Source organism: Arthrobacter sp. E1SS-5 (assembly GCF_057073715.1).
Genome location: NZ_CP172703.1, coordinates 1,357,790 through 1,584,382, shown reverse-complemented (window position 1 = coordinate 1,584,382; position 226,593 = coordinate 1,357,790). Strand labels below are relative to the sequence as shown.

The 226,593-nt window shown below is 66.9% G+C and carries 203 protein-coding genes, 3 tRNA genes, 1 pseudogene and 2 riboswitches (2 of these 209 only partly in view); of the genes and pseudogenes, 51 read left to right on the top strand and 156 right to left on the bottom strand.

Features of this window, described 5'->3' with window-relative positions; translation table 11 throughout:
- The 5 genes in view from argF to argC are tightly spaced (at most 54 nt apart) and all read right to left on the bottom strand, a layout consistent with a single transcriptional unit that may run on beyond the window.
- Window positions 1-854: the 5' portion of an ornithine carbamoyltransferase gene (argF, locus tag ACIGJD_RS07355; protein ID WP_483688947.1), read on the bottom strand. Its footprint begins 148 nt before the window's first position; the window shows 854 of its 1,002 coding nt (coding positions 1-854); the start codon lies at window positions 852-854; the stop codon falls past the left edge of the window.
- On the bottom strand, window positions 851-2,104 hold the full coding sequence (locus ACIGJD_RS07350; protein WP_483688946.1) for an acetylornithine transaminase: 1,254 nt from the start codon (window positions 2,102-2,104) through the stop codon (window positions 851-853). The genes argF and ACIGJD_RS07350 overlap by 4 nt, the downstream gene beginning before the upstream one ends.
- Window positions 2,101-3,060 (bottom strand): acetylglutamate kinase, encoded by a 960-nt coding sequence (gene argB, locus ACIGJD_RS07345; protein WP_483688945.1) that lies wholly within the window; start codon window positions 3,058-3,060, stop codon window positions 2,101-2,103. Before argB ends, ACIGJD_RS07350 begins: the two co-directional genes overlap by 4 nt.
- Before the next feature lie 54 nt (window positions 3,061-3,114).
- Window positions 3,115-4,281, bottom strand: coding sequence for a bifunctional glutamate N-acetyltransferase/amino-acid acetyltransferase ArgJ (argJ, locus tag ACIGJD_RS07340; RefSeq protein ID WP_483688944.1), 1,167 nt, complete (start codon window positions 4,279-4,281; stop codon window positions 3,115-3,117).
- Entirely contained in the window at window positions 4,278-5,309 is a 1,032-nt protein-coding gene (gene argC / locus ACIGJD_RS07335) for an N-acetyl-gamma-glutamyl-phosphate reductase (protein WP_483688943.1), read from the bottom strand. The genes argJ and argC overlap by 4 nt, the downstream gene beginning before the upstream one ends.
- Window positions 5,310-5,466: 157 nt before the next feature.
- On the opposite strand from argC, the gene ACIGJD_RS07330 reads away from it, so the two are divergent.
- A complete protein-coding gene (locus ACIGJD_RS07330) occupies window positions 5,467-6,432 on the top strand; it encodes a quinone oxidoreductase family protein (RefSeq protein ID WP_483688942.1) in 966 nt (321 codons plus the stop codon).
- 93 nt (window positions 6,433-6,525) lie between these two features.
- On the opposite strand, the gene pheT is transcribed toward ACIGJD_RS07330, so the two are convergent.
- Together pheT and pheS are read right to left on the bottom strand one after the other, a co-directional pair.
- Window positions 6,526-9,069, bottom strand: a complete 2,544-nt coding sequence (pheT, locus tag ACIGJD_RS07325; protein ID WP_483688941.1) for a phenylalanine--tRNA ligase subunit beta — start codon at window positions 9,067-9,069, stop codon at window positions 6,526-6,528.
- A 2-nt stretch (window positions 9,070-9,071) separates the two neighbouring features.
- Window positions 9,072-10,133 (bottom strand): phenylalanine--tRNA ligase subunit alpha, encoded by a 1,062-nt coding sequence (gene pheS / locus ACIGJD_RS07320; protein ID WP_483688940.1) that lies wholly within the window; start codon window positions 10,131-10,133, stop codon window positions 9,072-9,074.
- Window positions 10,134-10,332: 199 nt separating this feature from the next.
- Between pheS and ACIGJD_RS07315 the strand changes: the two genes are divergently transcribed.
- The 3 genes from ACIGJD_RS07315 (at window position 10,333) to ACIGJD_RS07305 (ending at window position 12,634) form a co-directional block, all read left to right on the top strand.
- Entirely contained in the window at window positions 10,333-10,782 is a 450-nt protein-coding gene (locus ACIGJD_RS07315) for a hypothetical protein (protein ID WP_483688939.1), read from the top strand.
- Window positions 10,782-11,438 (top strand): SIMPL domain-containing protein, encoded by a 657-nt coding sequence (locus ACIGJD_RS07310; RefSeq protein ID WP_483688938.1) that lies wholly within the window; start codon window positions 10,782-10,784, stop codon window positions 11,436-11,438. Before ACIGJD_RS07315 ends, ACIGJD_RS07310 begins: the two co-directional genes overlap by 1 nt.
- A 77-nt stretch (window positions 11,439-11,515) precedes the next feature.
- Entirely contained in the window at window positions 11,516-12,634 is a 1,119-nt protein-coding gene (locus ACIGJD_RS07305) for an Rv2578c family radical SAM protein (protein ID WP_483688937.1), read from the top strand.
- 33 nt (window positions 12,635-12,667) lie between these two features.
- Here ACIGJD_RS07305 and ACIGJD_RS07300 read toward each other — a convergent pair whose 3' ends face one another.
- The gene (locus ACIGJD_RS07300; RefSeq protein WP_483688936.1) at window positions 12,668-13,123 is read right to left on the bottom strand and encodes a (deoxy)nucleoside triphosphate pyrophosphohydrolase; all 456 of its coding nucleotides are present in this window, start codon (window positions 13,121-13,123) and stop codon (window positions 12,668-12,670) included.
- Window positions 13,124-13,291: 168 nt separating this feature from the next.
- On the opposite strand from ACIGJD_RS07300, the gene ACIGJD_RS07295 reads away from it, so the two are divergent.
- Together ACIGJD_RS07295 and ACIGJD_RS07290 are read left to right on the top strand one after the other, a co-directional pair.
- On the top strand, window positions 13,292-14,500 hold the full coding sequence (locus tag ACIGJD_RS07295; protein WP_483688935.1) for an MFS transporter: 1,209 nt from the start codon (window positions 13,292-13,294) through the stop codon (window positions 14,498-14,500).
- 176 nt (window positions 14,501-14,676) lie between these two features.
- On the top strand, window positions 14,677-14,952 hold the full coding sequence (locus ACIGJD_RS07290; protein WP_142134490.1) for a GlsB/YeaQ/YmgE family stress response membrane protein: 276 nt from the start codon (window positions 14,677-14,679) through the stop codon (window positions 14,950-14,952).
- 111 nt (window positions 14,953-15,063) lie between these two features.
- On the opposite strand, the gene ACIGJD_RS07285 is transcribed toward ACIGJD_RS07290, so the two are convergent.
- From ACIGJD_RS07285 to infC, 4 genes are all read right to left on the bottom strand, one after another.
- Window positions 15,064-15,990: a TrmH family RNA methyltransferase gene (locus tag ACIGJD_RS07285; protein WP_483688934.1), complete on the bottom strand. Its 927-nt coding sequence runs from the start codon at window positions 15,988-15,990 to the stop codon at window positions 15,064-15,066.
- A 69-nt stretch (window positions 15,991-16,059) separates the two neighbouring features.
- Window positions 16,060-16,449, bottom strand: a complete 390-nt coding sequence (rplT, locus tag ACIGJD_RS07280; protein ID WP_018763610.1) for a 50S ribosomal protein L20 — start codon at window positions 16,447-16,449, stop codon at window positions 16,060-16,062.
- A gap of 122 nt (window positions 16,450-16,571) precedes the next feature.
- Window positions 16,572-16,766: a 50S ribosomal protein L35 gene (gene rpmI, locus ACIGJD_RS07275; protein ID WP_221384100.1), complete on the bottom strand. Its 195-nt coding sequence runs from the start codon at window positions 16,764-16,766 to the stop codon at window positions 16,572-16,574.
- Between the two features lie 119 nt (window positions 16,767-16,885).
- On the bottom strand, window positions 16,886-17,854 hold the full coding sequence (infC, locus tag ACIGJD_RS07270) for a translation initiation factor IF-3 (protein WP_483688933.1): 969 nt from the start codon (window positions 17,852-17,854) through the stop codon (window positions 16,886-16,888).
- Between the two features lie 400 nt (window positions 17,855-18,254).
- Between infC and ACIGJD_RS07265 the strand changes: the two genes are divergently transcribed.
- Window positions 18,255-18,641 carry a DUF1844 domain-containing protein gene (locus ACIGJD_RS07265; RefSeq protein WP_018771577.1) on the top strand — a complete coding sequence of 129 codons (387 nt, stop codon included), beginning with the start codon at window positions 18,255-18,257 and terminating at the stop codon, window positions 18,639-18,641.
- A 205-nt stretch (window positions 18,642-18,846) separates the two neighbouring features.
- Here the strand turns inward: ACIGJD_RS07265 and ACIGJD_RS07260 are convergent, their stop codons facing one another.
- The 8 genes from ACIGJD_RS07260 to ACIGJD_RS07225 form a co-directional block, all read right to left on the bottom strand.
- Window positions 18,847-20,142, bottom strand: coding sequence for an MFS transporter (locus ACIGJD_RS07260; RefSeq protein WP_483688932.1), 1,296 nt, complete (start codon window positions 20,140-20,142; stop codon window positions 18,847-18,849).
- A 57-nt stretch (window positions 20,143-20,199) separates the two neighbouring features.
- On the bottom strand, window positions 20,200-21,084 hold the full coding sequence (locus ACIGJD_RS07255) for an SseB family protein (RefSeq protein ID WP_483688931.1): 885 nt from the start codon (window positions 21,082-21,084) through the stop codon (window positions 20,200-20,202).
- Between the two features lie 19 nt (window positions 21,085-21,103).
- Entirely contained in the window at window positions 21,104-21,850 is a 747-nt protein-coding gene (gene priA / locus ACIGJD_RS07250) for a bifunctional 1-(5-phosphoribosyl)-5-((5-phosphoribosylamino)methylideneamino)imidazole-4-carboxamide isomerase/phosphoribosylanthranilate isomerase PriA (RefSeq protein ID WP_483688930.1), read from the bottom strand.
- 121 nt (window positions 21,851-21,971) lie between these two features.
- A complete protein-coding gene (locus tag ACIGJD_RS07245) occupies window positions 21,972-22,130 on the bottom strand; it encodes a hypothetical protein (RefSeq protein ID WP_483688929.1) in 159 nt (52 codons plus the stop codon).
- Complete coding sequence (hisH, locus tag ACIGJD_RS07240) at window positions 22,131-22,898, bottom strand: imidazole glycerol phosphate synthase subunit HisH (protein WP_483688928.1); 768 nt, start codon at window positions 22,896-22,898, stop codon at window positions 22,131-22,133.
- Entirely contained in the window at window positions 22,895-23,521 is a 627-nt protein-coding gene (gene hisB, locus ACIGJD_RS07235) for an imidazoleglycerol-phosphate dehydratase HisB (protein WP_236801943.1), read from the bottom strand. The genes hisH and hisB overlap by 4 nt, the downstream gene beginning before the upstream one ends.
- Window positions 23,522-23,582: 61 nt before the next feature.
- The gene (locus tag ACIGJD_RS07230) at window positions 23,583-24,701 is read right to left on the bottom strand and encodes a histidinol-phosphate transaminase (RefSeq protein WP_483688927.1); all 1,119 of its coding nucleotides are present in this window, start codon (window positions 24,699-24,701) and stop codon (window positions 23,583-23,585) included.
- A 99-nt stretch (window positions 24,702-24,800) separates the two neighbouring features.
- Window positions 24,801-25,151 carry a LysM peptidoglycan-binding domain-containing protein gene (locus ACIGJD_RS07225; RefSeq protein ID WP_483688926.1) on the bottom strand — a complete coding sequence of 117 codons (351 nt, stop codon included), beginning with the start codon at window positions 25,149-25,151 and terminating at the stop codon, window positions 24,801-24,803.
- A 357-nt stretch (window positions 25,152-25,508) separates the two neighbouring features.
- Between ACIGJD_RS07225 and lexA the strand changes: the two genes are divergently transcribed.
- The gene (gene lexA / locus ACIGJD_RS07220) at window positions 25,509-26,246 is read left to right on the top strand and encodes a transcriptional repressor LexA (RefSeq protein WP_483688925.1); all 738 of its coding nucleotides are present in this window, start codon (window positions 25,509-25,511) and stop codon (window positions 26,244-26,246) included.
- Between the two features lie 108 nt (window positions 26,247-26,354).
- Here lexA and ACIGJD_RS07215 read toward each other — a convergent pair whose 3' ends face one another.
- Both ACIGJD_RS07215 and hflX read right to left on the bottom strand, forming a co-directional pair.
- Window positions 26,355-28,415, bottom strand: a complete 2,061-nt coding sequence (locus tag ACIGJD_RS07215; protein ID WP_483688924.1) for an ATP-dependent DNA helicase — start codon at window positions 28,413-28,415, stop codon at window positions 26,355-26,357.
- Window positions 28,408-29,988 carry a GTPase HflX gene (gene hflX, locus ACIGJD_RS07210; protein WP_483688923.1) on the bottom strand — a complete coding sequence of 527 codons (1,581 nt, stop codon included), beginning with the start codon at window positions 29,986-29,988 and terminating at the stop codon, window positions 28,408-28,410. Before hflX ends, ACIGJD_RS07215 begins: the two co-directional genes overlap by 8 nt.
- A 430-nt stretch (window positions 29,989-30,418) precedes the next feature.
- Between hflX and ACIGJD_RS07205 the strand changes: the two genes are divergently transcribed.
- Window positions 30,419-31,042, top strand: coding sequence for a class I SAM-dependent methyltransferase (locus tag ACIGJD_RS07205; RefSeq protein WP_483688922.1), 624 nt, complete (start codon window positions 30,419-30,421; stop codon window positions 31,040-31,042).
- On the opposite strand, the gene dapF is transcribed toward ACIGJD_RS07205, so the two are convergent.
- The 6 genes from dapF to ACIGJD_RS07175 all read right to left on the bottom strand — a co-directional run bounded on the left by dapF (window position 31,014) and on the right by ACIGJD_RS07175 (window position 36,618).
- On the bottom strand, window positions 31,014-31,958 hold the full coding sequence (gene dapF / locus ACIGJD_RS07200; RefSeq protein ID WP_483688921.1) for a diaminopimelate epimerase: 945 nt from the start codon (window positions 31,956-31,958) through the stop codon (window positions 31,014-31,016). The genes ACIGJD_RS07205 and dapF overlap by 29 nt on opposite strands.
- Window positions 31,959-32,056: 98 nt before the next feature.
- Entirely contained in the window at window positions 32,057-32,953 is an 897-nt protein-coding gene (gene miaA, locus ACIGJD_RS07195; protein ID WP_483688920.1) for a tRNA (adenosine(37)-N6)-dimethylallyltransferase MiaA, read from the bottom strand.
- 3 nt (window positions 32,954-32,956) lie between these two features.
- Entirely contained in the window at window positions 32,957-34,516 is a 1,560-nt protein-coding gene (gene miaB / locus ACIGJD_RS07190) for a tRNA (N6-isopentenyl adenosine(37)-C2)-methylthiotransferase MiaB (RefSeq protein ID WP_483688919.1), read from the bottom strand.
- Window positions 34,517-34,519: 3 nt separating this feature from the next.
- Window positions 34,520-35,047 (bottom strand): regulatory protein RecX, encoded by a 528-nt coding sequence (locus ACIGJD_RS07185; RefSeq protein ID WP_483689451.1) that lies wholly within the window; start codon window positions 35,045-35,047, stop codon window positions 34,520-34,522.
- Window positions 35,048-35,140: 93 nt separating this feature from the next.
- Window positions 35,141-36,196, bottom strand: coding sequence for a recombinase RecA (gene recA / locus ACIGJD_RS07180; RefSeq protein ID WP_142135479.1), 1,056 nt, complete (start codon window positions 36,194-36,196; stop codon window positions 35,141-35,143).
- A gap of 197 nt (window positions 36,197-36,393) precedes the next feature.
- Entirely contained in the window at window positions 36,394-36,618 is a 225-nt protein-coding gene (locus tag ACIGJD_RS07175; protein ID WP_142134524.1) for a DUF3046 domain-containing protein, read from the bottom strand.
- Window positions 36,619-36,659: 41 nt separating this feature from the next.
- Here ACIGJD_RS07175 and ACIGJD_RS07170 point away from each other — a divergent pair, with 41 nt between their 5' ends.
- Window positions 36,660-37,190: a MarR family winged helix-turn-helix transcriptional regulator gene (locus ACIGJD_RS07170; RefSeq protein WP_483688918.1), complete on the top strand. Its 531-nt coding sequence runs from the start codon at window positions 36,660-36,662 to the stop codon at window positions 37,188-37,190.
- Window positions 37,191-37,300: 110 nt separating this feature from the next.
- Here ACIGJD_RS07170 and ACIGJD_RS07165 read toward each other — a convergent pair whose 3' ends face one another.
- The 7 genes from ACIGJD_RS07165 to ACIGJD_RS07135 all read right to left on the bottom strand — a co-directional run bounded on the left by ACIGJD_RS07165 (window position 37,301) and on the right by ACIGJD_RS07135 (window position 45,230).
- Window positions 37,301-37,741 (bottom strand): helix-turn-helix domain-containing protein, encoded by a 441-nt coding sequence (locus tag ACIGJD_RS07165; protein WP_142134528.1) that lies wholly within the window; start codon window positions 37,739-37,741, stop codon window positions 37,301-37,303.
- A 167-nt stretch (window positions 37,742-37,908) separates the two neighbouring features.
- The gene (locus tag ACIGJD_RS07160; protein WP_483688917.1) at window positions 37,909-38,388 is read right to left on the bottom strand and encodes a CinA family protein; all 480 of its coding nucleotides are present in this window, start codon (window positions 38,386-38,388) and stop codon (window positions 37,909-37,911) included.
- On the bottom strand, window positions 38,385-39,029 hold the full coding sequence (pgsA, locus tag ACIGJD_RS07155; RefSeq protein WP_483688916.1) for a CDP-diacylglycerol--glycerol-3-phosphate 3-phosphatidyltransferase: 645 nt from the start codon (window positions 39,027-39,029) through the stop codon (window positions 38,385-38,387). The genes ACIGJD_RS07160 and pgsA overlap by 4 nt, the downstream gene beginning before the upstream one ends.
- Before the next feature lie 17 nt (window positions 39,030-39,046).
- The gene (locus tag ACIGJD_RS07150) at window positions 39,047-41,938 is read right to left on the bottom strand and encodes an FtsK/SpoIIIE family DNA translocase (protein ID WP_483688915.1); all 2,892 of its coding nucleotides are present in this window, start codon (window positions 41,936-41,938) and stop codon (window positions 39,047-39,049) included.
- 140 nt (window positions 41,939-42,078) lie between these two features.
- Complete coding sequence (locus tag ACIGJD_RS07145) at window positions 42,079-43,770, bottom strand: ribonuclease J (protein ID WP_142134536.1); 1,692 nt, start codon at window positions 43,768-43,770, stop codon at window positions 42,079-42,081.
- Between the two features lie 40 nt (window positions 43,771-43,810).
- Window positions 43,811-44,719, bottom strand: a complete 909-nt coding sequence (gene dapA / locus ACIGJD_RS07140) for a 4-hydroxy-tetrahydrodipicolinate synthase (protein ID WP_483688914.1) — start codon at window positions 44,717-44,719, stop codon at window positions 43,811-43,813.
- A 58-nt stretch (window positions 44,720-44,777) separates the two neighbouring features.
- Complete coding sequence (locus tag ACIGJD_RS07135) at window positions 44,778-45,230, bottom strand: hypothetical protein (protein WP_483688913.1); 453 nt, start codon at window positions 45,228-45,230, stop codon at window positions 44,778-44,780.
- 121 nt (window positions 45,231-45,351) lie between these two features.
- On the opposite strand from ACIGJD_RS07135, the gene ACIGJD_RS07130 reads away from it, so the two are divergent.
- Window positions 45,352-46,587: a heparan-alpha-glucosaminide N-acetyltransferase domain-containing protein gene (locus ACIGJD_RS07130; RefSeq protein ID WP_483688912.1), complete on the top strand. Its 1,236-nt coding sequence runs from the start codon at window positions 45,352-45,354 to the stop codon at window positions 46,585-46,587.
- Window positions 46,588-46,711: 124 nt separating this feature from the next.
- Here ACIGJD_RS07130 and ACIGJD_RS07125 read toward each other — a convergent pair whose 3' ends face one another.
- From ACIGJD_RS07125 to ACIGJD_RS07090, 8 genes are all read right to left on the bottom strand, one after another.
- Window positions 46,712-47,680 (bottom strand): TM2 domain-containing protein, encoded by a 969-nt coding sequence (locus tag ACIGJD_RS07125; RefSeq protein WP_483688911.1) that lies wholly within the window; start codon window positions 47,678-47,680, stop codon window positions 46,712-46,714.
- Between the two features lie 310 nt (window positions 47,681-47,990).
- Complete coding sequence (locus ACIGJD_RS07120; RefSeq protein WP_483688910.1) at window positions 47,991-48,464, bottom strand: hypothetical protein; 474 nt, start codon at window positions 48,462-48,464, stop codon at window positions 47,991-47,993.
- Between the two features lie 3 nt (window positions 48,465-48,467).
- Window positions 48,468-49,238, bottom strand: coding sequence for a 4-hydroxy-tetrahydrodipicolinate reductase (gene dapB, locus ACIGJD_RS07115; RefSeq protein ID WP_483688909.1), 771 nt, complete (start codon window positions 49,236-49,238; stop codon window positions 48,468-48,470).
- A gap of 83 nt (window positions 49,239-49,321) precedes the next feature.
- Complete coding sequence (locus ACIGJD_RS07110) at window positions 49,322-49,786, bottom strand: molybdenum cofactor biosynthesis protein MoaE (RefSeq protein ID WP_483688908.1); 465 nt, start codon at window positions 49,784-49,786, stop codon at window positions 49,322-49,324.
- Window positions 49,776-50,300 (bottom strand): MogA/MoaB family molybdenum cofactor biosynthesis protein, encoded by a 525-nt coding sequence (locus tag ACIGJD_RS07105; protein ID WP_483688907.1) that lies wholly within the window; start codon window positions 50,298-50,300, stop codon window positions 49,776-49,778. Before ACIGJD_RS07105 ends, ACIGJD_RS07110 begins: the two co-directional genes overlap by 11 nt.
- Window positions 50,297-50,788 (bottom strand): cyclic pyranopterin monophosphate synthase MoaC, encoded by a 492-nt coding sequence (gene moaC / locus ACIGJD_RS07100; protein ID WP_483688906.1) that lies wholly within the window; start codon window positions 50,786-50,788, stop codon window positions 50,297-50,299. The genes ACIGJD_RS07105 and moaC overlap by 4 nt, the downstream gene beginning before the upstream one ends.
- Window positions 50,776-52,035 carry a molybdopterin molybdotransferase MoeA gene (locus ACIGJD_RS07095; RefSeq protein ID WP_483688905.1) on the bottom strand — a complete coding sequence of 420 codons (1,260 nt, stop codon included), beginning with the start codon at window positions 52,033-52,035 and terminating at the stop codon, window positions 50,776-50,778. Before ACIGJD_RS07095 ends, moaC begins: the two co-directional genes overlap by 13 nt.
- 23 nt (window positions 52,036-52,058) lie before the next feature.
- Window positions 52,059-53,573 carry a molybdopterin-dependent oxidoreductase gene (locus ACIGJD_RS07090; protein ID WP_483689450.1) on the bottom strand — a complete coding sequence of 505 codons (1,515 nt, stop codon included), beginning with the start codon at window positions 53,571-53,573 and terminating at the stop codon, window positions 52,059-52,061.
- Between the two features lie 224 nt (window positions 53,574-53,797).
- Between ACIGJD_RS07090 and moaA the strand changes: the two genes are divergently transcribed.
- Window positions 53,798-54,916, top strand: a complete 1,119-nt coding sequence (moaA, locus tag ACIGJD_RS07085; RefSeq protein WP_483688904.1) for a GTP 3',8-cyclase MoaA — start codon at window positions 53,798-53,800, stop codon at window positions 54,914-54,916.
- A 5-nt stretch (window positions 54,917-54,921) separates the two neighbouring features.
- The gene (locus tag ACIGJD_RS07080) at window positions 54,922-55,188 is read left to right on the top strand and encodes a MoaD/ThiS family protein (RefSeq protein WP_483688903.1); all 267 of its coding nucleotides are present in this window, start codon (window positions 54,922-54,924) and stop codon (window positions 55,186-55,188) included.
- A 31-nt stretch (window positions 55,189-55,219) separates the two neighbouring features.
- Here the strand turns inward: ACIGJD_RS07080 and ACIGJD_RS07075 are convergent, their stop codons facing one another.
- The 18 genes from ACIGJD_RS07075 to truB form a co-directional block, all read right to left on the bottom strand.
- Window positions 55,220-56,125 (bottom strand): alpha/beta hydrolase, encoded by a 906-nt coding sequence (locus ACIGJD_RS07075; protein ID WP_483688902.1) that lies wholly within the window; start codon window positions 56,123-56,125, stop codon window positions 55,220-55,222.
- Window positions 56,122-56,781 (bottom strand): TetR/AcrR family transcriptional regulator, encoded by a 660-nt coding sequence (locus ACIGJD_RS07070; protein WP_483688901.1) that lies wholly within the window; start codon window positions 56,779-56,781, stop codon window positions 56,122-56,124. The genes ACIGJD_RS07075 and ACIGJD_RS07070 overlap by 4 nt, the downstream gene beginning before the upstream one ends.
- A complete protein-coding gene (locus ACIGJD_RS07065; protein ID WP_483688900.1) occupies window positions 56,778-58,391 on the bottom strand; it encodes a class I adenylate-forming enzyme family protein in 1,614 nt (537 codons plus the stop codon). Before ACIGJD_RS07065 ends, ACIGJD_RS07070 begins: the two co-directional genes overlap by 4 nt.
- A complete protein-coding gene (locus ACIGJD_RS07060; protein WP_483688899.1) occupies window positions 58,388-59,614 on the bottom strand; it encodes a branched-chain amino acid ABC transporter permease in 1,227 nt (408 codons plus the stop codon). The genes ACIGJD_RS07065 and ACIGJD_RS07060 overlap by 4 nt, the downstream gene beginning before the upstream one ends.
- The gene (locus tag ACIGJD_RS07055) at window positions 59,611-60,486 is read right to left on the bottom strand and encodes a branched-chain amino acid ABC transporter permease (RefSeq protein WP_483688898.1); all 876 of its coding nucleotides are present in this window, start codon (window positions 60,484-60,486) and stop codon (window positions 59,611-59,613) included. The genes ACIGJD_RS07060 and ACIGJD_RS07055 overlap by 4 nt, the downstream gene beginning before the upstream one ends.
- On the bottom strand, window positions 60,483-61,256 hold the full coding sequence (locus ACIGJD_RS07050; RefSeq protein ID WP_483688897.1) for an ABC transporter ATP-binding protein: 774 nt from the start codon (window positions 61,254-61,256) through the stop codon (window positions 60,483-60,485). The genes ACIGJD_RS07055 and ACIGJD_RS07050 overlap by 4 nt, the downstream gene beginning before the upstream one ends.
- Window positions 61,253-62,017: an ABC transporter ATP-binding protein gene (locus ACIGJD_RS07045; protein WP_483688896.1), complete on the bottom strand. Its 765-nt coding sequence runs from the start codon at window positions 62,015-62,017 to the stop codon at window positions 61,253-61,255. The genes ACIGJD_RS07050 and ACIGJD_RS07045 overlap by 4 nt, the downstream gene beginning before the upstream one ends.
- Window positions 62,018-62,023: 6 nt before the next feature.
- Window positions 62,024-63,217, bottom strand: coding sequence for a substrate-binding domain-containing protein (locus tag ACIGJD_RS07040; protein WP_483688895.1), 1,194 nt, complete (start codon window positions 63,215-63,217; stop codon window positions 62,024-62,026).
- A 189-nt stretch (window positions 63,218-63,406) separates the two neighbouring features.
- Window positions 63,407-63,889: a DUF1579 domain-containing protein gene (locus ACIGJD_RS07035; RefSeq protein WP_483688894.1), complete on the bottom strand. Its 483-nt coding sequence runs from the start codon at window positions 63,887-63,889 to the stop codon at window positions 63,407-63,409.
- Between the two features lie 104 nt (window positions 63,890-63,993).
- The gene (locus ACIGJD_RS07030) at window positions 63,994-65,337 is read right to left on the bottom strand and encodes a M16 family metallopeptidase (protein ID WP_483688893.1); all 1,344 of its coding nucleotides are present in this window, start codon (window positions 65,335-65,337) and stop codon (window positions 63,994-63,996) included.
- Window positions 65,338-65,449: 112 nt separating this feature from the next.
- A complete protein-coding gene (locus tag ACIGJD_RS07025; RefSeq protein WP_483689449.1) occupies window positions 65,450-67,708 on the bottom strand; it encodes a polyribonucleotide nucleotidyltransferase in 2,259 nt (752 codons plus the stop codon).
- Between the two features lie 243 nt (window positions 67,709-67,951).
- Window positions 67,952-68,221, bottom strand: coding sequence for a 30S ribosomal protein S15 (gene rpsO / locus ACIGJD_RS07020; protein WP_163164502.1), 270 nt, complete (start codon window positions 68,219-68,221; stop codon window positions 67,952-67,954).
- Window positions 68,222-68,449: 228 nt separating this feature from the next.
- On the bottom strand, window positions 68,450-69,709 hold the full coding sequence (locus tag ACIGJD_RS07015; protein ID WP_483688892.1) for a kynureninase: 1,260 nt from the start codon (window positions 69,707-69,709) through the stop codon (window positions 68,450-68,452).
- Complete coding sequence (gene kynA, locus ACIGJD_RS07010) at window positions 69,706-70,560, bottom strand: tryptophan 2,3-dioxygenase (RefSeq protein WP_483688891.1); 855 nt, start codon at window positions 70,558-70,560, stop codon at window positions 69,706-69,708. The genes ACIGJD_RS07015 and kynA overlap by 4 nt, the downstream gene beginning before the upstream one ends.
- 43 nt (window positions 70,561-70,603) lie before the next feature.
- Window positions 70,604-71,587, bottom strand: a complete 984-nt coding sequence (locus ACIGJD_RS07005; RefSeq protein WP_483688890.1) for a bifunctional riboflavin kinase/FAD synthetase — start codon at window positions 71,585-71,587, stop codon at window positions 70,604-70,606.
- Between the two features lie 100 nt (window positions 71,588-71,687).
- Window positions 71,688-72,155 (bottom strand): hypothetical protein, encoded by a 468-nt coding sequence (locus ACIGJD_RS07000; protein WP_142134559.1) that lies wholly within the window; start codon window positions 72,153-72,155, stop codon window positions 71,688-71,690.
- 19 nt (window positions 72,156-72,174) lie between these two features.
- Window positions 72,175-72,528 (bottom strand): hypothetical protein, encoded by a 354-nt coding sequence (locus ACIGJD_RS06995; protein WP_483688889.1) that lies wholly within the window; start codon window positions 72,526-72,528, stop codon window positions 72,175-72,177.
- Window positions 72,529-72,530: 2 nt separating this feature from the next.
- Window positions 72,531-73,490: a tRNA pseudouridine(55) synthase TruB gene (gene truB / locus ACIGJD_RS06990; RefSeq protein ID WP_483688888.1), complete on the bottom strand. Its 960-nt coding sequence runs from the start codon at window positions 73,488-73,490 to the stop codon at window positions 72,531-72,533.
- 83 nt (window positions 73,491-73,573) lie between these two features.
- Between truB and ACIGJD_RS06985 the strand changes: the two genes are divergently transcribed.
- Complete coding sequence (locus tag ACIGJD_RS06985; protein WP_483688887.1) at window positions 73,574-74,728, top strand: pyridoxal phosphate-dependent aminotransferase; 1,155 nt, start codon at window positions 73,574-73,576, stop codon at window positions 74,726-74,728.
- A gap of 27 nt (window positions 74,729-74,755) precedes the next feature.
- On the opposite strand, the gene trxA is transcribed toward ACIGJD_RS06985, so the two are convergent.
- Together trxA and ACIGJD_RS06975 are read right to left on the bottom strand one after the other, a co-directional pair.
- The gene (gene trxA, locus ACIGJD_RS06980) at window positions 74,756-75,193 is read right to left on the bottom strand and encodes a thioredoxin (protein WP_483688886.1); all 438 of its coding nucleotides are present in this window, start codon (window positions 75,191-75,193) and stop codon (window positions 74,756-74,758) included.
- A 2-nt stretch (window positions 75,194-75,195) separates the two neighbouring features.
- On the bottom strand, window positions 75,196-75,735 hold the full coding sequence (locus ACIGJD_RS06975; RefSeq protein ID WP_483688885.1) for a nucleoside deaminase: 540 nt from the start codon (window positions 75,733-75,735) through the stop codon (window positions 75,196-75,198).
- 173 nt (window positions 75,736-75,908) lie between these two features.
- Here ACIGJD_RS06975 and ACIGJD_RS06970 point away from each other — a divergent pair, with 173 nt between their 5' ends.
- Window positions 75,909-77,036 (top strand): ScyD/ScyE family protein, encoded by a 1,128-nt coding sequence (locus tag ACIGJD_RS06970; protein WP_483688884.1) that lies wholly within the window; start codon window positions 75,909-75,911, stop codon window positions 77,034-77,036.
- Window positions 77,037-77,123: 87 nt separating this feature from the next.
- On the opposite strand, the gene rbfA is transcribed toward ACIGJD_RS06970, so the two are convergent.
- From rbfA to ACIGJD_RS06945, 5 genes are all read right to left on the bottom strand, one after another.
- Window positions 77,124-77,633 (bottom strand): 30S ribosome-binding factor RbfA, encoded by a 510-nt coding sequence (rbfA, locus tag ACIGJD_RS06965; RefSeq protein ID WP_483688883.1) that lies wholly within the window; start codon window positions 77,631-77,633, stop codon window positions 77,124-77,126.
- A 250-nt stretch (window positions 77,634-77,883) separates the two neighbouring features.
- Window positions 77,884-80,805, bottom strand: a complete 2,922-nt coding sequence (gene infB / locus ACIGJD_RS06960; RefSeq protein WP_483688882.1) for a translation initiation factor IF-2 — start codon at window positions 80,803-80,805, stop codon at window positions 77,884-77,886.
- 152 nt (window positions 80,806-80,957) lie between these two features.
- The gene (locus tag ACIGJD_RS06955; RefSeq protein ID WP_483688881.1) at window positions 80,958-81,305 is read right to left on the bottom strand and encodes a YlxR family protein; all 348 of its coding nucleotides are present in this window, start codon (window positions 81,303-81,305) and stop codon (window positions 80,958-80,960) included.
- Window positions 81,306-81,485: 180 nt separating this feature from the next.
- Entirely contained in the window at window positions 81,486-82,466 is a 981-nt protein-coding gene (gene nusA / locus ACIGJD_RS06950; RefSeq protein ID WP_483688880.1) for a transcription termination factor NusA, read from the bottom strand.
- Window positions 82,466-83,077, bottom strand: coding sequence for a ribosome maturation factor RimP (locus ACIGJD_RS06945; protein ID WP_483688879.1), 612 nt, complete (start codon window positions 83,075-83,077; stop codon window positions 82,466-82,468). Before ACIGJD_RS06945 ends, nusA begins: the two co-directional genes overlap by 1 nt.
- A gap of 106 nt (window positions 83,078-83,183) precedes the next feature.
- On the opposite strand from ACIGJD_RS06945, the gene ACIGJD_RS06940 reads away from it, so the two are divergent.
- The 3 genes from ACIGJD_RS06940 (at window position 83,184) to ACIGJD_RS06930 (ending at window position 86,196) form a co-directional block, all read left to right on the top strand.
- A complete protein-coding gene (locus ACIGJD_RS06940) occupies window positions 83,184-84,299 on the top strand; it encodes a DUF4439 domain-containing protein (protein ID WP_483688878.1) in 1,116 nt (371 codons plus the stop codon).
- A 99-nt stretch (window positions 84,300-84,398) separates the two neighbouring features.
- Window positions 84,399-85,166, top strand: a complete 768-nt coding sequence (locus ACIGJD_RS06935) for a VIT1/CCC1 transporter family protein (RefSeq protein WP_483689448.1) — start codon at window positions 84,399-84,401, stop codon at window positions 85,164-85,166.
- A 37-nt stretch (window positions 85,167-85,203) separates the two neighbouring features.
- Window positions 85,204-86,196, top strand: a complete 993-nt coding sequence (locus tag ACIGJD_RS06930; protein ID WP_483689447.1) for an aminoglycoside phosphotransferase family protein — start codon at window positions 85,204-85,206, stop codon at window positions 86,194-86,196.
- A gap of 27 nt (window positions 86,197-86,223) precedes the next feature.
- Here ACIGJD_RS06930 and ACIGJD_RS06925 read toward each other — a convergent pair whose 3' ends face one another.
- From ACIGJD_RS06925 to dxr, 11 genes are all read right to left on the bottom strand, one after another.
- Window positions 86,224-87,615 carry a pyridoxal phosphate-dependent decarboxylase family protein gene (locus tag ACIGJD_RS06925; RefSeq protein WP_483688877.1) on the bottom strand — a complete coding sequence of 464 codons (1,392 nt, stop codon included), beginning with the start codon at window positions 87,613-87,615 and terminating at the stop codon, window positions 86,224-86,226.
- A gap of 55 nt (window positions 87,616-87,670) precedes the next feature.
- Window positions 87,671-88,465 carry a sulfite exporter TauE/SafE family protein gene (locus ACIGJD_RS06920; RefSeq protein ID WP_142134587.1) on the bottom strand — a complete coding sequence of 265 codons (795 nt, stop codon included), beginning with the start codon at window positions 88,463-88,465 and terminating at the stop codon, window positions 87,671-87,673.
- Window positions 88,462-90,273, bottom strand: coding sequence for a proline--tRNA ligase (locus tag ACIGJD_RS06915; protein ID WP_483688876.1), 1,812 nt, complete (start codon window positions 90,271-90,273; stop codon window positions 88,462-88,464). Before ACIGJD_RS06915 ends, ACIGJD_RS06920 begins: the two co-directional genes overlap by 4 nt.
- 406 nt (window positions 90,274-90,679) lie before the next feature.
- A complete protein-coding gene (locus ACIGJD_RS06910) occupies window positions 90,680-91,435 on the bottom strand; it encodes a hypothetical protein (RefSeq protein WP_483688875.1) in 756 nt (251 codons plus the stop codon).
- 59 nt (window positions 91,436-91,494) lie between these two features.
- Complete coding sequence (locus ACIGJD_RS06905; RefSeq protein ID WP_483689446.1) at window positions 91,495-92,385, bottom strand: GNAT family N-acetyltransferase; 891 nt, start codon at window positions 92,383-92,385, stop codon at window positions 91,495-91,497.
- Window positions 92,348-93,514, bottom strand: a complete 1,167-nt coding sequence (gene ispG / locus ACIGJD_RS06900; protein ID WP_142134593.1) for a flavodoxin-dependent (E)-4-hydroxy-3-methylbut-2-enyl-diphosphate synthase — start codon at window positions 93,512-93,514, stop codon at window positions 92,348-92,350. The genes ACIGJD_RS06905 and ispG overlap by 38 nt, the downstream gene beginning before the upstream one ends.
- 34 nt (window positions 93,515-93,548) lie before the next feature.
- A complete protein-coding gene (locus ACIGJD_RS06895) occupies window positions 93,549-93,842 on the bottom strand; it encodes a YciI family protein (RefSeq protein ID WP_142134595.1) in 294 nt (97 codons plus the stop codon).
- 115 nt (window positions 93,843-93,957) lie between these two features.
- Complete coding sequence (locus ACIGJD_RS06890; RefSeq protein WP_483688874.1) at window positions 93,958-94,503, bottom strand: hypothetical protein; 546 nt, start codon at window positions 94,501-94,503, stop codon at window positions 93,958-93,960.
- Entirely contained in the window at window positions 94,500-95,213 is a 714-nt protein-coding gene (locus tag ACIGJD_RS06885) for a MarR family transcriptional regulator (RefSeq protein ID WP_483688873.1), read from the bottom strand. The genes ACIGJD_RS06890 and ACIGJD_RS06885 overlap by 4 nt, the downstream gene beginning before the upstream one ends.
- Window positions 95,214-95,347: 134 nt before the next feature.
- Window positions 95,348-96,679, bottom strand: coding sequence for a M50 family metallopeptidase (locus ACIGJD_RS06880; protein WP_483688872.1), 1,332 nt, complete (start codon window positions 96,677-96,679; stop codon window positions 95,348-95,350).
- Window positions 96,680-96,696: 17 nt separating this feature from the next.
- On the bottom strand, window positions 96,697-97,881 hold the full coding sequence (gene dxr / locus ACIGJD_RS06875; protein ID WP_483688871.1) for a 1-deoxy-D-xylulose-5-phosphate reductoisomerase: 1,185 nt from the start codon (window positions 97,879-97,881) through the stop codon (window positions 96,697-96,699).
- 104 nt (window positions 97,882-97,985) lie between these two features.
- Between dxr and ACIGJD_RS06870 the strand changes: the two genes are divergently transcribed.
- Window positions 97,986-99,455 carry a lipase maturation factor family protein gene (locus ACIGJD_RS06870; protein WP_483689445.1) on the top strand — a complete coding sequence of 490 codons (1,470 nt, stop codon included), beginning with the start codon at window positions 97,986-97,988 and terminating at the stop codon, window positions 99,453-99,455.
- A gap of 177 nt (window positions 99,456-99,632) precedes the next feature.
- Window positions 99,633-100,625, top strand: coding sequence for an IS481 family transposase (locus tag ACIGJD_RS06865; protein ID WP_376976646.1), 993 nt, complete (start codon window positions 99,633-99,635; stop codon window positions 100,623-100,625).
- Here ACIGJD_RS06865 and ACIGJD_RS06860 read toward each other — a convergent pair.
- The 7 genes from ACIGJD_RS06860 to ACIGJD_RS06830 are packed head-to-tail and all read right to left on the bottom strand — an operon-like array spanning window position 100,622 to window position 108,610.
- Window positions 100,622-101,461: an HpcH/HpaI aldolase/citrate lyase family protein gene (locus ACIGJD_RS06860; protein ID WP_483688870.1), complete on the bottom strand. Its 840-nt coding sequence runs from the start codon at window positions 101,459-101,461 to the stop codon at window positions 100,622-100,624. The two genes, ACIGJD_RS06865 and ACIGJD_RS06860, sit on opposite strands and share 4 nt — an antisense overlap.
- A gap of 4 nt (window positions 101,462-101,465) precedes the next feature.
- A complete protein-coding gene (locus ACIGJD_RS06855; RefSeq protein ID WP_483688869.1) occupies window positions 101,466-101,987 on the bottom strand; it encodes a MaoC family dehydratase in 522 nt (173 codons plus the stop codon).
- Window positions 101,984-102,766 carry a CoA transferase subunit B gene (locus ACIGJD_RS06850; RefSeq protein ID WP_483688868.1) on the bottom strand — a complete coding sequence of 261 codons (783 nt, stop codon included), beginning with the start codon at window positions 102,764-102,766 and terminating at the stop codon, window positions 101,984-101,986. Before ACIGJD_RS06850 ends, ACIGJD_RS06855 begins: the two co-directional genes overlap by 4 nt.
- Complete coding sequence (locus tag ACIGJD_RS06845; RefSeq protein ID WP_142135508.1) at window positions 102,763-103,563, bottom strand: CoA transferase subunit A; 801 nt, start codon at window positions 103,561-103,563, stop codon at window positions 102,763-102,765. Before ACIGJD_RS06845 ends, ACIGJD_RS06850 begins: the two co-directional genes overlap by 4 nt.
- Before the next feature lie 46 nt (window positions 103,564-103,609).
- Window positions 103,610-104,773 carry an acyl-CoA dehydrogenase family protein gene (locus tag ACIGJD_RS06840; protein ID WP_483688867.1) on the bottom strand — a complete coding sequence of 388 codons (1,164 nt, stop codon included), beginning with the start codon at window positions 104,771-104,773 and terminating at the stop codon, window positions 103,610-103,612.
- Window positions 104,774-104,775: 2 nt separating this feature from the next.
- On the bottom strand, window positions 104,776-106,995 hold the full coding sequence (locus ACIGJD_RS06835; RefSeq protein WP_483688866.1) for an acetyl/propionyl/methylcrotonyl-CoA carboxylase subunit alpha: 2,220 nt from the start codon (window positions 106,993-106,995) through the stop codon (window positions 104,776-104,778).
- 7 nt (window positions 106,996-107,002) lie between these two features.
- On the bottom strand, window positions 107,003-108,610 hold the full coding sequence (locus ACIGJD_RS06830; RefSeq protein WP_483688865.1) for a carboxyl transferase domain-containing protein: 1,608 nt from the start codon (window positions 108,608-108,610) through the stop codon (window positions 107,003-107,005).
- A 103-nt stretch (window positions 108,611-108,713) separates the two neighbouring features.
- Here ACIGJD_RS06830 and ACIGJD_RS06825 point away from each other — a divergent pair, with 103 nt between their 5' ends.
- Entirely contained in the window at window positions 108,714-109,406 is a 693-nt protein-coding gene (locus ACIGJD_RS06825; protein WP_483688864.1) for an SACE_7040 family transcriptional regulator, read from the top strand.
- Here the strand turns inward: ACIGJD_RS06825 and ACIGJD_RS06820 are convergent.
- From ACIGJD_RS06820 to pdhA, 3 genes are read right to left on the bottom strand one after another with little or no spacing between them, the layout of a single operon-like run.
- Window positions 109,403-110,809, bottom strand: coding sequence for a dihydrolipoamide acetyltransferase family protein (locus ACIGJD_RS06820; protein WP_483688863.1), 1,407 nt, complete (start codon window positions 110,807-110,809; stop codon window positions 109,403-109,405). The two genes, ACIGJD_RS06825 and ACIGJD_RS06820, sit on opposite strands and share 4 nt — an antisense overlap.
- Window positions 110,806-111,816, bottom strand: coding sequence for an alpha-ketoacid dehydrogenase subunit beta (locus tag ACIGJD_RS06815; protein ID WP_483688862.1), 1,011 nt, complete (start codon window positions 111,814-111,816; stop codon window positions 110,806-110,808). Before ACIGJD_RS06815 ends, ACIGJD_RS06820 begins: the two co-directional genes overlap by 4 nt.
- Entirely contained in the window at window positions 111,816-112,985 is a 1,170-nt protein-coding gene (gene pdhA / locus ACIGJD_RS06810) for a pyruvate dehydrogenase (acetyl-transferring) E1 component subunit alpha (protein WP_483688861.1), read from the bottom strand. Before pdhA ends, ACIGJD_RS06815 begins: the two co-directional genes overlap by 1 nt.
- A gap of 193 nt (window positions 112,986-113,178) precedes the next feature.
- Here pdhA and ACIGJD_RS06805 point away from each other — a divergent pair, with 193 nt between their 5' ends.
- The 4 genes from ACIGJD_RS06805 (at window position 113,179) to ACIGJD_RS06790 (ending at window position 115,651) form a co-directional block, all read left to right on the top strand.
- Window positions 113,179-113,652, top strand: a complete 474-nt coding sequence (locus ACIGJD_RS06805; RefSeq protein ID WP_483688860.1) for an Lrp/AsnC family transcriptional regulator — start codon at window positions 113,179-113,181, stop codon at window positions 113,650-113,652.
- A gap of 135 nt (window positions 113,653-113,787) precedes the next feature.
- Window positions 113,788-114,447, top strand: a complete 660-nt coding sequence (locus ACIGJD_RS06800) for a hypothetical protein (RefSeq protein ID WP_483688859.1) — start codon at window positions 113,788-113,790, stop codon at window positions 114,445-114,447.
- A 156-nt stretch (window positions 114,448-114,603) separates the two neighbouring features.
- Entirely contained in the window at window positions 114,604-115,008 is a 405-nt protein-coding gene (locus tag ACIGJD_RS06795; RefSeq protein ID WP_142134623.1) for a DUF4383 domain-containing protein, read from the top strand.
- A 16-nt stretch (window positions 115,009-115,024) separates the two neighbouring features.
- Complete coding sequence (locus ACIGJD_RS06790) at window positions 115,025-115,651, top strand: hypothetical protein (protein WP_483688858.1); 627 nt, start codon at window positions 115,025-115,027, stop codon at window positions 115,649-115,651.
- Window positions 115,652-115,794: 143 nt separating this feature from the next.
- On the opposite strand, the gene ACIGJD_RS06785 is transcribed toward ACIGJD_RS06790, so the two are convergent.
- Window positions 115,795-117,411, bottom strand: a complete 1,617-nt coding sequence (locus tag ACIGJD_RS06785; protein ID WP_483688857.1) for a solute symporter family protein — start codon at window positions 117,409-117,411, stop codon at window positions 115,795-115,797.
- A complete protein-coding gene (locus ACIGJD_RS06780; RefSeq protein WP_483688856.1) occupies window positions 117,408-117,788 on the bottom strand; it encodes a DUF485 domain-containing protein in 381 nt (126 codons plus the stop codon). The genes ACIGJD_RS06785 and ACIGJD_RS06780 overlap by 4 nt, the downstream gene beginning before the upstream one ends.
- A 184-nt stretch (window positions 117,789-117,972) precedes the next feature.
- Here ACIGJD_RS06780 and ACIGJD_RS06775 point away from each other — a divergent pair, with 184 nt between their 5' ends.
- Genes ACIGJD_RS06775 through ACIGJD_RS06755 form a run of 5 tightly spaced genes read left to right on the top strand, consistent with a single transcriptional unit; the run spans window position 117,973 to window position 122,478 of the window.
- On the top strand, window positions 117,973-119,154 hold the full coding sequence (locus ACIGJD_RS06775; RefSeq protein WP_483688855.1) for a sensor histidine kinase: 1,182 nt from the start codon (window positions 117,973-117,975) through the stop codon (window positions 119,152-119,154).
- A 32-nt stretch (window positions 119,155-119,186) separates the two neighbouring features.
- Entirely contained in the window at window positions 119,187-119,903 is a 717-nt protein-coding gene (locus tag ACIGJD_RS06770; RefSeq protein WP_483688854.1) for a LytR/AlgR family response regulator transcription factor, read from the top strand.
- Window positions 119,900-120,271, top strand: a complete 372-nt coding sequence (locus ACIGJD_RS06765) for a DUF485 domain-containing protein (protein ID WP_483688853.1) — start codon at window positions 119,900-119,902, stop codon at window positions 120,269-120,271. The genes ACIGJD_RS06770 and ACIGJD_RS06765 overlap by 4 nt, the downstream gene beginning before the upstream one ends.
- Window positions 120,272-120,278: 7 nt before the next feature.
- A complete protein-coding gene (locus ACIGJD_RS06760; protein ID WP_483688852.1) occupies window positions 120,279-121,745 on the top strand; it encodes a sodium/solute symporter in 1,467 nt (488 codons plus the stop codon).
- A gap of 19 nt (window positions 121,746-121,764) precedes the next feature.
- Window positions 121,765-122,478 carry a hypothetical protein gene (locus tag ACIGJD_RS06755; protein ID WP_483688851.1) on the top strand — a complete coding sequence of 238 codons (714 nt, stop codon included), beginning with the start codon at window positions 121,765-121,767 and terminating at the stop codon, window positions 122,476-122,478.
- Between the two features lie 31 nt (window positions 122,479-122,509).
- Here the strand turns inward: ACIGJD_RS06755 and ACIGJD_RS06750 are convergent, their stop codons facing one another.
- The 6 genes from ACIGJD_RS06750 to rpsB all read right to left on the bottom strand — a co-directional run bounded on the left by ACIGJD_RS06750 (window position 122,510) and on the right by rpsB (window position 127,517).
- Window positions 122,510-123,094, bottom strand: coding sequence for a DivIVA domain-containing protein (locus ACIGJD_RS06750; RefSeq protein WP_483688850.1), 585 nt, complete (start codon window positions 123,092-123,094; stop codon window positions 122,510-122,512).
- Between the two features lie 119 nt (window positions 123,095-123,213).
- Window positions 123,214-124,134 carry a phosphatidate cytidylyltransferase gene (locus ACIGJD_RS06745; protein ID WP_483688849.1) on the bottom strand — a complete coding sequence of 307 codons (921 nt, stop codon included), beginning with the start codon at window positions 124,132-124,134 and terminating at the stop codon, window positions 123,214-123,216.
- Window positions 124,134-124,691 carry a ribosome recycling factor gene (gene frr, locus ACIGJD_RS06740; protein ID WP_043452867.1) on the bottom strand — a complete coding sequence of 186 codons (558 nt, stop codon included), beginning with the start codon at window positions 124,689-124,691 and terminating at the stop codon, window positions 124,134-124,136. The genes ACIGJD_RS06745 and frr overlap by 1 nt, the downstream gene beginning before the upstream one ends.
- 130 nt (window positions 124,692-124,821) lie before the next feature.
- Entirely contained in the window at window positions 124,822-125,559 is a 738-nt protein-coding gene (gene pyrH / locus ACIGJD_RS06735) for a UMP kinase (protein ID WP_043452869.1), read from the bottom strand.
- 149 nt (window positions 125,560-125,708) lie between these two features.
- The gene (tsf, locus tag ACIGJD_RS06730) at window positions 125,709-126,545 is read right to left on the bottom strand and encodes a translation elongation factor Ts (RefSeq protein ID WP_483688848.1); all 837 of its coding nucleotides are present in this window, start codon (window positions 126,543-126,545) and stop codon (window positions 125,709-125,711) included.
- Between the two features lie 126 nt (window positions 126,546-126,671).
- Window positions 126,672-127,517, bottom strand: a complete 846-nt coding sequence (rpsB, locus tag ACIGJD_RS06725; RefSeq protein ID WP_142134646.1) for a 30S ribosomal protein S2 — start codon at window positions 127,515-127,517, stop codon at window positions 126,672-126,674.
- A gap of 450 nt (window positions 127,518-127,967) precedes the next feature.
- Here rpsB and ACIGJD_RS06720 point away from each other — a divergent pair, with 450 nt between their 5' ends.
- Window positions 127,968-128,549, top strand: coding sequence for a murein hydrolase activator EnvC family protein (locus tag ACIGJD_RS06720; RefSeq protein WP_483688847.1), 582 nt, complete (start codon window positions 127,968-127,970; stop codon window positions 128,547-128,549).
- 90 nt (window positions 128,550-128,639) lie between these two features.
- On the opposite strand, the gene ACIGJD_RS06715 is transcribed toward ACIGJD_RS06720, so the two are convergent.
- The 6 genes from ACIGJD_RS06715 to ACIGJD_RS06690 all read right to left on the bottom strand — a co-directional run bounded on the left by ACIGJD_RS06715 (window position 128,640) and on the right by ACIGJD_RS06690 (window position 133,903).
- Window positions 128,640-129,830 carry an acyl-CoA dehydrogenase family protein gene (locus ACIGJD_RS06715; RefSeq protein ID WP_483688846.1) on the bottom strand — a complete coding sequence of 397 codons (1,191 nt, stop codon included), beginning with the start codon at window positions 129,828-129,830 and terminating at the stop codon, window positions 128,640-128,642.
- A gap of 148 nt (window positions 129,831-129,978) precedes the next feature.
- Window positions 129,979-130,052, bottom strand: a tRNA-Ile gene (locus tag ACIGJD_RS06710).
- Between the two features lie 74 nt (window positions 130,053-130,126).
- Window positions 130,127-131,323: a glycosyltransferase gene (locus tag ACIGJD_RS06705; RefSeq protein ID WP_483688845.1), complete on the bottom strand. Its 1,197-nt coding sequence runs from the start codon at window positions 131,321-131,323 to the stop codon at window positions 130,127-130,129.
- Window positions 131,324-131,435: 112 nt separating this feature from the next.
- Window positions 131,436-132,344, bottom strand: a complete 909-nt coding sequence (locus ACIGJD_RS06700) for a DMT family transporter (protein WP_483688844.1) — start codon at window positions 132,342-132,344, stop codon at window positions 131,436-131,438.
- Complete coding sequence (locus ACIGJD_RS06695) at window positions 132,344-132,967, bottom strand: CDP-alcohol phosphatidyltransferase family protein (protein WP_483688843.1); 624 nt, start codon at window positions 132,965-132,967, stop codon at window positions 132,344-132,346. The genes ACIGJD_RS06700 and ACIGJD_RS06695 overlap by 1 nt, the downstream gene beginning before the upstream one ends.
- Before the next feature lie 84 nt (window positions 132,968-133,051).
- Window positions 133,052-133,903: a phage holin family protein gene (locus ACIGJD_RS06690; protein WP_483688842.1), complete on the bottom strand. Its 852-nt coding sequence runs from the start codon at window positions 133,901-133,903 to the stop codon at window positions 133,052-133,054.
- A 180-nt stretch (window positions 133,904-134,083) separates the two neighbouring features.
- Between ACIGJD_RS06690 and ACIGJD_RS06685 the strand changes: the two genes are divergently transcribed.
- From ACIGJD_RS06685 to ACIGJD_RS06675, 3 genes are all read left to right on the top strand, one after another.
- Window positions 134,084-135,307, top strand: coding sequence for a multidrug effflux MFS transporter (locus ACIGJD_RS06685; RefSeq protein ID WP_483688841.1), 1,224 nt, complete (start codon window positions 134,084-134,086; stop codon window positions 135,305-135,307).
- A 65-nt stretch (window positions 135,308-135,372) separates the two neighbouring features.
- Complete coding sequence (locus ACIGJD_RS06680) at window positions 135,373-135,552, top strand: glycine zipper 2TM domain-containing protein (RefSeq protein WP_483688840.1); 180 nt, start codon at window positions 135,373-135,375, stop codon at window positions 135,550-135,552.
- A gap of 90 nt (window positions 135,553-135,642) precedes the next feature.
- The gene (locus ACIGJD_RS06675) at window positions 135,643-136,050 is read left to right on the top strand and encodes a hypothetical protein (protein WP_236801857.1); all 408 of its coding nucleotides are present in this window, start codon (window positions 135,643-135,645) and stop codon (window positions 136,048-136,050) included.
- A gap of 88 nt (window positions 136,051-136,138) precedes the next feature.
- On the opposite strand, the gene ACIGJD_RS06670 is transcribed toward ACIGJD_RS06675, so the two are convergent.
- The 10 genes from ACIGJD_RS06670 to dusB all read right to left on the bottom strand — a co-directional run bounded on the left by ACIGJD_RS06670 (window position 136,139) and on the right by dusB (window position 144,718).
- Window positions 136,139-136,211 (bottom strand) — tRNA-Asn (locus tag ACIGJD_RS06670).
- A 135-nt stretch (window positions 136,212-136,346) separates the two neighbouring features.
- Window positions 136,347-136,419 (bottom strand) — tRNA-Asn (locus ACIGJD_RS06665).
- 97 nt (window positions 136,420-136,516) lie between these two features.
- The gene (gene dnaG / locus ACIGJD_RS06660; protein WP_483688839.1) at window positions 136,517-138,496 is read right to left on the bottom strand and encodes a DNA primase; all 1,980 of its coding nucleotides are present in this window, start codon (window positions 138,494-138,496) and stop codon (window positions 136,517-136,519) included.
- Between the two features lie 42 nt (window positions 138,497-138,538).
- Window positions 138,539-138,811, bottom strand: a complete 273-nt coding sequence (locus tag ACIGJD_RS06655; protein ID WP_483688838.1) for a ferredoxin — start codon at window positions 138,809-138,811, stop codon at window positions 138,539-138,541.
- Window positions 138,808-140,100, bottom strand: coding sequence for an NADH-ubiquinone oxidoreductase-F iron-sulfur binding region domain-containing protein (locus tag ACIGJD_RS06650; RefSeq protein ID WP_483688837.1), 1,293 nt, complete (start codon window positions 140,098-140,100; stop codon window positions 138,808-138,810). The genes ACIGJD_RS06655 and ACIGJD_RS06650 overlap by 4 nt, the downstream gene beginning before the upstream one ends.
- Window positions 140,097-140,654, bottom strand: coding sequence for a ferric reductase-like transmembrane domain-containing protein (locus tag ACIGJD_RS06645; RefSeq protein ID WP_483688836.1), 558 nt, complete (start codon window positions 140,652-140,654; stop codon window positions 140,097-140,099). The genes ACIGJD_RS06650 and ACIGJD_RS06645 overlap by 4 nt, the downstream gene beginning before the upstream one ends.
- Window positions 140,647-141,756 (bottom strand): FAD:protein FMN transferase, encoded by a 1,110-nt coding sequence (locus ACIGJD_RS06640; protein ID WP_483688835.1) that lies wholly within the window; start codon window positions 141,754-141,756, stop codon window positions 140,647-140,649. Before ACIGJD_RS06640 ends, ACIGJD_RS06645 begins: the two co-directional genes overlap by 8 nt.
- Before the next feature lies 1 nt (window position 141,757).
- Window positions 141,758-142,114 carry a hypothetical protein gene (locus ACIGJD_RS06635; RefSeq protein ID WP_483688834.1) on the bottom strand — a complete coding sequence of 119 codons (357 nt, stop codon included), beginning with the start codon at window positions 142,112-142,114 and terminating at the stop codon, window positions 141,758-141,760.
- Window positions 142,115-142,242: 128 nt separating this feature from the next.
- Window positions 142,243-143,547 (bottom strand): deoxyguanosinetriphosphate triphosphohydrolase, encoded by a 1,305-nt coding sequence (locus ACIGJD_RS06630; protein ID WP_483688833.1) that lies wholly within the window; start codon window positions 143,545-143,547, stop codon window positions 142,243-142,245.
- Window positions 143,540-144,718: a tRNA dihydrouridine synthase DusB gene (dusB, locus tag ACIGJD_RS06625; RefSeq protein ID WP_483688832.1), complete on the bottom strand. Its 1,179-nt coding sequence runs from the start codon at window positions 144,716-144,718 to the stop codon at window positions 143,540-143,542. Before dusB ends, ACIGJD_RS06630 begins: the two co-directional genes overlap by 8 nt.
- 153 nt (window positions 144,719-144,871) lie before the next feature.
- On the opposite strand from dusB, the gene ACIGJD_RS06620 reads away from it, so the two are divergent.
- Entirely contained in the window at window positions 144,872-146,050 is a 1,179-nt protein-coding gene (locus tag ACIGJD_RS06620) for a globin domain-containing protein (RefSeq protein WP_483688831.1), read from the top strand.
- An 83-nt stretch (window positions 146,051-146,133) separates the two neighbouring features.
- Here the strand turns inward: ACIGJD_RS06620 and ACIGJD_RS06615 are convergent, their stop codons facing one another.
- Window positions 146,134-147,672: a YibE/F family protein gene (locus ACIGJD_RS06615; protein WP_483689444.1), complete on the bottom strand. Its 1,539-nt coding sequence runs from the start codon at window positions 147,670-147,672 to the stop codon at window positions 146,134-146,136.
- 167 nt (window positions 147,673-147,839) lie between these two features.
- Between ACIGJD_RS06615 and ACIGJD_RS06610 the strand changes: the two genes are divergently transcribed.
- Both ACIGJD_RS06610 and ACIGJD_RS06605 read left to right on the top strand, forming a co-directional pair.
- Window positions 147,840-148,544, top strand: coding sequence for an alpha/beta hydrolase (locus tag ACIGJD_RS06610; RefSeq protein WP_237430485.1), 705 nt, complete (start codon window positions 147,840-147,842; stop codon window positions 148,542-148,544).
- Window positions 148,545-148,555: 11 nt separating this feature from the next.
- Window positions 148,556-149,380 (top strand): lysophospholipid acyltransferase family protein, encoded by an 825-nt coding sequence (locus tag ACIGJD_RS06605; protein ID WP_483688830.1) that lies wholly within the window; start codon window positions 148,556-148,558, stop codon window positions 149,378-149,380.
- A 77-nt stretch (window positions 149,381-149,457) separates the two neighbouring features.
- Here ACIGJD_RS06605 and ACIGJD_RS06600 read toward each other — a convergent pair whose 3' ends face one another.
- The 3 genes from ACIGJD_RS06600 to ACIGJD_RS06590 form a co-directional block, all read right to left on the bottom strand.
- Window positions 149,458-150,510, bottom strand: coding sequence for a GNAT family N-acetyltransferase (locus tag ACIGJD_RS06600; protein ID WP_483688829.1), 1,053 nt, complete (start codon window positions 150,508-150,510; stop codon window positions 149,458-149,460).
- Window positions 150,511-150,512: 2 nt separating this feature from the next.
- Window positions 150,513-151,898, bottom strand: a complete 1,386-nt coding sequence (locus ACIGJD_RS06595) for a glycine--tRNA ligase (protein ID WP_142134684.1) — start codon at window positions 151,896-151,898, stop codon at window positions 150,513-150,515.
- A gap of 129 nt (window positions 151,899-152,027) precedes the next feature.
- Window positions 152,028-153,017 carry a DMT family transporter gene (locus tag ACIGJD_RS06590; protein ID WP_483688828.1) on the bottom strand — a complete coding sequence of 330 codons (990 nt, stop codon included), beginning with the start codon at window positions 153,015-153,017 and terminating at the stop codon, window positions 152,028-152,030.
- Between the two features lie 32 nt (window positions 153,018-153,049).
- On the opposite strand from ACIGJD_RS06590, the gene ACIGJD_RS06585 reads away from it, so the two are divergent.
- A complete protein-coding gene (locus ACIGJD_RS06585) occupies window positions 153,050-153,283 on the top strand; it encodes an RNA-binding S4 domain-containing protein (RefSeq protein ID WP_483688827.1) in 234 nt (77 codons plus the stop codon).
- Window positions 153,284-153,315: 32 nt separating this feature from the next.
- Here ACIGJD_RS06585 and ACIGJD_RS06580 read toward each other — a convergent pair whose 3' ends face one another.
- Window positions 153,316-153,966, bottom strand: coding sequence for an alpha/beta hydrolase (locus ACIGJD_RS06580; protein WP_483688826.1), 651 nt, complete (start codon window positions 153,964-153,966; stop codon window positions 153,316-153,318).
- A 78-nt stretch (window positions 153,967-154,044) separates the two neighbouring features.
- Here ACIGJD_RS06580 and ACIGJD_RS06575 point away from each other — a divergent pair, with 78 nt between their 5' ends.
- Window positions 154,045-154,914 (top strand): SGNH/GDSL hydrolase family protein, encoded by an 870-nt coding sequence (locus ACIGJD_RS06575; RefSeq protein WP_483688825.1) that lies wholly within the window; start codon window positions 154,045-154,047, stop codon window positions 154,912-154,914.
- A gap of 48 nt (window positions 154,915-154,962) precedes the next feature.
- Window positions 154,963-155,574: a hypothetical protein gene (locus tag ACIGJD_RS06570; RefSeq protein WP_483688824.1), complete on the top strand. Its 612-nt coding sequence runs from the start codon at window positions 154,963-154,965 to the stop codon at window positions 155,572-155,574.
- Window positions 155,575-155,679: 105 nt separating this feature from the next.
- On the opposite strand, the gene ACIGJD_RS06565 is transcribed toward ACIGJD_RS06570, so the two are convergent.
- Both ACIGJD_RS06565 and mmsB read right to left on the bottom strand, forming a co-directional pair.
- On the bottom strand, window positions 155,680-157,164 hold the full coding sequence (locus ACIGJD_RS06565; RefSeq protein ID WP_483688823.1) for a CoA-acylating methylmalonate-semialdehyde dehydrogenase: 1,485 nt from the start codon (window positions 157,162-157,164) through the stop codon (window positions 155,680-155,682).
- 68 nt (window positions 157,165-157,232) lie between these two features.
- Entirely contained in the window at window positions 157,233-158,150 is a 918-nt protein-coding gene (gene mmsB / locus ACIGJD_RS06560; RefSeq protein WP_483688822.1) for a 3-hydroxyisobutyrate dehydrogenase, read from the bottom strand.
- A 111-nt stretch (window positions 158,151-158,261) separates the two neighbouring features.
- Here mmsB and ACIGJD_RS06555 point away from each other — a divergent pair, with 111 nt between their 5' ends.
- A complete protein-coding gene (locus tag ACIGJD_RS06555) occupies window positions 158,262-159,194 on the top strand; it encodes a LysR family transcriptional regulator (protein WP_483689443.1) in 933 nt (310 codons plus the stop codon).
- Window position 159,195: 1 nt separating this feature from the next.
- On the opposite strand, the gene ACIGJD_RS06550 is transcribed toward ACIGJD_RS06555, so the two are convergent.
- The 4 genes from ACIGJD_RS06550 to ACIGJD_RS06535 all read right to left on the bottom strand — a co-directional run bounded on the left by ACIGJD_RS06550 (window position 159,196) and on the right by ACIGJD_RS06535 (window position 164,583).
- A complete protein-coding gene (locus ACIGJD_RS06550; protein WP_483688821.1) occupies window positions 159,196-160,332 on the bottom strand; it encodes a zinc-binding dehydrogenase in 1,137 nt (378 codons plus the stop codon).
- A 7-nt stretch (window positions 160,333-160,339) separates the two neighbouring features.
- Window positions 160,340-161,722 (bottom strand): MFS transporter, encoded by a 1,383-nt coding sequence (locus ACIGJD_RS06545; RefSeq protein WP_483688820.1) that lies wholly within the window; start codon window positions 161,720-161,722, stop codon window positions 160,340-160,342.
- A 178-nt stretch (window positions 161,723-161,900) separates the two neighbouring features.
- Window positions 161,901-163,016: a homoserine O-acetyltransferase MetX gene (metX, locus tag ACIGJD_RS06540; RefSeq protein WP_483688819.1), complete on the bottom strand. Its 1,116-nt coding sequence runs from the start codon at window positions 163,014-163,016 to the stop codon at window positions 161,901-161,903.
- Window positions 163,017-163,028: 12 nt separating this feature from the next.
- Window positions 163,029-163,144: riboswitch (SAM riboswitch) on the bottom strand.
- Window positions 163,145-163,266: 122 nt separating this feature from the next.
- Window positions 163,267-164,583, bottom strand: a complete 1,317-nt coding sequence (locus ACIGJD_RS06535) for a bifunctional o-acetylhomoserine/o-acetylserine sulfhydrylase (RefSeq protein WP_483688818.1) — start codon at window positions 164,581-164,583, stop codon at window positions 163,267-163,269.
- Between the two features lie 45 nt (window positions 164,584-164,628).
- A riboswitch (SAM riboswitch) is annotated at window positions 164,629-164,744 on the bottom strand.
- A 151-nt stretch (window positions 164,745-164,895) separates the two neighbouring features.
- On the opposite strand from ACIGJD_RS06535, the gene ACIGJD_RS06530 reads away from it, so the two are divergent.
- Both ACIGJD_RS06530 and ACIGJD_RS06525 read left to right on the top strand, forming a co-directional pair.
- A complete protein-coding gene (locus ACIGJD_RS06530) occupies window positions 164,896-165,534 on the top strand; it encodes a VOC family protein (RefSeq protein WP_376976907.1) in 639 nt (212 codons plus the stop codon).
- Between the two features lie 467 nt (window positions 165,535-166,001).
- On the top strand, window positions 166,002-167,846 hold the full coding sequence (locus tag ACIGJD_RS06525; RefSeq protein WP_483688817.1) for an HNH endonuclease signature motif containing protein: 1,845 nt from the start codon (window positions 166,002-166,004) through the stop codon (window positions 167,844-167,846).
- A 180-nt stretch (window positions 167,847-168,026) separates the two neighbouring features.
- Here ACIGJD_RS06525 and ACIGJD_RS06520 read toward each other — a convergent pair whose 3' ends face one another.
- From ACIGJD_RS06520 to tdh, 6 genes are all read right to left on the bottom strand, one after another.
- Entirely contained in the window at window positions 168,027-168,803 is a 777-nt protein-coding gene (locus ACIGJD_RS06520) for a CPBP family intramembrane glutamic endopeptidase (protein ID WP_483688816.1), read from the bottom strand.
- Window positions 168,804-168,883: 80 nt separating this feature from the next.
- Window positions 168,884-169,672, bottom strand: coding sequence for a DeoR/GlpR family DNA-binding transcription regulator (locus ACIGJD_RS06515; RefSeq protein ID WP_483688815.1), 789 nt, complete (start codon window positions 169,670-169,672; stop codon window positions 168,884-168,886).
- 98 nt (window positions 169,673-169,770) lie between these two features.
- Window positions 169,771-170,982 (bottom strand): imidazolonepropionase, encoded by a 1,212-nt coding sequence (hutI, locus tag ACIGJD_RS06510; RefSeq protein ID WP_483688814.1) that lies wholly within the window; start codon window positions 170,980-170,982, stop codon window positions 169,771-169,773.
- A gap of 11 nt (window positions 170,983-170,993) precedes the next feature.
- Entirely contained in the window at window positions 170,994-172,124 is a 1,131-nt protein-coding gene (locus tag ACIGJD_RS06505) for an NAD(P)/FAD-dependent oxidoreductase (protein ID WP_483688813.1), read from the bottom strand.
- 104 nt (window positions 172,125-172,228) lie between these two features.
- On the bottom strand, window positions 172,229-173,425 hold the full coding sequence (locus tag ACIGJD_RS06500; protein ID WP_483688812.1) for a glycine C-acetyltransferase: 1,197 nt from the start codon (window positions 173,423-173,425) through the stop codon (window positions 172,229-172,231).
- Between the two features lie 21 nt (window positions 173,426-173,446).
- Window positions 173,447-174,493, bottom strand: a complete 1,047-nt coding sequence (tdh, locus tag ACIGJD_RS06495; RefSeq protein WP_483688811.1) for an L-threonine 3-dehydrogenase — start codon at window positions 174,491-174,493, stop codon at window positions 173,447-173,449.
- Between the two features lie 130 nt (window positions 174,494-174,623).
- On the opposite strand from tdh, the gene ACIGJD_RS06490 reads away from it, so the two are divergent.
- Entirely contained in the window at window positions 174,624-175,535 is a 912-nt protein-coding gene (locus tag ACIGJD_RS06490) for a LysR family transcriptional regulator (RefSeq protein WP_483688810.1), read from the top strand.
- 61 nt (window positions 175,536-175,596) lie between these two features.
- Here the strand turns inward: ACIGJD_RS06490 and ACIGJD_RS06485 are convergent, their stop codons facing one another.
- From ACIGJD_RS06485 to ACIGJD_RS06465, 5 genes are all read right to left on the bottom strand, one after another.
- Entirely contained in the window at window positions 175,597-176,295 is a 699-nt protein-coding gene (locus ACIGJD_RS06485) for a hypothetical protein (RefSeq protein WP_483688809.1), read from the bottom strand.
- Window positions 176,296-176,501: 206 nt separating this feature from the next.
- A complete protein-coding gene (gene gatB, locus ACIGJD_RS06480; protein ID WP_483688808.1) occupies window positions 176,502-178,010 on the bottom strand; it encodes an Asp-tRNA(Asn)/Glu-tRNA(Gln) amidotransferase subunit GatB in 1,509 nt (502 codons plus the stop codon).
- A complete protein-coding gene (gene gatA, locus ACIGJD_RS06475; RefSeq protein WP_483688807.1) occupies window positions 178,010-179,572 on the bottom strand; it encodes an Asp-tRNA(Asn)/Glu-tRNA(Gln) amidotransferase subunit GatA in 1,563 nt (520 codons plus the stop codon). Before gatA ends, gatB begins: the two co-directional genes overlap by 1 nt.
- Window positions 179,573-179,574: 2 nt before the next feature.
- Window positions 179,575-179,871: an Asp-tRNA(Asn)/Glu-tRNA(Gln) amidotransferase subunit GatC gene (gene gatC, locus ACIGJD_RS06470; protein WP_043455998.1), complete on the bottom strand. Its 297-nt coding sequence runs from the start codon at window positions 179,869-179,871 to the stop codon at window positions 179,575-179,577.
- Between the two features lie 147 nt (window positions 179,872-180,018).
- Window positions 180,019-181,506, bottom strand: coding sequence for a CitMHS family transporter (locus tag ACIGJD_RS06465; RefSeq protein WP_483688806.1), 1,488 nt, complete (start codon window positions 181,504-181,506; stop codon window positions 180,019-180,021).
- 188 nt (window positions 181,507-181,694) lie between these two features.
- Between ACIGJD_RS06465 and ACIGJD_RS06460 the strand changes: the two genes are divergently transcribed.
- Together ACIGJD_RS06460 and ACIGJD_RS06455 are read left to right on the top strand one after the other, a co-directional pair.
- Entirely contained in the window at window positions 181,695-183,452 is a 1,758-nt protein-coding gene (locus ACIGJD_RS06460; RefSeq protein ID WP_483688805.1) for a sensor histidine kinase, read from the top strand.
- Window positions 183,445-184,107 (top strand): response regulator, encoded by a 663-nt coding sequence (locus ACIGJD_RS06455; RefSeq protein ID WP_483688804.1) that lies wholly within the window; start codon window positions 183,445-183,447, stop codon window positions 184,105-184,107. The genes ACIGJD_RS06460 and ACIGJD_RS06455 overlap by 8 nt, the downstream gene beginning before the upstream one ends.
- 10 nt (window positions 184,108-184,117) lie before the next feature.
- On the opposite strand, the gene ACIGJD_RS06450 is transcribed toward ACIGJD_RS06455, so the two are convergent.
- The 16 genes and pseudogenes from ACIGJD_RS06450 to ACIGJD_RS06375 form a co-directional block, all read right to left on the bottom strand.
- On the bottom strand, window positions 184,118-184,498 hold the full coding sequence (locus ACIGJD_RS06450; protein WP_483688803.1) for a RidA family protein: 381 nt from the start codon (window positions 184,496-184,498) through the stop codon (window positions 184,118-184,120).
- A gap of 46 nt (window positions 184,499-184,544) precedes the next feature.
- The gene (locus ACIGJD_RS06445; RefSeq protein ID WP_483688802.1) at window positions 184,545-185,048 is read right to left on the bottom strand and encodes a GNAT family N-acetyltransferase; all 504 of its coding nucleotides are present in this window, start codon (window positions 185,046-185,048) and stop codon (window positions 184,545-184,547) included.
- Window positions 185,049-185,212: 164 nt separating this feature from the next.
- The gene (locus tag ACIGJD_RS06440) at window positions 185,213-186,022 is read right to left on the bottom strand and encodes an inositol monophosphatase family protein (RefSeq protein ID WP_483688801.1); all 810 of its coding nucleotides are present in this window, start codon (window positions 186,020-186,022) and stop codon (window positions 185,213-185,215) included.
- Complete coding sequence (gene ligA, locus ACIGJD_RS06435; RefSeq protein ID WP_483688800.1) at window positions 186,019-188,376, bottom strand: NAD-dependent DNA ligase LigA; 2,358 nt, start codon at window positions 188,374-188,376, stop codon at window positions 186,019-186,021. The genes ACIGJD_RS06440 and ligA overlap by 4 nt, the downstream gene beginning before the upstream one ends.
- Window positions 188,377-188,487: 111 nt before the next feature.
- Complete coding sequence (locus ACIGJD_RS06430) at window positions 188,488-189,126, bottom strand: hypothetical protein (RefSeq protein ID WP_483688799.1); 639 nt, start codon at window positions 189,124-189,126, stop codon at window positions 188,488-188,490.
- Window positions 189,127-189,247: 121 nt separating this feature from the next.
- Window positions 189,248-193,693 (bottom strand): FtsK/SpoIIIE domain-containing protein, encoded by a 4,446-nt coding sequence (locus tag ACIGJD_RS06425; RefSeq protein ID WP_483688798.1) that lies wholly within the window; start codon window positions 193,691-193,693, stop codon window positions 189,248-189,250.
- The gene (locus tag ACIGJD_RS06420; RefSeq protein WP_483688797.1) at window positions 193,690-194,394 is read right to left on the bottom strand and encodes a hypothetical protein; all 705 of its coding nucleotides are present in this window, start codon (window positions 194,392-194,394) and stop codon (window positions 193,690-193,692) included. The genes ACIGJD_RS06425 and ACIGJD_RS06420 overlap by 4 nt, the downstream gene beginning before the upstream one ends.
- A 103-nt stretch (window positions 194,395-194,497) precedes the next feature.
- Window positions 194,498-196,291 (bottom strand): serine/threonine protein kinase, encoded by a 1,794-nt coding sequence (locus ACIGJD_RS06415; protein ID WP_483688796.1) that lies wholly within the window; start codon window positions 196,289-196,291, stop codon window positions 194,498-194,500.
- Window positions 196,288-198,396 carry an FHA domain-containing protein gene (locus ACIGJD_RS06410; protein ID WP_483688795.1) on the bottom strand — a complete coding sequence of 703 codons (2,109 nt, stop codon included), beginning with the start codon at window positions 198,394-198,396 and terminating at the stop codon, window positions 196,288-196,290. The genes ACIGJD_RS06415 and ACIGJD_RS06410 overlap by 4 nt, the downstream gene beginning before the upstream one ends.
- Window positions 198,383-199,354 carry a PP2C family protein-serine/threonine phosphatase gene (locus ACIGJD_RS06405; RefSeq protein ID WP_483688794.1) on the bottom strand — a complete coding sequence of 324 codons (972 nt, stop codon included), beginning with the start codon at window positions 199,352-199,354 and terminating at the stop codon, window positions 198,383-198,385. The genes ACIGJD_RS06410 and ACIGJD_RS06405 overlap by 14 nt, the downstream gene beginning before the upstream one ends.
- A complete protein-coding gene (locus ACIGJD_RS06400; protein ID WP_483689442.1) occupies window positions 199,351-200,640 on the bottom strand; it encodes an RDD family protein in 1,290 nt (429 codons plus the stop codon). The genes ACIGJD_RS06405 and ACIGJD_RS06400 overlap by 4 nt, the downstream gene beginning before the upstream one ends.
- Window positions 200,641-200,913: 273 nt before the next feature.
- Window positions 200,914-200,970: pseudogene (locus ACIGJD_RS06395) on the bottom strand (hypothetical protein); the annotation flags it as partial.
- Window positions 200,967-203,573, bottom strand: coding sequence for a transglutaminase-like domain-containing protein (locus ACIGJD_RS06390; RefSeq protein ID WP_483688793.1), 2,607 nt, complete (start codon window positions 203,571-203,573; stop codon window positions 200,967-200,969). The pseudogene ACIGJD_RS06395 and the gene ACIGJD_RS06390, both read right to left, overlap by 4 nt.
- Entirely contained in the window at window positions 203,570-204,913 is a 1,344-nt protein-coding gene (locus tag ACIGJD_RS06385) for a DUF58 domain-containing protein (protein ID WP_483688792.1), read from the bottom strand. Before ACIGJD_RS06385 ends, ACIGJD_RS06390 begins: the two co-directional genes overlap by 4 nt.
- A gap of 70 nt (window positions 204,914-204,983) precedes the next feature.
- Window positions 204,984-205,955, bottom strand: coding sequence for an AAA family ATPase (locus ACIGJD_RS06380; RefSeq protein ID WP_483688791.1), 972 nt, complete (start codon window positions 205,953-205,955; stop codon window positions 204,984-204,986).
- Window positions 205,956-206,023: 68 nt separating this feature from the next.
- Window positions 206,024-211,657, bottom strand: coding sequence for an Ig-like domain-containing protein (locus ACIGJD_RS06375; protein ID WP_483689441.1), 5,634 nt, complete (start codon window positions 211,655-211,657; stop codon window positions 206,024-206,026).
- Window positions 211,658-211,694: 37 nt separating this feature from the next.
- On the opposite strand from ACIGJD_RS06375, the gene ACIGJD_RS06370 reads away from it, so the two are divergent.
- A complete protein-coding gene (locus ACIGJD_RS06370; RefSeq protein ID WP_483689568.1) occupies window positions 211,695-211,940 on the top strand; it encodes a hypothetical protein in 246 nt (81 codons plus the stop codon).
- Window positions 211,941-212,285: 345 nt separating this feature from the next.
- On the opposite strand, the gene ACIGJD_RS06365 is transcribed toward ACIGJD_RS06370, so the two are convergent.
- The 5 genes from ACIGJD_RS06365 to ACIGJD_RS06345 all read right to left on the bottom strand — a co-directional run bounded on the left by ACIGJD_RS06365 (window position 212,286) and on the right by ACIGJD_RS06345 (window position 222,270).
- On the bottom strand, window positions 212,286-218,411 hold the full coding sequence (locus ACIGJD_RS06365; protein ID WP_483689440.1) for an Ig-like domain-containing protein: 6,126 nt from the start codon (window positions 218,409-218,411) through the stop codon (window positions 212,286-212,288).
- 195 nt (window positions 218,412-218,606) lie between these two features.
- The gene (locus tag ACIGJD_RS06360; protein ID WP_483689439.1) at window positions 218,607-219,686 is read right to left on the bottom strand and encodes an adenylate/guanylate cyclase domain-containing protein; all 1,080 of its coding nucleotides are present in this window, start codon (window positions 219,684-219,686) and stop codon (window positions 218,607-218,609) included.
- A gap of 154 nt (window positions 219,687-219,840) precedes the next feature.
- Window positions 219,841-220,440 carry a PH domain-containing protein gene (locus tag ACIGJD_RS06355; RefSeq protein ID WP_483688790.1) on the bottom strand — a complete coding sequence of 200 codons (600 nt, stop codon included), beginning with the start codon at window positions 220,438-220,440 and terminating at the stop codon, window positions 219,841-219,843.
- Entirely contained in the window at window positions 220,433-221,341 is a 909-nt protein-coding gene (locus ACIGJD_RS06350; RefSeq protein ID WP_483688789.1) for a biotin--[acetyl-CoA-carboxylase] ligase, read from the bottom strand. Before ACIGJD_RS06350 ends, ACIGJD_RS06355 begins: the two co-directional genes overlap by 8 nt.
- Before the next feature lie 41 nt (window positions 221,342-221,382).
- On the bottom strand, window positions 221,383-222,270 hold the full coding sequence (locus tag ACIGJD_RS06345; RefSeq protein WP_483688788.1) for an SDR family oxidoreductase: 888 nt from the start codon (window positions 222,268-222,270) through the stop codon (window positions 221,383-221,385).
- Between the two features lie 215 nt (window positions 222,271-222,485).
- Between ACIGJD_RS06345 and ACIGJD_RS06340 the strand changes: the two genes are divergently transcribed.
- The 4 genes from ACIGJD_RS06340 to ACIGJD_RS06325 all read left to right on the top strand — a co-directional run.
- Window positions 222,486-224,069 (top strand): acyl-CoA carboxylase subunit beta, encoded by a 1,584-nt coding sequence (locus ACIGJD_RS06340; RefSeq protein WP_483688787.1) that lies wholly within the window; start codon window positions 222,486-222,488, stop codon window positions 224,067-224,069.
- Window positions 224,066-224,302, top strand: coding sequence for an acyl-CoA carboxylase subunit epsilon (locus ACIGJD_RS06335; RefSeq protein WP_483688786.1), 237 nt, complete (start codon window positions 224,066-224,068; stop codon window positions 224,300-224,302). The genes ACIGJD_RS06340 and ACIGJD_RS06335 overlap by 4 nt, the downstream gene beginning before the upstream one ends.
- Window positions 224,303-224,415: 113 nt before the next feature.
- Complete coding sequence (locus tag ACIGJD_RS06330; RefSeq protein ID WP_483688785.1) at window positions 224,416-226,101, top strand: DUF885 domain-containing protein; 1,686 nt, start codon at window positions 224,416-224,418, stop codon at window positions 226,099-226,101.
- A gap of 166 nt (window positions 226,102-226,267) precedes the next feature.
- Window positions 226,268-226,593 carry the 5' end (the start) of a dicarboxylate/amino acid:cation symporter gene (locus ACIGJD_RS06325; RefSeq protein WP_483688784.1) on the top strand. Its footprint extends 1,120 nt past the window's final position, so 326 of the gene's 1,446 nt are visible here — the first part of the coding sequence; the start codon lies at window positions 226,268-226,270; its stop codon lies off the right edge, out of view.

The window sequence follows — 226,593 nt, the reverse complement described above, 5'->3', positions numbered from 1 at the left end:
ATGACATCAGCGGAAATTTCGTAGCCGCGGTAGGCGGGCAGGCAGTGAAGCACGACGGCGTCATCCGCAGCCAGCGCCATGGCGTCAGAGTCCACGGAGTAGTCCCGGAACAGCTGCATCCGGGCTTCCTTTTCAGCCTCCTGGCCCATGGACACCCAGGTGTCGGTGGCTACGACGTCTGCCCCCTGCAGGGCTTCCTTGGCGTCGGTGGTGATCAGCACCGAGCCGCCGGTTTCGGCCGCGCGCTCTTCGGCTGCTGCCACGATCTCAGCGGCCGGCAGGTAGCCCTCCGGCCCGGCAATCCGGACGTGCATACCGGCCGTGACTCCGGCCAGCAGGTAGGAGTTGGCCATGTTGTTGGCGGCGTCGCCCAGGTAGCTCATGGTCAGCCCCGTGAGTTCGCCCTTGTGTTCCTTCACTGCCAGCAGGTCGGCCAGGAGCTGGCATGGGTGGTAGTCGTCGCAGAGGGCGTTGATGACCGGAACCTTTGAGTTCTCCGCCATGGCCACCAGGCCGGCGTGCGCTCCGGTGCGCCACACGATGGTGGAAACCATCCGTTCCAGCACCTTTGCCGTGTCCTCTACGGATTCCTTGTGCCCGATCTGTGCTTCGCCGGGGTTGATGATCAGGGCATTGCCGCCCATGTCGGCGATGCCGGTGGCGAAGGAGACGCGGGTCCGGGTGGAGGTCTTGTCGAAGATCACGGCCACGGTCTTTCGGCCGCTGCCTTCCGCGGCATACGGCTGGACGCTGTAGGGGGCGGCCTTCATGCGGGCGGCCAGCTCCAGGACTTCCGCCTGTTCGGCCGGGGAAAGGTCGGTGTCCTTGAGGAAGTGCCGGGTTGCGGTTGTCACTGGGCGTCCTTAGCTGCTTGGAGGATTGCCGGGAAAGCGGCGAGGAAGGTGTCGGCCTGCGCCGTGGTGAGGATCAGGGGCGGGGCCAGGCGGATGGTGCGCGGGCCCGGGCTGTTGACGATGAACCCGGCATCGAGGGCGGCCTGCACCACCGCCGGTGCCACGTCAGCGTCCAGGTCGAAGCCGATCAGGAGCCCTTCACCGCGGACCTCGGTGACGCCGGGGATTGCGGCCAGCGCTGAGCGCAGGTGCTCCCCCACCGCCGCGGCGTTGGCCAGCACGTTCTGGCTTTCGAGGGCGTGCAGGGTGGCAAGGGCCGCCGCGGTTGCCACCGGGTTGCCGCCAAAGGTGGTGCCGTGCTGGCCGGCGGACAACAACGACGACGTCGCCTCACCGAACGTGATCAGGGCACCGATGGGGAACCCGCCGCCCAGCCCCTTGGCCAGCGTGATGGCGTCGGGGACGATCCCGGCATCCTCGCTGGCAAACCACTTGCCGGTCCGGCCTATGCCGGTCTGGACCTCGTCGAGGATAAGAAGTGCACCGGCTTTGCTGGTGGCTTCACGCGCGGCCTTGAGGTAGCCCGGCGGCAGCGGCCGGACACCGGCTTCGCCCTGGATGGGCTCCAGGAAGACTGCAGCCACGGTGTCATCCACGGCGGCCTCCAGCGCGGCGATGTCGCCGAACGGAATGTGCACCACACCGCCGGGCAGCGGCTCGAAGGGTGCCCGGTAGGCCTCCTTCGCCGTGAGCGCCAGGGCTCCCATGGTCCGGCCATGGAACGCGCCTTCAAGGGCAATAATTTTCGTGCGTTTCGTGTCCGCGTTGCCCGTGTTGCGGCGGGCCAGCTTGAAGGCGGCCTCGTTCGCTTCGGTGCCGGAGTTGCTGAAGAACACCTTCGAACCGGCGGGGGCGTGGGCCAGTTCCAGGAGCTTCTCGGCCAGCGCCACCTGTGTGGGGCTGGTGAAAAAGTTTGAGACGTGGCCCAGGGTGGCCAGCTGGCTCGCGATGACCGAGGTCACGAAGGGGTGGGCGTGGCCCAGGGCGTTCACGGCGATGCCGCCCAGCAGGTCCAGGTACTCCTTGCCGTCGGCGTCCCACACCAGGCAGCCGGCCCCGCGGACCAGGACCCGCTGCGGCGTGCCGAACACGTTCATGAGCGAAGAGGAGTAGCGGGACAGCCACTCGGAGCCCGCGTGGCCCGTGGTCTCCACGAGCTCGGTCACAGGTGATTTCTCGATAGTGTTCATCCGTTGATCTCCTCGTCCGGGACTACCTGGGTGCCGATGCCCGCCGTCGTAAATGTTTCAAGAAGCATGGAGTGGGCCAGGCGCCCGTCCACGATGTGTGCCCGTTCCACGCCCTCGTCGACGGCCTTCAGGCAGGCGGCCATCTTGGGGATCATGCCGGACTGGAGGTTCGGCAGCATCTCCCTCAGTTCGGAGGCGGTGAGGGATGAGATCAGGGAAGACTTGTCGGGCCAGTTGGCGTATAGGCCTTCGACGTCGGTCAGGATCACCAGCTTGGAGGCGCCAAGCGCTGAGGCGACGGCAGCCGCGGCGGTGTCTGCGTTGACGTTCAGGACCTGCCCGGTGGGCTGGAACCGGACGGTGCCCACCACGCCCTCTCCGCCGTCGACGATCTCCGGGGCGACCGTGGAGATCACCGGGATGCGGCCGGCCTCGAGAATGTCCACGATGCCGGCGGGGTCGACGCCCACCACCTCGCCCACCAGGCCGAGGTCCACCTCTTCGCCGTCCACCACGGTGCCGGTGCGGACGGCGCGGAGCAGGCCGCCGTCTTCGCCGGACATGCCGACGGCGTAGGGCCCGTGGGAGTTGATGAGGCCCACCAGTTCGCGGCCCACCTGCCCGGTGAGGACCATGCGGACCACCTCCATGGCTTCGGGGGTGGTGACCCGCAGGCCGCCTTTGAACTCGGACTCGATGCCCAGCCGGCCCAGCATGGAGTTGATCTGGGGACCGCCGCCGTGGACCACCACGGGGTGGATGCCCACGTGATGGAGGAAGACGATGTCCTCGGCAAAGGCGCGCCGGAGTTCGTCGTTGACCATGGCGTTGCCGCCGTATTTGACCACCATGATGCTGCCGGCGAACCGCTGGATCCAGGGCAGGGCCTCGATCAGGGTTTCAGCCTTGTCCTGCGCGGCGGACATGCTGGTGGTTTCACGCGTCTGGGTGTTCATGGTGTCACTTTCCACAGCAGTTTGGGCCCGGCGGGTTTTGCCCGGGCTCGTGCCCTAGCTGGAGTAGGCGCTGTTTTCGTGGACATAGTCATGGGTGAGGTCGTTGGTCCAGATGGTGGCCTCGGCGTCGCCTGCCTGCAAATCGATCTCCACCAGGACCTCGCGGGGTTCGAGGTCCACCAGGCTGCGGTCATCGCCGATGCTGCCGTTGCGGCAGATCTGGACGCCGTTCATGGCCACGTTGAGCTTGTCCGGCTCAAAGGCAGCATCCGTGGTGCCCACGGCCGAGAGCACGCGGCCCCAGTTGGGGTCCTTGCCGAAGATGGCTGCCTTGAACAGGTTGGAGCGGGCAACCGAACGGCTGACCGTTTCGGCGTCTGCTTCGCTGGCTGCGTTGAAGGTGCGGATGGCGATGTCGTGGCTGGCGCCCTCGGCATCGGCGATCAGTTTGCGTGCCAGCTCGGCGCAGACCTGCGTCAGCCCGGCACCGAACGCTTCCGCTGTGGGCACCGCACCGGAGGCTGCCGAGGCGAGCAGGACGACGGTGTCGTTGGTGGACATGCAGCCGTCCGAGTCGGCGCGGTCAAAGGTGACGCGGGTGGCGTCGCGGAGGACGACGTCGAGCATTTCCGGCTGCACCACGGCATCCGTGGTGAGCACCACCAGCATCGTCGCCAGGCCGGGAGCCAGCATGCCGGCGCCCTTGGCAATCCCGCCGATGCTGAATTCCTGGCCGTCGGCGTCGGTGCCGATGAAGAGCGCGGACTTGGGCACGCTGTCAGTGGTCATGATGGCGGTGCCGGCAGCAGGGCCGCCTTCCGTGCTGAGCTCAGCAGCGGCAGCTTCAACGCCCGGCAGGATCTTGTCCATGGGCAGCTGCTCGCCGATCAGGCCGGTGGAGCAGACGAACACATCGGTGGCAGAGATTCCCAGGACCTCGGCGACTTTTTCGGCCGTGCTGTGGGTGTTCTGGAAACCGGTGGGGCCGGTGCAGGCATTGGCTCCGCCGGAGTTCAGGATGACGGCGTCCACGCGGCCATCTGAGACAACCTGGCGGGACCAATGCACGGGGGCCGCTGCCACCCTGTTGCTGGTGAAGACGGCGGCAGCAGCCTTGGACGGCCCATCATTGACGACCAAAGCGAGATCCGGCTTGCCGGAGGCCTTGAGGCCGGCGGTGACGCCGGCTGCCCGGAATCCCTGGGGTGCGGTGATGGTCACGGGGCTACTCCCTGCAGGTTGAGGCCGGCGGTTTCCGGCAGGCCGAGTGCGATGTTCATGGACTGCACGGCGCCGCCGGCAGTGCCCTTGGTCAGGTTGTCGATCACGCAGGTGACGACGACACGCCCTGCGTGGGGGTCGAATGCCACCTGCATAACAGCGTGGTTGGAACCCTGCACGGACTTGGTTGCGGGCCACTGGCCTTCCGGAAGCACGTGGACGAACGGCTCGTCCTCATACGCCTCGATCCAGGCCAGGCGCAGCTGCGCGGCAGTGGTGCCGGCCTTCACCTTCGCGGTGGCGGTAGTCAGGATGCCGCGGCTCATCGGGGCCAGCGTAGGCGTGAAGGAGACGGTGACCTGCTCCCCCGCCGCGTTGGAGAGGCCCTGCTCGATTTCCGGGGTGTGCCGGTGTCCGCCGCCCACTCCATAAGGGCTCATGGAACCCATGACCTCGGACCCGATCAGGTTGACCTTGGCGGCCTTACCCGCGCCCGAGGTGCCGGAGGCGGAAACGATCACGACGTCGTCGGGTTCCAGCAAGTGGGCGGCGAACCCAGGCGTCAGCGCCAGGAGGGCGGACGTCGGGTAGCAGCCGGGGACGGCGATGCGCTTTGCACCCTTGAGGGCCTCCCGCTGCCCGGGCAGCTCCGGAAGCCCGTAGGGCCAGGTGCCGGCATGGGCGGAGCCGTAGAACTTTTCCCAGGCGGCAGGGTCTTCGAGGCGGTGGTCGGCGCCGGCGTCGATCACCACTGTCCCCTCCGGCAGTTGGGCCGCGATCCCAGCGGAGGCACCGTGCGGCAGCGCCAGGAAGACGACGTCATGGCCGGAGAGGTTTTCCACCGTGGTGTCCTCAAGGATGCGGCTGGCAAGTCCATGCAGGTGCGGCTGCAATTCCCCCAGACGCGATCCGGCGTTGCTGTGGGCCGTGATGGCACCGATGGTCACGCCGGGGTGCCCGGCAAGAAGGCGGAGGACCTCTCCTCCGGCGTAGCCGCTGGCTCCCGAGACCGCAACAGAAATAGTCATGCTCCGACTATACAGCAATAGTTATGCATAGGTACCGATAATTATGCATAGACATTGGCTAAAGGACGCGTGCCCACTTGTCCTCCCGGACATTCCTGTCCCTAGGATGGTTTCGGCAGCCGGGTCCGGAAACGCCGGGACCCGCGAAAGGAGAGCCATGACGCACGCAATCGTCGCACGGCAGGCAGGCGGTCCGGAAGTCCTTGACTACGTTGAAGTTGAACCTCCCACTCCAGGCCCCGGACAATTGCTGATCCATGTCGGAGCGGCGGGCGTCAACTTCATCGACACGTACAAGCGCAGCGGCACCTACAAAGTGCCATACCCCTTCACACCCGGCTCGGAGGCCGCGGGCACGGTGGAAGCAGTCGGCGACGGCGTGACCGGTTTCGCCGTAGGCGACCGGGTAGCCACCGCTGAGGGTATCGAGTGCTACGCAGACTATGCGCTCGTTGATGAGGACGCTGCGCTGCCGGTACCCAAGGGCCTGGACGTTTTCACCGCCGCAGCCCTTCCGCTGCAGGGCGTCACTGCGCACTACCTGATGAATTCGACCTTCAAGGTGGAGCCCGGCCACAAGGTGCTGCTGCATGCCGGCGCCGGCGGCGTGGGGTTGCTGTTGATCCAGCTGTTGAAGGCACGCGGGGCAGAAGTCATCACCACCGTCTCCACAAACGAAAAGGAACAGCTGGCGCTCGACGCCGGCGCGGACCACGTGCTGCGCTACGACGGCTTCGCGGAGCGGGTCAGGGACATCACCAGCGGCACCGGCGTCGACGTCGTCTACGACGGCGTGGGAAAGGATACGTTCGACGGCTCCCTAGCAGCCTTGCGGGTCCGCGGAATGCTGGTGCTGTTCGGTGCCGCCTCGGGCCCCGTTCCGCCCTTTGACCCCCAACGCCTCAACGCCGGCGGTTCCCTGTTCCTGACGCGCCCCACCATGGGCCACTACCTGCGGGATGCAGCCGAGCGGCGCTGGCGCTCGGACGAAATTTTTGCCGCCGCCGCTGACGGCAGCCTGAAGGTCCGGATTGGCGCCCGCTACCCATTGAGCCAGGCCGGGCAGGCGCACCGCGACCTTGAGGGCCGCAAGACCACCGGCAAGGTACTTCTAGTGCCCTGACGCCGGGCCCGGTAGTGGCGGAAGTCCCCGCAACCATGGAGGTGGCGGGGACTTCCGCGTTAATACCTGCCGCCGAAGCAACCAACGGCCCCTCTAGCGCTGGACTGCTCCGAAGCGTTCAGCAGCCAGGGCCACTGCACTTTCGCGTGCCATCGAAGCTTCGTCAGCCGTCAGGGTGCGGTCAGCGGCCCGGAAACGGAGTCCGAAGGCCAGCGACTTCTTGCCTTCCTCGATGCCCTTGCCTGAGTAGACGTCGAACAGCGCCACGTCCTCAAGGAGCTCGCCGGCGCCTTCGCGCAGTGCGGCGAGAACCTCGTCCGCCGGTACGTCCGCCGGAACCACCAAGGCCACATCCTGGGTTGCCACCGGGAACGTGGAGATATGGCGGGCCACGATCACGTCCGGAGCCGCCTCGAACAGGGCGTCGGCATTGATTTCGAGGGCCACGGTCCGGGCCGGCATGTCGGACGCCGCGAGCAGCTTGGGGTGCAGTTCGCCTGCGTACCCCACGGTCTCCCCCGTCCGCAGCGCAAGTCTGGCGGTACGGCCGGGATGGAACGCCTGGTGGCTGCCCTGGCTGACCACGAGGTCCACGCCGAGGACATCGCCGGCAAGGCGGGCAACATCCAGCGCGTCGGCCCAATCCCACGCCCGGGGGGTGTGGGACGCAGCGGCCGGGGAATCATGGCCGGTGAGGACCGCTGCGAGGTGGAACGGCTGGTCCGGGACGCCGTCGAACAGGTCATCGAGTACCTCGTCGGAGGGCTTGATTCCCAGCGGCGGGATGGAGGCCGTGCCCACGCTTTCGCCGGGCAGGAACACCAGGCCGGATTCGAAGAGGGCCAGGTCGCGGAAGCCGCGCGAGTGGTTCCGCTTGGCCACCTCGATCAGCCCGGGCAGGATGGACGTCCGCAGGTAGCCGTGCTCCTCGCTGATGGGGTTGGCGAGCTTGACGGCGCTCCGCGCCGCACCCTGCTCCGCCACACCGAAGGTGTCGTTGGCGGCCTTGGACACGAACGGGTACGCCAGGACCTCGGTGAGGCCGAAGTCCGCCAGGGCCTGGATGAGGCGCCGGCGCTGCTGCTGGACACGGGTGAGGCCGCGGCCGGGAGGGGCCACCGGAAGCGTGGCGGGAATCTTGTCGTAGCCCACCAGCCGGGCGATCTCCTCGGTCAGGTCTTCCCGGGTCTCCAGGTCGCTGCGCCAGCTGGGCGGCGTAACGGTCCAGCCGCCGTCGTTCTTAACGACTCCGGCGCCCAAGTCCTCAAGGGAGGTGACGATCTGTTCCCCGGTGAAGTCGATGCCGATGCGTGCGGCAGCGAAACCGGCGGGCAGCTCGATGCTGATCGTCTCCGGAGCGGTGCCAACGTCGGTGCCGGCTTCATCCGCCGTGCCGCCGGCCAGTTCCACCAGGAGGTCCACCACGCGCTGGGCCGCGATGCCGGCCACTTGCCAGTCCACGCCGCGCTCGAAGCGCTTGGAGGCCTCGGACGGCAGCTTGTGCCGGCGCCGCGAGCGCCCGATGGACACCTCGTCGAAGTGCGCCGACTCCACCAGGACGTTCGACGTCGAATCGCTCACTTCAGTCGCCGCGCCGCCCATGACGCCGGCGATCCCGATGGCGCCGGAGTCGTCGGTGATCAGCAGGTCCTCGGCGTCAAGGGTGCGTTCCTTGCCGTCCAACGTGGTGATCTTCTCGCCGGCGGAAGCGCGCCGCACCACGATGTCCCCGGACAGCTTGTCCAAGTCGTAGCAGTGGGTGGGCTGGCCCAGCTCGAGCATGACGTAGTTGGAAATGTCCACCGGCAGCGAGATGGAACGGATGCCGGCCAGCCGGAGCCGGGACACCATCCACTGCGGCGTCGGCTTCGTTGCATCCACTCCACGAACGGTGCGTGCTACGAAGCGGTCGCAGCCGGGCTTGCCGTAGATGGGGGCATCGTCATTGAGCTTGATGCCGTAGCCTCCTGAAAGCTCCGCAGGGGCCTGGACCTTGGTTGCCGGGTCCGTGAAGGCGGTACCCGTAGCGTGCGCGTACTCACGGGCCACGCCACGGATGGAGAAGGCGTAGCCGCGGTCCGGGGTGACGTTGATTTCCGCGGCCTGGTCGTAGAGGCCCAGGAGCTCCATGGCGTCAGCGCCCACTTCCGGGTCAAGCCCGATGCGGGACAGCACCAGGATGCCGTCGTGGTCCTCGCCGATGCCCAGTTCGCGGACGGAAGCGATCATGCCGGCTGAGAGGTGCCCGTAGGTCTTGCGGGCGGAGATGTGGAAGTCGCCGGGCAGGACTGCCCCCGGAAGGGTGACCACCACCTTGTCGCCCTCAACGAAGTTGTGCGCGCCGCAAACGATGCCCTGGACGCCGGACGGGTCGATGCCCTTGCCGGTGAGCTTCTGTTCCTGCCCTTCGGGGACCACGCGGACCTGGCACCAGTTGATGGTCTTGCCGTTGCTCTGCGGTTCCTTGACCAGGCTGAGGACCTGGCCCACCACGATGGGCCCCTGGAGGGTGTCCGTGGGGCGGTGGACCGCTTCCTCCTCGAAGCCGACCTTGACCAGCTCTGCCATGACGTCTTCGGCCGTTGCTCCGGCCGGTACTGCCGCGAATTCACGCAGCCATGAAAGTGGGATACGCACTGTTAGATCTCCATCCCGAAGTGCTCGCTGAACCGTACATCGCCTTCGATCATGTCGCGCATGTCCCCCACCTCGTTGCGGAACATGAGGGTGCGCTCGATGCCCATCCCGAAGGCAAAACCTGAATAGACGTCCGGGTCGATGCCCGCGGCGCGCAGGACGTTGGGGTTGACCATGCCGCAGCCGCCCCACTCGATCCAGGCCGGCCCGCCCTTGGCGCCGGGGTGGAAGATGTCCAGCTCGGCGGAGGGCTCGGTGAACGGGAAGTAGTTGGGGCGCAGCCGGATCTGGGCTTCATCGCCGAACATCTGCCGGGCGAAGTGCTCCAGGGTGCCGCGGAGGTCGGCCATGCTTAGGTTCTTGTCAATGGCCAAGCCTTCGAACTGGTGGAACACCGGCGTGTGGGTGGCGTCCAGCTCGTCGGTGCGGAACACCTTGCCGGGGCACAGCACGTAGATGGGCACCTCGCGCTCCAACATGGACCGCACCTGCACCGGTGAGGTGTGGGTGCGCATCAACAGGTGGGCTTCCGGAGGTTCCACGAAGAAGGTGTCCTGCATTTCGCGGGCAGGATGGTCCGGCTTGAAGTTCAGGGCGTCGAAGTTGAACCACTCCGACTCCACCTCCGGGCCTTCGGCGATTTCCCAGCCCATGCCCACGAAGATGTCCGCCACGCGGTCCTGCAGCGTGGAGAGCGGGTGGCGGGCACCGGCACGGCGGCGGCGCGGAGCGGCCGTGACGTCCACGGTTTCCTCCACCAGGATCCGGGCGTCGTTTTCTGCCTCCAGCACTTCGGCACGCTCGGCGAGCGCCTTGTTGACCTTCCCGCGGGAGGCACCCATCAGCTTTCCGGCGAGCGCCTTCTGGTCCTTGGGCAACCGGCCGATCTCGCGGTTGGCAAGGCTGAGCGGGGACTTCTCGCCACTGTGGGCAAGGCGCACCGCCTTCAGCTCGTCAAGGGTGGCCGCACCGGCGATGGCGGTGAGGGCCTGGTCTACAGCGGCGTTGATGGCGGCCTCATCCGTGGGGTTCGGGATGGCGGCGCCCGGCAAAGTTTCAGTCATCTAGTGTTCTTAGCTACGAGTCGTGGCTGCCGGCGGGCGGGGCAGCCGCGCGCGGTTTCCCGCCCGGCGCGTCCGTCGCTGGCAGGTCATGGATGAATGCTGAACGTCAGTGGCATTCAATGACCAGGTCAGGGCTCGCCGGCAGGACCGGCGGCCACTGCCCTCCAGTCTAGTTGAACCCTCCGGTTACCATGGCCTCATGACTTTGCGGCAGCGCACGGGTTTCCTTCAGGGCCCGACGGCGGCCCAGCGGCTCAGGCGGGCAGCCAACCTCCTTAACGGAAGCACCCTGGCCGGGCTCGCCGTCGCCCTCGCCGCCCGGACGCGCATCAGCCGAGGTCCCCGCGGCATGGTCATTGCCGCAGATTACCGCTGGCGGTTGCCCTTTGCGCACGCCTACACCCTGGGCAACGTGGTGCTGTGCCGCAGCACGGCTGCGGAGCTGGTCTCCCGCCCGGCACTCCTGGGGCATGAGGAACGGCACTGCACCCAGTACGCGTGGTGCCTGGGGCTGCCGTTTATCCCGTTGTACCTCGCAGCCGCGGGCTGGTCGGTGCTGCGGACGGGAAATCCGGGGACGGCGAACATTTTTGAAATGCGGGCGGGGCTGGCCGCGGGCGGTTACCCCCTTACGGGGAGGCGGATGTGATGGTTCAGGACCCGCACGTGCAGGTTGGCGCCGGCACGGTCACCGTGACGGGAACGGGCTCCGCGGAGGCGGCCCCGGACCTGATGCTGGTTTCGGTAGGCGTGGAGTGCCGGGCCGGGTCGGTGCAGGAAGCGTACTCGGCGGCCGGCGAGGCCCTGGCTGCGGTGGGATCCGTCCTCCGCGGCCGCGGCGTTGCCCCGGCTGATCTCCGGACGACAGGGCTGAGTGTCCGGGCGGACCTCGTTTGGCGGGACGGGGAAGGGCAGAAACTCGTGGGCTACGTGGCAGCCGGCAGCCTTCTGGTGAGGTTGCGGGACCTTGGCAGCGCATCGGGAACGGTTTCGGAAGCCGTGCGCGCGGCAGGGGACGCTGCCCGGCTCAACAGTCTGCAACTGGTCCTGTCCGACGATTCCGCCATCCGGGCACAGGCCCGGGACGCCGCATGGGAGGACGCGCACCACACGGCCGGGCAGTACGCCGCCCTGGCCTCGGGCAGCCTGGGACGGGTGTTGTCCGTAACGGACCAGCGGCCGGCTTCGGGGCCCGTACCGCTTGCCGGACTGCAGCGGGCCTCTGCCACCGAGTCCCTGGCCGTGGAGCCCGGGGAAAACCGGGTGGAGGCTGCCGTGACCGTCACTTGGGAGCTGCAGCACTGACGCTCTCCCGGCAGGTAAGGGGTCACGGGAGGTGTTGCGGCCTTGACTTACATTCGAACATGTTTTCGAATGGAGGAATGAGATGGGAAGCGCAAGCACTGGTGCCCACACCCAACCCCGCGGGTGCGGGCGCTCCGGCGTTGCTTCCGCTGGCGGGCCTGGTCCGCTCCGTCACCACGCCTGAGTTCGCAGGCATCACGTTCCACGAGGTCACTGCCAAATCGGTGCTCAACAGGGTGCCGTCGGGGTCGAAGATGCCGTTCGAATGGACCATCAACCCTTACCGCGGCTGCAGCCACGCCTGCGTCTACTGCTTTGCCCGCAAGACGCACACGTACCTGGATTTCGACGCCGGCATGGACTTCGACAGCCAGGTAGTGGTGAAGGTGAACGCCGCGGAGGTCCTGCGGAAGGAACTGAACAAGGCCTCCTGGACGCGCCAGCAGGTGGCACTGGGCACCAACACCGATCCCTACCAGCGGGCCGAGGGCCGGTACCGGCTCATGCCGGGAATCATTAATGCCCTGGCAGAGTCCGGCACACCCCTGTCCATCCTCACCAAGGGAACCCTGCTGGCGCGGGACATCCCGCTGCTCAAGAGCGCCGCCACGCAAGTCCCCGTAGGGCTCGGCATTTCCCTTGCCATGACCAACGAGGCCCTGTCCGAGGCGATCGAGCCCGGAACGCCCGGACCCAGGGCCCGGCTCCGGCTGGTGTCCCGGCTCCGCGAAGCGGGACTGCCCTGCGGCGTGATGGCCATGCCCATCCTGCCGTGGCTGTCCGACAGCGACGAAGCACTCGATGCGTTGTTCGGCTCGCTGGCGGCAGCGGGCGCAACCGGCGTCACCGCGGGTGCCCTGTACCTGAAGCCCGGCACAAGGGAATGGTTCATGAAGTGGATTGCGGCCAACCACCCCGAACTGGCCGGCCGCTACCGGCGGCTGTACGGCACCGGCTCCTACGCGTCCAAGGAATACCGGATGTGGCTCGCCGGCAGGGTCCGCTACTTCAAGGCGCGCCACGGCTTTTCGCATTCGTCAGGCTTCAGCCACCGTGACCTGGACAAGCCGGACCTGGACGATCCGCGCGTTGAAGAAGCGCAGTACCCGGCAGGCAGCATCCCCGCCGCCGTTCCCGGTGGCTCCCCTGCTGGTTCTGCGGCATCCCGGCCCGGAGTGCAGGACTCCCTGTTCTGAATTTCTTGGGGTCTGGGGGTCAGTCGCAGGAGTTCAATCCTGAGCCAGGGGCTCCTGTACCGGCAACGCCACAGAGTCCAGGAGGGCGCTGACAATCGGATAATCCGCCGGGATCCAGGGCAGGCCAAGGACGGCCTCCCGGTTTTGCAGGTCCATCCACCGCAGTTCGTCGTGGTCTTCAAGCGGCATGGCCTCGCCGCTGGTCACTTCAGCGAACCACACCCGCATGCTGGCACGATCATTGAGCGGCCAGCCTTGGGGTTCCGCCGCGGGCAGCTCCGAACCCAGGCGGACATCGATGCCCAGTTCCTCGGCGAGTTCGCGCACCAGCGCTGTTTCGGGTTTCTCGCCGGGTTCCACCTTGCCTCCTGGAAACTCCCACAGCCCGGCCAGGTGCTCCGGGGCGCTCCTCCGCGCCACCAGCATTGCCGCCGGCTGGGCCAGGTTGTCCACCACTGCTCCGCCCACTACCTGTATCAGTCCAGTCACCGGCTCATTCTATGGGCCACAATGGGAATGTCCGGAACAGCATCCGGCAGTCCACCGACGCCACAGGAATAGCTCCTGCCCGCCCGGGGTTTGCCACATTGTCCGGATCTTCCTGCCCCATTGCCGTGGCACCGTCCAATCAATGTTCCACCTTCGAAAAGCAGGCATATGAGCAGCGTTCTTTCCCCGTCCACGGCAGCCGGCACCAAGGCCCCCAATATCGGCATGGCCATCTTTGCGCTGGCCATGGGCGGTGTGGGCATTGGTGTCACCGAATTCACCATGATGGGCCTGCTGAAGGAAGTGGAACAGGGACTGGGGATCAGCACGCCCGAGGCCGGCCACCTGATCTCCGCCTACGCGCTGGGAGTGGTGATTGGCGCTCCCCTGCTGGCCGCCGTCGGAGCCAAGCTCCCCCGCAAAAAACTGGCACTGGGGCTCCTGCTGTTCTTCACGGTGGCCAACCTAAGTTCTTTCATCGCCCCTGACTACGGGTCGATGCTCCTATCCCGCTTTGCCGCCGGCCTCCCGCACGGGGCCTTCTTCGGAGTTGCTGCCGTCATCGCCGCCTCCCTGGTCCCTGCCACCCGGCGCGGCTGGGCCATCTCGATGGTCATGGCCGGGCTCAGCGTCTCCAACGTGGTGGGCGTACCGTTTGCCACGTGGCTGGGCCAGACCTTCGGCTGGCGGCTGCTGTTTGTCCTGGTGGGTGCCATCGGACTGCTGGCGTTGGCCATGGTGTGGAAGTTCGTCCCCTTCCAGGCCGCCCACCCCGACGCGAGCATCCGGCGTGAGCTTGGCGCCCTCAAGCGGCTGCAGGTGTGGCTGGCCCTTATGGTGGGCATCGTGGGTTTCGGCGGCTTCTTCGCCACCTACACCTACATCGCGCACACCATGACCGCGGTGGCCGGAATCCCGTCCGCACTGATCCCCGTGGTGGTGGCGCTGTATGGGCTGGGCATGGTGGCCGGGAACATTGTCGGCGGCCGGCTGGCTGACAAGTCCGTCATGGGCACCCTGTACCGGGTCCTCCCGGCCGTTGCCGTGGCCCTCGTGGTTTACGCTGTGGCCGCGAACTGGCCGTGGAGCGCCATGGTCATGGTGTTCGTGGTGGGTGCCTCCGGCTCCATGCTGATTCCCGCCCTGCAGACCCGGCTGCTGGACGCCTCGCCGGACGCTCCGTCGCTGGCATCGTCGCTGAACCATGCCGCCCTGAACGTGGCCAATGCCTTGGGAGCGTTTCTCGGCGGCCTTGTCATTGCCCTCGGCTGGGGTTTCACCGCCCCGGCACTCGTTGGCGCCGTCCTGGCACTCCTCGGTTTCGGTGTGGCCCTCTTCAGCGGCCTGATGGAACGCAAGCGGCCGTTGGCTGCCTGAGCCTGCCAGGGCGGTCCCTGCCTGGGTTCCCGCGGACGTTCGACGGCGAAAAGCTTCCCTGGACGAAGGCCTAACGATGCTGCAACGCCGCCACCGGGGCTACTGACTTTAGGGGGTGCTTATGTTAGCTTGAGCCTCATCGGGACTATTAATCCCGGTCACAATAAGGAGGAGACATGGGTTTTCTTGCTTGGATTATTTTGGGCCTGATTGTTGGGGCCATCGTTAAAGCCGTAATGCCCGGACGGGTTGGCGGCGGCTGGGTGACCAGCCTCATCCTGGGTGTCGTCGGAGCCATTGTTGGCGGCTGGATTGGCAGCCTCCTGTTCAACAAGGGCGATCTTGCCTTCTTCGACCTCGGCACCTGGATTCTCGCTATCGTCGGCGGCCTGATTGTCGCCGGCATCTACGGAGCAGTCACCGGACGCGGAAAAGCCAGCCGCGCACCCTGATCGCTCTGTCAACCAATTACCCACGGGCCCCGGAATTCCGGGGCCTTTCTTTGTGTGCGGGGCCGGCCGCCGTCGTCCCGTGCTTGTGCCTTGGTCCTGCCCCCGGGCGTCCTATCCGACGCCTCCGGTGCCCGCCGCAGCCTCAACCCTGCGCTGGGACCGGGCGCTGGCGTACAGGCATACGGTGGCTGCGGTCCCAAGGTTGAGGCTTTCGGCAGCGCCATAAACAGGAACAGCCACCCGATGGTCAGCAAGCTCCAGTTCCTCCGGCGAAAGCCCCTGGGCTTCGTTTCCGAAGAGCCAGGCGGTAGGCCCGGCGAGGTCGTAGACGGATTCAGGACCGGCACCGGTCAGCCTGCGCCGGGCGCTTTCATCCTGCAGCACATCCAGGTCCAGCTGTCCGTAACCGTCCGCCGCGAGGATGCCGATGCCGCGCGCCTTGCACTCCGCGGCCAGCTCCGCAGGGTCCGCGGCCAGGACGACCGGAAGGTGGAACAACGACCCGGCGGTGGACCGGACCGCTTTGGGGTTATAAATGTCCACGCTGGACGCCGTGAAGACCACCGCGTCGGCGCCGGCGGAGTCTGCCGCACGCAGTACGGTTCCCGCGTTGCCAGGGTCCCTGACCTGGCACAGGACGGCAATCAGGCGGGGGCCGGCGTCCAGCACTTCCGCCAGGGAAACGTCCACAAAGCGGCAGACGGCGACGATCCCCTGCGGATTCACAGTGTCGGCCATGGCGGCCAGGACGTCTTCGGTGGCCACCCGTGCGTTGGTGCCCTGTGCGAGCTCTTCGAACTCGGGAAAACGGTCAAGGCAGCTTTCGCTGGCAAAGACTTCCGTGACCACTCCGGGAGCGCCAGCCGCAAGGCGCTGCTGGTGGAGCTTGAGGGCCTCCCGGACGGCCTGCGGACCTTCGGCAAGGAACTGGCCGCGCTTTAAACGGGCCGGGCGCCCTGCAAGTTTCGCCACGTCCCTGACCCGATCGGCTCGGGGGTTGGACAGTGGAAGATCTTGCGGGCGCCCGGTTTCGTTCATACAAGAACTGTAGTAGCTGCTGCCACCTGTTCCTGAATGGGCCCCTCAGGCGAGGGGCGGCAGCATAGACTAGGCTGCGGCAACCTTCTTGGCGGAGGTGTCTGCCGGCAGGGAGTCCTTGGCAACCTGGACCAGAGCGGCGAAGGCGTTGGCGTCGGAGACGGCAAGCTCGGCCAGCATACGGCGGTCAACCTCAACCTCGGCGGCCTTCAGGCCCTGGATGAGGCGGTTGTAGGTCAGGCCGTTGGCGCGGGAAGCAGCGTTGATGCGCTGGATCCACAGGCGGCGGAAGTCGCCCTTCTTCTTCTTGCGGTCGCCGTAGCTGTACACAAACGAGTGCAGCAGCTGCTCTTTGGCCTTGCGGTACAGGCGCGAACGCTGTCCGCGGTAACCCTTTGCCCGTTCAAGGACAACCCGGCGCTTCTTGTGGGCGTTAACCGCCCTCTTCACACGTGCCACGTGCGTACTCCTTCGAAAATCTGATCCCAAGCATCTGTTGCCGGTAATCCGGCGGCGGCCTGAGAAGGCTGTTTGGCAGGTGACCGGCCACCAGGGGGCGGCCCGTCAGTAAAACTTGGGAACTAGATGCCGAGCATCTTCCGGATGACCTTGGCGTCGCCCTTGAAGACGATCTTGTCGCCGGCGAGGCGACGGGTCAGGCGGGTGGACTTGTGCTCCAGGTAGTGGCGGCGGTTGGCCTGCTGGCGGCGCAGCTTGCCGCTGCCGGTCAGCTTGAAGCGCTTCTTAGCACCACTGTGGGTCTTCATCTTCGGCATGGGAACCGATCTCCTTACGTTTCTGCTGGCCCGGGGGCCGCAGTTCTATCGCGCAGCCGCCCCTGCGGGCAGCATGCTGGTTGCTGACTGCCGGAGGGCGGACCCCCGGCAGCTGTGAACTAGTTGGTCTTCTTGCCGGCCGGCTTCGGCACTGCCTTGGGGGCAGGGCGTGCAGCAGGCTTGGGCGCGGCAGGCCTGGCCACCGGCTTCGGCGGGGCAGGCACGGCAGCCGGCTTCGGTGCGGCCGGGGCAGCAGCTTCCGGCTTGGCCGCAGCAGCAGGTTTGGGCGCCGGAGCGGCCTTCGGCGCAGCCGCCTTCGGAGCTTCCTGCTTCGGAGCGGCAGCCTTGGGGGCTTCCTGCTTCGGCACTTCCTGCTTGGGCGCCGCAGCCTTCGGAGCTTCCTGCTTCGGAGCGTCCGCCTTCGGAGCTTCCTGCTCCGGAGCGGCAGCCTGGGGCTCGGTGGACACGGTGAAGCCTTCCGGCAGGAGGTCCGCCAGTGACTGCGTCATGGGGGCCTGGTCCTGGCCGGAGGTGTCAACGCGCCCGGAAGCCTTGGCTTCGTTCTGCGCCTTGGCCTCGGCGCGCTGCGTGGCACGACGTGCCTCAGCCTTGGCCTCGGCCTTGTTCTTCAGCGGGCCAACCACCATGACCATGTTGCGTCCGTCGATGCGCGGGCTGGACTCCACCACGCCAACTTCGGCGACGTCGTCCGCGAAGCGCTGGAGCAGGCGGATGCCCATCTCCGGACGCTGCTGCTCACGGCCACGGAACTGGATCATGGCCTTGACCTTGTCCCCGGCACCGAGGAAGCGAAGGGCGTGGCCGCGCTTGGTCTCGTAGTCGTGGGTGTCGATCTTCAGGCGGAAGCGGATTTCCTTCAGAACGGTGTTCGTCTGGTTCTTCCGGGCCTCACGTGCCTTGACCGCGGCCTCGTACTTGTACTTGCCGAAGTCCATCAGCTTGCACACCGGAGGCTTCGCCTGAGGTGCAACTTCAACGAGATCAAGGTCGGATTCGGCAGCCAGGCGCAGGGCATCCTCAATACGGACGATTCCTACCTGTTCACCTGCAGGTCCGACCAGCCGCACCTCGGGGACGCGGATACGCTCATTGATTCTTGGCTCGCTAATGTTAAAGCTCCTGTGTTTGTTGTTGTTTCCGGCAAATAGAGAAGGCCCCCAATTGCCGGAGCAATCGAAGGCCTCGAAGAGGTTGGCTCAGCAACCCCTTAACGGAGCCGCACATGCACAGTCCCGGCAAATGCCGGCCCATGCCCAACCAGGTACCCGGCAACCTTGCGCCCCTGTACATTCCGATGGAACGCCTGGGACAGCGGCTGACGCGGGTGGGAGAGAACTCCGCTTGCAAACTGCATGCCATTCTACAGAAAAAATTCCCGCCAACGCCGGAAAGCGCTGTTGGGAACCTGATTGTTGGAACAATCCCTGAAATAACGACATCCAGTCGGTCTGTGTCAAGCTTACCAGTATGAGCACCTCAGACAGTAATTCGTACGTCTTCGAGCCCGGCGACGCAGGCGCAGACGTTTCACAGCAGATCCGGGACATCTCGGAGGTTCCCGCCATCGAGGTCATCACCACGGCCGCGGTTCACCTCATGAGCGCGGCCGCGGTAAAGCTTGGCCTGGCCGCGGAAGACAACGCAGCCGAACTCAAGGACCTGGACGAGGCCCGGAAACTGATCACGGCATTGGCCGGCCTGGTCACCGCCGCCGCCCCGGAGATCGGCTCCCAGCACGCCGGACCCTTGCGCGACGGCCTGCGGTCCCTGCAGCTGGCCTTCCGCGAAGAGTCGCTGATTCCGGATGCACCGGGCAAGGGCCCGGGCGAAAAGTACACCGGGGCAGTGAACTAAGGAAGAACTCCTCCGAGCAACGCCCGACGGCGGGACGGCCTTTGGAAGGTCGTCCCGCCGTCGCGCTTTAACACCGTCCATTGCTCCGTATCTGCCGTTTAGCGGGGCCAAAAGGACAAATAGGTGGGCCCACGCCCGCAGGGTTCCCTGGCCGAGCCTGCGAGGTGAGGGCGCGGGTGGGGAGCAATCGATGACGCGCAACCGGTCAGGCGGCAGCCCTGCGGCGCCGCTGCTGGAGCGCCAGGCCGACCAGGCAGAGGACAACGCCTGCAATGCCGACGGACAGGAAGCCTCCGGAAGGCCCCATGACGTCGATGAAGACCCCTGCCAGCGGGGAGCCCAGGGCAACGCCGGCCGTCAGGGCTGAGCCGTACCAGCCCATGGCCTCGCCACGCCGCTCCTCGGACACGAGATCCGCCACCTTCTCGGAGGCCGCCGACAGCACCGGAGCGCACAGCAGGCCCGGCAGCACGGAGATGAAGGCCAGCGTCCAGGTGTCGTGGGCGAAGGCCATCGGCAGGGTGAATGCGGCCATGCCCAGCAGCAGGCAGATGGGCGGGACAGGCCGGTGCATGGCCCCGTAGATTAAACCGCCGACGACGGAAGCGGCGCACCAGAAGACGAAGACGATGCCGATCTCACTTTGGTGTCCGCCGATTTCCAGTGCGGCGACAATGCCGACGTCGGTGCCGCTGAGGACCATTCCGGCGCCGGCGGCCACGGCGAAGAGTGCAGCTACCGTGGCGGTGAACCACGAAAAGCCGCCAGCCAGCTTCCCCCTCAGGCCCTGGGCGGCGCTGGTGGCTGCCCCTGCGGGGGCCAGTTCCGCGGCGGCTTCCTGCACATGGGCCGGAGCGGTGGAAACGACGGCAACTTCGGCGGCATGCTGCTCATCCTCGGCGCCTTCGACTGTCAGGCCCTGGCTGCGCGTGGGCGGGTTGAACCACATGAGGAACAGTCCGGCAAGCGACGTTGAAACTCCCACCACGGTGAGGCCGGCAGTAGTGAAGCCGCTCGTGGCCACGACCGCGCCGGCGGCCGGCCCGATCATGAACACCACTTCCGTGGTGATGGCATCGAGGGCGAACGCCGTGCGGCGCTGCTCGCCCTCCGCGAGGACGCCAAGGGATTGCCGCACAACGCTGAAGATGGGCAGCGTCAGCAGGCCGCCGACGAAGACCAACGGCAGGAGCCACTGGTAGGACACGTGCGGCACAATCGACCAGATCACCGTCTCCGAGATCACCGACGGGATGAGCGCCCTCCGAAGGCCCGCCGTGTCCACCCGCCGCCCGCGCCACGGGGCACCAAGCGCGATGCCGATGGTCATGACGGCTGCGGCGGCACCGGCCGCGGCATAGCCCTGGCCCAGGGTGAGGACGATGTGCAGCGTGAGCAGAACGCCGGCGGCCGAGTGCGGGATCCGGGCAACCATGCCCACCAGCAGCAGCCGGCGGATAGGCCGGATGGCGAGCAACTCCCGGTAGAGAGCGAAATTCACGAAAGCGTCCTTCAGGATGCGCCGCAGCCTGGCAGGGATCACCCATCCGGCTGGCGGCTAGTCGGGAGCGCGCCTCAGTTTAATCTCAAGGGAATCGACGCGCTCCCCAAACAATACATTCCGGGACCACTCCGCCTGCAGGCCCGCTACCAGTTGCTGCACACCGGCGGCGTCCAGGCCGTCCTCAAGGTACAGCACCACCTGCAGTTCCGGGCCGGCACCGCCACCGGGGACTACTGCTCCATCGGCGGCCCTGGCGGCCACTCCCCTGCCGGGCAGGAGTTCGAGCCGGCGGATGGCGGCGAAGCCTGAGGCCGCGCGGCCCATTTCGGCGGCCAGTTCGGGGTCCTCGTAGGAGGGGATCCAGTCGTGCTGCTTGGCGAGTGCCCAGACGCCTGGCCTGCGGACTACGAACGTCACGTCGGCGCCCGGGTCCAGGACCAGGAGTTCGGCTCCTTCGGCCACTGCCGAGAGGGCCGCCCTGGCGGCGTAGACGGCCACCGGCCTCGCCTCGGGATGCCATGCAGACAGCGCGGCGGCCGAGGTGAACGCCGGCAGTGCGGTCCTCCCGTCGGCTGCCTTCAGCGTCACCAGTGCCATGTCCGCCTGCTTGTCCGCGTGAAGCCCGTGGGCAGTTTCTTCCTCTTCGGCCAGCTGCGCCACGATCGGAATGAAGACCCGCGCAGTTGCCAGCGAGGCAACCACCGCTTCTTCACCGCCCCGGCCCTCGCGGAGCGCGGCAACGGCGGCGAGGTAACCGGCGTCGGCCGTTCCGTCGTCGTCCTCGAAGTTATGGATCTTGGCATCGTCGCCGGTGAGGCTCCGCCCGGCCCACGGCTGGCCCGCGGAATCCGTGGCACCACCGGCACCGGCCAGCGCTGCTGCGATATGTCCGGGCAGCCGGCGGGCTGCGGGGGGTTGCGGTTCCTCGACGTTGGACATGGAAGTAATGCGCCCGGCCCTAGCGCCGGCCTGCGACGTCGAGGGCTTCAGGGAGCGTGAAGGCTCCGGAGTACAGGGCCTTGCCCACAATGGCGCCTTCCACCCCCAAGGGGACCAGCGAGCGGAGGACCTTGAGGTCGTCCAGGCTGGAGATTCCGCCGGAGGCCACCACCGGCTTGCCCGTCTTCTCCACCATCTGCCGCAGGAGTTCCACATTCGGTCCCTGCAGCGTGCCGTCCTTGGTCACGTCGGTCACCACGTAGCGGGCGCAGCCGGCCTCTTCCAGGCGGCCCAGGACGTCCCACAGGTCTCCGCCCTCCTTGGTCCATCCGCGGCCTGCAAGGGTGGTGCCACGGACGTCGAGTCCGACGGCGATCTTGTCGCCGAAGCGGTCGATGGCCCGGGCGGTCCACTCGGGGTTCTCCAGTGCTGCGGTGCCCAGGTTGACGCGGGCAACGCCCAGGTCAAGAGCTGCTTCGAGGGTCTCGTCGTCGCGGAGCCCGCCGGAGAGTTCCACCTTAATGTCCAGCCGGCCCACCACCTCACGGAGCAGTTCCGCGTTGGATCCGCGCCCAAAAGCGGCGTCGAGGTCCACCAAGTGGACCCACTCGGCGCCCTGCTGCTGCCAGTTGAGCGCCGCTTCGAGGGGGGTGCCGTAGCTGGTTTCGCTGCCGGCCTCGCCCTGGACCAGCCGAACGGCCTGGCCGTTAACGACGTCGACGGCGGGCAGCAGTTCAAGTACCGGCAGGTCATGTGCGCTGGTCATACTCATCCTCGGTGTTGGTTCTCGGGCCCAGGGCATTTGGCTGGGATCTGGGCGGGGTTGGGGCTGCCGTTGCGGGTGTACCGGACGGCCTGCCAATGGCGGTCGGACCACCGGTGGGTGGTCAGCTGGCCGGCAGCGTGAGCAAATAGGCGGCAAGCAGCGACATGGCGGCCAGGACGTAGAAGGCAACCTGCGTCCAGACGGGCTTGCGCTGCTGCCTGAACGCGATGCCGCCGCCAATCAGAAGGCCGGCGAGGCCCGTCAGCAGTACGGACCACATCTAGGCGCCGCTGCCGGCATCGGCCGATGCTGCTCCGGGGCCGGTCTCGCCGTTGGCCGGTTTGCGCAGGCCTTCCACCCAATTGCGCAGCAGGCGCGCGCCGGCGTCTCCTGACTTTTCCGGGTGGAACTGGGTGGCGCAGAGCGGGCCGTTTTCAACCGCCGCAATGAATGGAGCGCCGTGCTCGGACCAGGTGACCATCGGCGGAGCCATCCGCGGCTGGATCACATCGAAATTCCATTCCTGAACGCCGTACGAGTGCACGAAGTAGAAGCGCTCATTTTCGACGCCGGCAAAGAGTTTGGAACCTTCAGGAACCTTGACGGTGTTCCAACCCATGTGCGGGACAACTTCCGCGGGAAGGGCCTCCACCTTTCCGGGCCATTCACCGATGCCTTCGGCTTCGGTGCCGTGTTCCACGCCGGCCTCGAACAGGACCTGGAGGCCTACGCAAATGCCCAGCACGGGGCGGCCGCCGGCAACGCGCCTGCCGATCAGCCGGATGCCGTCCACTGCCTTGAGTTCGCGCATCACGGTTTCGAAGGCGCCGACGCCGGGCACCACCAGTCCGTCCGCGTTCAGCACGTCCTCCGGCTTGGAGCTAAGGATCACTTCCGCGCCGGCACGTTCCAGCGCACGCACGGCGGACCGGACGTTCCCGGAACCGTAGTCCAGCACGGTAACGGTCGGCTTACCCTCGGGGGACGGCAGCTTTTTCGAGGCTGATGGGTCCAGGATGGCCCCGTCCTTCAGGACCTGCCCGCTCACAGCGCGCCCTTGGTGGACGGGATGCCCTCAACGCGGGGATCCGGTTCAACGGCGGCGCGGAGGGCACGGGCGAAGGCTTTGAACTGAGCCTCGACAATGTGGTGCGGGTCCCGGCCGGCCAGTACGGTCATGTGCAGGCAGATGCCGGCGTGCAGCGTGATGGCTTCAAAAACGTGGCGGGTCAGGGAACCAGTGAAGTGGCCGCCGATCAGGTGGTACTCCTGGCCCGCCGGCTCGCCGCCATGCACCAGGTAGGGGCGGCCGGAGACATCCACCACCGCATTGGCAAGCGCTTCATCCAGCGGCACAGTGGCCTCACCGAAACGTCGGATTCCCGCCTTGTTGCCCAGGGCAGTACGCAGGACCTCGCCGAAGGTGATGGCAACGTCCTCCACGGTGTGGTGGACGTCAATGTGGGTGTCGCCGGTGGCCTTGACCGTCATGTCGATCAGGGAGTGCTTGCACAGGGCGGTCAGCATGTGGTCGTAGAACGGCACCGACGTATCGATGTCCGAAACTCCGGTTCCGTCGAGGTTGATCTCCACGAGTACGGAGGACTCGCTGGTGGCACGCTCCATGCGGGCGGTCCGGGCCGCAGCCGTATTCAATCCGGTTGGACTCATGGTGAAGGGATCCTTAGTGGGAGAAGAAGTGGTTCAAGGCGTCCAGCGCCGCACTACAAGTCTAGGCGGGAAGCGCGGGCCGGCCCGCAAGGATGCGTTCCAGGGAGGTAAGGAAGGCTGTGGTTTCCGCCTCAGTGCCTGCGGTAACCCGAAGGTGGCCGGGGATGCCGACGTCGCGGATCAGCACACCGGCGTCCAGCAGTTCCTGCCAGACCTGGTGGGGGTTTTCCAGGCCGCCGAAGAACACGTAGTTGGAGTCGGAGGCGGCGGGCGTCAGGCCCATCCGGGTCAGTTCCGCCACGATCCGGTCCCGCTGGGCTTTGATGTCCTGGACATCCGCCATCAGCACCTCGCGGTGCTTGAGGGCGGCAAGCGCGGTGGCCTGCGTGATGGCTGAGAGGTGGTACGGCAGGCGCACCAGCCGCAGGGCGTCGGTGACTTCCGGCGCGGCAGCCATGTAGCCAAGACGGGCGCCTGCCAGGGCGAACGCCTTGCTCATGGTGCGGGACACGATGAGCCGCTCCCGGCCGGGAAGCAGCGTCAGCGCGCTGGGCGTGCCGTCGTGCGCGAACTCATGGTAAGCCTCGTCCACGATCACAATGGCCTGGCTGTCCTCCCCGGCCTCGTAGACAGCCTCCACGACATCCAGGCCGAGCCCGGTCCCGGTGGGATTGTTGGGCGAGCAGAGGAACACGATGTTCGGTTGCAGTTCCTTGACCTGCCGCGCGGCCGACTCGGCGCTCAGGTCGTATCCTTCGGCACGCTCCCCGGTGATGTACTGAGTGTCGGTCCCGCTGGCCAGCAGGGGGTACATGGAGTACGTGGGCGGGAAGCCCAGGGCTGTGCGTCCCGGGCCGCCGAAGGCCTGGAGGATCTGCTGCAGGACCTCATTGGAGCCGTTTGCTGCCCATACGTTGGTCTCGTCAAGGCCATGCCCGAGGTACTCCGCCAAGGCTTTCCGAAGTTCGGTGAACTCCCGGTCCGGGTACCGGTTCAGGCCTGCTGCGGCCTCCGTGACAGCCTCGCTGATGGCTGCGCGGACGTCGGCGGGGACACCATGGGTGTTCTCATTGACGTTCAGAAGGATGGGGACGTCCAGTTGGGGCGCCCCATAAGGGGTGAGCCCGCGAAGGTTGCTGCGAAGGGGAAGCCGGTTCAGACGCTCTAGCTGGTCGTTCACCTGAACAGTTTAGTTGCCGCAGCAACGACCGGAAAATGTGACGGGTCCTGTTCGCCCTCGGCGTGCGCCCCGGCCGCTGGCGGCGGATGGGCAGCGGGTTCAGTGTGTAGGGACGAACAGCTGCTGCCCCGGCAGGACGGATCCGGCGCTGAGGTTGTTGAGCTGGACGATATCCGCGACCACGTCCCGGGCATCGCGGCCCGGATCAACCGCACCGGCGATGGTCCACAGCGACTGGCCCGGCTGCACCGTCACGGTGACCGTGGGTGTCACCGCCAGGTCCGAGACGGAGTCGGAGGCCTTGGCCGGAGAGTTGAAGAACCCCGACAGCGACAGCAGGAGAACCGCGAGGAGTACCAACGGAACGCCGATCAGGACGATCCGTCCCCGCCGGGTGAGCCGCAGGGGCGCGGGTGAAGCTGAAACCTGGTGACGAGATGAAGCTGACATGAACTGAGCCCTCCTGGACCTGCCGTGCTGCCCGGGTGTCCACCCGCGGCCGCCCCGACCATTCAGACCGCGGCCCGGAACTTCCTCCGGCCACGTTTTCGAATAGGGCATGCGCTGGTTAGAACACATGTTCGAACTTTACTTGTTTAAGTTTTAGCACCTATCAACGAATAATGTCGAGACTCGCTAGAACAAATGTTTGAAAAAGCAATGTGGCTGGCCTAGCTTTGAACCTAAGAACATCCACCCCTGAAGTTGAACAGCAGGGTCTGACAATGACAGTGGGAGTGCTTCCGGCGGCGCTGTAAAAAGCGCTGTGGCGGAAGGTCCGGCGGCAAGCGAAAGGCATTGGCGAATATGGCAGCAGCAGCCGCCGGGGGCAGGACCGCCCCGCAAAGCAAGAGGACCGCCAAGGGCCTGACGGCCAGGCAAAAGAAGATTCTCGAAACCATCCAGCGCTCGGTCAATGAGAACGGGTACCCGCCCTCCATGCGCGAAATCGGCGATACCGTGGGGCTGGCAAGCCTGTCCAGCGTGACGCACCAGCTGTCCCAGCTGGAAAAACTGGGTTACCTTCGCCGCGATCCCAAGCGGCCGCGCGCCATGGAAGTGCTGATGCCCCTCACGCTGGACGGCGGTGCCGGTAAGGCCGCAGGCACCTCTCCTGCGCCCCAGCCCGCCGGTGGTGGCGCCTCGGTGACCGAGCTTCCCACTGCGCTCGATACGGCAATGGTTCCGCTTGTGGGCAGGATCGCTGCCGGCGGTCCCATCCTGGCCGAGCAGCTGGTCGAGGATGTCATGCCCCTCCCCCGCCAGCTTGTGGGCCAGGGCGAGCTCTTCATGCTGCGGGTGGCGGGCGACTCCATGGTGGACGCCGCCATCTGCGACGGCGACTGGGTGGTGGTCCGGCGCCAGGTGGACGCAGCCAACGGGGACATCGTTGCAGCCCTGCTCGACGACGAAGCTACCGTTAAGACCTTCCGCCAGCGCGACGGCCACACTTGGCTGCTTCCCCAAAACACGCAGTACGAACCCATCCTGGGCGACCACGCCACCATCATGGGCAAGGTTGTCTCGGTCCTGCGTTCGCTCTAGCCCATTCTCTTCGGCGAAAACACACCGGCCCAAAATCCAGCCGGAGGTCCCCAATCTGCCGCAGGCCCGCCCCGGTTCCACCGGCGCGGGCCTGCGGCACTTCCGGATCTACCGGAGCGCGTCCGCGCCGAGCCTGGTGAGGGCTGCCAGCGCCTTGCTGCGGTCCGTGGTTGCCCAGAACGGCGGCAGGGCGCCCCGCAGGAATCCGGCGTACCGCTCGGTAGCCAGCCGGGAGTCGAGTACGGCCACCACACCCTTGTCTCCTGTTGACCTGATAAGCCGCCCGGCGCCCTGGGCCAGCCGGATGGCAGCGTGGGTGGCTGAAACGGACATGAAGCCATTGCCGCCCGCCTGCGCCACGGCGCGCGAACGCGCCGTCATCAGCGGATCGTCGGGCCGCGGGAACGGGATCCGGTCAATCACCACCAGCCGGCAGGAGCCGCCCGGGACGTCGACTCCCTGCCACAGGGACATGGTTCCGAACAGGCAGGTGTCCGGTTCATCGGCGAACTGCTTAACCAGGGCAGTCATGGTCGATTCCCCCTGGCAGAGGACGGTCATGTCCAGCTTGGGCCGGAGGGCATCGGCAGCTTCCTCGGCCGCGCGGCGTGAGGAAAACAGGCAGAGGGCTCCCCCGCCGGACGCCTTGATCAGCGCTTCCAGTTCCTCCAGCGCCTCCGGGGACACGCCGCGGCCGGGCTTTGGCAGGTGTCCGGCCACGTAGAGGATGCCCTGCTTGGGGTAGTCGAAGGGTGACCCAACATCCACGCCGGTCCAGCTGGGGGCTCCCTCACCGAGAAGGCCCAGTCCTCCTGCCGCGGGTTCGAAAGCCGAACCAATGGCCAGGGTGGCGGAAGTCAGCACAACGGTATGGTCGGCAAAGAGCCCTTCCCGCAGCCGCCCGGCGACGGACAGCGGGGCGATGTTGATCAGCACCGGTGCATTCTCGTCCGGCTGCGAGTAACCCTGGCCGGGGTCGAAGGTGCTGGCGCGGGAGAACCACACCACTTCCCGGTTTTCCCGGGCGGCGACCAGACGCTCGCACAGTTCCAGGATGAGCATGAGGCGGGCCCTGGCCAGCTGCCGGCCGCCGTCGGCCGTGGTGTTGCTGTCCCCCTTGGAATCGGACAACGCAGCCCGGCAGGCCTCACGCAGCTGGTCCACGCAGTCAAGCTGTTCATCGTTCAGGCCGTTGGGAAGCAGGCCGTTCGATGCGCCGGCGAGAGCCAGCTCAAGGTTGGCAGCGGCGGCATTGAGGGCATCAACGGTAATGGCTGTGTGTTTCCGTGCACCGGCAGCAGCGGCGTGGACCATCGCAACGGACAGCTGCCCCGACACGGCTCCGGTGACCCGGTCCTGGAGTTCGTGCGCTTCGTCCACCACCACGACGTCGTATTCGGGGAGGACGGCAAGTCCCTCGAAGGCGCTGACGGCGAGCATGGCGTGGTTGGTGACCACCACGTCCGCTTCGGCAGCGTCCTGCCGGGCGAGTTCGCTGAAACACTCGGCAGCCATGGGGCATTTCTGGGCGCCCAGGCACTCCATGGACGTTACGGAGACCTGCCGCCAGGCGCGGTCGGTCACGCCCGGGAGCAATTCGTCCCGGTCCCCCGTGGTGGTCTTCTCCGCCCACTCGCGCAGCCGAACCACTTCCTTGCCGAGCTGAGAGGAGGGCCCGCCCACGGACGCAGCAAAGTGCGGCACGCTGGTGTCCTCGCCGAGCGAGAAGAGCTGCCCTTCGGAGGGCTCCTCGGAGGGGAAACCGCCTTCGAGCTTGTGGCGGCAGACGTAGTTGGAACGGCCTTTGACCAAGGCGACCTTGACCGGACGTTCCAGAGCCGGCGTGATGTTCTTCAGGAGCCGGGGCAGGTCCCTGCCCACGATCTGGGTTTGCAGGGCCAGGGTGGCCGTGGAGACCAGCGCAGGCTTGTTGCTTTCCAGGGCATGGGCGATCAACGGCACCAGGTAGGCAAGCGATTTGCCGGTGCCGGTGCCCGCCTGGACCAGCAGGTGGTTGCCCGTTTCGATGGCGCGGGCCACCTGCAGGGCCATTTCGTGCTGTCCAGTGCGGCTTTGTCCGCCCATGCCTGCGACGGCCCGGTCGAGCAGCTCGATGACGAACTGCTCGCCGGCCGTGCGCGCGGCTTCGTCCGCCGCGGAATCACTCATTGACGGTGAAGGGTTCCAGTTCGGACGCCAGGCCCTCCCGGACCATCACGGCAGCCCTGGTGCCGGCCTCCACGTGATCCAGGCTGAGGATCTCGGCGTCGGACTCGTGAAGCTTGCTGATCAGGTCCCCGCGGTCGTACGGGATGAGCAGCTGCATCTTGACCGAAGGCCGGGGAATGGATTCGCTGATGACCCTCAGCAGTTCCGGGATCCCCTCGCCCGTGCGGGCGGAGACCACCACGTGGCGCGGTTCGCGCTGCTTCAGCCGCTCCACCACGAAGGGGTCGGCGGCATCGGCCTTGTTCAGCACGATGATCTCCGGAACCTTCCGGGCGTCAACTTCGCTGAAGACCTTGCGGACGGCGGCGATCTGGCCTTCCGGATCGGGGTGCGAGACGTCCACCACGTGCAGGATCAGGTCCGCGTCCGCCACTTCCTCGAGGGTGGAGCGGAAGGCCTCCACCAGCTGGGTTGGCAGCGAACGGACGAACCCCACGGTATCGGCAAGGGTGTACCCCAGGCCGTCGGTGGTTTCCGCCTTGCGGACGGTGGGGTCCAGGGTGGCGAACAGGGCGTTCTCCACGAGGACTCCGGCGTCGGTGAGGCGGTTAAGCAGGGAAGACTTGCCGGCGTTGGTGTATCCGGCGATGGCGACGGACGGCACTTCATTACGACGGCGGTTAGCCCGCTTGGTCTCGCGCGCGGGCTTCATCGCGGCGATTTCGCGCCGCAGCTTGGCCATGCGGGTGCGGATGCGGCGCCGGTCCAGTTCGATCTTGGTTTCACCGGGGCCACGGGAACCCATGCCGGCGGCGGCGCCACCAACCTGGCCACCGGCCTGGCGGGACATCGACTCGCCCCAGCCGCGCAGGCGGGGAAGCAGGTATTCCAGCTGCGCGAGTTCCACCTGGGCCTTGCCCTCGCGGCTCTTGGCGTGCTGGGCGAAAATATCCAGGATCAGGGCGGTCCGGTCAATGACCTTGACCTTGACGATGTCTTCAAGGGCACGCCGCTGCGACGGTGCCAGTTCGGCGTCCACCACCACGGTATCCGCGCCCGTTGACATCACGATGTCCTTGAGCTCCTGTGCCTTGCCCGAGCCCAGGAAGGTTCCGGGGTCCGGCTTGTCGCGGCGCTGCACCAGGCCGTCGAGGACCTCCGATCCGGCGGTTTCGGCAAGGGCAGCCAGCTCGCGCAGGGAGTTCTCGGCATCGGCAAGCGTGCCCTCGGACCAGAGCCCGGCCAGGACCACACGCTCGAGGCGCAGCTGGCGGTACTCAACCTCGGTGACGTCTTCAAGTTCGGTGGAAAGGCCTGCCCTGCGCCGCAGGGCCCGGCGTTCCTCAAGGTCCTGCTGGTCGCCGTCGTACGTTGAATGCTCTTCGTCGAGGCGGGAAATGGCCTGTGCCCTGCCGAGCACCGCTTTTCCGTTGCCGCTGCCCTCACCGCGGGACGCGCTGACGTTCTTGGCCGGTACGTCCTTGGCGAGGATCCGGTCGATGACAGCCTGGATTTCCTGCGGACTCATGTCCTGGGCGGCTGGATCGGAACCGGTGTTGGGCTGGCTGGTCATGGTCTCCTTTGAAGATTCGGCAATTCCAGAATAGTGCTGATTGGGTGGAAGTTGGAAAGTATTCGCGCTGGGCTGACGGCCTGCGGTCATGGTTCTCCTGATGGTCTGCATCGGCTGCGATGCCGGGCTGGGAATGCCGCCTTGGAACGGCGGCAAGGCGTAAAAGGGCCGGAGAATGGCGGGAAGTGCAGCGGGATGCTGACGTTCGGGTATCGTCCGGCGGCCGGGCAGACGGTACGGTCTGGCCGGTGCGCAAGCGGAAGGCAAGAAGCCTGCGTCGCTGCGGGACGGACTGTCGCTAAAGGACAGGTTGCGGGACGGGCGTGGCCCGTGCCGGCTACTCGAAGATCAGGAACATGCGTTCCAGCGTAGCAGAGGGGCCGAACCGCGGTTTCCCTTTACGCTGCAAGGGGAACTACTCTGGCGAGTTATGGAGTCAGCACACTATTTCAGCACGTCCCCCGCCGGCCCCTTCACCCGTAAGCCACTCACGGTTGAGCTGGCGGGCAAGCCGCGCAGGCTCCACACCTCCGCCGGCATTTTCAGCCCGGACGGGATCGACAAAGGCACTGCCGTACTGCTGGCCGAAGTTCCTGATCCGAATCCCCAGGGCAACCTCCTGGACATCGGCTGCGGCTGGGGCCCCATCGCGCTGACCATGGGCCTGCTGGCCCCCGGGTCCAAGGTTTACGCCGTGGACGTCAACGAACGCTGCATAGCCCTGACCAACGAAAACGCCGCGGCACTGGGCCTGCCGAACGTCGTCGCCAGCACGCCACAGGGGGTGGACCCGGGCGTCCGCTTCGACACCATTTGGTCCAACCCGCCGATCAGGATCGGCAAGGATGAGCTGCACGCCCTCCTCAAGTTCTGGCTGCCGCGCCTGGCCGACGGCGGGACGGCATGGCTGGTGGTGCAGAAGAACCTGGGTTCGGATTCGCTTCAGCGCTGGCTGGCTGCGGAACTGGACGATTCGTTCACCGTGAGCCGGGAGTCAACGTCCAAGTCCTTCCGGATCCTGAAGGTCACGAAAGCGTCCCGCTCGCCACAATGACGGCGGGGCCGCTGAGTTCCACATGCTCGTGGCCTCCGGGGCCGGCAAAGAACTTCACGCCCACCACTCCGCCGGGAACGTGGACCCGCCAGGCGTCCGGGGCTTCCGCTCCGGCCCAGTGCCGGATGGCGACGGCGGCAGCACACGCGCCCGTTCCGCAGGACTGGGTCTCCCCCACCCCGCGCTCGTGCACCCTCATGGTCACCGAGCCCACTCCGTCATGGACCAGCGGCTCCGCGGGAACCACGAACTCCACGTTGGTCCCGTTCGGCGGCACGGGATCCACCTTCGGCGCGGTGAAGAGCTGCGTGCCTGCCAGTTCGGAAAGTTCGGCGAGGGCCACCACCGTGTGCGGATTTCCCATGCTCACGGAGAGCGCAGGCCGGGCAACTTCCAGTCCGTCGGCGGTGACCAGGGAATCCATGGCCTTGGCGCTGGCCTCCCCGGGGAAAATGAACTCCCACGGCCCCATGTCCACCGCATAGCCGTCGCCGGTGCGGACCACGGTCTTCACGCCGCCGCGCGTGCCAATGGTGAGCGATCCGCCGTCGGGCAGGTCGATCAGGCCCTCGGTGCGCAGAAAGTGGACGAACACCCGGACCCCGTTGCCGCACATCTCGGACAATGACCCGTCCGCGTTGCGGTAATCCATGAACCATTCCGCGTCCGGGGCACCTGCCAGCAATTTACGGCCTTCGGGCAGGAACCGGGACGGCACGGCCCTGATCAGGCCATCCGCACCAATGCCGCGGTGGCGGTCGCAGAGCGCGGCGGCCTGGTCCGCGCCAATGGCGTGCGTGCCGTCGGGATCGGCTACCAGGACAAAGTCGTTGCCGGTGCCGTGCCCCTTGGAAAAGCGGAGCCCGCTTAGGGTGCGCAGGGCGGGTCCGGTGGTTTCTGCGGGGGTAGCATTCATGGTCCCAAGCGTAGCGGCGGACCCGTCCGGCGCTGAAACCAGGGCGCGAAAACCGCGGCAGCGGGACGCGCCGCCAGGGCGTGGCCCGCCCCGCCTTTCTATCTGCTCAGCTCGGCTGCCTTGCCCACGAGTTCCGGATCCTGCCAGTCCAGCCACGTGATGCGGGGATCGGCACGGAACCAGGTCAGCTGCCGCCGGGCGAACTGCCGGGTGGCCACGATGGTTTCCTCCGCAGCATCCTCGACCGTGGAGGCGCCATCAATGACCCGCAGGAACTGCGAGTAGCCAAGTGCGCGGGAAGCGGTCTTGCCCCGGCGCAGGCCCAAGGCGTCGAGCCGCCGGACCTCCTCGAGCAGGCCGGCGTCCACCATTCGGTGCACCCGAGCTGCCAGGCGCTCACGGAGCACTTCCCGGTCCACCCCAAGGCCTACCTGGATGGCCGGCTGGCAGTACTCCCGGCGCGGCATGAAGGAACTGAAAGGGCGACCGGTGAGCTCATGGACCTCCAGCGCGCGGATGATCCGCCGGGCGTCGGAGACCCTGCCCGCGGAGACCGGGTCGACGCTCTTCAGCCGGGCCAGCAGCTCCTGCGTGCCGGCCTCGGCGTGCTCTGCCTCCAGGCGCGCCCGCACGGCCGGGTCGGTACCCGGGAACTCCAGGACATCCAGGGCGGCGCGCACGTACAGCCCGGAGCCGCCGGCCAGAATGGCGCGCTTACCACGGGCATGGATGTCCCCGATGGCCGCCCGGGCCTGTTGCTGGAAGTCGGAGACGCTGGCTTCCTGGGTCACGTCCAGGATGTCCAGGAGGTGGTGCGGAACGCCTTTGCGTTCAGCCGGCGTGATCTTGGCGGTGCCGATGTCCATGCCGCGGTAGAACTGCATGGCGTCGGCGTTGATGACCTCGCCGTCCAGTTCCAGGGCAAGGCTGACGGCAAGGTCGGACTTGCCGGAGCCGGTGGGACCGACGACGGCGATAACGGGCGGGGCAGCCACCTGTCAGCGGGTGCGCAGCGGCAGCGAGGGCATGCCGAGGGAGACGCCCTTTTGTCCCGGCGCGGAACCGGGGGCAGGCGCTCCGCAGGAGTCCGCCTGTGACCTGTCCCAGGCGTCCCCTGCCCGTGACCGGCGAAGGCTGTAGTCCTCAAGCGTAGGATCGGACACCAGGTGGAACGCCGCGGCCTCCGTGATGGTCACCGTAACGAGGTCTCCCGGTCGAGGAGCGGGTGCGCCCTCGGGAACCGAGAAATGCACCAGCCGCTGGTCCTGGGAGCGGCCGGACAACCTGTGGGTCTCCTCCGACTTCCGCCCTGACTGCGCGGTGACCATAACCTCGAGCCTCCGGCCCAGCTGCTTCCGGTTCTCCTCTGCGGCGATGCGGTCCTGCAGCGCGGTGAGCCGTTCGAAGCGCTCCTGGACCACGGCCTTGGGCAGCTGGTCGGGGAGGTCGGCGGCGGGAGTACCGGGGCGTTTTGAATACTGGAACGTGAAGGCCGTGGCGAAGCGCGACTTCTCCACGACGTCCAGCGTTGCCTGGAAGTCCTCTTCAGTTTCGCCGGGGAAACCCACGATGATGTCCGTGGAGATGGCAGCCTGAGGGATCCTCTCCCGGACCTTGTCCAGGATGCCCAGGAACTTCGTGGACCGGTAGGAGCGTTTCATGGCTTTGAGGATGCGGTCCGAGCCGGACTGCAGCGGCATGTGCAGCTGCGGCATGACGTTGTGCGTCTCGGCCATGGCGTCGATGACGTCGTCCGTGAACGCAGCCGGGTGCGGGCTGGTGAAGCGGACCCGTTCAAGGCCCTCAATCTCACCGCAGGCGCGCAGCAGCTTGGAGAAGGCCTGGCGGTCGCCGAACTCCACTCCATAGGAGTTGACGTTCTGGCCGAGCAGGGTCACCTCGATGGCGCCGTCGTCCACAAGTGCCTGGATTTCAGCGAGGATGTCTCCGGGGCGCCGGTCTTTTTCCTTGCCGCGGAGCGCCGGCACAATGCAGAAGGTGCAGGTGTTGTTGCAGCCCACGGAGATGGACACCCAGCCGGAGTAGACGGAGTCCCGCTTGGTGGGCAGTGTGGACGGGAAGACGTCCAGGGATTCGAGGATCTCCAGCTGGGCCTCGTTGTTGTGCCGAGCCCGGTCCAGGAGGGCCGGCAGGGCACCGACGTTATGAGTGCCAAAAACCGCATCCACCCAGGGCGCCTTCTTCAGGATGGTTTCGCGGTCCTTCTGGGCAAGGCATCCGCCCACGGCGATCTGCATCCCCGGGTTGGCTGCCTTGACGGGGGCAAGAATGCCGAGGTTTCCATAGAGCTTGTTGTCGGCGTTTTCCCGAACCGCGCACGTGTTGAACACCACGACGTCGGCATGGTCGCCTTCCACCGGGACGTAGCCGGCGTCCTCGAGCATGCCGGCCATCCGCTCCGAATCATGGACGTTCATCTGGCAGCCGAAGGTGCGTACCTGGTAGGTGCGCGGCTGCAGGGCTCCGGATTGCGGAACAGCCCCGGCTTCGACGGAAGGGGTGGCGCCGGATTGGGGGGAAGGAATGGTCAAACTCACCCGTTAAGGGTACCGGCTTTGGACGGCACCATCGTCAGGTTCCTGCCGGGCATCGAGGACCTCGTTGACAATCCGGAACGCCTGGGACGGCTGGTAGCCCTTTCTGGCCAACATCGAGGCCAGCCGCCGGACAGCCTTGTCCCGTTCCCCCGGGCCGGACACATCCGTCCCAGGCCGGAGCTTGCGCTCCACCAGGGCGCGGGCCGCGGCTTCCTCGTCATCGTCAGACAGTTGTTCCAGCGCCGACGCCGCCGTTTCCTGGTCGATGCCTTTTTCAGCGAGCTCACGCCGCAGCGCGCCCTTGGCCAGTTTGCGGGACTGGGAGCGGCTCCTGACCCACATGTCGGCAAATTCGGCATCGTTGATCAGCCGCACGTCCTGGAACTTGTCCAGCACTGCTTCGGCTACGTGCTCGGGAATGTTCCGTTCTGCCAGCTTCCGTGCGAGCTGCAGCCTGCTCTTGGGCGCTGCAGTGAGCTGCCGGTACACGATGGCCTGTGCGACGGAGAAGGGGTCCGGTTCGGCGTCCAGGGACTGGGGGTCCTCAGGGACGTCGAAGCCGTCCGGCGTCCCGGGGAAGGGGCCGCCGGACGAGGACTGCCGTGAGCGTGATCCAGCCAAGGGCTAGAACCCGTCGACGGCTTTCAGCTTGGGCGCATCCTTGGAGTCATCTTCGGCGGGCTTGACCCCGACGCCAAGCTTTTCCTTGATGAGGCGCTCCAGTTCGGCGGCGAGTTCGGGGTTGTCGCGCAGGAACCGGCGCGAGTTCTCCATGCCCTGGCCCAGCTGGTCGCCATCGTAGGTGAACCAGGAGCCGGACTTCTTGATGATCCCGTGCTCCACGCCCATGTCAATGATGCCGCCCTCGCGGGAGATGCCCTGGCCGTAGATGATGTCGAACTCGGCCACCTTGAACGGCGGGGCCATCTTGTTCTTGACAATCTTGGCCTTGGTCCGGTTGCCGACGGAATCGGCGCCCTCCTTGAGGGTCTGGATGCGGCGGACGTCGATACGGACCGAAGCGTAGAACTTCAGGGCCTTACCACCGGTGGTGGTTTCGGGCGAACCGAAGAAGACGCCGATCTTTTCACGGAGCTGGTTGATGAAGATGGCGGTGGTCTTGGTCTGGCTCAGGCGGCCGGTGATCTTACGCAGGGCCTGGCTCATGAGGCGTGCCTGCAGGCCGACGTGACTGTCACCCATATCGCCTTCGATTTCGGCGCGCGGCACCAGGGCGGCAACGGAGTCGATGACGATGACGTCCAGCGAGCCGGAGCCCACCAGCATGTCCATGATTTCCAGGGCCTGTTCACCGGTGTCCGGCTGCGAGACGAGGAGGGCGTCCGTGTCCACGCCCAGCTTGGCGGCGTAATCAGGATCCAGGGCGTGCTCGGCGTCGATGAAGGCCGCGATGCCGCCGGCGCGCTGAGCGTTTGCCACGGCGTGGAGGGCGACGGTGGTCTTACCCGAGGATTCAGGACCATAGATTTCGATGACGCGGCCGCGCGGGAGCCCGCCAATGCCAAGGGCGACGTCCAGTGCGATGGAGCCGGTGGGGATGACTTCGATTGGGGCACGGACTTCGTCGCCCAGGCGCATGACCGAGCCCTTGCCGAACTGCTTGTCAATCTGGGCAAGCGCTGCTTCCAGCGCTTTTGCACGATCCGGGGCTGCCGCCATGGTTGACACCTCTAATGCTTTCTCGATGGTGGCCTTCGCGGCCGATTTATTGGTCATCTCTGACGCTAAGGGGACCCACTGACATTCCGGCCGGAGGACGACGGCTATGTGGATAAACCCAATAGAAAAAGCATAGCGTTATCCGAACAGGTATTCGAAGAGTACGGCTCCTGCGGCGTGTCCGGCGGGAGGGCGGGTTAGTCCCGCCGCGGGGCGATATCCCGTCCCAGCCGCCGTTCTGCCGGTACGTCCTGGACATCGCAGACGGCAAGCCAGACCTTCCGGGGCTCCACGCCGGCAGCGAGGGCCTGGTCGGCGGTCCGCCCGCCTACGCCGGCAAGGACCAGGCTGCTGCTCAGCACCCGGGAGTAGCCCGCGCCGAACTCGTCATCCATGAGACGCCAGTACTCGCTGATTCGCATCGGTAAATCCTCTCATGATTGTGGACCATAGAATTATTGCCATGAGCACCTCCCCCGATGTCCCGCCGCGGCACGACGCAGGCGAAGAAGCCGCCGATACCGCGCTGCAGAATGTCGAACACCAGATCAGCCTGTTTTGGCGGCGGGCCCGGGCCATTTCCAACCAGCTTTCACGCGAGGTCCACCCGGACATGGAGCCAGCCGCGTACGGGCTGTTGACGGTGATCCGCCGGGAAGGACCCATCCGGCTCACCGAGCTTGCCATGAACATCGGGGTGGGAAAGCCTTCGGTCAGCCGGCAGATCGCCTTCCTGGAAAGCCTGGGGCTGGTGTCCAAGGAGGCTGATCCCCTGGACCGCAGGGCGCAGTCCATCCGCCTGACGGCCAAGGGCGAGGAGAAGATGCACCAGGTCCAGGACGCACGGCGCCAGGTCTTCCAGGAACGGCTGCGCGAGTGGCCGGTGGAGGACCTGCAGGAACTCGGCCGCTACATGGCCAAGCTGAATTCCACGTATGAGCGTGACGGGTTTCCCGGGGAAGCCGCAGGCGCAGCATCTGCCCAGGACCAATAGCCCAACCGGACCAGCACACGGGGACCGGCACAAAAGAGAAAGCAGGAAGCCCCCGGCCAGGCCGGGGGCTTCCTGCTGTTGGTCAGACCCGCTGCGGGCGCCGGCTGCCTTTAGCGGGCGCCGGAGAGAAGGCCCGTGGAGAGTTCGTCGTCCAGTTCAGTGTTAAGGTCGCGGCCATAACGCTGGGAGAATTCCTGCGGGACGGTGTCCGGAACGGCGACACCTTCGGCTACTGCCACGCGGTCGCTGACCTCGCGGAGCATGCTTGACAGCGGAACATCAAGTGCTGAGCAGATCGAAGACAGGAGCTCTGACGATGCTTCCTTCTGACCGCGCTCCACTTCGCTGAGGTATCCCAGGGAAACGCGGGCGCTGTGCGAAACTTCACGGAGCGTACGCCCCTGACGCTGGCGGACATCGCGCAGGACATCACCGATTTCGTGACGAAGTACTACCATCTTGCGCTCCTTCTGTTCGCTCTTAGCCTGTTCGGCGAGGCCCACATCCTTCCAGCGGACAACGCCGTTCACGGATACGGGCTGCTTTACCATCTGTATCGCCTTGCTCCCTCATTGGTCAGGTCCGCCGTCTGGCGGACCGTCGTGGTCATTTCATCCTAGGCGCCTCCGCTCTCCGGAAGCGACACAATGTAATAACTAATCGGTACCGGCTTTTGTTCCCGCCAACTTTACGCCTGGTAACTTAGGCGGCCACGGCTTCAGGCGGACAGGGCCTCCCCGAGCCTTTCCAGGGCGGCAGCGCAGGCTGCGGCGCGGATGTCCGGCCGGCTGCCGGTGAAGGAATACTCGAACGCTGCGGATCCGGCGGCGGTTGAGATCCCAATGTAGACCCGCCCCACCGGCTTGCCGTCGTGGGCATCAGGACCTGCCACCCCTGTGGTGGAAATTCCGACGTCGGCGCCGAGTTCAGCGCGCGCGCCGGCTGCCATGGCCCGGGCGACGTCCGGGTCGACGGACCCGACGCGGGCCAGCAGTTCGGCGGGGACGTGCAGCACCCTGTCCTTCACGGAGTTCTGGTAGGCCACCACCCCGCCCTGCAGCATGCCGGACGCTCCGGGGGTGTCGGCGAGGACAGCTGACACCATGCCCGCCGTCAGGGATTCGGCAGTGGCAACGCTTTGCCCGGACTCAAGCGCCTGGCGGACGGCCTGCGCTGCCAGGTGGTGAAGATTGCTCATGCCTGCTCCTGCCCCGTCACGGTTCCGGCCTGACGCTTGCCCTTCGCACGGAGGCGCAGCGCCTCAACAACATATTCGACACCGGTCCACAATGTGATGGCCACGGCCGCCATCATGACCGCGAACGCTACCCAGGACATCCACGGTGCGAACGACCCGAACGGCAGGAGGTACAGGAAGATGGCCGCCGTCTGCACCACGGTCTTGAGCTTGCCGCCGCGGGAGGCAGGGATGACGCCGTACCGGATCACGAAGAACCGCAGCGCCGTGATGCCCCACTCCCGGACCAGGATCACAAGGGTGGCCCACCAGGGCAGCTCCCCCAGCAGGGACAGCATCACCAGCGCGGAGCCGGTGAGGAGCTTGTCCGCGATGGGGTCGGCAATCTTGCCGAAGTCGGTGACCAGGTTCCGGCTCCTGGCGATGTCGCCGTCGAGCTTGTCCGTGTAGATGGCGACGGCGAACGCCGCCACCGCTGCCCAGCGCCACGGCCCGGATTCGCTGTGCAGCCCGGGGGCGTCCGCTACGAGGAACCACACAAAAAACGGGACCAGCGCGATGCGGATCATGGTCAGGACATTGGGAAGGTTCCAGACCCCGGCACGGCCCTGGCCGGCGGCGGTTGCATCAGTGCTAGTCACGTTTCTAGGCTACCGGCCTAACGCCCGGTGAGGGACCATGCGTCTTCGGAACCGTCGTCGTCATCGCCGTAGCCGCCCGGCGCGGAATCGGAGCCGTCGTAGTACTCGACGTTCTGTTTCCTGTTGTCCAGGTCCGCAGCCACCAGGTCTTCGGCGTAGCCGCCCTGGGCGATGTTGGCGTTGGCATTGTCGCTCAGCGCGGCCGTCTGGGAGTCGGCCGTGGCCGGCGCTTCCTGGCCCTTCATGGCGGCCAGGACGGCAGCGAGGTCGTCCGGCTTGACCAGTACGTCGCGCGCTTTGGACCCCTCGGAGGGACCCACCACTCCCCTGGATTCGAGCAGGTCCATGAGGCGCCCCGCTTTGGCGAAGCCGACGCGCAGCTTGCGCTGCAGCATGGAGGTGGAGCCGAACTGCGTGGTGACCACCAGTTCGGTGGCCTGCAGCAGCACCTCGAGATCGTCTCCGATGTCGTCGTCGATCTGCTTCTTTTCCGCCTCGGGTGCGACGTCGTCCCGGTACACGGCCTGGAGCTGCCCCTTGACGTGCTCCACCACCTTGTGGATCTCCGATTCGGTGACCCAGGCGCCCTGGACGCGCATTGCCTTGGAGGCGCCCATGGGCAGGAAGAGCGCGTCACCCTGGCCGATGAGCTTCTCGGCGCCGGGCTGGTCAAGCACGACGCGGGAGTCGGTGACCGAGGAGGTGGCAAACGCCATGCGGGACGGCACGTTGGCCTTGATAAGGCCGGTGACCACGTCCACGGACGGACGCTGGGTGGCCAGCACCAGATGGATGCCGGCGGCGCGGGCCAGCTGGGTGATGCGGACGATCGAGTCCTCGACGTCGCGCGGGGCCACCATCATGAGGTCGGCGAGTTCGTCGACAATCACCAGCAGGTACGGGTAGGCGCGGATGACCCGCTTGGACCCCTCCGGCGGGTGGATCTTGCCGGCCCGCACCGCCTTGTTGAAGTCGTCGATGTGCTTGAAGCCGTAGTTTGCGAGGTCGTCGTACCGGGCGTCCATTTCCCGCACCACCCATTGCAGCGCTTCGGCGGCCTTTTTGGGATTGGTGATGATGGGCGTGATCAGGTGCGGGACGCCCTCGTAGGCGGTCAGTTCCACCCGCTTGGGGTCCACCATGACCATGCGCACTTCGTCCGGCGTGGCCCGCATCAGGATGGAGGTGATCATCGAGTTCACGAAGGAGGACTTACCGGCACCGGTGGCACCGGCAACCAGGAGGTGCGGCATCTTGGCCAGGTTGGCCACCACGTAGCCGCCCTCCACGTCCTTGCCCACACCCATCACCATCGGGTGGTCCGTGCGGCGCGCGTTCTGGCTGCGGAGCACGTCGCCCAGGGAGACGGTTTCGCGGTCCGTGTTGGGGATCTCGATGCCGATGGCCGATTTGCCGGGGATGGGGCTGAGGATGCGCACGTCGCTGGACGCCACGGCGTAGGAGATGTTCTTGGACAGCGCGGTGACGCGCTCCACCTTGGTGCCGGGCGAGAGTTCGATCTCGTACCGGGTGACGGTGGGGCCGCGGCTGAAGCCTGTGACGGTGGCGTCCACGTTGAACTGGGTCAGGGTGTCGGTCAGGGCAGCGACGACGGCGTCATTGGCTTCGGTGCGCTCCTTGGGGATGGAGCCGGGCGTCAGGAAGTCCGAGGCCGGAAGGGTGTAGGTGACGTCGCCCGCGAGCGAGAGCTGCTCGGTGCGCTGCGGGATGGGCACGGGCGGGGGTGCGGGAGCAACAGGGTTGGAAGGCACGGTGGGCGCGGCAGCGGCTTTGCCGGGGGCAGCGGCGCCGGGGATGACCAGCGGGATGGCCTCGGTGGCGTTCTCCGCCGGAGCAGCCGGCGCCCCGGCGCCCAGGCCCTGGGCCGCCTTGATCTTCTCGACGGCGATTTCCGCTTGGGTGGGCCGCCGCACGCCGGGCGCAGGCCGGGCAGGTTCCGGCTCGTCGTCGTCAATGACGGCGTGTTCAAAGGCTTCGTCGCCCACGTAGCCCTCAAGGCCGGCGTCGTGCTCCTCATCCTTGCCGAACAGCTTGCGCTTCTTTTTCTTCGGGGCCGCAGGCCGCGACCGTTCCAGGTAGCTGCGGTCGTGCGTATCGCCGGGGCTTTCCTGGTCCATCAGGTCGATGCCCATGAGGTGTTCGTAGGCTTCCCGAAGGCGCCGTGGGATGGCCGTGAACGGGGTGGCGGTGAGGACCAGCAGCGAAATGAACGCCAGCAGCCCGTAGAGGAGCACGGGGACGGCCGGGTGGATGGCGGCCAGCGGTGCGGCAGCCAGGAAGCCAAGCATGCCGCCGGCCTTGCGCAGGCCGTCGAAGCCGTCGGCGACCGTGGGCTGGCCGCCCAGGATATGCGCCAGGCCGCAGCCGGCAAACGCCATGATCAGGAAGCCGATGCCTACCCGGTTGTTGCCCCGGCCATCGGAGGGCTGGCGGAACAGCCGGAACGCGCACACGAACAGCATGAGCGGAAGCAGCAGTGAGATCCAGCCAAACGTGCCGTTCACCACGGCGTAGACGGCGTCCGGGAACCAGCCTGTCAGGCCCCACCAGGCGAAGGTGGCAATGAAAATGCCCAGAGCCAGGTTGAACAGGGCGGCGCCGTCACGGCGTTCCCCGGCAGGGAGATCGCTTACGTCATGGCCGATGCGTCGCACTCCCCCGCCCACCAGGTGGCCCACGCCCAGCCAGGCTCCGCCCACCACGCGCAGCAGCCAGGGCTGATGGTGTTCGACGGCGGGAAGCTGGCGGGTGCGGGCGGTGCTGGAGGAGCCGCCGCGTCCTGCCTTGCTGGCGGTGGAGCCGGTTCCGCGGCCTGTGGAGCTCCCGGATTTGCTGCCGGAGCTGCCCCTGCCGGTACCTTTGGGCGCGGAAGTAGTACGTGTGGCCATAGTAGCCACGCTACCGGAAGCATGCTGTGATTCCGGGGATATCGGGGCCGGGCAGGCGCCGGCCCCCGGTAGTTAAACTGCTCCGGCCCGCACTCCTGCTGCCAGCGGAAGTACGGGCCGGAGCCAGTGAGCGGGTGTTGTCAGGCCTCGAGCACCACGGGGATGATCATGGGCTTGCGGCGGAGCTTCCGGTTGACCCACGTGCCGACAACCCGGCGGACCACCTGCTGGAGCTGGTGGCTGGTGTGGTCGGCGTGGTTCTGGACTGCTTCCTCCAGGGCCGCGTTGATCTTGGGGATGATGTCGTCGAAGACCGAGTCGTCCTCAGCCACGCCGCGGGCGTGGATCTCCGGACCGGACACCACCTTGCCGGTGGCGCGGTGGATGACCGTGATGATGGAGATGAAGCCCTCGTCCCCCAGGATGCGGCGGTCCTTGAGGTCGGCATCGGTGATCTCGCCCACGCTGGAGCCGTCCACGTAGACGAAGCCAACCTCCACCTGGCCCACGATGTCTGCCTGGTGGTCGCGGAGGTCGATGACGCTGCCGTTGTCCGCGAGGATGACGCTGGCTTCCGGCACGCCGGACTCGATGGCGATCTTGCCGTTGGCGATCAGGTGGCGGGTTTCGCCGTGCACGGGCATGGCGTTGAGCGGTTCGAGGATGTTGTAGCAGTACAGCAGCTCGCCGGCGGCAGCGTGGCCGGAGACGTGCACCTTGGCGTTGCCCTTGTGGATCACGTCGGCGCCGAGCTTGAGCAGGCCGTTGATGATCCGGAATACAGCGTTCTCGTTGCCCGGGATGAGGCTGGAGGCCAGGATGACGGTATCGCCGTCGCCCACCACCACCCGGTGGTCGCCGTTTGCCATGCGGGACAGGGCAGCCATCGGCTCACCCTGCGAACCGGTGGACATGAGCACCACGCGGTTGTCCGGGAGGTTGTCGATGTTCTTGATGTCGACAATCAGTCCGGCAGGAACGTCAAGGTAGCCCAGCTTCTCGGCTATGGCCATGTTGCGGACCATGGACCGTCCCACGAAGGCCACTTTGCGGTTGTGTTTGGCCGCCGCGTCAAGCACCTGCTGCACGCGGTGCACGTGGGAGGAGAAGGACGCCACGATGATGCGCTTGGTGGCCTGGCCGAAAAGCCGCTCCAGCGTGGGGCCGATCTCCTTCTCAGCCGTGGTGAAGCCCGGGACGTCGGCGTTGGTGGAGTCGGACATGAAGAGGTCCACTCCCTCTTCGCCGAGCTTGGCGAAGTGGCGGAGGTCGGTGATGCGCCCGTCCAGCGGCAGCTGGTCCATTTTGAAGTCGCCGGTGTGCAGGACGGTGCCGCCCGCGGTGCGGATGAACACGGCCAGGGCGTCCGGGATGGAGTGGTTCACGGCCACGAACTCGCATTCGAAGGGCCCGAATTTTTCCACCTGGCCTTCTTCGACGGTCAGCGTGTAGGGCCGGATGCGGTGCTCCTGCAGCTTGGCCTCGATGAGTGCGAGGGTCAGCTGCGATCCCACCAGCGGGATGTCGTTGCGCAGCTTCAGCAGGTACGGCACCGCACCGATGTGGTCCTCGTGGCCATGCGTGAGGATCACGGCCACGACGTCGTCCAGCCGGTCCTCGATGTAGGAGAAGTCCGGCAGGATCAGGTCAACGCCGGGCTGGGTTTCCTCGGGAAAGAGGACGCCGCAGTCCACGATCAGCAGTTTGCCGTCGATTTCGAACACGGCCATGTTCCGGCCGATCTCCCCCAGTCCGCCAAGCGGGACGATCCGCAGCGTGCCCTGGGGCAGGCGCGGAGGGGTGACAAGGCCGGTAAGGGCAGTTTGGGTCATAGTGCACTACTTTCCAGGCGGAAGGGTGCCGGTCTTAGCCTCAGGAGAAGACCAGCCCCGCTTCCGCCAAATCCCCGCGGATGGTTTCGATCTCGGTTTCGTCCGGCTCCACGAGGGGCAAACGGACAATCGAGTTGGGCAGGACTCCCTGCCATTTAAGAATCTGTTTGGCCGCCACGGCTCCCTGTACGCGGGTCATGGTGGCGCGGACCACGGGCTGCAGCTCGAAGTTGATCTTGCGGGCAGTCCCGAGGTCGTTGGCGTTGACGGCGTCAATCATTTCCCGGAAGCGGCGGGTGGCGACATGCGTGGTGACACCAACCAGCCCCACGGCACCCAGCGCCATCCAGGGAAGGGTCAGTCCGTCGTCGCCCGAGTAGAACAGCAGGTCGGTTTCCGCCATGACGCGGGTGGCGGCCGTGAGGTCCGCCTTGGCATCCTTGACGGCGACGATATTGGGGTGCTGCGCCAGCCGGATCATTGTGTCCGGTTCGATGGCGATGGAGGACCGGCCGGGGATGTCGTAGAGCATGACGGGGACGTCCACGGCGGACGCAATGGTCTCGAAGTGGGCGCGCACGCCGGCCTGGCTGGGCTTGTTGTAGTAAGGGGTCACCAGGAGGAGGCCGTCGACGCCGAGGGCTACTGCCTGCTGGGAAAGGTGGACCGAGTGCGCGGTGTCGTTGGTGCCGGTACCGGCGATGATGGCTGCCCGGCCGCCTACGGCGTCCTTCACAGCGCGGAACATGCCGACGTTCTCTTCGTCCGTCAGCGTGGAGGTTTCACCTGTGGTTCCGGTGACCACCAGCCCGTCGCAGCCGTCGTCGACCAGCTTGCTGGCCAGCGCTGCCGCCTGGTCGTAATCCACTGCGCCGTCCTTGGTGAACGGCGTGACCATGGCGGTCAGGAGGGTACCGAGGGCAGGGATGTGCGCGGAAGAGTCAGCCATGGAAAAAACGTTACCCTGTCCCCGGCTGGTTAGGACAATGCCACGGGCGTGACGAACGTCAAATACGGCGGCCGCCGGGAACTGGCCCGCTTGTTCCGGCATGGCAATAGCGTCCGACGGCGGCCTGCCGGAGGTCCTCAGCCCAGGACGCGAGCCGCTGCGCAGCGCGTACATAGTGGAACAGCTCTGTGGGCGTCAGTGCATCTATATCTGTTTCCGCAAGCCGCCGGGCGAGCTCGGCCCCTTCCGGCTGGGCAGCAAGGCTGATGCCCTCCCGCTCCCACTGGACATCTTCGGCCGGACGGCCTGAAACGAGTTGGCGGAAAAGATAGTCCACCACCCCGGGACTCATTGCCTTCAGCAGGCCATCCCCGGCCGCAGCGTGGCCGGCCGACGGACCGGCCGGGCGTAAATCCGTGGGCACGTTCCCTGACTGCAGGTTTCCCGGGTGGCGATTCCCGGGCTGGTGGGATTCCCGTGGGGCAGAGGCTCCGGCTGGTGGCGTCTTCATGCAGCTATGTTATTCGAACATATATTCGAAAACAAGGGGTTCTCCGCCGCCGCAACCTCCTTCCCCGTTGGCGCGGCCTGCTTGACAGCAACGCCGCGAGTGCATGTGAGACGATCTGGTCATGACCTCCCGAACCCCGGCCACACGGTCCCGGAAGACCCCAGGCCGGCAACAATCGGGGCGCCTTCGGGGCATCGACGCCGCCCGCGGCCTGGCACTGCTGGGCATGATGGCCACGCACCTGCTGCCGACGTTCGAGTCGAATGCCAACCTCACCCCCACCTGGATCGGCCTGACATTCTCGGGGCGGGCTGCGGCACTGTTCGCCGTCCTGGCCGGCGTGGGGCTTGCCCTCTCGACTGGCAGGGACAAGCCCTTGGAGGGCGCCGAACTGTCCGGCGCCCGGCGTGGAGTAGCTCTGCGCGCCCTGGTGATTGCCGCCGTCGGACTTACCCTGGGCGGCCTGGAAGTGAACGTCGCCATCATCCTGGTCCACTACGCCGTGCTGTTCCTGTGCATCCTTCCGTTCCTGGGACTCGGCGTGAAGCGCCTGTGTGCTTGGGCTGCAGGCTGGATCCTGGCGTCACCGGTGCTGGCTTATCTGCTGCGGCCCTGGCTCCTTGCCCCCGAGCCGCCGCTAAAGCTGGGCCACAATCCGAACTGGGAGGACCTGGGAACCCCTTCGAGGCTGCTCGCGGACGTGTTTTTCACCGGGTATTACCCGGTGGTGCAGTGGCTGTCCTACCTGCTGGTGGGTCTGGCCATCGGCCGCCTGGTCCTCACCAAGGCCCTGGTTCCCGTCCTGCTGCTGGTGGGCGGGACGGTGGTGGCCGTGGCCGCGAAGACCTTGGGCACAGCCGCCATGGAGGACTGGGGCGGCCGGGCCGCGCTGGAGAAGGTACTCAACTCGCCGGGTTATCCGCTGGGCAGCGTCCTGCAGGTCAACCTGGCCGGACTGCCGCAGGAAGGCTCGTGGTGGTGGCTGGCATCCGCCGCACCGCACTCCGGCACCCCGCTTGACCTGCTGCACACCTCGGCGGTGGCGGCAGCCGTCATTGGGGCCTGCCTGCTCCTGGGACGCCTCGCCGAATGGGTTGACCTGGACCTGCTGCTGCCGCTGCGGGGAGCCGGCGCCATGACGCTGACCCTGTATACCGTGCACGTCTGGGTGGTCTCCGGTTTCTACCTCAAACCCCTGCCTGCGGGCTGGACCGAAGATGGCATGTACTTTGCCCATGCAACGGCCGCCATCATCATTGGCATGTTGTTCGCCGCGCTGGCGTGGCGCGGTCCGCTGGAGTGGGTGGGCCACGCTGCGAGCCGGGTGGGCCGGGGCGGCCTCAAGGCCCCGTACTGACGGGCGGCCATCCAAAGACCGGCTTCCACCTAACGTTAGGTTTTTCAATTAACGGAAAGGAACCCGCGGCCCCCTCATGCTGGGGCCGCGGGTTCCTTTTGGAATACCTGCGGGGGTTGGACGCTTACTGCGCGGTCAGGTTGAAAGTGGCCGCCTTATCGCCATAGTCATCAAAGACCACAACCTGGACCGGACCCTTCTTGACGTCGAACGCGATAATCCCCTTGCGGGCATCCCCGGCACCTACCTCATCGGTGGGCAGGGGTCCCAGCTTCTCGTCCAGGTACACCAGCTCGCCTTCTTTGCCGTCGGCATCAAGGACGGTGAAGTTGGAGGGGCTGGAGAAGCTGCTGCCGGTTTGCGTCTCCCAGGAAACCTCGACCGCAAAGAATCCGCCGTTCTTTGCAGTCATGTAGTCCATGCCCGGAATCTTGTCCGTGTAGACGGAGTCGAGAACGCTGACCTTCACGGTGTTGCCTTCGGACACGGTGGCCACCATTGAGTTCGCCCCGGCCGCGCTGCCGCCGGTCTGGCTTCCGCCGGAGGGGGCGGGCGCGGCCTGGGAAGCCGAAGGAAGTTCAGGTGACACGGGTACCTTCCGGGCATCGATGGCCGCACCCACCATGGCGATGGACGCGATAGTCAACAGAATCCCGGTAATAATGCTGACCAGCCAGACGACGGCAGTGATGATCCACGCCTTCTTCTTGTTTTCCTGGTAGCCCTCCAGCGGACGGCCGTCCTTGTCCCGCGTGTTTCCGGTCAGGGTCATGATCAGGTCCACGATCGACCAGATGCCCGCACCGCCGGCCGTGAGCAGCTTCGCCACGCCGGTGCCGATCTTGCCCAGGTAGAAGCGGTCCACGCCGAAGGTGCCGAGCAGGAGGGAAAGGAGCCACGTGACCATGAAGGACTTTCGCGGCGCATCGGAGTAGGGACCCTGGCCGTAGGGCGCGGACTGGTATTCCCCCTGCGGACCTGCCGGATACTGCCCCTCGAAAGCGGGCTGCGCGCCAAAGGAGGAAGGCGGCGGCGGAATGGGGGGCGCCGACGGTCCGTTCTGCTGCGGGTGGGGGTAATTCGGGTGGCTCATTGATGGTCCTTCTGTGCGGTAACAAGGGTGCGATGACAAGGGTGCGGTGACGAGGCGTGCGGTGGTCAGGGTGCAGCGTTAGGCCTCCGGTGTCCGGGCACGCGGAACGACGGCGTCTGCAGAACGGGGGTGCGACCGTTGGGGCCGGGCCGGAAATGGTGCGCACCAGTGGCGCGGACAGTGCCAGCGGCAGTGGCCAACCTCATGCTTTCCCCCAAAGCTAAAGAGTGTGTACTAAGTCAACCTACCGTGGACGGTAAAAAGCCGCGATGGGCAGAAATGCCCATCGCGGCGGGAAGCACCCCGGAAGCTAGGACGCAGCCGTGAAAAGCTTCACGGCGTCGCGCATGGATGCCCGGGCACGTTTACGGTCCCCGGCGGCGTCGTAGGCGCAGCTCAACCGGAACCAGGAACGCCAGTCGTCGGGAGCGGCCTCAGCCTCGGCCCGGTACTTTTCGAATTCGGCATCTGCAGCGGCCCGGACGATCCGGCCACCGGGCGTGCGTGGAAGCTCGTCCACCGGCAGACCGCCTTCGGCCTCCAGGACCTTGGCCATCTGTTCGGTACGGGCCCCGAACATCAGCTCGCGGATCAGGGCCCAGGCGCCAACAATGGGCAGCACCAGGTACGCGGCGCCGATGGCCTTGGCGGTCAGGTTGGCGTCCGACAGGAGCAGGAGGGAGCGCTGGAAAGACACCACCAGGTAGAACACCAGCAGCAGCGTCACCGCCGCCACCCAGATCTTGGTGCGGTTCCTTCGGAAGCCGGCTGCGAGCCCGTTCACGGCCTAGAGTCCCAGGTCCAGGTAACCGTCCAGGCCCACGGTCAGGCCGGGGTGCGCAGCCACGTTGCGGACGCCCAGGAGCACGCCCGGCATGAAGGAGGCACGGTCAAAGGAGTCGTGGCGGAGGGTCAGCTGCTCACCGGGACCGCCCAGGAGGACTTCCTGGTGTGCCACGAGCCCGCGGAGCCGGACGCTGTGCACGCGGACGCCATCCACTTCGCAGCCACGGGCACCGGCGCGTTCAGTGCTGGTGGCATCGGGGCTGGGTGGCAGCTGGGCGGCAGCACGTTCGGCAGCGATCAGCTCCGCCGTGCGGACGGCAGTGCCGGAAGGGGCGTCCACCTTGTCCGGATGGTGCAGCTCAATGATCTCCACCGATTCGAAGTACTTGGACGCCTTTGCGGCGAACGCGGAGGCCAGCACGGAGCCCAGGGCGAAGTTCGGGGCGATCAGCACGCCCGTCTCCGGGTGCTCACCCAGCAAGGATTTCAGCGCGGACAGGCGGTTCGCGTCCCAGCCGGTGGTGCCCACCACAGCGTGGATTCCGTGCTCGACGGCGAAGCGGACGTTCGCTTCGGTGCTTTCGGGGACCGTGAGGTCCACCAGGTACTGCGCACCTGAGGCGGTCAGCTGCTCCAGTGCGTCACCCCGTCCCAGGGCTGCGACGAGCTTCATGTCGGGAGCGGCGTCGATGGCCTTGACGGCCTCGGCACCCATGCGTCCGTTGGCGCCGAGGACGGCCACCAGCTTGGGAACGGAGTGTTGTTCGGTCATGGCATTAACCCTACCGGCGCCAGTGGTTGGTGCAGGAACCGGGCGGCGTGCGTTACCTCGCAGTCGGGATCAGTGGGTGGGGGTCAGCCGCCGGCGCCGACCCATTCCACGGTGCCGTCGGAGAAAAACTGTTCCTTCCAGATAGGCACCTGTTCCTTGATGCGGTCCACGAGTTCGGAGCAGACGGCGAAGGCCTGGCCGCGGTGCGCGGCGGAGACGGCGCACACCAGCGCGGGGTCGCCGATTTCCAGCATGCCGATCCGGTGCGCTGCCCAGATCCGGACAGGCTGTTCAGCCCCGGCGTCCCCTTCAGCGCCCTGTTCGGCAACAAGGCGCGCGACGACGTCGGCCATCACCTGGTGTGCCGTGGGGTGCGCGCTGTAGCTGAGGCGCTGAACAGCCTTGCCGCCGTCGTGGTTCCGCACCACGCCGCTGAAGCTGACCACCGCGCCCGCGGTGTCGCTTTCCACCGCCGCTATCGCCTGGTCCACCGAGATGGGATCCGCACTTAGGACGGCCCTGACTACTTCGAATGCTTCAGTGCCCATGGCCGCCTTCCAACTGGTCGCAAAGGTGCCCGATCAGCGGGTCCAGGACGGTGAGCCCGTCCATGACGCCCTTCGGTGATCCGGGCAGGTTGACGATGAACGTGTGCCCGGCGGCACCGGCGTAGCCACGGCTAAGGGCGGCGAGCGGGGTTTTGGCAGCGCCCGCCCTCCTGATCGCCTCCATGATCCCGGGAATTTCCCGGTCCAGGAGCGGCAGGGTGACGTCCGGCGTTCGGTCGTCGGGGCTGAGCCCGGTGCCGCCGCTGGTAATGATGACGGCGGGGTGCTGGGTGAGGAGGGCCCGAATGGCAGCGCCGGCCGGGTCGCCGTCGGGAACCACCATGGCCGGGAACACGTCAAAGCCGTGCTCGGTGAGCCAGTCGGTGATGACGGGGCCGGTTTCGTCATCATAAATCCCGGCGGCCGCGCGGGTGGAGGCAATGACGACGCCGGCCTTCCGCCCCTGCACCTCGCCGTGCACATGTGGGGCGGCGGTGCTGAAAGGTGTGGTCACAGTGCCCAGTCTCCGCTCTTGCCGCCGCTCTTGGCCAGCACCATGATGTCCGTCAGGACCGCGTGCTTGTCCACTGCCTTGATCATGTCGTAAACGCTCAGCGCCGCCACGGAGGCCGCGGTCAGGGCCTCCATTTCCACCCCGGTGACGCCCCTGGTCTTGACGGTGGCGCCGATGGTGACGGCATCAGCGCCAAGGTCAAAGTCGACCGTGACTTTGGAGAGCGGCAGTGGATGGCAGAGCGGGATCAGGTCCGGGGTCTTTTTGGCGGCCATGATGCCGGCCACACGGGCAACGGCCAGGGCGTCCCCCTTGGGGAGCCCGCCGGTGCCCAGGAGCTGCATGACTTCGGCGGTGGTCCGGACGGTGGCGGTGGCGGTCGCCTCCCGGGTGGTCTCGGCCTTGGCGGAAACATCCACCATCTGGGCGCTGCCGTCCTGCCGCAGGTGGGTCAGGGCGGGGATCTGTTCTGCGTTCACAGCATCCATACTTCCACCTCGTCCCCGGCAGCGAGTTCCGTGACGCCGGCCGGAATGTGGACCAGCACGTTCGAGCCTGCGAGCGCGTGCATCAGGTGCGAGCTCTCGCCGCCTGCCAGCCGTACGGTCCCGTCCGGCTGCAGGCTCCCCCGGCGGACCTGGTGTTTGGAGCCGGGCGAGGTGAGCGGCTGGGCTTGCCCGTCAAGATCAAGGCGGGCCCGCAGGGGCAGCCGGGGCGCCGGCGCCCCCAACAAGGCCGACAGGGCGGGCCGGAGGAACATCTCGAAGGAGACCAGGCAGCTGACCGGATTGCCGGGAAACCCAAGGAAGGGGACGCCGTCAAAGGTTCCTATTCCCTGGGGACCGCCAGGCTGCATGGCAACGTGCAAGAAGTCGACCGGCTGTTCCGCCATGGCCTGCCGCACCACCTCGTAGGCTCCCTTGCTGACCCCTCCGGTGGTGACGATCAGGTCCGCGTCCCGGCCTTCGGCCCGCAGCAGCGCCTGGAGTTCCGCAGGGTTGTCTGTTGAGATCCCGGCGCGGCGGACGCGGAGGCCTGACTGCGTCATGGCCGCTTCCAGGAGGGTTCCGTTGGAGTCGTAGATCTTGCCGTCCGGCAGGGGACGGCCCGGTTCAACCACTTCATCCCCGGTGGTGACCAGCAGGACGGTCACCGACCGGTACACCTCCACCTCCGTTATGCCAAGGGCGGCGAGCAGTCCCAGCTGTGCCGGTCCCAGGCACGTCCGTGCGGCGAGCGCCCGCTCCCCCGCCGGAATGTCACTGCCGGCGGCACGCACGTACGTTCCCGGGGCAGTTGCAGGCAGCGTCACAACAGTGCCGTCACCCTCAGGAAGGAAATGGTCAGGCACCGCCTTTTCGATAGGTACGACGGCGTCAGCCCCCACCGGGATCATCGCACCGGTCATGATGGGCGCCGCAGTCCCCGGCTCCAGCGGCAGGGGGGTTGACCCGGCGGGAACGGGAGGCATGACGCGCAGGTCTGTGCCGCCGTCGGGAACGTCCGGGGAACGCACCGCATACCCATCCATCTGGGAGTTCGCGAAGGGGGGAAGGCTAAGCGGCGCAAGGAGTCCGTGCACCAGTGCCCTGCCCAGGGCATCCGGCAACGGAACAATCTCGGCACGTGATTCCGCCGCCAGCGGGGCCAGGAGATCCGTGACGGCGGCCAAGTGCGCGGCAACGGAGCGGGCGTTATGGGCCTTGCCGGCTGGGGCGTGGTGCGCAGTGGTCATGGGTACGCCTTTGGTCGCGGCCGTCAGGATTTCACGTCCACTCTAACCGTGTGCAATCCGGTGGCCCCGTCAGGCGCGGGCGGCCGGAAGGTTTCGTCCTGGGGCCGGCCGTTCAGGTCGGTGGCGCGGGCCTGGACTTCGTACTGCCCCGGAGTGAGGTCCAGGGCCAGCTTCCACTGGTACCAGGTATCGGCGGAGATACCGGGCGCCAGCTCAGCTTCCCGCCACGGCCCCCGGTTGAGCCGCACTTCCACCTTCCCGATGCCCGTGTGCTGGGCCCAGGCTACGCCGGCAAAAACAACGGTTCCCGGGCTGACAGTGCGGCCGTTGCGGGGCACGTCGATGCGCGAGGACGTCTTGATGGGCCCGCGCTCAGACCAGCCCCGCGGGGTCCAGTACCCGGCATCGTCGGCAAACCTGGTGACTTTCAGTTCCGTCAGCCACTTGGTGGCCGAGACATAGCCGTAAAGGCCGGGGACCACCAGCCGGACGGGGAAGCCGTGCTCCAGGGGCAGCGGTTCCCCGTTCATGCCCACGGCAAGCAGGGCATCCCGGTTATCCGTCAGCACCTCCAGGGGTGTCCCGGCGGTCCAGCCGTCGGCGCTGCGCGAGAGCACCATGTCGGCTCCCGGCTGCGGCTCCGCCAGGGCCAGCAGGTCCCGGACCGGCCACCCCAGCCACCGGGCGTTGCCGATCAGGTCCCCGCCCACGTTGTTCGAGACGCAGGCGATGGTGATGTGGCGTTCGGTCAGGGGTTTCGCCATCAGGTCCGCAAAGGAGAGCTGGACGCCACGGGCCACCATGCCGGTGACCTTGAGGACCCAGGTATCCGGATTGACCGCCGGAACGGTGAGGGCTGTGTCGATCCGGTAGAACTCCCGGTTCGGCGTGACCAGCGGCGGCATTCCCGCCGCGCCGGACTCCGCAGCAGCCGGTATTGGCGGCGCCGGAGACGCTGCTGCAGGAAGGGTAATGCGTGCCCTGGCTTCGCTGACCGCGGTGGTGGCCCCGCGCCAGATCCCCGCCAGCAGCCCGGCAACCCCAGCGGCCGCTGCCGTGCCGGCAAGGGCCTGGAGGAAGCGGCGGCGGGAGGATGCCGTGGGCCCCGGTGTGCTTTCGCCATCTCCGGTTGAAGCAGTGGCCTCCCACGCCGCCAGCCGCACCACCAGGAGCCGCAACAGCACGACGGCGGCAACCGCGGCCAGGAGCGGAAGTACAACAGCCACCGGGGTCACCTGGGAACGCGTCAGCACGGCCGCCGTTCCGGCGAGCCCGAAGACTCCCACCATGACCGAACCGGCGAACCGCCGGCGGTGCTCGAGTACTCCGGCGAGCGCGGCCAGCCCGGCAATGACCAGCGCCATGCCCGTCAGCAGGGCAGCCTTGTCAGCCGTACCGAAAAGGGAGGTGGCCCAGTCCTTCACACCGGGAGGAACGGTGTCGATCACCACTCCGCCAACGGCATTCAGCGGGGACAGGGTGGGACTGGCGAACCCAGCCAGCAGCTCCCCCGCTGCGACACCTCCCGCGACGGCCACTACCCCGGCTGCCGCAGCCCAAGACCTGCCGGTGTGCCGCACCGTGGCGCGCGGGACTCCCTGGTGCCGGACGGAACGTTCCGCGCGCCCCTCGAGGCCGCCGCCGTCCGCCCCGTACCTGTGCCGGGAAGCCTTCACAACTCCCAGCATAGGATCGTGGTGCCGGAATGTTCCCCGGCCGGTCACGGTGTGATGCGCGGCTCAAGGTGGCGTAGCCTGAATTCATGAGTGTCCAGCTAGGCATGCCCCAGCCGCCGGAGGAAGCAGCATCGGCTGTGCCCGGACGCCGCCCCGCGGATGCACCTGCCGGCCTGGCGGACAGGTACGGCCGCCGCGCCACCGACATGAGGCTGTCACTGACGGACAAATGCAACCTCCGCTGCACCTACTGCATGCCTGCCGAAGGCCTCGAGTGGCTGGCCAAGCAGGCGGTGATGTCCGGCGAAGAGATCGTGCGGATCGTCAAGGTGGGCGTGGAACAGCTGGGTGTCCGGGAGCTGCGGCTGACGGGCGGCGAGCCGCTGGTCCGGCACGATTTGGTGGACATCATCGCGGCCCTGCGGCGCAACCACCCCGACCTTCCGATCTCGATGACCACCAACGGCGTTGGCCTGGCCAGGAAGGCGGCAGCGCTGAAGGACGCCGGACTGACGCGCATCAATGTGTCGCTTGATTCCCTGCACGAGGAAACGTTCACCAAGTTGACCCGCCGCCCCTTCCTGGACCAGGTCCTGGCCGGTGTGGACGCCGCCTGGGCTGCCGGGCTGGGACCGGTCAAGCTGAACGCTGTCCTGATGCGCGGAATCAACGACGCCGAGTCACCGCAACTGCTGGCCTGGGCCCTGGAGCGCGGGTACGAGCTACGGTTCATCGAGCAGATGCCGCTCGACGCCGACCATGGCTGGACACGCCGGAACATGATTACCGCCGCAGAAATCCGCGGGCTGCTGTCCCGGGATTTCGTCCTCAGTCCCGATCCCCGGGAACGCGACGGCGCCCCCGCGGAACGCTTTGAAGTACGACGCCGGGTGGCCGGCTCTGCGGATCCGGAGGGTCCCGTTCTGGGAACCGTGGGGATTATCGCCTCCGTCACCGAGCCGTTCTGCTCCGACTGCCGGCGCACCAGGATCACGGCCGAAGGCAAGATCATGAGCTGCTTGTTCTCGCGCGAGGAATACGACCTGCTGGGCCTGCTGCGTGCGGGCGCCGGCGACGCGGAGCTGGCGCAGCGGTGGCAGGACGCCATGTGGATCAAGCCAAAGGCCCACGGTATGGACCACGTGGGACTGGACGCCCCGGACTTCGTCCAACCGGACCGCAGCATGAGTGCCATCGGGGGCTGACCGGAATGCTTGTACGTTACTTTGCTGCCGCACGCGCCGCCGCCGGGTTCGAGGAGGAAAAATTCGACCTGCCAGCCGGCGCCACGGTGGCTGACCTGCTGGCAGCCATCACCGCAGTGCAGCGGCCCGAGCCCCCTGCCGGGACGCCGCCGCTGCCCCGGATCCTGTCCCGGAGCAGCTTCCTGCTCAACGAAGTGGCCGTGCGGGACCAGGCAACGGTCCTGGATCCCGACGACGTGGTGGACGTGCTGCCTCCATTCGCGGGGGGCTAGGCAGCAGGTTTTGCGGCGCCTTGGCTGACGCTCACTTTCCGGCCAGGGCCGCGCGGACGCTTGCCGCGACGGCAGCGGCCCCTGTCCGGCCCATGATGATGGTGTAGTGGTTGACGTCCGGCACCTGCGTGACCCGCAGGGTGGGAAGCTTTTCAGCCCACGACTCCAGGTAGCCGGCGGCATACAGGGCCGCCGGTTCGTTCAGCAGTCCCCGGGGCGCCCTGAGGACTTCGGCGTCGACGGTGAGGCGGTCCAGTGCGGCCAGCAGCGAAGCACCGCGGTGCAGGTCCGCCGTATCCTCCGCCATTGCCTCATACCGCGTGGCGGGCCGAAGTTCAGGCTCTTCGCCGGTGAGGTCATAGTCCACATAGGCATCCACGAGGGGACCCCAGTCCGCGCTGAAGGCGGGGTGCTGCTGCCAGAAGGAACGGTAGACCTCACGGCTGGGGAAGGTGGCATTGAGCCGCTCGGCAGCCGGACCCAGGACCGAGGAGATAATTTCTTCGTCCGAAAGGCCGGCCGGCACCTGCAGGGGCAGGCCTCCGTCCACCAGCACCAGTGACCGGACGCGTTCCGGGAACAGGTCAGCGAGGACAACCGACGCGAAGCCGCCCATGGAGTGCCCCATCACGACCACAGGCCCGTCCGCCAGTTCCTCGAGGACGGCCGCCAGGTCCTGTGCGTGCGTGGTCATTCCGTACGGCCCGGGCAGCTGGTTGCTGCGGCCGCGGCCGCGCAGGTCCGGTGCGATGATCCGGACCTCGGGCAGTGCTTCAGCGAGATACGCCCAGGACTTGTGGGAGGCAGTGACGCCGTGGACGGCAAGGATGGTTGGAGCGGCAGGATCATCCGGGCCCCAGACGGCAGTGTGGAGTGTTCCGCCGCGCACCGCCACTTCCGCCGTGCGGTAGGTTTCCTGGCTGGCTGTCTGGGTCATGGCAACGTCCCTTCCTGGGGCGGGGTGGTTTTAGCGGCGGAGTCAGGAGCAAGGCCCCGCTCGATGAACTGCATCATTTCTTCAAACACTTCTTCGGGCACCTCGGGCCTGGCTCCCTCGACCGGCGGTGCGCCTTCCTCGTCCCACAGGACCCAGCGCATGCCGATCAGTTCGCCGATGCCCATCAGGGCCCAGGCTGCGACGGTGGGGTCCATGTCCCTGACTTCGCCGCTGGACTGCGCCGCCTTCAACCCTTCGATGTAACCGTTCACGATCCGGGTGTAATGCAACCGCAAGGCCCCCGGGGAAACGAACTCGGCCTGCCGGATGATCCGGTACAGCGCCGGGTGTTGGGCAGTGAAGCGGAAGAACGCGCGGAAACCTGCCCGTTCCGCTTCCATCCGGTTGGGGGCATTCCGTGCCGCGTCGGTCATGGCGTGGCGCACCCGGCGGTTGAGGTCCTCCACCACTTCATCGAAGATTGTCTGCTTGCCGTCGAAGTACAGGTAGAAGGTGCCCAGCCCGACACCGGCTGCCTCGGTAATCTTCACGATCGAGGCCTCGTGGTAGCCCACCGAGGCAAACACCGACTCGGCTGCTTGCAGCAGCTTAGCCCGGGTGCGGTTTCCCCTGGCAGTGCGCGGTGCGGTGCTCATGGCCGGCCTCCCGCCGCGGGTGCCTGTCCTGGACCGGCCGCCGGTCCTGCGGCGGAACGGGCGGAGAGGTCCTGCCGCAGTTTGGCGCGCAAGACCTTGTTCAGTGCCGTCCGCGGCAGGCCTGACACCATCTCGATCCGCGCCGGGACCTTGAACCGGGCCAGCTGTGAGCTGCAGTGCTCCAGCAGCTCCTGTTCGTCCGTGACCATGCCGGGACGGACCACCACGAAAGCCAGGCCGCTTTCGCCCCAACGGGGATCCTCCACGCCCACCACTGCTGCCTGTGCAACAGCGGGATGGCCCAGCAGGACGGCCTCGACTTCGGACGGCGCAACGTTCTCGCCGCCGGAAATGTAGATGTCCTTGAGCCGGTCCACCACCCTGATGTAGCCCTCGGCATCCCGTTCCACCAGGTCGCCGGTATGCAGCCACCCGCCGGCCAGGACGGCCGCCGTGGCCGCGGGGTCCCGGAAGTAGCCGGCAAACACGCCCGGGCCGCCCACCAGCAGCTCACCGCTGGCCGCACCTTCAAGGATTTCTCCGGTGGCCGGATCGGCGACCGCCACGGACACATGCGGATATGGCTTGCCGGAGTAACCCACCATCCGCTCGGCGTCCTCGTTCGGCAGGCAGAGCACGTTGGGTGACGCCTCGGTCAGCCCGTATCCCTGGCTCAGCGCCACTCCCCTACGGTGCCAGATCCGCAGCAGCGGCGCCGGCATCGGCGCGCCTCCCACCACGGCGTGCCGCAGGCTGCCCAGCTCGGCAGTGGGGAAGTCCGGATGCTCGGCGAGCATGAGGTACTGGGTGGGAACGCCCATCAGCATCGTGACGCGGCGTTCCGGGATCAGCTGCAGGACCCGGCCCGGATCGAACCCGCGTTCGAGGACCACGGTGGCACCCACCCACCAGGCCAGCAGCGGCTGGATGTTCCAGCCCCCTACGTGGAATTGCGGCAGGACGGCCAGCACCACGTCGCTGCTGCCCATGTCGAGCGTGCGTGACAGCGAGAGGTTGTTCCAGAAGCAGTTTGCGTGCGTCAGTACTGCAGCCTTGCTGGCCCCCTCGGTCCCTGAGGTGAAGATCATCAGCAGGGCGTCGTCGTCGTGCACGTCCTGCCGCACCGTGGTTTCGGGCAGCGGCGCCACCCTGGTGGGCGGCGGCACGGATTTCTCCACTCCGCCGGGCCCCAGTGATGAACCACGCAGCCGATGCGGCAGCAGGGCGCAGGCAGCGGCGGCGAGGGCCTCAAGGTCGTCTTCCATGAGCAGCAGCTGCGGGTCCGCGAGTTCCAGCTGCAGGGCCAGTTCCCGCGACGAGAGCCGCCAGGACAGCGGGACGAGGACCAGGCCTGCCTTGGCGCAGGCGAAGAAGGTCACCACGTGGTCGGAACTGTTTCCGGTCAGGGTGGCTATGCGGTCGCCCACCCGATACCCGGCGGCGCGGAAACCGGCGGCGAGGGCCTCGGCGCGGCGCTCCAGTTCGCGGTAGGTGAGGGTGCAGCCGCGGTCGTCGATGGCGATCCGGTGGGGTGTGGCGTGGCTGCGGTCTGTGGTCCATCGGCCGAGGGTGTGCAACCCGTCGCCGGCGGGTCCGGTGATGCCGGTCATGCAGCGTCCTCCAGGATGTCGCGGGGAGTTTCGGTGCCGCCATTCCGTTCCCTGGACCGGCGCCGGTGGCCCAGCCGTTCGGCGCTTCCAGCCAGGCCCCCGGGAAGGAAGAGCACCACCAGGATGAAGAGCGTGCCGAGGATGAACAACGGTTCAGACAACGGTACCCGCAGAATGTCCGGCAGGGACTTGACGCCGTCGGAGTTCGCCAGGGCGGTCAGTCGCTGGTCAAGGATCGTATAGAACACGCCGCCCACCACGGCGCCCCAGCGCGAGCCGACGCCGCCCAGAACCACCATCACCAGCAGCGTAATGGTCAGGTCGGAGGAGATGGCCCGGGGTATGGCGCCGCTTTGCAGCAGCAAAAAGACCATGCCGATCACCCCGGCCAGAGTGGCGGAGAGAACGAAGATCAGCAGCTTGACGAGGTAGGGCTGCAGGCCGAGGACCTGGACGCGCAGTTCGTTCTCCCGGACGGCGGCAGCGGTGTGCCCGGCCCGGGAGGACTGTACCCAGGTGACGATGACGAACACGGCTACGAGGACGGCCAGTGCCAGCCAGTACAGGTTGCGGGTGTTGACTACGCCCACCAGGAAGTCCGGCAGGTTGTCGGTTCGCAGCGTCAGTCCCTCATCCCCGCCGGTCCTGCCGTCCGGGTTCCGTCCCACGATCACCGAGCCTGCCTGGGCGAAGGCCAGGGTGACCATGGCGAACGGGATGCCGCTGACGCGTAGGCTGATGCTGCCCACCACGTGGGCCAGCACGATCACGATCAGCAGGGTAAGCCCCATGGCCGGCAGCAGCGGGATGTCCAGGTTCTGCAGGATGATGGCCAGGCCGTAGACGCCAGCGCCGAAGTAGAGTGCGTGCCCGAAGGACAGCAGTCCGGCGACGCCGAGAAGCAGGTGGTAGGTCAGGGCCGCTGCGGCCATCAGCATGCACATGGCCAGGAGCTGCAGCGATCCCGGTGTGTAGCTGGGCCCGGGCAGCACGCCGGGCAGCGAGAGATTCAGCAGCGGAAGCAGGACCAGGAGCAGGACACCGGCCAGCCCGGCAGCCCAGGCAGCGAGGCGGCGGCCGGAGAGGCGCGGACGGCCGTTGTCCGCAGCACTGCTTCCCGCTCCCCCTGCGCCTCCCCTGGCCTTGCGTTTGCCCGGCTGGAGGGTGGCGCCGTCGCCGGCCGGCGGCCGGCGGGTGCTGTTGGTATCAGTGTCGGTGGTCATGCGGTTCTCCCGAGCAGGCCGGAGGGACGGAACAGCAGCACGAGGGCCAGCGCCAGCACCACGACGAAGTCGCCGGTGCCGCCGAGGTAGAAATTTGCCAGCTGCTGCAGGATGGCGACGGCCACGGCGGCGATGGCCGCTCCGGTGAGCGAACCAAGGCCGCCGATGACCGTGACGATGAAGGCGAAGATCAGCAGTGACCCGCCGAGCATCGGCGAGACGTAGCCGAAATAGTGCGAGGCGAGGACGCCGCCGAGGCCTGCCGCCGCCCCGCCGATGGTGAAGACGAGGGTGAAGGCCTTGCGGACGTCGATGCCCAGGGCGGTGACCATGGAGCGGTTTTCAACGCCGGCGCGGATGATCATGCCGTAACGGGTCTTCTTCAGGAAGAACACCAGGGCCAGCAGCACCATCGCGGCGGCAACGATGCAGACAAAACGGTCGTTGGGAACTTTAGCGCCGAGGATGTCGGTGGTGTACTTGAACCAGGCCGGCCCCTGGATGTAGACGGGGTCGGTGCCCCAGATACCGTCAAACAGCGCCACCGCGGCGAGCGAAAGGCCCAGGGTGACGAGTACCTGCTCGATGTGCCGCTGGTAGAGCCGCCGGATCAGGACGAATTCGGTGAAAGCGGCGAAAGCTGCGCCGGCAGCCGCGCCGATGAGCAGCGACAACAGGAATATTGCCCAGTTGTCGGAGCCGCTGCGGCGCGCGATTTCCCATCCGGTGAAGGCTCCAAGGGTCAGGAAAGCTCCGTGGGCGAAGTTGAGCACGCCCATCAGACCGTAAATCAGGGACAGGCCGGCGGCCACGAGGAAGTACAGCGCACCGAGGCCCAGTCCGGTAAACAGCAGCAGGATGACGGTGCTCACTGGGCAGCGCCTTTCTGGATCGGGTCCCCGTGCGGGGCCGTGTCGGTGGAAACACCGAGGTGCCGTTGGATCAGCCCGGCGTCATCGAGGAACTCAAGGGCCGGTCCGGTGTGGACCACGCGTCCGCCCGAGAGGACGACGGCGTCCCCGGCGAGCTGCCGGACCACCTGCAGGTTTTGTTCGACGAGCAGGATGGGCACTGTCTTGGCGGCTTCGGCCAGGGTCTCGGCCACCTCGCCCACGATCTTTGGCGCAAGGCCCTTGGTCGGTTCGTCGACCAGCAGGAGCTTGTTGGTGTTCAGGAGGGCGCGGGCCAGGGAGACCATTTGCTGTTGCCCGCCGGAGAGCGTTCCGGCCATCTGACCGGCCCGGGCCAGCAGGTCGGGGAACAACTCCTCCACCAGTTGCCTGCGCGGGTCGGCATCGCGTTCGGCCAGCCGGAGGTTCTCTGCGACGGTCAGTTTGGAAAAGACTTCGCGGTCCTCCGGGACGTAACCAACGCCGCGCCGGATGATCTTGAAGGTGGCTTCCTTGTCTATCCGCTGGCCTGCCAGTTCCATCACGCCGGTCCGGTCGATCAGGCCGACGATGGCTTTGATGGTGCTGGTCTTCCCTACACCGTTGCGGCCCAGCAGCGCGGTGATGCCCGTGGGCGGCACGGAGAAGGAGACGTCCTCGACGACCTGTTGGCCGGCGATCCGGGCGCTGAGCCCCTCGACGCGAAGGACGGGTGCGGTCATGGCGGCGTGGTGCTCCGCTGCGGTGTTCATACTGGTTCTCCGAGGTAGGCGCTTTGCACCGTGGGGTTTGCCATGACGGCGTCGGGGCTGTCCAGTGCCAGGAGGCTGCCATGGTGCATCACGGCCACCCGGTCCACCAGCCCCAGGACCACGTCCATGTGATGCTCCACCATCAGGACGGTGCAGCCCCGGTCCCGGTGCATTCCCCGAATGATCGAGGTGAGGGACGGGACGTCGCCGGACGCTACCCCTGCCATCGGTTCATCGAGCAGTACGACGGAGGGATCGGTTGCCAGCAGCACGGCGATCTCCACCTTGCGCTTTTCACCGTGTGAAAGGTCTCCCGCGGCCGTCCTAAGTTTGTGCGTGAGGCCCACTTCGGCGAGCGTGCTGCGGGCGGTCCGGGTGGCCTCGTCCGAGGCCGAGGGGAAGCGCAGGACGCTGAAGCTGCCGCCAAGCTTCGCCTGGGCGGCCAACCGGACGTTTTCCAGCACGCTCAGCCGTGGGAACAGGTTGGACGTCTGGAAGGTGCGGCCCAGCCCTGCCGACGCCCGGCGGTGGATCGGAGCGGCCGTGATCTCCCTGCCGTTCAGCGTGATGCTGCCCGCAGTGGGCCGCACGACACCGGAAATCAGGTTGAACAACGTGGTCTTGCCGGCTCCGTTGGGCCCGATCACACCGATCATTTCGCCGGCGGCGACCGTGAAGCCCACGTCCTGGAGGATGCGCGCACCGCCGATCTGCAGGCCGAGGCCGTCCACCGCCAGGGCGGGCAGGGCTGGGTTGCTCATCCGGCCCTACTTCTTTTCCGGCGGGGCCACTGTGTCCCCGGGGACGGCCTTGACGAGCTCGGGGGTCCAGGAGTCACCCTTCTGGACCAGCTTGGCCTGGTACATGTCCTGGATCAGCGCATGGTCCGAGGCGCGGACGGTTTCCTTGCCCTTGGGGCCGTCAAAGCTGAATCCTTCGAGGGCCTTGACCATGGCGTCCGGGTCCTGCCCGCCGCCTTCCTTGACGGCCTGGGCAATCAACTGTCCGGCCACGAAACCGTCGGGGGTGAAGAGGTCGGGCTTGCCGCCGGCCTTCTCGACGGCGGCAATCATCTTCTTCTCCACGTCATTACCGGCAGCACCCGGGAAGTAGTGGTTGAGGAAGCTGATCTTGGAGCTGGCGGGGCCGTAGGCTCCGAAGGTTGCCGCATCGCCCAGGCCGGTGACGACCGGAGCCGCGTCGAAGACGCCCTGCTGGTTCAGCGCCTGCCACATCGTGCCGGAGGTCGCGCCGGCCCAGGCCACGAAGACCATGTCCGGCTTGGCGTCCAGCAGCTGGCGCGCGAACGGGGTCAGTTCCTGGTTCTCCGGCACCAGGACCGCTTCGACGTTGGCGCCCTTGGCTCCGAGCACGGCCTTGACGGCCGCGACGTTGCCCTGACCGAAGGCGTTGTCCTGGGCGAAGACCACGACCTTCTTGCCCTTGGTGTCGATGAAGGTACCGGCGGTGGCCACGTCCTGCAGGCTCTGCCGTCCGGAGCGGAAGGTGTACTTGTTGATGCCCTGGATCGCGTCGGTGGCTGCGGGGCCGGAGATGTACAGGACCTTGTTCTGCTGCGCCTGCTCGGCGAGCTTCAGGGCGATGCCCGAGGATGCGGTGCCGCCGATGATCTTGTAGCCCTTGCCGATCATGTCCTTGGCCGCAGTGACCGCCTTGTCCGGGTCGCCGCCGTCGTCGGCATAGGTCAGGTTGATCTTGGCTCCGTTGACTTCACCGGTGCCTCCGGTGGCGTAGTCGATGCCGGCCTGCAGGCCCTGGTAGTAGGTCTCGCCATACGCAGCGAGGGCACCGGTCTTGGAATAGATGATGCCAACATTGACCGGTGCGGCTGCACTGCCGGAACCGGACGGGGCGCCTGCGCCCGCCGTTGGTGCGCATGCGCTGAGGGCCAGCCCGGATGCCACGACGGCGGCCATCAAAAACTTCTTTGTTTCCTTCACGGGATGCCTTTCGGTGAAGATCCGCGGGGTGTGGTGCGGGCGGAGGTATTCCTCCGAACCTGAAAGGTGATTCAGATTACAGCAAATGTAGAGTCAACCCTGGGTTCTGTCAACGGTAAAAGCGCAGGTGAGTGCCGGTCGGGCCTCCCGGGGCAGGGGCGCGCACCGACCGCGCGGGAAGGTGTCCGGCTAGTCGCGCTGCGGGTTGGGAACCCTTTGGCAGACGGTGGTCATCAGGGGAACCAGCTCATTGCGGTGCTGACGCCACAGGCCGGCAGAGTGCGTCAGCACGCCATCCCTCGCGGTCAGCACGTGCCGGACAGTGGCGGAACCGCGCCGCCGCTCCACCGTCAAGGCGCCGTCGCGCCAGGTGGCCCGGTCGAGCCCTTCCAGCGGCATGCCCGCAGCTGTGGTGTGGTACCAGAAGGTGTCGGGGTGGATCGGGTCGGCGGCGAAGATCCCCACACCCTCGGCGCAGGAACCGTCGGGCCCAGTATGGCGGTAGCTCATGGTGACGGCGTGGCCGCCGGCAGCCGTGGCGAAGGCAATCTCTACGGCGTCGGTATGGGCCGGACTCCAGGCCGTGGCTTCCCAGTGTGTGGTGCCGCTCCAATGGCCCAGGAAGGCTCGCAACGATTCCGTTACCGGGAGTGGCGGGGAGGGCTGGTCCATGGTTCCTCCGTGCAGCGCTGCTTCCCGTTCCAGACCACCATCATCACGCCGGCCCCTGAAGCTGTAAAGCACTTCCAAGCAGGGGCCCGCATGCGGTCCGGTTCCTACAGCCCGAAGGTTTCCGTCTCCTCGAAGGGGCCCACCACGGTGATGGTCCGCGGCGCGGCAGCGAGTTCGGCGGCCAGTTCCTGCACCTGTTCGGCGGTGACGGCCTTGATCAGGCGCAGGGTCTCGTCGATGTCCTGGTATTCGCCGGAGACCAGCTCGGCCCGGCCCAGCCGGGACATGCGGGAGCCGGTGTCCTCCAGGGCCAGGACGATTCCGCCGCCGAGCTGTCCCACTGCCTTGCGGAGTTCATCCTCGGAAATTCCATGTTCGGCAAGCTTGTCCAGCTCCACGCCCAGCAGGTCCACCACCTGGCGGACCTTGGACGGAGTGCAGCCGGCGTACATGCCGAAGTAGCCGGCGTCGGCGTAGGACGATGCAAAGGAATAGGTGGAGTACACCAGGCCACGCTTCTCGCGGACTTCCTGGAACAGCCGCGAGGACATGCCGCCGCCGAGGACTGCGTTCAGGACGCTCATGACGTAGCGGCGTTCGTCGGTGGCGACGATCGTGGGGCATCCCATGATGATGTTTGCCTGCTCCACGGCACGCTTGACCACGTGCAGCCCGGCTGTCCCGGTGATCAGGGCGCGTTCGGTGGAGCGGCGCTGCACGGGCGCCGCGTCGGACTGCAGCGACCACCCGGCGGACTGGAGGGCATCCACCACAAGTCCGCATACGACGTCGTGGTCCAAACCGCCCGCAGCGGTAATGACCAGTTCCTCCGGCTTGTAGTACCTGCGGTAGTGCTCCCACACGGAATCGCGGGCCACCGCCCTGATCGCCGCGGGGGTTCCGCCGATGGGACGGCCCAGCGGGTGGCTGCCGAGGACTGCGGCGACAAAATGCTCGTGGGCGACGTCGGTGGGGTCATCGCTGTCCATGGCGATTTCTTCCAGGATGACGTCGCGTTCCTGCTCCATCTCGTCAGGATCCAGTACGGCCCCGGTGATCATGTCCGCAATAACGTCGATGGCCATGGGCAGGTCCGTGTCCAGGACCCGGGCAAAGTAGCAGGTGCTTTCCTTGGCTGTTGCCGCGTTGGATTCCCCGCCCACCTCGTCGAAGGCCGACGCGATCTCCAGGGCAGTGCGCCGCTTGGTGCCCTTGAACAGCAGGTGCTCAAGGAAGTGGGTGGACCCGTGCTGGCCGGGTGCCTCATCGCGGGACCCGACGCCCACCCAGAACCCGATGGTGGCTGACCGCTGGCCCGGCATCGCCTCCGTCAGTACCCGCACGCCTCCTGGCAGCACTGAACGGCGGACCTCGGACCCGCCGTCGGAGCCGTGGACCAGGGTGTCGCCGGCGTGATTCTGCTCAAGCGGCAGGGGTACAACAGTCATTGATGCCTTTCAGGAGGGGCAGCCGGATCTGGCTGCCATCGTAACAGCGGCGGGACCGGTGGATCATCCACCGGCCCCGCCGATTCATGCTTGTGCCGGGAGTCCCGGGCTGTTAGACGTCAGCGCCTTCAGCGGGCTCCTCGGTGTGGGCGCGCTCGGTGTCGGCCGGGGCCTCTTCCTCGGCTACCACCGGGGCGAGCGAGAGCTTTCCGCGGTCGTCGATCTTGGTGATTTCCACCTGGATCTTCTGGCCAACGGAGACCACGTCCTCCACGTTGTCCACGCGCTTGCCGTTGGCCAGCTTGCGGAGCTCGGAGATGTGCAGGAGGCCGTCCTTGCCGGGGGTCAGCGACACGAAGGCACCGAAGGTGGTGGTCTTGACGACCGTGCCCAGGTACCGCTCGCCGATTTCCGGGACCTGCGGGTTGGCGATGGCGTTGATCGCGGAGCGGGCTGCGTCGGCAGACGGACCGTCCGTGGCGCCAATGTACACGGTGCCGTCGTCCTCGATGGAGATGTCGGCGCCGGTGTCCTCCTGGATCTGGTTGATCATCTTGCCCTTGGGGCCAATGACCTCGCCGATCTTGTCAACGGGGATCTTGACGGCGATCACGCGCGGTGCGAACTCGGACATTTCGTCCGGGGTGTCGATGGCCGAGTTGATGACCTCGAGGATGTGCAGGCGGGCTTCGCGGGCCTGCTTCAGGGCTGCTGCCAGGACCGAGGCGGGGATGCCGTCGAGCTTGGTGTCCAGCTGGATGGCCGTGACGAACTCGGAGGTACCGGCAACCTTGAAGTCCATGTCACCGAAGGCGTCTTCGGCGCCGAGGATGTCGGTCAGGGCTGCGTAGCGGGTCTGGCCGTCCACCTGGTCGGAGACCAGGCCCATGGCGATGCCGGCGACGGCGGCCTTCAGGGGCACACCGGCGTTCAGCAGGGACAGGGTGGAGGCGCAGACGGAACCCATCGACGTCGAACCGTTGGAGCCGAGGGCCTCGGACACCTGGCGGATGGCGTACGGGAATTCCTCGCGGGACGGCAGCACGGGCACCAGGGCACGTTCGGCCAGGGCGCCGTGGCCGATTTCGCGGCGCTTGGGCGAGCCCACGCGGCCGGTTTCACCGGTGGAGTACGGCGGGAAGTTGTAGTTGTGCATGTAGCGCTTGCGCGTCACCGGCGACAGCGAGTCGATCTGCTGTTCCATCTTGAGCATGTTCAGCGTGGTGACACCCATGATCTGGGTCTCGCCGCGCTCGAAGATGGCGGAGCCGTGGACACGGGGCAGGACCTCGACCTCGGCGGTGAGCTGGCGGATGTCCGTCAGGCCGCGGCCGTCGATGCGGATCTGGTCCTTCAGGATGCGCTGGCGCACCACGTGCTTGGTGACGGAGCGGAAGGCTGCGGACAGTTCCTTCTCGCGGCCTTCGAACTGGCCGGCCAGCGATGCAAGGACCTCGTCCTTGAGTGCGTCGGAAGCGTTGTCGCGTTCCTGCTTGTCGGCGATCTGGAAGACGGCGGCAAGCTTGTCGGCTGCAGCGGACTCGACGGCGGCGTAAGCGTCGTCCTCGTAGTCCAGGAAGACCGGGAACTCGACCGTGGGCTTGGCAGCGCGGGCGGCGAGATCGGCCTGGGCGTCGCAGAGTGCCTTGATGAACGGCTTTGCAGCCTCCAGGCCCTCGGCCACAACCTCTTCGGTGGGAGCGGTGGCGCCCTGCTCCTTGATGAGGTTCCAGGAGTTGTCGGTGGCTTCGGCCTCGACCATCATGATGGCGACGTCGTCACCGGCAACACGGCCGGCAACCACCATGTTGAACACGGAGTTTTCCAGCTGGGAGTGCTTGGGGAAGGCAACCCACTGGGATCCGTTTTCGTCGTTCACCAGGGCAACACGGACGCCGCCGATGGGGCCGGAGAACGGCAGGCCGGACAGCTGGGTGGACATCGAGGAAGCGTTGATGGCCACGACGTCGTAGAGCTCGTCGGGGTTGATGGCCAGGACGGTCACCACGATCTGGACTTCGTTGCGCAGGCCCTTGATGAAGGCGGGGCGCAGCGGGCGGTCCATCAGGCGGCAGGCCAGGATGGCTTCGGTGGACGGGCGGCCTTCGCGGCGGAAGAACGAGCCCGGGATGCGGCCGGCGGCGTACATGCGCTCTTCGACGTCCACGGTCAGCGGGAAGAAGTCGAAGCCTTCACGCGGGTGCTTGCCGGCGGTGGTGGCGGACAGCAGCGCGGTGTCATCATCGATGTACACCATGGCTGCGCCGGCGGCCTGCTTGGCGAGGCGGCCGGTTTCGAAGCGGATTACACGCTTGCCGAAGCGGCCATTGTCAATGACTGCCTCTGAGAACTGGATTTCGGGACCCTCCAAGAGAGTCACCTCCGTTTCTGTTTCACGGAAGTCCAGCCGCATCAACCCAGTCCAGCATCTGTCTACTGGCCCTGCACCCGGTCATCGATCGAGACCCACGGGCCGCCGGCTTCTGTCAACGAAGCCGTTCCCGGAGATCACTACCGAGGACCGCGAATGCGTGATGCGGTTGATCCTCCTGTTTAGTTTTTCATTTGAAGAAGGCGGCCCGTTCCGGAGGGAAAGGGCCGCCCCAAAGCCAGACTAGCGGCGCAGGCCGAGGCGCTCGATGAGCGAACGGTAGCGGGCGATGTCAGTCTTCTTGAGGTAGCTCAGCATGCGCTTGCGGCGACCAACCATGGCCAGCAGACCGCGCTGGGTGTGGTAGTCGTGCTTGTGCTCCTTCATGTGCTCAGTCAGATCCTTGATCCGCTGGGTCAGGACGGCAACCTGGACCTCCGGTGAACCGGTGTCGCCTTCGGCGGTTGCGTATTCCTTGATGATGGACTGCTTTACAGCGGCTTCAAGTGCCACAATAACTCCTTGGGAATGTGCCGTGAGGGCCCAGGTCAGTAACTCACTGCCGGGTCTGCCGCGTTCGTCCCGCTCCGGTAAACCTGAGGGGCTGACAACAACAGGAGCCAGCCGCCACGGACTGCAGCCGGATCCGTCGTCCAGTTTACCGGCCCCGGCCTAACCTTGTCGAAACAGTGCGCTCGAGAACGCGACGCTCGAAACAGGGCAGCGGTGACAGTGGGGCGCTCAGCCCTGCAGCCGGTCCCGGATGGCGGCCATGCCCTGCAGGACTTCGGCGAAGCTGGTGCTCAGCGGGGACAGCCCCACCCGGATGCCGTGCGGCGAGCGAAAGTCCGGAATGACGTCCCCGTCCCAGAGCGCTTCGACGGTGGCCTTGGTGAAGTCAGGGTGGTCCACGGTGATGTGCCCGCCCCGCTCCCCCGGCTTCCGGGGCGATGCCAGTTGCGCACCCAGTGGGGCCAGCCAGGCGTCGAAGACCTCGACGGCGAAAGCGGTGAGGTCTTCGGACTTCGAACGGATGGCGGCCATGGATGCTTCCTCGACGAGGTCCAGGGTGCCCTGCATGGCGATCATGCCGAAGATGGCCGGTGTGCCGCTGAGGAAGCCCCGGATGCCCGCGGCCGGTTCATAGCCGGCGGCCATTTCGAAGGCGTCCTTGCGGCCCATCCAGCCCCAGATGGGCTGGTTCAGTGACGGCAGGTGCCGGGCGTTGACGTAGGCGAACGCCGGCGACCCCGGCCCCCCGTTGAGGTACTTGTACGTGCACCCCGCGGCGAAGTCCACGTCCGCGCCGTCCAGGTCGATCCCAACCGACCCCGCTGAATGGCAAAGGTCCCACACCACCACGGCCCCGGCGTCGTGCACTGCCGTGGTGATGCCCGGCAGGTCGGCGAGGTGGCCGGAGCGGTAGGCGATTTGGCTGAGGAGTACGACGGCGGTGCGCGGCCCGGTGGCCTGGCGCACCTGTTCAAGGGTCACCCCGGCGGCGGGGTCCGGCTCAATCCAGCGGAGGGTCAGACCCTCCTCGAGGGCGATGCCCTCCACCAGGTAGCGGTCCGTGGGGAAGTTTTCGGTATCCAGTACGAGCTCGTTGCGGTCCGGGTCCTGCACCGCGGCAAGGGCTGCGCGGATGAGCTTGTAGAGCACCACGGTGGTGGAGTCGGCGATGATTGTTTGTCCCGGCGCGGCGCCAAGGACGGCACGGCCCAACTGGTCGCCGATGGCCTGTGGCAGCGCAAGCCACTTCTCGTCCCAGCCGCGGATGAGCCGGCCGCCCCACTCGTCCCGGACGAAGGCGGCAACGTCATCGGCGGTGCGCTTCAGGGGCCGCCCCAGGGAATTGCCGTCCAGGTAGGACAACGGCGTGTCCGTGCCGATGAAGTGGTCCCGGTAGTGCGCCAGGGCGTCTTTCCGGTCCAGCTCCCCGGCCCGCCGGCGGAGCTCTTCGGCGGAAACGTCCGTGGGGTTTTCCTGATGGATGCTCATTGTCCGATCTCCGTCCTGACAGCGAATAGTTCCGGGAAGAATGTCAGTTCCAGCGCCTTTTGCAGGAAGGTCACACCGCTGGATCCACCGGTGCCTGTCTTCATGCCGATGGTCCGCTGGACGGTGCGCAGATGCCGGAACCGCCAGAGCTGGAAGTTGTCCTCCAGGTCCACCAGTTCCTCGCACGCCTCGTAGGCGGCCCAGTTGTCCGCGGCGTTTTCATAGATGTGCTTGAAGAGCGGGACCAGTTCCGGGGTGAATTCGTGGGCCAGCGTCACGTCCCGGTTTAGGACCGACTGCGGCACGTCGAACCCCTGCCGGGACAGGTAGGCCAGGAATTCGTCATAGATGCTGGGGGCGGCCAGCAGCTCCGCCAGCATGGCGTGCGCCTGCGGATCGGATTCGAAGATGGGCAGCATCTTCCTGTTCTTGTTGCCCAGGACAAACTCCACTGCGCGGTACTGGGCGGACTGGAACCCGGAGGAGTTGCCCAGGAACCCGCGGAACTGCGAGTACTCGGTGGGCGTGAGGGTGGCCAGGACGGACCACTGCTCGGTGAGGGTCTTCTGGATGTGCTTGACCCGGGCGATGCCCTTGAGCGCCGAGCCCAGGTCGTCCTCCCGGAGCCAGGCGGCGGCGCTGCGCAGTTCGTGCAGGACCAGTTTCAGCCAGAGCTCCGTGGTCTGGTGCTGGATGATGAACAGCAGCTCGTCGTGGTGTTCAGGTTGACTGACCGGCTGCTGCGCGCTGAGCAGTGTGGGCAGCTGCAGGTAGGAGGCGTAGCTCATCCGCGAGCTGAAGTCGCGGACTATCCCCTGGTCCAGGTTGCGGGTGTTCTTTTCTACGGACACGCACTGCCTTTCGTTGTTCTCACCCCGGGCGGATGGGCCGGAGTCAGGAACCGGCCAGGATCCGGTGGGCCTGGGCCACGTCCAGCCGCATTTGTTCCACCAGGGCCTCAGGGCCACGGTAGGCCACCATGCCGCGAAGGCGCTGCACGAATTCCACGATGACTGTCTGGTCGTACAGATCGAAGTCCTCCACGGCTTCCTCCGGCCTGTCGATGACGTGCGCCTCCACTTGGCGGCTGACGCCGTCGAAGGTGGGGTTGGAGCCTACCGAGATGGCGGCCGGCCAGCGCTTGCCGGCCTGGTCCACCAGCCAGCCGGCGTAGATGCCGTCCGCGGGGATCAGGCCCGTGGCATTCGAGGAAAGGTTGGCCGTGGGGAAGCCAAGTGCCCTGCCCCGGGCGGCGCCGTGGACCACTTCACCGCGCATCCGGTGCGGGCGGCCCAGGACCGAGGCGGCGGTGGCGACATCGCCCTCCTGCAGTGCCTCACGCACCCAGGTGGAGGAGCAGCGGCGGTCCGTGCCCTCGTCGTCATGCAGGGGGTAGCCCTCGGATCCGAACTCGCTGATGACCTGGACGTCGAAGCCGAACTTGTCGCCCAGCGCCTTCATGGTCTCCAGGTCGCCGGAGTTGCCGCGTCCAAAGCGTGCGTCGTGGCCGATGACCACGTGGCTGGCGTGCAGGCAGTCCACCAGGTACTGCTCCACGAATTCCTCGGCCGTGAGGCTGGCAAGGTCCAGCGAGTACTTGACCACCAGGATGGCGTCCAGGCCCAGCTCGCCGAGCGCCTCCAGTTTGTCATCCAGGCCCATGATGAGCTCCGGCGCCGCCTCGGGCCGGTGGATGACTGCCGGGTGGGGGTCAAAGGTGATGGCCACAGCCTTGGCGTGGGCGAGCCGGGCAGAACGGATCAGCTGGGACAGCACCTGCTGGTGGCCGCGGTGAACGCCGTCGAAGTTGCCGAAAGTGACAACAGATGGGCCGAAGTCCGCCGGGACATCGGACGGATCGTTCCAGATGTAGACCATCACCCTCGCCTTTAAGCTGCGTTCAAGCATCGGTGCTCCGCCGGCCGTGCGGCTGCGGAACTCTTCAAGGTTACCCGGATTCGCTGCGCGGCTTTTGCCGTCACTCCGCAGCCTTGGCGGAACCCGCCGCTGCCGCGGACGGACGCCGGCGGTACAGCCACACCAGGCCCAGGATGGGCAGCAGCAGGGGGATGAAGCCGTAGCCGCGGCCGAACAGGGACCAGACAGTCTCATGCGGGAACTGCACAGAGTCCAGGATGCTCAGCGTCCCCACCACCAGGACCCCGGCGAGCTCCACCAGCACGGCGGCAACGGAGACCTTGAACCACGTGGTTCCCGCCTTGGCCAGCGACACCGTAGCCAGGATGTACACCACGGCTGCGAAGGCGGAGAGCAGGTATGCCAGCGGGGCCTCGGAAAATTTGGTGAGGATCTGGTAGCCGGCACGGGCGGTGGCCGAGATGGCAAACACTCCATAGACCGCGATCAGCAGCCGGCCGGGTCCGGTGTTGCGGGTATTGCGGACGGGTGCGTCGCCGGCGGCCGCGCGGGCCTGCTGCTCTTTCATTTCTGCTGCTTCTTCCACTTCAGTACCAGATCTGGTTCATTCGGGCAGCCATCACCAGGGCAGTGACACCCACCGCGGCCAGGACAAAGTTGCTCCACCGCGTCCGCTCCAGGATGGCCCAGTAGATGGCCGCGGGAGGCAGGAGCATGGCGGTGGCCATGTAGCCCCAAAACTCCCACGCTTCGCCGGCGATCCGTTCGCCGGCAATGACGCGGACGATCGAACCCACCAGGTAGACCACCAGGGCCGCTTCCACGGCCACGACGGACAGGAGGGTGACGTCGTTCGGCGCCTTCTTCAGGATTCCGGCCCCCAGGCAGAGCACCGTGGACACCAGGCCGACAACCAGGATGATCCAAAAGTATGCGTCCACGCCTACGCCTCCGCGGCGGCGGTGGCGGTGGCGGACGGCCCGTTCCCATTTCCAGTCCCGGTGCCGGGCGCGAAGACAAGGACCGGTTTGGCGTAGCTGCCCGCATCGGCGAGGAGGGCCACCAGGCTGCCATCGGGGGCAAAGCCCGCCGCAGGGTGCTCGGCGGTGGCGGCGCCGGGGGTGCCGGGGGCCGTACCGGCTGAAATCCGGCGGCCGAACGAGATTTCGGCGGTTTCCTCGGCGGTGAGTTCGCGGTTGGGCATCAGGGCACGCGCGGCCAGGGACATGTCCAGGACGTTGAGCTCTTCGGCGAGCTGCTCCAGGGTGCGCGCCTGGTCAAGGGTGTAGGGGCCCACCTGGGTCCGGCGGAGGGCGGTGAGGTGGCCGCCGACGCCAAGGGCGTTGCCGAGGTCCCGGGCCAGGGCACGGATGTAGGTGCCTGAGGAGCACTCCACCGTCACGTCCAGGTCCACGACGCCGGCCGTGGCGTCCCTGCGGATAGCGTGGACGTCGAACCGGTGGATGGTGACGGGCCGCGCGGCGAGCTTGACGTCTTCGCCGGACCGCACGCGTGCGTAGGCGCGTTCGCCGTTCACCTTGATCGCGCTGACGCTGCTGGGCACCTGCTGCAGCTCCCCCGTGAGCGCCGCGACGCCGTCGTAAATCTCCTGCTCCGTGACGCCGGCGGCAGTGGCGGTGGCCGTGACCTCGCCCTCCGCGTCATCCGTCACCGTGGACTGACCCAGCCGGATGGTGGCGGTATAGGTCTTGGATGTGCCCACGATGTAGGTCAGCAGGCGGGTGGCTTTGTTGATGCCGAGCACCAGCACGCCGGTAGCCATGGGATCGAGTGTTCCAGCGTGCCCGACTTTCCGGGTCCCTGCGAGGCGCCGCATCCGGCCAACCACATCATGGCTGGTCCATCCCTGCGGCTTGTCCACTATCACCAGTCCAGAAAGCACGCCTCCCAGTATATCGGCGCAGGTTGGGGCCCTTGTGCAGGGACCAGCACAGGCGTCCGACGGCGGCGGCTAGGATGGCTGGCATGCCCCAGCTTGCCGCCCATGTCCGCGACGTGCCCGTAAACCAGATCCGCGAGATCACCGAGGCCGCCTGGCGGACACCCGGCGCGATCGTGCTGAGCATCGGGGAGCCCGGTTTCCCGCTCCCCCGCCACGTCCTGGACGCCGGTATTGCCTGCTTTGAGCGGGACGAGACGAACTACACCCCGAACGCCGGGATTCCGGCCCTGCGGGAGGCGTTCGCCGCCAGGTTCCGGGAGGAACAGGGTGTGGACGTCGGCGCCGACCGGGTGTACGTGGTGTCCGGCGCCCAGCAGGGCCTGCACTTCGCCATGAGCCTGCTGCTCTCCCCCGGCGACGAGATCCTGATCCCCAATCCGGGCTACCCCACTTTCGCCATGACCAGCCGGCTGCTGAACGCCGTACCGGTGGGCTATCCGCTGCATCCGGAGCACGGTTTCCAACCGCGCGTTGCCGACGTGGAGGCCCTCATCACCGGCCGCACCCGCGTGCTGGTGCTCAACTCGCCCTCCAACCCGCTGGGCGCCGTGCTCAACGGGGAACTGGTGCAGGAGTTGGTGGAGCTGGCCCGCCGGCATGACATCTGGGTCATCTCGGACGAGTGCTACGAGGCGTTCACCTACGATGTCCCGCACGTCAGCCCGGCAAGGTTCGACGGCGGCACCGAAGCGGATGCCCGCGTGTTCACTTCGCTGACACTGTCCAAGACCTACGGGCTGACCGGGCTGCGGATCGGCGCACTGGTCTGCCCGCCGGGGCTGGAACGGAAGATGGACAACGTCATGGAATCGATCGTCTCCTGCGTGGCGTCCGCCCCGCAGTACGCGGCGCTGGCGGCGCTTACGGGGCCGCAGGACTACGTCCGGCACGCGCATCAGCACTACCGCGAGAACCGCGACGCGGCTTCGGCAGTCCTTGCCGCAAAGGAAATCCGCTACCTGCCGGCACAGGGCGCGTTTTACCTGTGGGCCGATATGTCCCACGTCACTGGCGGCGACGTCCGCGCCTGGGTCCGGCGCTTCCTCGCTGACTCCGGCGTGGCGCTGGCTCCGGGGACGGCCTTCGGCTCCATCGGCGAGGGCTGGGTCCGCGTTGCGCTGTGCGGCCGGAAAGAGGACCTGCTGGAAGGGTTGTCGCGTCTTCCGGCGGCACACTGACTGCCGCCCTCCAGCGCCGGAGCGCCGTCAGCTGCGGGCGCCGGCGAGGGCCTTGTCCAGCCACGACCGAAGGACCTCCGCGGGTGCGGCACCCGCCTGGCGCGCGGCTACTTTCCCGTCAACGAGCACCATCAGCGTGGGAATGGCCTGCACATCGAACCGCCGCGACAGCCCGGGCGATTTGTCCACGTCCACCTTCACCAGCTTGAGCTTCCCGGGCCGTTCCCGCGCCAGCTTGTCCAGGACCGGACTGACCATCCGGCAAGGTCCGCACCATGCCGCCCAGAAATCGACCAGCACCGGCACCGGGGATTGCTCCGCCACGGCTGCGAAGTCGTTGTCGCCCGCGGCCACAATCCACGGCAGGTCCGCCTTGCAGTTGCCGCAGCGGGGGTGGCCGGAGGCCTGGGCGGGCACGCGGTTGGTCTTTCCACAGGAGGGGCAGGCAAGCAGCGTGGGTTCCATTGTCAGTATTCCTTCCTGCTGTCAAAGGCGCGCCAGGTCTGGAAGGGGACGTCCGACGTCGGGATGTCACCCCGGGTGACCGGCATCAGTTCCGGTGCGGCGCCGCTGAAGTAGTCGTAAAAGAGGGCGTCGTCGAAGCCGGCGGCTGCGGCGCCATGGCGGTCCGCGGCGAAATAGACGTGCCCGATGCGGGCCCACAGGGCTGATGCCAGGCACATGGGGCAGGGCTCGCAGCTGGCGTAGAGAACCGATCCCGTGAGGTCGAAATCCGCTGTTGCGGCCGCTGCCGCCCGGATGGCCACCACCTCCGCGTGGGCGGTTGGATCGTTGTCCCGCGTCACCCTGTTGACGCCGGAGTGGACCCGTCCGTCGGGCGTCACCACCACGGCCCCGAACGGTCCGCCGCCCTGGCCCACGTTCGCCGTGGCAAGGTCCACTGCCTGTTCGAGGTACTGGGCCCTTTCCAGGTGTTGCGCCGGATCGAGGTGCTGGGCCCGTTCGAAGTGTTCCGGGGAACTGTTTCCATGGTCTGCAGCGGTCATAGCACGATCCTAGCCACCGGTGACCCCGTGGGGGATGGAAAGGGGGCAAAGAAGGGGGGACGCCCCCAACACTACCCGCCGGTAGGGGCCTACTCTTGCGCCGGGGGATACATTTTTTGCCTCTGCCGAGGCTCCATATCCAGCCCGCGAGGGCCCGCACCCCGGAGTACCCAATGAAGAAAAGACTCGCACTCTTAGCCTGTATCACCGTCTCGGCCGCTGCCATAGCGTCCGCAGGCCCCGCCGCCGCTTCCACTGAATCGCCGGATTACCAGGTACTTGCAGGCGGCCTGGTCTCGCCGCTGCATGTGGCGGCGGGAACCGGCAAGGCCGTCCTGGTGTCGCAGGATTTTGCCGGGAAACTCACGCGCATCAACCGTGAGGGAGCAGCCGAAGACCTGGACACGGGCACGCCCAAGGGCTGGGAAGTGGCCGGTTCCGATACCCGCGGCAGCACAACCTACTTCCTTGAAAGCGTGGGCGCGGGGCAAGGGGACCCCGCCGGACTGCACGGATACCTGAAGTCGATTGACTCCAAGGGCCACGTGGACACCATCGCAAACTTTGCCGATTACGAGCGGCGCCACAACCCGGATGGCGACCAGCGTTACGGCTTCGGGGATGACGTCAGCGCGCAGTGCATGGCCAACTGGCCAAACTTCCCGCCGGCCACCTACAAGGGCATCGTGGATTCGCACCCCTACGCCCTGGCCGTCAGGGACAACACTGCCTACGTTGCGGATGCCGGCATGAACGCTGTCCTGAAGGTCAACCTGAAGAATGGCGACATCGATACGGTCGCCGTCCTGCCGCCACGGCCGGCGGTTATTCCGGCCGGTCTGCGGATTCCCACAGATATGCAGGGGAACACTGCAGAGGTGCCGGCGTGCGTGGTGGGGCATGAATATGCGTTCGAGCCCGTCCCCACGGACGTCGCGATCGGCCCTGACGGCATGCTGTACGTGACGTCACTGCCCGGCGGACCGGAAGGACCTGAACTGGGTGCCCGCGGTGCCATTTTCAAAGTGAATCCGTGGAACGGTGACACCGACGTGTGGGCGGACGACATCCTGAGCCCCACGGGACTTGCTGTAGCCGGCAACGGTGACGTGTATGCAGCGTCGCTGTTCGGCGGCGAGATCCTGAAGTTCACCTGCGACGGCCACCGTTCGACATTCCTGAAGGTGGATATGCCGGCTGACGTCGACATCAAGGGGAACAACCTCTACGCCACGATCGACGTCCTGGGCGATCCGATGCAGCCGCCAGCTGGAAAGGTCATCAGGGCCGACCTCGGGTAGCAGGCCGTGACCGGCCCCTGATTAAAGGACAGGGTGGGTTAAAAGCAGCCAGGGCCCGGGATAAGCTCCCGGGCCCTGGCTTGCGTGTTACTTGTTTCCGTCCTCGTCGAGGTCTTCATCGTCGTTGAGGTCCAGGTCCTCGTCGTCGAAGTCGTCCTCGTCGATGTCCACGTCGGCGGACGCATCGGACTTGTACGGGTCGGCATCGCCTGCGTGGCGGGCGTTGGCGGCAAGGGCTGCCACCTCGGCGTCCCGCTTGCGGGCTTCCCGCAGCAGTTCCTCCAGGTTGGAGGCGTTGACCGGGATCTGGTCGGCGACGAATTCGAGGGTGGGGGTCAGGCGGGCGGTGATGTTCCGGCCCACCTCCTGCCGAAGCACACCCTTGGCCTTCTCAAGCCCCTTGGCAGCATCAGCCTGGAGAGCCTGGTCCCCGAAGACGGTGTAGTAAACAGTGGCGTGCTGCAGGTCATTGGTCACGCGGGCATCAGTAACAGTAACGCCCTCCACCCGAGGATCCTTGATCCGCCGGCCCAGGGCCTCAGCAACAACAACCTTAATCCGCTGCGCCAACTTGGCAGCACGTGCCGGATCAGCCATGAACAACTCCTATAAGAAGAAAAGTAAGGGACGTACGACGGCGGCGCAGGACCAGCGTCATACGCAAGGTTTGGGTGCCACGCACTAAAGGCGAGCCAACGACGATGCCGAAGAGTTTTGGGGGCGCCCGGGAGTGGCATCGGGCCTACCGGAGCTGGGTGGCAAAGGATCGCAAGATCCTTGGCCACCCAGCGTAGGGGCGGGGCGCCCCCAAAACTCGGAGGCTCCCCACCGCTGGTTCGAGACCAGCTTAGACGCGCGGCTTCTCGCGCATCTCGAAGGTCTCGATGATGTCACCTTCAACGATGTCGTTGTACGACCCAAGACCGATACCACATTCGAAGTCCGTGCGGACCTCGGTGGCGTCGTCCTTGAAGCGCTTGAGCGACTCAACGGTGAGGTTGTCACCGATGATCTTGCCGTCGCGGCTGACGCGTGCCTTGGCGTTGCGTCGGATGATGCCCGAGCGGACGATCGAGCCGGCGATGTTTCCGAACTTGGAAGAGCGGAAGACTTCGCGGACCTCGGCGGTGCCGAGCTGGACTTCTTCGTATTCCGGCTTGAGCATGCCCTTGAGCGCTGCCTCGATGTCATCGATTGCTGCGTAGATGACGGAGTAGAAGCGCATGTCCACGCCTTCGCGGTCTGCCAGTTCGGCAACCCGCTCGGCGGGCTTGACGTTGAAGCCGATGATGACGGCGGAGTCGACCGTTGCCAGGTTGACGTCGTTCTGGGTGATGGCACCCACACCGCGGTGGATGACGCGCAACTGCACGCCTTCGCCGACGTCGATCTTGAGCAGCGCGTCTTCGAGGGCTTCGACGGCACCGGACACGTCACCCTTGAGGATGAGGTTGAGGGTGTCGATCTTGCCTTCGGCGACGGCCTGGTCGAAGTCTTCCAGGCTGATGCGCTTGCGGCGCTTGGCCAGGGCGGCGTTGCGGTCGGCAGCTTCACGCTTCTCGGCGATCTGGCGGGCGGTGCGCTCGTCAGCGGTCACGAAGAAGGTGTCACCGGCGCGCGGCACGTTGGACAGGCCCAGCACCTGGACGGGGCGGGACGGGCCGGCCTCGGTCAGGGCGCTGCCGTCGTCGTCGAACATCGCACGGACGCGGCCGTGGGCCGTTCCTGCCACGATGGTGTCGCCGACGCGGAGCGTACCGGACTGCACCAGGACGGTGGCAACCGCACCGCGGCCCTTGTCCAGGTTGGCTTCGATCGCGATACCGCGGGCGTCCTTGTTCGGGTTGGCGCGCATGTCCAGGGCGGCGTCTGCGGTGAGCAGGACGGCCTCGAGCAGCTCGTCGATGTGCAGGTTCTGGCGGGCAGAGACCTCCACGAACATGGTGTCGCCACCGTATTCCTCGGGAACCAGGCCGTACTCGGTCAGCTGGCCGCGGACCTTCTCCGGGTTGGCGCCTTCCTTGTCGATCTTGTTCACGGCCACGACGATCGGCACGTTGGCCGCCTGGGCGTGGTTGAGGGCTTCAACGGTCTGCGGCATCACGCCGTCGTCCGCTGCGACCACCAGGATGGCGATGTCGGTGACCTTGGCACCACGGGCACGCATGGCGGTGAACGCCTCGTGGCCCGGGGTGTCGATGAAGGTGATCTTGCGGTCGTCGCCTTCGTGGTTGTGCGTGACCTGGTAGGCACCGATGTGCTGGGTGATGCCGCCGTGCTCGCCCGCCATGACGTCGGACTTGCGGATGGCATCCAGCAGGCGGGTTTTACCGTGGTCAACGTGGCCCATGACGGTGACTACCGGCGGACGTGCCTCGAGTTCCTCGTCGCCTTCGGCTTCGAGTTCGGCTTCAAAGTCGATGTCGAAGCTGGAGAGCAACTCGCGCTCCTCGTCCTCCGGGGAGACGACCTGGAGCTTGTAGCCCAGTTCCTCGCCGAGCAGGGCGAAGGTGTCCTCGTCCAGCGACTGGGTGGCGGTGGCCATTTCACCAAGGTGGAACAGCACGGTGACCAGTGCGGCGGGGTTTGCCTCGATCTTGTCGGCGAAGTCCGTGATGGACGAGCCACGGCGAAGCCGGATGACGGTGTTGCCGTCGCCGCGGGGTACGCTCACGCCACCCAGCGACGGGGCACTCATCTGCTCAAGTTCCTGGCGCTTTGCGCGCTTGGACTTGCGCTGCTTGCCACGGCCTGCGCCGCCCTTGCCGAAGGCACCCTGGGTTCCGCCGCGTCCGCGGCCGCCCTTGCCGAAGCCGCCGCCGGCGGGAGCACCGCCGCCACCGGGACCACCGGTGCCGGGAGCGCCGCCGGGGCGTCCGGGACCGCGGCCGCCGCCGGGACGGCCTGCACCTGCGGGTGCGGGACGCTCAGTGCGGTTGGGCATCATGCCGGGAGTAGGACGGGGACCACCGGGGCGCGGTGCGCCCGGGCGGGGGCCGCCGGCGCCTGCTGCGGGACGGGGACCACCGGCACCTGCAGCGGGACGCGGACCACCGGGGCGCGGTCCGCCGGCACCTGCTGCGGGGCGGGGACCACCGGGGCGGTCGCCGTCGGTGCGGCTGCCACCCGGACGGGGCATTCCCTGGGAGGTGGCGAACGGGTTGTTGCCCGGACGGGGTGCACGGTCACCGTCTCCGCCTCGGCCGCGGGGCATGCCCTGCGAGGTGGCGAACGGGTTGTTGCCCGGACGGGGACCGCCGGGACGGGGCCCTGAACCACCCGGACGGGCGGAGGGAGCCGGGGCGTCAGCCTTGGGTGCCGGACGTGCACCGGGCTTCGCGCCGGTGGACGGGGCGCCAGCGGACGGGGCGCTGGAAGCCGGCGCACCTGAAGCCGGAGCTGCCGGGGCGGCAGGCGTGGCGGGGGCTGCCGGGGCTGCTGCCTGTGCAGGAGCAGCGGGAGCGGCCGGAGCCGGTGCCTGGGCCTTGGGGGCCGGAGCCTTGGGCGCAGCCGGGCCAGGGGCCGGGACTGACGGACGGGTGCCTGCTGCGGGAGCGGGCGCCTTGGGGGCAGCGGCCGGCGCTGCGGCCGGAGCCGACGACTTTGCGGCGGCGTCGGGGAAGGCGTTGCGCAGTTTACGCACAACGGGGGCCTCAATGGTTGAAGAGGCAGAGCGAACGAATTCGCCCAGTTCCTGCAGTTTTGTCACTGCATCTTTGGAAGTTATACCGAGCTCTTTGGCGAGCTCATGTACGCGGACCTTGGCCACATTTCTCCTGTCTCGGTCCGCACCGAGCCAGGCACGAACCGTCTACTTCTTACTGCGGACCCCAGCCGCTGTTAATGCGAAGGGGCCCATTGCAGAGCGCAACAAAGTTGTCATCGTTACGCACTCATCGCTGGGAACTCATCGGGTTTCCATCAGATTTCTGACCCGCTTTCAGGTTGGACGGTTGGTGTTGCAGCCACCGGGGCGGCGTCAACGTTCGGGCCTGACGTGATCCGGCGTTCGACGGCGGTTGCTTCAGTTGCGCCCGGAAGGGCACGTCCGAAAGCTCGCCGCTTGACCGCCAGGGCCAGGCACGATTCGCTGGGGTGCAGCCATGCACCCCGGCCAGCCATCCGGCGTCGTTCATCCACCAGGACAGCGGTTGACCCGCTGCCTTCGGCGACGAGCCGGAGCAACTGCGACCGCGGACCCTTCTGCCGGCATCCGATGCAGGTACGTTCGGGCTGATTCCCGGTGGAAAGCATTTCTGCCACGGTCATCGTCCTGACGTTCTCTCTGCTGGCCGCAGGTTTTACCGCCTCCGCAGTTGCGGAAACAAGCACGCCCAAGGCACACGGCTACCGGCTCTTAGGCGCGGTCTTATCCATTCTAGCCCCTCGGGGCCGTTCTGCCCGAAACGGGTGGCTGCCGCGGTGCGCCAGCCACCCCCATTCCGGTAGTTACTTGTCGCGGGCCGCCGCGGCGTCGGAAACGATATCGATGCGCCAGCCGGTCAGCTTTGCCGCGAGGCGGGCATTCTGGCCTTCCTTGCCGATGGCCAGGGACAGCTGGTAGTCCGGGACCACCACGCGGGCAGAGCGGGTGGCCTCGTCCGTGATGGTGACCGAATTCACCCGCGACGGCGACAACGCGCTGGCGATGAAGGTCGCCGGGTTCTCGCTGTAGTCGACGATGTCGATTTTTTCGTCGTTCAGCTCGGTCATGACGGCGCGGACGCGGGAACCCATTTCGCCGATGCAGGCACCCTTCGCGTTGATACCAGGGGTGTTCGCCTTGACGGCGATCTTGGTGCGGTGGCCGGCCTCGCGGGCCAGCGCCACGATCTCCACGGAGTGGTCGGCGATTTCCGGGACTTCCAGTTCGAAGAGCTTCCGGACCAGGCCCGGGTGTGACCGGGACAGCGTCACGGAGGGGCCCTTGGTGCCGCGGTGCACGTCGATGACCAGGGCGCGCAGGCGGTTTCCGTGGATGTACTTCTCGCCGGGAACCTGCTCGGGCGGCGGCAGCAGCGCTTCGAGCGAGCCGAGGTTGACCTGGATCATGTGCGGGTTGTTGCCCTGCTGGATGGTGCCGGACACCAACTCGCCTTCGCGGCCCTTGAACTCGCCCAGGACGTTGTCGTCCTCAACGTCGCGGAGCCGCTGCAGGATGATCTGGCGGGCGGTGCTGGCGGCGATGCGGCCGAAGCCCTCGGGGGTGTGCTCGAATTCGCCGATGGGGGCACCGTCGTCGTCAATCTCCACAGCCCAAATGGTCACGTGGCCGCTCTTGCGGTCCAGCTCGGCGCGCGCTTTTTCGAAGGCGCCGGGTGACTTGTGGTAGGCCACCAGGAGCGCCTGCTCGATGGTGGGGATCAGGAGGTCCAGCGGGATTTCACGCTCACGCTCCAAAAGTCTCAGTGCGCTCATGTCAATATCCATCAGGCCTCCTCAGAAGGTCCATTGTGTTCAGGTTCCAGACCGTCCTCCGGGAGGTGGCTGAATTCGATCTCGACTTTTCCGTTGCGGATCCTGTCGAAAGGAAGCTTTACGGGTTCGCCCTGCCGGGGCTTCATGCCCTTCTTGACGGCGATCTCCGGAACGAGGGTGACTCCCCCGTCATCCACGGACTTGATGCGGCCGGTCATGTTGTCGCCCTGGATGACGTTCACCTTGACCATCCGGCCCAGGGCACGGTGCCAGTGCCGCGGTTCGGTCAGGGGACGGCCGACGCCGGGCGAGGACACTTCGAGGTCATAAGGACGGCCGTCGTCGTTGGGGTCGTTGTCCAGCACGTCCGAGAGCACCTTGGAGATGTCCGCGATGACGTCCAGGCTCACGCCGCCCGTTTCCTCCTGCGGCAGGTCCACCACGACGTGGACCACGCGGTGGGAGCCGGGGATGATGGCCACGTCCTCGAGGTACAGGCGGTTGGCGTGAACGGCGGGTTCCAGGAGGGCCCGGAGCCGGGCAGCTTCGGGGTTGTGGGCCGGCGCGGTTCCGCTTCCCGTACCGGTGTGGTCTGGTGAAGCCGTAGCTTCTGCGTTGCTCACGATGCCGGCCGCCTCCCTATAGATGATGTGGTGTTTACTAGCGTAGCTATTTTACCGGCCCAGTGGTGCACCGGGGTGCCCCCTCAGCGTGACACCATGGTCTGTTGTGAAAGACCCCCTCAAGGACACCCACCCGCGCGTGCGCCCGTTCCGGTTTGCCGTCTTTGCCCTTGCGGCGCTGGTGGTCCTGAGCCTTGGTTTCGCCTTGATTCCCGCGGAAAAGCCGGCCCCCGCCGAGCCTCCGTTCACGGAACGGGCCAGGGCGGCGGCGCTCACTGCCGCCCTGGACCTGCGTGCGTCCGGAATGGAACTGGCTTCCACCGGTGCGGAGGATTCCAGCATCCTGGACCCCGTTGTGACCTTGCTGACCATCCAGGCAAGGGCGTTGACGGGCCCCGGGACGGAAACTGCGCCCGCCACGCCGGCAGCCTCTGACCCGCCTTCTCCCACCGCTGGTCCCGCTGGCGTTGCCGGGCTGGTCCAGGCGCTGGCCGGCAGCGGGACCGCGCGCCTCAAGGACGCAGAGACAGCCGACGGCGGCATGGCGCGCCTCCTCGCGGGCGCCGGCACCGCACAGCTCCTGGCGGCCGGCCGCCTGGCCGCCGCCACAGGAGTGCCCGCCCCGGAGGGAACGGCCCCCGCAACGGTAGAAGAGGTGCCGGTCCCTGCACCTGCTTCCCCATGTCCCTCGCCTTCCCCGGCTGCCTCCCAGGAGGTCCGTGCCCCGGGCACTGCTGCCGGTACACGGCAGGCCCTGTCCGCTGCCATCACCGCGGAGCAGGAGGCTGCTTACGGGTACCAGGCGGCACTCCCCCGCCTCGGTCCCGCCGAGGCCGGGCCGGCATCGGAATTCCTGGCCCGGCACCGGGAACTGGCCGCCGCCGCGGAGGGACGCCTTCGGCTCGCGTGTGGAACAGCCGTACCGCAACAGCCCGGATATGTCCTGGACCCCGGCTTCCTGGCCGCACCGGCGGCAGGCCTGGGCAAGCTCGAGGCGGCGACGCTCGCCTCCTACGGCGACCTTGTGGCGCTGTCCCAGGGCCAGGACCGGAGGTGGGCGTTGTCGGCACTCCAGGGTGCCGCAGCAAGGGCGCTACGCTGGGGCGCTGACCCCGGACCCGTTCCGGGCCTCGCCCTGGCCATCAACCAACTGCCTGCCCTTCCCGCTGGTACCGCACTTCCTGCCGATACCAGCCCGGCGCCGTCGTCCACGGGATACTGAACCGCGGCCAGCGGCTCTCCTTGCCTCCTGGATGTGCTGGCGCCAAAGAAGGCCACGCAGAGGGTGGCAATGAGCGGGCAGCGGTGGTTTGCTGAAGGGATGAACGCCGACGATCCAGCCGATGTCCCGGGATCCGGTACCGCAGGCCCGGAGTTGAACAACCACCTGGAGACGGAACCGCACGGCAATGACATAGCCCACCGGCTGAACTGGCTGCGCGCCGGGGTCCTCGGCGCGAATGACGGCATCGTCTCCGTGGCCGCCATTGTGGTGGGCGTAGCAGGCGCCACAGCTGAGCTGGGCCCCATCCTCACGGCCGGCGTAGCCGGGGTGGTGGGCGGTGCGGTGTCGATGGCGCTGGGCGAATATGTCTCGGTCAGCAGCCAAAGCGACAGCCAACGGGCCCTGATCGAGAAGGAACGCCGCGAACTGGCGGAAGAACCGGAAGCGGAGCTCGCCGAACTGACCGCCATCTACCTGGCCAAGGGGCTGACCCCCGAAACCGCGGCCACGGTGGCCCGGGAACTGACTGCCCACGATGTCCTGGCCGCGCACCTGTCCGCCGAGCTCAACATCGCCGAGGAGGACATCGTCAGCCCCTGGCATGCAGCATTCGCCTCCGCCATTGCCTTTACCATCGGCGCGATCCTGCCAATGCTGGCCATCCTGCTTCCCCCACCCGGCATCCGGGTCCCGCTGACCTTTGCATCAGTGCTGGTCGCGTTGGCTTTGACGGGTGCCCTGGGGGCATGGATCGGAGGCGGCTCCAAGACGCGGGCAGCTGTGCGCGTGGTGGTGGGCGGCGCATTGGCGCTCGCGGCAACGTTCCTGATTGGCAACCTGCTGGGCGCCTCGGGTGTTGTCTGACCCCGTGGTGCCGGCACCGCCCATCCCGCCGGACCTCATGGCCCGTTACAGGCGCAATGGCGCGGGACGGGCGTGGCTCGACAGTCTTCATGGACTGCTGGCTGACCGCCTGGAGCAGTGGCAGCTCGACCTTGACCTGGTGCCCGGCAGCATGCCGTGGAGCGGACATGGCGGCATCGTGGTGCCGGTGCGGCAGGAAGACGGTTCACCTGCAGCCTTGAAGATCGCTTTCCCCCACGATGAAGCCAAGGTGGAGCGGCATGCGCTGGCGCTTTGGGGCGGCCATGGCGCTGTTGCGTTACTGGCCTCGGACGCAGCATCCTGCGCGATGCTCCTGGAACGCCTCGACGCCGGCCGATCGCTGGCAGGCGTACCGCTGGATGACGCTGCCGTAGTGTGGGGCGGGCTGGTGCGGCAACTGGGGCTGGCTCCGGACCCCCGGCCCGAATGGCGGGAGTTCGCGCACATCGCTGCCCGTGCGGAACAGTGGAGCGACGAGCTGCCGGCGGACTGGGACCAGTTGGGCCGCCCGTTCCCCCGGTGGCTGCTGGAGGCCGCCCTGGAGGTGTGCCAGACGCGCGGGGCGGTGGGCCGCCGGTCCGCGCATGACCTGCTGGTCCACACGGACCTGCATTTCCTCAACGTCCTGGCGCGCCCGGGGTTGCCGCCGGCGGGTGAGGCACCGACTGCGGCGGGCTACGCGGCCATCGACCCCCAGCCAATGATTGGCGAACCTGAGTTCGCCGTGGCCCCGCTGCTGTGGAACCGCCTTGCGGACCTGCCGGCCTCCCAGCCCGGCGCGGCGCTGCTCAGGCGCTGCCACGACTTCAGCTCGGCTGCCGGCCTGGACCCTGACGTGGCCCGGCAGTGGGCCATCGCCAGGGAGGTGGAAAACGCACTGGGCTACGCCGCGCAGGGCCACCGGGGCGATCTGGCCCGGTCTCTTTGGGTGTCCAGCACCCTGGCCGGCAAAACACTGGACGGCCTGCCGGATCCCCATTCGCTGCCGGAGCCGGGACAGGACGGGTAAGGCAGGCGGCAAGGGGCGCGGAAACGGTCAGGAGTTCCGCACTGCGGCCAGGGCTGACCGCACGGCATCGACGGCGGTGCCCACGTCCTCCCCCGCCGTATGCCAGTTGCTCACCGAAACACGAAGGATGTCCCGCTCCCGCCAGCGTGAGCCGGACATCCACACTTTCCCGTCCTCGATGATGCGGGCCGTGACCGCGCGGGTGGTGTCGTCGTCGCCGAAAGCCAGGCACACCTGGGTATAGGCGACGTCGTTGAGCACCTCCACGCCGTCCAGGGCGGCCATCGCCTCCGCGATGGCCGTGGCGGCACCAGCCAGGCCGCCAACCTGGGCTGCCACGCCCTCGCGGCCCAGGCTTTTCAGCGCGGCCCACACGGGTACTCCCCGGGCCCGGCGGGAGAGTTCCGGGACCTTCTCGAAGGGATCGCCCGGTCCTTCCGCGTCCTGCACCAGGTAGCTCGCATGCAGGCCCATCGCGGCGCGCAGCGCCGAGGGGTCGCGGACAATGGCGATGCCGCAGTCGTAGGGCACGTTGAGGGTTTTGTGGGCATCGGTGCCCCAGGAGTCGGCCTCTTCATAGCCCCGGGTGAGGTGCTGCAGTTCCGGCGCGGCGGCAGCCCAGAGGCCGAACGCGCCGTCGATGTGCACCCAGGCGCCGTGTTTGCGTGCGACGGCGATCGCCTCGGCAAAGGGGTCAAAGGCGCCTGAGTGCAGGTTACCGGCCTGGAGGCACACCAGGGCGGGGCCGGTGCCGCCGGCAAGCGCGGCGTCCAGGGCGGCGGGGAGCAGGCGGCCCTGCCCGTCGGCGTCCACTTCCGTTGGTTTTCCGAGGCCCAGGTAGCGCAGGCCGAGGTCTACGGTGTCGTGCCGTTCCCGGCCCACGAAGCACCGGATCCGGGGTGCGCCGAAGAGCCCGTCGCGGTCCAGGTCCCAGCCGGCGTCGGCGAGCAGCCGCCAGCGGGCGGCAGCCATTCCGGTGAAGTTTGCCATGGTGGCGCCGGTGACGAATCCGACGTCGGCGGTGGAGGGGAGGCCCAGCAGGTCCAGCAGCCAGTGTCCGGCAGCTTCCTCGATGGCGGCCGTGGCGGGGGTGGCGTAGCGCAGGCCGGCGTTCTGGTCCCAGGCGCTGACCAGCCAGTCCGAGGCCAGGGCGGCAGGCAGGGTGCCGCCTATCACCCAGCCAAAGAACCGGCCCGAGGGCATGGCCATGAGGCCGGGCTCTGCCTGGGTGGCCAGGAAGTCGATGACACCGGCTGCAGGCATTCCTGCTTCGGGCAGCGGGCCGCCGAAGACTGCGGCGAGTTCAGTGGCGTTTCGGCCGGGTCCCACGCGGCGGTGCGGAAGGCTCTCCAGCCAGGCCTGCGAATGCCCTGCGGCGGCTGCCAGTGCCGCGGCAAACCCGTCATCGCCGTGTGCCATACCTGCATGCTACGCCGGGCTGGTCCACGCGACGAGGACCAGTTTCCCGGACTGCTCAGGAGAAGTTTTCCTGCCAAACGTCGTAGCCGAGCTTGACGATCAGGGCCGCCACGACCACCAGGAAGACAACCCTGACGAATTTGCTGCCCTGCTTTACGGCAGTGCGGGCGCCGAGGTAGCCCCCGGCCATGTTGGCTCCCCCGAGCAGCAGGCCGATCCCCCACAGGATGGACCCGTGCGGCAGGAAGAACAACAGGGCGCCGGCATTGGTGGCCATGTTGACGATCTTGGCCTTGGCGCTTGCTTCCAGGAAGGCGTAGCCCATGGCGGACACCAGGGCGATAACCAGGAAGGAGCCCGTCCCCGGGCCGATGAGCCCGTCATAAAAGCCGATCACGGCACCGATGAGGCAGGCTACGACGTAGTGCTTATGGCCTTCGTGGCGCAGCGCCGTCAGCTCGCCCACGCTGGGCCTCAATGCCGTGAAAAGCGCGACGGCGACCAGGGCCACCACGATGATGGGCTTGAACACCCCGGCCGGCAGGGTGGCGGCCAGGCTTGCCCCGCCAAAGCTGCCGGCCAGGGCTATCACGGCCATGGGCACCGCAGTCCGAAGGTCCGGCCCCACCCGCCGGTAGTACGTGACAGCACTGGTGGCGGTACCGAAGATGGAGCCCATCTTGTTGGTGGCCAGCGCCTGGACCGGCGCGATGCCGGGAACCAGGAGCAGCGCCGGAAGCTGGATGAGTCCTCCGCCGCCCACCACCGCGTCCACCCACCCGGCTGCGAATCCAGCCACCACGATCAGGATGATGGTGGTGAGCTGGATCGATTCGAAGCCGGAGATCACTGGTTGCGGACGGCGTTGACCACGTAGTCGACGGCCTTGTCTACCGCCACGTTCTCGGCGGCGCCGCTGCGGCGGTCCTTGATCTCCACCACGCCGTCCACCAGGCCGCGGCCCACGGCCAGGATGGTGGGGACGCCCACCAGCTCGGCATCGCCGAACTTCACGCCCGGAGAGACCTTGGGCCGGTCGTCGTAGATGACGGACAGGCCGGCTTCTTCGAGTTCCGCCGACAGCCTTTCCGCCGTCTGGAAGATCTCGTCACCGCGGCCCACGGCCACCACGTGCACATCGGCGGGAGCCACCGAGCGGGGCCAGACCAGGCCGCGGTCATCGTGGTTGGCCTCTGCCAGCGCCGCCACGGCGCGGGTGACACCGACGCCGTAGGAACCCATGGTGACCACCACCTGCTTGCCGTTCTGGTCCAGCACCTTGAGGTCCAGGGCTTCGGCGTATTTGCGGCCGAGCTGGAAGATGTGGCCCATTTCGATGCCACGGGCGGTCTCCAGCGGGCCGGAGCCATCCGGGGAGGGGTCGCCGGCGCGGACTTCGGTGCACTCGATGACGCCGTCCCAGGTGAAGTCGCGGCCGGCTACCAGGCCGAACACGTGCTTGCCGGCCTCGTTGGCGCCGGTGATCCACGCAGTTCCGCTGACCACCCGCGGGTCCACCAGGTAGAGCAGCTTGGTGGCGCTTTCGGCGCCCAGGAGCGGTTCGTCCAGGGACAGGCCGGGGCCAAGGTAGCCCTTGACGATCAGCGGCTGCTTCTTGAGGTCTTCCTCGCTTGCCTGCTCCAGGCCGATCTCTCCACCAATCGGCAGGAAGGCACCGATGTTTGCCTCCACCCGCTTGAGGTCCACGGCGCGGTCGCCGGGGACGCCGATGACCACGAGCTGCCGCTCACCGGTGGGCAGCGTGACGGCGAGGACCACGTTCTTGAGCGTGTCCGCTGCAGTCCAGGCGCCGCCGTCGGACTCTGCGCGCGGGGCAATCTGGTTGGAAGCGGCAACCAGGGTCTCGATGGTGGGCGTGTCCGGGGTATCCAGGACCTCTGCCGCCGGGGCGTTGGTGAAGTCGATCCGGTCAGGAACCACCGTGGTGACGGCCTCGACGTTGGCTGCGTAGCCGCCGGCGGACCGGACAAAGGTGTCCTCACCGATCTCCGTGGGGAAGAGGAACTCCTCGCTCTTGGACCCGCCCATGGCGCCTGCGGTGGCTGCCACGGGCACCACCTCAAGGCCGAGGCGTTCGAAGATTTTCAGGTAGGCGGCACGGTGGGCTGCGTAGCTGGCATCGAGGCCGGCGTCGTCCACGTCGAAGGAGTAGGAATCCTTCATGATGAATTCGCGGCCGCGGAGGAGCCCGGCGCGGGGGCGGGCCTCGTCGCGGTACTTGTTCTGGATCTGATACAGGCTCAGCGGCAGGTCCTTGTAGGAGGAGTACAGGTCCTTGACCAGGAGCGTGAACATCTCCTCGTGCGTGGGCGCCAGCAGGTAGTCGGCGCCCTTGCGGTCCTGGAGCCGGAACAGGCCCTCGCCGTATTCGGTCCAGCGGTTGGTGGCCTCGTACGGCTCGCGCGGCAGCAGTGCCGGGAAGTGGACTTCCTGGGCGCCAATGGCTGCCATTTCCTCGCGGATGATCTCCTCGACCTTGCGCAGGACGCTCAGTCCCAGCGGAAGCCAGGTGTAGATGCCGGGAGCAGCGCGGCGGATGTAGCCGGCGCGGACCAGGAGTTTGTGGCTGGCGACCTCGGCATCGACGGGGTCTTCGCGCAGCGTGCGCAGGAAAAGCTGGGACAGTCGTAGGACCACGGGTGGTATCCGTTTCTGGGGAAGTGCTGGGGCAGCAGGGCCGGACAATTCGTCTGGATACTAATCTACCGGCACGGAACCTGCGGCAATTACGGGCCAAGCCGGGCCGGCGTGCCCGGCAAGGGCCGGAAACAGTAGAGCCACGCCCGGGAATGCAAAGCCCCTGGCCCCCCAATGAGGCTGGTCATCGCATCCGGGCGTGGCTCAACGCCGTTATCGCCTGAGTACTGGTGAGGACTGGTGAGACCGCCCACCCCACTTCCAGCGCAGCTAGAACGAATTTATGTGATCGTGCGCACGTTTGACAAGTATTTTTATTTTCGGAATTCGTTTACCCGATATTTGTCGCCGCGCATTACTTCCATTGTTGTTCCGTGGCGAATTGTTGTTGCGTGACAGCTTGTTGTTACTTAACCAGCGCGGCTGCGGAGTCCAGGAGGGCACCTGCCCGCCGCACGGCGTCGGCCTCGCTCGCGCCGCCGGACGCAACCGAGGTGAGCACAACGCCCTCCTTGACCACCTGGGCGGTGACGGTTGACTGCTTGCGGCCGTCCGGCAGGGCGCTGTCGGTCCGGTAGGCAACGGTGCCGGGAAGGCTGCTGGCCCCCTCCACCGGTTTTACGGTGACGGCAACCTCCATCCCGGAGGCGGTCATGGTCATGGAGGAGCACTTGGCCAGCTGGTCCGGCTGGTCCTTGATCTTGGCGAGGAAGCTTTGGTCCAGGCCGGCAATCAGCGACAGGGCTGTGACGGCCCCGGTGCCGGCGTCCGTGCTCATGCCCATCGCCATGGTTGCTCCGTCGACGGAAGGCACCGTGCTCGCCGCGGCGAGTTCCTTGCATTCTGCCGGCTTGACGTCGATGGACGCCATCATCGCCTTGGTTTGTTCCAGTGTGGTGTTGATGTCCGTCCTGGGCAGGACGGACAGCCTTCGGTCCGCTGCGTCCCGTACCTGTCCCACGATGGCCGCGAGCTCGTCGGTGGTGTAGGCCTTGGCAGTTGGTGTGGGGGTTGGCGTTGGGGTGGGGGTTGGGGTGGGGGTGCTTGGTGCTGAGGCCGCAGGCGCGGCGGCTGTGGATTCCGCTGCCTGCGGCGCGGACGTCCCGCCGCACGCAGAAACAGCAACAGCAAGAAGGGCGCAGGCCCCGAAAGTTCCAAGCACGGACGTCTTCAATTTTTCCCCCAATATCCAGCACGCGGCAGGCAGCCGGCAATTACCGGCTAGAAGAGGACTGTAGCGAATGTCCCTACCTGGCGGAAGCCCACACGCTCGTAAGTGGACCTGGCCCTGGTGTTGAAACCGTTGACGTAGAGGCTGGTCATCGGGGCAACCTGCTGGGCTTTTTCCACCACTGCCGCCATGTACGCCGCGCTAAGCCCCTGGCCGCGGAAGGCAGGATTCATCCATACCCCCTGGACCTGGGTGACGTCCTCCGTTACTGCACCCAGCTCGGCTTTGAACACCACTTCGCGGGCTTCGTTGAGGTGGACCAGGGAGTGCCCCTGCCTGATGAGGCCCTCCACCCGCCGGCTGTAGAACTCCCTGCCGCCCAGGTAGGGCGAGTAACCCACTTCTTCCTCGAACATGGCGGCGCACGCGGGAAGGATGCGGTCGAAGTCTGCCAGGTCCCCGTGCACCAGGCCCGGGTGGGGCGGTACCCGGGGCGGCCCGTCGATGACCATCAGCGGCTGGTCCGCCCGGACCTCGTGGGCGTGGTGCCCCAGCTCCGTGAGTTCGGCATTGAGTGCCAGCACGGCATCTGCCGGACCGAAAGCGGACGCATACCTGCGCCCGGAACTGTTGGCGGCCTCCGCCACGAGGGGGGCCAAAGCGGGGTCGAGCTGGACCGGAACCAGGTTGGCCCCGGCCCAGCACGCACCCGCCAGGATGCCGTCGTCGAAAACGCCGATGACGCCGGCCCCGCCGCTGGTGGGTGCCGCCGTCCCGGTGCCGCGCAAATGGGCCAGGATGAACACATTGGCCACCGGGTCCTGCTGGGCAAGCGTTGTCAGCGCGGGGGTGTCCTGGCCGTCGAGCGTACGGACAGAGATCCCTGCCGGGTCTGGTGCGTCCCTACGAGACGCTAACCACGGGGCTACCCTTGACAGCATCTTCGCCATCGGCCTCCCCCATCTCTTCCGCGATACGCATAGCCTCTTCGATCAGTGTCTCAACAATTGCGCTCTCGGGAACAGTCTTGATGACCTCGCCCTTAACGAAGATCTGGCCCTTGCCGTTGCCTGATGCAACACCAAGGTCAGCCTCGCGTGCCTCGCCCGGGCCGTTCACCACGCAGCCCATGACCGCCACGCGCAGCGGAATTTCCATTCCCTCGAGCCCGGCGGTGACCTGTTCTGCCAGAGTGTACACGTCCACCTGTGCGCGGCCGCAGGAAGGGCACGACACGATTTCCAGCTTGCGGGGCCGCAGGTTCAGCGACTGGAGAATCTGGTTGCCCACCTTGATCTCCTCCACCGGCGGTGCGGACAGGGACACGCGGATGGTGTCGCCGATCCCCCGCGAGAGGAGCGCGCCGAAGGCGGTGGCGGACTTGATGGTCCCCTGGAAAGCGGGACCGGCTTCGGTGACGCCCAGGTGCAGGGGCCAGTCACCCTTTTCCGCGAGCATCTCGTAGGCGGCCACCATGACCACGGGGTCGTTGTGCTTCACGGAAATCTTAAAGTCGTGGAAGCCGTGCTCCTCGAACAGCGAGGCTTCCCAGACCGCCGACTCGACCAGCGCCTCAGGCGTGGCCTTGCCGTACTTCTTCAGGATGCCCGGCTCCAGGGAACCTGCGTTCACGCCAATGCGGATGGAGGTGCCGTGGTCCTTCGCAGCGGCGGCGATCTCCTTGACCTGGTCATCGAACTTGCGGATGTTTCCCGGGTTCACGCGCACGGCGGCGCAGCCGGCTTCAATGGCCGCAAAGACGTACTTGGGCTGGAAGTGGATGTCCGCAATGACGGGGATCTGGGACTTCCGGGCAATGATGGGCAGCGCTTCGGCGTCGTCAGCGGACGGGCAGGCGACGCGGACGATATCGCAGCCGGACGCCGTCAGTTCAGCGATCTGCTGCAGCGTGGCATTGATGTCCGTGGTGGGCGTGGTGGTCATGGACTGCACGCTGATGGGGTAGTCAGACCCTACGCCTACCGAGCCGACTTTAATCTGGCGCGTCTTGCGGCGGGGGGCAAGGACGGGCGGTGGTGCTGACGGCATTCCCAGGCTGACCGAGGTCACGTGGACTCCTTGAGTTGAAAGGGTAAAAAGGCGGCTACGCGGAAATCCCGGCCAACATGCCGGTTACCGGTGACCATTCCGTGACGCGCGTTCCGGCGATCACACCGGCTCCGGCGAACGGGTCCTGCTTGAGGATCGAATTGAGCGCGGCTTCATCCGTTGCCTTGAAGATCAGCAGGGCACCGACACCGTCACCGTAAGGGCCGCTGGCCACGATGACGCCGTCCTGCGCCAGGTTCCCCGTCCATTCGCGGTGGGCGGGCCGGACCTCGTTGCGGGTTTCAGTGGAGCTGGCGGCATAAACGTACTCAACGGCAAAAACTGTCATACCGCTACCCTATCGCCATGGCCGGCTTGGTACCGTACGCATCGGGCGGGCAGGGCCACTGGCGGGTGCAGCAGGACCACCGGCGCGGCAAAGACCAGCCCGGGCGGCCATGACCTCAGTGCAGGAAGAGGACTTTGGCTGCGGCGGCGGTTCCGGCCGCCCAGAGCATCGATGTCAGCGTCCCAATGATGAAGCGCTCGGCTGCCACCGGCGTTTCCTTCAGCTCGGCGAACCTGCCCAGGCCTTTGATGGCAACGATGTAGGCGATGGCCACGGGCTGCCCGGTAAGGATGGCGAGGCAGACCCCCAGCCGCTCCAGCACGCCAATGATGGCGCCGCCGCGCAGGATGCGCTGGGTGGGGAGCGACGGTCCGGCGGGCGCGGCCGACGGCGGCTGGACAGGCGGGGCGGTCAGCTCACCGTCAACCGCCTGGCCGGCTGCGCCGCCTGCTGTTTCAAGGGCAGCGTCGGGGGACGCAGCGGCGTCATCCACGGTAACATCGGCCGCGGGATCCTGTTCGGCCCCGCGGGCTGCTTCCGCCGCCTTCGCGGCATCCGCCCGGTCATCGATGGTCCGTGCGAGTTTGAACACCAACGCCGTGACCGGCCAGCCGGCGAAGCCGGCCACCACCAGGGCCACTGCCACCCACAGTGCGCTCACCTGTCTCCTTCGTTGGGGTTGTCTGCGTTACGGCCATCTTTCGAGGGGCCGTTAATCTGCGAGTCAGCAATACCAAGAAGCATCGCCGCAGCGGGCCTGGCTGCCCATTCTTCCTGCCATCCGGACCGAAGCACGGTGCGGCTCACCGATTGTTCCGAGATGCCCAGTTCAAGCGCCACCTGTTTCTGGCTTCCATGCCGGCCCGTTCCCAGGCGGCGCAGGGCATCCACCACCCGCCACTGGGCCTCCGTGCGGTCCTGGACAAGCCGGCCGAGCAGCCGGAGCACGGCCTCCGCATTTGCACACGCCTGGTTCCCTTCCCCGGCGGGGACACTGCCGCCGGTCTTTGCCATGATGCCCGGCACCACTGACAACGGCACCTGCGGCCCGGCGGCCTTGGCCAATTCAACCGCTTTGCGGGCGGCGACAAACGCTGTGCCGGTTCCTTCGCGGGGGCTGGCGCCTGGAGCCAGGGAGACGGATCCGAGGCCGATCCCCACGTACCAGCGACCAACGCGGAGTGCATGGAGGGCAATCTCCACCACGGCCGAAGCGTCCGGCACTACTCCCTGGACCTCATCACCTACGGTTCGTTCGAAGAGCGGTTCCCCCGTTCCGGGAAGGTGCAGCGCGGCAATCCCGGCGAGGAGGTCGGGGACGAGGTCCTGGGCGCCGGTACTTCCCCGCTGGTCGATGGTCATGACGAACATACCTCAACCATAGATGGCTGATACCAGCAGATCAATCATATTTGGCTGATATCTGCGAATCAGCCATCATCGGCTGCGGCGGGCGAAAGGAACGCCTCCCCGGCCGGCCGGGGATTCCCCCGACGAAGCCGCGGCTACCCGAAGAGGTTGACCGGCTTGACGATGTCGGCGTAAATCAACAGGACGCTCATGCCCATGAGCAGCGCCGCGACAACGTAGGTGACGGGCAGCAGTTTGGCGATATCGAAGGCTCCGGGATCAGGCCGGCCGCGCAGCTTTGCCACCTTGCGGCGTACGCCCTCATAGAGCGCCCCTGCAACGTGGCCGCCGTCGAGCGGCAGGAGCGGGATCAGGTTGAACACCGCGAGTGCGAAGTTCAGGCCTGCCAGCAGGCCCACGAGGGTTGCCACCCGGGACTGCAGCGGCACGGCCTCCATGGCGGCCACTTCACCTGCCACCCTGCCTACGCCCACCACGCTGATGGGGCCGTTGGGGTCGCGCGGCTCTTCGCTGAACGCGGCTTTGGCCACGCCCACCACGCGGGCGGGGAGGTTGAAGACCACGCCGGCTACCTGGCGGATGTTCTCCCCCGCCATCGGGAGGACGGACGACGCCGGCTGGGGCACCAGCGCCGTTTGCGCACCGATGCCAAGGAAGCCGACGTCCTGGTACTGGAGGTTGCCGGCGGCGTCAGTGGCCTGGCGTCCATCGCTTCCCATCACCGGCCGGGCCGAAAGGACCGGCGTCACTGTGGTGGACACGGGGTTGCCGTCCCGCTGCACAGTGATGGCCACCTCCTTGCCTGCGGAAGCGCGGATCCATTCCGTCAGCTGGCTCCAACTGGTCACTGCTTTGCCGTCAAAGGAGGTGATGGTGTCGTTGGGCTTAAGCCCGGCAGCCGCTGCCGGCGTCAGCTGGCAGTCAGCGGAATTGGGGTCAACGGTTTGGCCGGCGGCCACCTGGCATTTGGACACGTCGGAGATGGTGGTGGTGGCAGTGGCAACCCCAAAGCCCATGAGCAGTACGGCCGTGAACAGCAGGCCGAGGATCATGTTCATGGCGGGGCCGCCCAGCATCACGATGATCTTCTTCCAGACCGGCAGCCGGTAGAACACCCGGTTTTCGTCGCCGGGGCCAACTTCCTCGTGGGCCTGGGAGCGGGCTTCGGTGGCGAGTGTCTGGAACATGCCGGTGCTGGAGGGCCGGACCGAGCCGTCCTCCTTGTTGGGCGGGTACATGCCGATCATGGAGACATAGCCGCCCAGCGGTACGGCCTTGAGGCCGTACTCGGTTTCGCCTCTCCGGCGCGACCACAGCGTGGGCCCGAAGCCAATCATGTACTTGGTGACGCGGACCTTGAAGAGTTTGGCGGGAACAAGGTGCCCCACTTCGTGAAGCGCAATGGACACGGCGATGCCCACCGCCACGAAGACGACGCCGAGGATGAAAAGTAAAACAGGGGTCATGGAGGTGCTGCTGCTTCCTAGAGGCTGCTGACTGCTAAACGTTCGTGGGCGCGGGCGCGTGCCCAGCTTTCAGCATCCAGCACTGATTCCACCGTCAGCCCGGAGGAACCTGAGTGTTCGCTGAGCACGGTATCGATGGTGTCCACAATGTCGGTGAAGCGGATCCTGCCGGCATGGAACGCGGTGACGGCTTCCTCGTTGGCCGCATTGAACACGGCAGGGAACGTGCTGCCCTGCCTGGCCGCATCCTTGGCGAGGCCGACGGCGGGAAACGCCTGTGTGTCCAGCGGCTCGAAGGTCCAGGTGGCGGCCCTGGTCCAGTCGCACGGGCTGGCGGCTTTAGGTACGCGGGCCGGCCAGCCGAGTCCCAGCGCGATGGGCAGCCGCATGTCCGGCGGGGAGGCCTGGGCGATGGTGGAGCCGTCAACGAACTGCACCATGGAGTGCACCACGGACTGGGGATGGACCACGACGTCGATCCGGTCCAGCGGAATATCGAACAGCAGGTGCGCCTCGATGACTTCCAGGCCCTTGTTGACCAGGGTGGCCGAGTTGGTAGTGACCATGACGCCCATGTCCCAGGTGGGGTGGGCCAGGGCCTCCTGCGGCGTCACGCCGTGAAGTTCCTCCCGGCTCCTGCCGCGGAACGGGCCGCCCGACGCAGTCAAAATCAGCTTGTCCACCTCGTCCGCAGCGCCGGAGCGCAGGCACTGGGCAATGGCGGAGTGTTCCGAGTCCACCGGAACAATCTGGCCCTCCGCGGCCGCGGCTTTGACCAGGCTGCCGCCCACGATCAGCGACTCCTTGTTGGCCAGTGCAAGGGTGGCGCCGGACTTGAGTGCCGCCAGCGTGGGGGCCAGGCCGATGGAACCGGTAATGCCATTGAGCACCACATCGGCTTCGACCGACGCGACCTGCGCGGAGGCATCCGGACCGGACACGATTTGCGGCCGGTAGCCGGGACGGCCCGCCGCGGCCGCGGCTTCACGGATCAGTGTTTCCAGCCGGGACGGGTCTCCCCCGGCGATTCCCACGAATGCGGCACCGGTATGGACCGCCTGCCGGGCCAGGAGATCCAGGTTGCCGCCCCCGGCGCTCAGGGCCACCACCTCGAACAGGTGCGGGGCGCCGTCGACGACGTCGATCGCCTGGGTGCCGATGGAACCGGTGGATCCGAGAAGGACGATTCTGCGTGGCTGCATTGGTTAAGTATCCCGCACCCTTCGGCGCCGGCCGTGCGCCCGTCCGCGCCGCTGACCTGCTGCTGCGCCTTGACCCCGGGGTGGCCGGGCGTAACGTGGACTGCGTGGACTGGCTCTCATGGTTTGATGCGCCGGAGTACGAATTCGCCCGGCAGGTGCTGCAACGGGGCGTGGCGGCACTGTACTTCGTGGCGTTCCTGTCCACGCTGAACCAGTTTCCCGCCCTGCTTGGCGAGCGCGGCCTGCTGCCGGTGCCGGAGTTCCTGGCGGCATTTGCCCGGATGCGCCGGCCCACACTGTTCCGGTGGCGGTACTCGGACGGGCTGCTGCGCGGTGTCTGCGCTGCAGGCCTGGTGGTATCGGCGCTGCTCGTGGCCGGGATCCCGCAGATGGGGCCGCCCTGGGTGCCGCTGATCGCATTCCTGGCCCTGTGGCTGCTGTACATGTCCATCGTGAATGTGGGCCAGACGTTTTACGGGTTCGGCTGGGAGATGCTGCTCCTGGAGTCGGGTTTTACGGTGGCCTTCCTCGGTTCCAACCAGACGGAGCCGCCCCGGACCATCCTGATCCTCATCGTGTGGCTGGTGTTCCGGCTTGAGTTCGGTGCGGGGATGATCAAGATCCGCGGCGGCCGGGAGTGGCGGGACCTGACGGCCTTGTACTACCACCACGAAACCCAACCGATGCCAGGGCCGCTCAGCCGGCAGGCGCACCTGTTGCCCAAGCCGCTGCACCGCATCGAGGTGGTGGGCAACCACATTGCCCAGCTGGTGGTGCCGTTCCTGCTCTTCGCGCCGCAGCCCGTAGCCAGTGTTGCGGCCGCCGTCGTGGTGGTCACCCAGTTGTGGCTGGTGGCCAGCGGCAACTTCGCCTGGCTGAACTGGATGGCGATAGTGCTGGCTTTCGCCGCGGTCAGCGATCCCGTGGCGCACGCCGTGATCCCGGCAATCCCTGCCGACTGGGACGCCGCAACGGGCGTACAGCGGGAGACGCCCCTCTGGTGGCTGGCCATCACCCTGGCGGCATCGGTCCTGCTGCTGGCCCTGAGCTACTGGCCGTTGCGCAACCTCTTCTCCCGCCGGCAGCTGATGAACGCCAGCTTCAACCGGTGGCAGCTGGTCAACGCCTACGGCGCATTTGGCTCCGTGACCAAGCAGCGCATCGAAATCGTAGTGGAGGGCACCCTGGACGAAGACCCCGGCGACACCTCCGACTGGCGTGAGTACGGCTTCAAGGGCAAGCCCGGCGATGTCCGCAGGATCCCCAGGCAGTGGGCCCCGTACCACCTGCGCCTTGACTGGCTGATGTGGTTCCTGCCGCTGCGCAGCGTGCACGAGGAATGGTTTTACGCTTTCCTGGCAAAGCTGCTGGCGGCGGACCGGCAAATGCTGCGGCTGCTGCGGCATGACCCGTTCGACGGCGCCGCGCCCCGGTGGGTGCGCGTGCGCAGCTTCCATTACCGCTTCGCCAGCCGGAAGGAGTTCCGCGGCACGGGAAACCGCTGGGTGCGGACCTTGCTGTACGAACCCATCCCGCCCACATCCCTGCGTCGGCCGCAGGGAAGGCAGCGCTAGTTGCTCCCCTGGACCAAACCTTTGGCGCCGAAACCCTTCCGCTGGGCTAAATGTACTGCCCAGGGACGTTGGTTCGGTGAATGTGATGACTCGCTGGAGTCGTTGAGCCAAAGGTGAGGACCTCCGGTTGCACAGTGGAGTTGCTTAGACAACCGCTGCAGCGACCAGGAGGTCCTCATGTCCCACGCTAATGCCGCTTTGACTCCACGCCAACGTTTACGCGTCGCGCGTCTGGTCGTGGACCATGGCTGGCCGGTATCCCGGGCTGCCGAGCAGTTCAACTGCTCCTGGCCGACCGCGAAACGGTGGGCGGCCCGTTACGCCGCGATGGGTGAGGCAGGTATGGCTGACAGGTCCTCCCGCCCTTACAGGGTGGCGAACCGGACGCCGCAGCAGCTGGTGCGCAAAGTTGTGCACCTGCGCTGGAAGCAGCGGCTGGGCCCGGTCGCGATCGGAGCGAAACTGGCCATGCCGGCCTCGACGGTGCACGCGGTCTTGGTCCGGTGCCGACTGAACCGCCTTCATCACGTGGACAAGCGCACCGGAGAAGTCATCCGCCGCTACGAACACGAGACTCCCGGAGCGATGATCCATGTCGATGTGAAGAAGCTCGGCAATATCCCCGACGGCGGCGGCTGGCGTTACGTCGGCCGGCAGCAAGGAGGCCGGAACCGGGCAGGAACCCCGGACAAGCCGCGCAGCAGAAACCGCGAGCCGCTGATCGGGACCGCCTATGTCCACACGGTCATCGACGACCACTCCAGGGTCGCCTACGCAGAGATCCACAGCGACGAAACAGCGGCCACCGCAGTAGCGGTCCTGCAAAGAGCTGTATCCTGGTTCGCTGCCCGCGGCGTCACCGTCAAACGGGTCCTCTCCGACAACGGGGCGGCCTACAAATCACATCTCTGGCGCGACGCCTGCCGCGAGCTGGACATCAGGGCAAAGAAGACCCGGCCCTACCGCCCCCAGACCAACGGAAAGATCGAACGCTTCCACCGAACCCTCGCCGACGGATGGGCATTCAAACGCTTCTACGCCACCGAATCAGCCCGCAGAAACGCCCTCCCGGCATGGCTGCACCACTACAATCACCACAGGCCCCACACCGCAATCGGAGGCCACCCGCCCATCAGCCGCTTAATCAACCTGCCTGGGCAGTACAGCTAAACCTTCTGTGCCGCCCGCCGGATGATCTCCTGGGCATGCTTCAGGATGGGGCCGTCGATCATTTTTCCCTCGTGCCGGAACACTCCGGACCCGGCCGACTCCGCGGCAGCCAGGAGTGCCTGGGCGGCGGCAACTTCGTCGTCGGACGGTGCATAGGCCTTGCGGACCACCTCCGCCTGGCTCGGGTGGATGCATGCCTTGGAACTGAAGCCCGAGGCGACCGCGTCGGCCGCCTCGGCCGCCAGCCCGTCAAGGTCGGGGATGTTGGTATAGACGGCGTCCACGGCTTCCTTGCCGAACGCCCTGGCCGCCACCAATACCGAAGAGCGGGCGTGCAGCGCAACAGCCCGGTAGCCGCCGTCGTCCGTCCTGCTGGAAGTCCCGCCAAGCGTGGCCAGCAGGTCCTCCGCCCCCCACATGAGGCCCACCACGTTGGGCGCGGCGGCGATGGCCGGGGCGTTGAGCACGCCAAGGGCCGTCTCGCACAGTGCGATCACCTGGTACCCCTCAAGGGCCTTGAGCTGTTCTGCGGACTCGGCCTTGGCCAGCATCACGGTGCGGTAGGGCGTGTGGGCCAGGCAGTGCAGGTCCTTTTCGAAGTCTTCGGTTCCCACGGGATTGACCCTGACGATAGTGCAGCTGGGTTCCAGTTCCGGTTCCACCCCCGTGGTTCCCAACTGGGCCAGGATGGCGCCGCGGGCGCGCTGTTTGTCGGCAGGCGCCACCGCGTCTTCCAGGTCAAGGATCACGGCATCGGCCCGGGCGGCAGCCTTTTGGTAGCGCTCCGGCCGGTCGGCGGGGCAGAACAGCAGGGCGGGGCCCATCACGAAAGTCATAAGGCTATTCTCCGATGTTCTGGACGTTTTGCATGTCCTGGTACGCGTCCCGCGTCCACATCAGGCAGCTGCGCGTGGCCCGGGCCACCACGGTTCCATCCTGGTTGCGGCCGGTGTGTTCCATGGTCACGATCCCCTGGCCCGGGCGCGAGGCCGAAAGCCGCCTGCCGGTGATGACGGTCTCCGTGTAGAGCGTGTCGCCGTGAAAGAGCGGGTGCGGGAAGGACACATCCGTCAGGCCCAGCTGGGCGATGATGGTCCCCTGGGTCAGCTGGGTGACGGACTGGCCCACCATGGTGGCAAGGGTGAACATCGAGTTCATCAGCCGCTGGCCGAAGGGCTGCCCCGCGCTCCAGGCCGCGTCCAGGTGGAGGGCCTGGGTGTTCATGGTGAGCGTGGTGAACAGGACGTTGTCGGCTTCGGTCACCGTGCGCCCCGGGCGGTGGGCATACACCACGCCGTCCTCCAGTTCGTCGAAGTACAGCCCGCGCTGCTCGACGACCCGCCTGCCGCCGTCGCCCGTCATACCGTGAGTTCCCGGTCTTCCTCGAACAGGTCGGCGCCGGTGGCGGCCACCACGTCTTCCACGGAGACGTTGGGGGCTAGTTCCTGCAGGACCAGCCGCGACGAGCCGCCATCCTTGACGACGTCGATGACGGCCAGGTCTGTGATGATCCTGTCCACACAGCCTTTGCCGGTCAGTGGCAGCGAGCATTGCTGGACGATCTTGGGTTTGCCGTTGCGGTCAACGTGCTCCATCATCACAATCACCCGCTTGGCCCCGAACACCAGGTCCATGGCCCCGCCCATGCCCTTGACCATCTTTCCGGGAATCATCCAGTTGGCCAGGTCGCCGTTGGCGGCCACCTCCATGGCGCCCAGCACGGCCACGTCCACGTGGCCGCCCCGGATCATGCCGAAGGAGGTTGCGGAGTCGAAGAACGCCGCGCCCCTGTTGACGGTCACCGTTTCCTTGCCGGCGTTGATCAGGTCCGGGTCCAGGGCATCTTCGGCAGGATAAGGTCCGACGCCGAGGATTCCGTTCTCGGAGTGCAGCACCACTTCCACCCCGTCCGGGATGTAGTTGGGGATCAGGGTGGGCATGCCGATTCCCAGGTTCACGTACTGTCCGTTCCGCAGTTCCCTGGCCACCCGGGCGGCCAGCTCGTTGCGGTTCCAGCCTTTCGTTTCAGCGGGCGATGTTGAATCGCCCGGGCCGGAGTGCTGCTGGGAGCCTGCGCGCCGGTATTCCGGCCGTACGGCTTCCGGCCGTGGAGCTTCGGGGCTGTTGGGATCCATGGTCATGCTCCTGCCTCCTGGTTGCTGCCGGCTGTTCCGCTTGAAGACGGGGCGGTCAGTGCCACGGTCCGCTTCTCAATGCGCTTTTCCCCGTTCTGCGCCAGGACCACGCGCTGGACGAAGATACCGGGGGTGTGGATGTGTTCGGGGTCCAGTTCGCCCGGTTCCACCAGTTCCTCCACCTCGGCGATGGTGATCTTGCCGGCCATGGCACACAGCGGGTTGAAGTTCATGGCCGTGGCGTGGAAGACAAGGTTGCCGTGGCGGTCGCCCTTCCACGCGTGCACCAGGCCGAAGTCCGGGGTAAGGGACTCCTCCAGGACGTAGTCGACGCCACCGAACGGGCGCACTTCCTTAGGGGCTGAGGCAACCGCGATGCCTCCGTTGGCGTCGTACTTCTGCGGCAGGCCGCCGTCGGACACCTGCGTGCCTACCCCCGCCTTGGTGTAGAACGCCGGGATGCCGGCGCCGCCGGCGCGCAGTTTCTCGGCCAGCGTGCCCTGCGGGGTAAGCACCACCTCAAGCTCGCCGGCAAGGTACTGCCGGGCGAACTCCTTGTTTTCGCCCACATAGGAGCTGATGGTGCGGCGGATGCGACCGTCCCGGAGCAGGATGCCAAGCCCCCAGTCGTCAACGCCACAGTTGTTGCTGACGGTTTCCAGGTCCGTTGTGCCGGCACGGTGCAGGGCGTCGATCAGGGCCACCGGGATCCCGCAGAGGCCGAACCCGCCCACGGCAAGCGAAGCACCGTCGGGGATATCCGCCACGGCCTCGTCAGCGCTGGCAACAACCTTGTCAATCATCATTGATCCTTTCGGCCGGCTTACGTACCCTGCGGCAGGCGCAGGGCTAAAGTCCCAGTTCGCGGGCGATCAGCATCAGCTGGACCTCCGTGGTGCCCTCCCCCACTTCAAGGATCTTGGAGTCGCGGTAGTGGCGTGCCACAGTGAACTCGTTGATGAAGCCATAGCCGCCGAATACCTGGGTGGCATCCCGCGCGTTGTCCATGGCTGCCTCGCCTGCGACCATCTTAGCGATGGCCGCCTGGGTCTTGAACGGCTTACCGGCCAGCATCCGGGCGGCCGCGTCGTAGTAGGCCAGGCGGGCGGTGTGGGCCCGCGCCTCCATCCGTGCGATCTTGAAGGAGACCGCCTGGTACTTGCCGATTTCGTGGCCAAAGGCGCGGCGCTCGCGGGCATACCTGACCGACAGGTCCACGCAGCCCTGCGCCGCGCCGGTTGCCAGGGCGGCGATGGCGATCCGGCCCTCGTCTAGGATGGACAGGAAGTTGGCGTAGCCGCGCCCCTCGGTGCCCAGCAGGTTTTCCTCCGGCACCCGGACGTCCTTCAGGGTGAGGGGGTGGGTGTCCGAGGCGTTCCAGCCCACCTTGTTGTAGGGCTTCTCCGCCTTGAAGCCGGGGGTGTCCGTGGGCACCAGGATGGTGGAGATCTCCTTTTTGATGCTGCCGTCTTCGCGTTCCTGCTGCCCCGTGACGGCCGTGACGGTGACCAGGCGCGTGATGTCGGTTCCGGAGTTGGTGATGAACTCCTTGTTGCCGTTGATCACCCAGTTGCCGTCCTCGCGCCTGGCATGGGTCTTGGTACCGCCGGCGTCCGAGCCTGCCTCCGGCTCGGTGAGCCCGAACCCGGCGAGCGCCTGGCCGGATGCCAGCATGGGCAGCCACTCCTGTTTCTGCGCCTCGGTGCCGAACCGGTACACGGGCATGGCGCCCAGGGAGACGCCGGCCTCCAGGGTGATGGCCACCGACTGGTCAACGCGGCCCAGTTGTTCCAGCGCGAGGGCCAGGGCGAAGTAGTCCCCGCCCATGCCGCCGTACTCCTCCGGGAACGGCAGCCCGAACAGGCCCATCTCGGCCATCTGCTTCACCACTTTGTAGGGGAAGCTGTGCTCTTCGTCGTGCTTTGCCGAGACCGGGGCAACCACGTTGTCCGCGAAGTCGCGCACGGTGTCGCTGAGGTCCTGGTATTCCTCGGTAAGTTCGAAACCGGTCATGGTCAGGCTCCTTCGCCTTGGTCTTCGTCTGTAGCTGGTTCTGTGTCGCCGGGCGCGGGGTGGGTATCCGTGGGATGGGGGTGGACGGTGGCCAGGACCTGGTCGGCCTTAACCAGGTCCCCGGTGCGGGCGGCAAGGTGGACCGTCCCGGCCAGCGGCGCCACCAAGTGGTGCTCCATCTTCATGGCCTCCACGGACACCAGGACCTCTCCGGCCTGGACCTGATCCCCGTCACTGACCGGGACAGCCACCACCGTTCCGGGCATCGGCGAGCGCACCTCGGGATCCGCGGCGCCTTCCTGCCGCTGGACTGCTGCCAGTACCCGTTCCAGCCGCGCTTCCCGGGTCAGGACCTCAAGCCGGCAGGACCAGCCGCCGTTGCCGAGGAAGAGCTGGGTGGGACATCCGGGCATTGGGTTGCTCCACGTCGGTTCCACCGGCCCCGTGAAGACCGGCGCAAGCCGGTAACTCCGGCGTTCGCCGTCAAGGTCGAGGTCGATGCTTTGCCGGCTGGACCAGTGCAGCGCCGCATTTCGGGTCGCGCCGCCGTCGACCGTTACCGTGGCGGTCTGTGCCCTATTGCGGCTGCCGCTGACCAGCACGGTTGCCACGCCGCCGTCGGGCGTTCCCAGGCTGATGCGCCGCGGGGCCGGGACGCCAAGCCGCCAGCCGCTCCTGCCCTGCCAGGCGCCGGGCGCCCGGGCGGGGTCGTTTTGCGCTTCCAGGGAGAGCGCGTACAGCGCGGCGGCCACGAGTTCGGGCTCGCCGATGCGGCGGAATTCGAGCGCGGGCAGCTTCCGTTCGATCAGGCCGGTGTCCAGTCGTCCGGCGCGGACGTCGGGATCACCCAGCAGGAGCCGCAGGTACTCGACGTTGGTCTCGATGCCCAGTGCCGTGTAGCCGGAGAGCGCCGCATCCAGCGACGCCAAGGCTGCCGCCCGTTCGCCGCCCCAGGCGATCACCTTGGAAATCATGGGGTCATAGTGTGCCGAGAGCTCCAGCCCCTCCACCAGGGAGGAGTCCACCCGGACCGGGCTGTCCGTGCCGACGGAGAGCTCATCCAGCTGCAGCACCGTCCCGGTGGACGGCAGGAAGTTCTTCTCCGGCACCTCGGCGTAAACGCGCGCCTCGACCGCATGGCCGGACAGTTCGACGTCGGCCTGCCGCAGGGTCAGTTCCGCACCGGCGGCGATCCGCACCTGCCATTCCACCAGGTCGATGCCGGTGACCATTTCCGTGACCGGGTGTTCCACCTGGAGCCGGGTGTTCATCTCCATGAAGAAGAACTCGTCCGGGGCGTCGTCGGACACCAGGAATTCCACCGTTCCCGCCCCGGTGTAGTTCACGCTGCGGGCGGCGTTGCAGGCGGCTTCGCCGATCCGTGTCCGCACCTCCGCACCGTTGGGCAGGCCCTCCAGCAGGGGCGACGGGGCTTCCTCAATGACTTTTTGGTGCCGCCGCTGCAGGGAGCACTCGCGCTCGCCCAGGTGGATGACGTTGCCATGGTTGTCCGCCAGGACCTGCACTTCAATGTGCCGCGGGGTGGTCACCAGGCGCTCCAGGAACAGGGTGTCATCACCGAACGCCGCGCTTGCCACCCGCCGCGCCGTGGCCAGTGCGGCGGGCAGGTCCGCCGGCTTTTCCACCACGTGCATGCCTTTGCCGCCGCCACCGGCGGAGGGCTTGATCAGGAGCGGATAGCCGACGCCGGCAGCCGCCTCAGACAGTTCGCTGTCCGTCATCCCGGGCCTGGCTACGCCGGGGACCACGGGCACGCCGTATCCCGCCACATGGTTCTTGGCGCGGATCTTGTCGCCCATGACGTTGAGCGCTTCAACGCCCGGGCCGATAAAGGTGATGCTGGCCTTTTCGAGGGCACGGGCGAAGTCCACGTTCTCGCTGAGGAAGCCGTAGCCCGGGTGGACGGCCTCGGCGCCGGACTGCCGGCAGGCTTCGACGATTGCCTCGGTGTTCAGGTAGCTCTCGGCTGCCGCGGCGGGGCCGATCCGGATGGAAGTGTCGGCTTCGCGCACGTGGCGGGCGCCGGCGTCGGCATCGCTGTACACGGCCACCGAGCGTATTCCCAGCTGGCGGAGGGTCCGGATGACGCGGCAGGCAATTTCGCCGCGGTTGGCCACCAGGACCGTGCTGAAAAGGGGCGTGGCGTCATTGGCGGCCGCCGCGGTGGTGGCCTGTATGGCAGTGTTGGTCTGCATGGTCATTGCTGGCTCACATCCGGAAGAGGCCGAAGGAGGTCTCCGGCAAGGGGGTGCGGGAGACGACGTCGAGCGCGAGGCCCAGGACGGTGCGGGTATCGGCGGGGTCGATGACGGCGTCGTCCCACAGCCGGGCAGTGGAGTAGTAGGGGCTTCCCTGGTCCTCGTACTGCTGGCGGATGGGGGCTTTGAAGGCTTCCTCGTCGTCGGCCGGCCATTGCTCCCCTGCCGCTTCGTATTGGTCCCGCTTCACGGTGGCCAGCACGCTGGCCGCCTGGTTGCCGCCCATCACGGAGATCCGGGCCGCCGGCCACATCCACAGGAACCGCGGGGAATAGGCGCGGCCGCACATGGAGTAATTCCCGGCACCAAAGGATCCGCCGATCACCACTGTCAGCTTGGGGACGCGGGCAGTGGCGACGGCGGTGACCATCTTGGCCCCGTTTTTCGCGATGCCGCCCTGTTCGGCGTCCCTGCCCACCATGAAGCCGGAGATGTTCTGCAGGAACAGCAGCGGGATGCCGCGTTGGTCGCACAGTTCGATGAAATGGGCGCCCTTGAGCGAGGACTCGCTGAACAGCACGCCGTTGTTGGCCACGATGCCCACCGGATGTCCGTTGATCCGGGCGAACCCTGTGACCAGGGTGGTGCCGTAGTCCTTCTTGAACTCGTGGAACCTGCTGCCATCCACGAGTCGGGCGATGACTTCATGGACGTCGTAGGGCGCGTTGACGTCCGTGGGCACGGCGCCGTAGAGCCCTTCCGGGTCAACGGCGGGTTCGACGGCGGGTTCCACTTGCCAGGCGGGCGCGGCGGGGGGTGGCAGGGTGGCAACGATGTCCCTGATGATCTGGAGGGCGTGTTCGTCGTTTTCGGCCAGGTGGTCCGTCACCCCTGAGATCCGGGAGTGCACCTCGCCGCCACCCAGTTCCTCGGCGGTAACGATTTCCCCGATGGCTGCCTTCACCAGCGGCGGTCCGCCCAGGAAGATGGTGCCCTGGTTCCGGACGATAACTGTTTCGTCGCTCATGGCCGGGACATAGGCGCCGCCGGCCGTGCAGGACCCCATGACCGCGGCGATCTGCGGAATCTTGGCGGCGGAGAGGCGGGCCTGGTTGTAGAAGATCCGGCCAAAGTGTTCCTTGTCCGGGAACACCTCATCCTGCTTGGGCAGGAACGCCCCGCCCGAATCCACCAGGTAGATGCAGGGCAGCCCGTTCTCCAGGGCGATCTCCTGGGCGCGGAGGTGCTTCTTGACCGTCATGGGGTAATAGGTGCCGCCCTTGACGGTGGCGTCGTTGGAGATGACCAGGACCTGCCGGCCGTGCACCAGGCCAATCCCGGCAATGACCCCGGCGCCCGGGGCATCGTCGTTGTACATGCCGTTGGCGGCAAGGGGCGCGATCTCCAGGAACGGGCTGCCGTCATCCAGGAGCTGGTCGATCCTGTCCCGCGGGAGCAGCTTGCCCCGGGCCACGTGCCGGTCCCGCGACTTCTGGGGACCGCCCAGCGCCGCATCCGCCAGCCTCTTCCGCAGGTCCTCCGCGAGCGCCAGCTGCGCTTCACGATTGGCGCGGAAGGACTCGCTTGCCGGGTCGAGCCGGGTGGCCAGGGTCTCCATTGACGATCCGTCCTTGTGTGCACCGGGCCGGCTCCACGCCAACTCGGTTAGTGACTAATAACTGAAATTCAGGTTAGTCTCGATTAACTGTGATGTCCAACACATGGGCTCCTTGTTAGACTCTGCGTCGGCCCCAGGAGGAAAAGTGTCCAGCAACCCAGTGCAGCCGGTCCCTGCCACGCACGCCCCCACAACGCAGCGCGGCAAGGCCAAGGAGAACCGGCGGCAGGCGTTGCTGACTGCCGCGGCTTCGCTGTTCGCAGTCAACGGCTTCAACCGGGTATCCCTGGAGGACCTGGGCGCGGCCGCGGGAGTCAGCGGCCCCGCGGTTTACCGCCACTTTCCCGGCAAGCAGGCCGTCCTGGCCGACCTGCTGGTCACCGTGAGCCAGGAACTGCTCGACGGCGGGCGCCAGGTTGTGGAGCAGACCGCCGACCCCCTGGCGGCGCTGCGTCGACTGGTGGAGTTCCAGGTGGATTTCGCGCTCGGCAAGCCCGACGTGATCCGGGTACAGGACCGGGACCTCAGCAACCTGTCGGAGCAGGACCAGTCTGCGGTGCGCGCGCTGCAGCGCAGCTACGTGGAGCTGTGGGTGGACGTCCTGGCAAAGGTTCACCCCGGTATCGATGCGGCAGAACTGCGCATGCGCGCCCACGCCACCTTTGGCCTGATCAACTCCACCCCGCACTCGGTCCGCAGCCACGGCCGGCGGATGGCTGCCAGCGTTGCCCGACCCCTGCTGGAACGGATGGCGCTGGCAGCCCTGATGGTGGAGAGCACACCGCCGCGCGGCTAGACCATGGTGAGGACCATCCCCGGCTCGGCCAGAATAGCGCCGACGTCGGCAAGGAAACGGGAGCCCTGCTCGCCGTCCACCAGGCGGTGGTCGAAGGACAGGCTCAGCGTGAGCACCTGGCGCAGCGCCACCTCGCCCCGGTATTCCCATGGCATGGTCCGGACAGCCCCGAGGCCAAGGATCGCCGCCTCCCCCGGGTTGAGGATGGGGGTGCCGGCATCGATGCCGAAGACACCGATGTTGGTGATGGAAATGGTGCCGCCGGAAAGGTCGGCAGGGGTGGTCTTGCCGGCCCGCGCGGTTTCGGCGAGCTCAGCCAAGGCCTGGGCGAGCTCCGGGAGCTGCAAGGCGTCGGCGTCCTTGATGTTGGGCACCGTGAGCCCCCTGGGCGTGGCCGCGGCGATGCCCAGGTTCACGTAATGGAACGTGACGATCTCCTGGTTTTCCTCATCCCAGCGCGAATTCAACGCCGGCTGCCGGCGCAGGGCGATGAGGACCGCCTTGGCTGCGAGTGTCAGGGGCGTGAGCTTGATGCCGGCGAATGCCCTGCTGTCCTTGAGCTTGGCCAGCAGCTCGAGGCTGGGCGTGACGTCCACGGTGAGGAACTCGGTGGCATGCGGCGCGGTGAAGGCGCTTTGCACCATCGCGGCCGCCGTGTGTTTACGGACGCCTTTGATGGGGGTCCGGGTCTCCCGCTCCCCCGCAGCGGTTGCCGCTGCAGACACCTGGCCGGCCATGGGCGTGGGAGCCTCTTCCGCCTGCCCGGTAAATCCCTGCACGTCTTCCCTGGTAATCAGGCCGCCGGGACCGGTACCGTGAATCTGCACGAGGTCCAGACCCAGGTCCTTGGCCAGCTTGCGGACAGGAGGAGTGGACCGCGGACGTTCGGCCGGCCTGGTGTCGACAGGGCGGGTGCCAGCAGGCTCAACCACCTGCACTGCAGTTTCAGCGGATTTTGTTTCGGCAGGCCAAGCCGCCGGGGCGAAGTTCCGCGCCCGGCGCGTGGGGCGACCGGAACCTTCGACGACGGCGCCGTACCCCACCAGGTTCGGCTCCCGTTTGGGCGTTTCCACCGCCGCCTCCCCGGACCCCGCGCTTCCGGCGCCGGCGGGAACGGTGCCTGACGGGACAGAAGGTGACCCGCCGGCGTCGTCCGCCACCTCGAAGGAGACGATGGGCTTGCCCACCTCCACGACGGAACCGGGCTGCTCGTGAAGTTCCTTAATGACCCCTGCAAAGGGCGACGGAAGCTCCACCACGGCTTTGGCGGTTTCCACCTCGGCGATGACCTGGTTCAGGCTGACGGTATCGCCAACACCCACTTTCCAGCTGAGGATTTCGGACTCGGTGAGTCCCTCCCCCAGGTCCGGGAGCCGGAATTCCTTGATCATGGTGGCGCTCATCCTTCCAGCCCGCTCAGGGAGTTGGGGCGGCCCAGGGCACGGTCAACGCCGTCCAGGATGCGGTCCAGGCCCGGCAGGTGGTGCATTTCCAACTTGGAGTACGGATACGGAATGTCGAAGCCGGTCACGCGGACGGGAGCTGCTTCCAAATGATAGAAACACCGCTCCGTGATGCTCGCAGCCACCTCCGCACCGAGCCCGCCGGACTGTCCGGCCTCGTGGGTCACCACCAGCCGCCCGGTCTTCCGCACGGAGGCCACCACGGGTTCGTAGTCCACGGGGGCCAGCGAGCGCAGGTCGATGACTTCAATGGAGATGCCTTCGTCCGCAGCGGCGGAGGCGGCGTCCAGGGCGGTCTTGACCAGGGGCCCGTAGGCCACCAGGGTGACATCGCTGCCGTCGGTCAGCACCCGCGCCTTGTCCATGGGCAGGGCCTTTGCCGGATCCACGGACTCATCCACTTCGCCTTTGTCGTGGTAGCGGCGCTTGGGCTCGAAATACAGGACGGGATCGTCGCAGGAGATGGCCTGCTGGATCACGGTATAGGCGTCCTGCGGGTTGGCCACGGTCACCACCCGCAACCCGGAGGTGTGGGTGAAGTAGGCTTCCGGGGACTCCGAGTGATGCTCGGGTGAGCCGATTCCGCCGCCGAACGGCACCCGGATGGTGATGGGCATCTTGACGGCCCCGCGGGTACGGTAGTGCAGCTTGGCCACCTGGCTCACGATCTGGTCGAACGCGGGGTAGATGAAACCGTCGAACTGGATCTCCACCACCGGCCGGTAGCCCCGGTAGGCCAGGCCCACGGCCGTGCCCACAATCGCGGACTCGGCCAGCGGCGTATCCACGACGCGGTGGGTCCCGAAGTCCTTTTGCAGGCCGTCCGTTACCCGGAACACCCCGCCCAGGGTGCCGATGTCCTCGCCGAGGAGGACCACCTTGGAGTCGTTTTCCAGCGACTTTCGCAGCCCGGCGTTGATGGCACGGGCAAAGGTCAACTGCGTCATCAGAGTGCACCTTCCTCTGAAACGGCTCCTGCGGGATCGCCGAAGGACGCCAAATAACGGGCGTAATGATCCTGCTGGCGCTCCAGCCAGGAGTTGGGTGTGCTGTAGACGTGCTTGAAGATGTCCATGGGCTGGGGATCGGGCATGCTGGTGCAGCCCCGGCGCATCTCCGCCGCAACGGTGTCTGCCTTGTCCCTGACCTGCTGCTGCAGTTCCGGGCTGAGCAGGCCCTTCCGGTCCAGGAGGCCGGCCAGCCGGGAGATGGGGTCCTTCGCCACCCAGTCCTCCAGTTCATTGGCGTCCCGGTAGCGGGTGGGATCGTCCGCGGTGGTGTGCGGCCCCATGCGGTAGGTGACGGCCTCGATGAAGGTGGGACCCCCGCCGCGCCGTGCCCGGTCCAGCGCCAGCCTGGTGGCGGCCATGACCGCCAGGACGTCGTTGCCGTCCACCCGCAGGCTGGGGATGCCGAAGCCGGCAGCCCGGTCCGCGAGCTGGATATGGGACTGCAGCCGTACCGGCTCGGAGATGGCCCAGTGGTTGTTGGTGCAGAAGAACACCACGGGGACCTGGAAGCTGGCGGCAAACACCATGGCCTCGCTGACGTCGCCTTCGCTGGTGGCACCGTCGCCGAAGTAGGTGATGGCGGCTGCGTCGGCCCCGTCATTCTGGATCCCCATGGCATAGCCGGTGGCGTGCAGGGTCTGGGCACCGATGATGATCTGCGGCGTGGCCATGTTGATGGTGTACGGGTCCCAGCCGCCGGACGCATTGCCGCGCCATACCCGAAGGAGGTCGGTCAGGTCCACGCCGCGGCAGTACGCCACGCCGTTCTCGCGGTAGCTGGAGAACACAAAGTCGTCCGCCCGCAGGGACCTGCCGGAGCCAATCTGGGCCGCCTCCTGGCCGAGCAGCGGGGGCCACAGGGCCAGCTCACCCTGCCGCTGCAGGGCTGTGGCCTCCACGTCGATCCGGCGGATGACGGTCATGTCCTCGAACAGGGAACACAACTGCTCGTCGGTAATGTCCCTGACCCAGAGGTCGAATTCCGGATGGCTGATGCGCTCGCCTGCCGGGGTGATCAGTTGAAGAAGTTCCTGCCCGGGTGCGCCCGGATTTCCTGCGCTGTGGGGGGTCTGTGCGCCGCTAGGGCCCGTTTCGTCTGTAGACACGATTGCCGCAACCTTCGTACGTCGTTGACCTGTTGCTTCGGGGCTTTTGGCCCCTCCGGCCACCGGCCTTCCGGGCGTCATTGCCCCAGATACTGTGACCCTACTCACAACCCGCATGAGGTACAACCACTCGGGAATTTCTTGAGCAGGATGCACGGTTGCGCTAGCCCGTACCGTGCTAGCGTTGCGCATTATGCAAGCTTTGGATGGCACTGACACCCGCCTGCTCTCGGCGCTGGCAGAGGATCCGCGCCGCACGGTGGTGGCGCTCGCCCAGAAGCTGGGCCTGTCCCGCAATACCGTCCAGGCCCGGATGGCGCAGTTGGAAAAGAAGCACGCCTTCCTGTCCTTTCAACGGCGCATTAACCCGGCAGCGCTGGGATACCCGCTCATGGCTTTCATCTCGGTCCACGTACAGCAGCAGAAGCTGGGCCGGCTGGCGGAGGAAATCGCGGCAATTCCGGAAGTCCTGGAGGGGTACGGGCTGACGGGATCAGCGGACCTGCTGCTGCGTGTGGTGGCCCGGGATGCCGAGGACCTGTTCCGGATTAACGGCAAGATCCTGGCATGTGACGGCGTGGAACGGGCGGACACGGCCCTGGCGATGGGCGAGCTGATCCCCTTCCGGGTGCAGCCCCTGCTGGACCGGGGCTCCGAGGGCGCGTAGCGGCGGGATTTCGGGGCGGCGCTGAAAGCACGACGGCGGCGGGCGGGGTTATAGGCTGGTTCCAGTCATGCGCGGGCCGGGACGGCCCGTCCGCCCGCCGGCGCCAGAGCGCCTGTTCGATGAAAGGCTCCCCACTTGACTAGTCCCCAGGAAGCGGGCAGCCCCCAGGACCAGGGCAGCTCCCAGGATCCATACCGGCAACGCCCGCACCAGCAGGGCGCGTACCAACAAGGTCCATACCAGCAGGGCGCGTACCAGCAAGGCCCTCCGGGCTACACGCCGCCGCAGCAGTTTCCCCCGATGCCGGCGCAGCAGCCGGCCCCGTTCGGCCTGCCCGGTGAGCCTCCCCTGCAGCGGAACCGGCAGCGGAACCGGCGGAAGCTGTGGATCATCCTTGGCAGCATCGGCGGGGTGCTGCTGCTGGTGATCATCGGCGTCGTCATCCTGGTGAACATCGTGGGCAGTGCCACCAACCAGGCCAGGGGCCTCGCGGACGATTTCACCAAAAAGGTGATCGCCGGTGACACCTCCGGCGCGTATGACGAATACCTTGACCCGGCGCTGCAGGAGCAGCTCTCCAAGGAGGCATTCATCTCCGGGGTGCAAAGCCTGGAAATGGACAGCTCCTGCCGGCCCTCCTACAACAACCTCAAGGTTGCCACCGAGAACGGCGTCAAGTCCGCCGAGGTGGTGGGCCAGATCAGCTGCACCGGCAAGAAGGTGGACCTGGCCTACAAGTTCCAGGGAACCGACCAGCTCCGCATGACCAACATCAAGCTGCGCCCTGCCTCCTAGAGTCCACGGGACGGCGGGGAAAACCGGAAAGTGGAAAGTGTACTGATCTTTTTACCCATCCACCTCCGGCCATGATCCGAATCGCTTCCGAGGGTCCCGCACTGGGACCACAAAACGGCGGGTGGACACACCCGCCCTGTCGGAAGGATCCAGGCCATGCGCAACTCACCCAACCGCCTCATCGCCACCATTTTCGGAGCCGTCTACCTGCTGGTGGGCCTCCTGGGCTTCGCCGTCACGTCCGGCGTCGGTTTCGCCGCCACCGAGGGCGCGAACCTCATCATCTTCGAAGTCAACCCGCTGCACAACGTCATTCACCTGGCTATCGGCGCCGCACTCCTGTTCGCCGGGCTCCGCGGAACGGCCAGCGCACGCACAGTAAACGCCACCGTCGGCGCCGTCTACCTCCTGGTGGGCATAGTTGGCCTGTTCCTGCTGAACTCGCCGCTGAACATCATCGCCCTGAACGGTGCCGACAACGTCCTCCACCTGGCCAGCGCGGTACTCCTGCTCGGCGTGGGCCTGTCCCTGGACAAGTCCCCGGCCGCAGCCCGCGCCTAGCATGCCGCGACCGGACATGGCGGGGCAGAGCATGACAGGGCACGACGCAGCAGCCCTCCCTCCGTCAGAACTGCTGGACCGCCCGGTACCCCCGCAAGAGGTGGCGCCCCAGGCGCACCCTTCGGTCCGGCTGGTCACAGGATTTGCGGGATTCGGCGCGGGGTCGGTCAACCTGGCCATTGCGTCGAGCATCTTTGCAGCCGGCTCCGGTGAGCCGGACAGGGTCATCGTCGGAGCGGTGGCCGGCGCTTGGGGCGCGGCCTTGCTGGCCGGTGCCGTGATATTCCTGGCCAGGGACCGTCCGGCGGGCGGCCGGTGGGTGCGGTATGCGCTGGCAGCCGCGGCCGTGGCCCACCTCGCCGCCATCGCCTTCCCCACCTATACAACTGCCCGGTTGGGCCTGACACATCTTTCGGCGCTGCTGCTCACACTGATGATCATCGCCTCGCTTGCTTGGCTTGGGCGGGCGGCCGGAGAAAAGCGGGCCGTACGCCCGGGAAGGCTGTTGCTGGCGGCTTTCGCGGGCGCCGTCCTGGTGGCGGGCATTACGACGCCGGGACTCGCCGCTTCAACTGCCGGCAAGTACGCCGTGCCGCACGGTGGTCACGGGAACCTGGCGCCGGGCGGCCATCACCAGCACTAAGCACCACTCGCTGATCCACAGGCACGGACCCACATGTTGCCAACGAAAGAGCCTCCATGCCGCAGCTGAACTCAGCTGCGGCAGGAGGCTCTTCGGGTTTGTCGCCGGAACAGTTCCGGCGCTTGTTGGCAGTGGTGCGTTATTTAGTGGTCCACCGCCTTTTCGGCTCCGATGCCCGTGAGCGACCGGACTTCCATTTCGGCCTGCTTGGCGGAATCCTCGCGGCGCTTGTCCAGGGTGGTGCCCAACCAGCCCAAGAGGAAGGCCAGCGGGATGGACACAATGCCCGGGTTGCTGAGCGGGAAGAGGGCGAAGTTGGCGCCCGGGATCATCGAGGTCTTCAATCCCGAGACCACCGGGGAGAACACGATGAGCAGGATCGCGGAGGCCAGGCCGCCGTACATGCTCCACACGGCGCCCTGGGTGGTGAACTTCCGCCAGAACAGCGAGTAGATGATGGTGGGCAGGTTCGCAGATGCCGCGACGGCGAAGGCGAGCGCCACCAGGAAGGCCACGTTCTGCCCGTTGGCGAAGATGCCGCCCAGGATGGCCAGGATGCCGATCACCACCACGGTGCGGCGGGCTACCCGGACTTCGGTGGCAGCGTCGGCCTTGCCCTTGGCAATGACGTTGGCGTAGATGTCGTGGGCAAAGGATGCCGCGGCCGTGATGGTCAGGCCGGCCACCACCGCCAGGATGGTGGCGAACGCGACCGCCGAGATGAACCCGAGCAGCAGCGGGCCACCCAGGTGGAACGCCAGCAGCGGGGCGGCGGCGTTGACTCCGCCGGGTGCGGACTTGATGGTGTCCGCCCCCACCAGGGCCGCGGCTCCGTATCCAAGCACCAGGGTGAAGAGGTAGAACAGGCCGATCAGCCAGATGGACCAGACCACGGACTTGCGTGCTTCCTTGGCCGTGGGGACGGTGTAGAAGCGCATCAGGACGTGCGGCAGGGCTGCCGTGCCGAGCACCAGGGCCAGGCCCAGGGACATGAAGTCCAGCTTGGAGGTTTCGGTCTTGCCGTACTGCAGGCCCGGGTTGAGGACCGCCGGGTTGTTGGCGGTTTCCACGGCGCCGCCCAGCAGGGCGGAGAGGTTGAAGCCGTAGATGGCCAGGACCCAGAGGGTCATGACGGCGGCGCCGGCGATCAGCAGCATGGCCTTGATGATCTGGACCCAGGTGGTGCCCTTCATCCCGCCGATCAGGACGTACATGATCATGAGGGCGCCGACGACGATGATCACCAGGGCCTGTCCACCCCAGTCGCTGATGCCCAGCAGCAGGGAAATCAGGCTCCCCGCGCCGGCCATCTGGGCCAGCAGGTAGAAGAAGCACACGGCGAGGGTGGAGATGGCGGCGGCGATCCGGACCGGGCGCTGCTTCAGCCGGAAGGACAGCACGTCAGCCATGGTGAACTTGCCGGTGTTGCGCAGCAGTTCAGCAACCAGCAGCAGCGCCACCAGCCAGGCCACCAGGAAGCCGATGGAGTACATGAACCCGTCGTAGCCGTTGATGGCGATGGCCCCGGTGATGCCCAGGAAGGATGCTGCGGACAGGTAGTCGCCGGCAATGGCGGTGCCGTTCTGCGAGCCGGTGAACGACCGTCCTGCGGCGTAGTAGTCGGCGGCGGTCTTGTTGTTGCGGCTGGCACGGAACACGATCACCATGGTCACGGCTACGAACAGGCCGAAGATCCCCATATTCAGCAGGGTGGTGTCCTTGAGGGCGGCGACGTCCACCGCTGCGGGAATTGCGATCATTTGTTGGCTCCGCCCACTCGGTTTCCGTTCCTATCGAATTCATGCCCCTCGATCTCGTGCCTGATCTCCGAGGCGATGGGATCCAGCCGCTTGTTGGAGTAGTGCACGTACCAGCCGGTGATGGCGAAGGTGGAGACGAACTGGAGCAGGCCCAGGATCAGGCCGACGTTGATGTTGCCCCAGACCTTGGTGGACATGAATCCCACCGCGTAGTCGGCAAGCAGGACATAGGCGAAGTACCACAGCAGGAAGGCCACTGCCATGGGGAAGACAAAGCTGCGGTGACGCTTGCGCAATTCCTGGAACTGCCCGGTCGACTGGACTTGTTCAAAGTCCACGGACGCCGCTGCGTCCGGAGTATGGGCATCGTTACCCATCGTTCCTCCTCATTGAGTTGCCGGAACACACCGGGCGGCAGGCCCTGACCACGCAGGGGCACCGCAGATGTGACACCAATCACTTTGCCGTCCGGTCCCGCCCGTGTTCCAGCACATCATCCCCCACCGTCGCTCAACGGTCGCGATGCTGCGGCAAACGGCACCCGCCGCTACGCTGGGCACCATGCCGGACTCCCCCCTCCTTACCGCCGCGGCAGTGGCGGTAATCGCCATGGCCATTGCCGTCGTCGTCGGCGTGGGCTTGAAGGTGCTCCGTTCCTTCCGTGAGCTGGGCACTGATGCCGAACGCGCCACCTACCACACGCTGCACGCGGCCTCGCAGGCCGGGCAGCACCTGCGGCGCGGCCTGAACCCCGCCGGAGCCGCCAAGGCCAGCCGCCAGCTCCGCGCCCTGCTTGCCTGCGACGCCCTGGCGATCACGGACACCTCGGGCCTGCTGGCCTGGGACGGCGGCGGCGAGGACATCAAGCCGCGCCTCATGGACCTCGCCGCGGATGTCCTGGCTTCGGGCCGGACAGCCGTGCTCCCTGCGGGAGGGGAAGGAACCGGCGGCCACCTTGCCGGCGTCATCGCCCCGGTCCGGGCGGGCACCCGGGTGGTAGGTGCCGTGGCCGCCTTTGCCCCTTCTGCGGGGGCAGGCCTGGTCAGGGCGACGGGGGAAGTGGCGGACTGGGTGGCGGTCCAGGTGGAACTGGCCGAACTGGACGCCTCCCGCACGCTGCTTATGGAAGCGGAGGTCCGGGCACTGCGGGCCCAGATCAGCCCGCACTTCATTTACAACTCACTCAACGCCATCGCGTCCTTCATCAACACGGACCCGGAGCGGGCACGGGAACTGGTGGTGGAGTTCGCGGACTTCACCCGCTACTCGTTCCGGCGGCACGGCGACTTCACCACGCTTGCCGAGGAATTGCGCTGCATCGACCGCTACCTGCTCCTGGAGCGGGCCCGGTTCGGCGACCGGGTCCAGGTCAGCCTGCGGGTGGCCCCCGAAGTGCTCAGCACCGTCATTCCGTTCCTCAGCCTCCAGCCGCTGGTGGAAAATGCCGTGCGGCATGGGCTTGAGGCTAAAGCCGGGCCCGGGCATATCAGCATCACGGCGGAGGACGCGGGAGCGTTCGCTGAGGTCACCATCGAGGACGACGGCGTGGGGATGGATCCGGAGCAGCTCCGGTCGGTCCTGGCGGGCCACACCGACGGGGACCATGTGGGGCTGCGGAACGTGGATGCGCGCCTGCGCCAGGTGTACGGCAATGACCACGGGCTGGTGGTGGAAACGGCGCCGGGCGAGGGAACCCTGATAACCATGCGGGTGCCCAAGTCCCAGCCCGGGCATGATGCGTAAGGGCGGCCTCCCGCTGGAAGTACCCTAGGAGAATGATTAACGTCCTCGTCGTTGATGATGAGCTGCCCGCCGTTGAGGAACTGGCTTTCCTGCTGGGCAGGGACGAACGCATTGGAAAGGTGCTGCGGGCCACGTCCGGGGCCGAGGCACTTACGGCCCTGTCCGCCGGCAGCATCGACGCCGTCTTCCTGGATATCCACATGCCCGCCGTGTCCGGCCTGGATATTGCCGGCGCCATCGCGCGGAGCAGCAACCCGCCGGCCGTCGTCTTTGTCACCGCCGACGAGGACCACGCCCTGGCGGCCTTCGAACTCGCCGCCGTGGACTACCTGCTCAAGCCTGTGCGTTCCGAGCGCCTGGCCCGTTCCGTGGGGCGGATCAGTGAACTGCGCGACGGCGGGGCGGCACCGGAGATGATCACCGTGGACCAGGGCGGGACCACCAGGATGATCCGGCGCGACGACGTCACGTACGTCCAGGCCCAGGGGGACTATGCGCGGCTGCACACCGCCGACGCAAGCTACCTCATCCGGGTGCCGCTGGCCGACCTGGAACAGCAATGGGCAGACGCAGGTTTCATCCGCACCCACCGCTCCTACCTGGTGGCCCTGAAGCATGTTTCCTCCATGAAGCTGGCGGCGGACGGGCCGCGCGTGACGGTGGCCGGCGCCGGCCTGCCCATCAGCCGCCGGCATCTGCCCACCGTGCGGGAGAAGCTGGAGGCTACCCGCATCAGGCCGCACGCATGACCCGGGTCCGGGTCACGGCCCCGCACGCAGCGCCCCGCATTCCGGTGCGCGGCGCATCCAAGCCCCTGGAGTCGCGCGAAGCAGCGCAGGAGTCCGACGTTGGACAGGTGTTCGTCCGCTCGCTGATCCGGTCCCAGCTGCGGCTGGCCCTGGTGGTGGCGGGTGGCTTCCTGCTGATCCTTGCCGCGTTCCCGCTGATCCTGGTGGTGGTGCCCGGCCTCGCCGACGCCCGCATCGCCGGCATCCCCTTCGGCTGGCTGCTGCTGGGCGCCGGAATCTACCCGGTGATCGGGCTGAGCGCGTGGCTGTACGTCAGGACGGCGGCCCGCAACGAGGCACGGTACCGGGACCTGGCCGGGGAACAGTGATGCACGGGTGAATGCCGGCGTCGCCATCACTGCGGTCACCGTGGTGTCCCTCGCCACCGCCATCATCGGGTTTTACGGGCTGCGGATATCGCGCACCACGGGAGACTTCTACGTTGCCTCGCGGACCGTGCGGCCCTGGTGGAATGCATCGGCGATCGGCGGGGAGTACCTGTCCGCCGCCAGCTTCCTGGGTGTGGCCGGACTCATCCTGTTGTCCGGGACCGACGCGCTCTGGTTCCCTGTGGGCTATACGGCCGGGTACCTGATGCTGCTGCTCTTCGTGGCAGCCCCGCTCCGCCGGTCGGGGGCCTACACCATTCCGGACTTTACCGAATCCCGGCTCGCTTCCCGGACGGTCCGGCGGGTCACCAGCCTGGTGGTGGTGATGGTGGGGTGGCTGTACATCGTGCCGCAGCTGCACGGCGCCGCGCTGACCATCCATATCGCCACGGGCCTGCCCTCCTGGGTGGGCTCCGTGGCTGTCGTGGTGGTGGTGTGCCTGACGGTGGTGGCGGGCGGAATGCGCTCCATCACCTTTGTCCAGGCGTTCCAGTACTGGCTCAAGCTGACTGCCCTGGCTGTACCCATCCTGTTCATCATCTTCGTGCTGGCCGGGAACGGGGCGGAGCCGCAATCCCCGCCGGCCGTCAACCCCACGGGCCTGGCGCCGGCCGGGCCCTACCAGAACGTCTCCCTGCTGGTGGCACTGCTCTTCGGCACCCTGGGCCTGCCGCACGTGCTGGTGCGTTTCTACACGAACCCGGACGGGCACTCAGCCCGCCGCACCACGCTGATCGTCCTGGGCCTGCTGTCCGTGTTCTACCTCTTCCCCAGCGCGTATGGCCTGGTGGCCCGGATGTTCGCCCCGGACCTCGCCCGGTCCGGGCAGCCGGACGCCATGGTCCTGCGGCTGCCGGGCGAACTCGTCGGCGGGGTGGCCGGCGACCTGCTCACCGCCCTGGTGGTGGCCGGGGCCTTCGCCGCCTTTCTGTCCACCACGTCAGGCCTGGTGGTGTCCCTGGCCGGCGTCATCAGCCAGGACGTCCTGGGCGGCAGCGTCCGGGGGTTCCGGCTTGCGGCCGTCGTATCCGCCGTCGTACCCCTTGGCTTTGCTTTCATGACCGGTTCCCTGGCACTGGCCGGCAGCGTCGGCCTGGTGTTCGCGTTTACTGCCTCCACCGTGTGCCCGGTCCTGCTGCTGGGCATCTGGTGGCGTGGCCTGACCGATGCCGGCGCCATTGCCGGGATGGTGACCGGCGGCGTGCTCTGCGGCGGGGCAATGATCGCCGGGGCCCTCCCCGGTTCGGGTCCGACGCCGGCCTGGCTGGCTCAGCCGGCGGCCTGGAGCGTGCCGGCCGCGTTCACCGTGATGGTCATCGTGTCACGGGCCACCGCCAGCCGGATTCCGGCCACCATGCCACGGATCATGACCCGGCTGCACACCCCGGAACGGCCACTGGCAACCGAACGGTGATCGGGAGGACAATAACGCCATGTCCATCGAGGACGGCGCGTCCCACCAGCACGGCTTCCAGCAGGACAGCGCGGTCCCGGCCTCCGTGCGGGCACAGCTGCTCGCCACGGAACACTGGGGCCTGCTGGCTTCACGCAGCACGGCACAGGCGGAGGTGCTGACCCGCATCAGCATGTTCCTCACCTTCACCTCGGCAAGCGTGGTCAGCGTGGCGTTGGTGGGCCAGGCGACCGGGTTTTCGGATGCGTTCGTCCTGCTGGCAGTGGTGGTGTTGTTCATCGACGCGGCGATCGGGCTCCTGACCCAGCTGCGGGTGGACAACGTGGCCCATGAGGACCTCATGTACGTCACGGCCATGAACAGGCTGCGGGCCGCCTATGTGGACCTTGATCCCGGTGTGGAGCCGTATTTGATGGCGTCCCACCACGATGACAAGGCGGGCTCCGTGCAGACCTACTACTTCTTCGGCAACCGCGGCAGCTTCAGCCACGTGGCGGGCAGCAGCATGATCTTCATGACGACAGCGAACGCTGCCTTGATTGCCATCCTGGCCGGACTGCTGGTGACACTGGCGGGCGCCGGCACCCCGCCGGCGGCGGTGACGGGTGCCGTGTGCGGGGCCGGGTTCCTTGCTGTGTCCGCGGTCCGCGGGTACCGGAGCTACCGCGATGTGTGGCGCCGTTTTACGCCGTTGTCCCCCACGCCGTCCCCCACGCCGCCTTCCGGGGACTGACGGACGGTGCAGGGCCTCCGGCAGGGACGGGTCAGTCGATGGCTGCCATCAGTTCGACAACGCGGTCCAGGAATGCGTCCACCTGGGATTCCTCGTATCCTTCCTGGCCAACGGCTGGGCGGAAGACCGCGCGCCGCACACTGTCCACGCTCAACGGCTTGTCCTGCTCAAGGTAGGCGATGAGCTCGTGGCACAGCCGGTCGACGTCGTCCGTGTTGTAGCTGCGCCCCTTCTTCTTGCCGGGCCGGCGGAAGCGGTCGCCGTCCGGCCGGTGGAGCCGTCCCCGGAGGATGCCGGACAGGTTTCCAATTTCGCGCAGCCAGGCTTCCTCGCCCTGCGCTGCGATCAATTCATCCCGCTCCCGGCGGGCGAAGGCATCCTCAAGCCGGTCCAGCGCGGCATCCACCACGGCAGCCGAGTAGCCGCCCTTGACGGGATCGAAGGACACTGCCCGCACGTCGGAGCTGTTAACGGGCTCGGTTGCGGCTTGGGGCGTTTCCAGGGAAACCCGTGCCCGCTGGAGGAACTGGTCCACCTGCTTGGCGTTGTAGCCGTACTCGGTGCGCTGCACGCGCTCAAAGGACGCAGGTATCTGCCGATGAATGTCCAATGCCACTTCGATTCCTTCAATGCTCTTCAGCCGTAGTGCTTCCGCACCAGTTTAGGGTGCCGGACCTGGTGCGCCGGCCCGGATCCTGTTTGTGTCAATGCCCGGGTGCGCCGGGCCGGAGGGACCTAGGCGCCGGCCACAAGTCCGTACAGGATGAAGGCCACGGGCGCGGCGAACACGATGGAGTCCAGCCGGTCCATCACGCCTCCGTGTCCGGGCAGGATGCTGCTCATGTCCTTGACGCCCAACTCACGCTTGACCATGGATTCAGCGAGGTCGCCGGCAGTGGAGGCTGCCACCGTTCCCACGGCCAGCACAGCGCCGACCCACCACGGCTTATCCAGCACGAAGAGGGCGGCGAGGATACCGATCAGCATGGCGCCCGCCACCGAGCCGGCGAATCCTTCCCAGGATTTCTTGGGGCTGATCTTCGGCGCCATGGGGTGCTTGCCGATTGATGCGCCCACCAGGTAGCCGAAGGTGTCGTTGGAGACCACCAGCAGCAGCATCACCGCAATCTCCCACGCTCCGATGGGGGCCATGCCGCCCGGCCAGAGTCCCAGCGGTGTTGTGCCGGCGGCATGCAGCGGCAGGGCGGCGAAGCTGATGAAGAACGGCACCCAGCCCAGGGTGAAGACGCCGGCGAAAATGCTGTTTGCGGATCCGGCGGCACTTTCGATGGACCGCCACACCAGGACCGCCACGGCGCTGAGGAGGAGGGCAAAGAGCTGGCTCTCGATCCCGCCGAAATAGGCGGCGAACGGCATGGCAAGGGTTCCGGTCATGACCGGAACAACGGGCATCCTTGTACCGTTGGCTTCCAGCGCCCGGTAGATCTCCCAGACGCCGAACACAGCGAAGGCCGTGACGATGGCGACGAAAACCAGGGGGAGGAACAGCAGCCCGCCCAGGACGGCGATGAGCATGGCAAGCCCCACCACGACGGCGGCGGGCAGGTTTCGCCCGGCCTTTGGTGTCGGGTTGCTCCTGGGCTGCTTCCCCCGTGTGCGCGCCCTGGGTGTGGGGGCCTGATCTGCCTGGCCCATCAGACTTCGAGCAGCTCTGCTTCCTTGCGCTTGAGCAGCTCGTCGATGCCGTCCACATGGGCCTTGGTGAGGCTGTCCAGCTCCTTCTCGGCGCGGTTTCCCTCGTCCTCGCCGGCCTCCCCGTCCTTGACCAGGCGATCCAGCGTCTCCTTGGCCTTGCGGCGGATGTTGCGGATGGAGATCTTGGCGTCCTCGCCCTTGGTCTTGACGATCTTGACGTATTCCTTGCGGCGTTCCTTGGTCAGCTCAGGAATGGTGATCCTGATGACGTTGCCGTCGTTGGAGGGGTTGGCGCCGACCTCGGAGTCACTCAGGGCACGCTCGATGTCCCGCATGGCGGACTTGTCGAACGGGGTGATCAGGATGGTCCGGGCGTCCGGGATGGCAAAGGAAGCCAGCTGCTGGAGCGGCGTGGGTGAACCGTAGTAGTCCACCAGGACCTTGTTGTACAGGCCGGGGTTGGCGCGGCCGGTGCGGACGGAAGCGAAGTCTTCCTTGGCTACCTCAACCGCCTTGTCCATCTTTTCTTCGGCTTCGAGCAAGGTTTCTTCGATCACGGTCTCTCCTGACGGTTCTGGTGCGGTCCGGGGCGCCGGTTATCTGCACGCACGTGGTTCTTGGTTGCTGTTTTCCGTCCCCGCCGGGAAGGGCGGGGACGGAACTGTCCTGAAATCATCCTAGCCGCAGCTAGGCGGTGACCAGGGTGCCCAGCTTTTCGCCAAGGATGGCGCGGGTGACATTGCCTTCGCCCTCCATGCCAAAGACCACCATGGAAAGGTTGTTGTCCTTGCACATGGTCATGGCGGTCTGGTCCATGACGCGGATGTCGCGGCGCAGGGCGTCGTCGTAGCTGAGGGTTTCCAGGCGCTCCGCGGTGGGGTCCTTCTTGGGGTCGGCGGTGTAGACGGCGTCCACTCCGCTCTTGGCCATGAGGACCACGTCGGCGTGCACTTCCAGGGCCCGCTGGGCGGCAACGGTGTCGGTGGAGAAGTACGGCAGGCCGGCGCCGGCGCCGAAGATGACAACACGGCCCTTCTCCATGTGCCGGATGGCGCGGCGCGGAATGTAGGCTTCGGCCACCTGCCCCATGGTGATGGCGCTCTGCACGCGGGTTTCGACCCCTGCCTGCTCCAGGAAGTCCTGCAGGGCCAGGCAGTTCATAACCGTTCCCAGCATGCCCATGTAGTCGGCCCGGGAGCGGTCCATGCCGCTCTGGGACAGTTCGGCGCCGCGGAAGAAGTTACCGCCGCCTACCACGATGGCCACTTCCACCTGCGGGACAGCGGCTGCGATCTGCTTGGCAACGTCGCGGACGGTTTCGGGGTCGACACCCAGTTTTCCGCCGCCGAAGACCTCGCCGGAGAGCTTCAGGAGGACGCGCCGCCGGCTCTTCTCTGAATGCGTGACAGTGTTGACGGCTTCCATGATGCCTTCCCGTTGATGACTCTGAAAAAAGGGTATCCTGCCGGATCCGGTGGTCGGAACCGGCTGCGCACCACATGGACCGGACTTCCAGTGGTTTGGGCGCATGCAAAAGGGGCGGCCACCGAAGTGGCCACCCCTTGCAGTTTCGACTAGGAGCCGACGCGGAAGCGCGTGAACGCGGTTCCCTTGACACCGGCCTCTTCGAGGACCTGTGCCACGGACTTCTTGGCGTCCTTGGCGAATGCCTGGTCAACCAGGACCTCACCCTTGTAGAAGCCCGTCACGCGGCCTTCCACAATCTTGGTGAGGGCGGCTTCGGGCTTGCCTTCAGCCTTGGCGGTCTCTTCGGCGATGCGGCGCTCCGACTCAACGAGCTCGGCCGGAACGTCCTCGCGGGTGAGGTAGTTCGGAGCCATGGCGGCGATGTGGACGGCAACGTCGTGGGCGGCGGCAGCAGCGGCTTCGCCTTCACCATCGACAGCGAACAGCACGCCGACCTGGGCCGGGAGGTCCTTGGAGGTCTTGTGCAGGTAAGCGTCGACCGTTGCACCCTCAACGCGGGAGATGCGGCGGACAACAACCTTCTCGCCCAGGATGGCGCCTTCTTCGACGACGACCTCGGACAGCGGCTTGCCGTCAACGTCGGTGGCCAGCAGGGTGTCGAGGTCGGCAGCGCCGGACTCGACGGCGACGGCCAGGACCTTGTCTGCCAGCTGGATGAACTTGTCAGCCTTGGCAACGAAGTCGGTCTCGCAGTTGACCTCGATCATGACGCCGACGCCGTTGCTGACCTTGGCGGCCACGAGGCCCTCAGCGGTGGAGCGGCCTTCACGCTTGGTAGCGCCCTTGAGGCCCTTGATGCGGATGATCTCGATGGCCTTCTCGGCGTCACCGTTGGCTTCGTCAAGAGCCTTCTTGACGTCCATCATGCCGGCGCCGGTGCGCTCGCGCAGGGCCTTGATGTCCGCGGCAGTGTAGTTCGCCATGTGAACCCCTCTGTCTAGAAATGTGTGGTGGTGTACGGACCGACAGGACGGCAGCCCACGGGGTGGGCTGCCATCCTGTCAGCAGCTCCGGCTGCGGACAGCACGGAGAATCCGGATTTGAGTGTCTTACTTGGCGTCTTCGGCGGGAGCCTCGGCGGCAGCCGGAGCTTCAGCGTTCTCGGCCGGAGCGGCGGCGGCTTCTGCCTTGCTGCCTTCGAGGAGCTCGCGCTCCCACTCTGCCAGCGGCTCTTCCGGAGCCTCGGTGGTGCCGGTGCCGCGGTTGTTGCGGGCGATCAGGCCCTCAGCGACGGCGTCGGCAACAACGCGGGTCAGGAGGTTCACGGAGCGGATGGCGTCGTCGTTGCCCGGGATCGGGAAATCAACTTCGTCGGGATCGCAGTTGGTGTCCAGGATGGCCACAACCGGGATGTTCAGCTTCTTGGCCTCGTCAACGGCGAGGTGTTCCTTCTTGGTGTCGACAACCCACAGCACGGACGGTGCCTTGGTCAGGTTGCGGATACCGCCCAGGTTGGACTCCAGCTTGGTGAGCTCGCGCTTGAGGAGCAGCAGTTCCTTCTTGGTGTAAGCGGAACCGGCGACGTCGTCGAAGTCGATCTCTTCGAGTTCCTTCATGCGCTGGATGCGCTTGGCAACCGTCTGGAAGTTGGTCAGCATACCGCCGAGCCAGCGCTGGTTGACGTAGGGCTGGCCCACGCGGGTTGCCTGCTCGGCAATTGCTTCCTGGGCCTGCTTCTTGGTGCCGACGAAGAGCACGGTGCCGCCGTGGGCAACAGTGGCCTTGACGAACTCGTAGGCGCGGTCGATGTAGGACAGCGACTGCTGCAGGTCGATGATGTAGATGCCGTTGCGCTCGGTGAAGATGAAGCGCTTCATCTTCGGGTTCCAACGGCGGGTCTGGTGTCCAAAGTGGACGCCGCTGTCAAGCAGCTGGCGCATGGTTACGACGGGCATTCCGGCGCTCCTTATTTTCCGGCAGGTCATTCATGAGAAAACCCGGAGGCTTCTTACCCTGCCAATAGTTGACGGTTGATTAGCGTGGCCCGGTTGGGCCGTGCTCCTGGCATCCACCGTTCTTCCCATCAGGAACAAAAGCCTGACCGCAGGAAGTGCGGTCCTCCATGGACGAACGCCGGGGCGTCGCCTGCCGGAGGGCTGGATGCGCGTAGTCAGCCGCCGCTCCCCCACACTCCTGAATGAGATGTGCCGACGCAATCCGGACAGGGTGATACACCGCGGGGGTGGACCACTGGGACGGGAAGCGTTGAGGGCGCAGCAAACTGCTCCATCAAGTGTACTACAGGCACCCCCGGCCGCCGGACAGGAAAGCACCCGCCGGAGGCGTTGTCCACATAGCCGGAACCGGCCCTGCCCGCTCCGGGCCCAGCCGGGCAGGCTGGTGGGATGAAACCACCAGTCCTCCTGGCCGCACTCCTGCTGCTTCCGGCGTCCGTGGCCTCCCCCGGCCCGGCCTTCCAGTACACCGCAGCCGGCGCGCAGCCCTTCCGGGCCCAGTCCAGCACCATCCAGCAGGAGAGGACGACGGCGGCCGCCGGGGTGGCTGCCAGGCCCTCCTGGCGCTGGCCGCTGGCGCCGCGTCCGCGGGTGCTGCGGGGCTTCGATCCCCCGCCCAAGCCGTGGCTCAGCGGGCACCGCGGCGTAGACCTGGATTTCACGGCAGGAGCACAGGTTGTGTCACCGGCGGCCGGAACGGTCAGTTTCGTGGGCGTGGTGGTGGACCGTCCCGTGATCACCATCGACCATGGCGGCGGGCTGCGCAGCAGTTTCGAACCGGTGGAGAGCACGCTGGTGGCGGGGTCCACCGTGGCGGCCGGCCAGGTGATCGGAACTGCCCTCCCGGGCCATTGCCCGGGGGCACAGTGCCTGCACTGGGGAGTGCGGGAAGGAGAAAACTACGTCAATCCCCTGCAGTTCGTCCTGAACCTTCGCCCGTCCATCCTGCTTCCACTGCCCGGGCCGCCATAGGCCCGCCCGGCCCGAATGATGCTGCCTCCATAGCGCGCGCAGGGGCCGGCCGACGACTGAATGGAAGGTGGCTGGCTGGAAGGCGGCCGGTTAGACGATGGCTGAGATGCCGGTGATGGCCCGGCCCGTCACCAGGGTGTTGATCTCGGCGGTGCCCTCGTACGAGTAGATGGCTTCGGCATCGGCGAAGATCTTGGCCATCCCGTAGTCGGTCACGATGCCGTTGCCACCCAGGATGCTGCGGCCAAGGGCCACGCTGTCCCGCATGCGTCCGGTGGCGAAGGCCTTGGCCAGGGCGGACTGTTCGTCCTTGGCTGCGCCTTCGTCCTCCAGTTGGGAGAGGCGGACCATCATGCCCATGGAGCTGACGGTATTGCCCAGGATCCGGACCAGCTGGTCCTGGATGAGCTGGAAGGAGGCAAGCGGCCGGCCGAACTGGTGCCGCTCCACGGCATAGCGGCGGGCAACATCGAACGCGGCCATCTGGAGCCCAACGGCCTGCCAGGCAACGGACAGCCGCGTGGCCTTGAGCACCTTGTTGACGTCGCGGAAGCTGTTGGCGTTGGCCAGTTTGAAGTGGTCCGGGACCACTACGTCCGTCAGGACGATGTCGGCATTCTGGACGGTGCGCAGGGAGATCTTGTTTTCGATCTTCGTGGCGCTGAATCCATCGAGCGTGGTGTCCACCAGGAAGCCCTTGACCTGGTTGTCGGCAACATCGCGGGCGTAGATGACTACCCAGTCAGAGAAGGTGGCGTTGCCGATCCACCGCTTGGCCCCGTTGAGGATCCAGTTGCCGCCGTCCCGGCGCGCCGTGGTGCGGGTCCCGCCGGCCACGTCGCTGCCGCCCAGCGGCTCGGTCAGGCCGAAGGCGCCGATCTTTTTCAGGGCGTAGATGTCGGGCAGCCACTCGTCTTTCTGCTCCTGGGATGCCAGCAGCTCGATGGATCCGGTGAAGAGCCCGTCGTGCACCCCGAGGAAAGTGGCGATCGACGCGTCCGCGCGGGTGACCTCCGCGTGCAGCATCCCGGCGAAGAGGTTGGAGTATCCCTGCCGCCGGACCGGGCTGACCAGGTCCAGGGCTGCACACTTTGGCACCAGGTCCATGGGGAACTCCCCGCGGTTCCAGAAGTCCACCGCAAGGGGCTTGACCTCGCGCACCAGGAAGTCGCGGACCTCGGCGAGCCTGTCCTGTTCCTTGCCGGACAGAAGCTGCTCGAAGGCGAAGAAGTCGCCGTCGGCGTAGGGAAGCTCGTGGGACTCGGCTGCGGAGGTTGCCATGGGTACCTTCTTTGGTGATCAGCGCTGACCGTGCCGCGGAACCGCGTACGGAATGTTACTGGGCAGTAACTTACCGCAGGGCTCCGGGTTAACCAAGAAGAACCGCGGCCGACGAAAACTGTCGGCCGCGGTTCTTTCTGCTGTTCGGTAGGGCTACTCGGACTTGAACCGAGGACCTTAGGATTATGAGTCCCGCGCTCTAACCAGCTGAGCTATAGCCCCCAATCCCTGCAGATACGTCGTGGAACACCACGCCCCGGCAGGGCAAAAACACTCTAGCAAACCCGGGAACGGGTTCAGACCACCTTGTCCTCGTAGGTAGCACCGCGGTACAGGTCCTCGAAGGTCTGCAGCGTTCCCTGGATGCTGTGCGGTTCCACCATCTGGCGGCTGGCCCGGCCCATGGCGCGCTGCTGGTCCTTGGGGAGCTCCAGGACCTGGGTGATCTTCTTTGCGAGGTCGTCACTGTCGTTGGGCGTGAAAAGGTAGCCGTTCTCGCCGTCGCGCACCAGGTGCGGCAGGGCCATGGCGTCGGCCAGGACCACGGGGGTGGAGGCGGACATGGCTTCCAGGGTGACCAGGGACTGCAGCTCAGCCGTTCCGGGCATGCAGAACAGGTCAGCCTGGATGTAGGCCTTGCGCAGGTCTTCGTCGCTGGCAAGGCCCAGGAACTTTACCCGGCTTGTGAGTCCCAGCCGCCGCACCAGTTCCTCCAGGGCAGGGCGTACCTCTCCCCCGCCCACGATCTCCAGATGAACGTTCAGCTCGGGCGGCGTCTTGCCGATGGCCTCGATGAGCACGTCCACATGCTTTTCCTCCGCAAGCCGCCCGGCGAACAGGACGGTGGGGTGGGCATGCGGCTCGATGTGCTCTCCGGGCTGCAGCTCATAGGCGGCGGAATCGATGCCGTTGGACAACGGGAGCACCTTCCGCAGGAACGCGTGCTCGTGCATTGCCCGGGCGGCAAGCGGCGTGGGGGTTGTCACCACGTCCGCCTGGCCCATGACCTTGCCCATGTCCTTCCAGGAGACCCGCCCAATGATGTCCTTGAACCATTGCGGGAACGGCAGGAAGGGGTTGAGGTTTTCGGGCATGAAGTGGTTGGTGGCGATGATCCGGACGCCGCGCTTCACGGCCTCGTAGAGCACGTGCTCGCCAATCATGTAATGGCTTTGGATGTGCACGACGTCGGGCTTCACGCGGTCGAAGAGGAGGGTGATTTCCTTCTTGATTTCCCAGGGGAAGCAAAGGCGGAAGCTTTCGTGGGTGAACGCCTTGTGCGAGCGGAGCCGGTGCACGGTTGCTTCTGCGCGGAACTCGGTGAAGCTTTTTCCCTTGCTGGAGCGGGATGCCAGGACGTGGACGTTGTGGCCCCGGGCGGTCATGCCCTTGGCCAGCCGGTATCCGAACTGGGCGGCGCCGTTGACGTCCGGCGGATAGGTGTCGGCGGCGATGAGGATGGTCAGGGGACGCTGGTCGGCTGGCGTGGTCATGGGGAGTACTCCTGATGGTCACGGTGCGGACAGCATGGAACTGACAGCACGGTTGGCCGGTGGCGCATGGGCTCAGGCCTCGTGGGGTTTGCTGGGTCTGGAAGGAAATGGGCTAGTGGGACGGCCTGCCGGCGGCCTTGCGCGCGTCCTTCTTGCGCTTGGTGACCTCCGGGTGGTGCCGGGAAAGGGCGATAACCCCAACGATAGCAAGGCACGCAGCCGTTCCCATCGCAATTGCCATAACCGCATGGACGTCGGGACGCAGTTCGCCCAGGATGATGATGCCGATGGCAATACCCACCATGGGGTCGATCACGGTGAGCCCGGCGATGACCAGGTCCGGCGGCCCCGTCGAGTACGCGCTTTGCACGAACCACGAGCCCAGGCCGCCGGCCGCGATTATCGCCACCACCGAGTACCACTGGACATTGAGCAGGAAGAGGCCGTTGGGGTCCAGCAGGTGCTTTCCGATGATCCGGGTGAGGACCGCCACGAAGCCGAAGAGGATGCCGGCGCCCAGGATGTAGATGAACGCGTTCATCCGGTGCTTGAACGTCACAGCCAGCGTGCCGAACAGCCCCACGGCCAGGGCCAGCAGCAGCACGATGGTGAGCTCGTCCTCCGGGCTGACATGGTGACTTTCCTGGGTGACGTTGACCGCCAGGAGGACAAAGAGTGCCGAGCCGGTGACGCAGGCGGCGATGGAGACGGCTGTGGCGCGGTTGATGGTCAGGTCCTGGTCGCGGGCGTTGACCACCGTGGTGATCACCAGGGCGATGGCGCCGATGGGCTGGATCACCGTGAGTGGTGCGGACACCAGGGCCACGGCGTTCATGGCCATCCCGGTGCAGAGCAGCAGGAGCCCGAACATCCACCGGGGATTGCGAAGCAAGCGCAGGAAGCCGTTGGAACTCAGGGCAAGCCCGCCGGTGTCGGCTTTAACCGCGCTGCCCTGGCGCTGGGCACCCAGGGCGAGGCAGAAAGCGCCAAGCACCGCCAGGCCGACGGCAACCCACACCATCAGCCGTTCCCGCCGTCGTGCTGTTTCAGTTCCCTGCCCTTTCGCAGGATGGCCCAGAAGTAGTTGTAGGCGGCAATCCAGTGGCCGATCAGGCCCAAGCCCAACACCACCCAGGCGGCAACAAAGAGCTGGTCCGAAGCGCCGGTATCCAGGCGGGAGAGCACCAGCAGCGGGGTGCCCAGGAGCAGCAGCCCGGTCCGCACCTTGCCCACCACGCTGACGGGGAGGTCCGGATGGCCGTGGAAGAAAAAGAGCGTCAGGGCCAGGAGCACGGCGTCCGGTACGACCAGCGCCGCCAGGTAGAGCCAATGCACGACCCCGGCAATCACCAAGGTGGCCGCCACGGCCAGCAGGGCCAGCCGGTCGGCGATGGGGTCGAGGACCCTGCCGAGCTTGGAGGCCTGGTCGAAACGCCGGGCAATATAGCCGTCGATCCAGTCCGTGCCTGCCATGATCGCCAGGACGATCACGCCGGCGCCGTATTCCTTTTGGGCCAGGACCAGCCACATGAAGAGCGGAACACCCATGAACCGCACCACGGTGAGCAGGTTGGGGATGGTGAACACGAGGTCGTGGTCCACCTGGGGACGGCCGGGGCGGGCGCCTGCACCAATGAACTTCACCCGTCCCCTCTCCTTTCCTGCTGCGCCGGAGCGCGGTTGTTCAGTAATTCCTTGTGTACCGGGCAGTGCTGTTGCGGCAGCAGCCTAGTTGGAACGGAACAGCCTGCGGAGGAGGACCACCAGGACCGTTCCTGCGGCCACGAAGGCTGCCAGCGGCTTCCAGCGCCTGGACAGATCCGCGGAGCCGGACAACGCCGCGAAGCGTTCGCCCGCTGCGTCCACGCCGTGCTGCGCCAGCACCTGGCCTTCGCGCGCCTTGACCTGCGCGGCGGCCAGCAGGTACCGGGCCTGGGTCTTGAGGTCCAGCTCGGTACCGAGGTCGTCGCGGACCTCGGTGAGGTGGTGCCTCCGCTGGCTCAGGCGGCGCGCAAGCTCGGGTTCGGAAGCGTGCGGGAACTCCTGCTGCTCCCGGGCGGCTTTTGCTTCCTTTTCGGCCTTTGCCTTGGCAGCGGCCTCGGCCTTGGCCGCCTTCGCAGCCTTCGCCTCCGGACTCTCCGGATCCAGGATGGCCGGGTTGAAGGCGGAGCCTTCCCGGGCAACGCCGATATCGTGCCTGATGCCACGGATGGTTTCCTCGGGCATCAGCGGCATGGCCTTCTTGAACCTCGCAAGGCCAACCAGTCCGCCGATGAGCGCTATCAGCAGGAAGGCTGCGGAGACCAGGAGGGCTGCCAGCCAGGCGGGCATGATGGTGGCCAGGCCCATGATCGCCGCGACGATCAGGCCAACCACCAGAAACGCCAGGAAGAGGAGCGCCACCGCGAAGAAGGCGGCGGCCACCCCCACCTGGATACCCTTGCGCTTGAGTTCGATCTTGGCGAAGGCGATCTCGTCGTTGAGCTGGCGGGGGGCCAACCGGAAAAGGAGTCTTGCCGTTCCGGGCAGCGCAGTGATACGCAATCCCGGGCTGGTACGCCCGCTGTGACGTCCGCTCATCGGTTCCGCCTTACTGGTTTCATGGGTCGATACTGCTTCCGTTTATTGCGGAAATGTGCAGCCGCACAGTCCACGCCACCAAAACTACCATTCAGGTTCAGGGCGAACTTGGGGGCTTGCCGGACGGCGCGGCCTACAACGATGCAAAATCAGTCCTGGCGGGGCCTAGGATTGTTCTCCGTGACCAATCCCCCCAATCCGGGCGACTTGCTGAGCCGCCGCCGCAAGCTCCTTTACATCCTCCTCTTGGGCGCCTTGACGGCCCTCGGCCCGTTCACCATCGATCTCTACCTGCCCGCCTTCCCCGCACTGGAGGCCAGCTTGGGGGTGACCGAGGCGCAGGTCCAGCTCACCCTGGCGGGCACCACTGTCGGTTTTGCGTTCGGCCAGTTGGTGGTGGGCCCCTTCAGTGACAAGTTCGGGCGCCGGACTCCCCTGATCCTTGCCACCGCGCTTCACATTGCCGCGTCCATGGGTGCCGCCCTGTCCACTGACATCGCCACGCTGGGGGTGTTCCGTGTCCTGATGGGTGTGGGCGCAGCCGGCGGCGGCGTGGTGGCCATGGCCATGGTGCGCGACCTGTTCTCCGGGTATGCCATGGTGCGGATGTTCTCGCGGATGGCCCTGGTCAACGGCCTGGCACCCATCCTGGCACCGGTGATCGGCTCGCAACTGCTCCTGGTGATGCCGTGGCCGGGCATCTTCGTGTTCCTGGCCGCATACGGGACATTAGTCATCGTGGCGGCCCTGCTCCTGGTGCGTGAGACGCTTCCGCCGGAGAAACGGGGCCAGAGCGGCATGACGGCCAGGCAGCGCTACAAGGCGCTCTTCAGCGACCGGATCTTCGTGGGGCTGCTCATGGTGGCCGGCTTCAATTTCGGCGGCCTCTTTACGTATCTGTCGGCCTCCCCGTTCCTGTTCCAGGACGTCTTCGGGTTCTCGGCCCAGCAGTACGGGCTGCTCTTCGGCATCAACTCCCTGGGCATCGTTGCAGGCGTGCAGACCAGTTCACGGCTGATCAGGATTGTCCCGCCGCAATGGATCCTGGCCGGCGCCACGGCATGGATGTTCCTGATGGCCCTGTTGATCGTGGTGTTCGACCGGCTGGGCCTGGGGTTGTGGGGTGTCATGGTGCCGCTGTGGTTCTACATCCTGGGCACCGGCTTCATGTTCCCCTGCGTCCAGGTGCTGGCCCTGGCAAGCCACGCCTCCCAGGCGGGAACCGCGGCATCCCTCCTCGGCGCGGCCACGTTCCTCATGGCCGGGCTGATCTCCCCCGTGGTGGGTTGGGTTGGCATCACCAGCGCCGCGCCCATGGGAGCGGTTCAGGCGGCGTGCATCCTGGTGGCGATCGGGGCACTATGGCTGGTGGTCCGGCCGCGCACGGTACCCTCGATCCACTGAATACCCCGCAAACCAAGGCACTTCACCACACCGGCAGTTACTCTCAGCCACCAGGAAGGCAGCAGATGGCCCGCAAACCGCAACGCAACGGAAGGGGACTCTTCCTCGGGGCGGTGCTTGGCGCCGTCGCCGGCTATTTTGCCGGCCGTGCCGTGGGCAACCCCGCATGGGGCATCATCCTGGGAACGCTGGCTGGTGCCGCGCTCCTGTACCGGGTGAATCCGGGCCGCCGGAACCGCCGCTGACAGCACCTGCTGCCGGACACCGCTTGGCGCTGGCCGTCCCTGCCCTACGGCTGCACTGCACGATGAGGCTCAGCGCGATAAAATGATGCCGTGTCCAGCTGGCAGAACCAACCGCCACTTCCGGCCACATGGCAACGGTGCGACGCCAGGATCCTGCCACTGTGGTGGGAGCGGCTGTGCGCGCAGGCAGGCCAGCAGTCAGCGGCGCTGTACGCGGCAGGGCTGTTCACGGAGGACCGGCGCCGGCCCATCGCCCAGTGGTTCAATCCAGCCTTCAAGGCCGCCCTCCTGGTGGCACCGGAAACCTCGCCGGAATGGCCAGTGCAGCGCTTCGGCATCTTCTACGCCCCACCTGATGCCGGCTTTGTCCGCATACACTCGGCCCCCCACGAATGGAATCCGCGCGAACCCCGGAAGTCCCCTACCGAACGGGAAGCCTTCGAGTCTGCCATCGCAGAGGCCGAAAGGTTCCTGCAGGTGGAAATGGACTTCGTCTGAGCCCATCTTCCCCATTCAGGCTTCCCACCCCGCGGAAAGAAAAAAATCCCCGTTCCTCCAACCGGAGGAACGGGGATTTTTCGTAGCGCTCCTCCTGCTGGACTTGAACCAGCAACCCTTCGATTAACAGTCGAATGCTCTGCCAATTGAGCTAAGGAGGAATGAAGCAGGTATGACATTAGCAAAGGTTTCCGGCCCAAGGGAAATCGGCGGTTTTCCGGGCCAAAACACGCCTCGTGCCGTCCAAAAGCGGAAACAAAAATCCCCGTTCCGGGAACCGGAACGGGGATTGGAAGCTCCTCCTGCTGGACTTGAACCAGCAACCCTTCGATTAACAGTCGAATGCTCTGCCAATTGAGCTAAGGAGGAATGAAGCGGGTACCAGCCTAGCAAACACCCGGTGTGGAAACGAAATCGGGAGTGCCGTGACCTCCCCCACTTCCGGTTCCACCCAGCAGGCAGAGGCCTACGCCTCGGCCCGCAGGGCCCGGCGTTCCATCTCCAGCATCATCAGTTCGCGGTTGAGCCGCTGGTACGTTTCGGGGTCTGCCGCGGCGTCAAGGCGCTGCAGCTGGCCCATCTTGTCCGCCTTGACCCGCGTGATCTGGAGTTCGAACAACCGGGACAGGATGTCGCGGCAGTACTTCAGCACCGCCTCCTCCGTATGCGCCGGAAGCGGCACCACCGACAGCTCCGACACCAGCGGCCGGAGCGGCTCCGGGACCTCGTGCATGACGTGTTCCACCCAGCGCACCGGATCACCCACCAGTCCCGGCCCGGTGGCGCGCATGGCATCGTGCACGGCCTGGAAGGCAGGGGTGGAGAAGCGGGCAGCGGCGAACCGGTCCCAGACCCCGGCCGCCAGCAGCGACGGCTGCTGAAGGGCCACCTCCAGCGCCTGCCGCTCCATGGAGGCCACGGGGTCGCGTGGGTCGGGACGGTGGAAGGAAGGAACAGCGCCCGACGACGGCCCAACAGCCACGCCGGGGCCGCCGGCAGGTGCGGGGCCGGTTTGGCCCTCGTACCCCCTGCCCTCGTGGCCAGTGCCGCGCTGCTGCTGTCCACGGTTGGACGTGCCCTGGCCCGCGGGAGCTCCGGCGTCCCCCCGCTTCGCTGCGTTCTTCACCTCGGCGTTGACCAGGCGCAGGACTTCATTGGGGTCGGGCATACCCAGCCAGCCGGTCAGGGCCTGGCAGTACCCGGTCCGGGTGGAGCCGTCGCGGATGGCCGCCACCACCGGCACGGAAGCCTTCAGGCCCTGGACGCGGCCTTCCACGGTGTCCAGGTTGAACTGCTTCAGCGTGGTGCGGATGGCGAACTCGAACAGGGGCCGCCGGGACTGGATCAGGGCGTGCACTGCCTCGTCCCCCCTGCTGAGCCGGAGGTCGCACGGATCGGCTCCGGTAGGTTCCACGGCCACGAAGGTCTGGGCAGTGAACCGCTGGTCCTCCTCGAAGGCGCGCAGTGCTGCCTTCTGCCCGGCGGCGTCGCCGTCGAAGGTGAACACCACTTCTCCCCCGGTGCCGTCGTCGGACAAAAGCCGCCGGGCGATCTTGATGTGTTCGGTGCCGAACGCCGTGCCGCAGGTGGCCACCGCCGTCGTGATCCCTGCAAGGTGGCAGGCCATGACGTCCGTATAGCCCTCCACCACCACCAGCTGGCGGTCCTTTGCGATGCTCTTCTTGGCCAGGTCGATGCCGTAGAGGACCTGGGACTTCTTGTAGAGGGTGGTCTCCGGGGTGTTGAGGTACTTGGGGCCCTGGTCATCCTCGTAGAGCTTGCGGGCGCCGAAGCCTATGGTGTCGCCGGCGATGTCCTTGATGGGCCAGATCAGGCGGCCGCGGAAGCGGTCGTAGATGCCCCGGTTTCCTTCGCTGAACATGCCGGTGAGTTTGAGCTCGGCATCGGTGAAGCCGCGGCCGCGAAGGTGCTTCAGGAGCGCGTCCCAGCCCTGCGGAGCGTAGCCGCAGCCAAAGTGTTCCGCGGCCGCCCTGTCGAAGCCCCGGCCGAACAGGAAGTTCCGGGCCTCTGCCGCACCTGGGGTGAGCAGTTGGGCGCGGAAGAACTCGTCGGCAATCTTGTGCGCGTCAAGCAGCCGCTGGCGCCGGCCGACTTCCTCACGGTTGGGCCCGGTCCCGCCGTCCTCGTACCGGAGTTCGTAGCCGATCCGGGCAGCGAGCTTTTCCACGGCTTCCTGGAAGGAGCTGTGGTCCTGCTTTTGCACAAAGGCAATGACGTCGCCGTCCTCGCCGCAGCCGAAACAGTGGTACCGGCCCACCTGGGGACGGACGGTGAAGGACGGCGAGCGCTCGTCGTGGAAGGGGCACAGACCCTTGAAGGTGCCCAGCCCGGCGCCCTTGAGCGTCACGTAGCCGTCAACAACTTCCTTGATGTCCGTGCGCTGGCGTACTTCATCGATATCTTCACGTTTGATCAGCCCAGCCACACAGCAATCTTAGTGTCCTTGGCCTGGTGCCACCGGCAGGGCCTACCTCCCGGGCATCCTGCCCGGCGTCCGCTGTCCCTGTTCGGGCGCCGCCCGCTCCACCAGGCTGAGGGCAAGCCTGGGACAAAGGAAGACGGCCTCCTGCGCGGCGTCCCGGTCGGCGTCCCGCAGCGGAACGTCAGTGCGTTCACGGCCCGCCTTGCCCCGTGCCACCGGGTAGCCCCAGTCGTCCCTGTCGAGCACTCCCGGAAGCAGCTCTGAGCACAGGCCGCGGCCATCGCAGCTTGTCCAGTCGATGTGCAGGTACGTTTTCATGCCGCCACGCCTCCCGGGCCCGTGCAGTATCCGGACAGATGGGCGCGGAAGTCAGCGGCGAAGACCTCCAACGCGCTGGCGACCAGTCCGGTGGTCCCTTCCGGATGGCGGCATGCGCCGCGGCCGGAAACCAGCCGCCCGAGGCGGTCCAGCTCCGAGGTAAGCCGCGCATTTGTTTCGCCTCCGGCGATGCGGTTGAGGACGGACGCCATGGCCGGCAGCCCGAACATGCAGGGCCCGCACTGCCGGGCGGACTGGCCGGCCAGGTAGCTGAGGATCCGGGCCGTGGCCTGGACGCCGCAGGTCTGCAGGTCCAGGGCATGGATGACTCCCGCGCCCGGGCGGACTGTCCGGCCCGGCGCTCCCGCGGGTGTGAGGGCTCGATCCGCCGGCCGCACCCATCGGCCGTGGTACCCGCCCACCAGGACGGCGGACAAGGATCCCGGATCCATCCCGGCTTCCGTCAGGACGGCGGAAAGTTGTACCCCGCCCGGTACCTCCAGCACCACGTCCCGCGTGGGGGCAGGCCCGGACACGGACACCAGCCTGGTGCCGGGATCGGTGGCGGTGCCCGCCTGCCGGAACCACTGCGCGCCATAGCGGGCGATCAGGGCCACCTGGGCCAGGGTCTCGACATTAACCACCAGCGTGGGGCGGCCGTTCAGGCCTGACTCGCTGAGGCGCCGTCGCTGGTCCATGGGCAGGGCGGTACCGTTCTCAATCATGTTGACGACGGCGCTCGACTCACCGGATATGAACGTTTCGGGAGCCTGCACTACCCGGATCTTTCTGCCGCCCGGACGCTCACCGAGGGCTTGTTGCAAACGGGGCAGGCTGGCCGCCGGGGCGTAAACGTACATGCTTGTGCCGCCCGCGCCTGCCTGGCTTCCTGTCCTGCCGCCTGTCGGGCCCAGGGCGGCGGCGAGGGCGGTCAGCCCGTCAATGACCAGGTGGGGCGCGTGGGCGAGGAGGGTCCGGTCCTTGAAGCTGAGCGGCTCGCCCTCGGCACCGTTGGCTACCACCACGGGCCGGACGGCAAACAAACCCTTCCGTCCGGTACCGGCTGCCGCGGTGGCCTTGCGCCAGGTTTCGAATGCGGCTCCGCCGCGGCCGGTCAGCCCTGATTCAGCGAGCACTTCCAGGAGACCCGGACCTGCCGCCTGCGGCTCCCACGGGCCGAAGGCTTCCAGGTGCTGCGCCCACCCGGCATCGGGGCCTGCCGCCAGGAGGCGCGGCTCCTGGCGGATACTGTCCTGGTTCACCGGGTAGCTGTTACGGGATTGGCTCACGGGAGGTTTCCTTGCCTGGCGCGGAAGGTTTCGAGGAAGGAGGGGCTCAGCCGCCACATCAGGGCAGCGGCAACGGCCACGGCGGACGCCGCAGCCAACAGGAGGAACCACCCGCTTGACACGTCCGTGCCGTTTCCCAGGGCGTGGGCCATGGCCACCGGCCAAACGCCATAGCTGAGCCAGTGGACGGCCCTGAAGGTGCGCTGCCCAATACGGTGCCGCAGCAGCGCTGTGACCACGACGGCCAGGACCAGGTCCAAGGCGACCGTGCCCAGACCCTGCCAGAACGGCTGGTACGACCCCAGGAACGGCACCACGACATCCACGGGATTGAGCTTGGCAAAGGAGTCAAGGAGCAGGGATCCAACGTGCAGCCCCAGGAAAACCGTGGCGAGCAGGGCAATGTTCCGGTGCAGGAGGCTGATGGAGAACCGCGGCAGCACCAGCAGGGGCCGGCCTGACCGGTTCAGGATGCCCAGCAGCACCGATGCGGTAAACAGTGCCAGTGACACGAAGCCGCTGACGCGCCCGAAAGCCCACATTGCCTCATCCATGGCGCAGGGCTCCCTCGCCCGGGCTTTCGGCTGGGAAGTAGTTTTCGGCGGGCCAGGCTCCTGTGGTCGCCACCCTGCCGCGGCTGTCCACGAACCGGGCGGATATGCCCTCGGCACGGAACCACTCGAGGGCTTTGAAGCCGCGCACGATGGCCCCGGTGCTGAACGCGTTCGCCTCCAGGCAGGTAGGCGCCGCCACGGTCACCGAGCGCCACACCGGTTCCGCGGGCAAGCCAAAACGGGGATCGAGGATGTGGTGCACCTGGGTGCCTTCGTGGAGCCAGCGGCGCTTTTGCGTGCTGGACGTTGCCAGGGCAAATCCCGGAGCCAGCGAAATGTGCTGGGCGGGGTCGGCAGGAACGTCCTGCACGAGGATCTGCCACTGGCCGGACCCGGCCTCCGGCTGCCCGTCCTGCGGGCCGGGTCCTGCGCTGGCCAGGTCTCCACCCAGGCTTACCAGGACTCCGCAGCCCAGCCGCCGGTGCACTTCAGCAGCGGCGAGATCGGCTGCGACGGCCTTGGCCGATGCACCCAGGTCGAGGCGAAGCCCGGCCGGCACGGTCAGCACGTCGCCGTCCACATGAATCCGTGACCAGCCTGGCGCCCGCGGTTCCCGCGCTGCCAGCGGCTCCGGCGGCGAAGGCAGCGGCGATACGGGCACGCTCCGGATTCCCGGCCTGCCCGCTGTGTCTGGCGGGCTGGAGAATTCGCCCGACATTTCCGGTCCGTGGCCCAAGGCGGCCAGGTCTGCTCCGAGGGTGGGATCAACAGCGCCGCCGGTCATCCTGGCAGCGTCCAGGGCGCGCTCCAGGAGCAGCCGGAACATGGGACTCACCCTGACGCCAGATGCCATTTTGGGCTGCAGCGCCACCAGTTCCGAATCGGCGCGGAAACGGCTGCAGGCATGGTCCACCGCGGACACCACCTGACGAACGACCCCTTCCGCGGCATCCAGCAGGCCGGGCCCGGTCACCGTGACGGCTGCCTCGAGTTCCCAAACCGTCCAGTTGGATTGTGCTGTGGGAGCCGGTGCAGCTTCGTGTTTGGGGGCCGCTGCAGATTGCGGAGCCCCAGTGCGATTCGTGGTGTCTGAAGCGGCCACGTCAGGACCCTGAGGACCTTCCGTGAATGGTGCCGCCCTTGCCGGGCTGGACCGGGCTGGTGCTGCCATAGTTTCCGTAGCTCTTCGAGCGCCGCGAGCCGCCATTCTGGGTGCCGCTGTTCTGGCCGGTGCCGCTGTCCTGCCGGGTGCCGTAACCGTCGTCATCAGAGCGGCCGGAACCGGATTGGGGCGTGCTCCCCTGCGTGCTGCTGTCCGTACCTGCAGTTGTCCTGGCAATCACGGACGGAGTGGCGGCATAGACAGCGGATGCGGCCACGCCTGCGGCAGCGAAGCTGCCAACGCCCACCGCTGCGGTGATTCCGGTGGCCAGTCGCTTGCCCCTGCTTCGAGTACTCATGACCTGCTCCCGTTCCTGGCGGCCTGCCTTTCCTCCCATGGTGCGCTTCCTTCCTGTGTAGATGCTTTAAGGAAGCTGTTGATCAGGAGGACGTCGGGGAGTTTCTCCGCACGGGGGTACAGGCGGGTTCACCAGAGCGAGGGCAGGCTCCCCACCAGGCGCTCGTACATGGCCAGGGCCGACCCGTCGGTGAGCGATGCCACCTGGTCGATGACCACCCGAAGGCGCCCGCCGTCGTCGTCCGCCGCCCGCCAGTCCGCCGCAAACATCGGCTCCAGGTGCCGGTCACCGGTGGCGCTGAGGGCCGTGACCAAGGCGTGGAGCACTTCCCTCTGGCGCTCATAGATGGGCTGCCGGTGTTCGGTGGTCATGACGAAGGTGGTGGCAAGGCCCTTCATGACCGCGATTTCCATGACGGTCTCGTCCGGAACAATGAGTTCGGCGTTGTAGCGCGTCAGGTTCTCCGGGCCGTAGACCGCGCGGGTGGTCTCCAGGGCGGACTGGCAGAACCTGCCGATCAGCTGGCTGGTCATGTTCTTCAGGGCAGCCATGGACTTGCGGCTGCCGTCGGCCTCGCGGACCCACACGTCGGTGGCCTCCAGCCGGGCCAGGGCAGCGTCGATGGCGGACGGGTCGTTGTGGGGCAAGTACCACTGCTTGGCGTAGCCCACCACGCGGGCACGGTGGTCCGGGTTGTCCATCCACCGCAGCTGGAAGTGGCCGGCAACGATCGCGTCCTCCACGTCGTGCACCGAGTAGGAGATATCGTCCGCAAGGTCCATGACCTGAGCTTCCAGGCAGGTACGGCGTTCCGGGGCTCCTTCCCGGATCCAGTTGAAGATGGGGAGGTCATCCTCGTAGGCCCCGAACTTGCTGGTCCGCTGCCCGTGGATCACGGGTGCTTCCAGGGCTGACCAGGGATATTTCGACGCCGCGTCCAGGCTTGCGCGCGTCAGGTTCAGTCCGGCGGGGTGGCCGTCAGCCGTGAGCACTTTGGGTTCCAGGCGGGTGAGCAGGCGGAGTGTCTGGGCGTTGCCTTCGAAGCCGCCGATGGCATGCGCCACTTCGTTCAGCGCCGATTCGCCGTTGTGGCCGAAGGGCGGGTGGCCCAGGTCGTGGCTGAGGCAGGCCGTGTCCACCACGTCCGGATCGCAACCCAATGCCCGGCCCAGCTCGCGGCCCACCTGCGCCACTTCCAGGCTGTGCGTGAGGCGGGTCCGGACGAAGTCGTCCGTATCCGGTGCCACCACCTGGGTCTTGGCGCCAAGCCGCCGCAACGCCGAGGAGTGCAGCACCCGGGCACGGTCCCGTTCGAAATCCGAGCGGTAGGTGCTCTTGGGCGGCTCCTCCACCCAGCGGGCGGAGTCGTGCGTGTCGTAACCGGGCAGGGCCAGGGCTGCGGTGGGGGTTCCGGCCGTGGGGGTTTCAGCCACCGGAAACGTCCAGTTCCGCGGCGGAGATATCGGCGGACTGTGCCTCGTTCAGGGCACGCGAGTCCAGCCAGTCCTTGGGCAGGGCCGGCTTCTTTGGCGAGCCGGCGCGGCCGCGGGGGCCTTCGGCGTCCAAGCCCGGGTACGGAGACTCCAGGTCCAGTTCGGCGAGGGTGTCCCGAAGTACCTCCAGGCTGGTGACCAGGGCCAGCCGGGTACGCAGCTCGCCGCCCACCACGTAGCCCTTGAAATACCAGGCGATGTGCTTGCGGATCTCACGCAGCGCCTTGCCCTCGTCACCGAAGGTTTCCACCATCAGTTCGGCATGCCGGTATACACCCTCGGCCACCTGCCGCAGGTTGGGGCGGTGGCGGACGTCGCTGCCCTCGAACGCGGCCTGCAGGTCGCCAAAGAGCCAGGGCCGGCCCTGGCAGCCCCGGCCCACCACTACGCCGTCCACGCCGGTTTCGCGCACCATGCGGACAGCGTCCTCGGCGGACCAGATGTCGCCGTTGCCCAGCACGGGAATGTCCGGCAGCGCCTCGCGGAGCCGGGCGATGGCGGACCAGTCGGCCTTGCCGGAGTAGAACTGGGCGGCCGTGCGGCCGTGGAGAGCGACGGCGGCAACACCGGAATCGCGCGCGATCCGGCCGGCGTCGAGGTACGTCAGGTGGTCCTCGTCAATGCCCTTGCGCATCTTGATGGTCAGCGGGATGTTGCCCTTGGACGCTTCCTTGACGGCGGTCTGCACGATGGAGGTGAAGAGGTCGATCTTCCAGGGCAGCGCCGACCCGCCGCCGCGCCGCGTCACCTTGGGGACGGGACAACCGAAGTTGAGGTCGATGTGGTCCGCCCGGTCCTCCTCCACGAGCATCCGCACCGCGGCACCCACCGTGCCCGGGTCCACGCCGTAGAGCTGTACCGACCGGACCTTTTCGTCGTCGTCGTGCGAAATGATGCGGAGGGATTCGGGCGTCCGCTCCACCAGCGCACGGGAAGTCACCATCTCCGCCACATACATGCCGCCGCCGTACTCGCGGCACAGCCTGCGGAACGCGGAGTTGGTGATCCCGGCCATCGGGGCAAGGATCACCGGGGTGTCAACCGTGATGGGTCCCAGCTTCAGGGGCGGGAGTTCCAGCTTGGGTGCGGGAGGAGTTGCTGCAACAGTCACCTGTCCATTGTTGCAAAGCCGGGCAAATCGGTGATCTGCCGCCTTTGGCAGGCGGCTGCGGCGAGTGCCAAAAGGGCCTGTCGCAGGGTCCTGCCCGGTGCTAGCGTGGCGCGGGCACGGACACCCAGCCAGGACGATTGAAGGAGACAGCCCATGCTTTCCGACACTTCTTATCCCGTGATCCAGGCGACCCTTCCCGTCGTCGGCGAAAATATCCAGGAAATCGCCTCCCGTTTCTACACGCACATGTTCCAGGAACATCCCGAACTGCTCAACGGCCTGTTCAACCGCGGCAACCAGGCCGACGGCCGGCAGCAGCAGGCACTGGCCGGTTCCGTTGCAGCTTTTGCCGGATTCCTCATCAACGACCCCACCCACCTCCCGGACCACCTGCTGTCGCGCATCTCGCACAAGCACGTGTCCCTTGGCTTAAGCCCGGAGCAGTACCAGGTGGTGCATGACAACCTGATGTGGGCGATCGTCGATGTTTTGGGCGATGCGGTAACACCGGAGGTGGCAGCGGCGTGGGACGAGGTGTACTGGCTCATGGCCAACATGCTCATCAACAAGGAACGCGGGCTGTACGATGCCGTCCGGCTGAGCCCCGACACGGTCTGGCGCACGTGGCGGGTGGCAGAAAAAATCCAGGAGACAGCGGACGTGGTCAGTTTCGTGGTGGAGCGCACCGACGAACGCGAGGTGAAGCCCTCGCTGCCGGGACAGTACGTCACCATCCGGATGCAGATGCCGGACGGCGTGCTGCAGCCACGCCAGTACAGCCTCGCGCAGGCCGACGACGGACAGCACCGGCGGTTCGCGGTCAAACGGGTGCGGAGCGAAGGGGCACCCGACGGCGAGATGTCCAACCTCCTGCACGACCACGTCAACGTCGGCGACGAGGTCACCCTCTCAGCTCCCTTTGGCGACGTCGTCCTGAACTACTCCGACCGGCCCGTGGTGCTCGCGAGCGCCGGCATCGGGATCACGCCCATGGCCGGCATGCTGTCCCACCTGGTGAAGTCCGGCTCGCAGCGGAAAGTCATGTTCCTGCACGCGGACGACTCCCCCGGCTCCTTCGCCCTGCGGAACCAGGTGACGGCTGACCTCGCCGCGCTGCCGGAAGCCTCCCTCAACGCGTGGTTCCTGAATCCCGATGGTGCCCCGTCCGCCGCGGATGGAAGTGGCGGGACGGTGCACTCAGGGTTCATGAACGTCAAGGATGTCCAGCTGCCGTCCGACGCCGAGTATTACCTTTGCGGCCCGCTGCCGTTCATGCAGGCCGTCCGGACTGGCCTGGTGGGCGCAGGCGTGCCGCCCAGGGACATCCAGTAAGAAGTCTTCGGGCCCGATCTCTGGCTGGCCGACTACCAGTAGGCGGGAATGTGCTGGGCGGAAGGACTTCCACCGGCACCATGTCAGCCGCGGTCAGCCCGCCGTCCCCGGCGGGTGGCGGGCTCCGCGTCAGCCTGGATGGCAGGCTGGCCGGCAGGTTCGACGGCGGCGCGCCGACGGCGTTCCTCAAGCGCGGCTGCGGCGAGCGCCCCGTTGTCCGCAACATCCTCCGCGTGGTGGCTCCCGCCGTCGTGCGTTCCGTCCTGACGTCCGGTGTCCAATGACTGGGCGCCCGCTGCCTTGACTCCCGTGGCTTTGACCACCAGCACGGCGATCAGGGTGGTAACGGGGATGGCCAGGACCAGCCCGATGGAGCCAACCAGCGTGCGGATGACTTCCTCGGACAGTTCGGCGCTGGTGAGGGTGTCCATCAGGGGCCGGTCGTAGAGCATCACGATGATCAGGATTGGCAGCGCCGCGCCGGCGTAGGCAAAGGCGATGGTGTACACGGTGGAGGCGATGTGGTCCCGGCCAATCCGCATGGCGGAGGTGAACAGCTTCCGGGCGCTGCTGGCCGGTGCCAGTTCGTAGAGCTCCCAGACAGCCGAGGACTGCGTGATGGTGACGTCGTTGAGGACGCCCAGGCCGGAGATGATGAGGCCGCAAAGGATCACCCCGGAGATGGAGATGTTGGACGACGTGTTCACCAAAGTGGCGGCGTCATGGCTGCCTACGCCCGCGAGGTTGGCGGCGTCCGTGGCCCAGGCGGCCAGCAGGGCGGTGATGGCCAGCCCGAAGATGGTGCCCAAAAGCGCGGTGGACGTTCGTGCGGAAAAGCCGTGGGCGAAGTACAGCACCCCGATCATGATCACGGTGGATCCCACCAGGGCCAGCAGCAGGGGCGGCTTGCCCTCCACTAAGCCCGGAAGCAGGAAGTTGGCGAGCACGAAATACGCGCCCACCAGCCCGATCAGGGCACGCAATCCGCGCCACCTGGCGACGGCAATGACCACCACGGCGTAGAGCACGGCCAGCAGGATAATCGGCAGGGTGCGGACGAAGTCCACGAAGATGTAGGCCGGCGATCCCTGCGACCCCGTGGCGCCCTGGACGTTGGAGAGGTTCAGGTAGCGGATTTGGTCCCCGGGCTTCACGCCATGGGAGGAGGCGACGTCCGGGTTGATGACCACTTTCACCGGGCTTCCGCCCTTGTCCGGTTCGGTAACGGCGAAGGTGCACTCTGAGCCCTGGCTTGGCGGCTGCTGTGCGGTGCCTGGCTGGCCGGACCCCTGTTGGTTTGAACCCTGCTGGCCGGAACTCTGTTGACCCGTGCCCTGTTGGCTTGAACCCTGCTGGCCGGGCCCCTGCATGCAGCTCCCGGTCAGCACGCTCTGGATGGTGCCCGTATCGAAGGTGACCCCGGGGGCGGTGGAGTACGGATTGGCGAGCGAGATGCCCTCCTTGCTCCCCGAGGGCCAAAGCGCGGCCATCCCGGCCAGGGTCAGCAGCGCCAGGGGAATCAGCACTGCAGCCAAAATGCGGTTCGCCTTGCTGCGGGCAGCCATCGCCTGGGGCGTCGGCTCCGAATGATCCAAGGAAGCGTGGGAGTGACCGGCGCCCATCAGCAGTACAACCTCATGGTTGAACTCTACGTGCGGCGCCATAGGGTTGGTAAATGGACCATCGGGATGGGGAGGTACCAGGCATGGACAACCATGGCAGGGGTGGGGCCGGTTATCGTGGGGCAGAAGTTTCCCCGGCAGGAAGCGCAAAGGCCGGACAGGTGCCGATGGTCCCGGTCCACCAGCCCGTGCTCAGCGTCCTGGATGCCTCCGGTGACACCAAGGGAGTGGTCCTGGTCCTGCACGGCGGCAAGGCCCACTCCCGGGACCCGGTGGAGGCCCGGCACCTGAGCCCGGCGCGCATGGTGCCCTTCGCCCGGCACCTGCACCGTGCGGGCCGGAAACACGGGCTGGCCGTATGGTCCCTGCGCAACAGTGTCCGCGGCTGGAATGGGCCCGACATGTCCCCCTTGCAGGATGCACGGTGGGCGTTGCGGCAAATCGCAGAACGCCACCCCGATGTGCCGGTGTTCCTGCTGGGCCACTCCATGGGCGGCCTGACTGCGGTATGCGCCGCGGACCATCCGCAGGTGGAGGCCGTGGTGGCGCTGGCCCCTTGGCTGGACCCGCAAACCCCTGCGGACAGGGTTACCGGCCGGAAGGTCCTGATCATCCACGGGACCACGGACCACATGACCAGCCCCACGCAGTCCCTTGCCTTCGCCCGGCGCGCCGCTCCGGACGCAGCCAGCATGCAGTACGTGTCCCTGAGGGGCGTGGGGCACTTCATGCTCCGCAAGGTCCGTATTTGGCACACCCTCGCCGCCGGTTTTGTCATCAAGTCCTTCGCCGAGAGTACAGGGGCGGCGGTCCAGCCGTCCCGGGCCTTCACCGGGCTGCTGCCGGACTCCTCCGTCCAGGTCACCCTCTAGGCCGCCCGGCCATGCCCTGGCGTCCTCCATCCAACGACCGCTTCTACCGGCTGATCGTCCGCACCGGGTTGTTCCTCCGCTGGGCCCTGCAACTGGACATCCGCGCAGAGGGCCTGGAGCACCTCCCGGCGGCACCACCCCCGGCCGGCCCGACCCGGCAGGTGACCCCCGGCGGAGGCGCGGTGTTCGCAGTCACGCACTTCAGCTACCTGGACTTCGCCGTCCTTGAGCTGCTCCTGTGGCACCGCAGCCGTGCCCAGCTGCGGTTCCTGGTCCACCAGGGCGCCGCGGACCATTGGCTGGCCGGCCCCGCCATCAGCGCCTCCGGCCAGGTGGTGGTGGGATACACCGATCGCTCCGATGCCTACGGCACCGCCGTGGCCATGCTGCGCGCCGGCGAGTACCTGGCCGTGTTCCCCGAAGCGGGCGTGAGCCGCAGCTTCACGGTCCGCGAGTGCCGGACCGGGGCTGTACGCATGGCGGCGGAGGCGGGCGTCCCGGTCATCCCGGTGGCTGTCTGGGGCGCACACCGGATCCTGACCCGCGGCCATGGCTTCTCCCTGCGGCGCAGCTGGCGCGCTCCCATCCAGGTCCGGGTTGGCGGGCCGATAATGTATCCGCCGGACGTTGACGCGGACACTGCCACGAAGAGGCTGCGCACCACGCTCCAGGCGGGGATTGACCGCTGCATCGCCGGCTTCCCCCTTCAGCCCGGACCAGGGGCGTGGTGGATGCCCGCACACCTGGGCGGCAGCGCCCCCACCGACGCCGAGCGGCAACTGCTGGACGCGGCTGACGCAGCCGCGGGCCGCCGTCGTGCTCCCCGCACAAAGTAGCCGGCTTAAACGGCAATGCCACGCGCCGTCCCAGGGACGGCGCGTGGCACGGCGCTGATGATGTGGACCGGCAGTCGCTAGTCCGAAACCACCAGGGTTTCGGCGCCCGCCAGCCGGGCTTTGCCGCTCTCCAGGAGGGGCTCGACGGCGGCGCGCAGGGCAGTCATGGAATCGTCCAGTTCCAGCATGACCGGGTGCTGGTAGGCGATCAGGGCAAGGATGTCGCGGACGGCTTCGGCGGCATCGTCAGCGGCAAGGGATGGCTCGTGCCCCACGAACACGTCCGTGGGGGTGTCGGCACCCGTTGCCTCTGCGCCCGAGCTGTCCAGATGGGCCGGCGCGGCATCCGGGTCCGCGGGCGCGGCGTAGCTGACCGCGAATGCGCGGATGCGGCCCTTTTTGCTGGGCGCCACTCCCTGGCCGAACGCGGATTCCGGCTGGGCCCGCAGGACGATGGCTCCGTGGGCTCCGGTGAGCTCGTCCAGGAACAGCCTCTGCACCTGGCCCACGGACAGGACGCCCGGGGAGTCCCAGCCGTGGATGGAGGTGTAGTACCGGCCCACCACGTCCGTCAGCTCCACCGAGCCGGTGGCCAGGTCCATCACAATGTCGGAGCCGGCGTTTTCACCGTCAATGGGGCGGCCGCCGTGGTCCTTGTCCGGGAAGACGGGCAGCTTCAGGGCTCCGGGTTCCACGATGACCAGCCGGGAGCGCTGGATCGGCGCCAGCCCGGATTCTTCAGCGAACGCGGCACCGGCGCTGCCGGGTTCCACCTTGGCACGGAGCTTGGTGACGCCCGACGGCGCCTTCTCGGCTTCGCGCCGCAACATGGTCAGGAGGCTCGCCCCAATGCCCGCCCGGCGGTGGTCCTTCGCCACTTCGATGTACGTCCACAGGCGCTCGGGGTGCAGCGAGGCTTCATAGACGACGCCGGCGGCCACGGGAATGCCCACGCCGTCAACGACGTCTTCCGCCACGATGCAGCGGCGCCAGGGCATGCCGTTCCCGCCGTTGGAGGACACTGCGAGCGCGCCACGGAACTGGCGGGCCTGGGCGGTGTCCGGGTCACCCCAGATTTCCAGGAGCGCCAGGTCGTCGCCGTCGCGCCATTCACGGTATTCGATGGCCATGCTCAGGCGCCGATCAGCCGTGCCGCCAGGTAGCCCTCCACCTTGTCCAGGGAGACGCGTTCCTGGCTCATGGTGTCCCGCTCGCGGATGGTGACGGCCTGGTCCTCAAGGGTGTCGAAGTCCACGGTGATGCAGAACGGGGTGCCGATCTCGTCCTGGCGGCGGTAGCGGCGGCCGATGGCACCGGCATCATCGAAGTCGATGTTCCAGTTCTTCCGCAGCTGGGCACCCAGGGCCTTGGCCTTCGGGGACAGGTCCTCGTTGCGGCTCAGTGGCAGCACTGCGGCCTTGACCGGGGCCAGGCGCGGGTCCAGCTTCAGCACGGTGCGGACGTCCACGCCGCCCTTGGCGTTGGGGGCCTCGTCCTCGGTGTAGGCGTCCACCAGGAACGCCATGAAGGAACGGGTCAGGCCGGCCGCGGGCTCGATCACGTACGGGGTGTAGCGCTCGTTGGTGGCCTGGTTGAAGTAGCTCAGGTCCGTGCCGGAGGCCTTGGCGTGGGTGGAGAGGTCGAAGTCGGTGCGGTTGGCGATGCCTTCCAGCTCGCCCCATTCCGAGCCCTGGAAGCCGAAGCGGTACTCGATGTCCGTGGTGCCCTTGGAGTAGTGGCTCAGCTTCTCCTTGGGGTGCTCGTAGAAGCGCAGGTTTTCCTCGCGGATGCCCAGGCCGGTGTACCAGGCCATGCGCTCGTTCATCCAGTACTTGTGCCACTCTTCGTCCGTGCCGGGCTCCACGAAGAATTCCATTTCCATCTGTTCGAACTCACGGGTACGGAAGATGAAGTTGCCGGGCGTGATCTCGTTGCGGAAAGACTTGCCGATCTGGCCGATGCCGAACGGCGGCTTCTTCCGGGACGTGGTGAGGACGTTGTTGAAGTTCACAAAAATGCCCTGCGCGGTTTCGGGGCGCAGGTAGTGCAGGCCTTCCTCGCTGGCCACCGGGCCCAGGTAGGTCTTGAGCAGGCCGGAGAACTCCTGCGGCTCGGTCCACTGGCCGCGGGTGCCGCAGTTGGCGCAGACGATGTCCTTCAGGCCGTTTTCGGCGGGGCGGCCCTTCTTCTCCTCGTACTCTTCCTCGAGGTGGTCCGCGCGGTAGCGCTTGTGGCAGGAGAGGCACTCCACCAGCGGGTCGGAGAAGACCTCCACGTGTCCGGAGGCTTCCCAGACCTGGCGGGGCAGGATCACGGAGGAGTCCAGGCCCACTACGTCTTCGCGGCCGCGGACCATGGACTGCCACCACTGGCGCTTGATGTTTTCCTTCAGCTCGGCGCCGAGGGGGCCGTAGTCCCAGGCAGACCGCGAGCCTCCGTAGATCTCACCGGCCTGGAACACGAAGCCCCTCCGCTTGGAGAGGGAAATGACCTGGTCGAGGACGGATTTTGCTGCCATGGGATAACTCCAATTTCTACAGGGCCGCTGGGTGCGGTCCGCGGGTTGTTCGGGCCCCGGCTGCTCTGTGCCTGGGCACAGCGGGCAACGCGTCGGGGCGGATGAAGGAAGACGGTGAAAGCTCGTGTCCTAGCGTACCGGCCGCTGCCTGCGCAGCGCGCCCCGCGGCCAGGGCAGGGTTGCCAGGATGATGGCGGCGAGGGTCAGCAGGGTCCCCAGGACGGTGGCCGGAGCCACGATGGTGCCGGGTGCGGGGAGCACCAGGTCCAGGGCCAGTGAGCCGAGCAACTGGCCGGCGATCATGCCCAGCCCGGTGACCAGCACGCCCAGGCTGCGGACCAGGAGGGCGCCCAGGCCGATGAAGACGCAGCCCATGGGGCCGCCCAGGTAGTACCACCACTCCCCCGGCAGCGGGTTGGCGGGCCCGGCCACGGCCAGCTTCACCGCGAACGCTGCCCACAGCACAATGCAGCCGGCCACGAAGTTGACCAGCGTGGCGGCGATGGGTGTCCCATAGTGGAGCGTCGCGGTGCCGTTCATAGCCTGCTGGAAACTCATGAGGAAGCCCGCCGCCACCGGCAGGAGCAGGGGAAGCAGCAGCCCGGCCGCGCCGTCCCCCGAGCCTCCGCTGCTGAACCGGGGCGACACCGCCCAAGCCACGGCGGCGATGGTCAGGATGCAGCCGATAATGCGGATGCCCGTCACGGATTTCTTACCGGCCGGCCCGATTCCCAGTCGGTCCACCAGCAGGCCGCTCACCGTCTGCCCGGTGACGGTGGCTACGGTGAAGAGTGCCACGCCCAGGATGCCCACGGTGAAGGACTGGGCAAAGACGAACAGGGCGCCAATGGCGCCCGCCACCACATAGATCCGGGGAAACGCCCGGTTCCGGACTGCGGGGAGGATGTTTGCCAGGCCGGCCCGGCCGCGCGGCAACACCAGGGAAATGATGATCATGACCAGCAGGCCTGTGCTGAAACTCACGGCCGCGGCGGCGATTCCATCGTTGAGCCGGGCACCCAACGCCCCGTTGATCCGCCCTTGGACGGGGATGGCGAGGCCGGAGCCCACGGCCAGGGGCAGGCCTGCGAGTACCGGCAGGCGGGAAGGGGAGGTCATTGAATCCACCTTAGTTCAGGCATTATTGCTCTATGAGCAACCCCATTGACGACGTCCCCATCCGCGACAGCATGATCCGGCTGGGCCAGCTGCTGAAGCTCGCCAACCTCGTGGAGGACGGCGTGGAGGCGGCGGAGCTCATCAAGAACGGGCTGGTCAAGGTCAACGGCGAGATCGACGACCGCCGCGGCCGGCAGCTGCACAACGGGGACACCGTCACCGTTAACGGCCAGACCATCCGGGTGGTGGCACCCCAGGCCGGCTGACGGCGGCAGCTGTTGCGCCGCCGTCGTACGTCCTATTTGTTCAGCACCTCGTGGGTGAGGAACTCCCCCACGTGCCCGATCTCTTGCTGGTTGATGCCGTGCCACATGCCGGTGTAGAGGACCTTGGTGAGCTTGACGTGCTTGCGGACCCAGCCCATGGTGAACTCGATCTTGTCCTGGGTGATCACCGGGTCCTGCTGGTCGCGGCCCCAGAACATGGGCACGGTGCCGTCCAGCTCGTCGTCCTTGAAGGTCGGGTCACCGGCGGCGTCCACCACGAAGCCCGAAAGTCCGACGACGGCGGCAAAGTCCGTGGGCCGCTGGCGCAGGAGCGTGGTGGCCATGGCCATGCCCATGGAGAAGCCCAGGAGGGTCACCGTAGGGTGGCCGGGCTTGATGGCGTCGATCCACTCGAGCACGTAGGCCGAGGCCTTCTTGACCCGGTCCAGCGAGTATTCGATGGATGCGGTCAACGGGAACCAGGTGAAGCCCGGACCCATGGCGATGGGCGCGCGGAGGGACGCGACGGCGAAGTCCCCGGGCAGCATGTCCGCCAGGCTGAGCAGGTCCTGCTCATTGGCGCCGTAGCCGTGGAGCAGGACCAGCAGCGGCTTGCCGGCACGCTGGTCTTCCGGATGGGACCACAGGACAACGGGGGCAGGAAATACTTCGGCGTCAGTCATGGTTTCCATTCATACCAGTTACTTGGAAGTAACAACCTACGTTCGCGTAGGCAGCGAGGCGGAAGGCAGGATAGGACCGTGACTGACGCAAGTGCCATCCAGACCCCCTCCGCGCACCCCGGTTCCCACCCCTGGACCCGGTACGTGGCGATGGGTGATTCCTTTACCGAAGGCATCGGTGATCCCGAGCCGTCAAGCCCCGGCGGCCACCGCGGCTGGGCCGACAGGGTGGCCGAGGAGCTGGGCCGCACCCAGCCGGACTTCGCCTATGCCAACCTTGCCGTGCGAGGCAGGCTGCTCCAGCAGATCGTGGACCAGCAGCTGGCTCCCGCCTTGGAACTGAAGCCGGACCTGGTCACCCTGTCCGCGGGCGGCAACGACCTGATCCGTCCCGGCGGCGACCCCGACGCGCTGGCCGAGAAGCTCGATTCCGTGGTCCAAATCCTGTCCATGGGCGGAACCACGGTGGTCCTGTTCAACGGGCCGGATACGGGATCGTCGGTACTCAGCCGGATCCGCAGCAAGGTGGCCATCTACAACGAAAACCTGCGGACGGTTGCCGCGCGTCATGACGCGGTGATCGCTGACATGTGGTCCCTGCGGCAGCTGAGCGACCCGCAGATGTGGGACCAGGACCGCCTGCACTTCTCCCCGCTGGGACACCACACCATCGCAGCCATGGTGCTGGACGCGCTCAACGTGGAGCACTCCCTGGAACCGCTGCAGCCCAAGCCGCTGCCGCCGCGCACCTGGCGCGAGGCCAGGAGCGGGGACCTGGTGTGGGCCCGCGAGTACTTCGTGCCGTGGGTGCTGCGCCGGCTGCGCCACCAGTCGTCCGGGGACGGCATTACGGCCAAACGGCCGACGCCGGGTCCCGTCTTCGGCCCGGGCGTTCCGTTGGGTTCCGGCGAGGGTCCGCTGGGATCGGCCGAGCCCAGCCGCCGGTAGGGCTGCCGGGGTTACGCTGGAAGGACAACACACGAGAGGCGCGGCACCGTGAGCAGCTTGTTTTTCTGGATCATCATCCTGTCCTTCGTGGTCCCCATGGCCATGCGGGCGTACCGGCGCTCCATGGCACGCCGGGACCGGGACCAGGGCTTGCCCGGACCGTTTTCCGGGCCGGGCCAGTTCCCGGGGCAGAACCAGTTCCCCGGGCCGGACCAGTACCCGGGTTATGGCCAGTTCCCGGGCTCGGCCGGGCCGCAGAACCGCCAGCCCCGCGACGGTTACACCCAGCAGGACTACTTCTCCGGCGGCTTCCGCCAGCCCGGCCAGCCGCCGCAGCCCTATGGCGGGCAGCAGCTGCCGCCGTACCAGTACGGACAGCCGCCCATGCCAGACCCCCGGTTCGGTGCTGGATCACAGGAATTCGGGCAGGAACCGCCGTTCCAGCAGCCGGGGCACCAGCAGCCTGGCCAGGGGTATCCGCAGCCAGGTCAAGGTCAGCCGGGACGTGCCCAATCCTCCGGGCCTGCCACTCCCCCGCCTCCTTCGGCGCCGCAGGGGTTCCGGGCACGCAAGCTCGCGGAACTGGACCAGCAGTACACCAACGGTGAGCTGTCCATGGAGGAGTACATGAAGCGCCGCGGCGACATCATGAACGGCTAACCAAACTTGCTTAACAAGCAGGCCGGGGACCGGTTTTGAACTGGTCCCCGGCCTGCTTGTTTTTGTTTAATCCATCTGGCTGGCCGCTTGGTTCAACCTAGCCTGCTAGTCCACCTGGGGGAAGCCCAGGTCAATGACGGAGGTTGATGGGTCCGGCCAACGGGTGGTCACCACTTTGCCCCGGGTGTAGAAGCGGATGCTGTCGGGTCCGTACATGTGGGTGTCGCCGAACAGGGAGTTCTTCCAGCCGCCAAACGAGAAGGTGCCCACCGGGACCGGGATGGGCACGTTGACGCCCACCATGCCCGCTTCGACATCGAACTCGAACTGCCGCGCCGCTCCGCCGTCGCGGGTGAAGATGGCGGTGCCGTTGCCGAACTGGTTGTCGTTCACAAGCCGGACTGCGTCGGTGTAGGTGTCCACGCGGACCACGGACAGGACCGGGCCGAAGATTTCGTCGTCGTACACCTTCATGCCTGGCTTGACGTGGTCCACCAGGCTGACGCCGATAAAGAACCCGTTGGAGTCGAACTGCTGCGAGCGCCCGTCCACCACCAGAGTTGCGCCTTCGCCTTCCGCTCCCGCCACGTAGGAAGCTACGCGTTCCCGGTGCTCCGCAGTGATCAGGGGGCCCATCTGCGAGGTGGGATCCGTGCCGTCACCAATCTTGAGATCGGCCATGCGGCTGGAAATCGCCTTCACCAGGTCGTCGGCAATGTTGCCCACTGCCACCAGGACGCTGACAGCCATGCAGCGTTCGCCGGCGGAACCGTAGGCAGCGGAAACCGCGGCGTCGGCAGCCATGTCCAGGTCGGCGTCGGGAAGCACCACCATGTGGTTCTTGGCACCGCCCAGTGCCTGCACGCGCTTGCCGTGCTCAGCTGCCCGCTTGTAGATGGACTGGGCCACGGGGGTGGACCCGACGAAACTCACAGCCTTGACGTCAGGGTGCTCCAAAAGGACGTCGACGGCTTCCTTGTCCCCCTGGACCACATTCAGCACGCCGGCCGGGAGTCCCGCTTCGGCGAAGGCCTCCGCGATGAACACGGCCGCGGACGGATCCTTTTCACTCGGCTTCAGCAGCACCGTGTTGCCGCAGGCCAGGGCGCTGCCGATCATCCACAGTGGCACCATGGCGGGGAAGTTGAACGGGGTAATGCAGGCCACCACGCCCACCGGCTGGCGGATGGAATGGACGTCAATGCCGCTGGAGACCTGCTCCGACCGCTCGCCTTTCAGCATGTGGGACAGGCCGGTGGCGAAATCGATGTTTTCCAGGCCGCGGGCTATCTCGCCTTCCGCGTCGGAGAGGACCTTGCCGTGCTCGCTGGTCAGGATCGCGGCGAGTTCGGACTTCCGCTGGTTCAGGATGTCGCGGACCTTGAAGAAGATGGTGGTGCGCTTGGCCAGGCTCGTGGCGCGCCATGCGGGCAGCGCGGCGCGGGCTGCCGCGATGGCTTCCTCTGTCCGGGCCGCGGAGGCGAGCGCCACCTGCTTCTCCTGCTGGCCGGTGGCGGGGTTGAAGACGGGACCGAAACGATCGGCATCGGTGACGCGGGCGCCGTTGATGTAGTGCGGGATGGTTTCCAAAAGAGTCTCTTTTCCTGCGGTGCTTGCTGCGTGGTTGGTTGGCCAGCGGAGCTGGTTCGACGGTGGGGTTAGTTGGACGCCGTCCGGTCGGCGGCCTCGAGCGAGCCGTCCACGAGCTTGATGATCATGGAGCAGTCCTTACCCGCGTCCCCGGCATCGATAAGCCGCTGGAACAGCTGCTGGACGTGCTTGCCGATCTCCAAGGGTGTGCCGGTGTCTTCGGCGGCGCTGATGGCCAGGCCGATGTCCTTGTTGGCGAGTTCGGTGGTGAAGGTGGGTGCAAAGTCGTTGTTCGAGGCCGCCGTGGGAACCACACCGGGCACGGGGTACCAGGTCCGGAGCGCCCATGAATCCCCCGAGGAAACCGAGGCAATGTTCCAAAAGACCTGCTTGTCCAGGCCCAGGCGGTCAGCCAGCACAGCGCCTTCAGCAGTGGAGGCAAGGTTGATGAAAAGCATCAGGTTGTTGCAGATCTTGGCCGCCTGTCCCGTGGTGGGGCCGCCGGTGGGGATGATGTTGCCGGACATGGGACCGATGTAGCCGGCAGCGTCCTTGACGGCACCTTCTTCCCCGCCCACCATGAATGTCAGGGTTCCGGCCTCCGCGCCGCTCATCCCGCCGGATACCGGCGCGTCCACGAAGCGGAAGCCGGCGGCAGCAGCGGCGTCGTGCAGTTCCTGGGCGGAGGCGATGTCGATGGTGGAGGAGTCAATGAGCAGCGTGCGCTTGTCCGCGTGCGCCAGGACCCCGTCCGCACCCAGATACACTGCCCGGGCGTGCTCGCCCTTGGGGAGCATGGTGAACACCGCGTCCGCTCCCTCCACCGCTTCAGCGATGCTGGCGGCCCGCTTGACGCCACCTGCTGCAGCGGCTTCCAGGGCTGCCGGGTTGAGGTCAAAGCCGCGGACGTCGTGCCCGGCCTTCACCAGGTTCACCGACATGTGGCCGCCCATGTTGCCCAGGCCGATCCAACCGATAACTGCCATGCGTAAGCTCCTTTGCTTCCATTCCGGCGCTTCTGCCGGCATGCCTGTGTCAACCATCACACCGTGCTAGGGTGCAATCAAGGGGAAAAATCACAGACACTCTGTGCATTGATGCACATCAAGGGAAGGTCCGGCGTGGACTCCAGACGGCTGCCGAGCCCTGACGACCTGCTCATCCTTCTGACGGTTGCACGCCTGGGCCGGTTCAATGCGGTGGCCGAGAGCCTCGGGACCACCCACACCACCATTTCGCGCCGGATCCTCGCGCTGGACAAGCAGCTGGGCGGACGCACGCTGGAGCGCAGCCCGCACGGCTGGGAGCTGACCCAGCTGGGTGCTGCCGCCGTGGACGCGGCCGAGGCGATCGAGAGCACGCTCGGCTCGCTGTCGGGCCTGATCAGCCAGGACCAGAGCGCCCTTGCAGGCCTGGTCCGGGTCGCCACCACCGACGCAGTGGGAGCGGTATTCGTCACCCCGGCGCTGGTACGGCTCCAGCAGCAGAACCCCCAACTGAACATCGAAATGCTCAGCGCCACCCGGAAAGTCAGCCAAAACCGGTCCGGGGTGGACCTGGAGATCGTGGTGGGCCGGGCCGACGTCAGCACTGCCCAGACCATCTTCCTTAGCAACTACTACCTGCGCCTCTACGCCAGCCAGGACTATGCGGCGCGGCACGGCCTGCCGGAAGCGCTCGACGACGTGGGGCAGCACGCGTTTGTCTCTTACGTCGAGTCTGCGCTGCAGGTGGCGGAACTGGGCCCCCGCTGGTCATCGCAGCTGCCGATGCCCCGGACAAGTTTCCAGGCCACCAGCGTCTTCGCCCAGGTGGAGGCGGTGCGCCAGGGCGCCGGCATTGGCCTGCTGCCCAACTTCATGGTGGCGGACCGGGAGGACTTCGTTCCCGTCCTTGCCGGCGACTTCGAGCGCCAGCTCCCCATCTGGGCCGTTGCCCGTCCGGAGTCGCTCCGGTCGGCCCGCGTGCAGGCGGTGATCGCGGCCCTGAAGGACGAGCTGAAGGAGCGCGCCGGACTGCTGGCAGGCTGAGTCAGGCCTGGAAGAGCCGGCGCACCACTTCCCCGGCCGCGAGTGCATCCAGGCCCTCGTTAATCTCGCTCAGTGGCCGCGTGTCGGTGTGCAGCAGTTCAACCGGCAGCCTCCCTTCCCGCCAGTACCCCAGGTACTCCGGAATGTCGCGGGCGGGAACGGCGTCACCCATGTAGGAGCCCAGCAGCCGCTTGCCTGCTCCCGCGAACTGGAGGGCCGGGACGGTCAACTCGGCGGACGGGTGCGGAAGGCCCACCGAGACCACAGCCCCGCCCCGGGTGACGCGCTCCAGGCAGGACGCGATCACGCCTGCCGAGCCCACCGCTTCGATGGCAACGTCCACTCCGTCGCCCGAAGCTTCCCCAATCAGCCGGGCGGCGTCGTCCGGCGTACCCACCGCGGTGGCACCGGCGTCACGGGCCAGTTGGTGTTTGCCCTGGTTCGGATCGATGGCAATTACGCTGGCAGCTCCGGCCAGGCGTGCCGCCATCACGGCGGACAGCCCCACCGCGCCCAGGCCGAACACTGCCACGTGCTGCCCCTGGCTGACTCCTGCCGTGTTGAACACCGCGCCCATTCCGGTAAGCACGGCGCAACCAAACATTGCCGCGACCGTGTCCGGGACGTCGTCGTCAATCACCACCACTGATTCCCGCGCAACCACCGCATAATCAGCGAAGGCGGAAACGCCAAGGTGGTGGTTGATCCGCTCCCCCTCCGGCGTCCGCAACAGTGCCGGACCATGGAGCAGGTCACCGGATCCGTTCACCTCAGCTGCCCGGTGGCAAAGCGCGGGCCGGCCGGCCAGGCAGGCCCGGCAATGGCCGCAGCTGGGTACGAACACCAGCACCACGTGGTCGCCAACGGACACGTCCTCCACCCCCTCGCCCACGGAGACTACGCGCCCCACCGCCTCATGGCCCAGGGCCATGGGAAGCGGCCGGACCCGTGAGCCGTCCACTACGGAAAGGTCCGAGTGGCACAGGCTCGAATAGGTGATGGCAACCCCCAGTTCGCCGGCACGGGGCTCCGGCTGATTGAGCTCCTGCACCAGCAGCGGCCGGGCATCTGCGTAACTGCTTTTACCGGAAGTGTTTCCCGCGGCGGGGACCGTTGCGTACAGGACGGCGGCTTTCATGGAATCCCTACTTCTTGCTGGCGGCCAGCAGGTCGGCGGTGCCCTGGGCGTCGGCGGCATCCACGTCGTGGAGCGAAACGCCGCGGGTCTCCTTCAGGAAGAAGACCGCGACGGCGGTGATGGCGCACGCGATGAGCAGGTAGACGGCCACGGGAACCGAGGACTTGTAAGTGCCCAGGAGTGAGGCGGCGATGATCGGCGCCAGGGAGCCGGCCACGATCGAGGTCACCTGGTAGCCCAGGGAGACGCCTGAGTAGCGCATCCGGGTGGGGAACATCTCCGCCATGATGGCAGGTTGTCCGGCGTACATAAAGGCGTGGAACACCAGGCCGATCATGATGGACGCCAGGATGATGAAGTCGTTCTTCGTGTCCATCATCGGGAAGGCAAAGAAGCCCCACGTGGCACCCATGATGGCGCCGGCCATGTAGACGGGCTTGCGTCCAAAACGGTCCGAGAGCTTGCCGATCATGGGCACCACGGCGAAGTGGACGGCATGGGCCAGGAGCAGCAGGAGGAGGATGCGGGTAGTGTCCGCCTGAACCACGGTCTTGAGGTAGGTGATGGAGAACGTCACCACCAGGTAGTACAGGATGTTCTCCGCGAACCGCAGGCCCATGGCGGTGAAGACCCCGCGCGGGTAGCGGCGGAAGACCTCGGCCACGCCGTAGCCCTTGTGGCCGGCATCCACTTCCTTGCGGGCTTCGAGGAAGATGGGCGCGTCGTTGACCTTGGTCCGGATGTAGTAGCCGATCAGGACGATCACCGCGGACAGCCAGAAGGCCACGCGCCAGCCCCATCCGAGGAAAGCTTCCTGGGTCAGGGTGGAGGACAGGACGAACAGCACCGCCGTGGCGAGGAGGTTGCCCAGGGGCACCGCTGACTGCGGCCAGCTGGCCCAGAATCCGCGGGACTTGCTGGGGCTGTGCTCTGCCACGAGGAGGACGGCGCCGCCCCATTCCCCGCCAACAGCGAAGCCCTGCGCAAACCGGAGGATGACCAGCAGCGCCGGAGCCCAGTAGCCGATCTGCGCGAACGTGGGCAGGCAGCCCATCAGGAAGGTGGAGACTCCCACGAGGATGATGCTCAGCTGCAGCAGCTGCTTGCGGCCGAACTTGTCGCCGAAGTGGCCAAAGACGATGCCACCGATGGGGCGGGCCACGAAGCCGACGGCGTAGGTGAGGAAGGCGGCGATGATGCCGTCCAGTTCGGTCCCGGCGTTGGGGAAGAAGGCCTTCCCGAACACCAGGGTGGCGGCGGATGCGTAGAGGAAGAACTCGTACCACTCCACGACGGTGCCGGCCATGGAGGCCGTTACCACCTTTTTCAGGCCTGACGCCTTGACGTCGGTTTCCTCGGTGCGCCTTGCGGCGGAACGTTCCGTACTCATGCGAACTCCTTCGGCGTCGTCGTCGACACCACGGGGACAGTCGATGGCAGCCGCGTGTGATGTACACCACGAAAGCCGGCTTCGATGAGTATGGTCTGCCCGCCCATGCAACCTCAACGCCCATTAGTGCAGAAGGCATCTGCAGGAATGCACATTGTTGGGAGTGTGCTGGGTGATCCTAGACTAGGAAGCTGCTCCTCAGCTGTGCCCCCAGCTGGCCGATTTCGGTGAGGAATCCGTCGTGGCCGATGGGCGCCTGGATGAGGTGGACGTCCACGTCGCCGGGCAGCGCCTGCGCCAGCTCCCGCGACTGGCTTGGGAAGTAGAGCCGGTCGGAGTCGACGGCGGCCACGAAGAAGCGTGCAGTAGCACCGGCCAGGGTTTCGGCCAGGGTTCCCCGGCCGCGGCAGACGTCATGGCTCATTAGCGCTTCGGTCAGGGCGATGTAGCTGTTGGCGTCAAAGCGCTTCACGAGCTTGTTGCCCTGGTGGTCCAGGTAGCTTTCCACTTGGTATCGGCCGCGGGTTGCCAGCACTTCCCCCTGGAGGGGCGACTCGGATTCCTGGGCTGCCCGGCCGAAGCGGCCTTCCAGTTCGGCAGCGGACCGGTAGGTGATGTGGGCGATGCGCCGGGCAAGGGCCAGGCCCTCTTCAGGGCACGGACCGCCGTAGTAGTCGCCGCCGTTGAAGTTTGGATCCTGCCGGATGGCCAGGGTCTGGGCCTGGGCGAAGGCGATCTGTTCTGCAGTGCTCGCCGCACCCACGGAGATCACGGCGCAGCGCTGCACTCTGTCCGGGTAGGTCACTGCCCATTCCAGTGCGCGGGCGCCGCCCATGGAGCCGCCAAGGACGGCGAACCAGCTCTTGATTCCCAGCTGGTCTGCCAGCCGGGCCTCCGCCACGGTGCTGTCCCGCAGCGTGACCAGGGGGAAACGGGAACCCCAAGGCGCTCCGTCGGGGGCGGGTGAGGAGGGGCCTGTGGAGCCGTAGCAGCCGCCAACGATGTTGATGGACACCACGAAGAAACGGTCAGTGTCCACGGGGGCGCCGGGGCCGGCCAACTGCTCCCACCAGCCTTCTTCGTCGGTGTCTCCCCGGGTCACATGGGTGCTGCCGGTGAGCGCGTGCTCGATCAGGATGGCATTGCTGGCGTCCGCGTTGAGGCTGCCCCAGGTTTCATAGGCCAGCGTGACGTCCGGCAGGTATCCCCCGGCCTCGAGCTCCAGTCCCCCAATGGAGGCGTAGCGGACAATTCCGTGTTCGGGGATGGTGGTTGGGGCGACGGTAACCGTCATGGCAAGACCTCTTCTACGCGCTTGCCTGCCGTCGTCTGACCGGCAGGCCAGGTCCTCACCCGGGGCACCCCACCGCGGATGGAGGGTTGCCGGCCAGCAAGCCGGGGCTGTCACTGGCACTCATGACCTGGATCGAGTGTACGAAAAACCACCCGGTCCAAGCCAAGAGTGTGACTGGTTATGACTTCCCAACTTGCTGCCCGCCACGCTTTACCGCCCAAGTAGTGGCCCGGCGTCGTGCTTTACGCTTCTAGGCGCTTTTCGCAGCCCTAAAGCCTGCTTCCAGGTCGGCGAGGATGTCGTCGATGTGTTCCAGGCCCACGGAAAGCCTGACGAGTCCCGGGTGCACCCCGGCCACTGCCTGCTGCTCCGGCGAGAGCTGGCTGTGCGTGGTCGACGCCGGGTGGATGACCAGGGAGCGCACGTCGCCGATGTTGGCCACATGGGAGTGCAGTTCCAGGGCGTCGACGAAGCGTTTGCCCGCCTCCGCTCCGCCGGCCAGGTTGAAGGCGACAACGGCGCCCGTGCCCTTGGGCCCGTACTTGCGGCCACGCTCGTACCAGGGACTGGACGGCAGCCCCGCGTAGGCGACCGATTCGACGTCGTCCCTTGCCTCAAGCCAGCGCGCCACTTCCGTGGCGTTGGCCACGTGGCGTTCCACCCGCAGGCTCAATGTCTCCAGGCCTTGGGAAATCAGGAAGGCATTGAAGGGCGAGACCGCCGAGCCCAGGTCGCGCAGGAGCTGGACGCGCGCCTTGAGGATGTAGGAAAGGTTGGCCCCCAACGCGCAGCCGGCTCCCAGGTCGCGTGCGTAGACCAGTCCGTTGTAGGTGGGATCCGGGGTGTTGAAGCCTGGGAACCGTTCCGGGTCCTTGCTGAAATCGAATTTGCCGGAATCGACGATCACGCCGGCAATGGCTGTGCCGTGGCCGCCCAGATATTTGGTGGCTGAGTGGATCACGATGTCCGCTCCCCACTCCAGCGGGCGGATCAGGTACGGGGTGGAGAGGGTGTTGTCCACGATGAGGGGCACGCCGGCCTGGTGGGCGACCTCTGAGATGCCCTCGATGTCCAGGACGTCCTGGCGCGGGTTGGAGACCACTTCACCAAAGAAGAGCTTCGTGTTGGGCTGGACGGCGTTGCGCCACTGGTCCAGGTTGTCGGGGTCCTCCACGAACGTAACGGAGATGCCGAACTTCTTCAGGGTGTGGGCGAACAGGTTATAGGTACCGCCGTAGAGGCTGGGGCTGGCCACGATGTGGTCGCCGGCCTCCGCGATGTTCAGGACCGCGAACGTTTCGGCGGCCTGGCCGGAACTGAGCAGCAGCGCAGCAAGGCCGCCTTCAAGGCTGGCGATCCGCTGTTCCACGGCGTCCTGCGTGGGGTTGCCGATGCGGGTGTAGATGGGCGCCAGTTCGGACAGTGCGAAGCGGTTTGCTGCGCTCTCGGCCGTAGGGAACACGAAGGACGTGGTCTGGTAGATGGGCAGGGCACGGGCTCCCGCGGCACTGTCCACTTCCTGGCCGGCGTGGATTTGGCGGGTTTCGAAGGACCAACCGTTGGACATCCAAAATCTCCTTTGACATGGGCCCGGCATGCTCACCGGCAGTGCGGGCCGCGCTTGCTTCCGGCTCTTGCCGGACAGCCAGGTCTTCACCCGGGGCACCCCACCGCGGATGGAGGGTTGCCGGCCAGCAGAGCCGGGGCTTGGCGCTGGCACTCATGACCTGCGGCAAGTCTAGGAACAGCGCCGTTGTGATGAACAGGATTGTGACGAACATGGTCTTTTAGGCGGCCTTTCCATGTCCTCTGACGGCGCGCAAATCCAGTAAGGGTACCCTTAGCTGAGAGCCGCATCACAAAGTGCCAAGATGTTGCCATGCGCATGGATCACGTCTCTTACGCCTGTGAACACGACGGCCTCGCGGCCACCACCGAACGTATTGCAACTGCCCTCGGCGTTGAGGCAGTGAAGGGCGGGGTACACCCCCGGTTCGGAACCCGGAATATGATCATCCCGCTCGCCGGTCACAAGTACCTCGAGGTTGTGGAGGTCCTGGACCACCCTGCATCGGACAAGGCACCGTTTGGGCAGGCCGTACGGGCCCGTTCCGCGGCAGGCGGCGGCTGGATGGGCTGGTGCGTCGAAGTGGACGACCTCGCCCCCTTCGAGGAACGCCTCGGCCGGTCCGCCGTCAACGGCAACCGCAAGTTCCCGGACGGGCGGGAGCTGGTCTGGAAGCAGATTGGCATCCTGGGCCTCATCGCCGATCCCCAGGTCCCGTACATGCTCAAGTGGGAGGGTGATCCCTCACTTCACCCGTCCAACGCCTACGAGAGCAGCCTCAAAATGAGCTGCCTGACCATCGCGGGCTCCGCGTCCCGTGTCACGGAGTGGCTGGGTGAGCCGGTGGAGAAGCCGCTTGAGGATGTTGCTGTCGAGTGGGTCGCCCCGCACGGAACGCCCGGCATCCTGTCGGTCACGTTCGAAACCGCCAACGGGGCTGTCACTCTCTGACGCTCCAGCCCTGTTCCCTTCGGAGATGGGTGCGCCGGGTCCATGCCCGGATAATCTTCGGCCGCCATGAGGTGGTGACAACGGCGTCACCATCCCATGGCGGCCGAATTCATTTAAGTGGTACTCGCTTTTGCTGGGCCACATATAGTTCTGCGCCACACATACTCCTTTGGGCACCGTGCACTTTGGCTGCGGCATGCAACCTTCGCATCGAAACCGCACGACGGCGGCGGGCGGGCTTTGTGCTCCGGCTGGCGGGTTCCGGCGCTGCCTATGTTCCCTTTCGCGCCGCACATATTTCTGCGCCACACATATTCCTTTTCGGGACGAGTGTGAGGGGTGCGAAAAGGAACGTGCGCCGCGAAAGGTATGACGGCGGTACTAGGCTGGCGCGCCCTCAGGGGCCGGTCCATGCCGCAGGTCTGCATGACAGATTGATTGTCAGTGCCTCGAGGGATGATGTTCGTATGGGAATCAGCAGCGGTGTGGGGGCAGGTGCGGAGGGTATTCATGCCTCCGTGGGTGCCCTTGATGCCCTGGACCGTGAAGATGCTTTCCTGGCCTCCGGTATTGCTCTTGGTTCGGGGGCTGCTGTCGGTCCCGATGTTGATGTGTTGCAGCGGCGGTATGAGATCCGGCTGGAAAGGCTCGAAGTTATCGCCCGGCTGGAGGCGCGGCTGTCCGCAATGAAAGCCCGGGACGCCGCCGAGGCCATCGGGTTCCAGCAGGATCTCATACCGCCGGACGCGTCCGTCACGGACCGGACCTACGCGGAGATGTCCACGGTGGAGGAGATCGCCGGGGTCCTGACCATCAGCTCCGCCGCCGCAGGTGCGTTTCTGGAACAGTCCCGGAAGGTTTGCTCCCTGCCACCCGTCTTCGAGGCCCTGGCCGCCGGCGGCATGTCCTGGCAGCACGCAAAGGTCATCGCGGACGAAACCGAAGGCCTCCACCCGGCCGGTGCTGCCGCCCTGGTGGCGCACTTCTTCGACCCCGACGCACCCCACCCCGCCCGCGGGGCAGCCCCTGGCGAACTCGTCCCCTCCCGCTTCCGCGCCAAGGTCCGTGGCTGGCGTGAACGCCACCACCCCGAAACCATCGAAAAACGCCACGCCAAAGGTTTTGCTGACCGGCGGATGGAATACACTCCGGACAAGGACGGCATGGCCCGGGTCACGCTCTACCTCCCCGGCGACACCGCCTGCGCCATCTGGAACCGCACCACCGCCACCGCCCGCGGCCTCCAAGGCCCCAACGAACCACGCACCATCACCCAACTCCGCCCCGACATCGCAGCATCACTCCTCCTCAGCACCGGCAACGCCATGGAGACCAACCGCAACACCACCGCCGCAGCAACAGAGCCGGTCAGCAACGACGAAGGAACCGGTAAGGACGACGGAACCGGCACCGCTGCCGGTTCGCGGCCCATCCGGGAAATCGGGAAAGTCCCCACGCCGCGGGCTGATGTCCTGGTCATGGTGCCGGTACTCTCGCTGCTCGGGGCGACCGATGAGCCGGCAGTACTTGACGGACTCGGCCCCATCCCCGCGTCAATGGCCCGGAAACTCGTCGCCGACGAGGCGGAGTCCTTCTACCGCGTCCTCGTCGACCCCCGCGACGGGGCACCGCTGGAAATCGGCCGCAAGAACTACCGGCTGACGGAGACCATCAAACGCTGGATCAGGATGCGCGACGCCAAATGCACCTTCCCCGGCTGCACCAACCGCACCCCGGACAACGAAACCGACCACCTCCGAGCCTGGGAACACGGCGGCACCACCGGCACCACCAACCTGGCCCAACTCTGCCCCAAACACCACCGGCTCAAACACCACAGCCAATGGACACCAGGCCCGGCCACCAACAATGAACCACCCGGCTGGACCTCACCCACCGGCCGCCACTACCAACCCGAACACCCCCACCCCGAACCAACACTTTTACCACCGGGAATCCTGCATGCGGAAGCTATCGCGGGTGCCATGGCCGTGGATCCTCCGAGCGGTTCCAGGGTCCCTGATCCCGGCGTGGAATCAAGTGCAGCTGGTTCATCGGATGCCGGGGCTCAACTCGATGCCGCAGCTGAAATGGAGCCTGCCGGAAACGCGGAGGATATCCAGTGGCAGCAACTGCTGGAGGACATGCCGGACTGGCCCGACCCGCCACCTGAAGAACCACCCGGCAAGTATCTGCTCGATCCGAGCGAACTGCCCGTATCAGACCCACTGTGGGAGGACTTCTACGCGCAGCCGTTTGTTCTGCCGGCTGACCCGCAAGCGGATTCCTGGTTGCAGCTGTCGCAGATGTGAAAGCAGCAACGCCTTCTCCCAGCAGTTCACTGTCCGGGAATCGGGCAGGATGTCTGGCGAGAGGTGCGGCAAAGGCGGCGCCGGGGGGCTTACGGCCCGCCGAGCAGGCGCAACGCAGGTTAGATGAGCCATCCCTGCGGACAGCGGCCCCATCTGAAGTTGCGGCGCTAGCCCAACCTGCTAACCCAACCCAACGGCCTTGCCGAAGAGGCTGAACCCAACGAACGCCACGATGTCCAGCAGGGCATGGGCGATCACCAGTGGCATGACTCGCCGTGTCCGGGTGTACAGCCAGGCGAACACGATTCCCATCACCACGTTGCCGAAAAACGGCCCGAAGCCTTGGTACAAGTGGTAGCTGCCGCGGAGCACCGAGCTCACGGCGATGGCCAGCGGCATGCTCCAGCCGAACTTGCCAAAGCGGTCCAGGAGGTAACCCACCACAATGACTTCCTCGAGCACCGCGTGGCGGATGGCGGACAGGATGAGGACGGGAACGGTCCACCAGTAGGCATCGAGAGCGCTGGGAATGATGGCCGTGGTGATGCCCAAGGCCCGGCCGGCCGCATAGAGCCCCAGTGAAGGTATACCGATCAGTGCAGCCAGTCCCAGGCCCTGCAGCAGGTCGCGGCCGGGCCGGGCGAAGTTGAACCCCAGTTTCTGGAATGCGGAGCGTGAACCGGCTTCACCCGGCACCGCCTGGCGCTGGTCGGTGAGGAAGTAGAGGACCAGCAGCACCGGCACCAGCGCAAAGATGATGTCCAGCAGCTGGTAGGTCAGGTCGAAGTACTCCCGCGTGCTCTGCGAGCGGTTCAGGGTGGACGTTCCCTCGGCCAGGGGCGCCCGGGTCATCTTGTCGAGCAGTTGCACCACGGAATAGACAGCCGACTGGCCCAGGGACAGGCCCAGGACGATCCAGACTTCGAGCCGCAGGCGACGGCGGGAGGGAACCAGCATGTTCCCATCTTGCCTTCAGTTTCTGGATCCGGCCTGATGAAACTGCCGAAGCAACCACCTACCGCCAGAACTCGGCCGAATCAGGCGGGCGCGACGATCACTTCCGTGCCATTGGCCTCGAACGCAGCCTTGTCGCGGGGCGAAATCCCGCTGTCAGTAATCAGCCGGGTGAAGTTGTAGCCGTCCATGGTGGCGAAGGCACGCACTCCTACCTTGGAGGAATCCGCGATGACATAGGATACGCGGGCGCGGGATGCCAGAAGGGCGTTGACGGAAGCCTCCCCCTCGCCCGTGTTGGTGGGCCCAACCTCAGGATCGATGCCGTTGACGCCGATAAAAGCGATGTCCAGCACCACCTTCTGCATGATGATGTCCGTGTAAGGCCCCACCAGTTCGTAGGAGCGCGGGTTGAGGATCCCGCCCGTGACCATCACCTTAATGTTGGGCCGCACCGCCAACTGGCCCGCGATGTTGATCGCATTCGTCACCACGGTAAGGGTGGGCTGGTTGGAGGGTGCGTTGAGGTCCTCCCGCGTAGCCAGGATCTGCGCAAGCGCCGTGCTGGTGGTGCCTCCGCAAAGACCAATCACCGCGCCGGGACGGATCAAGGCAGAGGCGCATTGCGCGATCTGTTCCTTGGCCTCGGCATGATCGTCCCGGTTGTAGCGGCCAGGCAGGTCGTAGGCCAAGGCGCCTGTGGTCGCCCCGCCCCGCGTCCTCGTCAAAAGCCGGCGCTTGGCAAGGCTGTCCAGATCGCGGCGGGCAGTGGCCGGGGAAACATTGAGGGTACTGACTATCTCGTCAACCTCCACTTGGCCGCTCTTGGCCAGCAGGTCGAGAATCGCCGTAAGCCGGTCAGTGCGCGTCATGCAAGGGGGCCTTTCGATCAAGCAGCCATCAAAACCGATGACGTTTTCTGATTCTAACCTACGGCGTATGATCAGAAACAAGCATATCGGTACTGTTGCTACCGCTCCCTGGCTCCGGCCCGCCAAACAGCGTACGTCAAGGGCATGCCCGGGCGGTAAGCGAGGTGCGTGGCGGAAGGCGCGTTCAGCAGGTGCAGGTCAGCACGGTGCCCAACGGCGATCGACCCCACGGCGCGTTCACCGTCCGCATCCCGCCCGGTCTCCTTGTGCAACGACAGGGCTCCGCCGTAGGTGGCGGCCCGGACTGCCTCATGCACGCTCAGCCGCATTTGGAGGACGGCAGTGGTCACGCAGAACGCCATGGAACTGGTGTAGGACGTGCCCGGATTGCAGTTGGAGGCAAGCGCCACCTGCACCCCGGCATCGAGAAGCTCGCGGGCAGGAGCCAGCGACTGGCGGGTAGAGAGGTCGCACGCAGGAAGGCAGGTCGCCACGGTGCCACGCTGGCCCGTGCCGCTCTCAGGGTCCCAGAGCGACCAGGAAGCAGCGAGGGCCTTCACGTCCTGCTCCGCCAGGTAGTTCACGTGGTCCACACTTGCCGCTCCCAGCTCCACGGCGAGCTGAACCCCCGGCCCCTCACCCAACTGGTTGCCGTGCACCCGCAGGCCAAGGCCCGCATCGCGGCAGGCCAGCAGCACCCGGCGGGATTGTTCGGCGGTGAACGCACCCTCTTCGCAGAAGACGTCGGCCCACTGGACGTATGGACGGACGGCGTCGAGCATCGGTCCGCACACCAGGTCGGTGTATTCGTCCGGATCCTGGCCTGCGGGGACCAGGTGGGCGCCGAGGTAGGTCACCTGGTCCGCCACCGTGGAAGCGATACGGGCGCTGCGGGCCTCATTCTCCACATCCAGGCCGTAGCCGGTTTTGGTTTCAAGGTACGTGGTCCCCTGCGAGACGGCCTCGGCGACCCGACCCATGGCCAGCCGGGTGAGGTCGAAATCGGAGGTGGCGCGCGTGGCGTCCATGGTGACGGCAATGCCACCGGCCGCGTAGGCCTCCCCCGCCATCCGGGCCTCGAACTCTGCAGTGCGGTCCCCGGCAAACAGCAGGTGGCTGTGCGAGTCCACCCACCCTGGCAGCATGGCCCGGCCTCCGGCGTCGACGGCGTCATCCGCTGCGGGTGCGTCGGCTGCGGCGCCGATCCACGAGATCCGTTCCCCCTCGATGACTACCGCCGCATCCTTCAGGACCCGGTGCTCAAGGTCCTGCGTCATCAGCTCGGCAATATTGGTGATCAGGGTACTCATTGCACCATTCTTCAACGCCGGATGGACCAGCGCGTGGCCGCCAGGGCCTGCGCTGTCCGGGATGCCGGACCGTCGGCGGTGCCACTAAGGGAAGCAGTACCTCCGGACGGGTCCTGCCCGGCCAGGATCTGGGCCGCCGCGAATTCCGCCAGGGCTGCCGAGGTTTGGAACCCATAGCCGCCCTGCCCTGCAAGCCAATAGAAGCCTGCCGCTTCGGCATCGAACCCCGCTACCGGAATTCCATCTGCCGCTTCGGTGCGCAGCCCGGTCCAGGCCCGGCGAACTGCCGTTATGCCCAGGCTGGTGAAGGCGTTGAGCTTCTCCACCAGGCGTTCCACATCTCCGGGCCGCGGGCGTGCATCCTCGGGGCCGCTGGGAACGGTCTCTGACGGCGAAACCAGCACGTCCCGGCCGTCAGGACGGAAATAAAACGTGTTGTCGGCCGCCGCCACCATCGGAGTGGCGGCCGGAAGGGGGCGTTCGACGGCGGCAATCGCCGCAGTGCGCCGGTACGGCTGCAGGCCCAGCTTTTCCACGCCGCTGAGCACCGCGAGCTCGTCCGCCCATGCTCCGGCGGCGTTGACCAGCACACCCACCTCGAACCCCTCAGCGCCGGCCCCAACCTGCCATCCGGATCCCAGCCGTTGCGCCGAGTAGACACGGGCTCCGGTGACGATGTCTGCGCCGGCGGCGAGCGCCCGCTTACGGTGTTCTTCCAGAAGCAGGGGGGCGTTGCAGCCAAAGGACCCGGTATCAAGTCCTGCGGCGGCAAAGGTTCCAGGCTTCAGGGCCGGGCACAGTTCCAGGGCGTGGTCCACGGTAATGGGTTGCATGTGGCCGCTGGCTTCCGCGGCCACTTCCGCCTCGGGACCGATCAGCATGAAGCTGCGCGGCGTCAGGACCGGTTCCGGGAGCTCGGTGTCCCTCGCCGCGAGCAGCTCAAGGGTCCGGACAGTGAGTTCCTGGACCACCGGCGGTCCGTAGCTGGGGATCAGCTGCCGGGCCGAGCGGGAGGACGTGTGGTACGCCAGCTCCTGCTCCGCCTCCACCAGCACAACACTGCAGCGGCCCGCCAGCGCGGACGCCAGGGAGAGGCCGGCAATGCCCCCGCCCACAATCAGGACATCGTAACGAGCTGCCATTGATCACTCCTGTCCGCGTCGTTGGGTCCTCACAAAGCTTATTCCTGTCGGCTCTCCTGCCTGCCGGCTGTTCGCCGGAACCGCCGGGCTCTCCGAAACTCCTGTCAGGCTGCCGCCTCGGCGCGGGCGGCGACGAAGGCACCAACGCACGCTTCGACGTCGTCCGCTGAATGCGCGGCTGAAAGCTGCACCCGGATCCTTGCGGCACCGCGCGGAACCACGGGGAAGCTGAAGGCGGTGACGAAGACGCCGTGCTGCAGCATCCGGTCGGCCACCTTGGCGGCCATCACGGCGTCACCGAACATCACCGGGACGATGGCGTGCTCACCGGGGAGCAGGTCGAAGCCCTCCTCGGTCATCCGGCGGCGGAACAGCTCGGCGTTCTCGAACAGCCGGCGCCGCAGGTCATGGGAGTTTTCCACCAGGTCCAGCGCCTTGAGGGTGGCGGCAACGATGGCGGGGGCCAGGGAGTTGGAGAACAGGTAGGGCCGTGCTTTTTGGCGGAGCATGGCGACGATCTCCCTGCGGCCGGACACGTAACCGCCGGAGGCCCCGCCCAGGGCCTTGCCGAAGGTTCCTGTGTAAATGTCCACGCGGTCACTGACGCCGGCGTGTTCCGGGGTACCGGCACCGGTGGCACCCATGAAGCCCACGGCGTGGGAGTCATCCACCATCACCAGGGCGCCGTACTTGTCGGCGAGGTCGCAGATGGCCTCAAGCGGTGCAAGGTAGCCGTCCATGGAGAACACACCATCAGTGACGATGATCTTCCGCCGGGCGTCCTTGGCTTCCACCAGCTTGGCTTCGAGGTCGGCCATGTCCTGGTTGGCGTACCGGTACCGCTGGGCCTTGCACAGGCGGATGCCGTCGATGATGGACGCGTGGTTCAGGGCATCGGAGATAACGGCGTCCTCGGCCCCAAAGAGGGACTCGAACACCCCGCCGTTGGCGTCAAAGCAGCTGGAGAACAGGATGGTGTCTTCGGTGCCGAGGAACTTGGAGACCCTGGCTTCCAGCTCCAGGTGCAGGTCCTGGGTGCCGCAGATGAATCGGACGCTGGCCATCCCGAAACCGCGCTCATCCATGGCGGCCTTGGCGGTGCTGATGATGTCCGGGTGGTCCGCCAGGCCCAGGTAGTTGTTGGCGCAGAAGTTCAGCACGTCGGCACCCGGGCCGCCGATCTGCCCCGCGGTGATGTGGCTGGACTGCGGCGAGCTGATACTGCGTTCGGTCTTGTAAAGCCCGGCCGTGCGGATTTCTTCCAGCTCGTCGCGGAGCTGGTCCTTCATGGAGGTGTACATCGGATTCCTTACCGTCGGGTCTTAGAGTCGGGTCCAGTCGAGGACAACTTTGCCGCCCACGCCGCTGCGGGCAATCTCAAAGCCCTTTTCCCAGTCCGTTGCGGGCAGCGTGTCCGTGACCACGGCGGAAATCCCGGCGTGGAGGACCGGATTGGAAGAGAGCATGGCGCTCATGGCGTACCAGGTTTCGTACATCTCTCGGCCATAGATGCCCTTGAGCGTGAGCATGTGGGTGACCACCTTGGCCCAGTCGATGGTGATCTCCTGGCTGGGCAGTCCCAGCATGGCGATCCGGCCACCGTGGTTCATATTGTCGATCATCTCAGGCAGCGCGGAGGGATGGCCGGACATTTCCATTCCGACGTCGAAGCCTTCGCGCATGCCCAGCTCTCGTTGGGCGTCGCGCACCCGGGTGGTGGAGACGTCGATGGCAAGGTCAGCCCCGAGCTGCCGGGCCAGGTCCAGCCGCGGCCTCGACACGTCCGTGATGGCAATCTTGCGCGCACCTGCGTGGCGGGCGACGGCGATCGCCATGAGTCCGATGGGTCCGGCGCCGGTGATAAGGACGTCCTCGCCAACGAGCGGGAAGCTCAGCGCCGTGTGGGTGGCGTTGCCGAACGGGTCGAAGATTGCCCCCAGCTCCGGCGTGACAGAGGGGTCGTGGTGGACCCACACGTTGGTTTCCGGGATCACGACGTACTCGGCGAAGGCTCCGTCGCGCTGGACACCCACGCTGACCGTGTGGATGCACATCTGCCGGCGGCCTGCACGGCAGTTACGGCAGATACCGCACACCACATGGCCTTCGCCCGAGACCCGGTCGCCCACCTTGACCTCGCGGACGTCCTCGCCCACCTCCACCACTTCGCCATAGAACTCATGACCGGCAATCAGGGGAGCTTCAATGATTCCCTGCGCCCAGGAATCCCAGGACTGGATGTGCAGGTCCGTGCCGCAGATGCCGGTGGTCATGACCCGGATCTTCACGTCCGCCGGACCGGCCTCTGGTTCAGGCCGCTCGACGAGCTCGAAACCGGCGTGCGGGCCGGCCTTGTACAGGGCCTTCATTGGCATCCTTACTGATTGGGGTTCACGTTTGCGGGGTATGTCATCCCCATTGAAGCCCTGCTGAAGCGTTAGCACAACAGGATTTTTCTCAATCAACGATGTAGCAGTAGCTAATGAATAGACTGGAGCCATGGAGGTTCATCAGCTTGAAATCCTGCGGGAACTGGGTGCCCTTGGCAGCGTGAAAGCGGTGGCCGATACCCTCATGGTCACCCCCTCGGCAGTGTCGCAGCAACTGGCCCACCTGCAGCGCAGCGTGGAGGTGCCGCTGACGCGCAAGGAGGGCCGGAACCTGGTACTGACCGAAGCCGGCCAGGTACTCGCCGACGCAGGTGCCGCCGTCGTCAGCGCAATGGCCGAGGCACGCGGCGCCCTGGGCACCTATCACGGCTCTCCCGCCGGCCGGGTGACGGTCAGCGGCTTCCACAGCGCCGGCCAGGCCTTGTTCGCACCGCTGGCGCGGATGCTCGACAAGCCGGAGCATCCGCGGATTGAGCTGTCCGACGAGGACGTTGCCCAGCAGGACTTTCCGGCGCTCACTGCCCGCTATGACCTGGTGCTGGCACACCGCATGGACCATAGCCCGCGCTGGCCGGCGGAACGCGTTGCTGTAATCCCGCTGGCACACGAGCCCCTGGACGTGGCATTGCCCGCCGGCCACCCACTGGCCCAACAGGACACCGTGACAGCGGACGACGTCGGCGCCGAGGCCTGGGTGACCAGCCACCCCGGCTACTCCCCCGCCGATGTCCTTGCCGCCGTCGCCGCGGTCTGCAGCCGGGAACCGAATATCGTCCACCGGATCAACGACTACTCCACCGTGGCGGCACTGGTGGCCACGGGCGGCGTGGTGGGCCTGCTCCCCCGGTACACGGCCGGGCCCGTCCTGAACCCGGACATCGTGCTGCGCCCGCTGGCGGGGATCAGCACCCGGCGCAGGATTGACCTGCTGGCCCGGCCGGAGAACCTGAAGCGGCGGGCCGTGGTGATGGTTTGCGAGGCGCTGGAGGACATCATGGCAGGCCTGATACGCCAGGGCTGAGCAGCGCTAAGCGGTAAGGGGGTCCGCCCCGGACGACGGGCATTCCCGGAATCTGCCGGAGTTACGCTCCCTGGTCATCATTGCCGTTGTCCTGGTTCTTTCCTTTGCCATGCCCAAGTCCGGGTGCGTGTTTTAGTCCGGGTGCGTTTTCCAAACCGCGTCCCAGCCCAAGGCCGGGCCTGTCACCGATGCCCTTCACGATCCGCTTGGCGGTGGCTGTGTCTCCGTCCTTCACGCCCGCAATGCGGACCGTGTCTCCTGCCGCGATGTCCGCGATGGTTCCGTCCGTCGGCTTAAGCCGCTTGCCGTCGTCGGACTTTCCTCCGGGACTGGGCGTTGCACCGGGGCCGGGCGTTGCGCCTGGGCTGGCTGCCGGAGGAATCCTGGTGATCTTCGTGTCGCCGTTGACGGTGTAGGTCTGGGTGAAGCCGTCCTCGCTCTTGACCGTGACGGCCGAGCCGCTGACCGATTCCACTGTTCCCCGCTGTTCCAGGACGGTCTGGAAGGTGCCGTCGGCGTTCTTGACCACCTCCTCGCCATGGAGGGGCTGGGAATGCTGGACCTTCTTGTCCTGCCTGTTTTGCTGCCCGGGCGCCTCGCCCGAATGGCCTGGGGCGGATTGTGGTGCCGATTGTGACCGCGACGGTGTGGGCGCGCCGGTGGCAGACCAGGCAAGGGCAGCCCCCGTCCCGGTCATCGCCAGGGCCACCGCCCCGGCAAGCGCCGCCTTGCGCACCCGCATTGGTTCCCGGACCACCATGGCTGTTCCTCCCGCACACTCACGCCGCAGCTTCACGCCCGGGGCATCAGCGCCCCGTGGCCTTCAGTGTAAGTGCGGCGGTGCACGCTCAACCACGGGTACTTTCAGGACGAGCCACCTGAGTACTTAAAGCGCAACTGGGTCGCAGTTGTTGTCGTTATGAGGGCTCACAACGACAACAACTGCGACCCAGTTGGGTGGACCTGCTAGACGGTGACGCCCAGCTTCTCCAGGATCAGTTCGCGGACGCGGGCTGCGTCGGCCTGCCCGCGGGTGGCCTTCATGACCCCGCCCACGATCGCGCCGATGGCCTGTACCTTGCCGCCGCGGATTTTGTCCGCGACGTCGGGCTGGGCGGCGAGTGCGGCGTCGATGGCTTCCAGGAGGGGGCCATCGTCGGACACCACGGCGAGGCCGCGCTTCTCGACAATCTCTTCAGGGGTGCCTTCGCCGGCGAGCACGCCGTCCAGCACCTGGGAGGCCATCTTGTTGTTGATCTTGCCGGCTTCCACCATGCGGCTCAGCTCCACCACGGTGGCGGGCTGGACGCCCAGCTGGCCTGGGTCAACATCGGCGGCCTTGGCGCGGCCCACGATCTCGCCCATCCACCACTTGCGGGCGACGGAGGCGGAAGCGCCGGCGGCAATGGTTTCCTCGATCTCGTCCAGGACGCCGGCGTTCACCACGTCACGGAACTCGAGGTCCGAGTAGCCCCAGTCGGCCTTGAGCCGCTTGCGGCGCTCGGCGGGCGGCTCGGGCAGGGTGGCGCGCAACTCTTCCACCCATTCCCGGGAGGCGACAACGGGGACCAGGTCCGGTTCCGGGAAGTAGCGGTAGTCGTCGGCGTCGGACTTGGCGCGGCCGGAGGTGGTGGTCCGGGTGTCCTCGTGCCAGTGCCGGGTCTCCTGGATGACCGGCTCGCCGGAGTCCAGGACGGCGGCGTGGCGCTGGATCTCGTAGCGGACGGCGTGTTCGACGGCGCGCAGCGAGTTCACGTTCTTGGTTTCGGACCGGATGCCGAACCGTTCGCGGCCGTGCGGGCGCAGGGATACGTTGGCGTCGCAGCGGACGTTGCCTCGTTCCATGCGGGCATCCGAGACGCCCAGGTTCTTCACGATCTCGCGGACGGCCGCCACGTAGGCCTTGGCCAGTTCGGGAGCCCGGGAGCCGGCGCCCTCGATCGGCTTGGTGACGATTTCCACCAGCGGCACGCCGGCGCGGTTGTAGTCCACCAGGGAGAAGTCGGCTCCCTGGATGCGGCCCGTGGCGCCGCCCATGTGCGTCAGCTTGCCGGCATCCTCTTCCATGTGGGCGCGCTCGATCTCGACCCGGAACACGGTGCCGTCCTCGAGTTCGATGTCCAGGTAGCCGTCGTAGGCGATGGGCTCGTCGTACTGCGAGGTCTGGAAGTTCTTGGGGGTGTCCGGGTAGAAGTACTGCTTCCGGGCGAACCGGCAGGATTCGGCGATCTTGCAGTTGAGCGCGAGGCCGATCTTGATGGAGGACTCGATGGCCGTCCGGTTCACCACCGGCAGGACGCCCGGCATGCCCAGGTCAACTTCGTTGACGTTGGTGTTCGGCTCGTCACCGAAGACGTTGGGCGCGGAGGAGAACATCTTGGTCTTGGTGTTCAGCTCCACGTGGACCTCGAACCCCAGGACGGGATCGTACTTCTCCATGGCCTCTTCGAAGCTCAGGATTTCGTCAGTGCTCATTATTTTGCCTCCTGGGTTTCGAGGGTTTCAGCAGCGGCAAGGTCGGGAGCCTGGGCCAGCAGCGGGCCGCCCCACTTCGCTTCGAGCAGCGATTCCAGGACCGCGCCAACCCGGTACAAGCGGGCGTCCTCGCGGGCCGGGGCCAGCAGCTGGATGCCGACGGGCAGCCCGTCCTCATCCGCCAGGCCGCCCGGCAGCGACAGGCCGGGCACGCCGGCCAGGTTCGCCGGGATGGTGGCGACGTCGTTGAGGTACATGGCCAGCGGATCGTCCAGCTTTTCGCCGAGCGGGAAGGCCGTGGTGGGGGCGGTGGGCGAGATCAGGACGTCAGCCTGCGCGAACGCGGCCTCGAAGTCCCGCTGCACCAGGGTGCGTACCTTCTGCGCGGAGCCGTAGTAGGCGTCGTAATAGCCGGCGGACAGGGCGTAGGTGCCCAGGATGATGCGCCGCTTGACCTCGTCGCCGAAGCCGGCGGCGCGGGTGGCACCCATGACGCGTTCAATCGTCATGGGGCCCTCTTCGGGGAGGACGCGCAGGCCGTACCGGACGCCGTCGAACTTGGCCAGGTTGGAGGAGGCCTCGGACGGCATGATCAGGTAGTAGGCGCCCAGGGCGTACTGGAAGTTGGGGCAGGAGACCTCCACGATCTCCGCGCCGGCTTCCTTGAGCAGCTCAAGGGCGTCATTGAAGCGGTTTTCGACGCCGGCCTGGTAGCCCTCGCCGTGCAGTTCCTTGATGATGCCGATCCGCAGGCCCTCCACATTGCCGGTCTTCGCGGCGGCAACGAGGTCCGCCAGCGGTTCGGGCAGGGAGGTGGAGTCGCGGGGATCGTGGCCGCCGATGACCTGGTGCAGCAGGGCGGAGTCCAGCACGGTGCGGGTGACGGGGCCGATCTGGTCCAGGGAGGAGGCCATGGCGATGGCGCCATAGCGGGAGACGCTGCCGTAGGTGGGCTTCACGCCGACGGTGCCGGTGACGGCGCCGGGTTGGCGGATGGAGCCGCCGGTGTCCGTGCCCAGGGCCAGGGGTGCCTCGAAGGCGGCGACGGCGGCAGCGGACCCGCCGCCTGACCCGCCGGGGATCCGGTCCAGATCCCAGGGGTTGCGGGTGGGCCCGTAGGCCGAGTGCTCGGTGGAGGAGCCCATGGCGAATTCGTCCAGGTTGGTCTTGCCCAGGATGGGCATCTTGGCGGCACGCAGGCGCTCCACCACGGTGGCGTCGTACGGGCTGTGCCAGCCCTCGAGGATCTTCGAGCCGGCCGTGGTGGGCTGGCCGATGGTGACGATCAGGTCCTTGACGGCGATGGGGACGCCGGCCAGGTAGTGCAGGGCCTCGGCGTCGGCACCGCCGGCGGCGCGGATGGCGTCCACCTCGGCGGCAACGGCGAGCGCTTCCTCGCCGTTGGTGTGCAGGAAGGCGTTGACCTTGCCGTCGACGGCGGCGATGCGGTCCAGGTGGGCCTGCGTTACCTCGACGGCGGTGACCTCGCCGGCGCGGAGTTTCTCCGCCAGCTGCGCGGCGGACAAGCGGATCAGGGTGTCAGCGGTGTTCTGTTCAGTCATGGTTATGCCTCATCCAGGATGGCCGGGACCTTGAAACGGTTGTCATCGGAATCCGGGGCGCCGGAGAGTGCCTGTTCCGCCGTGAAGGTGTGCCCCACGACGTCCTCGCGGAATACGTTGGTGAGCGGAATGGGGTGCGAGGTGGCCGGAACATCGTCCCCGGCGGCCTCGCTGACGGACTTGACCGAATCGACGATGACGGCGAGCTCGCCGGCCATCCTGTCCAGCTCTTCGGCACTCATCTCGATGTGAGCGAGCCGCGCGAGATGCGCGACGTCGTCACGGTTGATCGCAGCCATGGATCTCCCCTGCAAAGTTCGAATTGTTTTCCGATCCAGTCTAGTCGGGGAAACGCAGATGCCCGTCTGACATCCCCCAGCGGGCGTCAGACGGGCACCTTCGATGCCCGGCCGTGTCACGGGGACAGGTGCGCGGGCAGCTACAGACTAACCGATACCGATGGCTCCAGTCAGCATGCCGACTCCAAGCATCACCAGGGAGATCACGGCAGTGCGCCACAGGACCTTTTTGTGGTGGTCGCCCAGGTCAACCTTGGCCAGTGAGACCAGCAGCAGGATGGCCGGAACCAGCGGGCTCTGCAGGTGGAACGGCTGGCCGGTGATGGAGGCGCGGGCCATGTCAGCGGCGCCCACTCCGTAGTGGGCTGCCGTTTCGCTGAGGACCGGAAGGACACCGAAGTAGAACGCGTCGTTGCTCATGAAGAACGTCATGGGGATGCTGAGCACACCGGTGATGACGGCCATGAAGGGGCCCATGGAGGACGGGATGATCTGGACCAGCCACGCGGACATCGCTTCCACCATGCCGGTGCCCTTGAGGACACCGGTGAGGACGGCGGCGGCCATCACCATGCTGACCACGGCCACGATGGACGGTGCGTGCGCAATCAGCTGGGCACCCTGGTCCTTGACCTTGGGGAAGTTGACCAGGAGGGCGATCGCGGCGCCCACCATGAACACGAACGGCAGCGGGATGACGTTCATGACCAGCACCACCATGACGGCGACCGTCAGGGCCAGGTTGAACCAGAACAGCTTGGGGCGCAGGGTGCTGCGGTTGGGATCGAGCGCAGTGTCCGCCATGGCCGAGTCGCGTTCGTCCACCAGGGTCTCGGTGCGTTCCAGTACCGCCACGGAGGATCCTGCCGGTGAGCCGTCGACGGCGGGGGCTGCTCCGCCGGGGTTGCCGCCCTTGCGTCCGGCGCCGGTTCCGGAAGCGCCGGCACCGGACGCACCTGCGGGAGTGCCGCCGTCGAACTCTTCAGCGGTGTCCGGCACGCCCCAGATCTCGGGGGCGGTGGCGCGGAGGCGGTTGCGTTCCTGCAGTCCGAGCAGCCAGGCGAAGGCGAGGACCACCACCAGGCCGGCCACGAGGGACGGGACCATGGGGACGAAGACGTCGTTGACGTCGATTTTCAGGGCGGTGGCAGCACGGGCGGTGGGGCCGCCCCAGGGGAGGATGTTCATGGTGCCGTTGGCCAGGCCGGCGACGCAGGTGAGGACCACGGGGCTCATCTTGAGGCGCAGGTAAACGGGCAGCATGGCCGCGGTGGTGAGGATGAAGGTGGTGGACCCGTCACCGTCCAGGGACACTGCGGCGGCCAGGATGGCGGTGCCCAGGACAACCTTGGCGGGGTCGTTGCCCAGCTTGCGGAGGATGAACTTCACCAGCGGGTCAAAGAGCCCGACGTCGATCATCAGGCCAAAGTAGATGATGGCGAACATCAGCAGGGCCGCGGTGGAGGTCATGGACTTCATGGAGTCCATCACCATGTCGCCGATGCCCAGGCCGGCGCCGGCGAAAAGGCCAAAAACAGTAGGGACGATGATCAACGCCAGCACTGGCGTCAACTTCTTCGTCATGATCAGCACCATGAAAACAGCGATCATGGCGAATCCAAGTATTACCAGCACAGCCGGCTCCTTCTTGTGAACAGCACCACAGCGTTGTGATGCGTGCTACAGACTGTAGGGTGGCGGCCGTCACGGCAGTGCCTTTGGCTGAATTGATTGGCATACTGCTTATTGGGAGCATTTTGCTCATTGTGCTCACCACGTTTTCGTACTGAAAACCACCAACCCACGCCCGTCAAGGAGGATGAATGCAGCGACCCGCGCCCCGGCCGCCGCTGCGGTTTTCCACCCAGACTTTGCTGCTGCAGCTGGCCGTGGTGCTGCTGGTGGTGCTGCTCAGCGCCGCCATGCACGCCTGGCTGACGTACGACCGGGTGGGCAGCGATGCGGAGAACCAGGCGCTGACGCTGGCCCGGACGGTCGCCTCCGATCCGGAGGTGCGCGCCAATGTGCTGGCCATCAGTGAACAGCCCGGCACTCCCCCGCCGTCCGAGCTCCTGGCCGGCCCGCTCCAGTCCTCCGCCGAGGCAGCGCGGACCCGGACCGGGGCGCTGTTCGTGGTGATCACTGACGAAACAGGCATCCGGCTGGCCCACCCCGACCCCCAGCGGCTTGGCGAGAAGGTGAGCACGGATCCGTCCGAAGCGCTGTCCGGGCAGGAGATCACCACCCGGAACACGGGCACCCTGGGGCCCTCCGCAGGGGCAAAGGTTCCGGTCTACGCGCCGGGCACCACCACGGTGGTGGGCGAGGTGAGCGTGGGCTACTCCATGGAAACGGTGGCCCAAAGCGTGGCCCGCGATATCGGGCCGGTGGCCCTGACGGCAGCCGGGGCCTTGCTGGCCGGTGTGCTGGGGTCCTTCCTGCTGCGGCACCGGCTGCAGCGGCTCACGCTGGGGCTGGAACCGGAAGAGATCAGCACGCTGGTGCACGACCAGGTGGCGGTGCTGCAGGGCGTGGACGACGGCGTCATCGGTGTCAGTGCCGACGGCCGGGTCAGCGTGTTCAACGCCGCCGCGCAGCGCCTGCTGGAACTGCCCGACCTGTCCGGCAGGCAGTGGGAGGACGCTCCGGTGCCGGACCAGCTGAAGTCGCTGACCCGGCCGGCGTCTGCAACTGCCGGTCCTGGCGTTTCCACCGCCGCGGGTGCCACGCCGGATGCCCTGGAACTGGTGGCCGGCGGGCGCGTCCTTGTGGTGAACGCCCGCAAGGCGCTGCACCGCCGCGAGGACCTGGGCTGGGTGATCATGCTGCGCGACCGCACGGAACTGCAGGAGCTCACGCGGCAGCTGGACGCCGTCGGGACCATGTCCACGGCACTGCGCGCCCAGCGGCACGAGTTCGCCAACCAGCTGCACACCCTTGCAGGTTTCCTGGGCATCGGGCAGCACCAGGAAGCACGCGACTACCTGGCCACGCTGGCGGCCACGGGCCCGCTGAAGTTCCCGGTGGACCAGGCTGAACTGCTCCAGGACCCGTATCTGCAGGCGTTCGTCGGCGCCAAGGGCGTGGAGGCGGATGAACGAGGGGTTGCGCTGCGCATCGGCCCGGAGACCCTGGTCCGTGGGCAAGTCACGGAGGCCCAGGACGTCACGACGGTGCTGGGCAACCTGATCGACAACGCGGTTAACGCCGCCGTGGCGGGGTCATCCGCGGACCGCTGGGTTGAGCTTGAGGTGCTGGACGAGCCGGACGACGACGGCGGCACGCTGCACGTTGTGGTGGCGGACTCGGGTGACGGGCTGGCAGAGGGCACGGAGGCGGAGCACGTCTTTGCGGAGGGTTTCACCACCTCCGCCGGTCCCGTCCGCGCCGGCGGCGGGCAGGGCTTCGGGCTGGCTTTGGCGCGCCAGCTGGCACGCCGCCGCGGTGGTGATGTGAAGGTGCTGGAACGCGGGGCCAAGGGCGGGCCGGGTGCCGTCTTCATGGCCACCCTTCCGCACACCACGGCAGGCAACCTTGCCGACAGTAATCTGGGGGCAGCCGGAAAGGATGGGAATGGCTGACGATTTTCGGGTCCTGATTGTGGACGACGACTTCCATGTGGCCAAGCTGCACGCCGCCTATGTGGATTCGGTGGCGGGCTTCCTTGCCCTGGCACCGGTGGGCACGGCGTCGCTGGCGCTGCAGACCATCCACAGCCTGCGGCCGGACCTTGTGCTGCTGGACGTCTACCTTCCGGATGCCTCCGGTGTGGACCTGCTCCAGCAGTTGGATGTGGACACGATCATCCTCAGCGCTGCCTCGGACGCCGCGTCCGTCCGGGTGGCGTTCCGACGCGGTGCCCTGGGGTACCTGCTCAAGCCTTTCACGTCGGAGTCGCTCTCCCAGCAGTTGCGCTCCTACGCCCGGTACCGGCGCCTCCTGGGCCAGCCGGGCGCGCTGGACCAGGACGCCGTGGAGCGTGCGAAACGTGCGCTGATTCCGGGAGACGTCACGCCGTCGTCGAAACCCCGCTCGGCAACCGAGGCGGCGGTGCTGGAATCCCTGGCCCCGGGCGAACAGTACTCTGCCGCCGAAGTGGCCTCCCGCGTGGGCGTCTCGCGCGCCACCGCCCAGCGCTACCTGTCTTCACTGGCCGACGACGGCGCGGTGGACATCCAGCTCCGCTACGGCACCACCGGCAGGCCGGAGCACCGCTACGGCCTGCCGGCCCGGTAGGGCAGGGAATTTACGCGCCTTTTTGGGCGACCAGTTCGATCTCGACGAGCATCTTCGGGTCCAGGAACGGCAGCACGTGGACCAGTGAGAGGGTGGGGCGGATTTCGCCGAAGACCTCGCCGTGCGCCCGGCCGGCTTCTTCCCATTTGCTGATGTCCGTCAGGTACAGCTTGGACTGCACCACGTCCCCATAGGCGAAGCCGGCGTCGGCCAGGACCTTGCCGAGTTTCTGCAGGATGTACTGGGTCTGGGTGTAGAAGTCATCCCCCACCACGCCGTCCTCGCCGCTGGCGGCGGTGGCTGAGATGTAGAGGGTGTTGTCCACCTGGACGGCGCGGGAGTAACCGAGGGTCTGTTCCCAGACGGATCCGCTGCCGAAGGTTTTGCGCATGGTGGGCCTTTCAAAGCTGGAATGGGTCGCCACCACTGTAGGGCTGCTACAGGTCGCGCCGATAAACCAGCAGTTTTGTGTCGGTGCCGGGAACGAACCAGTCCCGCTCGGGCACGCGCTGGAAGCCGGTCTTGCGGTACAGCCCGTGGGCGCTTTCCCAGGCCTGGCCGGTGGTGAGGGACACTCCCTTGATGCCGGGAAGGGTCTTCGCGTGGCTGAGGATGGCGTCCACCATGGCCTTGCCGGCACCGCTGCGCTGCACGGCCGGGTCCACCACCAGCATGCGGAATTCCAGCTCATCCTGCAGAGCGATGTCCGCATAGGGTTCCCCGGCCAGCGCCAGGGTGACCGAACCGATGACGGTTCCTTCCCGTTCCGCCACCCAGATGGTGGCCTGCCCGGCACGGGCCGCAACGTCCATGATCTTGACCATGTACGGGTGGGCGGCGTCGTCGAAGTAGCCTGCGGAAAGGTAAGAGTCGGCGGTGATGCGGGCGACCGCCGGGAAGTCCGCTTCGACGGCGGGACGGATGGTCAACTGCTTGTGCACCCGTCAATGGTAGTAGCCCGCGTGCCTCGTCTCCGCCGGAAACGCGCTTTCCGTGATCGAACTATCAATACGGACGCCTGGAGCACGTGCGGCTGCCGGGCAGGCACCCCTTTTACACCGGGCACACACCCCTTTTACAGCGGGAACTTGCCGGACAGTTCCAATTACAGCGGAAACTTGCCGGACAGTTCCAGGCTTGCAGCGCACGTCCAGGCGTCCAGGCGCTCGTCGTCGGTGGGACCGCCGTCGAGCGGGCTGGTGAGGCGCGGCCTGCGCACCCAGCAGCCGGCTTCCTCCGCGATCAGGGCGCCGGCCGAGAAGTCGTGCTCGTTCAGCCCCCGCTCGCCGTAGGCGTCATGGGTTCCATCTGCCACCATGCACAGGTCGAGGGCGGCGGAACCAAGGCGGCGGACATCGGCAAAGCCGTCCATCAAGGTACCGAAGGCCGCAGCCTGTTGGACGCGGATTTCTGGCTCGTAGCTGAACCCGGTGGCCAGGATCTGCCCGGCGCGCTCCGGAACCGGCCCGTCGAGCCTGGTGACGGTGCCCCGCTCGTCCAGCCACGCACCGTGGCCGCGGGCGGCGTAGTACACCCGGCCCAGCGCTGGCGCGTTCACGACGCCGGCCTGCCAGACGCCGTCGGCATCCGCCACAGCCACGGAGGTGGCGTAGTAGACGATGTTGCGGATGAAGTTGGTGGTGCCGTCCAGAGGGTCGATGGACCAGCGGTAGCCAGTGGGGTGGGCAGCGCGGGTGGTTCCCTGTTCCTCACCCGTGACGCTGTCGCCTGGACGGGCAGCGGAAATGACATCCCGCACGGCACTTTCGGCAGCCACGTCGTAGGCGGTCACCCAGTCCCCCGCCGCTCCCTTGTTGCTCGCGTCCAAGGCCTTGCCATCCCGGCCGGACAGGACCTTGGCGCCTGCCGCGGCAGCCTGCTTGGCCACCTCCAGGAGCTCCGAAGCGGACGTCATGCGTTCTCCTCCACCGTGTTCTCCCGGGCAGTGTTCTCCCCCGCAGTGGCCGGCACGGTCGCCTCTTCGTTTCCGTCGTCGTCTGCTTCTTCTACGCTGTTGGCTGCTGCTGTGTCCGCTGCTGCCGCGTCACCCAAAGCTGCCGGGCCGCCGTCGAGCAGTTGCCGGAACCCGTCCTCATCCAGCACCCGGATTCCGAGCTGTTCTGCCTTGTCCAGCTTGCTGCCGGCGCTTTCGCCCGCCACCACGTAGCTGGTGTTCTTGGAAACCGAGCCCGCGGCCTTGCCGCCCCGGAGCAGGATGGCCTCCTTGGCCTCGTCACGGCTGAAATTGGGCAGGGAGCCGGTGACCACCACGGTGAGCCCTTCGAGGGTGCGCGGCATGGACTCGTCCTGTTCGTCCTCCATGCGCACCCCAGCGGCGGCCCAGCGGTCGACGATCTCCACGTGCCAGTCCTCGGCGAACCATTCCTTCAGGGCCGCGGCGATGGTGGGTCCCACCCCGTCCACGTGGGCCAGTTCCTCCTCGGAGGCTGCGCGGATGCGGTCCATGGAGCCGAACGCCTGCGCCAGGGCCCGCGAGGCGCGCGGGCCGACGTGCCGGATGGACAGGGCGACCAGCACGCGCCACAGGGGCTGGGTCTTCGCCTTTTCGAGCTCCTTGAAGAGCTTCTGCGTGGTGGCCGTGGGCTTTGACGGCGATTTGGCGGTGCCTTTGCTGAAGAAGTAGGGCACCAGCTCGTACTCACCCGTGGGAACGCCCTTGGCTTTTTTCTCGCGCCGGATCCTGACATCGGCCAGGTCCTCGGGCGTGAGGTCGAAGAGCCGCGCTTCGGAGGTCAGCGGCGGCACCTCAGGTTCGATGGGCTGGGTCAGGGCGATGGCGGCTTCCCAGCCCAGGGCCTCGATGTCGAACGCACCCCTGCCCGCTACGTGGAACACCCGCTCGCGCAGCTGGGACGGGCAGGACCTGGCGTTGGGGCAGCGGACATCCACGTCCCCTTCCTTGGCCGGGGCCAGCGGTGTGCCGCAGGAGGGGCAATCGGTGGGCATGACGAAATCGCGCACCGGCGGATCCTGCTGGTCGCGGAGGTTCAGGACCGGGCCCACAATCTCGGGAATGACGTCCCCCGCTTTCCGCAGGATCACGATGTCGCCGATCTTGACACCCTTGGCCTTGACCACGTCCTGGTTGTGCAGGGTGGCCATCTCCACGGTGGATCCGGCAACTTTGACCGGCTCCATGACCCCGTAGGGGGTGACCCGGCCGGTGCGCCCCACGTTGACTTGGATATCCAGCAGCTTGGTGTGGACTTCCTCCGGCGGATACTTGTAGGCCACGGCCCAGCGGGGAACGCGGCTGGTGTTGCCCAGGGCCCGCTGGGTGGCAAAGTCATCCACCTTGATCACAATGCCGTCGATCTCGTGGAGCAGCTTGTGTCGCTGGTCGCCGTACCGCTTGATGAAGCCCAGGACGTCGTCGCGGGTTTCCAGCACCTCGAAGTACGGGCTGACGGGCAGGCCCCACTCCTTGAGCAGCCCATACGTTTCCGACTGGCTGCCGGCCTTGAGCCCCTCCCGGGCGCCGATGCCGTGGACGAACATCTTCAGTGGCCGCTTGGCCGTCTCGGCCGGGTCCTTCTGGCGCAGCGATCCCGCTGCGGCGTTGCGTGGGTTGGCCAGGGGGGCCTTGCCGGCTTCGATCAGTGCTTCGTTGAACTCCGCGAAGGCTTTGGAGGGGATGAAGACTTCACCGCGCACTTCCATCTCGGCCGGGAAGCCGCTGCCGCCCAGTTCCTGCGGGATTTCCTTGATGGTGAGCAGGTTGTGGGTGATGTCCTCACCCGTGGTGCCGTCACCGCGGGTGGCAGCACGCACCAGCTTGCCGTCCCGGTACAGGAGGTTGACGGCCAGGCCGTCGATCTTGAGTTCGGTCAGCCAGGCTGCCTTGGCGCCGCCGTCACCGATTTTTTCGATGCTGGCCTCGGCCCGGTTGAGCCAGGCCTCAAGCTCTTCCAGCGAGAAGACGTCCTCCAGGCTGTACATCCGCTGCAGGTGTTCCACCGGCGCGAACGCGGCGGAGACCTCGCCGCCCACTTCCTGTGTGGGTGAATCGTTGGCCACCAGTTCCGGGTGCAGCGCCTCGATCTCCTCGAGCCGGCGGAAGAGGGCGTCGAATTCGGCGTCCGACACCAGCGGCGCGTCCTCCTGGTAATACGCGAACCGGTATTTCCGCACCAGGTCCGCAAGGTTTTCGTATTCCTCGCGGATGGCCTCGGTGGGGACCGCCTCTGGTTCGTGCGGTGCCGGGGTCCGGGCGGCGGTCTTTTCTGCGGGTCCTGGTCCTGTGCTCACAAACCTATCTTGCCTTACACCTCCGACAGCCACCCGGCAGCCCCGCGCGGCAGGCAGGAAGCGTCGCAGCCGGAGAGCCCGGCAGCCAGCCAGTGTTGCCGCAGGAGCAGCTCAGTGCGACCGGAGCCGGTTGCGGTTCCGGGTCCACCACGCGAAGGCTCCGGCGGACACTGCCAGCAGCACCGTTCCGGCGACGATGGGCAGCAGCGCCGGGCCGTCAGGGCCGTGGCCGCCCGCGGGGGCAACAGCAGCCAATTGGGCAGGTGCTGCGGACCTGGTGACGGGACTGTTCCAGTCCTGGCCGCTGGACGGGCCGGTGGGAGGGCGGTAACCGGCGGCGGCCGAGGCAGTGTCAGGGGCAGGCTCATCCGGGACTGCCGCTTCGGTGGCAGGAATTGCGGCCGGATCAGGTGCCGGAGCACCGGGCTGTGGCGGCATATTTGTTTGCGGCGGCTGGGGCTGGGCAGGCTGGGCAGGGGGCTCCGCAGGAGGCGCCGGCTGGGCGGGCGGCGGAGCCGGTTCCCTGGACTTCCGCGGCCGCCCGTTCTGGCCGGTGTCCGGGCTGCTGGCAAGGATGGGAAGGCAAACCAGGCCGCAGTCTGTGGCCTGCGTGCCCGACGCCGGAGCGGGCGTGGGTGCGGTGGTGGCCGCGAGTGCCGGGCCTGTTGGGAAGAAGCCAAAGGCGAGGGCCAGGACGGCTGCGGATGCCGTCGTCGAAACGGCGTGGCGGAGCGGTGCGGACGGGGTCATTGCTACCTTTCGATGCGCGCAGCCCCCCACCACGGCTTTCTGGTGTCCCCGGTAGTCTTCTACAGCGCCCTGCGGGGCCGCAAATCCGCATCAGTGGCGGCCCCGCAGTTATCGGGCCTGTTCAGTCCCGGTTTTCCGGCGGCAGTGCCACCTGGATCTTCCGCGCTTTGCCGCGTCCCACCACATAGCCGCGGCCGGGGATGAACTCCGGACTGACGCGGCCCAGGGAGGTGTTGAGCAGGCTGTCGCCCTCGATGTCCCCCGGGTTGAGCAGCAGCCCGCGGCGGCCGGATTTGAAGGGTTGGGCAAGCTGCCAGGCACTGGACCAGGTGGAGGACTCGGACTCCCCCACCACCCACTGGTCTGCCTTCAGCGACGCCGTCACCAGCTGCGCCACGCCCGATTCGGCGATGGTGTCGGTGAACTCGGTCAGGCCTTCGATGAAGAAGGCCACCGTTCCCGGGTTTCCGGTGGAGTGCTCCACCAGGTCCTCCACCACCTCGGCGAGATCGTCCGGCCCCACCACGGAACGGTTCCAGATGGGAAGGGCGGCGACGGCTGACCGGCGGGACCCGAGGTAAATCAGCTCAGTGGCGGGGTTGGACCGGCGCAGCGCGTAGGCCAGGGTGACCAGGGCTACGGTCCGTCCGGCACCTGGCGGGCCGGCCAGCAACAGCGGGCCGCGCGCCATGATCTCGGCGGGCTGCAGTGACTCGTCGTCCACGCCGATGACGGGCAGGTCCTGGCTGCCGGCGGGCAGGACGTCCAGGTCCACCTGCTCGGGAAGCCGCTCGATGCCGGGGGCGGCGCCCATCCCCTGCCGCAGCATGGCTTCGCTGAGCTTATGGACTTCCCGGGCCTGCAGGGCCAGGTTCGAGTTGCCGCCGAGGACGGCCAGCTGGACTTCGAGTCCGTCCAGGAGTCCACGGCCCGGAGGCGAGTTGGCGGTGAGGACGTCCCTGGGCACGTCCATGGAGATGTAGTCGTCCTCGTTGGAGAGCCGCAGGACCAGCCTCCGCTGGATGGAGGCCAGGAGCGACGCGGGGACGGCGTTGGGCCGGTCCCCCGTGACCACCAGGTGGATGCCCAGGGTGCGCCCGTCCGTGGCCAGCTGCAGGAAAATGTCCCAGAGTCCGGAGAGCTTGCTGTGCTCGTAGGCCTCGCGGAAGGCGGACATGCCATCCACCAGCACGAAGATCCGTTTCTCGTCCGGCCGGTTGGCCAGCTTCCGGTACTCCACGATGGTGGAGGCACGGACCTCGGCGAACTGCGCCGAGCGCAGCTCTGCGATGTCCCGCAGGAGCCGCAGCAGCCGCCCAACGCGTTCCACGTCGTCGCCGTTGATGATCTCACCAACATGCGGGAGCTCCTCAAGCATCCGCAGCCCGGCGGAGCCGCAGTCGATGCCGTACACGTGTACGGGCCCGCCGCGCGGGGTGACCGCGGCTGCAATGGCAATACCCCGCAGGGCCGCGGACTTGCCCGAGCCACCGGTGCCATAGATGGCCATGTTTCCGTCCCGGTCCGGTTCGTAGAACACGGTGGGCTGGTCCTGGTGGACGGGATCGTCGGCCACACCGAGCAGCAGCTGTTCATCGGTGCGCGGGTTGGGGAGCTTGGAGAAGTCATAGGTCTTGGCCAGCTCATCCAGCCACGGTTTGCGGGGCGGCTGGATGGCCAGGGTGTCCGCGGCGTGCACGATGGTGGAGGTCATCCTGGCGATGTCGTTGGGGCCGGCCGGTTCCTGGGCGACGGGCTTGTCCGGTGCGGGTGCCTCCCAGCTGGGACCGGAGCCGAAGGCCATCTCCACGATGTCGATCTGCGGCCGCTGCGGCTTCTCCGTGGTCCAGCCGCCGGCGTAGCCGGTCTGGAACCCCTGGATGCGGCCGGGGCCGGTCTTGGCGGCGCCGCGCCCGGGAATGGCGGGGTCGAAGTAGGCCGCATCCGGAACGCCCAGGATGTCCGTGGCGTCGTCCTCGTCCGCCATGCGCAATGCCACCCGGAGGTTGGTGTTGGCGCGCAGGTTGTCCTTGATGACGCCGGCCGGGCGCTGGGTGGCAAGAATCAGGTGCAGGCCCAGGGATCGGCCACGGGCGGCCACGTCCACCACGCCGTCAACGAACTCGGGAACGTCGTTGGCCAGGGCCGCGAACTCGTCCACGATGATGATCAGGTACGGCGGCGCTTCGGGGTCGGCCTCACGCTGCAGTGCCAGCAGATCCTTGGCCTTCTTCCGGTTCAGCAGCTGTTCCCGGTAGTGCAGCTCGGCCCGCAGCGATGTGAGGGCGCGGCGCACCAGGTGCGGGGACAGGTCCGTCACCAGGCCTACAGTGTGCGGAAGGTTGATGCAGTCCGCGAACGCAGCGCCGCCCTTGTAGTCCACGAACAGGAAGCTGACGCGGTCCGGGCTGTAGGCCGCGGCCATGCCCATGACCCAGGACTGCAGGAACTCGGATTTACCGGCGCCGGTGGTGCCGCCCACCAGCGCGTGCGGCCCCTCGTTCTTCAGGTCCAGATACAGCGGTTCGATGCCCTTTGACCCCACCAGGGCCCGGAGCGTGCCGTTGTCCTTGCGGTTGGCCACGGCGGTGGCGTGCACGGAGTTGTTCTCCGTCCAGCGCTCCGCCACGGCCTGCGGGTTGTCCAGGAAGTCCTTGCCGATCAGGGTGGCGTAGGAGACGGCCCTGGGCAGGTCGGAGTCGTCGTTGACGGGCTTGCCCACGTCCACCACGGGAGCCAGCATCCTGGCCAGTTGGGCGGCGAGTTCGGCGTCCACGCTTTCGCAGCTGACGGGGTAGGTGTGGCGGCCCAGGCGGACCTGGCCGGTGGTGGTGCCGTGGTCGCCGTCCACCACCATGAAGTCGCGGCAGGCTGCAGGAAGGGCCTGGATGTCGGTGGCCACCCACAGGACATGGACACCTGAGTCGGGACCCCGTTCCGCCAGCCGGGTGAGGCGGCCGCGGTCCACCGGAGCGTCGTCTTCCACGATGACCAGCACGGACGGCAGAACCGGTTCCTCGAGCTCATGCTTGACCGGGTCGATGCCGGGGCGCAGGTCCGGGGCAGTCCGCTTGGCTGCCGCCTCGCGGGCATCCACCAGGTCCTCGAGGCGGGCCAGCAGGGACGAACCGCCGGCCGACCCGGCAGCAAGGTGGTCTCCGCCCAGCGGGCTGTGGCCGGAGCCAACGTGCGGCAGCCACTGCAGCCAGTTCCAGCGCTCACGCGACTGGGCTGACGTGATGGCGGTGAGGACCACCTCGGCCGGGGAATGAAGCCCTACCAACTGCAGCACCATGCCGCGGGCAACGTCGTCCACCAGGCCGCGGGCTCCCGCGATGCCCAAGGCGCCGGAGGTGCGCAGCTGGGAGACCACGGGAACGCCTTCGATCTCGCTGAACTGCTTGATGCAGTCCTGGATTTCGCGGGCGTACTGGACCTCGGTGTCGTTGTTGGAGGGTTCCTCCAGCGGGATGCGGGACGGCGCGGTCCCCAGTCCAAAGCGCAGGCCCAGGAAGGAGGAGTGCTCCGGCCGGTGCGTCCACAGCAGCGGCCCAAGCTTGTAGATGGCGTCCACGGTGTCGCTGACGGACGGTGCTTCCTGGAGCCGGACGGCCCGCTCCACCTGCTGCAGTTCGGTAAGGTCCTGCCGGAAGGCGGCCATGGAAGCCCGGAACTGCTTGAGCTGCTCCTTCTGCTGCTTCCTGGTGCGCAGTCTAGTGTCAACGTAGTGGCCCACGATGAACAGGGGCATCATCAGCATGAACACCATGGACAGCACGTTCTGCGTGACCGCGAAGATGACTGCGCCCATCATCAGCGGCGCCACCAGCATGATGTACGGGAATGGCTGGTCCTCGGGCCGCTTGGGCCCTGAGGGAAGGACGCGCTTGGGTACCTCGAAGCGGGGCACCACGCGCGGGGAACGGTTGAAGTCCACCAGGGGCGACGTCGGAGCTGCCGCGTGGTTGTGCCCCAGCGGCACCACCGTGACGGTGGTGTCCCCCAGGGTCACGGTGTCGGAGGAGTTAAGGGTGGCGCGGGTGACGGGCAGGCCGTCCATCAGGAGCCCGTTGGCGGAGTTGGTGTCAACGATCTCGATGCTCTCGCCCACGGTGATCCGGGCATGCCGCTTGGAAGTGAGCGGGTCCGTCAACCGGATGTCCACGTCCCGGTCCCGGCCGATGTAGCTGGTGCCGGTGGGCAGCGAAAATTCGCGGCCGACGTCGGGCCCGGACAGCACCCGCAGGGTGGCCGCTGCCGGCCCCCGGTTCGCCCCTGGTTCGTGGAATTGTTCGCTCACCTGGGCCAGGGAAACCACGGAACCGGGGCGGAGGCCCGATTCGAGGAGGTTGTCCTGGCGGGCCAGGATGTTGCCGCTGATTCCGGCGCCCACGAAGGCTTCATCGATCCGCAGGGACAGGTTGTCCGGCGCCGGCGTGCCCTTGCGGTCAGGGTCCGCCGCCCAGAGCACGGTGGCGATATCGGCCACAGTGGCCATGCCGTCCACCGTGACGGCCAGGTCCTTGGCGTCGGCGGGTTCGCGGCGGAGTGTCAGCCGGATCCTCATCCTTCGTCCACGCCCCTCATCTTTTCGAGCAGGTACAGGTCATCGGGTGTTACCAGGTGGGTGGTGACGGCGTGTTCCACCAGGCGGGCACGGCGGTTGGTGGCCAGCTTGCCGCCGCCGCCGCGCAGCCCCACCACGCCCACGCGGTCCAGCTTGTCGCAGACGTTGTCGAGTTTGCGGTTGAAGCGGGTCAGCGCCCACCCAAGGGTCTTGGCGGCCGCCGCCGAGGACGGGATGGTGCTGAAGCCGGTGCCTTCGCGCCGGAGCACCGGCTCGGCGAGCGCCACGATCAGCGCCTTCTGCGCGTCGGTGAAGACCACGGGGCCGATGGTGGTGTCCCCGCTGCTGGCGTCCTCCCGGGCTTCCTGCCGGAAGGAGGGCGTCTTCAGGTGCACGGCGAATTCGTAGGTGGTTGGGCCGGCCGTGAAGATCACGTTGGTGTGGCTGAACACCAGCGGGATCCGGGCGCCGGGTGACAGCCAGGCCTGCATGCCGCCCGATGCGTCGGCAACGGTGGCGGAGAGCATGCTGCCCACGTTGCTGAGCCACCAGATCCCGTCATACCGGGCCACCTGCAGGAACTGCCGGTGGAGGTACGGGTTGTCGTCCACTTCCAGGTCGCCCTCGCGGCCGATGTTAAAGATGTCGTCGTCCGATGGCTCATACCATTCGCCGCAGAAATCTATTGCCAGATCCCCCATGATCCACGCCTCCTCAAGGCAAAACTGTTCCGGTGACCGGAGTACTGGTGGTGTGCTGTTGCCCGGTGCCGCAGCCGGGATGTTACGTGCTGGTCCAGTGCCGTCACTGGCCGGTGCAGGCGATGGAGTTCTCCTCCATGGGTGAGAATGCGCCGTCCGAGCGGACGATCATCACCTGGATGCAGGTCTGCCCGGTAGGGCTGGGCCGCATCTTGACCGGCGGCTTGTCCACAGAATGGAATTCCAGGCTGTTCCCGCCTATGGTCCACACCTTCCACTTGTAGGTGTCCCCCTCCTTGGGCTGCGGATTGGTCCAGGTGAAGCTGGCCTCCCCGTCACTGCCGATGGATCCCTTGAGGCCTTCGACATCGGGGACGGTGCCGTCGTCCAGGGCGTCCGCCGGGGATTTGGTGACCTGCTGGGTGGGCACAGGCTTGGGTGTGCCGGGGGCCGCGTTGGCCACCACGATGCCCACCACCGCCGCCAGCGCCAGGAGGGTGCCCCCGGTGACTGCGAGCCAGAGATTGCGTTTGCCGTGGTCGGCTTCCGGCGCTGCCTCCGGCTCGTCCACTTTTACGGCACGCTGGACCGTTGCGTCGGGGGTATAGGCGCCCTGCCCGGCGTCGCTTACCGGCGCGCCGTAGTTCACCGCCCCCGGGCTGCCGCGAAGGACGGTGGACTGGGCCCACTCACCCTGCCCGCCGCCGTCGGCAGGTTCTGTTCCGGAAGAGCCCGTTGCTCCAGCCGGACTTGCCGGGATGGAGGGCGCTGCCGGGGCGGCGCGCCATTGGCTGGGTGCTGCGGCGGTGAAGGCCGACGGCGGGAGGGCGCCTCCCCTGCGTCCGGTCGCGTCGGCGTGGGCGCCCGGGAAATTGGCGCCAGGAAAATTGGGGCCGGCCGCGTTGGGGCGGGTGCGTGCCGGGAAGGTGGGGGCGCTGCCGGTGCCCTCCGGGTCGATGGCCGCGATACTGCGGACCCGCGTTTCCTCGGTGCCGTCATCCGGGTGGCCCTCGTCCTGCTGGGGCTCCTCCAGGACTTCGAAGGGCGTGACGGAGAGGTTGAGCTCGGCCTGGATGCGCTGCAGGGCCAGGGCAAAGGCGTGGGCCGAGGAGTACCTGGACTGCGGTGACTTGGCCATGGCCGTGGCCAGCGCCAGTTCCAGGGACTCCGGCACATCCGCCCGGCCCAGCCGCGGCAGGGCCGTGTTGCTGATGCGGTTGATCAGTTCGCGCTGTGAGTTGTCCGCACCTGGCATCACGAAGGGCGAGCGGCCGGCCAGCAGCGTGTAAAGGGTGGCACCAAGGGCCCACACGTCCACCATGACGCCGTCCACTGGCCCGTCCCGGAACTGCTCCGGCGGGGACCACGGAATGGACATGCCAGAGTCGTCATCCGAGTCCCCGGCGAGGGTGCCGGAGATGCCGAAGTCAGTCAGGGCAGGGCGGTTGTAGTCCGTGACCAGGATGTTGGCGGGCTTGATGTCGCGGTGGGCGATGCCGGCACGGTGGGCTGTCTCGACGGCGGAGGCAACCTGGATGCCCACCGCCAGGACCTCGTCCACACTGAAGCGCTGCCGCCGGTACCGCACGTCAAGGCTGGGCCGGGAGCAGTACTCCATGGCCAGGTACGAGTGCCCGTCATCCGTCACTTCCGCTTCGAAAATCGTGACGATGTACGGGTGCGAGGACAGCTGGGCCATCAGGTTGGCTTCGGATTCGAACCTCCGCCGGGCGCCTTCAGTCTTCAGGTCGGAAAGCAGCACCTTGACCGCCACCTTTCGGCGCGGCCTGTCCTGCTCGTAGAGGTAGACGTCGGAGAAGCCGCCGGATCCCAGCAGGCTGATGTAGGTGAACCCCGGAATGCGGGGCGGCGGTGCAACGGGCCGTTTGGAACTCACGGGATCTCCTCAAAACGCAGTGAGATGTTGTCGCCCAGCTCCGCGATGTCGCCGTCGAGCAGGATGGCCATCTCGTTTTGGGCCAGGCGGCGCGGCGGCTGGCCTTCGCGGACCAGGACGGTGCCGTTGGTGGCTTTAAGATCGCAGAGCATGACGTGCCAGCCCTCGAGCCGCACCTCAACGTGGGACCGGGAGATGTCCCCACCCGGGCTCGCCACCTGCACGAGGCGCGGCATAACCCCGCCCTGGACCCGGGAGACGGAGGGCTGGCGGCCAATGACCATCGACTGGTCCAGGTCTAGGAGTTCGCCCGTGGACAGGCGCATCCGGCCCAGCCGGGGACGTGCCACCTGGACGGCGTCGGGCAGCAGGGCGGCACCGCAGGCGCTGCACAGGGCACGGGTTGGCGGATTGGCGTGGCCCTGCGAACAGACGCGCGCCAGTACCAGCGGCCCGTCGCCGGCAACCTGCTGGGCCTGCCGGTTCGACGCCGGGGCGCCCGTTCCCGAAAGGCTGCTCTTCATGACCGTCTGGCCGTCGTGGTCGGGATCGAAGCCGGCCTCTGGTTGGGCCTGGGATGGGCTCTGCGCCGGACTGGCGGGACCACCGTCGAAGGCAACGGGGGCGGGGACTGGCGGAGCCGGCGGAGTGCCGAGGGTTGGCGGCGTGCTGGGTTCCGGGGTGGGTGTTGTCGCTGCTCCCCCGGTACGCCATGGGACGGAATCGATGAGGCCCGTGGAGGCAGGGCGGGGCGTGGCAGCCGGCGCGCCGGTTTCGGGCCCAGCTACGGCAGGATTGCCGGCGCCGGTGTCAGCGTCAGTGTCCGCTGCCGGTCCGGACCCGGCTGCTGCACCCTGCAGGCCGGCGTCCTCCGCCGAACCAAGGGCAGCAAGCGGTTCGGCTGCGGGCAGGGCTGGAGGTTGCTGTGGGACCACGTGGCCGGAGTCGGCATCGGGTTCCTCGCGCACCGCCGCGTCCTCGATGTTCCGCATCACGGTGCGGTCCCAGAGGTGGTCGTAGGAGCTGGTGAGTTCCTCGGCCGGAGCGGCATCGCCTGGATCAGTTTCCGCCCCATCCGCCCCGTCCGGCCCGGCCAGTCCGTCGCCAACCGGTTCCGGATTGGCAGGCTCCTCCAGCAGTTCCTCGTCGGCGTCGATGATGGCGCCCGGGGCGATGGTGGCGTCGGGATCAAGGCCTTCGAGGTCAAGGCCCTCGGGGTCAAGGCCTTCGGGGTCAAGGCCTTCGGGGTCAAGAGCATCGGTGGCGAACGCCTGGGGCAGGTTGGCGTCTTCCGCGCGTTCCCCGTCCGGGGCGTCGTTCAAGCCGTCGTCCAGGTTGTCATTAAGGTCGGCGACCGGATCCCCAACCGGGCCCGCGGTCAAGTCCTCGTCAATCACCCCCACCACTGTCCCGGCAACATGGCCGGCGTCGCCGCTGCCGTCCACTTCACCGGCAGCGTCCACTTCACCGGCAGCATCCACTTCACCGGCCGCGTTGACGGCGAACGGGCCGTCGGGGGCGGCGGGAGCATGCCCGGCTTCTGTACCCCTCGCAGGCGCCGTGCCTCTGACCACGGCCGTGCCTGCGCCCACCGCCGTGCCAGTATCAGCAGCAGCGCCGTCGACGGCGGCAGGGCCCGGGCGCGCCCCGAAGGTCAGGGACCGCAGCAGCACCACGCCTTCCCCCAGCGGCAGCCGGGGACCCCCAGCGGTCCCTGTGCCATCGTCGCCAGCAGCCCCGGCGTCCGCGACACCCAGCCTGCACGTGCCGGGCATCACGAACTTGCGTTCGTTCCAGGTGGTCACGTCCCTGCCGTCGAGGTCCACGGCTCCGCCGGGCTGCTCGACGGTGAGGTCGACCGCGCCGCGCAGGAAGACCCGCAGCGACCCGTTGAAGTCAAGGATGGCAAAGGACGGTATATGGGTAAGGGAACCGCCGGAGCTGCTGGTCACGGCGGCGAGGACCTCGTGGGGTTCCGGCCGGCCGGCCAGGAGTTCCCACAGCGCGCCGGCCAGTTCAGCGGGCGCCTCCGGCCCCAACAGGACTGCAGTGCGGGACCGGACGATGCCCAGCCAGCCGCCGGGAATGTAGCTAGCGCCGGTCATCGCCCGGCTCCCCCTCCAGCGACGTGCCGTCGACCAGCCCGGTGCCGTGCTCCAGTGCCGTGCCGTCCACCAGCGGTTCGGGCAGCGGTTCCGTCACGGCCTCGGAGGACTGCAGACGCGGCAGCGTCACGTCGTCCCCGTCAGCTGTGGCGTGGCGGGGCGCCGTGGTGCCTGCGCCGTCGTCGTTCGCCACGTTGTGCGCGTCCACCACGATGGCGGTGACGTTGTCACGGCCGCCACTGCGCAGGGCCGCCTGAATCAGGGCGTCCACGGCCTCCTGCGGGTCGGCCACGGTACTGAGGATCCGGAGGATGTCATCGTCTGCCAGTTCGCCGGTCAGGCCGTCGGAGCAGACCAGCACGCGGTCGCCTTCCTCGACGGGGAGGAGCCAGTAGTCCGCCTCCGTCTCATCCCCCGTCCCCAAAGCGCGCGTGACGACGTTCCGGCGCGGATGGAGGGTGGCCTCCTGGGCGGTGATTTCGCCCGCGTCCACGAGCTCCTGGACTTCGGAGTGGTCCACGCTGATCTGCTCGAACCGCCCCAGGCTGAGCCGGTAGGTGCGGGAGTCGCCGATGTTCATCACCAGCCAGTAAGGCATGCCCATCTGTTCCACAACGACGGCGCCCGTCAGGGTGGTACCGGCACGGGCCCCCGCGGCTTCACGGATGGAGGCGTCGGCACGAACCAGGTACTGCTGGAGGACGGACGCCGTGATGTTCCGCTCCCCCGTGGCGACCTGGGGCATCTCGGCCAGCGTACGCACGCACAGGCCGCTGGCAATCTCGCCAGCTTCGTGGCCGCCCATGCCGTCGGCCACGGCGAAGACGGGATCGGCTGCGATGTACGAATCCTCGTTCAGTTCCCGGCGGAGCCCCCTGTCTGTCCCGTAACCGCAGGAGAGGCTAAGGCCCGGCCCCGGCTCGATGGTGGAGGAAACACTGGCGGGGTGCTGGTTCATGCCTGTCCTAGGTAAAAGGTACGGTCTCCAAAATGCACGCTGGATCCCGGGGTAACAAACGTGGGGACGCCCGGCACCAAGGGGGTGCGCAGGCCGTCCGGGGTGGTGACGGCGCTTCCGTTGGTTGAGTGCCGGTCCGTCACCCAGATGCCGGCACCGTCGGTAAGCAGGTGCAGGTGGGTTTTCGAAATGGAGCGGCCGGGATCGTCCACGGCCAGCAGTTGGGCATGCTGCTCCCCGGCCTGTCCCACGGGGTTGCGGCCCACCAGGACGCTGCGGTCCAGTTGGAAGTCCCGGCCGTCGTCGAGGCGGATGCGCAGGACTGCCACTTGGGCCGGGGCACCGCTGCCGGGGCGCACCTGGGTGCGCTCAACGTCGTCGTCCACATGCGGCGGGGGCATGCGGTGACCGGAGGGAGCGCCCGTAGGAGGGACCGCCGGGGCGGCGCCTTGTTCGAGTCCCGACGGCGAACCCTGGGCACCTGCGGCAGGCGCACCACCGGCAGGCGGTGCGAAGGATGCCGGCGAGGTGTAGGGCATCGTCTGGGACGGCATGGTGGCCGACGGCGCAGGTGCTTGGGGGGCCTGGGCTGGGGTTGCCGGGGGCGTCGCCGCCTGGGGCGCGCTGGGCTGGGGCGCGACCGGAGACAGCACCTGCTGGACGGGCGGAAGGTCCAAGGGTGCAAAGCTGTAGGGCCCCTGGATGCCGCCGGTGGTAATAGGGTCCCGGCCCGCATTCACGTCGAACACCAGGGTCTTGGCAGCGTTGTCATGCCAGCCGCGCAGCCCGCCGTTCTTGTCCCATCGGCAGGAAACCACCACCAGCACAGCCCAGACGGCAGCCACCAGGAGCAGCGGCCCAAGAATGAACAGGGCAACGTCAAACCACTTGAACACCACCACCAGTACCGCCGCCAGCAAGGCCAACAGGACACCGGCTCCCGTGATCAGGCCGCGCAGGAACACGGCGCCGGCACCGGGCGCATAGCCGTCCTGGTCCGCACTGCGGATGCCCATCATCAGGTTGCCTGGTGTCTTGCCGCTGCGGCCCTCCAGTCCGAGGACGACAAACAGGTAGGCCAGGGTCACGCCAAGGCCGATGCCGCCGAACAGCACCAGGGACGACGTGTCATAGACGATGAAGCCGCCACTCCTGGTCCGCGTGATGCCTGCGAAACCAATGGCGAAGGTCACCACCAGCACCGCTATCCCCGGCAGCCAGTCAATGACGGCAGCACCAAGCCGCTTGCCCGCCGTAGCCGGAACAAGCTGAAGGTTCACTGCCATTCCCGTTCCTCCCCCTGGAGCGGCTTCCACCCTGGTGGAACCGCCGGTCCTGCCCGGCCCGGAGCCCGTGTATGTGGGACCCGTCAATGCGCTGCCCGCCGGCTGACCTGCCGGGGGCCTTTCTACTACCGGGATAGTACCGGGAATCCCCGCCGCATGCTCGGGACGCGCCTCCCTGGCAGCGCTGGGGCCGTGATCCGGAAGCGGGCCCGGAGTGCGGGTGCGGCGCGCCGCCCGGTTGGGCAGCGGCGCACCGCAGGCAGTGCAGAAGGTGGCCCCCGCACGGATCTGCTGTTGGCAGCGCGGGCAGCGTTCGGCGTCGTGCGTCACGGCTGGCCTGGTCCTTGCTGGTTGGGTGCTTGCTGGTTGGGTGCTTGCTGGTTGGGTGCTTGCTGGTTGGGTGCTTGCTGCTGCGGCGGCGGCGCATCAGCACTGCCGGAGGTACGACGGCGGCGCGCGGCAATGATCCCGGGCACCGTCGGCAGTGCCAGCCGGCCTCCGCGCAGCTTAAGGCTCTTGCCGGAGTTCATGGCCGTGCGGGCGTCCGCCAGCAGCGACCGCGGCGAGAACCGTGCCTGCTGCCGGCGCCAGAAGCCCATTCCGGAGGTCATCTCCTTGAGCGAGCCGTCAACGATGGTCCAGTACTCCCGGACCTGCTCCTCAGTGGGCTCCCCGGCGCCGAAGATTGACGCGTCCGCCCGGCGGGCCAGCATGGTGGTGGTCCCCGAGGTTGCAGGGAACGCCTCGGCCAGCACGGCGGCGCTTTCGCGCCGGGTCGACCGGGTGTCGACGGCGGCACCGAGGTCCGTCGCCAGGCTCACCACCTCGTTCCATCCTCCGCCCACACGCTGGGCGGGGAGCCCATCACGGAAACGCGACTTCCGCCGTCGTGCCTTCAGCAAAGCAATCAGCAACAGCGGCAGGGCCAGGACGACCACCGGGATGGCCGCGACGCCCAAGGCACCCAGGAGCGCGCCCCAGAACAGCCACGGATTGTTCTTCTTCTGGTCCGCGTCCAGCGCGTCCGGCGAGGAGTCCGGCGGCAGGTCCGCCGGCTCCTGCGGCGGGGGCGGCGGCTGCAGCACCTGCGGCTTGGGCTTGGACTTGCTTTCGGGGTCCGGCGGGATGGGGATGTTGTCCTTGGGCGGGGTGGGATCGAAGCTGACCCAGCCCACCCGCTCGAACGCCACCTCTACCCAGGCATGGACGTCCTTACCGGTGATCTTCACCTCGCCCGCGCCGTTCTCGGGGCTGGTCGGTTCAGGGTAGAAGCCCATCACCACGCGGGACGGGATCCCCAGGTGCCGCAGCATCAGGGACATGGCCACCGCGTACTGTTCGTCGTCGCCGAGCATCTGCTTGGCCGTGAGCAGGTTGCGAATGCGGGCGGAGCCGTGACCGGAGACGCTGGGCAACTGCCCTTCGCTCACCAGGCCGTTGCTGAACGCCCCTGTCTTCTGGAAATGCGCCTCGATCTGGCGCACCCGGTCGATCGCGGTCGGGGCATCAGCGGACAGGTCGTTCGCCTGGGAGCCCACCACCGGCGGTACCTCAAGGGGGTCCGGGAGGGAGATCTTGGCGAAGTCGTACTGGGTCAGCTGGCCGTGCTCGAGCTTGACGGGGTCGGAGACCTGGACAGTATAGGAGTCGCCCTTGGCTAATCCGCTGGTGGTGACGGCGGTGTCCGATCCCGGGTTGAAGTAGAGCCCCGCGGCCGCGGCAGAACCGGGCTGGTCAAAGCTGATGCCGGTGGTCTTGCGGCCGCCGGGGACAAAGTAGCCCTGGTAGTCCTCGATGTTGATGCTGATCGAGTAGTCATTGGTGGGCACTACGCCGGACGTATCGGCAAGCGTGTTGATGGACTTGGCATCTCCCACCTTGCTGAAGTTGCCCGAGCCGTTGGGGTCCATGTTGTAGTTGGTGCCGTTGAAGGCGTCCAGGGCCCCCAGGCGCACCCGGCCGTCGCGTGGGAGGCCCTTGACCACGAACAGGGTGTCGTCCTTCTTGTCCTTCACGTACGTCCGGAAGCTGGCCAGCGGGGTGATGTAGTCCTTGGGATCGAATGGCGGCACCACCACGTTGCGGAGGACTTTCCGGTCCTCCCCTGCGCTGACCAGCGGCGCGGCCACTGCTGTGATCCCGACGCTGACGGCGATGACCCCAGCCGCCATGCCCAGCCGGCGGATCCTGGCCCGCCGTGCAGTGGCACTGTCATTCTGCGGGTTGTTCACGGCCACCCGCTTGGTGCTGTTCCGCCGCAGGGCGTCCCGGCGGAACGTTGCCCAGGCGATGCCCAGCACGGTCAGCCCGATGCCGCGTTCCAGGGTCAGGAAGGCGGCGTTGGTGCTGAAGGCGATGCCGGTGACGAACAGAACCAGCACGGGAAGGAGGGGCAGGTAGGGGCTGCGGAGCCGCCAGGTCAGGAGAGCGCCCACGAGGGCTGTGATGAGCGAGCTCAGGAACGGAACGATGAGCACACCACCTGCCGTGCCCACCGGCACGCCAACCGTGAGCATGTCCTTCCAGGCGAAGACCACGCCCAGCAGGAGGGTCCGCAGCGAGTCCAGCGAGGGAACGAAACCTGCGATCGCGGCGTCGGGCACTGCCAGCCAGGTCCCGAACACCAGGTACGCGGCCAAGGCGAGGGCGGTGGTGATCAGCAGGCCCAGGCGCAGGTGGGCGTTGGCAGCCCCGATGGCGAGGCCCAGGATGATGCCACCGAAGCCGGACAGCAAATAATAGGGGTCGCCGCCGAAGCTCAGGCCGAAGCCAAGCAGGCCCAGGCCCAGCAGGACCACCAGGGCGCCGGCGTCGAGCAGGAAATGCCACAGCGGCTGGCCGTCCGCGAAGGCCGACTCCGTGGTGGCGGCCTTCCGGCGGGTGCGGGTGGGCGGGATTGTGGCCTGTGGGGAACGGCCCGGTGCGGTGCTCATGCGGCCGCCTTTCTCAGCACGATGGCAAGGTCGGCCAGGTCGCCGAGCGTCAGGACAGTGAGATCTGCGATGTTGGCCCGGGTGGGAGCAGCGCCCGCTTCCACCCGTACGGCGAGGCTCCGCACACCCGGCGGTACCGAGGCGGCGGCGGAACGGAGCTGGGTCGCCGTTACGTTGCTGCCCACCACGAAGAAGACCACGGAGGCGTTGGGGACGGTGTCGGCCAGGGTGCGGGCGAGGTCGACGGCGGTGCGGCGCATGGGGGTGCCGACGATCCGTGTCATGTCGTCCAGCATGTTCCGGCCGGTTTCGCAGCGCAGCGGCCCCTTTTGGGTCAGGACATCCAGTTCCCGCTGTTCACGGATGGCCTGGCGGCCGATGGAGGCAGCCACAGAGATGGCCATTTCGAACTCGGTTTCGGAGGCGTACTCGTCGGTGTTGATGGACAGCGAGATGGCCAGGTGGGCTCGGCGGGTTTCCTCGAACTGGCGCACCATCAGTTTGTTGGTGCGGGCCGTGGTCTTCCAGTGGATGTGCCGGCGGTCATCACCCGGCACGTAGTCGCGGAGGGCGTGGAAGGAGACGTCGGCGCTGGAGAGCTCGGTGGTGGGCATGCCTTCAAGGTCGCGGATGAAGCCGGCGGCCGAGCCCGCCAGGGCGACCGTGCGCGGGTGGACGAAGAGATCCTCCGGCTCGGTCCACAGGACCTGGCGGCGCAGCAGGTGCAGGGGGTCTGCCCGGACGGAGCGGACCGGTCCCACCACGATGACGGCGCGCCGCGCGGTGGGGATGGTGAACAGGTCTTCGTGGACCTGTCCGGGCTTCATCCGCGGCAGGTGGAAGACGGCCGTGGTGCTGCCCACCGGCAGTTCCAGCGCCGCCGGCAGCAGCGGCCGGGCCGAAGTATTGGAGACGGCAATGCTGCCCACGGCGCTGTCCCCCACCGCAACCCGCGTACGGGCCAGGTCCAGGACCACCCCGTACGAGGACCGGCCCAGGATGAAGGCAACCGCGATGACGAACATCGCGAACGCGGCAATGGAGGCCGCCGTGGCTTCCTGCCAGCCGAATGCCTGTCCCGTGGTCCAGAGCAGGATGGCGGCTGCCAGGACGGACCAGCCCAGGATACTGACCACGGAAAGCACGGGCCATGCATACTTCAGCCAGGTGTCACGGACGGCCCGCCAGGCAGGGGTCAGTGCCTGAAGGGCCGTACTGCTTGCTTCGGACCATACCGCCGCAGGGTGCAGGCGGGTGGGGCGGCCATCCCGGTGGAAGAGCTGCTGGAATCGCTCCGCGAACCGGGTCAACGGGGTACCGCTGGACGTGCCGTCGGACATAGGGGTGTGCCTTCGTTGTTGCGCTGGGATGGAGTGGTGGTGGCTGCAGCGTCAGGCTGCAGCCGGCCGGTCAGGCGTTGGTGCGCTGCTGCGGGGCTGCCACGTCGGCCAGGATTCGGGTCAGCACAGCCTCGGCGGTGGCGCCGGAGAACTCGGCCTCGGGATCCATCACGAACCGATGGGTCCACACCACGGAGGCCAGTTCCTTGATGTCATCCGGCAGGACGAAGTTCCGGCCCTGCGAGGCTGCCCACACCTTGGCTGCCCGCACCATGGCCAGGGCGCCGCGCACGGAGACCCCGAGCCTGGTTTCAGGGGCGTTGCGGGTTTCTTCGCACAGCCGGGAGATGTATTCCAGCACCGCGGTGTCGATGTGCGCTGTTGCCGCAAGGTCCGCCATGTCGGCCACCGCCTGGGTGGTGATGACGGCGGACAGTTCCTTGGACCGGTCCTTAAGGTTGCTGCCGCCCAGGAGCCGGACGGTGGACGCGTGGTCCGGGTAGCCGATGGAGGTCTTGATCAGGAAGCGGTCCAGCTGTGCCTCAGGCAGGCGGTACGTACCGGCCTGCTCAATGGGGTTCTGGGTGGCCATGACCATGAACGGGCGGCCTGCGGAGTAGGTGACGCCATCCACGGTAACCCGGGATTCCTCCATGACTTCGAGGAGGGCTGACTGGGTCTTGGGCGAGGCACGGTTGATTTCATCGGCCAGGACGATGTTGTTGAAGATCGGGCCCTTGTGGAACTCGAACTTCTGCGTCTTCTGGTCGTAGATGGTCACACCGGTAACATCCGACGGCAGCAGGTCGGGGGTGAACTGGATGCGGTTGTTGGAACCCTGCACGGTGGCGGCAAGGGCGCGGGCCAGGGAGGTCTTGCCGGTGCCCGGCGCATCCTCGAACAGGACGTGGCCCTCGGCCAGCATCGCGGTGAAGGTCAGGCGGATGACGTGTTCCTTGCCCAGCACCGCCTGCCCAACGTTGGCAACCAGCTTTTCGAATGTGTCGGCAAACCACTCGGCCTGCTCGATGGTCATGGTCATGAAGGTTGTTCTTCCTCTGGTTGTGGCTGGTTTGTCGTGTTGTTGTGAAAGACCGGGTTGTTGCGGTCTCAGTAGCTGGCCGGGCAGGAACCCATTCCGGCAGTTGAGCCGGTGATGGTGTCAGCCCTGATGAACCGGTACTGGTTGGTCCACCGGCTGCCGTTCCGTTCGTAGATGTAGTACCAGCGGCTTGAGCCCCATCCGTCGCGGTAGCACTCGAGTCCAAGGTTGGAGCCCTGCGGCATCATGTAGGACGTGCAGGTTCCGCTTGACCAGTGGTCTCCGCTGCCCTTGGCTTCCTCAAGGCAGCTGTTGACCCGGACCGTGACGTTCCACAGCTTGGGTCCCGGAGGCGGCGGGGCGGCACCGCTGCTGGACGTGTCACTGCCGATGCGTCCCGGCTGTCCGGCGCTGACGGCGCGTACCTCCAGCTTGTGCGTCTGGCTGAAGCCAACGCTCTTGGAGAAGCTGCGCTGTGTGGTGTCCTGCCATGCGCCGTTGTCCAGGCTGATCTGGTATCCGGTAACAGCGCGCCCGTTGCCGTCCGGCTGGTTCCAGGTCCAGGAGACCGTCTGGTCACCCACTCCGCTGCTCTTGCTGCCGGTGACATTCGGGGCAAAGGCCAGGCCATACGGGTTGACGGCATTCGATGGCGCACTGGCGTCACCGGCGGAAGTGCTGCGGGATGAAACCGCCCACACCACCACCGATGTTTGCGTGCCGTTGGCTGCCGCCACCACGCCGCCACCGGCGGGGATGGAGCCTGACCCCCCTCCGGACGTCAGGCTGTAACGATAGGTGATTTCGCTGGTCGCCGAGCCGTTCCGCTGGGCGTCCGTCAGTGGCGTAAACCGAACATCGATCTTGCCGCCGTTGCCGTTGGTGTCCACCAGGGAGGCCGAGGGCGCTGCCACCGTTCCGGGTTTGCCCACCGCACGCGTTGCAGTCGACGGCGCGCTGGTGCCGCTGGTGCCCGCCTTGTTGGTGGCCGAAACGGTGAAGGTGTAGCTGGACTCCGAGTTATCCACCGTGACGTTCTGCGACGTGCCGGCCACCTGCTGGTTTGCAACGGCGGCTCCGCCCCGGAGCGTGGTCAGGGTGTAGCCGGAGACGGCGTCACCATTGTTATTCGGCGCCGACCACACCACCCTCAGCTGGCTCTGCGAACCCACGGGCGTCGCCTGCGCCACGCTCGGCGCTGCCGGTGTTGCGGGCACGCCGGCGGGAACCTCGGCCGCAGAATACGGGCTCCACTCAGACGGATCCTTGGCGTCGTTCCGGGCCAGGACCCGCACCTTGTAGGACACGCCGTTCTGGAGGCCCTTCCACACGTAGTTGACCGACGTCAGCCCTTGGATCTGGGCGTTCTGGCCTGCAGGAGCCGGCGAGATTTCCAGGTCGTAGGACTTCACGGGTGAGCCCTTGCTGGCCGGAGCGGTCCAGGCGACCGTCAACTGCTTGTCACCGAACTTCAGCGACGGCGCAAGAGGCGTATCCGGCTTCACGTCCGGTCGGACATCGGCCGAGGCCGGGGAGCGCTCGGACTCACCGAACTCGTTGGTGGCCGTCACCTGGAAGTGGTACGTCGTGTTGTTCGTCAGGCCGTTCAGCGTGCAGGTGTTGGCAGGGCAGTCCTGCCGGAAGCCTGCCTCCCCGTACACGGTGTACTTGGTGATGGCTGAACCGCGGTCGGCGGGCGCGGACCAGTTGAGCAGGGCGGTTTGGTCCCCTACGCTCTGGGCCTGCGGCGTGGTGGGAGCCGTGGGCTTGTCCTTGACAGTGAGCCGGACCCGGGCCGTGGCGTGCCGGGAGCTGTCCTGTGTCTTGTCCTCCACCGTGTACGCAACCACCAAGGTTCCGGTGAAGCCCGGCGCCGGGGTAACGGTGATCGAATCACCGTTGACGCCCACGCTGCCGCTGCCGGTCTCGGTGTTCGCGGCAATGATTTTCAGCGGGGTTTCCGGAAACGGGTTGGCGTCGTTTGCCAGGACGTTGATGGTGACGGGCTTTCCTGCCGCAGCGTTCGGCTCGACGTCGTCGTTGGCCACGGGCTTGGGCCGGTTGGAAGCCGTCACGGCAAGCTGGTAGGTGGCAGTGGCCTCAAGCCCGCGCGGGTCCGTCGCCTTGACCTGGACGGCAGCCCTCGTACCAGTGGCCATCGAAGCCGCCGCCGAGACCTTCAACGTCTGGCCCTCGACCCGTACGTCGAAGCCTCCCGGGGAGTCCCCCACCAGCTGGTACTTCATCTTCTCGACGTCGTCCTGGTCGGGGTCGGAAGTCAGCTTGCCCAGGTCGGTGCTGGCCGAGTCACCCTTGGGAACATCCACGTTGGCGCCCAACAGCTCCGGCGGATTGTTCTTGTTGGGGTCCGGCAGCACCTTGGTCCGGATGCTGAGGGTGGACTTCAGGCCGGCAGGATCGTCAGGCCCCGTGCCGTCGGTCACCTCGAAGGTGAGCGATCCAGGGCCTACATAGTCGGCACCTGCGGAATATTTGAGCCCGGCACCGTCACGGATGATGGGGTCCCCGCCCTCAGCTCCGATGAGCTTGATCCGGTCCGCCTGGGTGATGCGGGGCGAGCGGCCGTCGCGCACCTTGACCCATTCCTTCAGGTCGACGTCGACCGACTGCCCGGCCACCACTTCCAGGACCTCGTCCTTGGCCAAAGTGGGCACCTGTTGGCCCAGGCCGGGCACCCAGATGATGGCGGTGGACTGCTGGCCGTCCACGTCTTCCACGGTGTAGGGGATGAGCTGGGGCTGTTCGGTGAGGTCCACCAGCACGTTGCCGTTGCCGCCCGGGCGGGCAGTGGCGGCCTCGGTGCTGATCTTCAGGTTTTCGCCTACACCGTCCGGGTCCTCGTCGTTCTTGAGGACTGGCACATCCACGGCGGTCTTGCCCATGGCCTGGGCGGAGGTGACCCTGTCGTCGCGGGCGATCGGGGCCTTCAGGGGCACGTCATTGTCAACCACCAGGCGGATGGTGGCCTGGGCGGTGGCATCGCGGTCATCGGCAACCGTGTACCGGACGTTGACGGTGCCGGCCTCCTTGGGGGCCAGGAGGATGATGCGTCCGCTGTTCTTGCTCACGGTGGCCTGCAGGGCTGGATCTGCCTCGATGCCGTCGGTCAGGATGCGGATGCGGTCGCCGTCGGGATCGGTGTCGTTGGCAATGGCGTCAACCGCGATCTGCCGGCCGGGGCGGACCCGGACTTCATCATCCACCGGGGTGGGCTTCTGGTTGATCTCGCCCCGCGGTGCAATGCCCACCGTCACGGTGCCTGTATTCGCGGCGCCTTGCCGGTCCACCACTTTGTAGCGGAACGTGTCAGTTCCCGCACCGTCGCCTGCGGCCGTGAAATCGATGAAATTGCTGCCCACGGTGGCGGTACCCATGGCAGGGGTGCTGTCGATGCCGGTCAGCTGCACGGAGTCGCCGTCGGGGTCGATGCCGTCCAGGGGAACGGGAATCCGGACGGTGCCGGCCGCCACCACGCGCGCAGTGAGGTTCCGCGGCTGCGGCCGGGAGTTCTCCGCGCCTTCGAGCGGGAGGATGTGGATGGTCACGGCCGCGGCGCTCTTCTGGCCCTGCGGATCCACCGCGTTGTAGATGGCCCTGACTGTCTTGGGTTGGCTGCCCGCGATGAAACGCAGGGTGTTCTCGGAAACGAAGCTCTTGCCGTCGGCGGGATCAACCGCCTGCGGCAGGACGGGATCCACGCTCAGTTCCTGCCCCTGCGGGTGGGTGTCGTTGTCCAGGACGGGGATAGTGACTACGTCATTGACGCGCACATTCACTTCGTCCGGCTTGGGCTGCGGCGCTTCCACCACGGCCGGCGCAGGGACGGGCACCACGGAGACACTGCCGGTGGCGGACTTCTTGCCGTTCGACATGGTGTATTCGAACAGGATGGGGTCCTTGGTCCCCAGAATGTCGGTGATCCGGAGGACACTGTGGTTGATCACACTGACGGATACGGTGGCGTTGTCCGGAAGCTTGACGGACTGCAGCACCAAGACTCCCCCTGAAGGGTCGGAGTCGTTCGCCAGCGGGTCCAGCAGCACGCTTCCGCCGGTGGGCATCAGGGCAACGTCATGCACCGCCACCGGATCGCCGCCGTCGTTCCCGGACTCCACGTCCACGCGGATAAGTCCCTGGCTGCTTTGCGGCCCGTTGCTGGCAATGTAGGTCAGGTAGACCGGTCCGGGGGTGCTGCTGCGGAAGGTAAACGTGCCGCCGTCGGTCACGGGGCCAAGCTCCGCCGGGCCGTTGGCTTCCACCTGGGCCAGCCGGAGGGCACCTCCGTTGGGGTCGACGTCGTTCTTCAGCGGGGAGATCACCAGGTCCTGGCCCACCACTGCGGTGACGTGGTCGGCGTTAACCACGGGTGCCAGGGCGCCCGGCGGCTGCACATTGACCACCACCTTGCCGGTAACCGTGGCGCGGCCGTCCCAGATGGTCACCTGGACATTCTTCTTGCCGGCCGTGGCGCCGGAGTCCTGGAAAGTGAGGAGCCCGTCGCGCCGGACCTTGACCTGGTCCTGGTCGTTGTCGGCCTTCGCGTCAAGCAGGACCAGGTCGTCGCCGTCGGGGTCGATCCAGTCGGTGAGGATGTTCTGGCTGACGGTCTTGCCTTGTTCCACCAGCATGGTGGTGTCCTCGCCGCGCTTGAACTTAGGCGGCTTATTCTCGTCCGGTCCCACTACGGTCAAGGTGACCTGGCCGGTGGCGGACAGGCCGCGGCCGTCGGAGGCGCTGTAGTTGAAGGTCTCCGTGCCCGGTCTTGCATCTGCGGGAACGGAGATTTGGAACGCTGTCCCGCCGTAGATGCTCTCAAGGGTGCCGGACTTCGGTGCGGCCTCCGGCGCCACGGCAGCGGTCAGCACGTCACCGTCGGGGTCGGAGTCATTGTCCAGAACACTCAGGATAGTGGTGCGGCCGGGACGAACGCCCACGGCATCAGGCTTGGTTTCCGGCGGCCGGTTGGGCTTGGTCCGGTCCGGGAGGACATTGATCGTATTGTTGTCCGCGGACTCCTGGTCCTGGTCCTCGGACTGGTTTTTGGGCGGAACGACGTCGTCCCAGTTGTTGACCAGCTGCATGTTCTGGTTCACCAACCACACATTCCCGGAGTTCACATCATTCAGGACCACCAGGTCCCGGTTCACCCGGAAAACATACGACGGCGACGCACTCGCCTTGGGCACCGCAACATTCTTATCATCACCATCATTAGTGCAATCCCGCACATACTTGTTCGCACCCGACCACGCCGCATGCACACACCCACCCAACTGCACCGGCGCAGCAGGAACACCCTCACCATCAAACGACACAGTCTTCGCCGTACCGCCATCCAACGGCTGCTTCAACAACGCCTTCCGCGTCGCCACCGCCACAAAATCACTACCCGGCCCGGCCTGCTGAAGCTTCGCATCCCGCGCATTCTCCAACTGCATCCGCTTACCACCGGGCAAAAACAGGTTCCCCGCCGCAGCATCCAACACCACCGGCTGATCCCCCACCACCGTCATCTGCAGATCCCCGGCACCCTTAAGCCCATCCCACGTGCTCGAATCCGACGACGTCACCGCACCATCAGCATCCACCCCCGTCACCGTCACCGCGCCCGTCTTCGGATCCGCAGAATAAATCCGGTCATCAGAACCAACCGCCGACACAATCCCCGCAGAGCCCACCATCACCGGCTCCGACGCTTCCTTGTCAAAACCATTCACCGTGGACGGCGACACCGCCCACACCTTCCCCGACGCAGCATCCGTCACCGAAATCGTCCGCGCACCAAAACTCACATCAGCCGCCCCCGGCAACTGCTTATCCCCACCCAGCCGCATATTCGCCGGCGACACCTGGTTCAACGTCGAACCAGTCTCATCATCAACAAACACCTCACCGGCATGCTGCAACACATCAAACGTCGTCGACGCCGGAGTCACCGCCCCATCCAACACCCGCGACGGATAATTCAACCGCCCCACAGCATTCTTCGACTTCGACACCACCCACACGCCACCGTCATTCAACTCCACCTCAGTGGTCTTAAACCCCGGATACAACACAGCACCCGTCACCACCACAGCCACCACAGCACCAAACGCAGTACCGGTGACGAGTTTCCTATGTCGCTTTTTCAGCCCAAGCTTCCCCAGCAGAGTTGTCACAGCGTTACTTTTCCCTCAGATTGTGTAGCCAGATGGCGGCCCGTTCGCAGGACAGGCAGCAGGCTTCCTTTTTCCGCGGCAAGCCTACCGAACCCCTGCAAGCCCCGCGATGGGGACAACTGCCCGCAGGATTCCGGAACTGCAGGTGTCAGCAATGCGGTGCTCCCAGCGATGCAGGGTCCGCAAGCGTGGTGTGGCCGGCGATGACGTACCGGCCGACGTTGCGGGCCGAGCCCGATTCCACGCGCCACCAGCGGACGATGCCGTTGCCGGACCAGTTATCGCTCTGGTCGATGTAGCACGCCACCATGATGCGGTCCTGGTCCGCCTTGTAGAACCACGGCGGGCTGTCGGCGTTGACGCCGTCACAGTCGAAGTAGGGACTTGGCCGGTAGTTGGACCCGCCCAGGGTGAAGGTACAGCTCCGGACGAAGTTGGGGTCGGAAGTCTTGATCCTGGTTTCCCAGAGCCCCTGCTTGCCCGCGTTGGCGCTGGCCGTGACCACTGCACTGCCGGTGCCCATGGAGTTGAAGGTCTGGACGGCGATGGTGACGGTGTCACCAAAGTTTGCCGTGTTGACCGTCCTGCTGCCGGAGGGGGCAACGTTCTCCCACCCGCCGTTGTTGATCCTGATCTTGGTCTGCGCCACGTCATTGGTGCTGGTGGACGGTGAGGACCAGTTGAGGGTGGCCGACTTCTGGTTGACGGCCCCGTTCTGCCCGGAGGCGGAAGGGGTGCCGGGAGATCCGTAGGGCGTCGTCGTCGCGGGCGCACTGGCATCCGAACTGGGCGCCACCGTGGAGTTCGCGACGACGGTGATGCTGACGGCCGTGCCGTTGCTGAAGCCGCTGATGATCTGCCCGGGTGTGATGGGCCCGCGGGCGCCGTTGCTGGCGTTGTACGTGTAGCTGACTTCGTTCTCGGCTGAGCCGTTGCGTTCAGCCGCCGTCAGCCTGCGGAAGTCCACCGTCACCGCGCGCCCGGCTCCGCCGGTGTTCGCCGGCGTGGCTGTAACTCCGGAGACCGGAGACAGCTTGCCGGTGGCACGGCGGGGCGCCGAGGGCGGACTGACCGCTCCCTTTCCGGCCTTGTTCTCCGCCTGCACGGTGAACGTATAGGCAGCCTCGGAGTTGTTGGCGGTGAAGTTGGCCGTACGGACGTTGCCCGGGACGGCCTGTGTCTGGTCCGCAGCGTTTCCGCCGCTCATGGTGACGTAGTAGGTGCTGATCGGGTCGCCGTTGGTGTTCGGTTCGGCCCATGTGACCCGCAACTGGTTCTGGGTGCCCACGGATGATGCGACGGCGGATGACGGTGCGGCCGGTGCCGCGGGCACGCCGGCCGGGTTGTCTTCCGCAGAGTAGGTCCCCCAGTCGGACGGGCCAAGCTCGTTGACAGCCTGCGCGCGCACCTTGTACTTCACGCCGTTGGTGAGGCCGGTCCAGGTGTAGTTCAGCCCGGCAACCTCGTTCTTGACCGCAACCCCGCTGGCCGGCGGCGGCGAAATCTCCAGGTTGTAGTGTTTCACCGGCGAGCCCTCCGTCTTGGCAGCGGGCCAGTTGACGGCCATGGTCTTGTCACCGGCTTTGACCGTAGGCGCTTCCGGCGGGGACGGCTTTTCGTCAGGCCGGATTTCGTTGGACTGCGGGGAAGCCTGGGAGTCCCCCACCTCGTTGGTGGCCAGCACCGTGAAGACGTACTTCACATTGTTGGTGAGCCCGCTCAACGTGCAGGTGGTGGTGGGGCACTTCTGCTCGAAGCCGTTGTTCGAACGGACGGTGTACCCGGTGATGGGGGCGCCGTTGTCCGACGGCGGTGCCCACTTGAGCACCGCGGTGCGGCTGCGGACGTCGGTGGCGCTGGGCGCCGAAGGCGCGTCGGGTTTGCCGCGGACGGTGAGCCGCAGGCGCCCGTCGACCTGGCGTGACAGGTCCCCCGTCTTGTCCCCCACGGTGTAGCGGACCACCATGACGCCCTTGTACCCGTCAGCCGGGGTAACGGTGATGCTGTCGCCTGCCACTGCCGGCTGCCCGGCCGCGGCTCCGGTCTCCACCGTGGCGCCAATAATCCTCAGGGGTGTGTCCGGGAACGGATTGAAGTCGTTGGCCAGGACGTTGACCTGTTCCGTCTTCCCGGCGTTGACTTTATCCACCACGTCATCGTTGGCCACCGGCAGGGGCCTGTTGGAGGCAACGTGGCGGGCCGTGATGGTGGCCCCTACGGCGGGCGACCTGCCGTCGGTGACCTTCACCTGGATGTTTCCGGTGACGCCGATGCCAAGGGAACCGTCGGCAGTGATGGCGAGCGTGGCGCCGTCGACCTTTGCGCTGAACCCGGCGGGAAGCGTGCCGTCCAGTTCGAAGCGGAGGTTGTCCTTATCCCGTTCGTCCACGTCCTTGGCCAGCCCTGCCAGGTCGACGGTTGCCGTTTCGGCTTTCGGAACGTCCACGGAGGTGCCGCTGAAGGTGGGCGGGTGGTTGGCGTTGGGGTCCGGGATCACCTTGGTCATGATCACCAGCGTGGCTTTCAGGCCGTCGCCATCGTCCGGTCCGGAGCCGTCCGTCACCTCGAAGGTGATGGAGCCGGGGCCCACATAATCGGGTTTCGCGGTGTAGCGGAGGGCCTTGCCGTCGGACTGGATGACGCCCTCCGGCGATCCGCCCTGGACGCGCACGGAATCAGCCACGGTGACCCTGGCAGTACGGCCGTTGCGGACCCGGACGTACTCGGCAAGGTCCAGGGTGATGTCCTTGCCGGACATGACTTCGACCGGCTCCGTTTTGGCCAGGGTGGGGTACTGCACGCCCTGGCCGGGGATCCACATGAGGGCCGTGGAGGTGAGGCCGTCGACGTCGGTCACCGTGTAGGGAATCAGCTGGTCCTCCGGGGTCAGCGTCACCACCACGTTGCCGGAGCCGCCCACGCGGGCGTTGGGGTTGCCGTCGGGCAGGCTGATGTTGAGGTCTGCCGCCACGCCGTCGGCATCGGAGTCGTTCTTCAGGACGGGTACGTCCACTGCGGTCTTGCCAAGGGTTTCGGCCACCGTGACCCGGTCATCCTTGGCCACGGGCCGTTTGAGCTCCGCATCCGGGCTGGTGCGGATCCGGATTACGGCGCTGGCGGAGGCCTTCTTGTCGTCCTGGATCCGGTAGCTGATGCTTTCGTTGCCGGCGGCCGCGGGTGCGGTGAAGAGCACCTTGGCACCATCCGTTGCCTCGACCTGCAGGTCGGGTGCGGCCTCGAAACCGTCGGAAACCAGGCTGAGGGGGTCGCCGTCGGGGTCAGAATCGTTGGCCAGGGCCTCCACGGCCACTTTGCGGCCGGGCCGGACATCGACGGCGTCGTCCACGGCGATGGGTTTTTGGTTGTTGGCTTCCGGCGGGGCAATGCCGACGATGACGGTGCCGGTGTTCTCGGCACCGATCCGGTCACGGACGCGGTAGGTGAAGCTGTCGGTGCCCGCGGCATCACCCGCGGCGGTGAATTCCAGGTAGCCGTCCCGTACCACCGCTGTTCCCATGCCGGGTGCCTTGTCAATGCCGATGAGCTGGACGGAGTCGCCGTCGGCGTCGATGCCGTCGAGGGGCACGGGTACCTTGACCGTCATACCTGCCACCACGCGGGCTGTGAGGTTCCGCGGCTCGGGCCGGGTGTTCCGGTCGTCGTCGCGGGCGCGGATGCGGATAGTGACCTGCTGGGAATCCACCTGCCCGGAGGCGTTCTGCACCTTATAAATGGCGTAGACAGTTTTTGCCTCGGGTCCGGCGATGAATCGGAGCTGGTCGCCCGCCACGAACATGCGCCCGTCCGCGGCGTCAGGCTGCTGGGCAAGATCGGGCAGCAGGGTGAGCTTGGAGCCGTTGGGGTCGGAGTCATTGGCCAGGACAGGGATGGTGACGACGTCGTTGACCCGGACCGTGGCCTCGTCCGGCTTTGCCTGGGGCGCCTGGAGCTTGGCCGGGGCAGGAACCATCAGTACGGCAATCTCGCCGGTGGCGGAGGAGCGGCCGTTGGAGACGGTGTACCGCACGGTCAATTGGCCTTCGGCGCGGATGTCCGTAATCCTCACCACGGAGTGGTCAAGCACCGCGACGCTCACCGGCAATCCGGCGTCGGCGGTCACCGACTGCACCACCAGGACACCGCCCGACGGGTCGGAGTCGTTGCCAAGGACGTCCACCAGGACGTCGCCGCCGGTGGGCAGCAGCGCGGTATCGCGGACGGCAACGGGCGCTCCCTCATCGGTGCCCGGCACCACGTCCACGCGTACCAGCTGCTGCGCGCTGGCGGGGCCGTTGGTCGCCAGGTAGGTGACGTAATGCGCCCCGACGGTACGGGAGTTGAAGGTGAAGGTCTGCTGGTCCGGGTTGAGGGTGGCGGTGGATTCAGCATCGGGGCTGGCCTGTGCCAGCCGCAAAGTCCCGCCCTGGGGGTCGGAATCATTCTTCAGCGGCGTGATTACTGTGTCGGTGCCTGCAACTGCCACTACGTGGTCTGCGTTGGCGATGGGAGGCAGGGCGCCGGGGCTCCGGACATCCACGGTGACCTTACCCTCTGCGGTGGACTGTCCGTCGGAGACCGATACGGTCAGGACCTTGCGGCCGGGGCCGGAGCCGGAGTCCTGGAAGGTCAGCTGACCGTCGGGCCGGATCCGCGCCTGGTCCAGGGGGTCACTGCTGGAGACAGAGACGGCGAACAGGTCGTCGCCGTCGGGGTCCATCCAGTCGGTGAGGATGTTTTGCGTGACGGCCTTGCCGGATTGGACCACCAGCGTGGTGTTCCGGTTGGGCTTCTGGCGCGGCGCGGTGTTGGTGCCGGGCGGGACGACGTTCAAGGTGATGTCCGCCGACGCGGAGAGGCCGCGGCCGTCGTCCACCGTGTACTTGAAGGTTTCGCTGCCTGTTTTGTCGGCGGGTACCGCGATCTGCAGGCCGGTGGAGCCGTAGATGGGTGACACTGCACCGGTCTTGACCCCTTCCGGGGTGCGGACGGTAAGGACGTCGCCGTCGGGGTCGGAGTCGTTGTCCAGCACCGGCAGGATGGTTGTCTTTCCGGCGCGGATGCCGAACTGGTCCGGCTTGGCCACCGGGGCATTGTTGGGTTTGGTGCGGTCCGGCAGGACGGTCTGCTGGACTTCGTCGGCGGAGTCCTTGTCGGCGTCGTCGGAGGTTTCCTTGGGCGGAATGACGTCGTCCCAGTTGTTGACCAGCTGCATGTTCTGGTTCACCAACCACACATTCCCGGAGTTCACATCATTCAGGACCACCAGGTCCCGGTTCACCCGGAAAACATACGACGGCGACGCACTCGCCTTGGGCACCGCAACATTCTTATCATCACCATCATTGGTGCAATCCCGCACATACTTGTTCGCACCCGACCACGCCGCATGCACACACCCACCCAACTGCACCGGCGCAGCAGGAACACCCTCACCATCAAACGACACAGTCTTCGCAGTCCCGCCATCCAACGGCTGCTTCAACAACGCCTTCCGCGTCGCCACCGCCACAAAATCACTACCCGGCCCGGCCTGCTGAAGCTTCGCATCCCGCGCATTCTCCAACTGCATCCGCTTACCACCGGGCAAAAACAGGTTCCCCGCCGCAGCATCCAACACCACCGGCTGATCCCCCACCACCGTCATCTGCAGATCCCCGGCACCCTTAAGCCCATCCCACGTGCTCGAATCCGACGACGTCACCGCACCATCAGCATCCACCCCCGTCACCGTCACCGCGCCCGTCTTCGGATCCGCAGAATAAATCCGGTCATCAGAACCAACCGCCGACACAATCCCCGCAGAGCCCACCATCACCGGCTCCGACGCTTCCTTGTCAAAACCATTCACCGTGGACGGCGACACCGCCCACACCTTCCCCGACGCAGCATCCGTCACCGAAATCGTCCGCGCACCAAAACTCACATCAGCCGCCCCCGGCAACTGCTTATCCCCACCCAGCCGCATATTCGCCGGCGACACCTGGTTCAACGTCGAACCAGTCTCATCATCAACAAACACCTCACCGGCATGCTGCAACACATCAAACGTCGTCGACGCCGGAGTCACCGCCCCATCCAACACCCGCGACGGATAATTCAACCGCCCCACAGCATTCTTCGACTTCGACACCACCCACACGCCACCGTCATTCAACTCCACCTCAGTGGTCTTAAACCCCGGATACAACACAGCACCCGTCACCACCACAGCCACCACAGCACCAAACGCAGTACCCGGGAACCACCGCGGGCGCGAAAACCGGCGCTTCGGCATGGCGGCAGCAGTGCTTTGGACGCGCGTTTGTCCGCGACGTTTCATTTGTTGAATCTCCCCAGATTTCTGGCTCACGGCCGGATACCGGCTTCCATGGAAGCCGGGCAGCACAACAGTACCGCTAATTCCCCAACAAGTGGATAAACAGTTACAAGGACGCCGTCAGCAGGACGACGGGCCGGGATACACCAGGGGCTAGTCCAGCACCAGGCCCTTGCCGCGGCCGCGGGTGAGGCGTACCGGGTTGATCTCGCCGAACCCGCGGACGTTTTCGGGGGCCTGCGGGATCAGGACAAACCGCTCGTCGTGCTCCAAAGCGGAGGCGGTCATGGAGTCCACCAGGACCGTGCCGGGATCGGCGAGGGTGGTCAGGCGTGCTGCAAGGTTGACTGTGGGGCCGTAGATGTCTCCAAGGCGGGACAGGATCCTGCCCCACACCATGGCCACCCGGGCCTCCGGAAGAATCTCGTCCTCGGTGAAGGCTTCGGCCAGCGCCAGGGAGATTTCGGCGCCGGCGGCCGGGGTTTCGGCGATGTAGAGGACTTCATCGCCCACCGTCTTGACCAGCCTGCCACCGCCCACCGAGATGATCTCGGCGCACTTGTTTTCGAAACGCTGGACCAGCCGGGCCAGCGTCTTTTCGTTCATCCGCCGGGACAGGCTGGTGTAGGACACCAGGTCCGCGAAACCCACGGCACGGGCCAGGGGCAGCGGCGCGTCGTCCTCGTCGCCTTCCCGGCCTTCTTCGCTCGCCTGCAGGCCGGCTTCGGCACGGACGGCGAGCCGCTGGACACCGGCATTGAGCTGGCGCCGCCAGGAGTACACCAGGACTTCCTCGAGGGCGTCCACCAGCGCCGGGAGCTCGTTGACCAGCCGCTTGCGGGCCACGGCATCCGTGACCCCCTGTTCGTGGACCATGTCCTCCACCAGGGCCTCGATCTGCCAGACCACCATCCGGTCGGTCATCTGCCCGATCGACCGGGTGACCGATATTGCCGCTTCCTCCGTGAGCTTGCCGGCGCGGACCAGGTCAACCACGGTGGACAGGGCCGCCTGGTCGCGCTCGGTGAAGGCAACGTCCTCATCGCCGAAGTTCGGGAACCCCAGGGCGCGCCAGAGTTTTCGGGCGGAGAGCAGGGAGAGGCCTGCGCCGGCGGCAACTTCACGACGGCGCAGCTTGCGTTCCCCGCCCAGCAGGCGCGCCTCGAGGGCTTTCATGGCCAGGCGTTCGGCGGACATGGCGCCGGTGGGCGGGTGGCGGTCGACGGCGGGCATCACCGGGTCGGACGCGGGCCCGGACCCCGACGGGTCGGCGGCGGAGTCGGCGCCGAAACCAGAAGCGGCAGGCTCAAGAGCGGCGGATTCAAAAGCGGCAGAATCAAAGGCGGCGGTGCCGGGTGCGATGCTGTCGACGCGTTCCTGCTGGTCCTCATCGGTCATCCCGTCCACCTTCTCTCATATCCTCCGGAAATGCACCGGCGGGGTCATACGTCACGCCGCCCGGCTGGGCTCCGCTTTCATCCGGCAATTCCCCGATGGCATCGAGGATAAAGTCGCGGAACCTCGCAACCTCAGGCACGTCGCGAAAGGTCACCACGCCCTGGTACCCGGTTTCCAAGGATATATTCCCGGAGCGCACCAGTCGCTGCAGGACGGATTCGTGGACGGTCAGGTTACGGACCGCGGCGAGGTTCACCTGCTGGTCCCGCCGGTTCAGAAGGCCGTACCGGGCCACCATCCGCTGGCTGGTCAGGGTGTAACGGGTGCCCTGCCAGCGCAGCAGCCGGGGCAGGCAGTAGCCCAGCCACACCGCCGCAGCCGCGAGGACACAGGCGCTGACCAGCCACGGCGTCCACTGGCGGCCGAGCACGGGTGCCAGGCGCGCGGCACCGCCGCGGATAATCCAGGCGCTGGCATAGGCGGCCAGAGCCGGGGCCAGCACGAAGGCCACGGCAGCCCCGGCCAGCCTCCTGGGCTGCGGGCGGGTTGTGACGATGACCTGCTCCCCGGGAACGAGGGTTTTACGCATAACCGCCTTGGTCCGCCGCATCCGGCGCTGTCCATGGCCGCAGGTGCACCACGTCCCCGGCAGTCACCACATGCTCACGCCCTTCGCGGTCCACCACCAGCAGCGAGCCGTAATCGTCAAGCCGCGAGGCATGGCCAATGATCTCGTGGTCGCCGGGAAGCTGGGCCCGCACCTGCTTGCCCAGCGTGACCATGACGGCCTCCACCCTCTTGTGCAGCGACGGCCCACCCGCCAGGCCTGCGGTGGGGTCGCCGTCGGCATTGCAGAAACTGCGGTACAGGACCGCAAAGTGGGACAGATAGCTCTTCAGCAGGGCGGTGCGGTCGGTGGTGCGGCCACCTTCGAGGGCCACCGAGGTGGCGGTGGGAACGGGAAGTTCACTTTCGCGCAGGGTGACGTTCAGGCCAGTGCCCAGGATGACGGGAGGCACGTTGCCGTCCGCCATCGGTCCAAGCTGCGCCAGGATGCCGGCGATCTTCCTGCCGCGCACTAAAACGTCATTGGGCCATTTGAGCTCGGCGGGGACGCCGGCGGCTTCCAGGAGGGTCTCCCGCAGCGCCAGGGCTGCGATCAAGGAGAGCCAGGAGTAGCTCTGGGTGGGCAACGGCCGTCCGTCCGCATTGACGGGGCGCAGGACTACCGAGACGGACACCGAGCTAAGCGGCGGAGCCTCCCAGTGCCGGTCCAGCCGGCCCCTGGCGGCAGTCTGGTATTCGGCGGTCAGGACGGAAAGGTCCGGCCAGGCTCCGGGATCCACCGTGGCACCGCGCAGGAGGTCAGCGTTGGTGGAGCCGGTGGAATCCACCACGTCGATCCGGGATATCCCGGTGGCGGACAGGAAACGCTGGTCTGCCAGGTCCCCTCGAATCAAGGGGGTGACCGGTGCGTGTGCGTCGTCCATACCTAAATCCTACCGAGCGGACTACCGCGCCGGTGGCGCCGTTACAGGAAGATGTCCGGAACCAACCGGTCCTCGGGTGCCCCAAGGCTGTAGGGGCGGAAGTCCGTCACGCCGGCGGCGGCCAGGACCTGCTCGTCCGTGTAGAAGTTGCCCGACGGCGGCGCACCGGCACCGAGGTTGGCTCCGGTCAGGACGGCATGGGCGGCGTCCGCCATGATCTGGGGGCCCCGCGCGGCCATAACCATGGTCTCGCCATGGGGCATGTTGCGGATGGCCGCCGTGTCGATCAGGGTGCATGGCCACAAAGAGTTGACCTGGATCCCGTCCGCCTTCAGTTCCTCGGCGAGGCCCAGGGTGGTCAGGCTCATCCCGTATTTGGCCATCGTGTAGGCAAGATGCTTTCCCGCCCAGGAGGGGTGCAGGTTCAGCGGCGGCGAGAGTGTGAGGATGTGCCCCTGTTCCGAGGCCCGGAGCGCCGGCAGGGCGGACTTTGACAGCAGGAAGGTGCCGCGTACGTTGATGTCCTGCATGAGGTCGTACTTTTTCATGTCCACCTTGTCCGTGGTGGAAAGGTCGATGGCGGACGCGTTGTTGATGACGACGTCAATGCCGCCAAACCGCTCCATCGCGGCATCCACCGCGCGGGCCACATCTTCGTCCCTGCGCACGTCCCCTACCAGCGGCAGCGCCTGGCCGCCCGCCGCCACCAGTTCCTCCGCGGCAGTGTAGACGGTGCCCTCCAGCTTGGGATGCGGCTCCCCCGTCTTGGCCAGGATCACGATGTTGGCGCCGTCGCGGGCAGCCCTTTTAGCTATGGCGAGCCCGATTCCGCGGCTGCCGCCGGAGATCAGGATGGTCCGTCCGCCTAGGGAACCTGCCGCCCGGTAAGGGCTGTCGGGAGCATGCAAAGCATCGTCGCTTGAGGTCATGGCACCACTGTAGCCCAACTAAGTTACCGGTGAGTAACATTGCTGGGAGGCGGCTGGAATGGCAGAAAATTGTAGGTTCCCTACAGCCGTGGGCGCCCAAAGCGTCACTAGACTTGCCAGCAGGGTTCGTCTTTTGTGTGGATGCTACTTAACGCGCCGCCCAGCCTGACGCCCCAGCCAACGGAATTGACCTGCTACAGAGCCGGAGACACTTGATGAGCCACGATCTGACAACGACAGCGGGGAAGATTGCCGATTTCCGCGACCGCCAGGCGCGTGCCGAACAGCCCTCCGGCCCCGAAGCAATCGAAAAGCAGCACGCGCGGGGCAAGAACACCGCCCGCGAGCGCATCGCCCTGCTGCTGGATGAGGACTCATTTGTAGAGTTCGACGCCCTGGCAGTCCACCGCTCCACCGCCTTCGGCATGGAAAAGAAGAAGCCGCTGGGCGACGGCCTGGTCTCCGGCTACGGCACCGTGGATGGACGCCTGGTTGCCGTTTACAGCCAGGACTTCACGGTCTACGGCGGATCGCTGAGCCAGGTCAACGGTGAAAAGATCGTCAAGGTCCAGGAGTTCGCGCTCCGGAACGGCTGCCCCGTCGTCGGCATCCTGGATGGCGGCGGCGCCCGCATCCAGGAAGGTGTTGCCTCGCTGGCCATGTTCGCGGACATCTTCCGCAACAACGTCCACGCAAGCGGCGTGGTACCGCAGATCTCCCTCATCATGGGCCCCTCCGCCGGTGGTGCGGCCTACTCCCCCGCCCTCACGGACTATGTGGTGATGGTGGACAAGACCTCCCACATGTTCATCACCGGCCCGGACGTCATCAAGACCGTCACCGGCGAGGACGTGGACATGGAAACCCTGGGCGGCGCCCGGCAGCACAACGCCACCACCGGAACGTCCACCTACCTCGCCTCGGACGAAACCGACGCCATCGAGTTCGTGCGCGAACTGCTGGACTTCCTGCCCTCCAACAACCTGTCCGAGGCACCCGTGCTGGGCCACCAGCAGGAGTTGGAACTTGACGACGACGACCTCGCCCTGGACGCGCTGGTCCCCGATTCGGCCAACCAGCCCTACGACATGCGTGCCGTGGTGGAACAGATCGTGGACGACGGGCACTTCCTGGAAATGCAGGCGCTGTACGCCCCGAACGTGATGATCGGCTACGGCCGCGTCGAAGGCCATACCGTGGGCATCGTGGCCAACCAGCCCCTGCAGTTCGCCGGCACGCTGGACATCGCCGCCTCCGAAAAGGCCGCCCGCTTTGTCCGCCACTGCGACGCCTTTAATATCCCCATCATCACCCTGGTGGACGTTCCCGGCTTCCTTCCCGGCAAGGACCAGGAGTTCCAGGGCATCATCCGCCGTGGCGCCAAGCTTCTCTACGCCTATGCCGAGGCCACCGTCCCCAAGCTCACCGTCATCACCCGGAAGGCCTACGGCGGCGCCTACATCGTCATGGGCTCCAAGAAGCTCGGTGCGGACCTGAACCTGGCATGGCCCACGGCGCAGATCGGCGTCATGGGTGCGCAGGGCGCAGTGAACATCCTGTACCGCCGCGACCTCGCGGCCGTCGCCCAGGACGGCGGCGACGTTGAAGCCCGCCGGGCCGAGGTGATCCGCCAGTACGAGGAGGAACTCCTCAACCCCTACCAGGCTGCCGAACTGGGCTACGTGGACGCGGTCATCGCACCCTCGGACACCCGCATCCAAATCATCAAGGCGTTGCGGGCGCTGCGCGACAAACGGGCCAGCCTCCCCGCCAAGAAGCATGGGAACATCCCGCTGTGATTGCCACACCTGCGGAAGAGAACCTGCCGGCCGCTCCCCTGTTCTCTGTTGTCAAAGGGCAGCCGAACGCCGAGGAACTGGCCGCGCTGACCGCCGTCGTACTTTCCCTGGGCGGGGAAAGCCCTACTCCCGCCAAAGCGCCAAGCGTGCGGCATTGGGTTCGGCGGCAGCAGCTGCGGCTCGCGCCCACGCCTGGACCAGGCGCCTGGAAGCGCAGCCACGGCGGGGCGTAGTCCCCACCCCCTCCCTAACCTCGCTTCGCTCGGCCAGGGACCCTCGGCGGAGTGGGCCCATACACCGGCGGGGCATGCTGACGTTGCCCACGTTGCCCCGTTAGGCTCGGGATGTGACTACAGACACCTCTTCCGCAGCCCGCCCGCACACCCTGATCGATGCCGTCGCGGACAACTACACAGACACCCTCATCAGGCTTAACCCGACGTTTGCCACCACCCTTGGCCTGCCCGGACATGAGACGGAATACCAGGACTTCTCCCCCGCCGGGATCGCCGGCTTCGCTGAGGCGGCACGGGACGCCCTCGCCGCACTGGAAGGCCTGGAGCCTGAGGACGATGTGGACGCCGTCACCCTGGACGCCATGCAGGAGCGGCTGGGCCTGCAGTTGCTGATTCACGCCTCGGGCTGGGAGTACGCGGAACTGAACAATATCGCCTCTCCAGCCCAGGACATCAGGGCCATCTTCGACCTCATGCCCACCGACACCGAGCAGGACTGGGAACACATCGCCGGGCGCGCCCACAACGTTCCAGCCGCCATCAGCGGATACACCGAATCCCTGCGCCTGGCCAGGGACGCCGGCAAGGTGGCCGCTGCCCGCCAGGTCCGGATCGTCATCGAACAGGTGACCAAATACGCCGCCGAAGACGGCTTCTTCGCCAAGCTGGCGGCGGGGGCCTCCACCTCCGCCGGCCCATTGCCCGACGCGCTGCAGGACAAGCTCGACGCCGGCGCTGACGCCGCCCGGCGTGCCTACACCGGCCTGGCAGAATTCCTGCGCACCGAACTGCTTCCCGCCGCGCCCGAGAAGGACGCCGTGGGCAGGGCCCGCTACGCCCTGGCTTCCCGGTCTTTCCTGGGCGCCGAAGTGGACCTCGAGGAAACCTACGCATGGGGCGTGCAGGAACTCGACCGCCTCATCGCCGAGCAGGAACAGGTGGCAGCCACCATCAAGGCAGGCGCCACGATCGCCGAAGCCAAGGAAATCCTCAACAACGATCCCGCGCGCCAGCTCAAGGGCACTGAGGCCCTCCGGGAATGGATGCAGGGCCTCTCCGACAAGGCCGTGGCCGAACTCGCCGGCGTGCACTTTGACATCCCGGACGTCATGAAGAAACTCGAGTGCAGGATCGCCCCCACCGACGAGGGGGGCATCTACTACACCGGACCCTCCGACGACTTCAGCCGCCCCGGCCGCATGTGGTGGTCCGTGCCCGCCGGCGAAGACACGTTCACCACTTGGGCCGAAACCACCACGGTCTACCACGAAGGCGTCCCCGGGCACCACCTCCAAGTGGCCACCGCCACCTACCGGCGGGAGCTGCTGAACAAGTGGCGCCGGAACGTCTGCTGGACCTCCGGGCACGGCGAAGGCTGGGCACTCTATGCAGAAAAGCTCATGCAGGAACTGGGCTACCTGAACGACCCCGGCGACCACATGGGCATGCTGGACATGCAGCGCATGCGGGCGGCCCGCGTGGTCTTCGACATCGGCGTCCACCTCGAACTGGAGATGCCCGAACGCTGGGGATCGGGCACCTGGACCGCCGACAAAGGGTATGACTTCCTCAAGGAGAACCTCCCCATCAGCGAAGGACAGCTCAACTTCGAGTTCACCCGCTACCTCGGCTGGCCCGGCCAGGCCCCCTCCTACAAGGTAGGACAGCGCCTCTGGGAACAGATCCGCGCCGAACTGGAATCACGGCCCGGCTTCAACCTCAAGGATTTCCACACCAAGGCCCTCAACATCGGCTCCGTTGGACTGGATACCCTGCGCCGGGCGCTGCTGTCTTAGTGCTGACGGGCGAGATGTTAAGCACACCGTTGCCGGGAATAACTTAACAATTGCCGCTGCATCCCTTGTGTTTACTGGATTCTTGTCCACCTGAGCCAATCTAGACTTCGTAATATTTCTCAATATTCTTTCGACGTGATATTAGGCAGGGGTCTAGCTTGTTCTGGTGAGCACTCAGACAAGCACCCCATCTCCCGCAGGGAAGACCGGATTCCAGCTGCCCAAGTGGGCGGGCTCGTTCGGCTTCCAGATCATCGCCGCCCTCATTGTGGGCCTTGGCCTCGGCCTGCTGGCAAAGTACACCGGCAGCACCAAGACCAACCCCAACGCACTCGGCGCCACCCTGCAGACCATCGGCTCAAGCTATGTGTCCCTGCTGCAGACCGCCGTCGTTCCGCTGATCTTCACCGCCGTCGTCAGCTCCATCTCCAACCTGCGCCAGGTATCCAACGCCGCCAGGCTGGCATGGAACACCCTGCTGTGGTTCGCCAT

What these genes read in the sequence shown, in the direction of transcription:
- ACIGJD_RS07350 (WP_483688946.1), bottom strand. Translation starts at nt 2,104, where the DNA reads ATGAACACTATCGAGAAATCACCTGTGACCGAGCTCGTGGAGACCACG.
- argB (WP_483688945.1), bottom strand. Translation starts at nt 3,060, where the DNA reads ATGAACACCCAGACGCGTGAAACCACCAGCATGTCCGCCGCGCAGGAC.
- argC (WP_483688943.1), bottom strand. Translation starts at nt 5,309, where the DNA reads ATGACTATTTCTGTTGCGGTCTCGGGAGCCAGCGGCTACGCCGGAGGA.
- ACIGJD_RS07330 (WP_483688942.1), top strand. Translation starts at nt 5,467, where the DNA reads ATGACGCACGCAATCGTCGCACGGCAGGCAGGCGGTCCGGAAGTCCTT.
- pheS (WP_483688940.1), bottom strand. Translation starts at nt 10,133, where the DNA reads ATGACTGAAACTTTGCCGGGCGCCGCCATCCCGAACCCCACGGATGAG.
- ACIGJD_RS07315 (WP_483688939.1), top strand. Translation starts at nt 10,333, where the DNA reads ATGACTTTGCGGCAGCGCACGGGTTTCCTTCAGGGCCCGACGGCGGCC.
- ACIGJD_RS07310 (WP_483688938.1), top strand. Translation starts at nt 10,782, where the DNA reads ATGGTTCAGGACCCGCACGTGCAGGTTGGCGCCGGCACGGTCACCGTG.
- ACIGJD_RS07305 (WP_483688937.1), top strand. Translation starts at nt 11,516, where the DNA reads ATGAGATGGGAAGCGCAAGCACTGGTGCCCACACCCAACCCCGCGGGT.
- ACIGJD_RS07295 (WP_483688935.1), top strand. Translation starts at nt 13,292, where the DNA reads ATGAGCAGCGTTCTTTCCCCGTCCACGGCAGCCGGCACCAAGGCCCCC.
- ACIGJD_RS07290 (WP_142134490.1), top strand. Translation starts at nt 14,677, where the DNA reads ATGGGTTTTCTTGCTTGGATTATTTTGGGCCTGATTGTTGGGGCCATC.
- ACIGJD_RS07285 (WP_483688934.1), bottom strand. Translation starts at nt 15,990, where the DNA reads ATGAACGAAACCGGGCGCCCGCAAGATCTTCCACTGTCCAACCCCCGA.
- rpmI (WP_221384100.1), bottom strand. Translation starts at nt 16,766, where the DNA reads ATGCCGAAGATGAAGACCCACAGTGGTGCTAAGAAGCGCTTCAAGCTG.
- ACIGJD_RS07265 (WP_018771577.1), top strand. Translation starts at nt 18,255, where the DNA reads ATGAGCACCTCAGACAGTAATTCGTACGTCTTCGAGCCCGGCGACGCA.
- ACIGJD_RS07255 (WP_483688931.1), bottom strand. Translation starts at nt 21,084, where the DNA reads ATGTCCAACGTCGAGGAACCGCAACCCCCCGCAGCCCGCCGGCTGCCC.
- priA (WP_483688930.1), bottom strand. Translation starts at nt 21,850, where the DNA reads ATGACCAGCGCACATGACCTGCCGGTACTTGAACTGCTGCCCGCCGTC.
- ACIGJD_RS07245 (WP_483688929.1), bottom strand. Translation starts at nt 22,130, where the DNA reads ATGTGGTCCGTACTGCTGACGGGCCTCGCCGGCCTTCTGATTGGCGGC.
- hisB (WP_236801943.1), bottom strand. Translation starts at nt 23,521, where the DNA reads ATGAGTCCAACCGGATTGAATACGGCTGCGGCCCGGACCGCCCGCATG.
- ACIGJD_RS07225 (WP_483688926.1), bottom strand. Translation starts at nt 25,151, where the DNA reads ATGTCAGCTTCATCTCGTCACCAGGTTTCAGCTTCACCCGCGCCCCTG.
- lexA (WP_483688925.1), top strand. Translation starts at nt 25,509, where the DNA reads ATGGCAGCAGCAGCCGCCGGGGGCAGGACCGCCCCGCAAAGCAAGAGG.
- ACIGJD_RS07215 (WP_483688924.1), bottom strand. Translation starts at nt 28,415, where the DNA reads ATGAGTGATTCCGCGGCGGACGAAGCCGCGCGCACGGCCGGCGAGCAG.
- hflX (WP_483688923.1), bottom strand. Translation starts at nt 29,988, where the DNA reads ATGACCAGCCAGCCCAACACCGGTTCCGATCCAGCCGCCCAGGACATG.
- ACIGJD_RS07205 (WP_483688922.1), top strand. Translation starts at nt 30,419, where the DNA reads ATGGAGTCAGCACACTATTTCAGCACGTCCCCCGCCGGCCCCTTCACC.
- dapF (WP_483688921.1), bottom strand. Translation starts at nt 31,958, where the DNA reads ATGAATGCTACCCCCGCAGAAACCACCGGACCCGCCCTGCGCACCCTA.
- recA (WP_142135479.1), bottom strand. Translation starts at nt 36,196, where the DNA reads ATGGCGGCAGCCCCGGATCGTGCAAAAGCGCTGGAAGCAGCGCTTGCC.
- ACIGJD_RS07175 (WP_142134524.1), bottom strand. Translation starts at nt 36,618, where the DNA reads ATGCGAATCAGCGAGTACTGGCGTCTCATGGATGACGAGTTCGGCGCG.
- ACIGJD_RS07170 (WP_483688918.1), top strand. Translation starts at nt 36,660, where the DNA reads ATGAGCACCTCCCCCGATGTCCCGCCGCGGCACGACGCAGGCGAAGAA.
- ACIGJD_RS07165 (WP_142134528.1), bottom strand. Translation starts at nt 37,741, where the DNA reads ATGGTAAAGCAGCCCGTATCCGTGAACGGCGTTGTCCGCTGGAAGGAT.
- ACIGJD_RS07160 (WP_483688917.1), bottom strand. Translation starts at nt 38,388, where the DNA reads ATGAGCAATCTTCACCACCTGGCAGCGCAGGCCGTCCGCCAGGCGCTT.
- ACIGJD_RS07150 (WP_483688915.1), bottom strand. Translation starts at nt 41,938, where the DNA reads ATGGCCACACGTACTACTTCCGCGCCCAAAGGTACCGGCAGGGGCAGC.
- ACIGJD_RS07145 (WP_142134536.1), bottom strand. Translation starts at nt 43,770, where the DNA reads ATGACCCAAACTGCCCTTACCGGCCTTGTCACCCCTCCGCGCCTGCCC.
- dapA (WP_483688914.1), bottom strand. Translation starts at nt 44,719, where the DNA reads ATGGCTGACTCTTCCGCGCACATCCCTGCCCTCGGTACCCTCCTGACC.
- ACIGJD_RS07135 (WP_483688913.1), bottom strand. Translation starts at nt 45,230, where the DNA reads ATGAAGACGCCACCAGCCGGAGCCTCTGCCCCACGGGAATCCCACCAG.
- ACIGJD_RS07130 (WP_483688912.1), top strand. Translation starts at nt 45,352, where the DNA reads ATGACCTCCCGAACCCCGGCCACACGGTCCCGGAAGACCCCAGGCCGG.
- ACIGJD_RS07125 (WP_483688911.1), bottom strand. Translation starts at nt 47,680, where the DNA reads ATGAGCCACCCGAATTACCCCCACCCGCAGCAGAACGGACCGTCGGCG.
- dapB (WP_483688909.1), bottom strand. Translation starts at nt 49,238, where the DNA reads ATGACCGAACAACACTCCGTTCCCAAGCTGGTGGCCGTCCTCGGCGCC.
- ACIGJD_RS07110 (WP_483688908.1), bottom strand. Translation starts at nt 49,786, where the DNA reads ATGGGCACTGAAGCATTCGAAGTAGTCAGGGCCGTCCTAAGTGCGGAT.
- moaC (WP_483688906.1), bottom strand. Translation starts at nt 50,788, where the DNA reads ATGGATGCTGTGAACGCAGAACAGATCCCCGCCCTGACCCACCTGCGG.
- ACIGJD_RS07095 (WP_483688905.1), bottom strand. Translation starts at nt 52,035, where the DNA reads ATGACCACTGCGCACCACGCCCCAGCCGGCAAGGCCCATAACGCCCGC.
- moaA (WP_483688904.1), top strand. Translation starts at nt 53,798, where the DNA reads ATGAGTGTCCAGCTAGGCATGCCCCAGCCGCCGGAGGAAGCAGCATCG.
- ACIGJD_RS07080 (WP_483688903.1), top strand. Translation starts at nt 54,922, where the DNA reads ATGCTTGTACGTTACTTTGCTGCCGCACGCGCCGCCGCCGGGTTCGAG.
- ACIGJD_RS07075 (WP_483688902.1), bottom strand. Translation starts at nt 56,125, where the DNA reads ATGACCCAGACAGCCAGCCAGGAAACCTACCGCACGGCGGAAGTGGCG.
- ACIGJD_RS07070 (WP_483688901.1), bottom strand. Translation starts at nt 56,781, where the DNA reads ATGAGCACCGCACCGCGCACTGCCAGGGGAAACCGCACCCGGGCTAAG.
- ACIGJD_RS07065 (WP_483688900.1), bottom strand. Translation starts at nt 58,391, where the DNA reads ATGACCGGCATCACCGGACCCGCCGGCGACGGGTTGCACACCCTCGGC.
- ACIGJD_RS07060 (WP_483688899.1), bottom strand. Translation starts at nt 59,614, where the DNA reads ATGACCACCGACACTGATACCAACAGCACCCGCCGGCCGCCGGCCGGC.
- ACIGJD_RS07050 (WP_483688897.1), bottom strand. Translation starts at nt 61,256, where the DNA reads ATGAACACCGCAGCGGAGCACCACGCCGCCATGACCGCACCCGTCCTT.
- ACIGJD_RS07045 (WP_483688896.1), bottom strand. Translation starts at nt 62,017, where the DNA reads ATGAGCAACCCAGCCCTGCCCGCCCTGGCGGTGGACGGCCTCGGCCTG.
- ACIGJD_RS07035 (WP_483688894.1), bottom strand. Translation starts at nt 63,889, where the DNA reads ATGGACCAGCCCTCCCCGCCACTCCCGGTAACGGAATCGTTGCGAGCC.
- ACIGJD_RS07030 (WP_483688893.1), bottom strand. Translation starts at nt 65,337, where the DNA reads ATGACTGTTGTACCCCTGCCGCTTGAGCAGAATCACGCCGGCGACACC.
- ACIGJD_RS07015 (WP_483688892.1), bottom strand. Translation starts at nt 69,709, where the DNA reads ATGAGCATCCATCAGGAAAACCCCACGGACGTTTCCGCCGAAGAGCTC.
- ACIGJD_RS07005 (WP_483688890.1), bottom strand. Translation starts at nt 71,587, where the DNA reads ATGGTCTACATCTGGAACGATCCGTCCGATGTCCCGGCGGACTTCGGC.
- ACIGJD_RS07000 (WP_142134559.1), bottom strand. Translation starts at nt 72,155, where the DNA reads ATGAAAGAGCAGCAGGCCCGCGCGGCCGCCGGCGACGCACCCGTCCGC.
- ACIGJD_RS06985 (WP_483688887.1), top strand. Translation starts at nt 73,574, where the DNA reads ATGCCCCAGCTTGCCGCCCATGTCCGCGACGTGCCCGTAAACCAGATC.
- trxA (WP_483688886.1), bottom strand. Translation starts at nt 75,193, where the DNA reads ATGGAACCCACGCTGCTTGCCTGCCCCTCCTGTGGAAAGACCAACCGC.
- ACIGJD_RS06975 (WP_483688885.1), bottom strand. Translation starts at nt 75,735, where the DNA reads ATGACCGCTGCAGACCATGGAAACAGTTCCCCGGAACACTTCGAACGG.
- ACIGJD_RS06970 (WP_483688884.1), top strand. Translation starts at nt 75,909, where the DNA reads ATGAAGAAAAGACTCGCACTCTTAGCCTGTATCACCGTCTCGGCCGCT.
- rbfA (WP_483688883.1), bottom strand. Translation starts at nt 77,633, where the DNA reads ATGGCTGATCCGGCACGTGCTGCCAAGTTGGCGCAGCGGATTAAGGTT.
- ACIGJD_RS06955 (WP_483688881.1), bottom strand. Translation starts at nt 81,305, where the DNA reads ATGACCGTGGCAGAAATGCTTTCCACCGGGAATCAGCCCGAACGTACC.
- nusA (WP_483688880.1), bottom strand. Translation starts at nt 82,466, where the DNA reads ATGGATATTGACATGAGCGCACTGAGACTTTTGGAGCGTGAGCGTGAA.
- ACIGJD_RS06935 (WP_483689448.1), top strand. Translation starts at nt 84,399, where the DNA reads ATGAACGCCGACGATCCAGCCGATGTCCCGGGATCCGGTACCGCAGGC.
- ACIGJD_RS06930 (WP_483689447.1), top strand. Translation starts at nt 85,204, where the DNA reads ATGGCCCGTTACAGGCGCAATGGCGCGGGACGGGCGTGGCTCGACAGT.
- ACIGJD_RS06925 (WP_483688877.1), bottom strand. Translation starts at nt 87,615, where the DNA reads ATGGCACACGGCGATGACGGGTTTGCCGCGGCACTGGCAGCCGCCGCA.
- ACIGJD_RS06905 (WP_483689446.1), bottom strand. Translation starts at nt 92,385, where the DNA reads ATGCTGTCAAGGGTAGCCCCGTGGTTAGCGTCTCGTAGGGACGCACCA.
- ACIGJD_RS06895 (WP_142134595.1), bottom strand. Translation starts at nt 93,842, where the DNA reads ATGACAGTTTTTGCCGTTGAGTACGTTTATGCCGCCAGCTCCACTGAA.
- ACIGJD_RS06885 (WP_483688873.1), bottom strand. Translation starts at nt 95,213, where the DNA reads ATGTTCGTCATGACCATCGACCAGCGGGGAAGTACCGGCGCCCAGGAC.
- ACIGJD_RS06880 (WP_483688872.1), bottom strand. Translation starts at nt 96,679, where the DNA reads ATGACCCCTGTTTTACTTTTCATCCTCGGCGTCGTCTTCGTGGCGGTG.
- dxr (WP_483688871.1), bottom strand. Translation starts at nt 97,881, where the DNA reads ATGCAGCCACGCAGAATCGTCCTTCTCGGATCCACCGGTTCCATCGGC.
- ACIGJD_RS06865 (WP_376976646.1), top strand. Translation starts at nt 99,633, where the DNA reads ATGTCCCACGCTAATGCCGCTTTGACTCCACGCCAACGTTTACGCGTC.
- ACIGJD_RS06860 (WP_483688870.1), bottom strand. Translation starts at nt 101,461, where the DNA reads ATGACTTTCGTGATGGGCCCCGCCCTGCTGTTCTGCCCCGCCGACCGG.
- ACIGJD_RS06855 (WP_483688869.1), bottom strand. Translation starts at nt 101,987, where the DNA reads ATGACGGGCGACGGCGGCAGGCGGGTCGTCGAGCAGCGCGGGCTGTAC.
- ACIGJD_RS06850 (WP_483688868.1), bottom strand. Translation starts at nt 102,766, where the DNA reads ATGACCATGGATCCCAACAGCCCCGAAGCTCCACGGCCGGAAGCCGTA.
- ACIGJD_RS06845 (WP_142135508.1), bottom strand. Translation starts at nt 103,563, where the DNA reads ATGATTGACAAGGTTGTTGCCAGCGCTGACGAGGCCGTGGCGGATATC.
- ACIGJD_RS06840 (WP_483688867.1), bottom strand. Translation starts at nt 104,773, where the DNA reads ATGACCGGTTTCGAACTTACCGAGGAATACCAGGACCTCAGCGACACC.
- ACIGJD_RS06835 (WP_483688866.1), bottom strand. Translation starts at nt 106,995, where the DNA reads ATGACCATGCAGACCAACACTGCCATACAGGCCACCACCGCGGCGGCC.
- ACIGJD_RS06830 (WP_483688865.1), bottom strand. Translation starts at nt 108,610, where the DNA reads ATGGAGACCCTGGCCACCCGGCTCGACCCGGCAAGCGAGTCCTTCCGC.
- ACIGJD_RS06825 (WP_483688864.1), top strand. Translation starts at nt 108,714, where the DNA reads ATGGGCTCCTTGTTAGACTCTGCGTCGGCCCCAGGAGGAAAAGTGTCC.
- ACIGJD_RS06820 (WP_483688863.1), bottom strand. Translation starts at nt 110,809, where the DNA reads ATGAGCGCCACCATGATCAAGGAATTCCGGCTCCCGGACCTGGGGGAG.
- ACIGJD_RS06815 (WP_483688862.1), bottom strand. Translation starts at nt 111,816, where the DNA reads ATGACGCAGTTGACCTTTGCCCGTGCCATCAACGCCGGGCTGCGAAAG.
- ACIGJD_RS06805 (WP_483688860.1), top strand. Translation starts at nt 113,179, where the DNA reads ATGCAAGCTTTGGATGGCACTGACACCCGCCTGCTCTCGGCGCTGGCA.
- ACIGJD_RS06795 (WP_142134623.1), top strand. Translation starts at nt 114,604, where the DNA reads ATGCGCAACTCACCCAACCGCCTCATCGCCACCATTTTCGGAGCCGTC.
- ACIGJD_RS06790 (WP_483688858.1), top strand. Translation starts at nt 115,025, where the DNA reads ATGGCGGGGCAGAGCATGACAGGGCACGACGCAGCAGCCCTCCCTCCG.
- ACIGJD_RS06785 (WP_483688857.1), bottom strand. Translation starts at nt 117,411, where the DNA reads ATGATCGCAATTCCCGCAGCGGTGGACGTCGCCGCCCTCAAGGACACC.
- ACIGJD_RS06780 (WP_483688856.1), bottom strand. Translation starts at nt 117,788, where the DNA reads ATGGGTAACGATGCCCATACTCCGGACGCAGCGGCGTCCGTGGACTTT.
- ACIGJD_RS06775 (WP_483688855.1), top strand. Translation starts at nt 117,973, where the DNA reads ATGCCGGACTCCCCCCTCCTTACCGCCGCGGCAGTGGCGGTAATCGCC.
- ACIGJD_RS06770 (WP_483688854.1), top strand. Translation starts at nt 119,187, where the DNA reads ATGATTAACGTCCTCGTCGTTGATGATGAGCTGCCCGCCGTTGAGGAA.
- ACIGJD_RS06765 (WP_483688853.1), top strand. Translation starts at nt 119,900, where the DNA reads ATGACCCGGGTCCGGGTCACGGCCCCGCACGCAGCGCCCCGCATTCCG.
- ACIGJD_RS06755 (WP_483688851.1), top strand. Translation starts at nt 121,765, where the DNA reads ATGTCCATCGAGGACGGCGCGTCCCACCAGCACGGCTTCCAGCAGGAC.
- ACIGJD_RS06745 (WP_483688849.1), bottom strand. Translation starts at nt 124,134, where the DNA reads ATGGGCCAGGCAGATCAGGCCCCCACACCCAGGGCGCGCACACGGGGG.
- pyrH (WP_043452869.1), bottom strand. Translation starts at nt 125,559, where the DNA reads ATGGAAGCCGTCAACACTGTCACGCATTCAGAGAAGAGCCGGCGGCGC.
- tsf (WP_483688848.1), bottom strand. Translation starts at nt 126,545, where the DNA reads ATGGCGAACTACACTGCCGCGGACATCAAGGCCCTGCGCGAGCGCACC.
- rpsB (WP_142134646.1), bottom strand. Translation starts at nt 127,517, where the DNA reads ATGCCCGTCGTAACCATGCGCCAGCTGCTTGACAGCGGCGTCCACTTT.
- ACIGJD_RS06720 (WP_483688847.1), top strand. Translation starts at nt 127,968, where the DNA reads ATGAAACCACCAGTCCTCCTGGCCGCACTCCTGCTGCTTCCGGCGTCC.
- ACIGJD_RS06715 (WP_483688846.1), bottom strand. Translation starts at nt 129,830, where the DNA reads ATGGCAACCTCCGCAGCCGAGTCCCACGAGCTTCCCTACGCCGACGGC.
- ACIGJD_RS06705 (WP_483688845.1), bottom strand. Translation starts at nt 131,323, where the DNA reads ATGACCACGCCAGCCGACCAGCGTCCCCTGACCATCCTCATCGCCGCC.
- ACIGJD_RS06700 (WP_483688844.1), bottom strand. Translation starts at nt 132,344, where the DNA reads ATGGTGTGGGTTGCCGTCGGCCTGGCGGTGCTTGGCGCTTTCTGCCTC.
- ACIGJD_RS06690 (WP_483688842.1), bottom strand. Translation starts at nt 133,903, where the DNA reads ATGAGCGGACGTCACAGCGGGCGTACCAGCCCGGGATTGCGTATCACT.
- ACIGJD_RS06680 (WP_483688840.1), top strand. Translation starts at nt 135,373, where the DNA reads ATGGCCCGCAAACCGCAACGCAACGGAAGGGGACTCTTCCTCGGGGCG.
- ACIGJD_RS06655 (WP_483688838.1), bottom strand. Translation starts at nt 138,811, where the DNA reads ATGAAAACGTACCTGCACATCGACTGGACAAGCTGCGATGGCCGCGGC.
- ACIGJD_RS06645 (WP_483688836.1), bottom strand. Translation starts at nt 140,654, where the DNA reads ATGGATGAGGCAATGTGGGCTTTCGGGCGCGTCAGCGGCTTCGTGTCA.
- ACIGJD_RS06635 (WP_483688834.1), bottom strand. Translation starts at nt 142,114, where the DNA reads ATGAGTACTCGAAGCAGGGGCAAGCGACTGGCCACCGGAATCACCGCA.
- ACIGJD_RS06620 (WP_483688831.1), top strand. Translation starts at nt 144,872, where the DNA reads ATGCTTTCCGACACTTCTTATCCCGTGATCCAGGCGACCCTTCCCGTC.
- ACIGJD_RS06615 (WP_483689444.1), bottom strand. Translation starts at nt 147,672, where the DNA reads ATGGGCGCCGGTCACTCCCACGCTTCCTTGGATCATTCGGAGCCGACG.
- ACIGJD_RS06610 (WP_237430485.1), top strand. Translation starts at nt 147,840, where the DNA reads ATGGTCCCGGTCCACCAGCCCGTGCTCAGCGTCCTGGATGCCTCCGGT.
- ACIGJD_RS06605 (WP_483688830.1), top strand. Translation starts at nt 148,556, where the DNA reads ATGCCCTGGCGTCCTCCATCCAACGACCGCTTCTACCGGCTGATCGTC.
- ACIGJD_RS06600 (WP_483688829.1), bottom strand. Translation starts at nt 150,510, where the DNA reads ATGGCCATCGAATACCGTGAATGGCGCGACGGCGACGACCTGGCGCTC.
- ACIGJD_RS06595 (WP_142134684.1), bottom strand. Translation starts at nt 151,898, where the DNA reads ATGGCAGCAAAATCCGTCCTCGACCAGGTCATTTCCCTCTCCAAGCGG.
- ACIGJD_RS06590 (WP_483688828.1), bottom strand. Translation starts at nt 153,017, where the DNA reads ATGACCTCCCCTTCCCGCCTGCCGGTACTCGCAGGCCTGCCCCTGGCC.
- ACIGJD_RS06585 (WP_483688827.1), top strand. Translation starts at nt 153,050, where the DNA reads ATGAGCAACCCCATTGACGACGTCCCCATCCGCGACAGCATGATCCGG.
- ACIGJD_RS06580 (WP_483688826.1), bottom strand. Translation starts at nt 153,966, where the DNA reads ATGACTGACGCCGAAGTATTTCCTGCCCCCGTTGTCCTGTGGTCCCAT.
- mmsB (WP_483688822.1), bottom strand. Translation starts at nt 158,150, where the DNA reads ATGGCAGTTATCGGTTGGATCGGCCTGGGCAACATGGGCGGCCACATG.
- ACIGJD_RS06555 (WP_483689443.1), top strand. Translation starts at nt 158,262, where the DNA reads ATGCACATCAAGGGAAGGTCCGGCGTGGACTCCAGACGGCTGCCGAGC.
- ACIGJD_RS06550 (WP_483688821.1), bottom strand. Translation starts at nt 160,332, where the DNA reads ATGAAAGCCGCCGTCCTGTACGCAACGGTCCCCGCCGCGGGAAACACT.
- ACIGJD_RS06545 (WP_483688820.1), bottom strand. Translation starts at nt 161,722, where the DNA reads ATGAGTACGGAACGTTCCGCCGCAAGGCGCACCGAGGAAACCGACGTC.
- metX (WP_483688819.1), bottom strand. Translation starts at nt 163,016, where the DNA reads ATGACGGTTACCGTCGCCCCAACCACCATCCCCGAACACGGAATTGTC.
- ACIGJD_RS06535 (WP_483688818.1), bottom strand. Translation starts at nt 164,583, where the DNA reads ATGTCCAACGGTTGGTCCTTCGAAACCCGCCAAATCCACGCCGGCCAG.
- ACIGJD_RS06530 (WP_376976907.1), top strand. Translation starts at nt 164,896, where the DNA reads ATGCGCATGGATCACGTCTCTTACGCCTGTGAACACGACGGCCTCGCG.
- ACIGJD_RS06525 (WP_483688817.1), top strand. Translation starts at nt 166,002, where the DNA reads ATGGGAATCAGCAGCGGTGTGGGGGCAGGTGCGGAGGGTATTCATGCC.
- ACIGJD_RS06520 (WP_483688816.1), bottom strand. Translation starts at nt 168,803, where the DNA reads ATGCTGGTTCCCTCCCGCCGTCGCCTGCGGCTCGAAGTCTGGATCGTC.
- ACIGJD_RS06515 (WP_483688815.1), bottom strand. Translation starts at nt 169,672, where the DNA reads ATGACGCGCACTGACCGGCTTACGGCGATTCTCGACCTGCTGGCCAAG.
- hutI (WP_483688814.1), bottom strand. Translation starts at nt 170,982, where the DNA reads ATGAGTACCCTGATCACCAATATTGCCGAGCTGATGACGCAGGACCTT.
- ACIGJD_RS06505 (WP_483688813.1), bottom strand. Translation starts at nt 172,124, where the DNA reads ATGGCAGCTCGTTACGATGTCCTGATTGTGGGCGGGGGCATTGCCGGC.
- ACIGJD_RS06500 (WP_483688812.1), bottom strand. Translation starts at nt 173,425, where the DNA reads ATGTACACCTCCATGAAGGACCAGCTCCGCGACGAGCTGGAAGAAATC.
- tdh (WP_483688811.1), bottom strand. Translation starts at nt 174,493, where the DNA reads ATGAAGGCCCTGTACAAGGCCGGCCCGCACGCCGGTTTCGAGCTCGTC.
- ACIGJD_RS06490 (WP_483688810.1), top strand. Translation starts at nt 174,624, where the DNA reads ATGGAGGTTCATCAGCTTGAAATCCTGCGGGAACTGGGTGCCCTTGGC.
- ACIGJD_RS06485 (WP_483688809.1), bottom strand. Translation starts at nt 176,295, where the DNA reads ATGGTGGTCCGGGAACCAATGCGGGTGCGCAAGGCGGCGCTTGCCGGG.
- gatB (WP_483688808.1), bottom strand. Translation starts at nt 178,010, where the DNA reads ATGAGCACTGACGAAATCCTGAGCTTCGAAGAGGCCATGGAGAAGTAC.
- gatA (WP_483688807.1), bottom strand. Translation starts at nt 179,572, where the DNA reads ATGACTGAACAGAACACCGCTGACACCCTGATCCGCTTGTCCGCCGCG.
- gatC (WP_043455998.1), bottom strand. Translation starts at nt 179,871, where the DNA reads ATGGCTGCGATCAACCGTGACGACGTCGCGCATCTCGCGCGGCTCGCT.
- ACIGJD_RS06460 (WP_483688805.1), top strand. Translation starts at nt 181,695, where the DNA reads ATGCAGCGACCCGCGCCCCGGCCGCCGCTGCGGTTTTCCACCCAGACT.
- ACIGJD_RS06455 (WP_483688804.1), top strand. Translation starts at nt 183,445, where the DNA reads ATGGCTGACGATTTTCGGGTCCTGATTGTGGACGACGACTTCCATGTG.
- ACIGJD_RS06450 (WP_483688803.1), bottom strand. Translation starts at nt 184,498, where the DNA reads ATGCGCAAAACCTTCGGCAGCGGATCCGTCTGGGAACAGACCCTCGGT.
- ACIGJD_RS06440 (WP_483688801.1), bottom strand. Translation starts at nt 186,022, where the DNA reads ATGACGTCCGCTTCGGAGCTCCTGGAGGTGGCCAAGCAGGCTGCCGCG.
- ACIGJD_RS06430 (WP_483688799.1), bottom strand. Translation starts at nt 189,126, where the DNA reads ATGACCCCGTCCGCACCGCTCCGCCACGCCGTTTCGACGACGGCATCC.
- ACIGJD_RS06425 (WP_483688798.1), bottom strand. Translation starts at nt 193,693, where the DNA reads ATGAGGATCCGGCTGACACTCCGCCGCGAACCCGCCGACGCCAAGGAC.
- ACIGJD_RS06420 (WP_483688797.1), bottom strand. Translation starts at nt 194,394, where the DNA reads ATGGGGGATCTGGCAATAGATTTCTGCGGCGAATGGTATGAGCCATCG.
- ACIGJD_RS06410 (WP_483688795.1), bottom strand. Translation starts at nt 198,396, where the DNA reads ATGACCGGCGCTAGCTACATTCCCGGCGGCTGGCTGGGCATCGTCCGG.
- ACIGJD_RS06405 (WP_483688794.1), bottom strand. Translation starts at nt 199,354, where the DNA reads ATGAACCAGCACCCCGCCAGTGTTTCCTCCACCATCGAGCCGGGGCCG.
- ACIGJD_RS06400 (WP_483689442.1), bottom strand. Translation starts at nt 200,640, where the DNA reads ATGGCAGTGAACCTTCAGCTTGTTCCGGCTACGGCGGGCAAGCGGCTT.
- ACIGJD_RS06390 (WP_483688793.1), bottom strand. Translation starts at nt 203,573, where the DNA reads ATGAGCACCGCACCGGGCCGTTCCCCACAGGCCACAATCCCGCCCACC.
- ACIGJD_RS06385 (WP_483688792.1), bottom strand. Translation starts at nt 204,913, where the DNA reads ATGTCCGACGGCACGTCCAGCGGTACCCCGTTGACCCGGTTCGCGGAG.
- ACIGJD_RS06380 (WP_483688791.1), bottom strand. Translation starts at nt 205,955, where the DNA reads ATGACCATGACCATCGAGCAGGCCGAGTGGTTTGCCGACACATTCGAA.
- ACIGJD_RS06375 (WP_483689441.1), bottom strand. Translation starts at nt 211,657, where the DNA reads ATGGTGGGCTCTGCGGGGATTGTGTCGGCGGTTGGTTCTGATGACCGG.
- ACIGJD_RS06365 (WP_483689440.1), bottom strand. Translation starts at nt 218,411, where the DNA reads ATGCCGAAGCGCCGGTTTTCGCGCCCGCGGTGGTTCCCGGGTACTGCG.
- ACIGJD_RS06360 (WP_483689439.1), bottom strand. Translation starts at nt 219,686, where the DNA reads ATGCCCGCCGTCGACCGCCACCCGCCCACCGGCGCCATGTCCGCCGAA.
- ACIGJD_RS06355 (WP_483688790.1), bottom strand. Translation starts at nt 220,440, where the DNA reads ATGCGTAAAACCCTCGTTCCCGGGGAGCAGGTCATCGTCACAACCCGC.
- ACIGJD_RS06350 (WP_483688789.1), bottom strand. Translation starts at nt 221,341, where the DNA reads ATGGACGACGCACACGCACCGGTCACCCCCTTGATTCGAGGGGACCTG.
- ACIGJD_RS06345 (WP_483688788.1), bottom strand. Translation starts at nt 222,270, where the DNA reads ATGACCTCAAGCGACGATGCTTTGCATGCTCCCGACAGCCCTTACCGG.
- ACIGJD_RS06340 (WP_483688787.1), top strand. Translation starts at nt 222,486, where the DNA reads ATGAGCCACGATCTGACAACGACAGCGGGGAAGATTGCCGATTTCCGC.